We start from the raw sequence: 230,686 nt of genomic DNA, 5'->3' as shown, positions 1-230,686 counted from the left end.
GATGGATTTGTGGTTGACATGCATCAACAAAGGAAGCCTTTTAGCTTCCTCGTTGTGCAATAGATCACCGTTTTTTCGGCCGACTGGCGTACAGACAGAAGATAATGGAGCTGGTTGCGCAGAATGCAATTGACCAAATCATCGGCCATGCAGAGTTAAAGGTCGCAAGAGAAAGCAATGCGCCAACAATTGCCCCTATGCCAAAACGGAAGGTTCCTGCCAGCGAAGATGCCGTTCCCGCCATATGGGGAAACTCATCAAGAATGACCGCCATCGCATTAGATGACACCATCGACACGCAGCCCACAAACGCCGCAACGCCAACTACCAGCGACCAGAATCCCAGCCCCAGCAGCGCACTGATGACCATCCACGCCGCCATAATAAACTGTATCCACAACCCCGAGCGGAACATATTTAACGCGCCAATACGGCGGACGAAGCGACTGTTAAAGATGGTCATCACGAACAGGAAAACAATGTTTAGCGCAAAGTAATAACCAAAGTTTTCCGGCGCGACGTGGTTAATTTCAATGTAGACAAACGGTCCGGCGCTCAGGAACGAGAACATTCCGGCAAAGCTGAAACCGCTGGCCAGCATATAACTCAGGACACGCTTATGACGAAACAGCGCCGCAAAGTTACCAATAGTGGTACGAATGTGAAAAGGCTGGCGACGCTCCGGTGGTAAGGTTTCTTTGATCAGAAAGAAGATCATTGCCGAAGCCAGAATCGCCGCTACGGCGAGGATCCAGAAGATGTAATGCCAGCTCAGCCACACCAGCACCCAGCCGCCAACTATCGGTGCCATCAGCGGTGCAATGGTCGTCACCAGCATGACAAACGACATCATCCGTGAGAACTCTTCCTTCGGGTAGATATCACGCATTAAAGCGTTGATAACCACGCTGGCCGCAGCCGCAGCCAGACCGTGGAAGAAACGCATCACAATCAGCTGATCGATGGTTTGTGCCAACGCACACGCCACCGCGGCGGCGGCAAACACCAGCGTACCACCAAGAACCACCGGCTTACGCCCAAAACTGTCTGCCATCGGCCCGTAGATTAACTGCCCCAACGCAAAGCCCAGAATATAAGTACTGAGGGTCATCTGCGTACTGCCCGCAGGTACGCCAAATTGCGCTGAAATTACCGGTAGCGCGGGCAGATACATATCAATCGACAGCGGCATCAACATGGCCAGCAGGCCAAGGATAAAAACAATAGCAAACGACGAATGCTGTCGGGTGGTCACAACGGGCTCCTGAAAGTCATTAAAAAGTTAGACGACGCTGGCAATTTCTTCTTCAGTTAACGGACGATATTCACCGGGGGCTAAATCAGCATCCAGCGTAATGCCGCCAATACGTTCACGATGCAGCTCAACCACGTGGTTACCCACGGCGGCGAACATGCGTTTCACCTGATGATAACGCCCTTCGCTGATGGTCAGACGAACCTGCGTTGGGGTAATCACTTCCAGCATCGCCGGCTTAGTGAGATCTTTTTCATTATGCAACTGCACGCCTTTAGCAAATTGCTCTGCCGTATCGTCAGCTACGGGTGATTCCAGTGTCACCAGATAGGTCTTCTCGCAATGATGGCGCGGTGAAGTAATGCGGTGCGACCACTGACCATCATCAGTCATCAGCACCAGACCGGTGGTGTCGATATCCAGACGCCCTGCGGCGTGCAGTTTCCACGCTACCGGTTCATCCAGAAAATAGAGCATCGTTGGGTGATCCGGGTCATCAGTTGAGCAAACATAGCCCTGAGGCTTATTGAGCATGAAGTAACGTGGACCGTGTTGCTGCGCCAGCGGATTGCCATCGTAAGCGACTTCATGTTCAGGTAGCAGTTTGAACGCTGCGTTACGGACGATTTCGCCATCGACGGTGACACGATTGCCGCGGATTTCACGCCCGGCAATAGCACGGCTTACGCCGAGTTGCTGTGCGATAAATTTATCAAGTCGCATTTGTGTGATTTTGCCTGTAAAAACGGAGGTCGGGCATTGACCCGAAAATCTGAACTGTTGTCTGCCCAGTATAGCGGTCTAATAACTTCCCTCAAGGGAAAAAGATCCGTGGCATACTATTAGCAGAATAATCTACCTACGCGAGACCATGATTTTTACACTCCGTCCATATCAGCAAGAAGCCGTGGATGCCACGCTCAACCATTTTCGTCGTCATAAAACCCCTGCCGTTATCGTGCTGCCCACCGGTGCCGGTAAAAGCCTGGTGATAGCGGAACTGGCGCGGCTGGCGCGTGGTCGTGTGCTGGTGCTGGCACACGTTAAAGAGCTGGTGGCGCAAAACCATGCAAAATATCAGGCACTGGGACTGGAAGCCGATATCTTTGCCGCTGGGCTAAAGCGTAAAGAGAGCCACGGTAAAGTAGTATTTGGCAGCGTGCAATCGGTCGCCCGTAACCTTGATGCCTTTCAGGGTGAATTTTCACTGTTGATTGTCGATGAATGCCATCGTATTGGTGACGATGAAGAAAGCCAATATCAGCAAATCCTCACTCACCTGACAAAAGTGAATCCCCGCTTACGCCTGTTAGGGCTGACTGCCACGCCTTTTCGGTTGGGCAAAGGCTGGATTTATCAGTTTCATTATCACGGCATGGTACGCGGCGATGAGAAAGCCCTTTTCCGCGACTGTATTTATGAGCTGCCGCTGCGTTATATGATTAAACACGGCTATCTGACGCCGCCAGAACGACTGGATATGCCAGTAGTGCAATACGATTTCAGCCGATTGCAGGCACAGAGTAACGGGCTGTTCAGCGAAGCCGATCTCAACCGCGAGCTGAAAAAACAGCAACGTATTACCCCGCACATCATCAGCCAGATTATGGAGTTCGCCGCAACGCGCAAAGGGGTGATGATTTTCGCTGCGACAGTCGAACACGCAAAAGAGATTGTCGGCTTGCTGCCCGCTGAGGATGCAGCACTTATTACCGGCGACACGCCAGGCGCTGAACGCGATGTATTAATTGAAGATTTTAAAGCCCAGCGTTTTCGCTATCTGGTCAACGTCGCGGTACTGACCACCGGATTTGACGCCCCGCACGTCGATCTTATCGCTATTCTGCGCCCTACCGAATCAGTGAGTCTTTACCAACAAATTGTCGGGCGCGGTCTGCGTCTGGCTCCCGGCAAGACTGATTGCTTAATTCTTGATTATGCGGGTAATCCTCACGATCTCTACGCGCCGGAAGTTGGTACACCTAAAGGCAAAAGTGACAACGTTCCGGTACAGGTTTTCTGCCCTGCCTGCGGTTTTGCCAACACCTTTTGGGGGAAAACGACCGCCGACGGGACATTGATTGAACACTTTGGTCGTCGTTGTCAGGGATGGTTTGAAGATGACGACGGTCATCGCGAACAGTGTGACTTCCGCTTCCGTTTTAAGAATTGCCCACAATGTAACGCAGAAAATGATATAGCCGCCCGCCGCTGCCGCGAATGTGACACCATTCTGGTTGATCCGGACGATATGTTAAAAGCGGCGCTACGACTGAAAGACGCGCTGGTATTACGCTGTAGCGGCATGTCTTTGCAACATGGGCACGACGAGAAAGGCGAATGGCTGAAAATCACCTATTACGATGAAGACGGCGCGGATGTGAGTGAGCGTTTCCGTCTTCAAACGCCCGCCCAGCGTACCGCCTTCGAGCAGCTTTTTATCCGCCCGCATACGCGCACACCGGGCATCCCTCTGCGCTGGATCACCGCTGCCGATATCCTCGCCCAACAAGCGTTGCTGCGCCATCCGGATTTCGTCGTCGCACGAATGAAAGGCCAGTACTGGCAAGTGCGTGAAAAAGTGTTTGATTACGAAGGTCGTTTTCGTCGGGCGCACGAATTACGCGGTTAATGGTAGTTTTAATTGATGTGCAAGGCGATTGAGTATAGAATCTCGCCCGCTTTTGCATATGCAAAGCAGATCACTTACCTGTTGCTGGGTCGCCTGTAGCAGGATTAATTTAAGAGAGAAAGAAATGTTTACTATCAACGCAGAAGTACGTAACGAGCAGGGTAAGGGTGCGAGCCGCCGCCTGCGTACCGCTAACAAATTCCCGGCAATCATCTACGGTGGCAACGAAGCGCCGCTGGCTGTTGCTCTGGATCACGACAAAGTCATGAACATGCAAGTTAAAGCTGAATTCTACAGCGAAGTTCTGACCATCGTTGTTGACGGTAAAGAAATCAAAGTTAAAGCTCAGGACGTACAGCGCCACCCGTACAAACCTAAGCTGCTGCACATCGACTTCGTTCGCGCTTAATCGCTGAATAAGTTGTAAAAAAAACCCCGCTCCGGCGGGGTTTTTTGTATCTGCAAATTATGCCTGATTACGGTATTGCTATTTTTTGTAGGCCAGATAAGGCGTTCACGCCGCATCTGGCATTCATAACACCAAACCGATTAATTGCCGCCAGACGTCCGGCGCTGCAATTGATCGCGCAGGTTCGGCGGCGTGCCTTTAATGGTCAGGGTATCGGTCGCCGGGTCCCAGAAAATGCGCTCACCTAACAGCATCGCATCAAAGTTAATGGTCAAGCCACCACCGCTACCGGCAAACTTCGTCAACTGACGCAACGTGCTACGGTCTGCCGGGAAGCTCTCTTCAAGTTCGTAGCCTTTTTCAGCCGCAAATTCCGTGAAGCTCACTTCGCTGACGCCCGCCAGCTCTTTCGACAGCGATTCAAGCTCGATCTCTTCACCCGCCTGCAATTGCTCATTACAGTAGCTGTAGACCTGCTGACGCACGTTCTGCCGTTCTGCTTTATCCAGTTGTGCTTCGGCAGTGAAATCATCAACCGCCTGCAATAATCCGCGGTTTTGCACTTTCGCGTTCAACCCTTCGCTGGCACCGAGGAAGTCCATGAAGAAATCGGCCACTTTGCGCCCGACTCGCCCTTTCAGGAAAGTGAGATACCGGGTCGACTCTGGATTGGTTTCCCATTCGGTTAAATCGATACGCGCAACAATATCCGCATGATTGATATCAAGATAATGAGTCGGGTTGATGTCGAGATTTTCGTTAACGCGCATACTGCTCAGGTTGCTCAGAACCGCCACCAGCAAATACTCCACCGCCAGATAGCGATAGTGGCAAAACAGCACGAATCCACCGTCAGCAAAAGGATATTTCGCTAATTCGTCACGCAGGCGACCGGTTGCCGCGCGGCTAAATGCCAGAAAGTCCTCTTCACCCTGACGCTGTAAGCGCAGCGTCTGCGCCAGTTCACTCTCTTCGCTAAACAAGCCGTAAGCTTTATTTTTGGCGCTATAGACCCGATGCAGTTCTGCCACCATCTCAACGACGGTTTCCGTCGGTTCCAGCAATGAATCGCGCAACACCAGCTCAAGGTTCTGCTCATCACGCTTGATAAGCTGGTGCAGAGCAATCTGGTTGATATCCAGACTCATGATAAACTCTCCTTTAAGACCGGCCGGTATTCAACCACCGCCGGTTAAGCGACGCAATAAAAGATGGCGGTCATTTTACAGAAGGCGGCGTAACGAGAATGATTTAACGCATAAAAAAGCAGAAAAAAAACCGTTGCTACGGTAATATGTTGCCCTTTCATCAACTAACTGATTTCGATTTATGCCACAAATTTCCCGCTACAGTGATGAACAGGTTGAACAATTGCTCGCAGAGCTGCTCAACGTACTGGAAAAACATAAGGCTCCGACCGACCTTTCCCTGATGGTGTTAGGCAACATGGTCACTAACCTTATCAACACCAGCATTGCCCCGGCCCAACGCCAGGCAATTGCCAACTCTTTTGCCCGCGCCTTACAGTCCTCTATCAACGAAGACAAAGCGCACTAAGGGAAACAGATAACAGGTTATGGTAACTCATCGTCAGCGCTACCGTGAAAAAGTCTCCCAGATGGTCAGTTGGGGGCACTGGTTTGCACTGTTCAATATTCTGCTTTCGCTCGTCATTGGCAGCCGTTACCTGTTTATCGCCGACTGGCCGACAACGCTTGCTGGTCGCATTTATTCCTACGTAAGCATTATCGGCCATTTCAGCTTCCTGGTGTTCGCCACCTACTTGCTGATCCTCTTCCCGCTGACTTTTATCGTCGGCTCCCAGAGGCTGATGAGGTTTTTGTCCGTCATTTTAGCAACGGCGGGAATGACGCTATTACTGATCGATAGCGAAGTCTTTACTCGTTTCCATCTCCATCTTAATCCCATCGTCTGGCAGTTGGTTATCAACCCAGACGAAAATGAGATGGCGCGCGACTGGCAGCTGATGTTCATTAGCGTGCCGGTTATTTTATTGCTTGAACTGGTGTTTGCGACGTGGAGCTGGCAAAAGCTACGCAGCCTGACGCGTCGTCGGCGCTTCGCGCGCCCGCTGGCCGCATTCTTATTTATCGCTTTTATTGCCTCGCATGTGGTGTATATCTGGGCCGATGCCAACTTCTATCGCCCGATCACCATGCAGCGCGCTAACCTGCCGCTTTCGTACCCGATGACGGCGCGACGTTTTCTTGAGAAGCATGGTCTGCTTGATGCGCAGGAGTATCAACGCCGTCTTATTGAGCAAGGCAATCCAGACGCCGTTTCCGTTCAGTATCCGTTAAGCGAGCTGCGCTATCGCGATATGGGCACCGGGCAGAATGTGCTGTTGATCACTGTCGATGGCCTGAATTACTCACGCTTCGAGAAACAGATGCCTGCACTGGCAGGTTTTGCTGAGCAAAATATTTCGTTCACACGTCATATGAGTTCCGGCAACACCACAGACAACGGCATCTTTGGCCTGTTCTATGGCATCTCGCCAAGCTATATGGACGGCATTCTTTCGACCCGTACGCCTGCGGCGTTAATTACTGCGCTTAATCAGCAAGGCTATCAGCTGGGGTTATTCTCGTCAGATGGCTTTACCAGCCCGCTGTATCGCCAGGCATTGTTGTCAGATTTCTCGATGCCGAGCGTACGTACCCAATCCGACGAGCAGACCGCCACGCAGTGGATCAACTGGCTGGGCCGCTACGCACAAGAAGATAACCGCTGGTTCTCGTGGGTCTCTTTCAATGGCACTAACATTGACGACAGCAATCAGCAGGCATTTGCACGGAAATATAGCCGGGCGGCAGGCAATGTCGATGACCAGATCAACCGCGTGCTCAATGCACTGCGTGATTCTGGCAAACTGGACAATACGGTGGTGATTATCACTGCCGGCCGGGGTATTCCGCTGAGCGAAGAGGAAGAAACCTTTGACTGGTCCCACGGTCATCTGCAGGTACCATTAGTGATTCACTGGCCAGGCACGCCGGCGCAGCGTATTAATGCGCTGACTGATCATACCGATCTGATGACGACGCTGATGCAACGCCTGCTACATGTCAGCACACCTGCCAGCGAATATTCGCAAGGTCAGGATTTGTTCAACCCTCAACGCCGTCATTACTGGGTTACCGCCGCGGATAACGATACGCTGGCAATTACCACCCCGAAAAAGACGCTGGTGCTGAACAATAACGGTAAATACCGTACTTACAACTTACGTGGTGAAAGAGTGAAAGATGAAAAACCACAGTTAAGTTTGTTATTACAAGTACTGACAGACGAGAAGCGTTTTATCGCTAACTGATTAATTATAAATCAGTTAGCAAAATATCTTACTTGCAATCGGTGTGGAAAACGGTAGTATTAGCAGCCACGAGTCGGCACGTAGCGCAGCCTGGTAGCGCACCGTCATGGGGTGTCGGGGGTCGGAGGTTCAAATCCTCTCGTGCCGACCAAAAATCCCAAGAAAACCAACCTATTGCGGTTGGTTTTTTTATATCTGCGATTAATTTGATAAACAGACCGCGACACATTACGGCCTGTTTATTTTCTGTTATCAGAACGTCCAGACCACACCCGCCTGGGTATTCCACGGTGATTCTACCCCCGCGCCATTGCCATAGCTGACTGACAAATGACCGCTTAACGTCGGGGTAAACGATGACCTTATCCCAGCCTGATAAACGCCACGGGTTCCAGCCACGTCATTATTAAATTTGCCGTCGTCATTAACTTTCACCTGGTTAGAATCGGCGTATTCCTGACGCACGGCGGCTTTCAGCCAGGGTTCCAGCGTCGTACCGTTTTGCAGGTCCATGTGATAGCTTACCGCCGTTCCCGCTTCAGCGCGTAATATGCGGGTATTTCCCACATCCGCGCGCATACCATTTGATAACGTATAGTCCTGACCATCAGTGGTAAAGCCGGTAAAGGACAGATAAGGCCTTACATTCCACAGCCCCTCCCCCCAACGGAACCCGCTCTCGACATGAGCACCCGCGCCGTTACTATTGTAATCGCCAAACGCTGTTGCCCCATTACTCATCTTGCCATGGATGGTGTTGGCAAAACGGTCAACTTTCACCACCCCGTCAACATAGGCACCGTTTTGATGCTCCCAACCGGCATAAGCACCCAGAGTATAGCTATCGATATTACCTTTACCGCCGCGATCAAAACCAATATCAGAATGAGAGTAACCAAAGAATAAGCCACGAATTGTGCTGCTTTCTTCACGGGAGAAACGGCTATCGATACCGAGCGTCAGCCCCGTCAATGTTTGCTCAAAGCCAGCTCCCGCATCAGTGGTTACGTTGTTGCGGGTGTTAATTGCCGAACTCCACATCGCCGTATCGTAATTAACGCCTTTTACGCTACCAAGACGCTCACGCACGGTGTCCAGTTCTGCATCAAATACCAGCGGTTGCGCTGCCGCCATATTCAGCACATCAGTGGTTGAAGGGGTAATTTGCGCGCGATTCTCTGCCAGACTCCAGCTATGGTTGCCATTATCCAGCAAGGTATATTCATACGTACCGATATCAACAACGCCTCCGGCATTGCCCAAGGTAAATGCAGCATCACCGCCGCCCGTTGTTACCAGTGTAAGGCTATCACCTGCTGCCGGGCTGGCCCCCGTGTCCGTCACAAATATTTTGAAATCACCTGTTGCCTGACCGGTCACGTTGAGCTGATCGCTCTGATGATTAGCCATATCGGTACGCATATAAAAATTGCCGTTTCCCGATAGGGTATTGGTGGTCAACGTAGTGAAATTTTCCGCACTTGCCGTCACAGATGAACGAGTCACTGGCTCAGCCATCATAACGACAGTTCCGTCTGACATCACCAGGTTTGCTAAATTGAGACGGGTGTTTTGGTTTATATTATTGATATCGGCAATAATAGCCCAAAAACTCTCTTCGATAGAAACATCTGCTTTACTGGTATCCACTGCGCCATGCGTTCTTAAAGATGCACCATCAGAAACCACCAAGTCACCTAAAAATGTAGCCGGTGTATAAAAATTTAATTCTAGCGCCATTGCATCAATAATGCCCTCATTTCCTCTGACTGTTACGTTAACCATTGTGCCAGTCCAGACATTAGCGCGACCATTATCGATAACCATATTTTCAGATATGGCATTTGAGGAATATTTTATGCTTCCATTCTGCACTGACCGACCAAGATCATAAACTGCATGTGCCTGCACTCTCGTACCAGTATCTCTTCCCAACGATTGCATGGTTGCATGCTCATCAAGGATAGTGTCAATTGCCTGAGTGCCCTCCATAACAATTAGCCCGGAACCATCATCCAGTTCATAATTTTTAGACACGCCATCTTTTATGCTAAATTGGCCTTTACTGTTTGTACCACTCACTTCCAGCGCATTCGTTGAAACAATTAATTTTCCGCCTGCTTTTTTGTCAACGCCAGTTGCAGTCCCGCCATCCATAACCTCCAGTAAACCACCACTATCCACAGTGGTATTATAAGCGAAGTCATTCTCTTCAACCCGCAAACTTCCGCCGTTTTCCAACAGCATATTGTTAGCAACCCCATCTTTGATATCAAACTGACCGAGACGGTTTGTTCCGAATACCTCCATGGCCCGCGTGGTTGTTTTAATCGCACCGCCTGCTTTTTGATCTACCGCAAATGCCAATCCGCCATCTTTAACCTCCAGTAGTCCTCCCTTTTCGATAACGGCGAAGATGGCAATGCCATCTTTTTCAATAATTAAGCGCCCGCCTTTAATGGTAGTATCATTCGCTGCGCCATAAACCTGTAGCACACCATTATTGAGGGTAGTCTGGTTTGCCGCGCCACCCATTTGAACAATTTGATAACCGTCATTTAATACTGAGTATTCTGCGGTGCCATTCATTTCAATGTACTGATACCCTCCGTTAATTTCAGTATTATTACTTACACCAAATTCTTTTATATGCTGTTCTCCGCCAGGATTGATTTTCGTATTATTGGCGGTCCCATAAACCAGCTGGATATCTTTTTCCAGGACAACACCATCAACTGTCTCACCATACTCAACAGTTGATGCCAATGCTATGGGTGAATATAACGCTGTAGCCACCAGAACAGATATTGCGGAACGACAAAGAGAAACAGAACCAGATTGATGCATTGAGCTTTCATCCTATGAAATTAATTGCTGTCAAAAGCATTGGGTACTGAAAATACCCATAGCTCCATACCCGGAGTCAGTTTTTAAAAACTGTTTAAAGAAATGCACATGTATTGTGATTGATTTTTTAGTTGTTTTTCTTGATGGGAAGTTGATGCAAAATTCCATATTTATAATGAAAATGATGCGAGGGTGAACTACTGAGCTGTACTTTTCACTACATGTCCATACATAAAATGGGGTAACATTCACGCGCCTGGTAGCGTTTCCAACGCTACGCTCAAACATAATGATTCTAATAAAACCTCAGGAGACTACTATGCCTGAAGCAACGCCTTTTCAGGTGATGATTGTGGATGATCATCCACTTATGCGACGCGGTGTTCGTCAGTTACTGGAGCTTGATCCTGGCTTTGAAGTGGTCGCCGAAGCGGGCGACGGCGCGAGTGCTATCGATCTGGCGAATAGACTGGATATCGACGTGATCTTGCTGGATCTCAATATGAAAGGTATGAGTGGCCTGGATACCCTCAATGCCTTGCGCAGGGATGGCGTTACCGCGCAAATTATTATCCTGACCGTATCAGATGCCTCCAGCGATGTGTTTGCGCTGATAGACGCAGGCGCAGACGGTTATCTGTTGAAAGACAGCGATCCGGAAGTGTTGTTGGAAGCGATTCGTGCCGGAGCGAAAGGCAGCAAAGTCTTTAGCGAACGCGTCAATCAGTACTTACGTGAACGTGAAATGTTTGGCGCGGAAGAAGACCCCTTCAGCGTGCTGACAGAACGCGAGCTGGATGTTCTGCACGAGCTGGCACAGGGACTGTCAAATAAACAGATTGCCTCTGTGTTGAATATTTCCGAGCAGACGGTAAAAGTCCATATCCGTAATCTGCTGCGTAAACTCAATGTCCGCTCACGCGTGGCGGCCACTATTCTGTTCCTGCAACAACGTGGGGCGCAATAAAAAAAAAGCCCGATGGATTTACCCTCGGGCTGATATTGATGACAAACGCAAAACTGCCTGATGCGCTACGCTTATCAGGCCTACGCGGATCGAGCAATGTATTGAGTTCGCACGATTTTGTAGGCTGAATAAGGCGTTTACGCCGCATCTGGCATAAACAAAGCGCACTTTGCCATCAGTCTGGCCCGATGGCATCACCATCGGGCTTGTTCTTATTTACTCTCCTGTGGTGATAAGTGTTGCATCGCCTGCGCGATACTGCGTTCAATCACCGCACGGCGAGTATCGTTGGCAGGTAAGAGTTTCAACATCATCTCCCACGCGGCAACGGCTTCGCCAAATCGCTGCTGCTCAAAGGCATTAAACGCATACATGCTTAACACACGGATATTGCTATGGTCCGTTCTCACCAACTGGCGTAGCAGTTCGCCGCCGAGGCGGTTGTCGTTGGGATCAGATGAACGTGTCAACGCTTCAGCGTATCCCAGTGCAGCATCGCTGTTCTTCGGATCGAGGCGATACGCAGTGGCGTATGCATCGGTGGCAATACTGGCGTTACCCAGCGCCATGCCAACGCGGCCCAACATAATCCAGCCTTCTATATCTCCCGGATTTTTTTGCAGTTGAGTACGCATCCCCAGCGCAAGGCGGGACATCTCTTCTTCGTTGAGCGGCTCAGCTTTCGGATCCAGCGCCCTGTCCAATAACGCCGGCGCCTGTGCCGTGGCCTGCTGCCAAATTTTCACCTGCTGATAATTGCCGGTCTGGTAGTAGCTGACGCCAGCCACAATTAACGCCACCACAATACCCGGCAGATAAACAACATATCCGGCACGCTTACCTTCCGGCACGCTTTGTTCAGGAAACGCTTCCGGCACCACGCGTACCCGACGCCGCGAGCGGGCGTAAATGACCCAACCGCCAATGCCAATAGCCACCACCGGTAGCACCCACAGCAGAACGGTCAGCGGCGTTAACGGCGGGTCGTAAGTGACGAAGTTGCCGTAACGCGCCACCATATAATCGACAATCTCTTTCTTACTTTTACCTTCCTGCATCAGTTCATACACTTTCTGGCGCAGGTCGGTGGCAATCATCGAGTTGGAATCGGCAATGCTGTTGTTCTGGCATTTCGGGCAGCGCAGTTCTTCAGTAAGCTGACGAAACTGTTGTTCCTGTGCTTCATCTTTAAACTGCAACACGTCGATGGTCGCCAGCGCTGAGCCGGAGATCATCAGCATCAGCACGCCCAATAAAAACCTCATTGTGCGGCCTCCTTACTGTATTTCTCCCACAGCGGCTTGATCTCTTCTTGCCAGACGCGGGGATTGAGATCGCCCGCATGGCGATAGCGAATGATGCCGTTGCCGTCGATGAGGAACGTTTCTGGCGCGCCATAGACACCGAGATCCAGCCCTAACATGCCGTCGCCATCAAACAGGCTTAGTGCGTAAGGATTGCCCAGCTCTTTCAGCCAGCTGATTGCCTTCTGGCGATCGTCTTTATAGTTCATGCCGACCACGCGGATGCCCTGCGCAGAAAGCTGATTCAGATATTGATGTTCCGCACGGCAGGTCGGACACCAGGTCGCCCAGACGTTAAGCAGCACTGGTTTGCCCTGAGTCAGCACATCCGCCTGATAAAACTGCCCCGGGTTGTCCAGTGATTCGAGGCGAAACTTCGGCACAGGCTTGCCAATGAGCGCCGATTCCAGATTGGTCGGATCATCCCCTTCGGCATTACGTGCCAGCTGCCACAGCAGCGCCGCGGCAATCGCCAGGAAGATAATCAAAGGAATTAACAATACTTTGCGCTTCATACAGCCTCCGGCGCAGTTTTCTGCGGGTTCACGCGCTTACGATAGCGAGGATCAAACAGGCACAGCAGCCCGCCCAATGCCATCATCAGCCCGCCCGCCCAAATCCAGCGAACAAACGGTTTGTAGTAAAGACGCACGGCCCACGCGCCGTTTTCCAGCTCTTCACCGAGCGCGGCGTACAGATCACGCGTGATGCCGCCGTCAATCGCCGCTTCGGTCATCATCGACCCTGCAGTGTTGTAATAACGTTTTTCCGCATACAACACCGTTTCCGGCTTGCCATCGCGCGTTACGCCGATAGTCGCCACACCGCCGCGCCAGTTCGGGCCAGTCACCTCTTTGACATCACGGAAGGTGAAGCGATATTCATGAATATCGACGCTATCGCCGGACTTCATGCGCACATCACGCTCAACGCTATAGTTCTGGCTAAAGGCAATACCAACAATTGTCACTGCCAGCCCCAGGTGAGCCGCCACCATGCCCCAATAACTGAAGGTGGTTTTCGTGCCGCGTGAAATACGCAGCGCAGCTTCCGCAATTGCCAGCACCGCAATCCAGCAGGCCATTGCCAGGCCGAGCACCGTCATCGCCACAACTTTGCTTTCGAACAGCCACGGCAACAGCAGAGACAGCACCAGCGTAGAGATGAAGGCGATAATCAATAAATTGCGGATCTTACGTGGGCGATCGCGCCCCCAGCGCACCAGTGGACCGACACCCAGCAGTAGCGCAAACGGCACCATCAGCCAGGTAAACATAGTGTTGAAGAACGGTTCGCCAATCGAAATGCTGCCCAGTCCCAGTTGCTTGTGCACCAGCGGCAGCAGCGTCCCCAGCAACACCACCAGCATTGCGGCGACCAGCAAAACGTTGTTCGCTAACAGCAGAGATTCCCGCGACCACAGCGCATTGTTTACGCGTGAGCGAACTTTGTGTCCACGCGCGGCAAACAGCAGCAGCGAACCGCCAATCACCAGCACCATAAAAGCGAGGATAAACATACCGCGCGCCGGATCAGACGCAAACGCGTGTACCGATACCAGCACGCCGGAACGCACAAGGAAAGTCCCCAGCAGACACAGCGAGAAGGCACTGATTGCCAGCAGTAATGTCCACGCTTTGAAGCTGGCACGCTGTTCAGTGACCGCCAGCGAGTGCATCAGCGCAGTACCCACCAACCACGGCATAAATGAGGCGTTTTCTACCGGATCCCAGAACCACCAGCCGCCCCAGCCGAGTTCGTAATAGGCCCATGCGGAACCGAGCACAATGCCGAGCGTCAGGAAGATCCACGCTGCCAGCGTCCACGGGCGGGTAAAACGCGCATAGGTGCTGTCCAGACGCCCACTCAACAAAGAAGCAATGGCGAAAGCAAACGCCACCGAGAAACCGACGTACCCCATATAGAGCAGGGGCGGGTGGAAGATCAGCCCCGGATCCTGCAACAGCGGGTTAAGATCGCGCCCTTCAATCGGGAAGTTCGGCAACGTGCGTGAGAACGGGTTAGAGGTAAAGAGAATGAACAGCAAAAAGCCGACACTGACCATCCCCATTATCGCCAGTACACGGGCCACAATATCCAGCGGAATACGCTGACTAAAAATCGCCACCGCAAAGGTCCAGCCGCTCATCAGCAGCACCCACAGCAGTAGCGAGCCTTCATGCGCACCCCAGGTTGCCGCCACGCGATACCACACCGGAAGCTGGGTATTGGAGTTGCTGGCAACATAGGTGACAGTAAAGTCATTCACCACGAAAGCATTGACCAGCACCAAAAATGCGCCAGCCACAGACATAAATAGCAGCCAGGCAAACAAGCGCGAAGAAGCCATCATGCGCGCATCCCCGCGCGCCACGCCCCATAGCGGATACACGGACAGCAACAGCGCAATTCCTAGCGCCAGGCATAGCAGTCCGTTACCAATTTCTGGCATCATGATGCTGGGTCCTTATAAACACTCGCCGGGCGACGGTGATTAGCTTCCATCGCTTTCTCGACTTCTGGCGGCGTGTAGTTTTCATCGTGTTTCGCCAGTACTTCTTTCGCGAGGATATGATTGCCTTTTTCCAGTTCGCCCTGCACCACAACGCCCTGCCCTTCTCGGAACAGATCCGGCAAAATGCCTTCGTAAGAGACATCTACTGAACCTTCAGCGTCGTAAATGGTGAACGTTACTTTCAGCGAATTGGGATCGCGCTGTACGCTACCCGGCATTACCATCCCGCCAACGCGCAGACGCTGACCGACTTCCGGCATCTGTTGAGTTTCACGCTTGCCGTAGAGAATTTCCCCCGGCGTATAAAAAAGATCGATATTCGAGCGCAGCGCATATAGCACCAGACCGATAGTCAGCGCCAGCCCCGCCAGCACGGCACAGGCAATCCACAAGCGGTTTTTACGGCGAATATTCATGCAGCCTCCTGCTGTTGCGCAGCACGTAAACGCGCCTCACGCGCCCGCTGTTGCGCCACGCCACGCAGAATTGCGCGATGCTGCATCACCGAATGCACGACCAAAGCCACCAGCGGAATAACGGTCATCACCACCGCCAGCCAGACAAAAAAGGCGTAACCGCCCATTGCGAAAAATTCATTCCAGGAAGCAAATGCAGGGGTCATTTACGGCCTCTTTTCAGTATCAGTTCACTCACCCACGGACGGCGTTTTTCCATCAGCAAAATCAAATTACGCATCCGCATCAGCGTCAGCGTGGCAGACAGCAGCAGGAAACCAAAAATCGACCAGCGCAGCGGCGAACGCATCGCCGGATCGATACTTTGCTGCATCCGCGTTGATCCCTGATGCAGGGTGTTCCACCACTCCACGGAGTAATGAATAATCGGCAGATTCACCACGCCAATCAGCACCAGGATACCTGCCGCACGGCCCGCCAGACGACGGTCGTCGAAGGCGTGCCACAGGGCAATCACACCCACATACAAAAACAGCAGCACCAGTTCAGAAGTCAGGCGTGCATCCCATACCCACCAGGTGCCCCACATCGGTTTTCCCCATGCAGAGCCGGTAACCAGGGCAATAAAGGTAAACACGGCACCAATGGGGGCCATCGCCGCCACCGCCAGGTTGGCCATTTTCATCTGCCAGACAAGGCCAATAAACGCCGCCACCGCCATTGATGCATAAATGCCCATAGACCAGATCGCCGCAGGCACATGCAGGTAGATAATGCGATAGCTATTTCCCTGCTGATAATCAGCCGGAGCAAAGCCGAATCCCCAGATCCAGCCGACGGTAAGCACGACCACACTGGCAATTGCCAGCCACGGTATAAACCAGCCACAGATTTGATACAGCCGTGGTGGGATCGCCAGTTGATGCAGTGTTTTCCACATAGTTTCGATACCAGACTCGAACAAAAATCAGTAATCCAGCGTTATTGAATGCTGATTCGTAACGCTGCCGCCGTCGCAAAAGGACTTAATGTCGCGGTGCCTGCCAGCAACGCGCCTAAAATTGCCAGATACCCGTCAACGGGCAAATGCATCGAAGCCGCGTCCATCGCGGCGGTGGCAAAGATGAGCAATGGGATAGTCAGCGGTAACACCAGTATGCTGAGCAGCACACCACCGCGTTTAAGTCCCACTGTCAGCGCCACGCCCGGTGCACCGAGAAAACCAAGCGTTGGGGTTCCCAGCAGCAGCGTCAGCGCCATCACTTGCCAGCCATAAACATCCATTCCCAGTAGCATTGCTACCAGAGGCGAAAGGATGAGTAACGGCAGACCTGTTACCATCCAGTGCGCCATCACCTTCGCCAGCACAACGGCGGGCAAGGGTAACGGCAACAACATCAATTGTTCAAGACTGCCGTCCTGCAAATCGTCACGGAACAGTCGTTCCAGTGCCAGCAAGGATGAAAGCAGCGCGGCAACCCAGATAATGCCCGGCGCAATACGCGCCAGCAGTTGCGGCTCCGGACCGATACTGAGCGGAAAAAGGGTAATTACAATCAGGAAGAACCACAGCGGGTTGGCGATTTCGGCGCTATGGCGAAACGCTACGCGCAGCTCAAGACGGAAAATGCGCCAGAACATCATGCGGCCCCCGTTTGCGTCAGTGAAATGCGGCGAATTTTACTTTCAGCAACGTTGAGCGGCTGGTGGGTAGTCAGAATCACAATCCCCCCCTGCTCCGTATGCTGCGCCATACGCTGGGTCAGACGATCGACGCCGTTAACGTCAATCGCGGTAAAAGGCTCGTCGAGTATCCATAACGTGGCACGGGTCAGCCACAGACGCGCTAAAGCGACGCGGCGTTGTTGCCCGGCAGAAAGTTGATTTACAGGAATATCTTCGAATCCGGCAAGCCCGGCCTGCGCCAGGGCTTCCAGACATTGTGCGGTATCGCCATCGCGATGATAAAAGTGCAGATTTTCTAACGCCGTCAGCCGGGTTTTGATCCCCGGCTGATGGCCTATCCATAACAGGTTTTGATGGTAGCTGTCGCGTACCTGATGCAAGGGCTGCCCTTGCCAGAGAACCTCGCCTGCGTCAGGGCGAGACAACCCCGTCAGCAAACGGAGAAGCGTTGTCTTCCCCGCGCCGTTGCTACCGGTGATTTGTACCCACTCGCCTGCGTTCAGCGTAAATGACAAGCCACTAAATAAGGTTCGTTCATCCCGCTCGCAAAGTAACTCTCTGGCTTCAAGCATACCCACGCAATAACCCTGTTAAAAACCTGGCTCGACTTCGCGCATATCGGGCAGCTTGTGCGCTATCCCTTTATGGCAATCAATACAGGTTTGCCCATCTTTCACCGCCTGGTCGTGCATCTTAGCGGCAACTGATTTCTGGGCGGTTGTATCCATATACTCGAAGTTGTGACAGTTACGACACTCCTGCGAGTTATTGTCCTTCATGCGCCGCCACTCATTCTGTGCCATCGTCAGGCGATGAGCTTCAAATTTCTGCGGCGTGTCAATAACGCCAAAAATTTTACCATACAGCTCTTTACTTGCTTTGAGCTTGCGTATCATCTTCGGCACAAACTCGTGCGGAACGTGACAATCCGGACAGGTCGCACGGACGCCGCTACGGTTGTTGTAGTGCACAGAATCCATGTATTCCTGATACACCGTGTTACGCATTTCGTGGCAGCTAATGCAGAACTCTTCGGTATTGGCTTTTTCCATCCCGGTGTTAAAGCCGCCCCAGAAAACGATGCCGCCGACAAAACCGATCAACAGCAGCGTCCCTAGCGCCAGACGGCTGGGGGTACGCCACCATTTCCACAGGCGCTTAATCAGACCAGGCTTACGGTCAGAATTTCCCATAATAACCTCTTATTTCCCGTAACCTTTTGATGGGGTAAAGGTATTCCCCACGATTGGCGCGGTATCGGCCTGCGGTACATGACATTGCAGACAGAAATAACGACGCGGAGCCACTTCTGCGCCCACTTTGCCGTCGCTGTCCATAAAGTGAGTAGGACTAATGCGCGGCGCGCCAGTGGTGCGATAGCTTTCGACACCGTGGCACTGCAAGCAGCGGTTGGTATTGGTCGTTACCTGATAACCTTCAACGCTATGCGGGATCATTGGCGGCTGATTCACATAGTTCAGCGGCATCCGATCCTGCTCTTTTGGCATCCGAATGGCCCCTTCCTGCGTCCCGGATACTTCCGGCGACTGGCTAAAATCGACGCCATTAGCCGCCCAAACCGCGCCGCTTACCACCAGGGCCAGCATCGCCGTCCATTGACACAGCGCTTTCTTCAGGTCATGGCTTTTCATGATTTCGCTCCCGAACTCCATCGTGTAGTTATTGTAAATACATCCTCAGAACAGACATCCACGCAGCGACCGCACGTCATGCAATCGCGGCTGGTGACCTGCACCGGGCTTTGTTCATCCAGCACCGGGGCACGTAGCACATGCGGTTCCGGGCAAACATGAAAACAATCCATACAGCGGTTACATTTCTGCCGATCGGTGGCCGCAACGGTAATCACACCTTTACTACCCAGCACGCCATACAGTGCACCAACCGGACAAATGTGCCCGCACCAGCCGTGTTCAACGACCAGTAGATCAAATAAAAACAGCGCGAGAATAAGCAGCGCGCCGCTGCCGAAGCCCATTACCAGGCTACGCCCCATCAGGGAAACGGGGTTGATCCATTCCCAGATGAGCGTGCCAGTTAAGGCCGATCCCACCAGAATGATCACCAACAGCACGTAGCGAATGTGGCGAGGGATCGTCGCAGACTGATTGAGGTCAAATCGTCTGCGTAACCAATTTGCTAAGTCGGTAATCGGGTTCAGCGGGCAGACCCAGCTGCAAAATAATCGCTTTCCTGCCAGGGCGTAGAGCACGGTGATAATCACCGCACCAGTCAGCGCTACCGTGGCAGGCAGATGACCGCTGGCAAGACTTTGCAGCGTCATCAGCGGATCGGTCAGTGGAACGGTGTCGAATAACAGGCTACTGCTGTAGTTGCCGTGCAAGATCCACACACCAAACCACGGACCGCTCAAAAACATCCCCAGCACGAAGAACTGACAAAGGCGACGTAACACCAGCCAACGGTGACTGCGCCACCAGCCTTTTTTCTCCAGCGCCTCGCGCCCGGCGTCACGTTTACGATTTGCCATTGTTCCCCTCCAGCCAGCCGAAGCGGTAATGGTGACCTAACTCCCCTTTCGCCAGTGACAGCGGTAACACCTTGATTGCCGGTTGTTCCAGCACGCATACTTTTTCGCACTTACCGCAGCCGGTACAGGCGTCGCTGTGAACCGTTGGCAGAAAACGGGCGTGCTTACCGGTACGTGTGTTGCGCTCCAGTTCCAGGGTGATGGCCTCATCAATTTTCGGGCATTCGCGATAACAAACATCGCAGCGCAGCCCCTGAAAGTTGAGACAGTTTTCCTGGTCCACCAGTACCGCCAGCCCCATCCGCGCGTCGTCGATCGATTCGATCTCTCGATCCAGCGCACCGCTCGGGCACACTTTGGCGCACGGAATGTCCTCACACATTTCGCAAGGAATATCCCGTGCGACAAAATATGGCGTGCCCGCCGACAGGCCAGAAGCCAGCGTCGCCAGTTTTAAGGTGTCGTAAGGGCAAGCCTGAACACACTGACCGCAACGCACACAGGCACTGGCAAAGGCGTTCTCGTTTATGGCTCCGGGCGGGCGCAACCGCACACCAGATGCGCGTGCGGTTTGCTGTTGTAACCCCAGCGCCACACCCACGGCAGCCAGCCCGCCAGCTGTGCGAACGACATCGCGCAGAAAGCGGCGGCGACCATTTTGAGGTTTCGCTGACCGGGACATAATGGCTTATACCTTCTCCAGTTTGACCGCGCACTTCTTGAAGTCCGTCTCTTTCGAGAGCGGATCGGTCGCATCCAGCGTCAGTTTGTTAACCAGCTGTGCGGCGTCGAAGAACGGCATATACACCAGGCCCTGCGGCGGGCGGTTACGACCGCGCGTTTCAACAATCGAGATGACTTCGCCACGGCGAGAAACCACTTTCACTTTGTCGCCACGACGCAGATCGCGCGCTTTCGCATCCAGCGGATGAATAAACAGGACCGCTTCCGGGAAGGCACGGTGCAGTTCCGGTACACGGCGAGTCATACTGCCGGTGTGCCAGTGCTCCAGGACACGCCCGGTAGAGAGCCACAGATCGTACTCTTCATCCGGTGCTTCCGCCGCCGGTTCGAACGGCAGTGCGAAGATCACCGCTTTGCCATCCGGTTTACCGTAGAACTTGTAGCCTTCACCCGCTTTCACGTACGGGTCGTTACCTTCGCTATAACGCCACTGCGTTTCTTTACCGTTAACCACCGGCCAGCGCAGACCGCGCGCTTTGTGGTAGTCATCGAACGGCGCGAGATCGTGACCGTGACCGCGACCAAACCATGCATACTCTTCGAACAGCCCTTTTTGCAGATAGAAGCCCAGCTCGCGGGATTCATCGTTCAACTGATCTTCTGCCAGTTCGGATACCGGGAATTTGCTCACTTCCGGGGTGGCATACAGAACCTCATACAGCGTTTTGCCACGCAGTTCCGGTTTCTTCGCCAGCAACTCTTCCGGCCACACTTCTTCAGTTTTGAAGCGGCGGGAGAACTGAACTAACTGCCAGAGATCCGATTTCGCTTCGCCCGGTGCCTGTACCTGCTGACGCCAGAATTGAGTACGGCGTTCGGCGTTACCGTAAGCACCCTCTTTTTCTACCCACATTGCGGTCGGCAGGATCAAGTCGGCTGCCAGCGCACTGACCGTCGGATACGGATCGGAAACGATGATAAAGTTGCGCGGATCGCGCCAGCCCGGCATACGCTCTTCATTAATGTTCGGCCCGGCTTGCATGTTGTTGGTACACATGGTCCAGTAAACATTCAGTTTGCCGTCTTTCAGCGCACGGTCCTGTGCCACCGCGTGCAGGCCGATTTTCGCCGGAATGGTGCCGCTCGGGATATTCCACTTCTTCTCGCAGATATCACGGTGTTTCTCATTGGTCACCACCATGTCCGCAGGCAGACGGTGAGCAAAGGTGCCCACTTCTCGCGCAGTACCACACGCGGAAGGCTGCCCGGTCAGGGAGAACGGACCGCAACCCGGCTGAGAAATTTTGCCGGTCAGCAGGTGCAGGTTGTAGACCAGGTTGTTGGCCCACACACCACGGGTATGCTGGTTGAAGCCCATCGTCCAGTAGGAGATGACTTTCTTGTTCGGATCGGCATACAGCTGCGCCAGTTGTTCTAACTGGTCTTTCGGCACGCCGGTCATTTCAGCGGTTTTTTCCAGCGTATACTCAGCAACGAAGGCTTTGTAATCGTCAAAGCTCATCGGTTCGGAAGCGTCAGAACCTGGATTCTTCGCTGCTTTTTCCAGCGGATGGGTCGGACGTAAACCGTAGCCGATGTCCGTCGCCCCTTTGCGCAGGTTAACGTGTTTGCTAAAGAAGTCCTGATTTATCGCGTTGTTTTGAATGATATAGTTGGCGATGTAGTTCAGGATCACCAGGTCAGACTGTGGCGTAAAGATGATGCCGTTATCCGCCAGCTCGAAGCTACGATGCTGGTAGGTAGAAAGCACCGCCACGGTGACGTTCTGGTTAGAGAGACGACGGTTGGTGATGCGCGACCAGAGAATCGGGTGCATCTCCGCCATGTTAGCGCCCCACAGCACAAACGCGTCAGCCTGTTCGATGTCGTCATAGCAGCCCATCGGCTCATCCATACCAAAGGTACGCATAAAGCCAACTACCGCCGACGCCATACAGTGACGCGCGTTCGGGTCGATGTTGTTCGAACGGAAGCCCGCTTTGAACAGCTTGGACGCGGCATAACCTTCCCAGATAGTCCACTGACCAGAACCGAACATACCGATCGATTCCGGCCCTTTTTCTTTCAGGGCAGTTTTGAATTTTTCTTCCATCACATCGAAGGCTTGATCCCAGGTGATTGGGGTGAACTCGCCTTCTTTGTCATATTTACCGTTTTTCATACGCAGAAGCGGCTGCGTCAAACGGTCTTTACCGTACATGATTTTGGGCAGGAAATAGCCCTTAATGCAGTTCAGACCACGGTTAACCGGTGCGTCCGGGTCGCCCTGACAGGCCACCACACGCCCCTGCTGCGTTCCGACCAGAACGCCACAACCAGTACCGCAGAAACGGCATGGTGCTTTATCCCATTTAATGGCTTCCTGCTGACCAACAACGGCGCGGGCAACGCCCGGCACGCTGAGACCGGCAGCCGCCGCAGCGGCCGCAACGGCGTTAGCTTTCATAAAGCTACGACGACTGAGTTTCATGGTGTTTCCTCACCTTGCTCTTCCTGCTGGTGATAAACCAGCGACACCGCCAGCACGCCCTCTACGTTGCGTACTGACTCAATGGTTTGGATCAGCGTTTCGCTGTCTTCTGCTTCCACCACCACAATCAACTGACCGCTCGGCGCGTCGCTGACAGCGACTTCACAGCCGGGAAAGGCGTTCAGTTGGGTGCTGATGTCTGAAATTCGTTCGCTTTTGGCCTGCACGACCAGGCTGCAAACTTGCCAGTTAGTGTGCATGGAGATACTCCGCAGTTATGGCTGATACCGGACAGCTGGCTGCACATGCACCACATCCGTTGCAAAGTTGGCTATTAAGTTGCGGCTGGTAGATCCCGGAGAGCGTCGGGCGAAAGATAATTGCCATTGGCTCACAGCTATCCTGACAGCGGCGGCATTCAACTGACTGATATGCCAGGCACGCGTCCTCAATGGTGAACTGCAAATCCCAGGCCCTGGTGTGGCGCGGAGAAAATAGCGATTCGGGGCAAGCTTGCGCGCAGGCATAACAGAAGCTGCACTCGTTATTTTTGAAATTAACGCTCGGATAGCCCCCCGCGCCGCGTTGCAGAATGTTGTTTTCACAAGCATTAATACAGGCGTCACAGCGGGTGCAATGGGTCAGAAAATGAGATTCATCACCGGACCAGGGCGGACGGATACCGTTACTGGCTTTGCGCCAGCGACCAGTGAGTATGCCCCGACGGGATGCATCAATCTTCACATTGACCTTCCATCATTAATACGCTCTGAAAATTGAGAGCGACCAAATAAACCGCATAATTAATAAGCCATTTTTATAGCCGCTAAGATATTAAAGGATGTGTCAAAGATGCATACCCCGATCGGGGTAAAACCTGTAGCAGGATCAAAAGAGTGGTGGGAAGCGTGGCAAAAACGGGCTTTTGCTCACATTTCAAATGGTTATAAATATATTTATATAGCGATTAATTCGCCAGAGATATTTCTCAAGGCTTTACCACTCCTCAGAATTTAACACTAAAAGAGAAGGTAAAATTGTCTGAATGTTCTTTTAGTTATTCATAAAGCAAATTAATAAATCTGATGAATATGTTAACCTTCAGCGACATCATCGGTGAAAACCTATAAATGACGAAGGGAATACAACAATGAAGACCATTCTACCTGCAGTATTGTTTGCCGCTTTCGCTACCACTTCCGCCTGGGCGGCAGAGAGCGTCCAGCCACTGGAAAAAATCGCGCCTTATCCGCAAGCTGAAAAAGGCATGAAGCGTCAGGTGATTCAGTTAACCCCGCAAGAAGATGAATCTACCCTGAAAGTAGAACTGTTAATCGGTCAGACGCTGGAAGTCGATTGCAATTTGCATCGTCTCGGCGGGAAGCTGGAAAGCAAAACGCTGGAAGGCTGGGGCTATGATTATTACGTCTTTGATAAAGTTAGCTCGCCGGTTTCCACGATGATGGCCTGCCCGGATGGCAAGAAAGAGAAGAAATTTGTCACCGCGTATCTGGGCGATGCTGGAATGCTGCGTTACAACAGCAAGCTGCCGATCGTGGTGTATACGCCAGACAATGTAGATGTGAAATACCGCATCTGGAAGGCGGAAGAGAAAATTGACAACGCGGTAGTCCGCTAAACTGCCGTGAAGTGTGGCACCCCGTAGGTCGGATAAGGCGGTCACGCCGCATCCGACATCTAACGCCCAAGCCGGTTGACTGATGCGACGCTGACGCGTCTTATCAGCATACGCCACATCCGGCATACCATGCCGGATGTGGCACATCATTACAACGCAATATCCGCGACTTCTTTTTGAACGGTTTGCGGCTTCAACTGCGGTTTTGGCGTACTGTCCGCCACCTGCGGCTTGTCGTATTTCAGCCCCAGCACTTCGCTGGTGTACTGCAACTCGCGTTCGGTTGCCGCCACATCACCATTCAGCTTGCGTCCATAAGACGGAACAATCGCTTTCAGCGTGGCCTGCCATTGTGGGCTTGAAACGCGATCGCCAAATACTTTTTCCAGCAGATTCAACATAATCGGCGCGGCGGTTGACGCCCCTGGCGATGCCCCCAACAACGCGGCAATGGTCCCTTGCTGGTCACTGACCACTTCGGTACCCAGACGCAGTACGCCACCTTTCTCGGCATCACGCTTGATAATCTGCACGCGCTGCCCCGCTTGCCACAAACGCCAGTCCTCTTTTTTCGCCTGCGGATAGTACTCTTTCAACGCTTCAAAACGATCCTCTTCACTCAACATCACCTGACTCACCAGATATTTCACCAGATCGAAATTATCCAGCCCAACGTGCATCATCGGCATCACGTTTGAGGTGGTGGTGGAACTCAGCAGATCCCACAATGAACCGTTTTTGAGGAATTTGGTTGAGAAGGTGGCAAATGGCCCAAACAGCACGACGCGTTTACCGTCCAGAACACGGGTATCGATATGCGGAACCGACATCGGTGGCGCGCCAACGGATGCTTTACCGTAAACCTTCGCCAGATGGTGATTAACCACGTCCGGGTTTTCCGAAACAAGGAACTGTCCGCCCACCGGGAAACCGGCGTAGTCTTTCGCCTCCGGAATCCCCGATTCCTGTAACAGTTTCAACGCCGCACCGCCCGCGCCGATAAAGACAAATTTGGCGCGGATGTTCTGTGCAGTGCCGTTTTTCAGATCGGCAACGGTGACGGTCCAGCTGTTATCGTCATTACGCTTTAGGGCGCGGACTTCGCTGCTGAGTTGCAGCGAGAAGTTAGATTTCTTCTGTAAGGAGGCGATCAACTGGCGGGTGATCTCGCCATAGTTCACATCAGTGCCAATTTCTGTGCGTGTTGCCGCTACTTTCTGTTGCGGATCGCGCCCTTCCATCACTAATGGTGCCCACTCCTTGATCTGCGCGTGATCTTCAGAGTAACGCATGCCACGAAACAGCGAGCTTTGTTGCAATGCGGCGTAACGGGCGCGCAGGAAATTGACGTTATCCTCGCCCCAGACAAAACTCATGTGCGGAACGGTATTGATAAATGAACGCGGAGTACGCAGTACACCGCGCTCGACCTGGTGCGCCCAGAACTGGCGGGAAATCTGAAATGCTTCGTTAATGGCGACTGCTTTTTCAATACTGATGCTGCCATCGGCGTTTTGCGGGGTGTAATTGAGTTCCATCAGTGCAGAATGCCCGGTTCCGGCGTTGTTCCAGCCGTTCGAACTCTCCTGCGCGACACCCTCCAGGCGCTCCACCATGGTCATCGACCATTCAGGCTCCAGCTCGCGTAAATAGGTCCCCAACGTGGCGCTCATAATGCCGCCGCCAATCAACAGTACATCAGTTTCCTGCTCCTCGGACGCTTTCGCTTTTGCCGTCATCGAAACGGCATTAAGCCCCACGGCCATCGAGAAGAGCATGGCAGTCACTTTTTTCATCTTGTTAATGCCTTACTTTTAGTCGCTTTATTGCAGGTGAGATTTGCGCGGCATCAACGGTAACACTTAAGTAACAACATTTAAATAATGTTTATAAATTATATTCCAATTTTAGAAACATTATAATTTCGTTGATTAATTATAGGGTTATTAGAAACGAAGGGTTTTTTAGAATATTGACCTGGCGGCAGCAGTCCGCCAGGTCAGCGTCGAAATATTACGCCGTCCGGGCAACGGCATCACGCGAAGCAGCATCGCGCTCTTCACCTGTCAGCTCGCTAAGTAGCCCGTTGCGCATTTCCAGCAGGCGGTCAGCGTGGATAAAGTAATGATCATCATGACTGATGGCGAAAATCGTTTTACCCATCTCCTGCATCAGCGGCAGCAGCACCTGATAAAACTCACGACGGAAGTGTGGGTCCTGATCCGCCGCCCATTCATCCAACAGGATAATATCGCGTTCTTCTGCCAGCGCCAGCAACAGCGCGACGCGTTTTTTCTGCCCTTTTGATAACTTCAGGTTAACAATACGCCCGTTGCTTAACTCAAGCTTATGAGCCATTTTCAGCTGCGCCAGCCACTTCTCAACCAGTTGCGGGTTAGCAGGTTTCCCCTCCGGCCCCAGCAGTTGATCAAACAACCAGACATCGGTAAACACTGCCGAAAACAGTTTGCGATAATCTTCCGGTTGTTCGCCGCTGACAGGTTTGCCATCCAGCAAAATTTCGCCACTTTGTGGTTGATACAAGCCCGTCAGCAACATCGCCAGTGTCGATTTCCCGCTACCGTTGCCGCCAATCAGAAACAGCAGTTCGCCACGTTTAATGGTGAGGTTAATCGGCCCAACGGAAAACGCGTTATCCTGATAAGCAAACGTAACATTGCGCAGCTCCAGCGTTTGCCAGTTGGGAAACGTCTGCGGACGCGGAAACTCTGCTTTGAAAGGCGCGAGTGCGAATTTATTCAGCTTGTTAAACGCCACCTGCGCCGTCAGCAGCGTCGGTAATGCGCCAACCGCCGAAAGCAGCGGCGTACGCAGGAATAACAGCGTTAGCGAATAGGTCGCGGCAACGTTGGTATCAGCCCAACCGAGACTGTTCGCCATCCAGAACACCAGGCCGATTGCGCCCAGCATCATGATGTTTGACCAGTTCACAGCACTAAGATGGAAGGTGTCTGCGCGGATGATATGATGGCGATACTCTTGCGCATCAGGAATGTAGAGGTTGTTAAACACATACTCGGCGCGTTCACGGTTAAGAGTCAGCTCTTTGCGCCCTTCGAGTACAGTTTGAAAATCCGTGTACAGCTTGTCTTCGGTTTCACGCAGGGTCGCCATATGTTTGTAAACCCGCGCCACCAGTACAAAACCGCCCCAGATGGTGACCGCCATCCAGATAGCCGTTACCAGCAACATCTTGCCCGACAGCATCCACAGATACGCCGCCGAACCGATAGTGAGAATGATCCCCTGCACCAGTTCTGGCAGACGAACAAACGCAATAGTGATATTGCGCACATCGCTGGTTAACCCCGCCAGCAACGAGGCGCTACCGAGTTGTTCGATACGCTCGACGTGAGTATCCAGAATCCGCTTGATAAATTCGCTACGCAGTCGGTAAACGAAATGATGCCCCAGAGTGGTGAGCGCCAGTTGCGAACCTAGCGTCACCGCCATTAACAGCAGCAATAAACCGAGAAACTCCGGCAACACCAGCAGACTGGTATCCGCCGTTTCGATAAGGCGCTGATTGATAAAAGCAATTAAGCCAATGCCTAATGCCGCACTGGCGAGGCTTAGCGCCATCACACTGATAAATGGCCAGCGATACTGCCGCCAGACAAGTACAAGAAGTTCCATGCAAAAAACCCGGACAATGAATTACAGCCCGCAGTTTAAACATCTCCGCGCGCACAGCAATAATAATTCTTATTTTTATTCTTTTTTACCTGCCTGACGGAATGTCAGGTTGTAGCGGCAGTCGGCGGTGAGTGGATGAAAGCCCGCTTTCAACGGTTGAATGCCGTGATAAAACAGCCGCGATTCACCGCCCCATACCACCACATCGCCATGTTCCAGCAATAAACGTTTGAGCGGATCATTTCGTTTCAGGCCACCAAATTGAAAAATCGCGGGTAAGCCCAGAGAAACAGAAACTATTGGCGCACGCAGATCCGGTTCGTCTTTATCCTGATGCAGCAACAGTTTCGCGCCAGGAGCGTAGCGGTTGATAAGACAAGCATCTGGCTGGAAATCTGGATAGCCCGCCGCCGTCGCCGCACGTTGACATAAATCATGAAAACTCTGCGGCATGGCGGGCCATGGTTTATTTGTTTGCGGATCAATGGGCGAATAGAGATAACCTTGCCGATTGGTCGTCCAGCCCAGATGCCCACAGTTGGTCATCGCCACCGACATGGTATAACCGCCTGGAGTGACCATCTGGCGAAACGGCGACTGGCTGGCAACGTCATTAATATCGCGGATTAGTTGCTCCGCAGCGTTAAAAGCAAAACGGTGCAAAATCACCGCACCAGCCGCCAGTGGCTCTTGCCACGGTTCAGCATCGGCAAACAGATCCAACATTACCTCTCCTCATTTTCAGCTTCACGGCGCAGCAGTTGCGCTTTGCGCGACACGCCCCAGCGGTAACCGGAAAGTGTGCCATCACCATGGACTACCCGATGACAGGGTATTACGATAGCGAGCTTGTTGGCTGCACAGGCGCTGGCAACGGCCCGTACCGCTTTCGGTTTGCCGATGGCGTTCGCCAGTTGCTGATAACTGACGGTTTCACCACAAGGTATCGTGCGCAGTGCCTGCCAGACTTGTTGCTGAAAAGCAGTGCCGCGAATGTCCAGCGGTAACGTCAGCGGCGTATCGCGTTGATTGAGACTGGCGATCACTTCACGCACATGTTGCTGAAACGTCAGATCGGCAGGCGCGTTGTCGGCAGCGGGAAACATCTGCTGCAACTCGCTGATTAGCGTCGCGTCATCATCGCCCAGCAATATCGCGCAAATCCCCCGCTCGCTTTCTGCCACCAGGCAACGGCCCAGCTCACAATCAGCCAGCGCGTAACGCACCGCCAGATTTTCGCCACCATGACGGAATTGTTTAGCCGTCATGCCCAGCGTTTCGTCAGCTTTGCGGTAGTAACTGCTGCTGTCGGGGAATCCGGCGTTAAGAATAGACGTCGTCACGCTCTCCCCTTTCGCCAGCGATTCACGCAAACGGCGAGCGCGCCAGGCCTGTTGCCAGGCTTTAGGCGTCATTCCGGTAGTCGCTTTAAACAACCGATGCAGATGGAACGGACTCATCGCCACCTGGTCGGCTAAGGCTTCCAGCGTTACAGGCGTTTCCTGTTCCAGCAGTCGGCAGGCGTGGGTAATTTTATCAAGGCGATGTTGCCGGGGATTGGCTTTGTCTGGCTGACAACGTTTGCAGGGGCGAAATCCGGCGGCGAGTGCCTCGCTGGCATTTGCGTAGAAGGAGACATTTTCCCGCAAGGCATGTCTGGCTCGGCAAGACGGACGGCAAAAAATACCCGTGGTGCGCACGGCGAAAACGAATTCGCCGTCGGCGTTCGGGTCGCGGGCTAAGACAGATTGCCAGCGTTGATCGTCAGTTAAGCATGTGGCGTTTTTCATAATCAGCTCCCTGGTTAAGGATAGCCTTTAGTCTGCCCGGTCACCATCACGCAAAAACCAACAATCTTGCGCTTTAATTTTTTTCGCTCACCAGGAAGCTTTTAAACTGTGGCGACATCCAGGTTTTAAAGCTATCGCCCTCTTTGGTGATCATATAAACCGCCAGCCCTTCCCGGCGAACAACCTCTTTGGCTTTCTCCGGCCCAAGCACCATTAAGCCAGTATCCCAGGCGTCGGCTTCCAGCGCCGTCGGGGCAATCACCGTCACGGATACCAGATTGTGTTCGATGGGACGCCCGGTTTGCGGATCGATAACATGGGAAAGACGTTTGCCGTCCAGTTCGTAATAGTTACGGTAGCTGCCAGAGGTGCTAATGCCATGACCGTTGATATCCACCACGGCCTGAACCGCGTTTTCTTTATCAGTTGGTTTTTGAATCGCTACCCGCCACGGCTGGCCTTCACCGTTCATACCACGGCTGTTCAGCGCGCCGCCCACCGACACCAGATAGCGGGAAATCCCTTCCTGCTCCATCAAGCGTGCCAGATGATCCGCCGCATAGCCTTCGCCGACGGTGGAGAGATCGACATATAATTCCGGCAGGTCTTTTTGCAGATATTGCTGATGCGACTGATTAATGACCGTCAGGTGCTGTAAGCCGGTTTTGGCTTTCATCGCATCAATTTGTTCCTGGCTCGGAATTTGAACCGGCTGTTGTTCCGGGCCAAAGCCCCACAGATTCACCAGCGGCCCGACGGTTATATCCATCGCACCATCGGTCCTTGCGCCAATGCGCAGCGAGGTAGTGACGATATCGGCCATCGCTTCACTTACCGGCCACGGCGATAAACTTTGCGAGTCGTTAAATCGCATCAGCGCGGAATCTTTTTTATAGGTCGAAAGCAGCTGATCGTCAGCGTCCAGCTGGGTCTGAATCTTTTCTTTAAGTTCGGCACTGCGTTTGGCGTCAATGCCCGGAATGCTGGCACGCCAGAAGGTACCCATGGTTTTGCCTTCGAGAACGGTAACTTCAATAGCGTGGGTTTTGGCGGGTTGTGGTTTTTGATCGCAACCAACAAAGAAGAGCGCGGCAGCCAGCAGTGCCACGCGGGTAAAGCTTATTTCCATACGTGATTATCCTCATGCGAACGGTCGCAAGAGTACACCAAAAAACTGTGTTTGTACGCTGAAAACAATGAAAAAAGGGCCCGCAGGCCCTTTGTTCGATATCAATCGAGATTAGAACTGGTAAACCAGACCCAGAGCTACGATGTTATCAGTGTTGATGCCAGCGTCACGAGTGAACTGGTTGTCGTCCAGCAGGTTGATTTTGTAGTCAACATAGGTGGACATGTTTTTGTTGAAGTAGTAAGTAGCACCAACATCAACATATTTCAGGATATCTTCGTCGTCGTAGTTACGAGTACCGATGGTGCCCAGGTTTTTACCTTTAGACTGCAGGTATGCTACAGACGGGCGCAGACCGAAGTCGAACTGGTACTGAGCAACAGCTTCGAAGTTCTGTGCTTTGTTCGCCCAACCCAGGGAACCTACGCGAGTTGCGTTGTAGGTCTGGGTGTACTGAGCAGCCAGGTAGATGTTGTTAGCGTCGTATTTCAGACCACCAGTGTAGGTTTCAGCACGGTCGCCGTTACCGATGTAAGCAGCGGTGTTCTGAGCATCAGTACGTTTGGAGCTGGAAACTGCAGCACCGATACCGAAGCCTTCGTAATCATAAGTGATAGAACCGCCAACGCCGTCGCCGTTCTGACGCAGAGCACCACGACCGTTGTTGGTCATGCCTTCGCCGCTTGCGCTACCGTTTTTACCCTGGTACTGAACAGCAAAGTTCAGGCCGTCAACCAGACCGAAGAAGTCAGTGTTACGGTAGGTCGCGAAGCCGTTACCACGCTGCTGCATGAAGTTGTCAGAACCGTAAGTGTCGCCACCGAATTCTGGCAGTACGTCGGTCCAGGAAGTTACGTCATAAACAACGCCGTAGTTACGACCGTAGTCGAAAGAACCCACATCCTGGAATTTCAGACCTGCGAATGCCACACGGGTCCAGGAGTTGTTTTCGTTTTCAGCGCTGTTGCCCTGGATCTGATATTCCCACTGGCCGTAACCGGTCAGTTGGTCAGTAACCTGAGTTTCACCTTTGAAGCCAAGACGCATGTAGGTCTGGTCGCCATCTACAGACTTGTCGTCAGAGAAATAGTGCAGGCCGTCTACTTTACCGTACAGATCTAATTTGTTGCCGTCTTTGTTGTAAACTTCAGCAGCGTTTGCTGCGCCTGCTACCAGCAGAGCTGGGACCAGGAGGGACAGTACTTTAACTTTCATGTTATTAACCCTCTGTTATATGCCTTTATTTGCTTTTTTATGCCACTGCATACTGATTAACCCTCATTAATCAGTCGGCAAGTCCATTCTCCCCAAAAATGCAGAATAATCCAACACGAATATGATACTAAAACTTTTAAGATGTTTCATTTATCGCTATAGATGTTTCAGAATGTAAATACAAGGGAACTTTTTAAGATTATTGCGGAATGGCGAAATAAGCACCTAACATCAAGCAATAATAATTCAAGGTTAAAATCAATAACTTATTCTTAAGTATTTGACAGCACTGAATGTCAAAACAAAACCTTCACTCGCAACTAGAATATCTCCCGCTATCATCATTAACTTTATTTATTACCGTCATTCATTTCTGAATGTCTGTTTACCCCTATTTCAACCGGATGCCTCGCATCCGGTTTTTTTTACCCTTCTTTACACACTTTTCATTATTCTGTGCTACCACAGAAAAACTATAACGCTTGTTAACTATTTCACAAATAATTAACATCAGCATAATTTCCAGCAATCTTCGTTTATTTGCAATTAATTTCGTTAGGCTTTTTGTAGGTTATTTGTACAGCAAAATGGCGCTTGTACATCTATTTCCCCCAATGCAGGATGATAAATATCACGGGAGAATAGAGAATCATCAATCAGGTAAGAGTCTGGAATTTCACACTGTACCCTTTATACTGCCCTATCACTTCGCGAAGTTTTAACAGGTCATAAACACGAATGCGTCAGAAAGAGACAACGGCCACGACCCGCTTTTCACTCCTACCGGGGAGCATTACCCGCTTCTTTTTACTGTTGATCATTGTGTTACTGGTGACGATGGGTGTAATGGTACAAAGCGCCGTTAACGCCTGGCTGAAAGATAAAAGTTACCAGATTGTCGACATTACCCACGCTATCCAAAAGCGCGTCGATACCTGGCGTTATGTGACCTGGCAGATCTACGACAACATTGCCGCGACGACCTCCCCCTCCTCCGGCGAAGGTTTACAAGAGACGCGCCTGAAACAGGATGTCTACTATCTGGAAAAACCACGCCGCAAAACGGAAGCGTTAATCTTTGGCTCTCACGACAACTCAACGCTTGAGATGACTCAACGGATGTCCACCTATCTGGACACGTTATGGGGCGCAGAAAATATACCGTGGTCGATGTATTACCTGAATGGTCAGGATAACAGTCTGGTACTGATCTCGACCCTGCCCCTCAAAGATCTCACCTCCGGATTTAAAGAATCGACCGTCAGCGACATTGTTGATTCACGTCGCGCAGAGATGTTGCAACAGGCCAACGCGCTCGATGAACGCGAAAGTTTTTCTAACCTGCGCCGCCTGGCCTGGCAGAACGGTCATTACTTTACCTTGCGTACCACGTTCAACCAGCCGGGACATCTGGCAACGGTCGTTGCTTTTGATCTGCCGATTAATGATTTGATCCCACCGGGTATGCCGCTGGACAGTTTCCGCCTTGAGCCAGACGCGACGGCAACGGGAAACAATGAAAATGAGAAAGAAGGGACGGATAGCGTCAGTATCCACTTTAACAGTACGAAGATTGAAATCTCCTCGGCACTCAACTCTACCGATATGCGCCTGGTCTGGCAGGTTCCTTATGGCACCTTATTGCTGGATACGTTGCAAAACATTCTGCTGCCACTGCTGCTGAACATCGGTTTGCTGGCGCTGGCGTTATTTGGCTATACCACATTCCGCCATTTCTCCAGCCGCAGTACAGAAAGCGTCCCCAGCACGGCGGTCAATAACGAATTGCGCATTTTACGGGCAATTAATGAAGAGATAGTCTCACTGCTGCCGCTCGGCTTGCTGGTTCACGATCAGGAATCGAACCGCACTGTCATAAGTAACAAAATTGCCGATCATTTGCTGCCGCATTTAAATCTGCAAAACATCACTACCATGGCGGAGCAGCATCAGGGGATTATTCAGGCGACGATCAATAACGAGCTGTATGAGATCCGCATGTTCCGCAGCCAGGTTGCGCCGCGCACACAAATTTTCATTATTCGCGATCAGGATCGCGAAGTGCTGGTAAACAAGAAACTCAAGCAGGCGCAGCGTCTGTATGAGAAAAACCAGCAGGGGCGGATGACCTTTATGAAAAACATTGGCGATGCGCTGAAAGAACCCGCACAGTCCCTGGCGGAGAGCGCGGCTAAACTCAACGCCCCGGAAGGCAAACAACTGGCGAATCAGGCAGATGTGCTGGTGCGGCTGGTCGATGAAATACAGTTAGCGAATATGCTTGCGGACGATAGCTGGAAAAGTGAGACGGAGCTGTTCTCCGTGCAGGATTTGATTGATGAAGTTGTGCCTTCAGTATTGCCTGCCATCAAGCGTAAAGGACTGCAACTGCTGATTAACAATCATCTGAAAGCACACGATATGCGCCGTGGCGATCGCGATGCCTTACGCCGTATTTTGCTGCTATTGATGCAATATGCCGTGACCTCAACACAATTGGGAAAAATCACCCTTGAGGTTGATCAGGATGAGTCCTCCGAAGACCGCCTGACTTTCCGCATTCTGGACACCGGTGAAGGCGTAAGCATTCATGAAATGGATAATTTGCACTTCCCGTTTATCAACCGGACCCAAAACGATCGCTATGGCAAGGCCGACCCGCTGGCATTCTGGTTGAGCGATCAACTGGCGCGTAAACTGGGCGGTCATTTAAACATCAAAACGCGGGACGGGCTTGGTACACGCTATTCTGTGCATATCAAAATGCTCGCAGCTGATCCGGAAGTTGAAGAGGAAGAAGAGCGTTTACTGGATGATGTCTGCGTAATGGTGGATGTCACTTCAGCAGAAATTCGGAATATTGTCACTCGCCAGTTAGAAAATTGGGGTGCAACCTGTATCACACCCGATGAAAGATTAATTAGTCAAGATTATGATATCTTTTTAACGGATAATCCGTCTAATCTTACTGCCTCTGGCTTGCTTTTAAGCGATGATGAGTCTGGCGTACGGGAAATTGGGCCTGGTCAATTGTGCGTCAACTTCAATATGAGCAACGCTATGCAGGAAGCGGTCTTACAATTAATTGAAGTGCAACTGGCGCAGGAAGAGGTGACAGAATCGCCTCTGGGCGGAGATGAAAATGCGCAACTCCATGCCAGCGGCTATTATGCGCTCTTTGTAGACACAGTACCGGATGATGTTAAGAGGCTGTATACTGAAGCAGCAACCAGTGACTTTGCTGCGTTAGCCCAAACGGCTCATCGTCTTAAAGGCGTATTTGCCATGCTAAATCTGGTACCCGGCAAGCAGTTATGTGAAACGCTGGAACATCTGATTCGTGAGAAGGATGTTCCAGGAATAGAAAAATACATCAGCGACATTGACAGTTATGTCAAGAGCTTGCTGTAGCAAGGTAGCCTATTACATGAACAATATGAACGTAATTATTGCCGATGACCATCCGATAGTCTTGTTCGGTATTCGCAAATCACTTGAGCAAATTGAGTGGGTGAATGTTGTCGGCGAATTTGAAGACTCTACAGCACTGATCAACAACCTGCCGAAACTGGATGCGCATGTGTTGATTACCGATCTCTCCATGCCTGGCGATAAGTACGGCGATGGAATTACCTTAATCAAGTACATCAAGCGCCATTTCCCAAGCCTGTCGATCATCGTTCTGACCATGAACAACAACCCGGCGATTCTTAGTGCGGTATTGGATCTGGATATCGAAGGGATCGTGCTGAAACAAGGTGCACCGACCGATCTGCCGAAAGCTCTCGCCGCGCTGCAGAAAGGGAAGAAATTTACCCCGGAAAGCGTTTCTCGCCTGTTGGAAAAAATCAGTGCTGGTGGTTACGGTGACAAGCGTCTCTCGCCAAAAGAGAGTGAAGTTCTGCGCCTGTTTGCGGAAGGTTTCCTGGTGACCGAGATCGCTAAAAAGCTGAACCGCAGTATCAAAACCATCAGTAGCCAGAAGAAATCTGCGATGATGAAGCTGGGTGTCGAGAACGATATTGCTCTGCTGAATTATCTCTCTTCTGTGACCTTAAGTCCGGCAGATAAAGACTAATCATCTGTAGGCCAGATAAGACGCGTCAGCGTCGCATCTGGCATTTGCACTGAATGCCGGATGCGGCGTAAACGCCTTATCCGGCCTACGATTCCCATTATTTCAATGGATTACAACAAAGTAGGCCAGATAAGACGCACCAGCGTCGCATCTGGCATTTGCACTGAATGCCAGATGCGGCGTAAATGTCTTATAAGCCTACGATTCCCGCGATTTCCGGACCCTCTCGGCATATACCGTCAGTGTCTGTTTTATAACATCCAGCGTTACCGGCTTCGACAGGCAACTGTCCATACCGGACTCCAGACACCGCTGCTTCTCTTCAGCCAGCGCATTAGCAGTTACTCCGATTACCGGCAACGTCAGCCCCAACTGACGAATGCGTTGCGTCAAGCGGTAACCATCCATATTTGGCATGTTGACGTCGCTAAGCACGATATCGATATGATTCTTGCTAAGTACATTAAGCGCATCGACGCCATCATTCGCAGTTTTACATTGATAACCCAACGATCCCAACTGATCTGCAAGCAGACGCCGGTTAATCGGATGATCATCCACGACCAGAATCATCATATCGTCGTTATCGCTGACCGCTTTGTCCGTCGACGGCAGAGCGTTAGCAGGATCATCGCTCTCCATCTCGATCAAATAAATACGCGCCAACAATGCCGGTAGCTCATGCGGTGCAGCCACACTGTGTACCCACTCCCCTGGCGCTTTCTCCAGCGGAATACCAATATGGCGACGACAGAAGGTCACTACCGCTCTACCCTGCCATTTTTTGCTCACTACCTCGTCAGTGATTAACACATCTTCGGGAGTCGGTTCCTGCCCTTCGTATGTTGTAACGACGATGCCGCTGCGCTGCAAACTGGTTTCCAGGAACTGACAGAGCGACGCATTGCGGACCGCCAGCCAGCAGCGTTTACCACTCAACCCTTCCACGCCTTTTTTCTGCGGGTACTGAGCGCCGTACAACGGAATACGCACGGTAAACTGGCTGCCCATTCCCGGTTCTGAATCTACCGAGATGTCGCCGTCCATCATGCTGATCAGTTTTTCACAAATCGCCAGACCCAGACCAGTCCCCTGGAAGTTACGCTGTACGCCCGTTCCGACCTGGAAGAAGGGATCAAACAAGCGCACCACTTCTTTCGCCGGAATCCCCACGCCGGTATCGCGAACACGGATAGAGAGATAATCGCCATCAGCGCGAACATGCAGAACTATACAGCCGGTATCGGTGAATTTTATGGCGTTACTCAACAGGTTGGAGATGACCTGCTGTAAACGCATTGGGTCGCCATTTAAGGCCACTGGCACATCCGGTTCAATAAAGCAGTACAAGCCTAGCTGCTTGCGTACCACCAGCGGTAAATAGTTGGCGGTGATGTGGTTCATCACTTCACGCGGTGAAAACTCACGCGGTTCGATCTTCAACTGTTCTGATTCAATTTTCGAGAAATCGAGAATATCGCTGATAATTTTCAACAACAGGCTGGAAGAGTTGTTCATTGCCGTCACCAGACGATCGACGCCTTTTGGCAGCTCTTTGGTTTGCAACAGATCCAGGTTACCGATAATGCCATACAACGGCGTTCGCAGCTCATGACTTACGGTGGCAAGGAACATCGATTTTGACTGACTCGCCTGTTCCGCTGCTTGTGCCATCTCCTGCAACGACTCTTCCATCTTCACGCGCGAAGAAACATCCACCAGCACACAAATAGCCACGTTTTCATTACGATAGCGCGAATGGACGAAGCTGATTTGCAGATTGGTATTGTTGCTGGTCAGGACATCAACAAAATTGACCTGCTGACCACAAATAATTTGCGTCAGTCGTTGGCGATCCTCATGCGTAAGCATATTGAGATAGGTATGCGCAAGTTCGTTACTTAAAATATTAACGCCATCAGCGGTACGCAAAATGCAGATACCCACTGGCGCGGAAGCGACAATCTTGCGATTAAACTGCTCGTGCTCTTCCAGTCGCAGGGCGTCGCTTTCCGCAGGAATGAATATACGCCGCTCGTACATCCGTGCGAGAGTAAACAACGCGGCTCCGGCAAGCACATTCAGTAAAATCGCGTTAAGGATCAACATGCGAATGCGCTCCAGCACCTTATCAACCGGCACCGAATAGACGATGCTTAACGATGAAGGTGGCAGGTTTTTCTTCAGCACCAGTTCCCGGAACCCTTCCGTATAGCCAAACCAGGAACGTTCCTGCATCCAGCGAGGATCGCTCTTAATCTTGCTTTCCGGTCCGGTAAGCGAAATCAGGGTATGACCATTTTCATCAAGAATGGTTACCCCCATCGGCAACGTACCAGGTAAGAAGAAGTTCTCCATCCTGATGGTCTGCTCAACACCTAAAAGCGCCTGCAACCGGTTCGCCAGATAAACTGGCGTCAAGGCGTAAAAATACCCGACGCCAGGGCGCGGACCTTCGCTGATCCAGTAGAGGTTACTGCCGCTATCATCTTGTGGTGCATTTCGATATTTATTGATGCGTTCATGCAAAGCTTTCAACGCGGTATCGCGTTCCACTGGCATATCACGCAGACCGAAATTGGCCATGCAAAGGTTATCGCTGCCGATTAAAAATACCCGGTTGAGATCGTAAGCCGCAGAGAAATTATCGCGCCAGTAGCGCATAAACCACGCCAATGACTCCAGAGAACCTCGCCAGGTGTTACTCATTGCGGAACAATCGGAGTCGGCAAACAGTGGTTCAAACACTGGCACATCTGCCTGCGTTTCTCGTCCACGCGGCGAAAGCACACCGTTTTCTGCCGATAAGCGATTTTCAGCTATGTACTTCAGCTCTTTCATCACATCAGAGGTGCGTTGAATAAAGCGCTGAGCCTGATCGGAACTCAGATTAAATTCCTGACGAATTTCCGATTCTCGCTGATGCAACGCATTAACGATGTAAAAAACGGATGAAAAAGCAATCAACAGCCAGAGCACTAACGCCAATGCTCTGAACATGTAGCGCGAGGCTTTCAGGGTTGTACGAAAAGAAGCAAGGTATTTCAAAGGGGCGAAGCTCCGCCTCAGGTGACCGATGGAGTGTGGTTAAGGTAGCGGTAAAAGCGTGTTACCGCAATGTTCTCTCTTCTCTGGAATATGATACACCGCCGAGAAATCATCACCTTAACCTCTGATAATCGTCATATACCGGACAAGACTAGTGGGATTCAGCATGCATTATATGAAGTGGATTTATCCACGCCGCTTACGCAATCAAATGATCCTGATGGCAATCCTGATGGTCATTGTCCCAACGCTTACTATTGGTTATATCGTAGAAACGGAAGGACGTTCAGCAGTCTTATCTGAAAAAGAGAAAAAACTTTCTGCCGTGGTCAACCTGCTTAATCAGGCGCTAGGCGATCGCTACGATCTCTACAACGACTTACCACGTGAGGAGCGAATCCACGCACTGAATGCAGAACTTGCTCCCATTACTGAAAATATCACTCACGCCTTTCCTGGCATAGGTGCTGGTTATTACAACAAAACACTGGATGCGATAATCACTTACGCGCCTTCAGCGCTGTATCAGAATAATGTGGGCGTTACTATTGCCGCAGATCACCCTGGTCGCGAAGTCATGCGTACAAATACTCCTTTGATTTATTCAGGCAGGCAGGTGCGCGGCGATATTTTGAATTCAATGATCCCCATTGAGCGTAATGGTGAAATCCTCGGTTATATCTGGGCCAATGAATTAACCGAAGATATTCGCCGCCAGGCCTGGAAAATGGATGTGAGGATTATCATTGTGCTCACCGCCGGTTTGCTGATAAGCCTGCTGTTGATTGTCCTTTTCTCCCGTCGCCTGAGCGCCAATATAGATATCATCACCGATGGTCTCGCGACTCTGGCGCAAAATATTCCCACTCGATTACCACAATTGCCCGGTGAAATGGGGCAAATTAGTCAGAGTGTCAACAACCTCGCCCAGGCACTGCGTGAAACGCGAACACTTAACGATCTGATTATTGAAAACGCTGCCGATGGCGTCATTGCCATTGACCGCCAGGGTGATGTAACCACCATGAACCCGGCAGCAGAAGTCATCACTGGCTATCAACGTCATGAACTGGTAGGGCAGCCTTACTCCATGTTGTTCGACAATACTCCGTTCTACAGTCCAGTACTGGATACGCTGGAACATGGTACCGAACATGTGGCGCTGGAGATCAGTTTTCCAGGCCGTGAGCGCACCATTGAACTCAGTGTCACTACCAGTCGTATTCATAATACGCATGGTGAAATGATAGGTGCTTTGGTGATTTTCTCTGATTTAACTGCCCGCAAAGAAACCCAGCGCCGAATGGCGCAAGCTGAACGCCTCGCCACACTGGGTGAGCTGATGGCTGGCGTGGCGCATGAAGTACGTAATCCGTTAACGGCTATTCGTGGTTATGTACAGATCTTGCGCCAACAAACCAGTGACCCAATACATCAGGAATATCTGTCCGTAGTACTCAAAGAAATCGATTCAATTAACAAAGTTATTCAGCAATTGCTCGAATTTTCACGCCCACGCCACAGTCAATGGCAACAAGTCAGCCTCAATGCATTGGTTGAAGAAACTCTGGTACTGGTACAAACCGCCGGCGTACAAGCGCGAGTCGACTTCATAAGCGAACTGGATAATGAATTAAGCCCGATTAACGCCGATCGTGAACTGCTCAAACAGGTACTACTGAATATCCTGATCAATGCCGTCCAGGCTATCAGTGCACGAGGGAAAATTCGCATTCGAACCTGGCAGTATAGCGACTCACAACAGGCCATTTCGATAGAGGACAACGGCAGTGGCATTGATCTCTCGCTGCAAAAAAAGATCTTCGATCCCTTTTTCACTACCAAAGCCTCAGGAACCGGGCTTGGTCTGGCGTTAAGTCAACGCATCATTAATGCCCATCAGGGTGATATTCGCGTCGCCAGTTTGCCGGGCTACGGCGCAACCTTCACGCTTATTTTACCGATCAACCCGCAGGGAAATCAGACTGTATGACTGCTATTAATCGCATCCTTATTGTGGATGATGAAGATAATGTTCGCCGTATGCTGAGCACCGCTTTTGCACTACAAGGATTCGAAACACATTGTGCGAACAACGGGCGCACAGCATTACACCTGTTTGCCGATATTCACCCTGACGTGGTGTTGATGGATATCCGCATGCCAGAGATGGACGGCATCAAGGCACTCAAGGAGATGCGCAGCCATGAGACACGGACACCCGTTATTCTGATGACGGCCTATGCTGAAGTGGAAACCGCCGTCGAAGCACTACGCTGCGGAGCCTTTGACTATGTCATCAAACCGTTTGATCTCGATGAGTTGAATTTAATCGTTCAGCGCGCTTTACAACTCCAGTCAATGAAAAAAGAGATCCGTCATCTGCACCAGGCACTAAGCACCAGTTGGCAATGGGGGCACATTCTCACTAACAGCCCGGCAATGATGGACATCTGCAAAGACACCGCCAAAATTGCCCTTTCTCAGGCCAGCGTCTTGATTAGCGGTGAAAGCGGCACCGGGAAAGAGTTGATTGCCAGAGCGATTCACTACAATTCGCGGCGGGCCAAGGGGCCGTTTATTAAAGTCAACTGCGCGGCGCTGCCGGAATCGTTGCTCGAAAGTGAACTGTTTGGTCATGAAAAAGGCGCATTTACTGGTGCACAAACCCTGCGTCAGGGATTATTTGAACGTGCCAACGAAGGTACTCTGCTCCTTGACGAAATTGGTGAAATGCCGCTGGTACTGCAAGCCAAATTACTACGCATTCTGCAGGAACGGGAATTTGAACGGATTGGCGGTCATCAGACCATAAAAGTTGATATCCGCATCATTGCTGCCACCAACCGCGACTTGCAGGCAATGGTGAAAGAAGGCACCTTCCGTGAAGATCTCTTTTATCGCCTTAACGTTATTCATTTAATACTGCCGCCTCTGCGCGATCGCCGGGAAGATATTTCCCTGTTAGCTAATCACTTTTTGCAAAAATTCAGTAGTGAGAATCAGCGCGATATTATCGACATCGATCCGATGGCAATGTCACTGCTTACCGCATGGTCATGGCCGGGAAATATTCGAGAGCTTTCCAACGTTATTGAACGCGCCGTCGTGATGAATTCAGGCCCGATCATTTTTTCTGAGGATCTTCCGCCGCAGATTCGTCAGCCAGTCTGTAGTGCTGGTGAAGCAAAAACAGCCCCTGTCGGTGAGCGTAATTTAAAAGAGGAAATTAAACGCGTCGAAAAACGCATCATTATGGAAGTGCTGGAACAACAAGAAGGAAACCGAACCCGCACTGCTTTAATGCTGGGCATCAGTCGCCGTGCATTGATGTATAAACTCCAGGAATACGGTATCGATCCGGCGGATGTATAACGCCAAAACTTGCTATGCAGAAATTTGCACAGTGCGCAAATTTCTGCATAGCCGTTCATTCAACCTCTTAATCCCCACCTTATTTATTCTTTACTATTCAATAAGTTAAAAAACAATATCAAACATTTTCATTCTGGCACTCCCCTTGCTATTCCCTGACTGTACCCACAACGGTGTATGCAAGAGGGATAAATAATGAAAACAAAATTGATGACATTACAAGACGCCTCCGGCTTCTTTCGTGACGGCATGACCATCATGGTGGGCGGATTTATGGGAATTGGCACTCCATCCCGCCTGGTGGAAGCATTACTGGAATCTGGCGTTCGCGACCTGACATTGATAGCCAATGATACCGCGTTTGTTGATACCGGCATCGGTCCGCTCATCGTCAATGGTCGAGTCCGCAAAGTAATTGCTTCACATATCGGCACCAACCCGGAAACCGGACGGCGCATGATTTCTGGCGAAATGGAGGTCGTTCTCGTACCGCAAGGTACATTGATTGAGCAAATTCGCTGTGGTGGAGCTGGACTTGGTGGTTTTCTCACGCCAACTGGTGTCGGCACCGTCGTAGAGGAAGGCAAACAGACGCTGACACTCGACGGTAAAACCTGGCTGCTTGAACGTCCACTGCGCGCCGACCTGGCGCTCATTCGCGCCCATCGTTGCGACACACTTGGCAACCTGACCTACCAACTTAGCGCCCGCAACTTTAACCCCCTGATTGCCCTTGCGGCTGATATCACGCTGGTGGAGCCAGATGAACTGGTCGAAACCGGCGAACTGCAACCTGACCATATTGTCACCCCTGGTGCCGTTATCGACCACATCATCGTTTCACAGGAGAGCAAATAATGGATGCGAAACAACGTATTGCGCGCCGTGTGGCGCAAGAGCTTCGTGATGGTGACATCGTTAACTTAGGGATCGGTTTACCCACAATGGTCGCCAATTATTTACCGGAGGATATTCATATCACTCTGCAATCGGAAAATGGCTTCCTCGGTTTAGGCCCAGTCACTACAGCGCATCCAGATCTGGTGAACGCTGGCGGGCAACCATGCGGCATTTTACCCGGCGCAGCGATGTTCGACAGCGCAATGTCGTTTGCGCTGATTCGTGGTGGTCATATTGATGCCTGCGTACTCGGTGGTTTGCAGGTAGACGAAGAAGCCAACCTCGCGAACTGGGTAGTGCCTGGAAAAATGGTGCCCGGTATGGGTGGCGCGATGGATCTGGTGACCGGGTCGCGCAAAGTGATCATCGCCATGGAACATTGCGCCAAAGATGGTTCAGCAAAAATTTTGCGCCGCTGCACCATGCCGCTCACTGCGCAACACGCGGTGCATATGCTGGTCACTGAACTGGCAGTCTTTCGTTTCATTGACGGCAAAATGTGGCTCACCGAAATTGCCGACGGGTGTGATTTAGCCACCGTGCGTGCCAAAACCGAAGCTCAGTTTGAAGTCGCCGCCGATCTGAATACGCAGCGGGGTGATTTATGATTGGTCGCATCTCGCGTTTTATGACGCGTTTTGTCAGCCGGTGGCTTCCCGATCCACTGATCTTTGCCATGTTGCTGACATTGCTAACGTTCGTGATCGCGCTTTGGTTAACACCACAAACGCCGATCAGCATGGTGAAAATGTGGGGGGACGGTTTCTGGAACTTGCTGGCGTTCGGTATGCAGATGGCGCTTATCATCGTTACCGGTCATGCCCTTGCCAGCTCTGCTCCGGTGAAAAGCTTGCTGCGTACTGCCGCTTCCGCCGCAAAGACGCCCGTACAGGGCGTCATGCTGGTCACTTTCTTCGGTTCAGTCGCTTGTGTCATCAACTGGGGATTTGGTCTGGTTGTCGGAGCAATGTTCGCCCGTGAAGTCGCCCGGCGAGTACCCGGTTCTGATTATCCGTTGCTCATTGCCTGCGCCTACATTGGTTTTCTTACCTGGGGTGGCGGTTTCTCTGGTTCAATGCCTCTGTTGGCTGCCACACCGGGCAATCCGGTTGAGCATATCGCCGGGCTTATCCCGGTGGGCGATACTCTGTTCAGTGGTTTTAACATTTTCATCACTGTGGCATTGATTGTGGTGATGCCATTTATTACCCGCATGATGATGCCAAAACCGTCTGACGTGGTGAGTATCGATCCGAAACTACTCATGGAAGAGGCTGATTTTCAGAAGCAGCTACCGAAAGATGCCCCACCATCCGAGCGACTGGAGGAAAGTCGCATCCTGACGTTGATCATCGGCGCACTCGGTATCGCTTACCTGGCGATGTACTTCAGCGAACATGGCTTCAACATCACCATCAATACCGTCAACCTGATGTTTATGATTGCGGGTCTGCTGCTACATAAAACGCCAATGGCTTATATGCGTGCTATCAGCGCGGCTGCGCGCAGTACCGCCGGTATTCTGGTGCAATTCCCCTTCTACGCCGGGATCCAACTGATGATGGAGCACTCCGGTCTGGGTGGGTTCATTACTGAATTCTTCATCAATGTTGCGAACAAAGACACCTTCCCGGTAATGACCTTCTTTAGTTCTGCACTGATTAACTTCGCCGTTCCGTCTGGCGGCGGTCACTGGGTTATTCAGGGACCTTTCGTGATACCTGCAGCCCAGGCGCTGGGAGCCGATCTCGGTAAATCGGTAATGGCGATCGCCTACGGCGAGCAATGGATGAACATGGCACAACCGTTCTGGGCGCTGCCAGCACTGGCAATCGCCGGACTCGGTGTCCGCGACATCATGGGCTATTGCATCACTGCTCTGCTTTTCTCCGGCGTCATTTTCGTCATTGGTTTAACGCTGTTCTGACGGCAACTTTACAGACAGAAGGAATATAAAATGAAAAATTGTGTCATCGTCAGTGCGGTACGTACTGCCATCGGTAGTTTTAATGGTTCACTCGCCTCCACCAGCGCCATCGATCTGGGAGCAACAGTAATTCAGGCCGCTATTGAACGCGCAAAAATCGATTCACAACATATCGATGAAGTGATTATGGGTAACGTGTTGCAAGCCGGGCTGGGGCAAAATCCGGCGCGTCAGGCACTGTTAAAAAGCGGACTGGCCGAAACGGTGTGCGGATTCACGGTCAATAAGGTGTGTGGTTCGGGTCTGAAAAGCGTGGCGCTTGCCGCCCAGGCAATTCAGGCAGGTCAGGCGCAGAGCATTGTGGCGGGGGGTATGGAAAATATGAGTTTAGCGCCCTACTTACTCGATGCAAAAGCACGCTCTGGTTATCGTCTGGGAGACGGACAGGTTTATGACGTAATCCTGCGCGATGGTCTGATGTGCGCCACCCATGGTTATCATATGGGAATTACCGCCGAAAACGTGGCTAAGGAGTACGGGATTACCCGCGAAATGCAGGATGAACTGGCGCTACATTCACAGCGTAAAGCGGTTGCCGCAATTGAGTCCGGTGCTTTTACAGCCGAAATCGTCCCGGTAAATGTTGTCACCCGGAAGAAAACCCTCGTCTTCAGTCAAGACGAATTCCCGAAACCAGATTCTACTACAGAAGCTCTGGCTGCATTGCGTCCGGCCTTCGATAAAGCAGGTACTGTCACCGCCGGGAACGCGTCAGGTATTAACGACGGTGCTGCCGCTCTGGTGATTATGGAAGAATCCGCGGCGCTGGCAGCAGGCCTGAATCCCCTGGCACGTATTAAAAGTTATGCCAGCGGCGGCGTGCACCCCGCATTGATGGGTATGGGACCAGTGCCTGCCACGCAAAAAGCGTTACAACTGGCGGGGCTGCAGCTGGCAGACATTGATCTTATCGAAGCCAATGAAGCATTTGCCGCGCAGTTCCTTGCTGTAGGGAAAACGCTGGGCTTTGCCCCTGAGAAAGTGAATGTCAACGGTGGGGCCATCGCGCTGGGGCATCCTATCGGCGCCAGCGGTGCGCGTATTCTGGTCACACTATTACATGCAATGCAGGCACGCGATAAAACGCTGGGTCTGGCAACGTTGTGCATTGGCGGCGGTCAAGGAATTGCGATGGTGATTGAACGATTGAATTAACATGTAAAAACGCCCGATAGCGAAAGTCATCGGGCGTTTTCTTGAACATTGGCAGTAAAGGTAACCTCATTAATCACCAGTCAAAACTTTTCACCAGCGTCAGCTCGCCAGCATTACGCATCGGTACAATAAATGTTTCCTGTTTCTCATTAACCGATCCTTCATCGGTGATCAATGTCAGTTGGGCGGTCGTCAATTCCGTTTCGCTGCGTCCGCCATAGTAGTTGATATATACCTGATAGCGCCCGTGAACTGGTGCTGGCATGGCGAAAATCTCCGGTCCGTACCCCGTCGTGACATCCATATCCAGTGCACCACTGTTTTTCAGCACCGTGTTACCGTACCAGGCGTGTTCACCATCCGGCGTGACAACATGAAGATCGAGGTCGGTATTGTCCGTATCCCACGAGAGAACCAGCCGTAAACGCGCGCGAATCACTCCAGCCCCCGGCGTTGAGTAAAACTGCATTTTTTGTCGACTTCGCCCATCTGGGCTGATGACCTGCACGCTGTTGCTGCCTTCAGTGAAAATATAAGGGCGTGCAAATGAACCATCGGATTCAATTCTCTGCGGCATACTGGCACCGTTGACCACCAACCGGCCCTGCTGAACTTTACCCGCCGCCGCATAATTCTTTATTTTGCCGCGGATCTGCGCTGAGATATTTTGATCATCTGCCATGTTGACGGACGACGCGGGGTAATTGATCGATTGTGAAAAGCTGGCATCTTCACCATCCGCAGGATGCCAGCCAGAGAGCGGTGCATCAATCTCGACTTCCTGTACACCTTCACTGTGAGCGACAGGCGAAAGCGCCACCAGTAACAACGGAAAAAAAATCTTTCGCATAGCATTAGTCCATTAATAATTGTCGGGTCAGCGTTTCGATATAGTTCTCATCAAGCCCGGTGGGATAACCATCAAAGGCCAGGTGCAGATACTCATGGGTTAAATCAAGCCGATCCTGAAGCGTAAAGAAGTTACGAATAAACAGCCGTTTCTGCTGCCGATCGGTATAGGGGAAACCTGAGACTAAACGGCAGACCGCAAACACGTCTGGTTCGTTGTACCCCGTCTCGCCTTGTAACATACCCCGCCACTGCGGCATTTTTTTCGCCAGCCAGGCCTTCGCTTTGGGTAATAACTGGCAGGTTGAGCGTGGCGCTCCCCAGCGGCTAAGGCTGTTGTCGGGATAAGCAAACGCGAGTATCTGGTCGTAACGCTCTCCCTGCCCCGCCTGGGCGGTGGCTTGCCGCCAGGAAAGCGTCCCTTCGGTAGCGCGACTGCCGTGATAATGGACCGGGTCGCCCGCATAGATGAGATCCTGCGTCCAGGCGGTCATCATTCGCGCCCCCGTGGTAGCTGGCGAAGCAGAAACACGCTGCGTGGCACTGCTGTCGGGGATGGTCAGGCAATCGCCTTCCCGATTGGCGTTTTGCTGTAAGAAAGTGCGAATCGCCACGGTCATAGCTTTCGCTGCCTCAGGGGGCGTACTTTTCGCCTCGCGGTCCAGTACTCTGGCAACGTACTCTTCACGATCAAGATGCGACTGCAATTTCAGTTTGCCCTTTTCTGTCAGTAAGGTCGTCTCACCGTGGCTGACAAACGTAATGTGGTTACCATTGGCAAACGTCACACGATAGCGCCCATTAAGTACGCCGGGTTTTACTGCTGTCGTACTCTTTTCCGCCGTGATTTTCTTCAGCGGATAACGGGCAAACAGCTCCACCTCTACACATTGCCCACTGGCAACTTGCGTCGGCACTGGCAATACCCGATTAAGCACCGTCGCATAACGGGTCAGTACCGTTTTGCTGGTGCCACTGCCAGTAACCCACAGCGGTGTACCATCGGTTAACCAGCCGGCAAAACCACCCTGCCGGATTTCCTGCTCATCATCGGCAAACCAGCTCCAGGTTTTCACCCTTACCCGACTACCGAGCATGGATGCGACACCGATTTTCGCCTCGTCCAGCACCACATCCAGTAAGATTTCCTGAGCTTTGTTTTGCGCGGGTAACGTCGCTAATGAATCAAGCAGCGATTTAACCGTTACCGAGGTTTCTGGCTTCAGCGTCGGAAGAGACGCTAACCACGCAGGTGCCTGACGCTGTTGCCAGTATTGCCCCCACACATCTGCGCCAATATGCAACCGCTGCGGTGCAAAATAGAGCCCACAGGAGCGTACCAGCGCGGTATCGCGCGTTATGCTCTCCCCAGCCTGACAACAATAAACCTCTTCCGGGGAGTTTCCGCGACACTGGTAGGGCTGCTCCGGTTGATGGGTATCCTCCAGCCAGGCGTAAACATACAGTTTCCACAAACTCCCTAACGGCGTGGTGAGTGTGTCAGGTAATGCCGAGACTTTGGTCACGCCTGATGACGACAGCTGATACAGTTGATCGTGCTGCGCGCCCCGCAGCGCCAGTTGTAACGGCGTCTCCTCCGCAAGCGTTGGCAGAGTAACCAACGCTAATAGCCAGACGATTCTGCGCCAGTTCACTTATTTCACCTGCATCCCGGTCCATTCGCTCCCTGCCGCAACACTTTGCTGTGCAGGTGCATAGGAACGCACATAACGAGCAGGAGGCAGAACGAATTGCCCTTTTTGCGAGAAGCGCAGCAAATGGCGGAAAGTGACCGTTCCCGTCAGTTCTTTCACCGGCACCATATAGGCCAGTTCGCCCATTTCATTTCGCGCTTTTTCCAGCAACTGCCCCTGCTGTTTTCCAGCGTTCGGTTTATTGACCGAAATGCCCCAGGTTGTACGCTCAACATCGGCTCCCGGCGGGAGCGGTACTTCCACCTGACCGTAGCGCAGAGCAGCATCTTGCTCGCTGGTAAGTGTGATTTCATCGAGATACAGCGCATCGCTGTCAATCTCATTGCTGGTGACAGGCTGTAAGGTAAAGTTCATATCCTCTTCACCCGGGATAAGCCGATACAACTGTCGTTCAACGGTCACCGGAATGTTACTTTGTTGAGCCGTTTTTGCCGGTTCACGCCAGCGAACCTGCACGTTTTGCGGCGGTAATTCGTCACCAAAAGAGAGAATGTCCGGCACGCCCTGACCAACCCAACGCCAGTATTCACCCCCGCCGGTTAACTTATGTTTGGCCCATGCGCCCGCAGGAGCAGGTAACGTAACCGGAGGCATCGTCGCCATATATTTTGCCAGCCAGTTCATTGCCAGCGCGCGCTCAATAGTGGATTGTTCAGCGGTTAAACCACTTAAAATAGCGGCAGCCTGGGTGGCGTCGCCTCCGCTATTGAGCAGCACAACCGTGTGCGCCAGCGGCTGGTTACTGTTTGCCGCTTTATCCCACGCATATTGCTGAACCTGTGGCATCACAGTGGACTTCAACTGCGCTTTTTTCAGCAACGTCATGGTTAAGACGTTTGCCACCGCATCTGCCAGTGGAGATTCAGGTATATCGAGGATCAGACTGTCATTGATATCGCTGGTGTCTGCCTCAGAGAAATCTTTAGTTTTAGTTCCGCGCCGGGCGATAGCTTCATCCAACCCTTTCAACAACGTTTTGCACGGCAGATTCATCTCCTGCGCCCACGCCAGCACCAGCGCCCGATGCAATAACGGCATGTTATCCGCCTGCTCCGCGTAGCTGTCGAGCATATGCTGCCAGTATTCCGGTTGTTGCGTTACGCCGAGCGCCTGGCTGGCCTGCCAGTCGGCGTACCATGCCCATGCCGTGAGGAATGCGTCGCCATTGCCATCTTCACCCCACCAGGTAAAGCGCGCTCCTGGCCCCGCCAGTTGCATCAGCCGCAGACGGTTATCCTGAATCATCTGACGAATGTCGTTAGCGGCGGCACTTTGATGATCGGCAAGTGAACGCCAGGCGAGACTGAGCGGGATCAGACGGCTACCGGTGTTGATCACGCCACCCCACGGTTCATCGACTAACGCATCAAGATTGTTACGGAAAATCTCCTGCGGCGTTTCGCTACTTTGTAGCCGGATATTGCTCGCCTGCTCGGGCAACATCAGCGCGTTATCGCCACCGCCGAGCATGACATTTTTCTGCTGTTCAATGGGCCAGCTGTTATCCACAAAAGACAGTTTTGTGCTAATACTGTCCTGCACTTGCCCATTTTGTTGCAGTTCTGCACTTAACAAGCCAGATTGCTGAATATTCTGCGTCAGCGAAATATAATTCGCCCCTTTATGCAACGTCAGCGTCTGACGCACCTCCGCGCCTGAAAATTTAGTCACCAGTGCCACCGGTTCGTTATCCTGCTGACTGAAGATAAACAGTCCTGCCGCCGGTTTGTCACCCATGCGATATACCGTTGGCATACTCCACTTCATGTAGAGATTTTTTTCCGAACGCAAATAAGCACGCCCCTGCCCGACCAGCCCGTCGCCGTTCATCCCACGCGCGGTGATGCGCCAGCGGGTTAATGAATCAGGCATCAGGAACGTGAAATACGCTTTGCCTTGTTTATCGGTTGTGAGTGACGGCATCCAGGCAGCGGTATCCACCTCTTCACGCCGTGGACGTTCCAGCATTTTCACTCGCCGCTCGCTGCGGTTAGTCGCGCCAGGCGCAACAGGTTCGCTGGAGAGCGCCTGGTCGTAGCTGATAAATGACAGGCTGGAGCTGGTACGCACATTGTTACGCCCCAGCGGATAGAAAAATTTGCCGATATTTGGCGCGATTTCCGGTTGCAGTGCGTAGATCATTTCATCGACCACACCAACCGTTAGCTGAGCAGAAACAGGTTTACCTTTCAGCGACGAGGTTAATTCGACATTGACCAGTTCACCAGGCTGGTAATGGGTTTTGTCCGTTTTCACCCGGATATCCAGCTGGGGAACGGCAACTTTGATCCCGGCGTTCTGAAAACTGTACTGACCGTTACGGGTATACAGCACCGAAAAAGTGATGTTAGGCGCAAAGGAATTGCTCACCGGTACGCGGGCTTCATACTGGGTATCGTTTAAACGTTGTAACGTCAGCCAGTTTGCCGGATGCGATAGCAGCGACTGCTGTTCAACGCGATCACGTTCCAGCGTCAATAACGCTTCATCAATTGGCTCCGGGAAGGTAATCAGCATCTTCGCGGTTTCGCCTGGCTGGTACAACGTTTTATCCACCACGATATCTACCGTACCAGTATGCGCCGTGCTGCCCTTACCGCTGACGGCATGGCTTAACCCGGCGAGAATTAAGCCGTCTTTATCGCGTAACGTCAGGTTGTAATTGCCTGGTTTATCGAAATTGACGGTAAAGGATTTGCCGCCAGAAGGTAGATCTCCGCTGTGGCTCGTGCGGTCTTCCAGACGCAACCACTCATACGTAACAGGAACCTGTTTTGAAGATTCCAGCGCAGCATAACGGAAAACAACCGATTCACCGCTATTGCTGTATTGTGCGGCGGTGCTCAAAGTGTAATGCGCCAGACCACGTTCAATGAGGATCTCTTTGGTGGTGGTGACACGATACGCCGCGCCGTCACTGGCGGAGACAGTTAACAAATAACGGCTTGGTTTATCGGCGGCGGGGAGATTTAACGCCACATGACCATTATCGTCGGAAACCGTTTCACTGCCTTCCAGCGACACCGGGAAACGTCCGGCATAACGCAAATCGTTACCGACCATTGATAATTGCTGAGCGCGCAAACTTAACTGCACGCGGGCATCTTTTACCGGCTCGCCATCCGGGTAAAGCAGTTGCAGTTTGCCGCTAACCGCTTCGCCTGTTTTGAACTCTTTTTTGTCGAGAGCTAAACCAATCTCAAAATGTGGCTTGATATAGTTGGCTACGCGAAAACTACTGCTATAGACCTGATTGCGGTAAGCAAGACGTAATTCATAACCTCCGGCAACGGCATTTTCTGGCAGGCGGAAACTCCCCTGCCCGCCATTACGCGCATCCAGCGTGACATTGACGGTTTGCAACAGGCTGCCATTAGCATCCAGCACTGAAAGTTTCGCCGGTGCGCTGACGATAGGGGATGAATGCAACGGATCGTGGAACTCGCGGCCCATCACTTTAACATCGACACGATCGCCTGCGCGATATAGCGGGCGATCAGTAAAGATATACAAGCAGGTATTGTAGATTTCACTTTCGTAGAAAAAATTCTCGGAGACAAAAACGCCGCCTTCTGCATCTTTACCCAGAATGTATGAACGTTCCGGCGATATATGTTGTAACTGCAAGGTACCGCTGTCATCGGTCACACCACGAGTCATCACGCCAAGACCGTCAGTCCACAGGATCTCTGAGCCTGGCTTCGCTTCACCCTGTTTTTTGCCAGCAGTCCACACCAGAAGTTCGTTGCCTGACACTTTGCTAAGCGCCACGGTATCGGAAACAAACACCACCGTCGTTGCCCGATACCCACCGACCATCGCTTCGACGAGATACAGTCCCGGCTCTTGTTTGCCGAGAGGAATATAGATGTTGCCCGGCTGCGGCGAGATGAAATTGCTGGATGCGCCTTCCAGTTTTACCCCTTGCTGCGGCTCGACCGGTTTTGCCTGCCATAGTGGATAGCGGAACTGTTCCACCAGTGGATATTTTTTCAGCGGTGAAAACTGGCTGTTCTGTACATAACGGGAAGGTTTAACAATGGCATTACCGAGCTGTAATTCGGGTAACGCCTGAGTCACATTCTGCCGTGACTGAGAAGAGAAAGTACGCTGCATTACACGGCGAGATTTGCCATACCAGTTATCCCACAGCCAGGTTAGCGTATTGTTCAGCCCGTCGCCCAGATATTGCGGTTGCACCACAATGCGATGCAGGTTTTTCTGCTGGCGCAAAAATGCCATCGGGTCAGGAATACGATACAGGCGAACGTCCACGCCGCCGTACTCTTCCATCTGGTAACGCCGATAATCACGCCCCGGCGCTTCCAGTCGCACTTTCGCCTCTTCACTGCTGCTAAAACTGCTGTCAGCGAGCAAAAAGAATGTTCCCCCGGCGGGCGGCGCATAGTTACTGGAAGGAAGCGAATCATCAGCGTTAGCAAGCCCTGTTCCCACAAGAGACAGGCACAAGCACGCTGCTATCGCGCCAGAAAATTTAAACGATAAATGCCAATGAAATTGGGATTGGAATCGTTGGGTATCCATCGGGTGTCCTTCCATGTCATAAGTTGTTGCAGACTGACTGCGCGCATTCCGTTGTCAGTTTTCGTGGGGCTTCCGGTGTGGTAGATGACGTAACGCCCCATCCAGACCATTAAGTGCTGGGCATCGCCCTGATCGAAAAAAATCATATCGCCAGGCAACGCCTGGTTTATGTCCTGGCCAATAAATTGGCTGTTGTACTGAATCAAATTAATCGCGGTCACATAGGGGCCGGTTTTTCCGTTCCCCTGATTCCAGTTTTGCGCCAGTTGACGCTGTTCAGGTGTTAGCGTCATTTCAGGCGGCAAATACTGACTTGCTATACCGTTACTTTTTAGCCATTTGCTGTCGTGAACTTTCAGCGCCTCGTTCGCCGAAAATCGCACCAGGCCCGCACAATCCTGCTGATACCAGCGCGGACTTGGCCCCTGGCGAAGCTGTTCCTGTGCAATACGCACAAACCAGGCGCGAAACAGCTCCGATTGTTCGACATTCAGCATTTCGCTATGAGCAACAACACAACACAGCCAGCAAATCAGCGCCAGCAGCCCGAGCCTCATAGTGGCTGCCAGGTAATGGGTAGCCACTGCCAGGCGGCACCGGGTTCCATCTGGGCCAGCTTCATGACATAACGCGGTTGTTGAGATAAAGCGTCCAGCTTCGGCATTAATAAAGTTTGTGCGGCGTTATAAAAAACCGGTTCGAGATTCTTCGGCAGACTGGTCAGCGTTTCGTTACGCAGCAGTTTCGCCACGCCTTGTGGATTGATATAGACCGGAACAATGCCTTCAGTGGGTATCACATCCACCATTGCCGGGCGGGTTTTATTCAGTGTTTGCAACGCGTTATTGACCAGCGTGTCATCGAGGGAGAAAAGCATCGTCTTGTTTTGCATCGCCAGCGACACGCGGAAAAAATAATCCGCCATTAATTGATCTGGTTGCGCCGCCTGTGCTTTCGGATACTGACCGTATCGGGAACTCACTTCGCGACGCCAGATTTGCGCTTCGCCCTGCTGCGTCTGGGTTACTGGCAATATACCTTCTGCGGCTTTGCTTTCGTGCGCACCAATATTTTGCGTAAACAGTTTTCCTGGCAATTGCACTTGTTCGGCAGAGCCATCAAACTGACCGACAAACAGCGGAGTTTGCAATTTTGAATCTTCATACCAGCACAGCCCCGCAGCACCGTCTAACGCCCCGTTGAGCTTGTCGTTTTCCTGGCTGATGTGGGAAAGCATCTCTTCAGCAATACCATGTGAATAAGGCACCGCCACACAGAAGCTGGCCCCTGCAGGCATACTGTTCCATACAGGCGTAAAATCGAAACTGGCATCTACGCTTGCGGATTCATCATTTAACGCCAGAAAACTGTGCCAGCCGTCGTTGCTCATTTCGAAGCGCACACCAGCAAAAGAAGGCATTAATCGCTGGTAGCCAAAACCCAGCAAATTTGCACTGACCACGATGCGCTGGCGTACTGGCGTTTTTTCGGCAGTACGCTCTTCCAGGCCAAAGCTGGCTTGCCAGCGTTTTTTACCGCTCAACAAATCACTTGCGATCGCCGTGGCTTCGGTATCCTGCTGATCATCTTTAAACAGCATGTCCGTGCTGGAAAACACCAGCATCTTGTCCTGATAAGTTGCGAACATCAGGGCGTTATTGCCGTTATAGCGCAACTGATAAACCGGGATGGTTTCACTATTTAGCTTAATACTACTGATTTCCGTTTTACTTAACTGGCTGTCGCTGGTAGCGGCAAACAGCAATGGCTCCAGCAGCTTGCTTAAACCACTTCGCTGGATCAGCACCATATAATGAGAAAGATGGCCTTGTTTATCGTGCCATAGCGCCGCCTGCGCGGGCTGATCTAAGAGTGACGAAAAGAGCTTATCTTTTAGTGTAAGATCGTGTTCGTAGACAATGCGGCGAATGCTGCCTTCAATGCCCAGACGGTCGGCATGGTTCTGATAATAAAAAACGAAATCTTCGCTTAGAACATCGTGAAGAAAAGGAATAGTGAGAAGATCTTTGGGAAGCTGGCTTAGAGAGTCGCTGTCGAGAAAGAGATCCGGCTCATTGAGATCGATTTGCAGATTGTTGTGTACCACCAGCGGCGACAACGTTTTTTCTGGCCCACTACCAGCATATTGCAATGCCCAGACACCAGCGGAAAGCAGTACTATTGCGCCAAAACCCACAAGACCATAGAACCGCCAGCCTTTCGCCTTTTTTTCACTACCCATTGCCACATTCCTTGTGTAAAGCCAGCCATTTTTTATGGGTACAGCAAAACTTTACCGCGCCCTAATACGACAAAAGCCCAGACTTTGCAGCCTGGACTTCAATTCAAAAAAGGGAGATAACTCCCTTTTGGCATGAGGCGATGAAATTATTCTTCTTCTGGCTCGTCGTCAACGTCCACTTCCGGAGCGATTTCATCGTCCCCTTCCGCAGCACTGCCGTCGATGGTATCCAGATCTTCCTCGTCAACCGGTTCAGCAACACGTTGCAGACCCACCACGTTTTCATCTTCCGCAGTACGGATAAGGATCACGCCCTGGGTGTTACGGCCCACGATGCTGATTTCAGAAACGCGAGTACGTACCAGCGTACCGGCATCGGTGATCATCATGATCTGGTCGCAGTCATCTACCTGCACCGCGCCAACCACTAAACCGTTACGTTCGGTAACCTTGATGGAGATAACCCCTTTCGTCGCACGCGACTTAGTCGGGTATTCCGCTACCGCAGTACGTTTACCGTAACCGTTTTGCGTTGCGGTGAGGATTGCACCATCGCCACGAGGCACGATCAGAGAGACGACTTTATCGCCTTCACCTAAGCGAATACCGCGAACACCGGTGGTGTTGCAGCCCATCGCACGGACAGAAGACTCTTTAAAGCGCACCACTTTACCTTCGGCGGAGAACAGCATTACTTCGTCTTCGCCGCTGGTCAGGTCAACGCCGATCAGCTCATCGCCGTCAACCAGTTTGATCGCCACTTTACCGGCGGTACGCAGACGGTTGAATTCGGTGAGGACAGTTTTCTTCACGGTACCGTTAGCGGTCGCCATGAAGACTTTCACGCCTTCTTCAAACTCGGTCACCGGCAAGATCGCAGTGATACGTTCGTCCTGCTCCAGCGGCAGCAGGTTGACGATCGGACGACCGCGCGCGCCACGAGTGGCTTCCGGCAACTGGTAAACTTTCATCGAATAGACGCGACCACGGCTGGAGAAGCACAGAATATGGTCGTGGGTGTTCGCCACCAGCAGTCGGTCGATAAAGTCTTCTTCTTTAATACGTGCGGCAGATTTACCTTTCCCGCCACGACGCTGCGCTTCGTATTCAGAAAGCGGCTGGTACTTAACGTAGCCCTGGTGAGAGAGCGTCACTACCACATCTTCCTGAGTAATCAAATCTTCCAGGTTGATGTCTGCGCTGTTGGCGGTGATTTCAGTACGACGTTTGTCACCGAACTGTTCACGAACCAGCTCCAGCTCTTCACGGATCACTTCCATCAGACGATCGGCGCTACCAAGAATACGCAACAGTTCCGCGATCTGATCCAGCAGCTCTTTGTATTCGTCGAGTAGTTTTTCGTGCTCAAGGCCGGTCAGTTTCTGCAGACGCAGATCCAGAATCGCCTGAGCTTGCTGTTCGGTCAGGTAGTACAGACCGTCACGCACGCCGAACTCTGGCTCCAGCCATTCCGGACGCGCAGCATCATCGCCCGCACGTTCCAGCATCGCGGCAACGTTGCCCAACTGCCACGGATTAGCAACCAGCGCCGTTTTCGCTTCTGTAGGCGTCGGCGCATGACGGATCAGTTCGATAATCGGATCGATGTTTGCCAGCGCCACGGCTAATGCTTCAAGGATATGAGCACGATCGCGAGCTTTACGCAGCTCGAAAATAGTACGACGGGTCACCACTTCACGGCGGTGACGAACAAACGCAGCGATGATGTCTTTCAGATTCATGATCTTCGGCTGACCATGGTGCAATGCCACCATGTTGATACCGAAAGAAACCTGCAACTGGGTCTGGGAGTAGAGGTTGTTGAGCACCACTTCACCGACCGCATCGCGTTTGACTTCAATCACGATGCGCATACCGTCTTTGTCAGACTCGTCACGCAGCGCGCTGATGCCTTCCACGCGTTTTTCTTTTACCAGTTCCGCAATTTTTTCGATCAGGCGCGCTTTGTTCACCTGATACGGAATTTCGTGGACGATAATGGTTTCACGTCCGGTTTTGGCGTCAACTTCCACTTCAGCACGGGCGCGGATATATACCTTGCCGCGACCGGTACGGTAAGCTTCTTCGATACCGCGACGACCGTTGATGATTGCCGCCGTCGGGAAGTCCGGCCCCGGGATGTGTTCCATCAGCCCTTCAATGCTGATGTCTTCATCATCGATATACGCCAGACAACCGTTGATGACTTCCGTCAGGTTGTGTGGCGGGATGTTGGTTGCCATACCTACGGCGATACCGGAAGAACCGTTCACCAGCAGGTTAGGAATTTTGGTCGGCATGACGTCCGGAATTTTTTCCGTGCCGTCATAGTTATCAACGAAATCGACCGTCTCTTTTTCGAGATCGGCCATCAGTTCATGGGCAATTTTCGCCAGACGGATTTCCGTATAACGCATTGCCGCCGCAGAGTCGCCGTCGATGGAACCGAAGTTACCCTGACCGTCTACCAGCATGTAACGCAGCGAGAATGGCTGCGCCATACGGACGATCGTGTCATAAACCGCCGAGTCACCATGGGGATGGTATTTACCGATTACGTCACCAACGACACGGGCAGATTTTTTATAGGCTTTGTTCCAGTCATTGCCTAGTACGTTCATGGCGTAAAGTACGCGACGGTGTACCGGCTTCAGGCCATCTCGGACATCCGGCAGCGCACGGCCAACAATGACCGACATCGCATAATCCAGATAGGAGCTCTTCAGCTCTTCCTCAATGTTGACCGGTGTAATTTCTCTCGCAAGGTCGCTCATCTAACCGCTATCCCTCTACTGTATCCCGGATTCAAAGGTCGCAAATTATAACACAGCCGCGCAGATTGAGGTAAACCTATACGCTTTATTCACATCCAATGCCTGATATACTCGTTTGTCTTGCCAATTACGGAGTAGAAGTGCCAATGAATGCCGAAAAATCGCCGGTAACCCCTAACGTAGACCACGAAGAGATCGCTAAATTTGAAGCCGTCGCCTCCCGCTGGTGGGATCTTGAAGGTGAGTTCAAACCGCTGCACCGCATTAACCCGCTGCGTCTGGGCTATATTGCCGAGCGTGCTGGCGGTTTATTTGGCAAAAAGGTACTCGATGTCGGTTGTGGCGGCGGCATTCTGGCCGAGAGTATGGCGCGCGAAGGCGCGACAGTGACCGGTCTGGATATGGGCTTTGAGCCATTGCAGGTGGCAAAGCTGCACGCGCTGGAAAGTGGCATTCAGGTGGATTACGTGCAGGAAACCGTGGAAGAGCACGCGGCAAAACATGCCGGGCATTATGATGTGGTGACCTGCATGGAGATGCTGGAGCACGTCCCCGATCCGCAGTCAGTGGTCAGAGCCTGTGCGCAACTGGTGAAACCGGGCGGCGATGTTTTTTTCTCGACGCTTAACCGCAACGGCAAGTCGTGGCTGATGGCGGTGGTTGGTGCTGAATATATTTTGCGCATGGTGCCTAAAGGTACGCATGATGTGAAGAAGTTTATTAAACCGGCAGAATTGCTGGGCTGGGTGGATCAGACCAGTCTAAAAGAACGGCATATGATCGGACTGCATTACAACCCGATCACTAATACTTTTAAGCTCGGCCCCGGCGTCGATGTGAACTATATGCTGCACACGCAGAATAAGTGAGGTTGTTGTTTGGATTCATCCGGCAACCGTGCCAATGCCTGATGCGACGCTTGCCGCGTCTTATCAGGCCTACAAATGCTCCCGTAGGCCAGATAAGGCGTTTACGCCGCATCCGGCAATAGTGCCGGTCAGACAGCGATTACCATTTCACCCTCATCGATAGAAACCCAGCCGTTTGGACAAAACCATCGTCTCCTTTCTGCCACACCACGCTGCCACGCAGGGAAACTCGCTGACTTATATTGCCTGTTATCCCCACTTTTATTTCACCCCGTTGCTTCACCGCATCGTCACTGATAGCGCTGCCATCTTCTTCAATCCCCGCCGAATGGGGATCGTGATAATAATTCAGATCCAGGGTTGGCGTGATATGCACAGCGGTACGCCATTCGCTGTGTATCCCCAACCGCGTCTGAAGATCATCGCCCTGCGATTGCGATACCCGCGCATGGTTAGCAGCGGTAAAATCATCCTGCTGCACACCCTGATAAATCACCTGCACCTGTGGTTCAATCACCACACCACGCCCCGGTAACCACTGATACCCCGCTTCCAGCGAGGCGATAATCCCCGATGAGTGGTAATGATCCACGCCATCTTCATGTTCGGAAACATCATTGTTAAACCACGCGTATTGCAGCCAGCTATCCAGCCAGGCCCCCTGTTTTTGGCTACGGTGCTGAAACCAGCTTGAGGTCAGCCCAACGGCATAACCGTAGTTCTGGTTATCAGCGCGAGTTCCGGTCATGTTTGATCGACTGTCACCCTGGTTATCGCTGTAGCCGCCCACGGCCCCTAGCATCCACTGGCCATCATCGCCCCAGTATCCGCTTAACAAGTTGCCGCTAAGCTGTACCGTAGAAGTGTCTTCATGCTGGGCCAACTGCCCTGCCGCCGTGTAATGATAATCTCCGCCGATAACACGTAAATTCAGCGTCTGACCATCGCCACCAGCGTGATCGCGTCGCTCCATCACAAATGCCTGATTTGCCGCACGTAGGTTATTGAGATAGCCACCAACTTTGGCGTTCAGCACCGGCTGGTAGGCAGGCGTAGGGGCTGGAGCCGGGTCGGGTGTTGGATCAGGATCCGGCGTGGGATCAGGATCTGGAGTCGGGTCCGGATCGGGCGGCGGCGTCGGAGTGACTTCTTGCGATCGCAGATACCAGTCGTTGTTATCTTCCACCAGCGTGTAGTCATACGCTCCCATATTAACGTAGCCGCTGCCCGCAAGACTAAACAGCGCATTGTTTTGAAATTGCGTGGGATCAGCAGTGAAATCAACCACTTTAATACCTGTAGAAGTCGGTTCACCAGTGCCGGTAATGGGGTTAACCACCACGGTCGTGTTACCCGAGGTATTGCCGTTCAACACCAGTTGGTCGCTTACCGAGTCATCGCCGTTTAATTCGCTGTCGAGAAACAACGTACCGCCGCCGGTGTAATCACCGTTTACCGTGAGCGTATCGCCAGCGACGCCATTTTGCAGACTGACTGTACCGGACATATTGGTTAGATCACCATTAACCGTCACATCGGAAAGATAGGTCAGGCTGTCAGTTTCCAGGTTAGTATTAAGCTCGCCTGTCAACGTCACGCCATCGGTGGCATTCACCAACGTACCGTCGCCGTTAAACAGCGAGGCATCCAGTGCGGCGGAAGTATCCTGACTCGTCAGGCGCAAAACGGTGCCATCACTGATGTCGATAGTGCCGCTGGAAGTCGCATCAATAGACTGGATATCCTGATCTGCGCCAGTCTCGAACGTTGCTCCGTCACCAATCCACAGCGACGAAGCATAAGGAAAAATATCCGCAACATCGCCTTTCAGGGTACCTTCTTCAACACGTACCGCAGACTGCGTAGTACCGCTGGCGGTCAGCTCCAGGGTGCCAGCACCCGTTTTAGTCAATGTGCTACCCTCATCCTGATGCTGCCCGCTGCTGTCAGCCATCAGTGCGCCCCACTGCGTGTCTACCCCCGCATCAACTGCCACTTCACCGTCGGCGCGCATTTCAATATCACGCCCATGCTCAACCGTTGTAGAGCGAGTATCGACATTAGCAGTAATCTCCATCACGCTTTCTTGTTGATTATCGGTAAAGATAACCTGGCGGTTATAGTGGGTATCTCCAAGCTGCGAGTTGTCACTCACCACCAGCGTACCGGAAGCAATTTGCGTTGTGCCGAGGTATTGATTGTCATTTGCCAGGCTGACCTGCCCATCACCCGCATCGACCACCACGTAGACGCCATCTTTCCCGTCGCCGCCGATATGCATATCGTTTCCGCCTGCAAGATCTACCACATCCTGACTGCCGATAACCGTTCCGCTGCTGCCGCTGACTTCAAGGCCATCGTTGTATGATGTGCCGCTCTGCCAGGTGGAGAAATCAGAGAGATCGAGCACACCGCCGTTTAACACGATCGACTGCGGCTCGTCCTGGAGAGCGGCGAGATCTGCCGCGTCGCCTTCTAGCGTAAGCACCGCGCCATCATCAACGACTATATCGCCAGTTAGCGCCATCGACTGCGCCCCTGCCAGCACGTAGCTGCCGTTTTGCGCAATGGTGAGCTGACCAGCACCTTCGATGGTGCCAGCAAAACTGCCTTGATTAACAGTAACATTGCCACCAGCATCGATATTTAAAGTGCCATTCTGAAAGCCCGTCAATGCGTGCACAAAGGTTTGTTGGGTGGAGCCAACATTTAGCTCTGCCTGATTCTGGTACTTATCAATGCTCCCTATCGTCAGACCGTAGCAGTCTTGCGGATCGTCCTGGCAATGATTATCTCCGACATTCATCAGGGAGTTGCTGCGACCCAGGGTAACTTCACCGTTTTCAATCTGCATCTCACCAGTAAAGTCATTGTTATCTGCATTAAGTACTAGATCGCCGGAACCTGTTTTGGTGATCAACCCGGTACCAGCAATAGAGTCAACAGCTCCATCATTCTCTGTATTGCCGATAACCAGCGTTTTTCCGTCGGCAATATCAAAGGTAACTTCACTTAAGCCGAGATACATAAAGCCGCCCGCCGCAGTGGAAGGACCATCCCCATAGCCTGCTGCGCTATTGTTCTCATCGATTAACACACCGCCGTTCTGGCTGTAGCTGTCATCAACAGAAATATCAATAAGATAGGGAGCCGTCACGCTATTGGTATAAATTGCCCCGCCATAACCTTCGGCAGTGTTATTTGTAAATGCGGTGTTATTTATTATTGTGAAACCTGACGGATGCGTGATATCGCTATTATTATCGGTGACATCGATTGCACCGCCATCGCCATCACTGTAACTTGTTGATGTATATGCCTGGTTATTATTAAAAACATCATCACTTAAATAGACATCATTATTGATGGTATAAATTGCGCCACCTTTGCCATCATTAGCGATGTTATTGCTAAACATGGCGTTAGTGACACGTAAATCGACGGCACCAGTATCATTAGTACCAGAAGAATAGATTGCGCCACCATAGCCGCCTGCGACGTTACCGGAAAAAATAACATCAGTAAGATTCAGCGTTGAGTTTTCTTTAGCAAATATTGCCCCGCCATTATTATATTCTCCTGAGACAGTATTATTGGCAAACAGAGTCATTCCAGTTTCATTTTCTGGCGATAGAGAAAACTCCGCTCCTTGTTGCAAAAATACGGCGCCACCGCTGGCATTATTGGCCATACCCGAAAAAATCACCCATTGCCCATCGGCGATGCTCCAGTCCTGCGTAATGCCTGAAAGGCTTTGCCTGCTGGCCTGACAACTCGCTTTGATATCATATCCCTGGCATGAATCCAAAACCTCCGCGACACTGTTAACAGAGAAAAGAGATGCAATCATTGACGGGAGTAAAGATAAATACTCCTTGCGTAGAAAGATAATCCGCATATTCATCTAACCATCATTTTCTATAAGACGGCGTATTTAATCGCATTATGCGCTATGGGGTATATTTCTTTTGTAAATTGTACAACCCGGCGCAATGACTATTTTGTTATTATTTGATGAATAATATCAGTGTGTCATAATTCAAATTAATAACCCTAAGGTAAATCGGTTATATTTAAACTGAATTAAAGTAATAAATAATATTCTTATAATATATGCAAAAGTAACAAATTGGCTTGGTATTTAACAATAACCGGATAGAAAACAACCATTTCCGACTCAACAATCGCTTACATTCGCTTATATATTGACCACAACTGATACATCAGATTATGTGATGATTCGTGCTTAGATCAATTTTGACAATCATTAGCGACAAGATTAATAAACCATCTATATCAATTTACCCATACTATTCTGCCGTTCAAGAAATCGCCGAACAGTTATTTTTAACAAATTTTTCTCTTCCCATTGACTTTCCCGGATACCTTGTCTGACCTAAGTTGCGCGGAAGCCACTTTTTCCTTCCTGAGTTATCCACAAAGTTATGCACTTGCAAGAGGGCCATTTTCACACTATCTTGCAGTGAATCCCAAACATACCCCCTATATATAGTGTTCTTAGCAGCTTCCCTCACTACAGGTAGTCTGCATGAAGCTATTGCGGAAAGAATTCCAAAAACAGGTACGACATACATGAATCAGAATCTGCTGGTGACAAAGCGCGACGGTAGCACAGAGCGCATCAATCTCGACAAAATCCATCGCGTTCTGGATTGGGCGGCAGAAGGACTGCATAACGTTTCGATTTCCCAGGTCGAGCTGCGCTCCCACATTCAGTTTTATGACGGTATCAAGACCTCTGACATCCACGAAACCATTATCAAGGCTGCCGCAGACCTGATCTCCCGTGATGCGCCGGATTATCAGTATCTCGCCGCGCGCCTGGCAATTTTCCACCTGCGTAAAAAAGCCTATGGCCAGTTTGAGCCGCCTGCGCTGTACGACCACGTGGTGAAAATGGTCGAGATGGGCAAATACGATAATCATCTGCTGGAAGACTACACGGAAGAAGAGTTCAAGCAGATGGACACGTTTATCGATCACGACCGTGATATGACCTTCTCTTATGCTGCCGTTAAGCAGCTGGAAGGCAAATATCTGGTACAGAACCGCGTGACCGGCGAAATCTATGAGAGCGCCCAGTTCCTCTATATTCTGGTTGCTGCGTGCCTGTTCTCGAACTACCCGCGTGAAACGCGCCTGCAATACGTGAAGCGTTTTTACGACGCGGTTTCCACATTTAAAATTTCGCTGCCGACGCCAATCATGTCCGGCGTGCGTACCCCGACTCGTCAGTTCAGCTCCTGCGTACTGATCGAGTGCGGCGACAGCCTGGATTCCATCAACGCCACCTCCAGCGCGATTGTTAAATACGTTTCCCAGCGTGCCGGGATCGGCATCAACGCCGGGCGTATTCGTGCGTTGGGTAGCCCGATTCGCGGTGGCGAAGCATTCCACACCGGCTGTATTCCGTTTTACAAACATTTCCAGACAGCGGTGAAATCCTGCTCTCAGGGCGGTGTGCGTGGCGGTGCAGCAACGCTGTTCTACCCGATGTGGCATCTGGAAGTGGAAAGCCTGCTGGTGTTGAAAAACAACCGTGGGGTTGAAGGCAACCGCGTGCGTCATATGGACTACGGGGTACAAATCAACAAACTGATGTATACCCGTCTGCTGAAAGGTGAAGATATCACCCTGTTCAGCCCGTCCGACGTACCGGGGCTGTACGACGCGTTCTTCGCCGATCAGGAAGAGTTTGAACGCCTGTACACCAAATATGAGAAAGACGACAGCATCCGCAAGCAGCGTGTGAAAGCCGTTGAGCTGTTCTCGCTGATGATGCAGGAACGTGCGTCTACCGGTCGTATCTATATTCAGAACGTAGACCACTGCAACACCCACAGCCCGTTTGATCCGGCTATTGCGCCAGTGCGCCAGTCTAACCTGTGCCTGGAAATCGCCCTGCCGACCAAACCGCTGAATGATGTCAACGACGAGAACGGTGAAATCGCGCTGTGTACGTTGTCTGCTTTCAACCTGGGCGCAATTAATAGCCTGGATGAACTGGAAGAGCTGGCGATTCTGGCAGTACGCGCACTCGACGCGCTGCTGGATTATCAGGATTACCCGATCCCGGCCGCCAAACGTGGAGCGATGGGTCGTCGTACGCTGGGTATTGGTGTGATCAACTTCGCTTACTACCTGGCGAAGCACGGTAAACGCTACTCCGACGGCAGCGCCAACAACCTGACGCATAAAACCTTCGAAGCCATTCAGTATTACCTGCTGAAAGCGTCTAATGAGCTGGCGAAAGAGCAAGGCGCGTGCCCGTGGTTTAACGAAACCACTTACGCGAAAGGGATCCTGCCGATCGATACCTATAAGAAAGATCTGGATGCCATCGCTAATGAGCCGCTGCATTACGACTGGGAAGCACTGCGTGAGTCAATCAAAACGCACGGCCTGCGTAACTCTACGCTTTCTGCTCTGATGCCGTCAGAGACCTCTTCTCAGATCTCTAACGCCACTAACGGTATTGAACCGCCGCGCGGTTACGTCAGCATCAAAGCGTCGAAAGACGGTATTCTGCGCCAGGTGGTGCCGGACTACGAGCACCTGCACGACGCCTATGAGCTGCTGTGGGAAATGCCGGGTAACGATGGCTACCTGCAACTGGTGGGTATCATGCAGAAATTTATCGATCAGTCGATCTCTGCTAACACCAACTACGATCCGTCACGCTTCCCGTCAGGAAAAGTGCCGATGCAGCAACTGCTGAAAGACTTGCTCACCGCCTACAAATTCGGGGTCAAAACGCTGTATTATCAGAACACCCGTGACGGTGCTGAAGACGCACAAGACGATCTGGTGCCGTCAATCCAGGACGATGGCTGCGAAAGCGGCGCATGTAAGATCTGATATTGAGATGCCGGATGCGGCGTGAACGCCTTATCCGGCCTACGGCTCGGTTTTGTAGGCCTGATAAGACGCGCCAGCGTCGCATCAGGCACAGGATGCGGCGTAAAATGCCTTATCCGGCATTAAACCCCAACAGGACACATTCATGGCATATACCACCTTTTCACAGACGAAAAATGATCAGCTCAAAGAACCGATGTTCTTTGGTCAGCCGGTCAACGTGGCTCGCTACGATCAGCAAAAATATGACATCTTCGAAAAGCTGATCGAAAAGCAGCTCTCTTTCTTCTGGCGTCCGGAAGAAGTTGACGTTTCTCGTGACCGTATCGATTACCAGGCACTGCCTGAACACGAAAAACACATCTTTATCAGCAACCTGAAATATCAGACGTTGCTGGACTCCATTCAGGGTCGCAGCCCGAACGTGGCACTGCTGCCGCTGATCTCGATCCCGGAACTGGAAACCTGGGTCGAAACCTGGGCGTTCTCAGAAACGATTCATTCCCGCTCCTATACCCATATCATCCGTAATATCGTTAACGATCCGTCTGTTGTGTTTGACGATATCGTCACCAACGAGCAGATCCAGAAACGTGCGGAAGGGATCTCCAGCTATTACGATGAGCTGATCGAAATGACCAGCTACTGGCATCTGCTGGGCGAAGGTACCCACACCGTTAACGGTAAAACCGTAACCGTTAGCCTGCGCGAGCTGAAGAAAAAACTGTATCTCTGCCTGATGAGCGTTAACGCGCTGGAAGCGATCCGCTTCTACGTCAGCTTTGCTTGTTCCTTTGCCTTTGCAGAACGCGAACTGATGGAAGGTAACGCCAAGATTATTCGCCTGATTGCCCGCGATGAAGCCCTGCACCTGACCGGTACACAGCATATGCTGAATCTGCTGCGTAGCGGCGCGGATGATCCGGAGATGGCGGAAATTGCCGAAGAATGTAAGCAGGAGTGCTATGACCTGTTCGTCCAGGCGGCACAGCAAGAGAAAGACTGGGCGGATTATCTGTTCCGTGACGGTTCGATGATTGGTCTGAATAAAGACATTCTCTGCCAGTACGTTGAATACATCACCAATATCCGTATGCAGGCAGTCGGTTTGGATCTGCCGTTCCAGACACGCTCCAACCCGATCCCGTGGATCAACACCTGGCTGGTATCGGATAACGTACAGGTTGCTCCGCAGGAAGTGGAAGTCAGTTCTTATCTGGTCGGGCAGATTGACTCGGAAGTGGACACCGACGATTTGAGTAACTTCCAGCTCTGATGGCCCGCGTTACCCTGCGCATCACTGGCACACAGCTGCTGTGCCAGGATGAACACCCTTCCCTTCTGGCGGCGCTGGAATCCCACAATGTGGCGGTTGAGTATCAGTGCCGCGAAGGTTACTGCGGCTCCTGTCGCACACGCCTTGTTGCAGGCCAGGTGGACTGGATTGCCGAACCGTTGGCCTTTATTCAGCCGGGGGAAATTTTGCCCTGTTGTTGCCGGGCAAAAGGCGATATTGAAATCGAGATGTGATCGGGTACTTGTGCCAGATGCGACGCTTACGCGTCTTATCTGGCCTACGTGATTACATGGCGTAGTAATACGCTTTAACCTGCTCCCAGTCCGCTTTAGGGATCGGCTCCAGATATTTTTCCAGCTGGCGGAAATCATGATTAATCGCTTTATGCCGACGTAAGCGGCGACGACTTTTCTCCAGATCAAGAAAACCAGCTTCTACCATGCCTTCTGTTTTCACATAGATGTGGCGAACGTAACAACAGCCATGCTGACGATTAACGCTATGCATTTTCTTAAACGCCATCGCCACAGCTTTCAACATGGCTTGCCGAACATCGTCAGAATAAGGTGTTACTGCATGCTGGGCATACCAGTCAGCAATACTTATGAACCCCGCCATATCTTCCGTCACCAGCAACGCGCGCCATTCACCCTCAATTTTCACCGCTTCACCAAAAACGATTTTCGGCACAATGACACCAGCCCGTTCCAGTTCTTTAATTACCGCAACCTCACGGACAATCGTCGGTCGACCGAACGGATAACGTACGGAATGAAACAGATGATGCGTCATGCGCTTCACATACAGCTTTTTGCCATTGCGCTCGACGCATTGCACCCCGCTCATCCCATTACGGCGATAGTTAGGCTCTTCAACCCAGTCGCCCTCTGTTGCCCACCAGTGATTAAATTCGTCGTACTTTGCTGAAACTGCCATACCCTATCGCCTGTCATTTTTTATTAACGACAATGACTATAGGTGGTTACCTGCGAAAAATCTTAATGAAACGTGTCGTATTAATGAATTTCTTTTGCCACTACTAGCGCGACACCGCTTTTACCCTTCATTTGCAGCGCATAGACTCCACCAGCCACTACCACTAATAGTGCACCCAGCAGATAAATCATTCGGTAGCCAGTTTGTGCAACCATCATCCCCATCACACAGGCTCCCAGCGCCAGGCCTGCATCCATCGCATTGAAGAATAGGGAGTTTGCGACACCGATTCTATGCGGTTCCACTGAACTGATAATCTGCGTCTGAAAAACTGGCGTCACGGAACCATACCCGATACCAATCAACGCGCCAGAAACAACCATCATTATGCTTCCCTGGATGTAGCCGAGAACCACCAGTCCTACCGTAAAGAACACAAGGCAAGGGTAAACCACATATTTCGGTCCTTTTTTGTCGCAGACATTGCCGGTAAAGGTACGGCAGATCATCAGGAAGATAGCGTAGCAAAGCAGGAAATTACTGGCTGCCGACATCAGGTTAAGTTCGCGTGCATAAAGCGCCAGAAAAGCAGAAACCCCGGCATACGAAAAGGTCATAAAAAAGGTGACCATCGCAAATGGCAACGCCGCGCGATCGAACATGGCGGCGAAGCCCATTTTCGGCGTTGAACCATCAGCATGGCTGATAACCGGCGGCACTGTCATAATCAGCGACAGAATAATCCCCACCGCTGCCACGCCGATGCATAACTAGAAAGCCATATTAAAGGCCTCCCAGCGCGCCATATTCAGACCAATCCACGGCCCGACCACCATTGCCAGCCCCATTGCCAGAGAGAAAAAACTGATGCCCTCCCCACGTCGGGAGGCCGGGATCAGCCGCGCGGAAATCGTTCCTTTTACCGTAGTGATAACCCCGAAGGTAATACCATGAAGCACCCGAATAAAAAGCAGTGATTCAATTGAGTGGCAAAAAGGATACAACGCTGTGACCAATAAAAAGGCCAGAGAAGAGAGCACCAGAATAGTTTTATTCGAGTATTTACCCACCCATTGCCCGGCAAATGGGCGAATAACAATGGCGGCAATTAAAAATAAAGTCACCAATAAACCGGCTTTATCAGGAGAGGCATGCAAGCGGTCAGAGATATAAATTGGCAACAATGTTAGTAAAACATAAAAGACGAAGAAAATAATAAAGCTGATGATGGTTATTGCCCAAAAATCCTTCGTCCATAACTTCTCTTTCATACCCTACCGCCTGTCAGGATGACGCACGCAGACAACACTCCCGCTACTGCGGTTGCGTCAAATTGTGATGTACTTTGCAGAACAGAAGTATAAATGGCGGCATGCTATTAGAGAAATTAATCGTTTTAATATTATTAATTAGCAAACTCTTATGACTCTTACCCAAATAAATTCTTTACTCGCCGTGCTGGATTACGGTGGCTTTACTGAAGCCAGCAAGCGATTGTTCATGACGCAGTCGGCGGTAAGTCAGGCAATTGCTGCCCTCGAACAAGAACTTGGTGTGAATATACTGTTACGCGATCGCCGTAAAGCTATACAACTGACCACAGCAGGTCATCGCATTGTGCAACATCTGCGCGCCATTAATCGGGAAGTTAACGCAGTAAAAGAGATAGCCGAGCAGGAAAAGCAGAACCCTCAAAGAACGCTGAGACTTGGTTGTTTCCCCAGCGTCTGCGCCTGTATCTTACCGGCTGTGATTCGCTACTTTGAAATTCATCATCCGAATATAAAAATTATTCCTTTCGAGGAAAATAGCACAGCGATTATTGATTCCCTTCAGAATGAATCCATTGATGCCGGTTTTGTTCATTTTCCGGTGAGCGGAATGTACTCCGTGCCTATTTATCAGGATAAATTCACCGTAGTGTTACCGCCCGACCATGCTCTGGCAAAAAACAGCACTATTACAGTGGAAGAGTTAATGGGTGAACCATTAATTATTAGTAAAGGACGCTATGAATTAAGCATTATGGCACTATTTAAAGAAAAGAATATTACCCCACAGATAAAATATGAATTTAATCACCCGGATACAGCGATCAGTTTTATTCGACAGGGATTAGGCATCGCCTTATTACCAGAGTTAACGCTGAAAACCATTGCAGGTGAATTGTGTTCCGTTCCTCTCGAACCAACCTTCTATCGACAGATTTCGTTGTTGGCTAAAGAAAAGCCGGTAGAAGGCAGTCCACTGTTTTTACTACAAACGTGTACGGAACAACTCGTGGTGAGTGGAAAAATTTGATGTGAGACATGAGATTGATGACAAATGTAAGATTGCCTGATTCGCCACACTTAGTTGGCCTGTAGTCTTTACCATGCGTAATAATTCGTTTTCACCTGATTTTGGTCCACTTTGTGAATTAGCGATAAATATTTATCCAGTTTAGGGAAGTGACAATGACTCCAGGTAGAAACCGGTATGAAGCGCCCGACTCACTGTCAAAACCGATTGTTGAGAGTAATGACACTCCGGCGAACAGTACACAGTTTACTCTGGAGCCATTCTCAATCTTCAAGTGGGATACCTAATAACTTGTCAGGGAAGTTATCAATATCTGTTTGTTACTTATTACCGTATTTATTAACAATAATGATACTTTCTAACATGCGTAAAGGTCTTCGTAATAAAATGAGCTAAATTTGATAGTGAATATATTCTGCAAAGATTAAATTGTATCTTGTTAACTCACACTACAAGGAATCATTTATGCCAAATACATCTATTCACTTATCTCGCTGTAATATTTTACAAAATAATAAATTGCAAACAGCAGAAATTTACAAAGAATCACAACAAACCGCGAAACTTGAGATTTTTTGCAATGAGTTTCTAAAAATATCTCAAAGTAGATTCGGGTTATCAACCTCAGCAGACAACATAGCTAATTCATTGGCTTTTTTCACGAAAGCCTCAGATGAAATTGATAGTGTCAAGACCAAAAAAATTGACGTTCACAGTTATGGTTTCGTACCAATAAGACATTTTGTCGAGCATGTCATAACGTATAAAAATGAATTTGCAGAAGATTATGAACCCTATATCCTTACCTTTACCAGAGGTGAAAACAACGAAGGTGTTTTGAGTATCGAAAGCAAAGAAGGGTTTCTTTCACAAAGAACAATAAATTTAAATGAATATGAAACTGCAATTAACATCATCAATGAGCATGTTGCAAAAGAAAATACCCACAACACGGACCAGACACTGACAGAAAAGGACATTTCAAAAACAAATGACTCTGATAAACATTATAAAATCAGCAGTGAGGAAAGTATTAAAAGTCAACTTTACAGCGATCAAAAAAAATATACAGACCTGCTACAACATTCTGAGAAAAATACAGAATGGTACAAATACACATCCTCCGAGGAACGCTATGATGTATTTAAGAATTCTTCTAAAAAAATTGAAAACACCTACAAGCAAATTGTGCAAGCGCAGAAAAAATTGAAGCAAATGAAATACATCAATAAATTAAGTGGTGAGCTTATCGATATCGCCGACAAAAAGTTAGCACCATTAATAAATGATAGTTTCAGCTATACACGAGATTTCTTTGCTTACTCAAAACAGGAAAAAAATATCTTCACATTTGATAATTCTAAGTTTGTAGATCCAAAGGAAAAAGAAGGTTTAATGGTACAACACAGCAATGGACAACTGGTTATTACTGGTAAATATTGCCCTGAAGGTGTGCAAACAGCATTCACCCAAGAACAATATGATAAATTAATAAGATACATTAATATTTTCTTTACCTTTCCGAAATTCGAATAATACTTTACAGTATAAACTGCATTACAATTTATTATTGAGACCTATTCATACTGTTTAAAGAATAACAATGCCCAGTGTTAGCTTTTTTAACGAATGAGTTTTACGAAAATTATGTTGGCATCTTTTTACAGGATGCACCCGTTAATGAAAAGAATAACCGGTAGTAGCATTATTTCGCTTTAGCAGAGGATGGCGCATAAACGCCATCCTGCAGTAGCATTACTCTTTATTAAGGAATTTTACTGCCTTATCAGGGAAATCAGTAAACAGCCCATTTACACCCGCTTTGTTATACAGAGCATCATACAACTGATTCACATCGGTGGCATATTCCGGCAGCTTGTCGGCACGCACGGTATAAGGATGCACCACCAGCTTATTCTGCTGTGCATCTTTTACCATTCCGGTAAGCTTGATATTACCCGGCTGCGATGTCTCCTCAATCACCATATGGTAATCCGGACCAATGCCATCAGCATATTCCGCTACCTGTTTCATAGCGCCCGGCTTGAACATCCAGTCATAGCTGTAATTAACCCAGCTTCCGTCCGGCTGTTTCTGCTGCGTTTCATTCCAGTCGGTATAGGCAATCAACTGTACCAGATTGAGGTCCATGCCCATTTTCGGTTCCAGCTCATTTTTAATGCGTTTCAGCTCATCAGCATCAAAACATTGCAAATAAACTTTGTCGTCCTTACCGCTATAACCATATTTCTTCAGCACTTCCAGCGTTTTTGCCGCAATATCCTTCCCTTCCTGATGGTGGAACCACGGCGCTTTAATTTCTGGATAGATACCGATATTTTTCCCGGTAGAGTGATTTAACCCCTGAACAAATTCAATCTCTTCTTCGAAAGTGTGCACCCGGAAGTCAGATTTCCCCATCGGGAAACGCCCCGGATAAGTCTGTACTTTTTTACCGTTTTCAATATCGAAACCTTCGGTAAATTTCAGCGACTTAATTTCATCCAGCGTAAAATCTATCGCGTAGTAACGGCCATCTTTACGCGCCCGATCCGGGAAACGATCGGCGACATCGGTTACCCGGTCAAGATAGTGGTCATGCAGAACGACCAGATGATCATCCTTCGTCATCACCAAATCCTGTTCCAGATAATCCGCTCCCTGCGCATAAGCCATCGCTTTTGCTGGCAGCGTATGCTCCGGTAAATATCCACTGGCACCGCGATGGGCGATGACTATTTTTTCGTTGCTATCCGCCGCCATTGCACTGCTTCCCATGATCATTCCACTCATCATGATCGCCATGCTAAGGTTTTTCAGCGTCAATTTCATGCCATTAGCCTCCATTGCGTTTTTGCAGTAATTCCTGATGGCGACGTTTTTCGCCAATCATCACAACTATCAACAGGATAACCGCCAGGATGCTGCCGCCAATCATTACCATAAAACCGCCATCCCAGCCGAAGAAGTCCACGGTGTAACCAACAATCGCGCTCGCCGCCACCGAACCGCCCAGGTAACCAAACAGACCAGTAAAGCCCGCTGCCGTACCTGCCGCTTTTTTCGGTGCCAGTTCCAGCGCATGCAGACCGATCAACATCACAGGACCGTAGATCAGGAAGCCGATAACAATCATACAAATCATATCTACGGTTGGGTTGCCTGCCGGGTTCATCCAGTAAACGATAGTTGCGATGGTCACCAGTGTCATAAAGAAGACGCCGGTTGCCCCACGGTTACCACGGAAGACTTTGTCCGACATCCAGCCACACAACAGGGTGCCCGGAATGCCCGCATACTCATAGAAGAAGTAGGCCCAGGAGGATTTATCCAGCGCGAAATGCTTAACTTCTTTCAGGTAGGTCGGTGACCAGTCGAGGATGCCGTAACGCAGCAGATAAACGAACACGTTGGCGATGGCGATGTACCACAGCAGTTTGTTCGGCAGCACGTACTGCATGAAAATTTGCTTCGCGGTCAGCTCCTGTTCCGCTTTTTCGTTATAGTCGTCCGGATAATCGTTTTTGTACTCTTCGATCGGCGGCAAGCCACAGGATTGTGGGGTATCGCGCATCATCGCAAAGGCGAATAGTGCCACCAGAATGGCGCAGAAAGCGGGCATATAGAGGGCCGCGTGCCAGTCATTGAACCAGGCCATCCCCAGCAGGAACAGCAGCGGCGGAATACCACCACCGACATTGTGTGCGCAGTTCCACACCGACACAATGCCGCCACGTTCTTTCTGCGACCACCAGTGCACCATAGTACGACCACACGGCGGCCACCCCATACCCTGGAACCAACCGCAGAGGAACAACAGTACAAACATCACCGCAATGCTCGATGTCGCCCATGGCACAAAGCCCATAAACAGCATCACTGCCGCCGCAAGAATCAGACCTGCCGGCAGGAAAACGCGCGGATTCGAGCGGTCCGACACCGAGCCCATGATAAATTTCGAAAATCCGTAGGCAATTGAGATCCCTGAAAGGGCAAAACCTAAATCACCGCGTGAGAATCCCTGCTCCACCAGGTAAGGCATAGCGAGCGCAAAGTTCTTACGAACCAAATAGTAAGCAGCATAGCCAAAGAATATCCCCAGGAAAATTTGCCAGCGCAATCGACGATAAGTCGGATCGATCTCCGCGGCAGGTAAGCGCGCTTTGTGTGGCGCCGGTTTAAAAATACTCAACATTGAAAGCCTCCGTGGCCCGTGGTCTTATTTATGATTAACAGCCTGATTCAGTGGGAGAACCTGCCGTTTCTTGAGTTGCCGCGATGTTAAGAAAACATTCAGAAATTAAATGTGAATTGCCGCACACATTATTAAATAAGATTTACAGAATGTTCAAAATGACGCATGAAATCACGTTTCACTTTCGAATTATGAGCGAATATGCGCGAAATCAAACAATTCGTGTTTTTACTATGGCTAAATGGTAAAAAAACGAACTTCAGAGGGATAACAATGAAAACTCGCGACTCGCAATCAAGTGACGTGATTATCATTGGCGGCGGCGCAACGGGAGCCGGGATTGCCCGCGACTGTGCCCTGCGCGGGCTGCGCGTGATTTTGGTTGAGCGCCACGACATCGCAACAGGCGCGACCGGGCGCAACCACGGTCTGCTGCACAGCGGCGCACGCTATGCGGTAACCGATGCGGAATCGGCCCGCGAATGTATTAGTGAAAACCAGATTTTAAAACGCATTGCACGTCACTGCGTTGAACCGACCAACGGCCTGTTTATCACCCTGCCGGAAGATGACCTCTCCTTCCAGGCCACTTTTATCCGCGCCTGCGAAGAAGCAGGGATCAGCGCAGAAGCTATAGACCCGCAGCAAGCGCGCATTATCGAACCTGCCGTTAACCCGGCACTGATTGGCGCGGTGAAAGTTCCGGATGGCACTGTTGACCCATTTCGCCTGACCGCAGCGAACATGCTCGATGCGAAAGAACACGGTGCCATTATCCTCACCGCGCACGAAGTGACAGGTCTGATTCGTGAAGGCGCGACGGTGTGTGGCGTTCGTGTACGTAACCATCTCACTGGCGAAATTCAGGCACTTCATGCGCCTGTAGTGGTGAACGCCGCCGGGATCTGGGGGCAACATATTGCCGAATATGCCGATCTGCGCATTCGTATGTTCCCGGCGAAAGGATCGCTGCTGATCATGGATCACCGCATTAATCAGCATGTGATCAACCGTTGCCGTAAACCTTCCGACGCCGATATCCTGGTGCCAGGCGATACCATTTCGCTGATTGGCACCACATCTTTACGTATTGATTACAACGAGATTGACGATAATCGAGTGACGGCAGAAGAAGTGGATATTCTGCTGCGTGAAGGGGAAAAACTGGCCCCCGTGATGGCGAAAACGCGTATTTTACGGGCCTACTCTGGCGTGCGTCCGCTGGTTGCCAGCGATGATGACCCGAGCGGGCGTAACGTCAGTCGCGGTATCGTGCTGCTCGATCATGCTGAACGCGATGGTCTGGACGGATTTATCACCATCACCGGTGGCAAACTGATGACCTATCGGCTGATGGCGGAATGGGCTACCGACGCGGTATGTCGCAAGCTGGGCAATACGCGCCCCTGTACGACCGCCGATCTGGCACTTCCAGGTTCACAGGAACCCGCTGAAATTACCTTGCGTAAAGTCATCTCCCTGCCTGCCCCGCTGCGCGGTTCTGCGGTTTATCGTCATGGCGATCGCACGCCTGCCTGGCTTAGCGAAGGCCGTCTGCACCGCAGCCTGGTATGTGAGTGCGAAGCGGTAACTGCGGGTGAAGTGCAGTACGCAGTAGAAAATTTAAACGTTAACAGCCTGTTGGATTTACGTCGTCGCACCCGTGTGGGGATGGGAACCTGCCAGGGCGAGCTCTGCGCCTGCCGCGCTGCCGGACTGCTACAGCGTTTTAACGTCACGACGTCCGCGCAATCTATCGAGCAACTTTCCACCTTCCTTAACGAACGCTGGAAAGGTGTGCACCCCATCGCCTGGGGAGACGCATTGCGCGAAAGCGAGTTTACCCGTTGGGTTTATCAGGGACTTTGTGGTCTGGAGAAGGAGCAGAAAGATGCGCTTTGATACTGTCATTATGGGCGGCGGGCTCGCCGGATTACTCTGCGGCCTGCAACTGCAAAAACACGGACTGCGCTGTGCCATTGTTACGCGTGGTCAAAGCGCGCTGCATTTTTCATCCGGATCGCTGGATTTGCTGAGCAATCTGCCTGACGGTCAGCCGGTGACAGACATTCACAGTGGACTGGAATCTTTGTGTCATCAGGCACCTGCCCATCCATACTCTCTTCTCGGGCCACAACGCGTGCTCGATCTCGCTTGTCAGGCACAGACATTAATCGCTGAAAGCGGTGCGCAATTACAGGGCAGCGTAGAGCTGGCTCACCAGCGAGTTACGCCGCTCGGTACTCTGCGCTCTACCTGGCTAAGTTCGCCAGAAGTCCCCGTCTGGCCGCTGCCCGCGAAGAAAATTTGTGTAGTGGGAATTAGCGGCCTGATGGATTTTCAGGCGCATCTTGCGGCGGCTTCATTGCGCGAACTGGATCTTAATGTTGAAACCGCAGAAATAGAGCTGCCAGAACTGGATATCCTGCGCAATAACGCCACCGAGTTCCGCGCAGTGAATATCGCCCGTTTCCTTGATAACGAAGAAAACTGGCCGCTGTTAATTGATGCGCTTATTCCTGTCGCCAATACCAGCGAAATGATCCTGATGCCCGCCTGCTTCGGCCTGGCTGATGACAAACTCTGGCGTTGGTTGAATGAAAAACTACCTTGTTCATTGATGCTTTTGCCAACGCTGCCGCCTTCCGTGCTGGGCATTCGTCTGCAAAACCAGTTACAGCGCCAATTTGTGCGCCAGGGTGGCGTGTGGATGCCAGGCGATGAAGTGAAAAAAGTGACCTGTAAAAATGGCGTGGTGAATGAAATCTGGACCCGCAATCACGCCGATATCCCGCTGCGTCCACGCTTTGCCGTGCTCGCCAGCGGCAGTTTCTTTAGTGGTGGACTGGTAGCGGAACGTGAAGGCATTCGTGAACCAATTATTGGTCTTGATGTGCTACAAACCTCTACGCGGGGTGAATGGTATAAGGGAGATTTTTTTGCGCCGCAGCCGTGGCAGCAGTTCGGTGTCACCACTGATGAGGCGCTGCGCCCGTCGCAGGCGGGGAAAACCATTGAGAACCTGTTTGCCATCGGTTCGGTGCTGGGCGGATTTGATCCCATTGCCCAGGGATGCGGCGGCGGTGTTTGTGCCGTCAGTGCTTTACATGCCGCTCAACAAATTGCCCAACGCGCAGGAGGCCAACAATGAACGACACCAGCTTCGAAAACTGCATTAAGTGCACCGTCTGCACCACCGCCTGCCCGGTGAGCCGGGTGAATCCCAGCTATCCGGGGCCAAAACAAGCCGGGCCGGATGGCGAGCGTCTGCGTTTAAAAGATGGTGCACTGTATGACGAGGCACTGAAATATTGTATTAACTGCAAACGTTGCGAAGTCGCCTGCCCGTCCGATGTGAAGATTGGCGATATCATCCAGCGCGCGCGGGCGAAATATGACACCACGCGCCCGTCGCTGCGCAATTTTGTGTTGAGTCATACCGACCTGATGGGTAGCGTTTCCACGCCGTTTGCTCCAATCGTCAACACCGCTACCTCGCTGAAACCAGTGCGGCAGTTGCTTGATGCGGCGTTAAAAATCGATCATCGCCGCACGCTACCGAAATACTCCTTCGGCACTTTCCGTCGCTGGTATCGCAGCGTGGCGGCTCAGCAAGCGCAATATAAAGACCAGGTGGCTTTCTTTCACGGCTGCTTCGTTAACTACAACCATCCGCAGTTAGGTAAAGATTTAATTAAAGTGCTCAACGCGATGGACACCGGCGTACAACTGCTGAGCAAAGAAAAATGCTGCGGCGTGCCGCTCATCGCCAACGGTTTTACCGATAAAGCACGTAAACAAGCAATCACGAATGTAGAGTCGATCCGCGAAGCGGTAGGGGTAAAAGGCATTCCGGTGATTGCCACCTCCTCAACCTGTACATTTGCCCTGCGTGACGAATACCCGGAAGTGCTGAATGTCGACAACAGAGGCTTGCGCGATCATATCGAACTGGCGACCCGCTGGCTGTGGCGCAAGCTGGACGAAGGCAAAACGTTACCGCTGAAATCGCTGCCGCTGAAAGTGGTTTATCACACACCATGCCATATGGAAAAAATGGGCTGGACGCTCTACACCCTGGAGCTGTTGCGTAAAATCCCGGGGCTTGAGTTAACGGTGCTGGATTCCCAGTGCTGCGGTATTGCCGGAACTTACGGTTTCAAAAAAGAGAACTACCCCACCTCACAAGCCATCGGCGCACCACTGTTCCGTCAGATAGAAGAAAGCGGCGCAGATCTGGTGGTCACCGACTGCGAAACCTGCAAATGGCAGATTGAAATGTCTACAAGCCTTCGCTGCGAGCACCCGATTACGCTGCTGGCCCAGGCGCTGTCTTAACCTTCCTTATGATGCCCGGTAAGCGCATTGCTTATCGGGCATTTTTGCGTACGTGATTCCGCATCCAGTGTATGCGTTGCATCGCTTTGAAAATTCTTCTGAAAACGTCTCGCAAAGGCAGAAACTGGCAGATGTCATTGTTCTGAGATCCCCGTAATGTCGCGTCATCATAAATATCAGGTGACGGACAACCATGACCGAATCAACAACCTCCTCCCCGCATGATGCGGTGTTTAAAACCTTTATGTTCTCGCCCGAAACCGCGCGGGATTTTCTCGAAATACATCTACCGGAGCCACTGCGTAAACTTTGCAACCTGCAAACCTTACGCCTGGAACCCACCAGCTTTATTGAAAAAAGTTTACGCGCTTACTACTCGGATGTTTTGTGGTCGGTGGAAACCAGCGATGGTGACGGCTATATCTACTGCGTGATTGAACATCAAAGTTCCGCAGAAAAGAATATGGCTTTTCGGCTAATGCGCTATGCCACCGCCGCCATGCAGCGTCACCTGGACAAAGGCTATGACAGAGTCCCTCTGGTGGTGCCGTTGCTGTTTTATCACGGCGAAACCTCGCCCTACCCATACTCACTTAACTGGCTGGATGAGTTTGATGATCCGCAACTTGCCCGGCAGTTGTACACCGAAGCTTTTCCGTTGGTGGATATCACCATCGTGCCTGACGATGAGATCATGCAACATCGGCGTATAGCTCTGCTGGAACTGATTCAAAAGCATATTCGCGACCGCGATTTAATCGGTATGGTCGACAGGATCACCACGCTTTTGGTTAGAGGCTTCACTAATGACAGCCAGCTACAAACGCTGTTTAATTATCTGCTGCAATGCGGCGATACCTCCCGTTTCACCCGTTTTATTGAGGAGATTGCCGAACGTTCACCACTACAAAAGGAGAGATTGATGACTATTGCTGAACGGCTACGGCAGGAAGGGCATCAAATTGGCTGGCAGGAGGGTAAATTAGAAGGCATGCATGAACAAGCCATTAAAATTGCCTTGCGCATGCTGGAACAGGGCATTGATCGTGACCTGGTGCTCGCGGCCACCCAGCTAAGCGAAGCCGATCTGGCAGCGAATAACCACTAATTAACACAGGCCCACAGCCGATCCCCGTGGGCCTTTGATATCAATAACTACCTTTTATGCGTGGCTCATTTTTGCCTGATTTAAACATCGCCAGTCGTTGATCCAGGGCATCGCTGTAGAGCATCGTGTCAACGCCAACTGCGACAAAGTTCGCTCCCCATGCCAGGCATTGCTGCGCCATATCAGGAGCCACAGCCAGAAAACCAGCCGCTTTACCCGCAGCACGGATCCGCCGAATACTGGTTTCAATAATTCGCTGCACTTCCGGGTGCCCGGCGTTATCCGGGTAGCCCAACGAGGCAGAAAGATCCGCAGGTCCAATAAACACGCCGTCAATCCCTTCGACGTCGAGGATTTCGTCCAGGTTATCCAGTGCTGTTTTACTTTCCACCTGCACCAACAGACAAAGCGAATCGTTGACTTGCGCCATGTAATTCTCAATGCGTCCCCAGCGCGCAGCCCGTGCCACACTGGCCCCGACACCACGCTCACCGTAGGGAGGATAGCGCGTGGCAGACACCACCTGACGTGCCTGATCGGCAGTATCGACCATCGGGATCAGTAGAGTTTGCGCGCCAATATCCAGGACTTGTTTAATCAGCGACTTACTGGCTTCCACCGGACGGATCACGGGTTGGCTGGCATAGGGCGCTACCGCCTGTAGCTGGTGATAAAGATCCTGAATGGTGTTTGGCGCGTGCTCCCCGTCAATCAGCAACCAGTCATAACCGGAGGTGGCGGCAATTTCTGCCATATAAGAAGTAGTCGAGCTTAACCACAGACCAATTTGCACTTCGCCCTTGCGTAAACGTTCTTTAAAGGGATTGGTTAATAATGCGTTCATGGTGTTCCTTAACCTATTAATGATGTGCCACGTCGGTCTGCGCAACAGTGCGATTTACACGCAGAGTGAAAATAATCAGCGAACCGATGACCGCCACCGCTGCCAGCGTCAGTAATCCAGCCGCATCGCTGGCAAACAACGTTTCTGCTTTCACGCGCAGGATCGGGGCAATAAACCCGCCCACTGCACCAAACAGGTTTACAAAACCAATCCCCGCCGCCAGCGCCGTACCGGAAAGCAGTTGTGTCGGCATCGTCCAGAACACCGGCTGCACGGCAATAAACCCGATGGCTGCAACACACAGCGCTACGATCGCCAGTACTGGAGAAAGCAGCCCGGAGAGACCAATACCAATGCCCGCCGCCAGTAATGTCAGCGCCGCGACATTACGCCGTTCGCCGGTTTTATCGGAATAGCGCGGAATAAGCCAGGTCCCAAACAAGGCCGCGCCCCACGGAATGGCGGTGACCACCGACGCCGTAAAGCCCACTTTTGTCCCCAACAATGCAGCAACCTGCGTCGGCAGGAAGAAAATTAATCCGTAAACCGCCACCTGAATGGTCAGGTAGATAATCGCCAGTTGCCAGACTCGCCCATTACGCAGCGCATCGCTCAGTCGAGAAGTCACTTTCTGTTGTTCTTCACTTGCCAGTTGGTTGATAAGCAACGTTTTTTCTTCTTTACTCAGAAAACGAGCCTGCTCCGGCGTGTCATCAAGCCAAAAGAATGTGAATACACCAGCGCCGACTGCCAGCAATCCTTCAATCACAAACATCCAGAACCAGCCGGGATGCCCCATAAATCCATGCATCTCCAGCAGCGCGCCGGAAAGCGGTGATCCCAGTGTTAACGCCAACGGTGCGCCCATATAGAACAGCCCCATAATGCTGGCGCGATTACGCTGCGGAAACCATTGCGAGGTGAGATAAATCATACCAGGGAAGAACCCGGCCTCCGCAGCACCAAGCAGAGTGCGAACGATCAGAAATTTCGCTTCAGTATCGGCCCATGCCATGGCTGCCGAAAGAAATCCCCACAGCAGTGTTGTCGTACCAATCCAGGTTCTTGCCCCCAGTTTGCGCATCAAAAGATTCGCCGGAACACCCAGAAACGCATATACCACAAAAAAAATGCCTGCTCCCAGCGCATAAGCTTCATTACTCAGCCCGGTATCAATCTGGTAGGTCTGTTTGGCAAAACCGATATTCGAACGGTCGAGAAACGCCAGCACATACAGCGCCAACATAAACGGAATTAAACGCGCACGGTTTTTCTTCACCACGGCGTCAAGCAAAGCGGTGCTCATAAAAAGCTCCTTAGAATATGTGGGCGTTACCGTTGTCACAGCAACGCCCGGAATGATTAGTGGCTGTAGGGGCGTTTCAAATTGCAGTCACGATTGAGCTCGACGCCGAAACCGGGTTTATCAAGCACTGATTTATGAATACGACCATTCACCGGCACTGGCTCATTAAGCAGAATCGGATCAAATTGCGGACGCATCGTTGAACAATCCGGGCTGGTCATCAGGAATTCGCTGAATGGCGTATTGGTGAAGGTGATCACCGCATGGTGAGAGTAAACAGACGAACCGTGCGGCACCACCAGTTGCCCTCTGGATTTGGCGATTGCGGCAATTTCCACCAGCGTGGTTAAGCCACCGCACCAGCCAACATCCGGCTGCATAATGTCGATACCGGTTTCTGAAAGCGTACGGAAAGATTGCAGTGTGCCGTGATGCTCACCGCTGGTGACCATCATTCCGACTGGCGCGTTGCGTTTCAGTTCGCGATAACCTTCATACTGCTGTGGCGGCAGGCACTCTTCGATCCATTTCAGGTTATAGGGCGCGCAAGCGTGGGCCAGTTTGGTGGCATAGTTCACGTCCTGACTCATCCAGCAGTCGAGCATTAACCAGAAATCCTCACCGCATTTTTCACGCATATCCGCGACCATAGCGGCATCTTTGCGGATCCCCGCATCGCCATCATGTGGCCCCCAGTGCGTCGGCATTTTGCCACCGATAAAGCCCATCTCTTTTGCCAGATCCGGACGCGCACCTGTGGCGTAGAACTGAATCTCATCACGAACTGCGCCGCCTAAAAGTTTATAAACCGGAAGCCCGACCACTTTGCCGAACAGATCCCACAGAGCCAGATCGACACAGGAAATCGTATTCATCACCAGGCCACCAGAGCCGGAGTAATACAGGGTGGCATTGAGCATTTGATCGTGGATCAGTTTGATATCACTGACACATTTACCCTCAATGAAACGGTTAAGGTGTTTTTCGACAATAAAACAGCCCATTTCACCGGCTGTCGAAACGGCGAATCCGGTCTGGCCGTTTTCTGCTTCGACTTCAACAATCAACGTGCCAAGAACGTTAATGCCAAATGACTGGCGTGACTGCTCGTAATCGCGGTATTTACTCATCGGGGTGGCAATATGATCGTCAATCCAGTGATTCGCCCCCTGGTCGTGATAATCACCGCCGCCAGCGCCTTTTTCTGCTGTCGCACCGCCAGTAAACCAGGCGCGAACCTGTTTGATTTTTGGTAGGGTCATGCTGTTCTCCATTGTTATGAGGCCTGTAAGTCAAAGGGACTTTTCCATCCCAACAGACGTGAAATATCCCTGGCGCAGGCAATGGCCTTGCCCGCCAGATAATCACGGTATTCTTCATTGATTTGTAAGCGGGTACCGACCACCGAGATCGCAGCGGTAAGCTCGTTATTGGCGTTAAACACCGGCGCAGCGACACAACGGACATCGGCGTAATCTTCGCCGTTGTCATAGCTCCAGCCCTGACGGCGAATACGCGCCAGTTCTTCGTGAAGTTGCTGTGGATGAGTAATCGTTGTGGGTGTCACCTGCTCCCAGACCAGCCCTTCGATAATACTTTGCTGTACAGATGCAGGTTGCCAGGCTAGCAGGCATTTACCTATTCCGGAGCGATAAAGCGAAAGGCTTTTTCCTTCATGGGAACGCACGCTGATACTGGCTGATGACTCCACTTTCAAAATGTAATAAGCGCTGCCCTTATCAATAATCCCCAGGTGACATAACAGCCCGGTGGTATCCATCAGTTGCGTCAAACGCGGTCGAGCCAGTTCCCGGAGATCCATCTTGCTTAACGCATGACCGGAAAGCTCCACCAGCTTGGTCCACAAACAAAAATTTTCCTGGTGATCAAGGCTAAGAAAACGCTGACGCCTGAGTTCATTAAGCAGCAAATAGGCCGTGCTTTTAGGGATCCCCAATGTGTCAATGATCGTCGCAGCACTACAGGGGCCAATGCGGGCAATCAAATTAAGAATATCAATAGCCCGTGTCAGGGCGGGAACTTTGCTTGATTCCAACATGCTGGACTCCAGTCTTAGATACTGGAATCAGTCTCGTTGCTCAGGGGGAGTAAAATTGTGAAGCGCATCAAATCCCGCACCTCGTCCAGCGGACTGGAGAAATTACGCACAAATTTGTGAATCAGCGCACGGATTTTTTCTTATTGAGTACAATAGGTTGGACAAATTTTGCCGGAGGGGGAATGTGCCGGTGCAGTAAACCGGCACGGAGTGGCGGAATCAGACAGATAAAGTCATGGACTCAACAACCTCAATCCAGCCATGCTCACTGGCGATGTCCTGACCGTTTAACCAACGGCGCAGCATATTCAGTGCCATCATTGCGCACACTTCCTGACGGATAGCCAGGCTGTAGCGCGTAGTGCTGAAACGCACACGCAGAGCGAAAGTGCCGTCTGGCGAGGCTAGCGCAAAGTTGAGATGTTCGTTCTCGAAACCAGAAACAGCCAGTGCCAGCCCGGCAAAATGGTTGGCACGCCGTTCTGTAATCCAGTGCGCAGTTTGCGCCAGGGTTTCTTCCTGTGAAGGAACTACTTCACACGCCAGCAATGGAGCACCTGCGCGAGAAAGTTGCAAAGCCAATAAACCACCGGTGAATTGCTCGCTCAACGTCAGGCTGAACTGGCGGCTCTGCAATTCGCGACTGATCTGCGCGGGCAGTCCTTCGGTGCCTTCGAAGATCACGCTCTGTCCGGCAACACGTTTAACGTCCAGCCACAGTTTTTCCATCGCCTGTTGCTCACTTGCCGGTCCGGTCAGCTTAAGTTCAATTATCGGCATCGAGGAGCGATAGCCCATCGTTACGCCCGGCGGCAATTGCAGGGAGTCCAGGCTTTGCGCCAGATCGCTTTCCGAACGACCGAAGGTAGTCAAACGCAGACAAATCGGCGGCTGCGGTAAAGAAAATCGTTCGCGCAGGCGCGGCAGGATTTCGTGCTCGACCATCACCTTAAATTCCGACGGTACGCCGGGGGTAAAGAACATCAGACAACGATTAAGCTGCACGGCAAAACCACAAGCGGTGCCTACCGGGTTATTGATAAATTCTGCACTGGCAGGTAGCTCCGCTTGTTTACGGTTGCTCGGTGCCATCACCCGTCCACGTTCGCGAAAATAACGTTCCATCTCTTTGAGCCAGGCCTCATGCAGCACCAGGCCTTCTCCTTTTGCAGTCGCAGCGGCGAGTGCGCTTAAATCATCACTGGTCGGCCCCAGCCCGCCGTTCACAATCAGCACATCGGCGTGCTGACTACGTTCACGAAGAATGGTCACTAAGTCATCGAGGTTATCCCCCACCGTATTACGGCGAGATAATGGCAACCCCTGATGAAAGAAAAAATCGGCCAGCCAGGCAGCGTTAGTGTCAACGATTTGCCCGTGTAACACTTCATCCCCGGTGGATAACATTTCCACTGTTAACATGGTTATCTCCTGCTTTTGTTATCGAATCACTATAACGCAAAGGGAGATAAGGCGTAGTAAGAAACTGAATGGCGCGACAGAATGCCGCGCCGGAAGGCATCAGAAACTGGCGTTAACCCCAACATATGGACCGTCAGCCACGGCGTTGTCGCGGTTACCATCTTTACCCGACAGATTCAGATAGCGATAACCCGCCTCAATACTGACTGGACGCATAATGGTGTAACGCGCACCAGCATTCGCTTCCTCATAACTTTGAATACCGCTGGAGAGCGAATCTGGAGAGTAGTAATACTCGCCAAACAAACGGAAGCTGTTGCCAATTTTCCACTGCAAACCACCACCAACAGCAGCGGCATAGCCTTCAACACCATCATTCGGATTGGTATAAATACCTTTACCGCCAACGGTCGCCATTAACGGACCAAGAGGCAGATTCAACCCCAGCCCCACACCCGCGACGTCACCGTCGTCGTCGTTATGTGTCCAGTTACCGCTTAACGCCAGGCCCGTCGATTCCGTACCAAAACCGACACCAATATTGGTGTATTCTTTACCCGCCTGACCGCTGATACTCATTGCATTGACCGATGCAGAAACCAACAGCATTCCGGCCAGACCTGCTAGCGCAATTTTTTTCATTTTCCCCTCACCCACAAGCAATAAATCAAAATTCCCAAAGCTGCGGGATTGTACTGTCTGGCACAGAGGATTCAATGAGCGAAAAAAGGGATCTAGTCACTTATTGTAACTAAATACTTCTCAAATAATTAAACGCTGAAAAAACAAACACACCGTATCGATACACACAAAAATAATAATCAGTGCGGTTATCATCGCAAAAGAGATTACTGTCACTTTCACATATTTCTGAGTTGCCGTATTCTCATGGTTTCTTTTTATTTATAAGGAATACTCCTGTGCGACAACGGACTATTGTATGCCCTTTGATTGAAAATGATGGTGCTTATTTGCTGTGTAAAATGGCCGACGATCGCGGCGTTTTCCCCGGTCAATGGGCGCTTTCGGGTGGTGGCGTGGAGCCTGGCGAAAGAATTGAAGAGGCACTACGCCGCGAAATTCGCGAAGAACTGGGAGAACAGCTGCTTTTGACAGAAATCACGCCGTGGACCTTCAGCGATGATATTCGCACCAAGACGTATGCAGATGGTCGCAAGGAAGAGATTTATATGATTTACCTGATTTTTGACTGCGTTTCTACCAACCGAGAAGTGAAAATAAACGAAGAGTTTCAGGACTACGCGTGGGTAAAACCTGAAGATCTGGTGCATTATGATTTGAATGTCGCCACCCGAAAAACGTTACGTTTGAAAGGTCTTCTGTAACAATGATGACAGCCATTACTGGCTGTCAGATTGAAAATTTAGTGGTTAACGAATTCCCCATCCAGATAAACTTTGCCTTTTTCCACATGCATGACTAAACCATCCAGATAATCAGGTTTAAATGTCGCATCACGCTTATCTTTAGCAATATATGTCAGGCAATGATTATGGGTAAAAATAACGATATTTTTATCAGGTGCTTTGCTTTGTAAGTCCTTAATTGCACTATAAATCTCATTACCGCATTGAAGAAGTCGTTTATCTACCGTCAGCTTTTTCCCCGCTGAAAACCAGGTCGCCGACTGAATGGTCCGGACGGTATTACTGGAATAAAGATCGAAATCAGGGATATCAGCACTAAAAGCGTTGCCCAGTTCACGGGCATCCTGGGTACCTTTGACCGTAATACCTGTTTTATCTGACAAGCATTGATTGGTTGAACGATCGCAACGTTCAGCATGGCGAAACAAAACGACAACCGGATGCTGCTGTGCCAGTCTGGCCAGCGTTTTATTGTCGATACGTGGCAAACCATTGCTACTCCAGGCGGCATGAGTACCCAGTCCGGCAATGGCAGCGAGCGCCAGTAAAATGATGAAATATTTTTTTGACTTCAACGAAGAGCGGCAAAAAGCTAACACGTAAACTCCACCTATAGACAAGCGCAACCAGACAATTACCGTGAAATTGAGCGACATTTCTGGCGATAATTAGCAGTTGGTGTAATATTAAAAATCCTACGATGCCGGCAAAATGCCTCAAAATTTTGCCAAATGCAAAGCCTAAATAAGAAAAAATATAAAAATTTCAATATTTACGTCTAATATTAATTTCTTAAGGTTAAGTTAATATTCTATCCTTAGAATTTCGCTCCAAATGGCAAAATATACACAACACTCTTTATAGCAAATATAAGTGGACAGGTATTCAATGGCGGAAGGAAAAGCAATGTCAGAATTTTTGCCTTTTTCGCGACCAGCAATGGGCGTGGAGGAACTCGCAGCAGTTAAAGAGGTTCTCGAATCCGGTTGGATCACTACAGGTCCGAAGAATCAAGCGCTTGAACAAGCCTTTTGCCAATTGACGGGAAATCAGCATGCCATCGCGGTCAGTTCAGCCACCGCAGGAATGCATATCACGCTGATGGCGTTGGGAATTGGCAAGGGCGATGAAGTGATTACGCCTTCCCTGACCTGGGTTTCAACGCTCAATATGATCTCCTTGTTGGGTGCAACGCCGGTAATGGTGGATGTTAACCGCGATACGCTGATGGTCACGCCAGAATTGATAGAAGCAGCCATTACGTCACGCACTAAAGCCATCATTCCGGTGCATTATGCCGGTGCGCCAGCAGATATTGACGCTATTCGCGCCATTGGCGAACGTTACGGCATCGCGGTTATCGAAGATGCGGCCCATGCCGTCGGTACATATTACAAAGGCCGACATATTGGCGCGAAAGGTACCGCTATTTTTTCGTTTCACGCCATCAAAAATATTACCTGTGCGGAAGGTGGGTTGATTGTTACCGATGATGAAAACCTCGCCTGCCAGCTACGGATGCTGAAATTTCACGGTCTGGGTGTCGATGCATATGACAGACAAACCTGGGGCCGTGCACCGCAAGCTGAAGTCTTAACGCCGGGCTATAAGTATAATCTGACCGATATTAACGCCGCGATTGCCCTGACCCAGTTAGCCAAATTAGAGCACCTCAACACCCGTCGGCGCGAAATTGCTCTGCAATATCAGCAAGCTCTGGCAGCTCTCCCCTTTGAGCCATTAAGCCTTCCCGCCTGGCCGCACGTTCACGCCTGGCATCTGTTTATTATTCGTGTCGATGAACAACGTTGTGGTATCAGTCGCGATGCGTTGATGGAAGCGTTAAAAGAAAGAGGCATTGGTACCGGGTTACATTTCCGCGCCGCTCACACGCAAAAATATTATCGCGAGCGTTTTCCCGAGCTGTCGTTACCGAATACCGAATGGAATAGCGAACGCATCTGTTCGTTGCCGCTGTTCCCGGATATGACCACCGCCGATGCCGACCGCGTCATCACAGCCCTTCAGCAACTCGCAGGACAATAAGCCATGTTTGAAATCCACCCTGTTAAGAAAGTCTCGGTGGTTATTCCCGTTTATAACGAGCAGGAAAGCTTACCGGAATTAATCAGGCGCACCACCGCAGCCTGTGAATCGTTGGGGAAAGAGTATGAGATCCTGCTGATTGATGACGGCAGTAGCGATAATTCCGCGCATATGCTGGTCGAAGCCTCACAAGCGGAGAACAGCCATATTGTGTCTATTTTGCTTAACCGCAATTACGGGCAACATTCAGCGATTATGGCGGGATTCAGTCACGTTACCGGCGACTTAATTATTACCCTCGATGCCGATCTCCAGAATCCTCCAGAAGAGATCCCCCGCCTGGTGGCAAAAGCCGATGAAGGTTACGACGTAGTAGGAACTGTACGCCAGAACCGCCAGGACAGCTGGTTTCGTAAAACGGCATCGAAGATGATCAACCGACTTATTCAGCGCACCACCGGCAAAGCGATGGGTGACTACGGTTGTATGCTGCGCGCCTATCGCCGTCATATTGTCGATGCGATGTTGCACTGCCATGAACGCAGTACCTTTATCCCGATTCTGGCGAATATCTTCGCCCGCCGTGCCATTGAAATTCCAGTGCACCATGCCGAGCGTGAGTTTGGTGAATCCAAATACAGCTTTATGCGCCTGATTAATTTGATGTACGACCTGGTGACCTGCCTTACGACTACGCCGCTACGTATGCTGAGTCTGCTCGGCAGCATTATTGCGATTGGAGGTTTCAGCATCGCGGTACTGCTGGTGATTTTACGCCTGACCTTCGGCCCCCAATGGGCGGCAGAAGGCGTCTTTATGCTATTTGCCGTGCTGTTTACTTTTATTGGCGCTCAGTTTATCGGCATGGGACTACTCGGTGAATATATCGGCAGGATCTACACCGATGTCCGCGCCCGCCCCCGCTATTTTGTTCAGCAAGTTATCCGTCCATCCAGCAAGGAAAATGAATAATGAAAACCGTCGTTTTTGCCTACCACGATATGGGATGCCTCGGTATTGAAGCCCTGCTGGCTGCCGGTTACGAAATTAGCGCTATTTTTACTCATACTGATAATCCCGGTGAAAAAGCCTTTTATGGTTCGGTAGCTCGTCTGGCGGCGGAAAGAGGCATTCCGGTTTATGCGCCAGATAACGTTAATCATCCGCTGTGGGTGGAACGCATTGCCCAACTATCACCTGATGTGATTTTTTCTTTTTATTATCGCCATCTTATTTGCGACGAAATTTTGCAGCTCGCTCCCGCAGGTGCATTTAATCTGCATGGTTCGCTGTTACCAAAATATCGTGGTCGCGCGCCGCTGAACTGGGTGCTGGTGAACGGTGAAACGGAAACTGGCGTGACATTGCACCGAATGGTGAAACGTGCCGATGCTGGGGCCATTGTGGCCCAATTGCGCATTGCCATTGCGCCAGACGATATCGCCATTACGCTTCATCACAAGTTATGCCATGCCGCGCGCCAGCTACTAGAGCAGACATTACCCGCCATTAAAGACGGTAATATTCTGGAAATCGCCCAGCGCGAAAACGAAGCCACCTGTTTTGGTCGCAGAACACCGGAAGACAGTTTCCTCGAGTGGCATAAACCGGCAGCAGTATTGCATAACATGGTGCGTGCCGTCGCCGATCCGTGGCCGGGTGCCTTCAGCTATGTTGGTAATCAAAAATTTACCGTCTGGTCGTCACGCGTGCATTCTCATGCGCCCGCAGCACAACCGGGGAGCGTGATTTCTGTTGCGCCACTGCTGATTGCCTGTGGCGATGGCGCGCTGGAAATCGTCACCGGACAGGCGGGAGACGGCATTACTATGCAAGGCTCGCAGTTAGCGCAGTCGCAGGGTCTGGTGCAAGGTTCACGCTTGAATAGCCAGCCTGCCTGCACCGCCCGACGCCGTACGCGGGTACTCATCCTCGGGGTGAATGGCTTTATTGGCAACCATCTGACAGAACGCCTGCTGCGCGAAGATCATTATGAAGTTTACGGTCTGGATATCGGCAGCGATGCGATAAGCCGTTTTCTGAATCATCCGCATTTTCACTTTGTCGAAGGCGATATCAGTATTCATTCCGAATGGATTGAGTATCACGTCAAAAAATGTGATGTCGTGTTGCCGCTGGTGGCGATAGCCACGCCGATTGAATATACCCGCAACCCACTGCGCGTATTTGAACTCGATTTTGAAGAGAATCTGCGCATTATCCGCTACTGCGTGAAGTACCGTAAGCGAATCATCTTCCCGTCAACTTCAGAAGTTTATGGGATGTGTAGCGATAAATACTTCGATGAGGACCATTCTAATTTAATCGTCGGCCCGGTGAATAAACCACGCTGGATTTATTCGGTGTCTAAACAATTACTTGATCGGGTTATCTGGGCCTATGGTGAAAAAGAGGGTTTACAGTTTACCCTCTTCCGCCCGTTTAACTGGATGGGACCACGACTGGATAACCTTAATGCGGCACGAATTGGCAGCTCCCGCGCTATTACGCAACTCATTCTCAACCTGGTGGAAGGTTCACCGATTAAGCTGATTGATGGCGGAAAACAAAAACGCTGCTTTACTGATATCCGGGATGGCATTGAAGCGTTGTATCGCATTATCGAAAATGCAGGCAATCGCTGCGACGGCGAAATTATCAACATTGGCAATCCTGATAACGAAGCGAGCATTGAGGAACTGGGCGAGATGCTGCTGGCGAGCTTCGAAAAACATCCGCTGCGCCATCACTTCCCACCGTTTGCGGGCTTTCGCGTTGTCGAAAGTAGCAGCTACTACGGCAAGGGATATCAGGACGTAGAGCATCGTAAACCAAGCATCCGTAATGCCCGCCGCTGCCTGGACTGGGAACCCAAAATTGATATGCAGGAAACCATCGACGAAACGCTGGATTTTTTCCTGCGCACCGTCGAGCTTACGGATAAACCATCATGACAAAAGTAGGCTTACGCATTGATGTCGATACCTTTCGTGGCACCCGTGAAGGCGTGCCGCGTCTGCTGGAAATCTTGAGTAAGCATAATATTCAGGCCAGCATTTTTTTCAGCGTCGGCCCGGACAATATGGGCCGCCATCTCTGGCGACTGGTGAAGCCACAGTTTTTGTGGAAGATGCTGCGCTCAAACGCGGCATCGCTTTATGGCTGGGATATTTTACTGGCAGGTACGGCCTGGCCAGGTAAAGAGATTGGTCATGCCAATGCCGATATCATTCGTGAAGCGGCTAAACATCACGAAGTCGGCCTGCACGCCTGGGATCACCATGCCTGGCAAGCCTATAGCAGTAACTGGGATCGGCAAACAATGGTCGACGATATCGCACGCGGCCTTCGCACCCTGGAAGAAATTATCGGCCAACCGGTAACCTGCTCCGCAGCCGCTGGCTGGCGTGCCGACCAGCAGGTGATCGAAGCAAAAGAAGCGTTCCATTTGCGCTACAACAGCGATTGTCGTGGGGCGATGCCGTTTCGTCCATTGCTCGAATCAGGAAAACCCGGTACTGCGCAAATTCCGGTGACCTTACCCACCTGGGATGAAGTGATTGGTCGGGATGTGAAAGCAGAAGATTTTAACGGTTGGCTACTCAACCGCATCCTGCGAGATAAAGGCACGCCGGTTTATACCATTCATGCAGAAGTTGAAGGCTGCGCTTATCAGCATAATTTTGTGGATCTCCTGAAACGCGCAACCCAGGAAGGCGTGACATTTTGCCCTTTAAGCGAACTGTTATCAGGGACGTTGCCGCTCGGACAAGTTGTTCGCGGAAATATTGCCGGACGTGAAGGCTGGCTGGGTTGCCAACAAATTGCGGGTAGTCGCTGATGAAATCGGTACGTTACCTTATCGGCCTCTTCGCATTTATTGCCTGCTATTACCTGTTACCGATCAGCACGCGTCTGCTCTGGCAACCAGATGAAACGCGTTATGCGGAAATCAGTCGGGAAATGCTGGCATCCGGCGACTGGATTGTGCCCCATATGTTAGGGCTACGTTATTTCGAAAAACCCATTGCCGGATACTGGATTAACAGTATTGGGCAATGGCTATTTGGCGCAAATAACTTTGGTGTGCGGGCAGGCGTTATCTTTGCGACCCTGTTAACTGCCGCGCTGGTGACCTGGTTTACTCTGCGCTTATGGCGCAATAAACGTCTGGCTCTACTCGCCGCAGTGATTTATCTCTCACTGTTTATTGTCTATGCCATTGGCACTTATGCCGTGCTCGATCCGTTTATTGCATTCTGGCTGGTGGCGGGAATGTGCAGCTTCTGGCTGGCAATGCAGGCACAGACGTGGAAAGGCAAAAGCGCGGGATTTTTGCTGCTGGGAATCACCTGCGGCATGGGGGTGATGACCAAAGGTTTTCTCGCCCTTGCCGTGCCGGTATTAAGCGTGCTGCCATGGGTTGCAACGCAAAAACGCTGGAAAGATCTCTTTATTTACGGCTGGCTGGCGGTTATCAGTTGCGTACTGACGGTTCTCCCCTGGGGACTGGCGATAGCGCAGCGGGAGCCTGACTTCTGGCACTATTTTTTCTGGGTTGAGCATATTCAACGCTTTGCAATGGATGATGCTCAGCATAGAGCTCCGTTCTGGTACTACTTGCCGGTCATCATTGCCGGTAGCCTGCCGTGGCTGGGATTACTCCCCGGAGCACTGTACACAGGCTGGAAAAACCGCAAGCATTCCGCAACCGTCTATTTATTGAGCTGGGCGGTAATGCCGCTGCTGTTTTTCTCTGTCGCCAAAGGCAAATTGCCCACCTATATTCTTTCATGCTTTGCACCTCTGGCAATGCTGATGGCGCATTACGCTTTGCTGGCAGCAAAAAATAATCCTCTGGCGTTGCGGATTAATGGCTGGATTAACATCGCTTTTGGCGTCACTGGCATTATTGCTACGTTTGTGGTCTCCCCCTGGGGACCAATGAACACGCCGGTGTGGCAAACCTTCGAGAGCTATAAAGTCTTTTGTGCATGGTCGATTTTTTCGCTATGGGCATTTTTCGGCTGGTATACCTTAACAAACGTCGAAAAAAACTGGCCTTTTGCCGCACTTTGCCCGCTTGGGCTGGCGTTGCTGGTAGGATTTTCAATTCCTGACAGAGTCATGGAAGGAAAACATCCGCAATTTTTTGTCGAGACGACACAAGAATCACTGCAGCCAAGCCGCTATATTCTTACCGATAGCGTCGGCGTTGCTGCTGGTCTGGCATGGAGCCTGAGACGTGATGACATCATCATGTATCGCCAGACAGGGGAATTGAAATACGGCCTAAATTATCCGGATGCGAAAGGGAGATTTGTCAGCGGTGATGAGTTCGCAAACTGGCTTAATCAACATCGTCAGGAGGGGGTTATTACACTCGTGCTTTCGGTTGACCGCGATGAAGATATCAACAGTCTCGCCATTCCGCCCGCAGATGCCATCGATCGTCAGGAGCGTCTGGTGCTGATTCAGTATCGGCCCAAATGATCTGGCTAACATTAGTCTTTGCCAGCTTGCTTAGCGTTGCCGGGCAGTTGTGTCAGAAACAAGCAACCTGCTTTGTGGCGATAAACAAACGGCGCAAACATATCGTGCTGTGGCTGGGACTGGCGCTGGCTTGTCTTGGCCTTGCCATGGTGCTCTGGCTGCTGGTCTTGCAGAACGTACCGGTAGGCATTGCCTACCCGATGTTAAGTCTGAATTTTGTCTGGGTGACGCTGGCTGCAGTAAAACTGTGGCACGAGCCGGTATCACTGCGTCACTGGTGTGGGGTGGCGTTCATTATTGGCGGCATTGTGATCCTCGGGAGTACGGTGTAATGGGCCTGATGTGGGGATTATTCAGCGTCATTATTGCCTCAGCTGCGCAATTAAGCCTCGGTTATGCGGCGAGTCATCTACCGCCGATGACGCACTTATGGGATTTTATCGCGGCGCTGTTAGCTTTTGGCCTGGATGCCCGGATACTGTTACTCGGGCTGCTGGGTTATCTGCTTTCCGTTTTTTGTTGGTATAAAACGCTACATAAACTTGCGTTAAGCAAAGCCTATGCCTTGCTCAGTATGAGCTATGTGCTGGTATGGATTGCATCAATGATACTTCCCGGCTGGGAAGGAACTTTTTCTCTGAAGGCACTACTGGGAGTAGCCTGTATTATGAGTGGGTTGATGCTGATTTTCCTGCCCACGACAAAACAACGTTACTGAGTTTTCTCAGCCGATTGACACTGCCGTTCCCACTCATCGGGGCTGTAGCTGCATGCCGAGAGGACTTTCACCGTATGTAGCTTTTCACGATTAATGCAGTAAAGCGCATTCTGCAAAGGGGAGAGTAAATCGCCCACTTTCACGGCGAAGTCACTCTTCACTTCGGCGATCATTTTTATCGCGCCGCCAGCATCGCAGAGCATAAGTACATGTCTGTTATCTTGTTTATCGCAGCACGATTTTTTGACCAGCCATTCCATTGCATTATCCTGTTTGCTAAGAGTTTTCACATCAATTTACAGATTAACAGATAAACTCTTTATCAACGGCAATGGAATGGCAGAAATGAGAAGTGCAACGGATGGTTAATTATTGCTGGCGTTGCACCCACTCTTTTAGCGCCTGACGTGAAATCTTAATACCACCGTTTTTCAGTTCAGGTGGAAGCGTCAGCCAACGCACCGGTTGCTGAAAACGGGCCAGCTTATCTTTCACCCATTCGCCAAGATCAACGGTTTGCTGGTCATACTCCACCACCGCTACCGGTCGATGACCAAACTCCTTGTCCGCGACGGGGACGATAAACACCTGCAAAACCGCAGGATGTGCAGCAATAACACGCTCCACCTCTTCCGGCTGAATGCCTTCGCCACCACTGAAGAACAGATTGTCTAAACGTCCGACAATTGTCAGCTTGCCATTATGCATCTCACCGCGATCGCGCGTGGCGTACCAGCCTTCGTCATTAACCAGTGGAACCAGTTGCCCGTTACGCCAGTAACCTTCTGCCATGCTGGCAGCCCGCAGCCACACTTCGTCGTTTACGATTTTCACTTCCCGACCCGGTAGCGGCGAACCGACGTCTGCCAGACCGTCGGCTTCTTTCGCACACACAGTGGAGGCAAACTCGGTCAGACCATAGCCGCAAAAGCAACGAATCCCCTGCTCGCGCGCCTGTTCCGTCAACTCGACCGGAATTGCCGCACCGCCAAGTAACACCGCTTTCAGGGAAACGGAACTGCGGTTAACCAGCAAACGCCAGAGTTGTGTTGGCACCAGTGAAGCGTGAGTACAGCCTGCCAGCATTTGCTCCAATGGCTGTTTATCACGTACCGTCATCCGCGCACCAGCGTATAACCAGCGCCACATAATTCCCTGACCGGAGACGTGAAACAGCGGTAAAGAGAGCAACCAGTCATCGTGCTCGCCAAACGGTATCAGCGATAACACACCTTGCGCACTGGCAAGATGGGCCTGATAAGTATGAACAGCGGCTTTCGGCAAACCGGTAGAGCCGGAGGTCAACGTCATTGAGCACAGACGCGTCGGCTGCCACGCAGCGGCATGTGCGCCTTCAACCAGCTGAATGTGCAGCGACGTTAACGCCGGAAACGTGTTTTCCCCATCCGGCATCAGCGCAAATTGCAGCGTCAGATTGGGCAGCAATTCTTCAAGCAACGGTTGCGGCAGCTGAGGGTTCACGGGCAACACCCGCGCCCCGCATTGCAGTAACGCCAGCCAGGCGAGCAGCGTTTGCGGCGTATTCCACGCCCGCAACATCACGCCGCTGCCCTCAACAACGCCCTGCGCCGCAAAGCCGGAGGCTAATTCATCGACGCGAGCACAAAGCTCGCGCCAGTTAAGTTGCTCGTCATTAAGACGTAAGGCGATGGCTTCTCCCCGCACTTGCCGCCAGTGACGCCACGGCCAGTCAGAGAAGATCATAACAGCCGCTCCAGTGCATCAACTTCCACTAACGGTAGCGGGCTACCCGGCCAGCGACGAACCTGCTGCGCCTGCATCAGATCCAGCGTGTCCAGCCCCGGAATGGTGTCTGGCGTTAACCAGGCGGCAATCCGCGCCAGTTGCGTTAAGCCTAAGCTCGACTCAATAGAAGAACTGATCACCGCCGTCAGCCCCAACGCGTGCGCCGCCTGCACCTGCTCACGTACTTTCTCCAGGCTGCCCGTGAGCGTGGGTTTGATAACTACCGCGCGCACGCCCTGTTCAGCGACAAAGGCAAAATCCGGCTCGCGCGAGCTTTCATCCCAGGCAATGGCAATGCCGGTTTCACGGGCAAAGGCGCGGGAATCCTCGCGGGTTTTGCACGGTTCTTCGAGAAACGCGATGCGGCCGCGATAATCCGGGTTAACGTATTTGGCAAACTGCTGGCCTTTCAGCGGCGTCCAGGCGCGATTCGCATCAAGACGCAAATGCAGATCCGGAATGGCCTCCAGCAACAGATTCACCACCATGCCGTCGCGCACCGCTTCGTACAATCCCACCTTGACCTTCGCCACTTTCTCACCTGGCATATCGGCAAGTTTCAGGATCAGATCGTCCGGATCGCCATTACACAGTGGTGCCGCACGATAATTGGCCGCCTGTGGTAACGTGTCTGCCAGCTCCGCCAATGCACAGCTTACGCCAAAGGCGACGGAAGGCATTTGCGGTAATTCGCAATCGCCTGCCAGCCAGTTATTTACCCAGGCAAGCAGCGCACTTTGCGCCTCTTCCCAGGTTTCCTGACTGAAGCCCGGCAGTGGGGAGATCTCCCCCCACCCTTCGCGCTCGCCCTCACGCAGGCAAACATACAGCCCGTCGCGGGTTTTTAACCGCCTGTCGCGCAGAACCACCCCCGCGTCCATGGGGATCTGCCAGCGGTATACCTGCGCGCTACGCATTACGGATTCCGTTTAAATTTGCTGAAGTCAGGCTGACGTTTCTGGTTGAAGGCGTTGCGACCTTCCTGACCTTCTTCTGTCATGTAGAACAGCATGGTGGCATTGCCCGCCAGCTCCTGCAGACCCGCCTGACCGTCACAGTCAGCGTTCAGCGCAGCTTTCAGGCAACGCAGCGCCATCGGGCTGTTTTGCAGCATTTCGCGGCACCAACGCACGGTTTCTTTTTCCAGATCTGCCAGCGGCACCACGGTGTTCACAAGGCCCATATCCAGCGCCTGTTTCGCGTCGTACTGACGGCACAGGAACCAGATTTCACGCGCTTTTTTCTGCCCAACAATGCGCGCCATATAGGAAGCGCCCCAGCCACCATCGAAGGAACCGACTTTCGGGCCAGTCTGACCGAAGATGGCGTTTTCCGCCGCGATGGTCAGGTCGCACATCATGTGCAGAACGTGACCGCCGCCGATGGAGTAACCCGCTACCATCGCGACAACCGGTTTCGGACAGGTACGGATCTGACGCTGGAAGTCCAGCACATTCAGATGATGTACGCCGGAATCATCTTTATAGCCGCCGTAATCGCCACGCACTTTCTGGTCGCCACCAGAGCAGAACGCTTTATCGCCTGCACCAGTCAGAATAATTACGCCGATGTTATCGTCATAACGCGCATCTGCCAGTGCCTGGATCATCTCTTTTACCGTCAGAGGACGAAAGGCATTGCGCACCTGCGGACGATTAATGGTGATTTTTGCGATACCGTCGGTGGATTTTTCATAACGAATGTCCTCGAAACCTTCGGAGCAGTCGTGCCATTCAACCGGTGCGTAAAGCATTGCTTCATCAGGATAAATCATATTGTGTCCTTTAGTCAGAAACGCAAGATCTGCGCCAGACTTGCGATTACGCCAGCGGGATTTTCCCGGTGCGCGTTATGTCCGGCGCGAGGAATGACATGGCAGTCGGCAGCCAGTTCCGCCGCCAGAGCGCGGAATTTGCTGTCACGTTCACCACATAAATAATAAAACGCAAATGTGCGGGCGCTAAGGTTAGCACGTAAATCAGGCTGGACGGCGAGAGAAGTGGCCTCCAGCATAGTAGCAAGCGTTACACCGTTATTGTGGCTACGCAGCGCCACCAGCTCCCGGCGTTGATCGTCATTGAGCGAGGCAAAGACAGGCTGTTGATACCAGTCGGCAAATACCGCCGTTAATGGTTCTGTGCGAAAACGCTGCGCCCATTGGCGATCGGAAAGCAGACGTTCCGTGCGTTGTTCAGCACTTTGCAATCCCGGATGCCCGCCTTCGACCACAACCCCACTCAGCCCCGGCATCCCCTGACAAGCCGCCATCATCGCCACCCGTCCGCCAAGCGAGTACCCCACCAGCCAGAAGTTAAGGATGTTGTAACTAACCAGAGTTTTACGCAGTAAGCCGGTGACATCATCAAATCCATCGACGCTAATTGCTGCCGAACCACCGTGACCTGGGAGATCAACATACAACCGCGAGTAGTCGGCAAACGCCTCGCCCACTTCTTGCCATTCATGGCAATCGCCGGAAAAACCGTGCAAAAACACCAGCCAGGGTAAACCTGGTTTGCCGTGTTTTGCCTGCGCGTGCAGGATCATAAATGGCTTACCTGCGCCAGCAGTTGCTGGAGGGTTTGCGCACCATCGGTGTCGTTAACCACCATTTCAATTACCGTGGTGGTCGGCGTGCGCCAAGCGTCGGCAAGTGCCGTTTCAAGTTCCTGCCAGTTTTGCGGACGATGATATTTCAGCTCGAACATCGCGGCGGCGTGCTCAAAATGGACGTTTTGCGGCATCAGATAGAAACGCTCACGCTCGCTTTTCGGTGTCGGCAGCAGCGAGAAAATTTGCCCGCCGTTGTTGTTCACCACAATTAATACCAGCGGCGCGGAAACCTGGCGCAATAGCGCCAGCGCGTTGAGATCGTAAAGTGCTGAGAGATCGCCCACAATCGCCAGCGTCGGTTTGCCACTGGCCCGCTGAACGCCTGCGGCAGTAGAAAGCAGCCCGTCAATACCGCTGGCCCCACGATTGCTGTACACCGGGTAACCTGCCGGAAGTTGCGAAAGCGCATCAATCAGACGTACCACCAGGCTGTTACCGACAAACAATTGCCCCTGTTCAGGCAGATAGTCGCTGATGCGATGCGCTAGTTGTGCTTCGCCAAACGCATCGCGACGGGCAATAACCGCCTGCATTGCCTGTTCCGCCAGGCGCGGGATTTCAACGCACCAGGGCTGGCGTTTTTCTGCCGGATGCAGCTCCAGCCAGTCGGCAATATTGGCAATTAAGCGGCGTCCGCGATGGTGTGCTGGATCAAGTCGACCTTCAATGTCATCAACAATCCAGTACTCTTCGGGTTCACAGCTTGCCTGCCATTGCAGGAGCCGTTTGCCCGTCAGGCTGCTGCCCAGTTGCACCACAATCTGCGCCTGTTGCAGTTCGCTGGTCGCTTTGGCATTGCCTAACCAGAGATCGGCACACGGCAGCGGCTGTCCGGTTTGCGACAGGACGTCGCCAATCAGCGGCCAGCCAAGAGTTTGCGCCCACAGAGCAACTTTTTTGCCCTCTTCCGCACTCATGCGACCAGCAACCACCACGCCGCGCTTTTGTCGCCAGAAGAACCAGTCACGCTGTTTTTCACTTTCCAGACGAGGCGCTTCACGCAGCCACGGTTTATCGTCCTGCCACCAGTCGCCAAGACGCTGTTGCCAACTAAGCCCGAAGTCGTCCATCTCGCCATATAGCGGTTCAGCAAACGGGCAGTTGATATGGACTCCTCCAGCATGAAGCGTACCAAGGGCGTGGTCGATAGTAGAGACCAGCCAACGGGCAGAAATATCCTGCGTCGGGCGCGGCAGTGAAATGCTATGCGTAGGATGAGAGGCGAACATTCCCGGCTGACGAATCGCCTGATTCGCGCCGCAGTCAATGAGCTCCGGCGGGCGATCGGCGGTTAACAGGATCAGTTTTTCTCCGGTTAACCCAGCTTCTATTAGTGCCGGATAGAGATTTGCTACCGCCGTGCCGGAGGTCACAATCACCGCCACCGGCTGCTTGCTGACTTTCGCCAGCCCCAGCGCCAGATGCCCCAGTCCACGCTCATCAAAATGGGTGTGGTGAATAAATGCGGAATTCTCCGCCGCCGCTAACGTTAACGGTGTAGAACGCGAGCCAGGGGCGATACAGATGTGTCTGACGCCGTGACGCGTTAATGCTTCCAGAATGACCGCCGCCCAGCGTCGGTTAAATGCGCTTACTGACATGAGTTTGTCCGGTATCAATATTGCGGCTAAGTATAAGGAGCTACAAAAATAGATTATTGATATGAATCGGTAATGATGCGACTCATTACTCTTCCATTTGTAATAAAGTACGCAGCCCTGCCGCTTTGTTGTCGATTTCCTGCCACTCTTGCTCGGGGTCAGAACCACGGACAATGCCCGCGCCAGCATATAATCGCACGACATTGCCGCTAATTTTTGCTGAGCGCAGGGAAACGCAGAATTCGCTTTGTTGTAACGAAAGATAGCCCGCGGAACCGGCATACCATTCACGGGTGAACGGTTCGTGACGGGCGATAAACTGCCGCGCCAGGTCACGCGGTAAGCCCGCAACCGCGGCCGTTGGCTGCAACTGATTTAAACAGATCACATCATCCGCTTTGTTGAGTGAAGTCCAGATACAGCGGCGCAGATGCTGCACTTTACGCAGACGCAGTACCTGCGGTGGTAAAACATCCAGCGTCTGGGTATCGGCCTGCAATCGTTGGCAGATATCTTCCACCACCAGCATGTTCTCGCGCTGGTTTTTATCATCCGCCATCAGCCACTCGCCCAACTGCTGCGCCTGCTTATCATCAGGATGATTTGCTACCGTTCCCGCCAGCGCTTCAGTACGCAGCGCTTTGGCACGCCGCCGCCATAGCCGCTCAGGAGACGAACCCAGAAACGCGGTCTCGCCATCAAAGGCCATAAAGAAATGATAGCAGTTCAGATTGAGCCGACGGCTGGCTGCCATCATCGCCGCTGCGTTAACCGGGCTTGCAAAATGCAGGTCGGTCGCCCGTGCAAGAACGACTTTGTCGAGTTCACCTTCGGCGATAGTTTGCGTTGCCAGTTCGATTAATCGCGTCCAGCCCGTTTTGTCCGGCCAGTGTTGTTCTCGCGTGGTGGTTAAATGTAACCCTGGCAGGGACTTGATACTCACCAGTGTGGCGATAAATTCTTTTGCCTTTATCGCATCGTGCTGAAGGGAGCTTTCGCTGAATAGCGTCAGCCGCAGCGTGGCTTTACCGCCACAGCGTCGCCATTCCAGGCGGGGTAAAAGTAAATTGCCCTGCGACGGGTCAAACGCATTCAGCCCCCAGATGCGTAAGTCGGCATGTTCCGGGTGCTGGTGAAGAAAACGTTGCGCCTGGTCCAACGAGGTAAAATGGGTAATCGCGCCCAGGACGGCAGCTTCTTCATCACCATTACGTTGTTGCCAGTAGAATTGCGGATACGTTTGCTGACTGGCCAGCCAGCTCAAGGCATCAAAAGCATCTTTGAGAGGGAAAGGAGTATCAATAACCCGAATGCCGGGTGTCGCTGGAATCTCTTGCGACAAAAGGCGCAGTAGATTTTCCAGCGCCGTAGTGAGTGATTGCACGCGGACCTCTCCCTGTTAAAAGCCTCACATTATACGGGGTACTACAAAAAAAATGCAGTACCCCGGTGTAGGGAGGTTTTAACGGCGTGCCAGCAACAGTCCTAATACCAGCCCAACGGCCGCGCCCACCCCAATTCCTTGCCAGGGTTTTTCGTGGACGTAGTCATCAGCACGATAAACAGCCTGCTTCGCCCGATAGTAATAACTGTCTGAAGCCTGGCTAACCCGTTTTTTCACATCATCCAGCGCTTTTTCTGCACGCGCTTTCAGCTCAACATATTTCTGATCGGCGGGATCGCCAGAGGAGCGGAGCACCTCTTCCAGTGTTTCACTAAGCAGCGTCAGGTCGTCATCGATACGTGTATCACCAAACTGATTAGACATTCTCGTTCTCCATTTGCGTAAAACCTGTCACTAACTATAGACAATGGTTATTGATTACGCCTGAATTACCTCGCGTGCCATCCCAATGTGTGGGATACCATCTTCTTCATAGACCTCCGTCACAGGGATAAAGCCAAAACTTTGGTAGAAGTTTTGCAGATGCGCCTGCGCCCCGAGGTAAACAGGTTTATCAGGCCAGTGACGCGTACATGTTTCGAGTGTTTTACTCATCAGCTGCTGCCCCACTTTTTCGCCACGCAACGCTTCACTGACAATCACCCGACCTATAACGACCGGCTCAAGATCATCATCACTTTTCAGAATCCTCGCATACGCCACCAGTTCATCATTTTTCCAACCGAGAATATGGCGATTATCCCCCGTCAAATCATCACCATCGATATCCTGATAAGGGCAATTCTGCTCAACAACAAAAACCGCGCAACGCAGTTGTAATAAGGCATAAAGCTGGGAAACCGATAATTCAGAGTGATGCAGATCTTGCCATTCAATCATAATGCTCTCCTTTTAGATGTATGCCTTATACTAGCCGGAATATTTTTTGAAACGTGATGAACTCATGGAATTAATTTTTTTAGGTACTTCAGCCGGTGTGCCAACCCGTACGCGCAATGTCACGGCAATATTGCTTAACCTGCAACATCCGACCCAGAGCGGGCTTTGGTTGTTTGACTGCGGTGAAGGCACCCAGCATCAGCTACTGCATACCGCCTTTAACCCTGGAAAACTGGACAAGATTTTTATCAGCCATCTTCATGGCGATCATCTCTTTGGTTTACCCGGCTTGCTGTGCAGTCGTTCTATGTCTGGTATTGTCCAACCCTTAACGATTTATGGTCCGCAAGGTCTCCGTGAATTTGTGGAGACTGCGCTGCGGATTAGCGGCTCATGGACCGATTATCCGCTGGAAATTGTCGAAATTGGCGCTGGCGAAATTTTCGATGATGGCCTGCGCAAAGTAACCGCTTATCCGCTGGTACACCCACTGGAATGTTATGGCTATCGTATTGAAGAACATGATAAACCGGGTGCATTAAATGCCCAGGCATTAAAAGCTGCTGGCGTGCCGCCTGGCCCACTGTTTCAGGCATTAAAAGCGGGCAAAACAATCACGCTGGAAGATGGAAGGCAGATTAACGGCGCAGATTACTTAGCTGCTCCAGTGCCAGGTAAAGCGCTCGCTATTTTCGGCGATACCGGCCCCTGCGATGCCGCACTTGACCTGGCTAAAGGTGTCGATGTCATGGTGCACGAAGCGACGCTGGATATAACCATGGAAGCCAAAGCCAATAGTCGCGGTCATAGCTCTACACGCCAGGCTGCGACACTGGCCCGTGAGGCTGGAGTCGGTAAGCTAATCATTACCCACGTCAGCTCGCGCTATGATGACAAAGGTTGTCAGCACCTGTTACGTGAATGCAGGTCAATTTTCCCGGCGACTGAACTGGCGCATGATTTCACCGTGTTTAACGTTTAACTCTGCCTATTATTAAAAACAGGGCGAAACTTGCCCTGTTATCGTAACCCGCGCTACATATATCCACCCACACGGGCATATTGAGCGATTTTTGATATTTATTCATCTCCTTACGCACTATATTCAGAGCAATAAGTTGCCTCTTTTTATCTTCATTTAGCACAACCTTTGCAACTAAAAGGAGCCTATGATGGTTACAGTTGTCAGCAATTATTGTCAATTATCTCAAACCCAACTCAGTCAGACATTTGCAGAAAAATTTACTGTGACCGATGAATTACTGCAGTCTTTAAAAAAAACAGCGTTATCCGGAGATGAAGAAAGTATTGAGTTACTGCATAACATTGCGTTAGGTTATGATGAATTTGGAAAAAAAGCTGAAGATATTCTTTACCATATTGTTAGAAACCCAACAAATGATACCCTATCGATTATCAAGCTTATAAAAAATGCCTGTTTAAAATTATATAATTTGGCACATACCGCAACCAAACACCCCCTCAAATCACATAATTCAGATAATCTCCTGTTCAAAAAACTATTCTCCCCTTCGAAATTAATGACAATTATCGGTGAGGACATTCCTCTCATATCAGAAAAACAGTCGCTTTCAAAGGTACTTTTAAATGATAAGAATAATGAACTGAGCGATGGTACAAACTTCTGGGATAAAAATCGTCAATTAACCACGGATGAAATAGATTGCTATCTTCAGAAGATCGCCGCTAATGCAAAAAATACTCAAGTCAATTATCCTACTGGTCTCTACCTCCCCGATTCCAACATCACTTACCTGGAAATCGCTCTCAATGATAATATTAAGAGCGATCCATCATGGCCGAAAGAAGTCCAGTTATTCCCCATAAATACTGGCGGACACTGGATATTAGTTTCGCTACAAAAAATAGTTAATGAAAAAAATAACACACAACAAATAAAATGCGTCATATTCAACTCATTACGTGCACTAGGCCATGATAAAGAAAATTCACTTAAGCGTGTCATTAATAGTTTCAATTCTAAATTCATGGGAGAAATGCCGAATAATAAGAATATAACAGATCATTTAACTGAACAAGAGATAACATTTTTACATGCCGATCTTCAGCAATACTTAAGCCAAAGTTGCGGTGCATTTGTGTGCATGGCAGCCAAAGAAGTAATTGAACAAAGGGAAAGCAATTCTGACAGCGCTCCCTATACGTTATTAAAAAACTATGCTGACAGATTTAAAAAATATTCAGCAGAAGAGCAGTACGAAATTGATTTTCAACATCGACTGGTCAACAGAAATTTTTATTTGGATAAATATAGCGATGCAAATATCAATGATTATTATAGAGACTTAGAAATAAAACACTCACAACCCCAAAATAGAGCATCAGGCAAAAGAGTAAGTTAACATCATTGTTAGTCAATTCGACCAGTCAGCAAATATGCTGACTGATCGAACATAGTTTGCTAAAAAGTCATCACGGACCGATGTCAGTCACACCATCCGCCAGTTCAACCAGGCGAATAAATTCCGCCCTGTAACCCTGTGGATCTTCCCCTTTTGCCTGCTGAGCCCACTGTTTTATCTGCTGCCATGAGATTTCGTCCAGGTATTCAGAACCGCGTAACTTTTGCCCATATGCAGCTACTGCTGCGCGAAAACGCATATCTTCAGAGGGCGCGTTTATTATTGGCCCCAGCGGGAATTCAACTAACTGACTTTCTTTTCCCTGCGGGTATTTCCAGCGAATTTTTAACCAGGCCAGTTCTTTCGTTTTGTCCGATTTCGCTGATTTGTTATCCGGGGCATAGCGTAACTTATCAATTGATGCTTTTTGCCCGTTCAGCGTTAATTCAAATAACAACGTTATATGTTTGCCTGCGCCAATATCCCCCGCATCAACGTTGTCGTTATTAAAATCTTCCGCCCGAAGTTGGCGCTTTTCATAACCAATCTGACGGTATTCCGTTACCCACGCGGGGTTAAACTCAATTTGCGCTTTGACATCTTTTGCTACGGTAATCAACGTCTGCCGCATTTCACTGTTCAATACTTTCTGCGCTTCAGAGAGGGTATCAATGTAGCTGTAGTTACCGTTGCCAACATCGGCAATTCGCACCATCATTGCCTCGTTGTAATTGTCATCCCCCACGCCAAACGTCGACAGAGTAACACCGGACTCCCGCTGTTTTTTGACCATTGATTCAATCGATTTTGGATCGTCAATACCAACGTTAAAGTCACCGTCAGTGGCCAATAAAATGCGATTGATACCGCCCTTAATAAACCCCTTCGCCGCCTGCTGATAAGCCAGTTCCAGCCCGGCACCGCCATTGGTACTGCCTTCGGCATCCAGCGAATCAATTGCGGCATTAATTTCCGCCTTATGACTCCCGGAGATAGAAGGCAATGCAATACGGGAGTCGCCAGCGTAGGTCACGATAGCAATGTTATCCTGCTCACGAAGTTCTTTGACCAATAATTTCAACGAAGACTGGATAAGTGGCAAACGTTCATCAGAAATCATTGAACCAGAAGTGTCGATAAGAAAGACCAGATTAGAAGCTGGTAACTCTTCACTTTTGCGATCTTTCGCCAGGATATCAACTTTCAGCAATGTTCGCTGTTCATTCCATGGTGCAGGTGCCAATTCGTAGCGCATAGCGAAAGGTATTGGCTTAGAGGCCGGAATAGATTGTTTGTCTTTGATATCCCAATCAGACGGGAAATAATTGACTATCTCCTCCACCCGCACAGCGTCTGGCGGAGGTAACAGCCCTTGATTGAGGAAACGCCGTACATTCGCATAACTGCCAGTGTCAACGTCAAGACTAAACGTCGCCAACGGATTTTGCGCTACCTGCTTAACCGGATTATCATCGAACTGCTGATAGCGAGCGGTTCCTGGATTTGCGACATGTGTAGCTTTTGCTTTAGCCGCTCTTGCAAATGTTGGCGCTTCCTGCAATCGCCCCTGTAAAGCCTGTTTGTCTGAATATTGTTGCACTTCTTGCTGGGCCAAGACTTTCGCGGCGGCGGCGCTTTGCTCAGCCTCTTTTATTGCAGCTTGCTGCGCGGCAAGCACTTGCTGCTCTGTTGGAGTACTGGGTTGTTGTTGCTGACTTTCCTTATTCTCAGGTTCCGGCCCACATCCTGACAAAATCAAACTACTCATAAGCAACATGATTATATTTTTATTTCGCATATAAAATCCTTTTAAATAAACTCAGGCACCAGACATAAAATATACTCTTTGTATAATCCTGCTAATCTTAATAAAATACAATATCGAAACCTATAACAAATAATGATTCAATAACGCAACCCATTAATAATTTGCATATGAAAAAAATAAACTTTGCTTTTATTATATTAATTCTGTTTTCACTCCCTCTGATTATTTTTTACCAACCCTGGGTCAATGCATTACCGCCAACGCCCCGACACACAAGTCCTGAGCAATTAGAAAAAACAGTTCGTTATCTTACACAAACTGTGCATCCCCGTAGTGCCGACAATATTGATAATCTGAAAAGGTCCGCAGAATATATAAAAGAGGTCTTTATCAGTAGCGGTGCCAGCGTTACCGCGCAGGACGTCCCCATTACGGGAGGTCCCTACAAAAACATTGTTGCTGATTATGGTCCTGCCGATGGACCGCTGATTATTATTGGTGCGCACTATGATTCTGTCAGCAGTTATGAAAACGATCAATTGACCTATACGCCGGGCGCGGATGATAACGCCAGCGGCGTGGCAGGATTACTCGAACTGGCACGTTTGTTACAGCAGCAAGCACCGAAAACTGGCGTGCAGCTGGTCGCCTATGCGTCGGAACAACCGCCCTTCTTTCGTAGCGATGAAATGGGGAGCGCGGTACATGCAGCTTCGCTTGAGCGTCCAGTTAGATTAATGATAGCGCTGGAGATGATTGGCTATTACGACTCTGCGCCTGGTAGTCAGGATTACCCTTACCCGGCAATGTCCTGGCTTTATCCCGATCGGGGAGACTTTATTGCCGTGGTCGGCAGAATGCAGGATATCAACGCCGTTCGTCAGCTAAAAGCGGCATTGTTGTCATCTCAGGATTTATCTGTTTATTCTATGAATGCCCCAGGGTTTATTCCCGGTATTGATTTCTCTGATCACCTTAATTATTGGCAACACGATATTCCCGCCGTAATGATTACCGACACCGCTTTTTATCGTAATAAACAATACCACTTGCCCGGTGATACCGCAGACAGATTGAATTATCAGAAAATGGCTCAGGTAGTGGATGGGGTTATAACTTTGTTATACAACAGTAAATAATAAAAATTTCTCGAGGCGGGTCCAGAAAAAGCGACATGTACATTTTATTTTCCCTCGTCTGTTTTAAGATGCGAAACATGAAATTCAACGGAGGAAAATAAAATGGGAATGATTGGCTATTTTGCAGAAATTGACTCAGAAAAGATTAACCAACTTCTTGAGTCTACTCAAAAACCTTTGATGGATAATATACATGACACGCTTTCAGGATTACGCCGACTGGATATTGATAAACGCTGGGATTTTTTACACTTTGGGCTGACAGGCACCTCTGCTTTTGATCCCGCGAAGAATGATCCGCTGAGTCGTGCCGTGCTTGGTGAACACAGCCTCGAAGATGGCATAGATGGCTTCCTGGGATTGACCTGGAATCTGGAGTTAGCCGCGACAATCGATCGCCTGGAATCACTGGATCGAAGTGAGCTGCGTAAACAGTTTTCCATTAAACGACTCAATGAAATGGAGATTTACCCTGGTGTGACTTTTTCAGAAGAGTTAGAGGGGCAACTCTTTGCTTCGATCATGCTTGATATGGAAAAGCTGATTAGTGCATATCGACGTATGCTGCGACAAGGGAATCATGCGCTGACGGTTATTGTTGGGTGATGGGGTCAGGGCACCAAAAAAAACCGCCGAACTTGTCGGCGGCTTTCTGACTTACGAACTGACAGCTTACATCAGCGGCATTGCCAAACGCACAATGCTAATCAGCGGTTGCGGCCATACACCCAGCACCAGTACCAACAGTGCAGAGATCAGCACCACGATACCACCTGCGCTGTACTGCCAGTTTGATGGTGCATCGCGACCCGGTTGTTCCGGGGCGTGCAGGTATAAGCTCACCGCTACGCGCAGGTAGTAATAGAGGCCGATTGCCGAACCGACAACCACGGCACCCACCAGCCACCACAAGTGTGCCTGGACACCGACCGCCAGCACGTAGAACTTACCGATAAAGCCCAGCGTCATCGGGATACCGGCCAGAGACAGCATCATCACCGTCATCACCGCCGCGAGGATCGGACGATGCCAGAACAGACCGCGGTAAGAGAACAGGGAATCAGCATCCGGGCCACGGTACGGGCTGGACATCAGGCTGACTACGCCAAATGCGCCGAGGCTGCTGAACAGATAACCGGCCAGGTAAACCCCTACCGCTTCCATCGACATCTCGCCAGTTTGCAGCGCAATCAGCGCCACCAGCAGATAGCCGAGGTGAGAGATAGACGAGTAACCGAGCAGACGTTTGATATTGGTCTGGCTCAGTGCCATCAGGTTACCGAAGATGATAGAGGCAAAGGCGATAATCGCCAGCACCACGCGAATCGCTTCACTGTCACCCACCGGAGCGTAAAGGAACAGACGCATCACCACGCCGAAGATAGCGATTTTGCTCGCCGTCGCCAGGAAGGTAGAAACCGGCGCAGGCGCGCCCTGGTATACGTCTGGTGTCCACAGGTGGAACGGCACCAGAGAGAGCTTGAAGCCGAGGCCGACAATCATCAGGCCAAAACCTGCCAGCAACAGCGGCTCGTTGAGCATGCCGTCGCCAAGGTTTTTACCCAGTGCAACGAACGACAGGTCGCCAGACTGCGCGTACACCAGTGCCATACCAAACAGCAGGAAAGAAGACGCTGCAGCAGAAAGGATGGTGTATTTGATACTGGCTTCCAGCGAACGTTTCTGGCGGAAAGCGTAACCGACCAGGCCAAACAGCGGCAAAGAGATCAGTTCAATACCGAGGAACAGAGACGCCAGATGGTTGGCATTCGCCAGCAGGATCCCGCCCAGCGCGGCAATTAACACCAACAGGTAGAACTCGTCCTTGTTGTCGTTATAGCCTTCAAGCCACGGGTAGGCGAAAGTACAGGTGGCGAGGCTCGCCAGCAGGACCAGCCCGGTGTAAAGCATGGCGAAACCATCAACACGCATCAGCGGCGTAACGTCCATAGCGCCCGCCTGGCCGACAAACCAGAGCGAAACCAGCGCCGCGTTAAGCCCAATAACCGAGAGCGTAGCGTTGAGGAAATGATTGCGTCGCCACGCAATGGAGAGCATCACAACCACCACCGTCAAGCCGACGATCAGCAACGGTAGCAGTGCGATCAGGTTTTGTGGAGTTATTGTCATGGCGATTTACGGCCTTGTAGTAGTAACGGAATTAACAAACCACTGCTGGATATTGCCAATCGCGGAATGCGAGGTATCCAGAATCGGCTGCGGATAGAAGCCCAGCAGTACCAGCAGCACCACCAGCAACAGGATCATAAACAGCTCACGCAGCGACATCCCTGGTAGTTCTTTGCTGGCAATCTCGCTTTTCGCTTTACCGAAGTAAGCGCGATGAAGCATCGCCAGCGAATAAACAGAAGCAAAGACCAGCCCGAAGGTAGAGATAACGGTAATCATCGGGACAACCTGGAAGCTGCCGAACAGGATCATAAATTCGCCGACGAAGTTACCGGTGCCTGGCATCCCAAGCGTTGCCACTGCAAAGAACAGCGACAGTGCTGGCAGCCATTTCATTTTGCTCCACAGACCGCCCATCATGCGCATATCGCGGGTATGGATACGTTCATAAAGCTGACCGCAGAGAATAAACAGACCCGCCGCCGACAAGCCGTGAGCAATCATCTGAATGACCGCGCCCTGGTAGGCCAACTGGCTGCCGGTGTAGATAGCAATCAGCACAAAGCCCATGTGGGAAACCGAGGTGTAGGCGATCAGACGTTTGATATCGGTCTGGGCGAAGGCCATCCACGCACCGTAGAAGATGCCAATAACACCCAGCCACATAGCGATTGGTGCAAACTCTGCCGACGCGTTCGGGAACAGCGGCAGGGAGAAACGCAGCAAACCGTAAGCGGCAGTTTTCAGCAAGATCCCCGCGAGGTCAACGGAACCGGCGGTCGGAGCCTGGGAGTGCGCATCCGGCAGCCAGCCATGCAGCGGAACCACCGGCATTTTCACCGCAAATGCGATGAAGAAGCCCAGCATCAGCAAATATTCCACGCCGTTAGACATTGGCGTATTCAGCAGCTCTTCATAGTTGAAGGTCCAGACGCCAGTCGCATTGTAGTGAACAAAAACCAGCGCCAGGATGGCGATCAGCATCACCAGACCACTCGCCTGGGTGTAAATGAAGAACTTGGTTGCCGCCGTGATACGCGTTTTACCGTCAGAAGCTTTATGCCCCCACAGTGCGATCAGGAAGTACATCGGCACCAGCATCATTTCCCAGAAGAAGAAGAACAGGAACATGTCGATGGCAAGGAACACGCCGATAACGCCGCCCAGGATCCACATCAGGTTGAGGTGGAAGAAGCCCTGATATTTTTCGATCTCTTTCCACGAACAGAGTACCGCCAGCACACCGAGCAGACCGGTCAGCACGACCATCAGCAGCGATAGCCCGTCAATGGCGAGATGGATAGAGATACCAAAACGCGGGATCCACGGCATGTCGAATTCAGACTGCCACTGCGGAATTCCGGCGGATTGCGTCAGTGAATAACCGCCCTGCAACCACAGTTGCAGCGACAGCGCCAGCGTCAATCCCATGGTGATCAGCGCGATCCAGCGCGGCACCTTGACGCCAAAGCGTTCGGTCTGCCAGCACAGGAAGCCGCCGATAAAGGGAATTAATATTAGCCAGGGTAGTAACATGGCGATCTTTATTCCTTGTAAAAGTCCCGTCAGGACCGGATTTTCAACGAATTCTCACGACAGAAAATTCTCTTCGGATTGTGGTTGTAGTGTCGGATGCGCCGCGAAGGCGGCTTATCCGACCTACGTTCTTATATGCCCAGGGGCAAGCCCACAATCCTTAACTCAACGCAGTACCATCAACAGTGCCAGCACCACGACCGCACCGATGCTCATGGATGCCACATACCAGCGCAGATAACCGTTCTCGCTTAACAGCAGACCTTTACCTGCAAAGCGGGAAAGGACAGCCGGGATGTTCATCATTGAGTTCAGCGGATCGCGTTTCAGCAACCAGGCAATACCCAGGAACGGCTTGACGAACACTTTGTCGTACAGCCAGTCAAAGCCCCAGGCGTTGTACCACCAGGTACCCAGCAGACGGCCCGGCGCACTGTTGGCGATGGAGGTCACCAGAGTACGTTTACCCAGCCACAGCCAGGCTGCCAGCAGAATACCAACCACCGCGATCACGCCAGAGGTAATTTCCAGGGTCAACATGCTGCCGTGCGCCAGTTCCGTAGTTTGCGGAAGCACGCCCTGCAGCGGCGGTACAATCAGTGCGCCAACGAAGGTGGAAAGGATCAGCAGCACAATCAGCGGCAGGCTGTGAGTAATCCCTTTCACGGCGTGAGCGTGAATTTGTTCTTTCCCGTGGAAGACGATGAAAATCATACGGAAGGTGTAGAGCGAGGTCATAAACGCACCGACCAGACCTGCCACCATCAGATTGATATGACCATTCGCCATCGCACCCGCGAGGATCTCATCCTTACTGAAGAAGCCCGCAGTAACCAGCGGCAGTGCCGACAGTGCTGCACCACCCACCAGGAAGCAGAGATAAACCAGCGGAATAGATTTACGCAGACCGCCCATCTTGAAGATGTTCTGTTCGTGATGGCAGGCCAGAATGACGGAACCGGATGCCAGGAACAGCAGCGCTTTAAAGAACGCGTGGGTCATCAAGTGGAAAATCGCCGCATCCCATGCCTGTACGCCAAGCGCAAGGAACATGTAGCCAATCTGGCTCATGGTGGAGTAAGCGAGAACACGTTTGATGTCGGTCTGTACCAGCGCGGCAAAACCGGCCAGCAGCAGCGTAACTGCCCCGACAATACCCACCAGATGCAGAACTTCTGGTGTCATCAGGAACAGGCCGTGGGTACGGGCGATCAGGTAGACACCCGCGGTTACCATTGTTGCAGCGTGGATCAGCGCGGAGACAGGCGTCGGGCCCGCCATCGCGTCGGCAAGCCATGTCTGCAACGGCAGCTGCGCAGATTTACCAACCGCACCGCCCAGCAGCATCAGCGTCGCCCACATCAGCATGTTATTGCCGTCAGCAAAGTGCGCGGGTGCCAGTTCTACCATTTCACGGAAGTTCAGGGTGCCCAGTTCGTTGTAGAGAATGAACAGCGCGAAAGCGAGGAACACGTCACCCACACGGGTCACGACAAACGCTTTCATTGCCGCTGCGCCATTCTTCGGATCGGTGTAATAGAAACCGATCAACAGATAGGAGCACAGGCCCACGCCTTCCCAGCCGAGGTACATCAGCAGCAGGTTGTCGGCAAGAACCAGAACCACCATGCTGGCGATGAACAGGTTGGTGTAGGCGAAGAAGCGAGAGTAGCCCTCTTCACCACGCATATACCAGGAGGCGTACATGTGAATAAGGAAACCGACACCGGTGACCACCGAGAGCATGGTCAGCGACAGGCCGTCCAGCACCAGATTGAAACCGATGTTAAAGTCGCCTACCGACATCCATGTCCACAGCGGCTGGCTGTATGCCTGCTCGCCGTTAGCGAAAAAGTCAACGCCGATAAAGGCGGTTACCAGCGCCGCCAGGCCCACAGAGCCTACGCCCACGATCGCCGAGACATTTTCAGACCAGCGCCCACGGGAGAACGCCAGCAGGACGAAGCCAATCAATGGCAAAATAATGGTTAAGGCAAGCATGTTCATCCGCGCATCTCACTTACTGAATCGATGTTCAGGTTCTGGCGACGACGGTGAAGTTGCAGCAGCAGCGCAAGGCCGATACTCGCTTCCGCCGCCGCGAGGCTGATGGCGAGAATGTACATCACCTGACCGTCGGTCTGACCCCAGTAGCTTCCGGCGACCACAAAGGCCAGCGCAGAGGCGTTAATCATGATTTCCAGACCAATCAGCATAAAGAGCAGATTGCGACGGATAACCAGACCGGTTAAGCCAAGAACGAATAAGATTGCCGCGAGGATCAGTCCATGTTGTAAGGGGATCATGCGTGCTCCTCCGTTTTTCTTTTCGCGCTGTCGTCTTTACGATTGCTCAGCACTTCACCCGCACGCTCTTCACGACCGACGTGGAAGGCCACAACCAGACCAGCCAGCAGCAGCATAGAAGCCAGTTCCACCGCCAGTACGTAAGGCCCGAACAGCGTAATACCCACTGCTTTAGCACTGATTGGCGTACCGTCGATACCCTGATCGTTAACACCGAGAATGGCGTAAACAATCACCACCAGCATGATGGCTGACAAAATTGCCGGACCAATCCACACCTGCGGTTTCAGCCACTGGCGTTCCTGTTCGATTTCCGAACCGCCCAGGTTGAGCATCATCACCACGAACACGAACAGCACCATAATGGCACCCGCGTAGACGATAATTTCCAGCGCACCGGCGAAGTAAGCGCCCAGTGAGAAGAACACCCCGGAAATCGCCAGCAGCGAAATAATCAGGTACAGCAATGCGTGTACCGGATTGGTATGGGTGATCACTCGCAAGGTCGCAAGTATGGCTATCAGGCCACAGATATAAAAAGCGAACTCCATTGCCCCTCTCCTTACGGTAACAGGCTCTTGACGTCGATAGGCTTGGCTTCGTTCTCTGCTTCGCCCTTATCTTTGCCGTCGATTGCCATACCTGCCATCCGGTAGAAGTTATATTCCGGGTATTTGCCCGGACCGGAGATCAGCAGATCCTCTTTCTCATAAACCAGATCCTGGCGCTTGTATTCCCCCATTTCGAAATCCGGGGTTAACTGAATCGCCGTAGTCGGACAGGCTTCTTCGCACAGACCACAGAAAATGCAGCGTGAGAAGTTGATGCGGAAAAATTCCGGATACCAGCGACCGTCTTTGGTTTCTGCTTTTTGCAGCGAGATACAGCCGACCGGGCAGGCTACCGCGCAGAGGTTACAGGCTACGCAACGCTCTTCGCCGTCCGGGTCGCGGGTCAGAACGATGCGACCACGATAACGGGGCGGCAGATAGACCGGCTCTTCCGGGTACATTCGCGTTTCGCGTTTGGCGAACGCGTGCAGGCCGATCATCCAGATACTACGAACCTGGGTGCCGAAACCTACTAACAATTCTTTTAAGGTCATGGTCTTAGTGCCCCTTATTGCGCCTGCCAGAGAATGACAGCCGCCGTTACCAGCAAGTTGATCAGCGTCAGCGGCAGGCAGATTTTCCAGCCGAAGGACATTACCTGGTCATAACGCGGACGCGGTAACGACGCACGAATCAAAATGAACATCATCATAAAGAACGCGGTTTTCAGCGCGAACCAGATGAATGGCGGTAAGAACGGGCCTTGCCAGCCACCGAAGAACAGCGTCACCATCAATGCGGAGATGGTCACAATCCCGATGTATTCGCCCACGAAGAACAGACCGAACTTCATGCCGGAATACTCAATGTGGTAACCATCCGCCAGTTCCTGCTCGGCTTCCGGCTGGTCAAACGGGTGACGGTGACACACCGCCACGCCCGCGATGGCAAAGGTAATAAAACCAAAGAATTGCGGGATGACGTTCCACACGTGCGCCTGGCTGTTAACGATGTCGGTCATGTTGAATGAACCGGCCTGCGCCACCACGCCCATCAGGGAAAGCCCGAGGAACACTTCGTAGCTCAGGGTCTGCGCAGAAGCACGCATCGCACCAAGCAGCGAGTATTTGTTGTTACTTGACCAGCCCGCAAACAGCACCGCGTAAACCGCCAGACCGGCCATCATCAGGAAGAACAAAATCCCGATATTCAGGTCGGCAACTACCCAACCAGGGCTGACTGGCACAATCGCAAAGGCCAGCAGCAGCGAGGTAAAGGCAATCATCGGTGCCAGGGTAAAGATGACGCGATCCGAGAATTTCGGGATCCAGTCTTCTTTAAAGAACATTTTGATCATGTCCGCGACCAGCTGGAGCGAACCGCCCCAGCCAACACGGTTAGGTCCGTAACGGTTCTGGAACAGACCCAGCAGGCGACGTTCGCCAAAGCTCATGAATGCCCCGCAGGTGACAACCACCAGCAGGATCACCACCGCTTTGAGGATGGTCAGCAGGATCTCAATCAGTTCCGGTGATATCCAACTCATTGTTGTGCCTCCTTGAGATCCTCAAGATGCGCGCCAGCCAGCACCGGAGCAATGCCGGACATGCCCATCGGCAAGCCCACCTGCCCTGCCGTCAGTCCTTCGGCGATTTCAACCGGCAGCGTGACCGTGTTGCCATCGTAACTAAAGGAGACGCGTGTACCCCCGTTCACCCCCAACTTCGCGGCATCCGCGGGGTTGAGTTTGATGTACGGCTGCGGCATACGGCTCTGGAAGACCGGAGCACGCTGTGACAATTCATCGCTGCCAAACAGGTGGTAGTACGGCGCGATACGCCATTTCCCGTCCTGCGGTTGGAAGCGTGCCGGTACGCTGGTGAAGTAATCCAGACCGTTTTCGCTGGTTTCAAACAGACGCACGCCCGGATCGCCAAAGCGCAGTTTGCCGCCCACTTCGTCCTGGAATTTGTTCCACGCCTGCGGGGAGTTCCAGCCCGGCGCCCAGGCAAACGGCACTTGCGAACGGTGCGCGGTCGGCTGGTTGTTACCTTCCATCGAGAAGGTGAACATGGTGTCAATATCCTGCGGCTGACGCGGCTCATGAACGCTGATGTTGGCGCGCATGGCGGTACGACCGCTGTAACGGTGCGGCTCACGGGCCAGTTTCTGCCCACGAATACGGAATGTCGCATCCGGCGCAGCATCTTTGATACCTGCCAGTTCCGGGATTTTCGCCACAACAGCGTCAATCACATGGTCGAGCTGCGTCCAGTCCACTTCACGGCTCAGCAGGGTGCTGTGCAGCGAGTGCAGCCAGCGCCAGCTTTCCAGCATCACAGTTTTGCTGTCGTAATAAGCCGGATCGTAAACCTGGAAGAAACGTTGGGCGCGGCCTTCGTTGTTGATCACCGTACCGTCGCTTTCAGCAAAGCTGGCGGCGGAAAGCACCAGATGGGCGTTTTCCATGATCGCCGTACGTTGATGGTCAACCACCATCACCAGCGGCGCTTTCGCCAGCGCAGCATTCACGCGGGTAGCGGAAGCGTGACGATGCAGATCGTTCTCCAGCACCACCACCGCGTCGGCGCGTCCTGTTTCCAGTTCGGTCAACGCTTCTTCAAGCGAACCGCCGCCCATAATGCCCAACCCCATGCTGTTGACAGAGCGGGCAATCATGGTGATACCGACGTCAGCGCCGCGACCTTTCAGGGCTTTCGCGACGTTAGCCGCAGCCTGAATCACTTCAGCGCTACCAGCGTTCGTCCCGGAGATAATTAACGGTTTCTTCGCACCAGCCAGTGCCTGCACGATGACGTCGATTTTGCTTTGCAGCTCAGGTTCGATACCGTCAACCGCTGGTGCAGAGTTATCCAGCGCATGGGCGATGGCAAAACCTAAACGCGCCTGATCTTCAACCGGTGCGCGGTAAGTCCACGCCGCGATATCATCCAGACGGGTGTCATCAACGTTAGTCACAAACAGCGGATGCTTCGCACGTTGACCGATGTTGAGGATTGCCGCAATCTGCCAGTCAGCCACTTTCTGTGCTGCCGCCATTTCGCGTGCTTTACCTTTCACCGCCTGACGCACTGCCAGCGCAACGCGCGCGCCGGTCTGGGTAACGTCTTCGCCCAGCACCAGTACCGCATCGTAAGATTCAATTTCGCGTAAGGCCGGAGTATAAATGCCGCCTTCGCGCAGAACTTTTAGCGCCAGTTGCAGACGTTCCTGCTCACCGTGAGCGATACCGGTATAGAAGTTTTCTTCGCCCACCAGCTCACGCAGCGCAAAGTTGCTTTCCACGCTGGCACGCGGAGAACCGATGCCGATGACTTTCTTCGACTGACGCAGAATATCTGCCGCGCCCTGCATTGCCTGTTCGGCGTTGAGGGTAATGAAATCATCGCCACGACGCTGTACTGGCTGACGCGGACGATCTTTCAGGTTGACGTAGCCGTAACCGAAACGACCTCGGTCGCAGAGGAAGTAGTGGTTTACCGTACCGTTGTAACGGTTTTCGATACGACGCAGTTCGCCATAACGCTCGCCGGGGCTGATGTTACAGCCGATGGAACATTGCTGGCAGATGCTCGGCGCAAACTGCATATCCCATTTACGGTTATAACGCTCGGAGTGCGTTTTGTCGGTGAATACGCCGGTCGGGCAAATTTCGACCAGGTTACCGGAGAATTCGCTTTCAAGGGTGCCGTCTTCCGGGCGACCGAAGTAGACGTTGTCATGTGCACCGTAAACGCCCAGATCTGTACCGTCAGCGTAATCTTTGTAGTAACGCACGCAGCGGTAGCAGGCGATGCAACGGTTCATTTCGTGAGAGATGAACGGCCCCAGATCCTGATTGCGGTGGGTACGTTTGGTGAAACGGTAGCGACGGAAGCTGTGTCCGGTCATCACGGTCATATCCTGAAGATGGCAGTTACCGCCCTCTTCACATACCGGACAATCGTGCGGGTGGTTGGTCATCAACCACTCGACCACGCTTTCACGGAACTGTTTCGCTTCTTCGTCGTCAATGGAAATAAAGGTGCCATCGGAAGCCGGTGTCATACAGGACATCACCAGGCGACCACGCGTGTCTTCCGCGTTTTGGTATTGCTTCACCGCACACTGGCGGCAAGCACCGACGCTTCCCAGCGCCGGATGCCAGCAAAAGTAAGGAATATCAAGGCCCAGAGACAGACAAGCTTCCAGCAGGTTGTCCGCTCCGTTAACCTCGTATTCTTTGCCGTCTACATGAATTGTAGCCATTAGCATGCTTCCAGTTTTCTCAGTCAGAGACTGAGCGTTAATCGAAATTCGGTTACCAGCGCTCTTTCAGCAGGTTCGGCTGAATCCCATTAATCAAATGGGTATTGCTGAACGGCTGTTTGATTCCCGCCTCAAATTCTTCGCGGAAATATTTGATGGCGCTCTGTAACGGCTCCACTGCACCAGGTGCGTGGGCACAGAAAGTTTTACCCGGACCTAAGAATCGACACAGTTGCTCAAGTGTTTCGATATCGCCCGGCTGACCTTCGCCACGCTCCAGCGCGCGCAGAATTTTCACGCTCCACGGCAAACCGTCGCGGCACGGCGTACACCAGCCGCAGGACTCACGGGCGAAAAATTCTTCCAGGTTTCGTACCAGCGACACCATGTTGATCTCGTGATCAACCGCCATCGCCAGCGCCGTACCCAGACGGCTGCCCGCTTTACCGATACTTTCGAATTCCATCGGCAGGTCAAGGTGCGCTTCGGTCAGGAAGTCAGTGCCCGCACCGCCTGGCTGCCAGGCTTTGAATTTCAGGCCGTCACGCATACCACCGGCGTAATCTTCGAGGATCTCGCGTGCGGTAGTGCCGAACGGCAGTTCCCACAGGCCCGGATTTTTCACCCGACCGGAGAAGCCCATCAGCTTGGTGCCAGCATCTTTGCTTTTCGAGATGTTCTGATACCACTCCACGCCGTTAGCGAGGATCGCCGGAACGTTACACAGGGTTTCGACGTTGTTGACACAGGTCGGTTTGCCCCAAACGCCAGAGGTTGCCGGGAAGGGGGGCTTCGAGCGTGGGTTAGCGCGACGCCCTTCCAGGGAGTTGATTAACGCTGTTTCTTCCCCGCAGATGTAGCGCCCTGCCCCGGTATGGACGAACAGTTCGAAATCGAAACCTGTTCCCATAATGTTTTTGCCAAGCAGCCCTGCTTCGGTGGCTTCGGCAATGGCACGGCGCAGATTCACTGCCGCCTCGATATATTCGCCACGCAAGAAGATGTAGCCACGATAAGCTTTCAGCGCAAATGCGGAAATGAGCATACCTTCCACCAGCAGGTGCGGCAGTTGCTCCATCAGCAGGCGGTCTTTATAAGTGCCCGGCTCCATTTCATCGGCGTTACACAGCAGGTAACGGATGTTCATGGATTCGTCTTTCGGCATCAGGCTCCATTTCAGGCCAGTCGAGAAGCCCGCACCGCCGCGCCCTTTCAGGCCAGCGTCTTTAACCTGATTGACGATCTCGTCCGGAGACAGCCCGGTCAGCGCCTTACGCGCGCCTTCGTAACCGTTTTTGCTGCGATATTCGTCCAGCCACACTGGCTGTTTGTCATCACGCAGACGCCAGGTCAGCGGATGCGTTTCGGGAGTACGGATAATGTTTTTCATTTATACCGCTCCAGCAGTTCAGGGATCGCTTCCGGGGTCAGATGCGCGTGAGTGTCCTCATCGATCATCATGTTTGGCCCTTTGTCGCAGTTCCCCAGGCAGCAAGTTGGCAGCAGCGTAAAGCGACCGTCAAACGTCGTTTGCCCTGGTTTGATGTTCAGTTTTTTCTCCAGTGCCGCCTGAATGCCCTGGTAACCGTTAATGTGACAGACCACGCTGTCGCAATAACGGATCACATGGCGACCAACCGGCTGGCGGAAGATCTGGCTGTAGAAAGTAGCCACGCCTTCGACATCACTTGCGGGAATACCCAGAACGTCAGCGATCGCGTGGATCGCGCCGTCTGGCACCCATCCACGCTGTTTCTGAACGATTTTCAGCGCTTCAATGGACGCCGCACGCGGGTCTTCGTAGTGGTGCATCTCGTGCTCAATCGCTTCACGCTCAGCCGCACTCAGCTCAAAAGCCTCGGTTTGTGGTTGTTGATTCTCGTGCATAATTAGCGGTCCACATCTGACATAACAAAATCGATACTGCCCAGATAAACAATCAGGTCAGACACCAGGCTGCCGCGGATCGCCGCCGGAATTTGCTGCAAATGCGCATAACTCGGCGTACGGATACGGGTGCGATAACTCATAGTGCTGCCGTCGCTGGTCAGGTAGTAACTGTTGATCCCTTTGGTCGCCTCAATCATCTGGAAAGATTCATTGGCAGGCATCACCGGCCCCCACGACACTTGCAGGAAGTGGGTGATCAGGGTTTCGATATGTTGCAGCGTGCGCTCTTTCGGCGGCGGCGTGGTCAGCGGGTGATCCGCTTTGAACGGGCCTTCCGGCATGTTGTTGAGGCACTGCTCAAGAATGCGCAGACTCTGACGCAATTCTTCCACTTTCAGCATTACGCGGGTGTAGCAGTCAGAAACACCACCACCAACCGGGATTTCAAAGTCGAAGTTTTCATAGCCAGAATAAGGGCGCGCCTTACGCACATCGAAGTCGATCCCGGTAGCACGCAGGCCCGCGCCAGTGGTGCCCCACTCCAGCGCCTCTTTCGCGCCGTAGGCGGCTACGCCCTGGGAACGGCCTTTCAGAATCGTGTTTTGCAGCGCCGCTTTCTCATAAGACGCCAGACGTTTCGGCATCCAGTCGAGGAACTCACGCAGCAGGCGATCCCAGCCGCGCGGCAGGTCGTGCGCTACGCCGCCAATACGGAACCACGCCGGGTGCATACGGAAACCAGTGATTGCTTCCACTAGATCGTAAATTTTCTGACGATCGGTAAAGGCGAAGAACACTGGCGTCATCGCACCGACGTCCTGAATAAAGGTCGAGATATACAGCAGGTGGCTGTTGATGCGGAACAGCTCAGAAAGCATTACGCGAATGACGTTAACGCGATCCGGCACGGTGATCCCGGCAAGTTTCTCTACCGCCAGCACGTAAGGCATTTCGTTAACGCAGCCGCCGAGGTATTCGATACGGTCGGTATACGGAATGTAGCTATGCCAGGACTGGCGCTCGCCCATTTTCTCCGCGCCACGGTGGTGGTAGCCGATGTCTGGTACGCAGTCGACAATCTCTTCGCCATCGAGCTGCAAAACGATACGGAAAGCACCGTGCGCCGACGGGTGGTTCGGACCGAGGTTGAGGAACATGAAGTCTTCATTTTCGGTGCCACGCTTCATCCCCCACTCTTCCGGTTTGAAGGTCAGGGCTTCCATCTCCAGATCCTGTTTGGCTTTGGTCAGCTCAAACGGCGAGAATTCGGTAGCGCGCGCCGGGTAATCTTTACGCAGCGGGTGGCCTTTCCAGGTTTGCGGCATCATGATGCGGCGCAGGTTCGGGTGACCGTCGAAAGTAATGCCAAACAGATCCCAGGTTTCACGCTCATACCAGTTAGCGTTCGGGAACAGTTTGGTAAAGGTCGGTACGTGCAGGTCGTTTTCTGCCAGCGCCACCTTCAGCATGATGTCGCGGTTACGATCGATAGAAATCAGATGGTAGAAAACGGAAAAATCCGCGGCAGGTAACCCTTCGCGGTGTGTGCGCAGACGTTCGTCCATGCCGTGTAAGTCAAACAGCATGACGTAAGGTTTCGGCAGTTTCTTTAAGAAATCACCCACTTCCAGTAATTGTTCACGCTTGATCCACACAACGGGAACCCCGGTGCGAGTCGCCTGAACAGTAAAGGCATCCGGCCCAAAACGGTTGCGCAGTTCGCCAATCACCGGATCATCAAGATGATCGCGGGTCTGCCAGGCGGGTTCTTGCGCGGTTAAGTCGGTCATATTGTTCACCATTGCAAATGGTCCGTGGTGACTGTCGGCGCAGTAAGCTTCGCGAAATAGATTTAGGAATAAGCGAAGAAAAATCCCTTTGCCGACAGGCGCAAATTAAATCTCGTCAGGTGTACGCAGGTTGGTAACGGCAATGCGTTCACCGCGCTTGCGTTCGCGCTCTGATTGCATATTGGCGCGATAAACGCCCTGATCGCCAACCACCCATGAGAGCGGACGACGTTCTTTGCCGATAGATTCCTGCAACAGCATCAATGCCTGCATGTACGCTTCAGGACGTGGCGGGCAGCCCGGGATATACACATCAACCGGAATGAATTTATCGACGCCCTGCACAACGGAATAAATATCGTACATACCGCCAGAGTTGGCACAGGCCCCCATTGAGATAACCCATTTTGGTTCCAGCATCTGGTCATACAGACGCTGAATAACCGGTGCCATTTTGGTAAAGCAGGTTCCTGCAACCACCATCAGGTCAGCCTGACGCGGCGAAGCACGCAATACTTCTGCGCCAAAACGTGCCACGTCATGCACCGCGGTAAACGAAGTCACCATCTCAACGTAACAGCACGAAAGACCGAAGTTATACGGCCAAATTGAGTTTTTACGACCCCAGTTAACCATGTCATTGAGCTTGCCCATAAACACGTTTTTGTTAACTTCTTGCTCCAGAGGGTCGGTTACGATCTCCTGCTTTTGCAGGGGGTAACGGTCGTTCTCACCGTTGGGATCTATGCGGGTGAGCGTATAATCCATCTTAATGCCTCGCGGTTAGCGTTGACGATTAGCGATACTGTTCGTTTCCGGGTTCATACGCTCGCGGCGTGAACGCGCGGGCGTCCAGTCCAGCGCGCCAATACGCACCAGATAAACCAGACCAGCCAGTAACACAAAAATAAAAATTGCAGCTTCCACAAAGCCTACCCAGCCGCTTTCGCGGATAGAGGTTGACCATGCGAACAGATACAGCGCTTCAACGTCGAAGATAACGAAGAACATGGCCACCAGATAAAACTTGGCGGACAGGCGTAAGCGGGCGGAGCCGACCGAGTCGATACCGGATTCAAACGGAACGTTTTTCGACCTCGCGCGTGCGCGACCGCCTAAAAACCAACCGCCTACCAGCATCAGGCAACACAGGCCAATGGCAACGATAAGAAAGATAGCGAATGCCCAGTGATGAGCGATGACTTCAGTGGATGTTGACATACTCATTGCTTACTCATCAAAAGTAGCGCCAGATTCACTGCTCTTCACGGCAGATGGACGCCACATCGATTCATGGGGAGGAATAAAAAAAACCTTACAATCACTGTAGAAACTCTTTTATACAGCTAATTGATGTGGTCTTTTACTCCTTTCTATAACCTTTTGTCAACTTTAACAAAAGTTTCTTCACATTAGTTTACATAATATCAACACTATTAGCATTTAATGCCCTTTCACCCCAGATCCTTGACGACTCCAGGATAATTAGATGTTGTTGAATCGTGTCCGTTGTGAAGCAATGGAAAAAATACGGGTCTATTTTGACAGGAATTTGTGTCGATTCCTCCCCCCAAAAGAGAGTATTTTCTTGATCTGTGACACGCTTTTGTCATTCCATAACAAAAACGCAGCAACAAATTTACGTATTTTTTAACATCATTGTAGCAGGTGATTTTTTTCAGGCGATTATTTGTGCGTTCGGGACGTGAATCTCTGGTGATTGAAAAATGAACAGTTTTGTGCGTTCTGCACGATACGAGGAAGGCTTTTTACTAAAAAAAAAGCCGCTGGGGTTTAAAACACCCCCAGCGGCTCGTTTTTACACTATTGTCTTAGAAATTATCTATGGTCCGTCGATTACTCGATATCCCTTTCAATTAACAATGAGTCATCGCCTTCCGGAGCAGACATTGGGCTGTATTGCCACGGATTATGGTAGCTCTCCATCGCCTGATAAATCACCTGAGCCAGCTCATTATTACTGGACGGGTCATAGCACAACAAATATTCGGTATCGGGTAGCGGCGGTAAGCCATCTACCCCACTCAGCACACGCAGATCAGGACTCATCATCTCGACCGGCCTTGCTGTCACACCAAGACCGGCTTTCACTGCCGCACGAACGGCCGGAAGCGTCGAGGCGACATAAGCCAGTCGCCATGGAATATCTGCTTTATTAAGCGTCGCCAGCACCATATCGCGAAACGGGCTAGGATCATCCAGCAATACAAGAGGGATCGGCTCGCCTTTTTGCAATACGTATTCCGCTGCGCAGTACCAGTGTGTTGGCGAGGTACGCAGGTTCAATGCCTTAAACGTTGAAGGACGATGGGTGGTTACCATCAAATCCACTTCCTGGGATTCCAGCATTTCTGCCATGTAGGCATTACGTTTAACGCGGACATCCAGCGCTAGTTTCGGATAAACCGAACTCACGCGATTTAACAGGAAAGGTAAGATCGTATCGGCAGATTCATCTGAAGCACCGATAGTTAACACGCCCTGAAGATTACTGAACATTAATGATGAGCAGGCCTCATCATTAAAACGCAGGATTTTCCTGGCGTAACCAAGAAGTTGAATGCCATGTTCAGTTAACAGTTTGTTGCGACCGTGACGAGCGAACAGTTCTTTCCCAACGAGTTGTTCCAGACGCTGCATTTGCTGACTTACGGCGGACTGAGTACGACACACAGCGGCAGCTGCGGCAGCAAAAGTGTTCAGATCGGCAACAGCAACAAATGTTCTCAGCAGATCGAGGTCGAGGTTAATTATCGGACGATTTGCACTTATCATATATTATCACTTACTGGCGGCTCGTACTGAGCTGGTTAATGCTGTGCACACACAAACAAGCAATTCCATTTGTAATGTGCCTCCCTGGCAGTTTCATCCGGAACCCGGACGAAAGTAAAAATGCATATGAGTTGCACTAAAAAAGCGACTCACATTGTTCCGTTATAATGCCTGAAGTAGATCACAGAATATATCTTCAGGAATCGCATATCTATTAAGTTACTCACTCTTTTGTATTTATGACATGCGCGTGTTTGTATAAATGTAAATGTGAGTCCTTGTTCCACTCTCGTGCAGCATCGCTGGTCATACGCGAACACGTACAAACAGCAATGGTGAGGCGGCATCAAGAGCAGGGATCCGTCATTTATGCGAGCATTTTACCCCAAAAACCTTTTATTTATAAGGGTCATTGCGAATTATCTGATGCAAAGTTATGTTATGTTAGGCAAAGTAATCTTCTATTATTAATAAGCACAACAAAACCTTTTTGAATATTAAATAATAATTAATTAGCATCATCCTCATTCATTAATCCCGCTTAACAATAGTTTCACACCTTGCACCCATTACGACACCTCGGAAATCATCACGCTGTTAAACTCTCCGTAATGCGGAAATATCATCATCACGATTCATTAGTGAATTCTTAAACGAGGCATTTTCAAACAATTATCTTACAGATAAAAAAACCACACTCACAATTAAGAATCAGAACAATTCACTACATAACATTAATTACTAAGCATATACATCTCATTATTTTGCCATTATTAAGTTATTAACAGCACAATCAAGCCTTCCCCTCTGGCAAAATCTTATTCTGCAGACCTTCAAAACACCGTCCTGGGGGAGTACATTGTTCTAAGCTGACTTCCACGGCAGGGAGTGGCGATAACAGCAAAAAAGGTCAAGATTCATGTCCCCCATTGAAAAATCCAGCAAATTAGAGAATGTCTGTTACGACATCCGTGGTCCGGTGCTGAAAGAAGCAAAACGCCTGGAAGAAGAAGGTAACAAGGTACTGAAACTGAACATCGGCAATCCTGCCCCGTTCGGTTTTGACGCGCCAGATGAAATCCTCGTTGACGTGATTCGCAACCTGCCTACCGCTCAAGGGTATTGCGATTCCAAAGGGCTTTACTCCGCGCGTAAAGCCATCATGCAGCACTACCAGGCTCGTGGCATGCGTGATGTTACCGTGGAAGATATTTACATCGGCAATGGTGTATCGGAGCTTATCGTTCAGGCAATGCAGGCATTGCTGAACAGCGGGGACGAAATGTTAGTTCCTGCGCCTGATTACCCTCTTTGGACTGCGGCGGTTTCGCTATCCAGCGGTAAAGCGGTGCATTATCTTTGCGATGAATCCTCTGACTGGTTCCCGGACCTTGATGATATTCGCGCTAAAATTACGCCTCGTACGCGTGGAATCGTTATTATCAACCCAAATAACCCAACCGGCGCAGTTTATTCCAAAGAGCTTTTAATGGAGATTGTGGAGATTGCGCGTCAGCATAATCTCATTATCTTCGCCGATGAAATTTACGACAAAATTCTCTATGACGACGCCGAGCATCACTCAATTGCCGCGATGGCACCAGACCTGCTAACCATAACCTTTAACGGACTGTCGAAAACGTACCGCGTTGCGGGCTTCCGTCAGGGTTGGATGGTGCTGAACGGGCCGAAAAAACACGCTAAAGGTTACATCGAAGGTCTGGAAATGCTGGCTTCGATGCGCCTGTGTGCTAACGTTCCGGCGCAACACGCCATTCAAACCGCGCTGGGCGGTTATCAGAGCATCAGTGAATTTATTACACCCGGCGGGCGTCTTTATGAACAGCGTAACCGTGCGTGGGAATTGATCAACGATATTCCGGGCGTTTCCTGCGTGAAACCGCGCGGTGCGCTGTACATGTTCCCGAAAATCGACGCTAAACGCTTTAACATTCACGACGACCAGAAAATGGTGCTGGATTTCCTGTTGCAGGAAAAAGTCCTGCTGGTTCAAGGGACAGCATTCAACTGGCCGTGGCCGGATCACTTCCGCATTGTCACACTACCACGTGTTGATGATATCGAGCTGTCTTTGAGTAAGTTCGCGCGTTTCCTTTCTGGTTATCATCAGCTGTAATCTTAATTTCACTGCCGGAGATTGCATCCGGCAGTGTTATCCCGCCACAATGACCTGATGATGTCATCATACGTAAGGTCACTATGAAACAGAGCCATTTTTTTGCCCATCTCTCCCGCCTGAAACTCATTAACCGCTGGCCGCTAATGCGCAACGTGCGGACGGAAAATGTGTCCGAACACAGTTTGCAGGTAGCGATGGTCGCCCATGCGCTGGCAGCTATCAAAAATCGTAAATTTGGCGGTAATGTCAACGCCGAACGTATCGCTTTACTGGCGATGTACCACGATGTCTCAGAAGTTCTCACCGGCGATCTCCCTACTCCGGTGAAATACTTCAATTCGCAAATCGCTCAGGAATACAAGGCTATTGAAAAAATCGCTCAGCAAAAACTGGTCGATATGGTTCCGGAAGAGCTGAGGGATATCTTTGCGCCGTTAATTGACGAGCATGCATACAGCGATGAAGAGAAATCTCTGGTGAAACAGGCAGATGCACTGTGTGCATATCTGAAATGTCTGGAAGAACTCGCGGCGGGAAATAATGAATTCTTGCTGGCAAAAACGCGACTGGAAGCGACGCTTGAAGCGCGCCGCAGCCAGGAGATGGACTACTTCATGGAAGTCTTTGTTCCCAGCTTCCATCTTTCGCTCGATGAGATTAGCCAGGATTCACCGCTGTAAGCAGCCGGAGTCTGCGTCGCATCAGGCAATAAGCGCCGGATGCGACATCAGGCTCTTGTCAAAACGGAAACAGCATCGGGATCATCACCACACAAACCGCCATCACGATAATAGTGAACGGTACCCCCAACTTCACAAAGTCACTGAAGCTGTAATTTCCCGGGCCTAAAACCAGTGTGTTAACAGGTGAAGAAACCGGTGTCATAAAGGCGGCGGATGCTGCCATCGCCACGACCATCGCAAATGGATAAGGCGACACACCCATCGTTTTGGCAGCAGCCAGCGCAATCGGAGCCATCAACACCGCCGTTGCGGTATTAGAGATAAATAGCCCAATAACCGCCGACAAGACAAACAAACAACCCAGCATCATATGTGGCCCGTAACCGCCGCCGATGTCCATCAGCCCTTTCACTGCCAGCGCGACACCTCCCGTTTTCTGTAATGCCACAGCAAACGGCATCATCCCAACGATCAAAATAATGCTCGGCCAGTGAATGGATTTATAGGCGCTTTCAGCATCGATACAACGGAATTTCCCCATCAGCAGGCAGGCGATGATAGCGGCAACAGGATTAGGGATTTCATCGGTAAGCATTAACGCTACCATCAACACCAGGCAAAAAATGGCATGAGGTGCCTGACTGTGTGCTGGCGATGCTTCACTCACTTCTTCTGGTAAGTTCAGCGCCACAAAGTCACGCCCCTGTTTTGCCAGCATACCGATCAGTTTCCAGTTACCCACAACCAGGATGATATCGCCCAGCAGCAGAGGCTCATCCGCCAGCGAACCTTCCAGCGCCACGCCATTGCGCTTTAGCCCCACCACATTCAGTCCGTAACGGGTACGAAAACCAATTTCGCGCACCGATTTGCCAATAAGTTCTGACTCAGGAATTAATGAAATCTCTGCCATGCCCACATCAAGGGCTTGATCAGAAAAATACTCGCCGCGCAGTACCATCGGCTCCAGCAATTGCTCACTACAGAATTGCCGGAGATCGACATCAGCCGCAGACATATCAATAAGTAAAACGTCACGCGCGCGAAATTCAGAAACCCCGTTAACATTCACGATAACGCGACGAAAACGCCGCCAGCGTTCAACACCGATGACGTTAGCACCATAACGCTCACGTAATTTGAGATCATCCAGCCGTTGACCAATCATTGGCGAACCGGGGCGAATAGCCAGGCGACGCGCACGCCCGGTAAGTCGATATTCACGGATAAGATCGCGAAAAGTTCGACGCGTCCAGCCTTCGCGTTGCGGAGTTTGGGTATCCCCTTTCAGCATGAAACGCATCACTAACATATACAAAATACCCAGCACCAGCACGACCAGGCCAATAGGTGTTACGCTAAAGAAACTAAAACCATGATAGCCTTCACGCAGCAATTCACTGTTGACTACCAGGTTCGGCGGCGTCGCCACCAGCGTCATCATGCCGCTTATCAGCCCGGCAAAACTTAACGGCATCATCAGGCGCGACGGCGACGTTTGCATACGCATGGCAACGCTTAACACCACGGGAATAAAGATAGCGACAACGCCGGTTGAACTCATAAACGCGCCAAGCCCCGCGACGGTCAGCATCAACAAAACCAACATTTTGATTTCACTGTTGCCTGCCACTTTGACCAGCCATGTCCCCATTACGGTGGCAACACCGGTACGGACCAAACCATCGCCAATAATGAACAAGGCGGCAATCAGGACAACGTTAGGATCGGAAAAGCCGGAAAATACTTCGGGGACCGTCAGCGTTCCGCTTAATGCAAACGCGACAATAACAAACAAAGCGACCGCATCCATACGCACTCTGCCCGTCGCAAACAAGACGATGGCAACGGCCAGTAATGAAAGAACCCAAATCAATTCACCGTTCACAACTTATCCTTGTTAATTGAGGGGGATGACTTGATTCTGCCATAAAAAAGCCCCGACGAGACGGGGCTAAATCATGATCAGGTGTTTCACTGAATAATAACATCACCATTTGGCTGTTTGATCACAGTAATTTGCTCCAGACTGTGGAGGACCAAATCGACCTCATTCAGGCGCGGGGTATCTGTCGGAGCGTTAACTGCAATCACATGGCAACCCGCGGCCAGGCCGGAAAGCACGCCAGCGGGAGCATCTTCCACCACCACACACTCTTGCGGCGCAAGCCCCAACAACTGCGCGCCTAAGAGATACGCATCAGGCTCTGGTTTTCCGCGCTTCACCCGCTCAGCGGTCACAAACACCTCTGGCGCGGGAAGTCCGGCTATTTTGTGGCGCGCTCGCGCTACGGGCATGGAGCCAGACGTCACAATGGCCCATGGAATCCCCACTTTATTCAGATGATTGAGTAAAGCGACTGCCCCCGGAAGTGCGGTAATACCTTCGGTTTCCGTGGCCTCGATTTGCTCCAGACGCGTAAATTCGGCAGCAATGTCTGCCTCGGATTTGCCCACCATAAAATGGCGCAAAGAGGTGATGGCCTGTTTACCGTGAATGAAAGCCAGCACCTCTTCCGGCGCTAACCCATGACGTCTGGCCCAGTTGCTCCACGCCCGTTCTACCGCAGGCAGGGAGTCCACCAGCGTTCCATCAAGATCAAACAGAAAACCTTTGCACCGCACATGGGCCTCCTCAGGCGTTGATAATTTGATTAATTTCGTTGGCGCTCAGATGGTACTGACGCGGGCAGGCATGCCACACATTAAGCATACGCTGATATTTTTCCCACATTGGCGTCTGGGCGTTAAAACCGTGAGTCCCGGCGTCAAAATGGGTATAGCGCCCCTCCACGTTAACCATAAAACGCACATAACCGAGATAACGAGCTTCGGTGGCGGCGTCAAAGCCAAGGAAGGTGACACGACGTTCATCGATGGACTGCTGGTCCTGCAAATTAGACCAGGAAACATGCAACGCATGATACATCTCCATAATGTCGATGATAGTGCGGCAGGTTTCTTCTTTCAGCTCGCCAAACTCGCGATCCAGTTCACGCATCTGTAATCCATAACCACGCTCAATGATTGTTTGCAGGCGACGGTAACGTTCAGCATTTGCCGGATCAAGCATAGTCATCATTTTGTACTGGTTAGACAAAATAAGACGTTGCGCGTTGGTCATTTCCATTGTTGACTCCTGTATCACTCTACTACGGTGAAAAAAAAGAAGGCTGAGTATGCCTTCTTTTATATGCGTAATCAGGGGTCAATTACAAATCATCAAGGAAAGTTTTATCCAGTTGTTTGAAGGCGCGCTTAAGCGTGTCAGCTAATGCCTGGTAATCAGGCTTACCTTCAACGGGTGCCAACACCTGTCCAGACTCCTGCAATTTACCGCGAACTTCATAAAACCAGTTAAGGATTGCAGGAGGTAATGGCGTTACAGAACGCTTGCCCAGCCACCATAGTCCTTGCATGGGTAAACTTAAGGCGAACAGCGCAGTGGCAACTGCCGGGCCCAGCTGACCGCCCAGGGCAATCTGCCAGCAGAGAGTAAATACGGCGATTGGCGGCATAAAACGGATCGCATAGCGCGTCATCTTGATAACGCGATTTTCGACAAAGACCGGGGCAAGGCGTTTTTCCAGCGGCCACGTCTTTGAGTAATGCTGTCCCCGGCGAAACAAGCTAAAAAAATTAACAGAACGATTATCCGGCGTTGACATGCTTCACCTCAACTTCACATATAAAGATTCAAAAATTTGTGCAAATTCACAACTCAGCGGGACAACGTTCAAAACATTTTGTCTTCCATACCCACTATCAGGTATCCTTTAGCAGCCTGAAGGCCTAAGTAGTACATATTCATTGAGTCGTCAAATTCATATACATTATGCCATTGGCTGAAAATTACGCAAAATGGCATAGACTCAAGATATTTCTTCCATCATGCAAAAAAAATTTGCAGTGCATGATGTTAATCATAAATGTCAGTGTCATCATGCGCTACGCTCTATGGCTCCCTGACGTTTTTTTAGCCACGTATCAATTATAGGTACTTCCATGTCGAGTAAGTTAGTACTGGTTCTGAACTGCGGTAGTTCTTCACTGAAATTTGCAATCATCGATGCAGTGAATGGTGAAGAGTACCTTTCTGGTTTAGCCGAATGTTTCCACCTGCCCGAAGCACGTATCAAATGGAAAATGGACGGCAATAAACAGGAAGCGGCTTTAGGTGCAGGCGCCGCTCACAGCGAAGCGCTCAACTTTATCGTTAATACTATTCTGGCACAAAAACCAGAACTGTCTGCGCAGCTGACCGCTATCGGTCACCGTATCGTACACGGCGGCGAAAAGTATACCAGCTCCGTAGTGATCGATGAGTCTGTTATTCAGGGTATCAAAGATGCAGCTTCTTTTGCACCGCTGCACAACCCGGCTCACCTGATCGGTATCGAAGAAGCACTGAAATCTTTCCCTCAGCTGAAAGACAAAAACGTTGCTGTATTTGACACCGCGTTCCACCAGACTATGCCGGAAGAGTCTTACCTCTACGCCCTGCCGTACAACCTGTACAAAGAGCATGGCATCCGTCGTTACGGCGCGCACGGCACCAGCCACTTCTATGTAACCCAGGAAGCGGCAAAAATGCTGAACAAACCGGTAGAAGAGCTGAACATCATCACCTGCCACCTGGGTAACGGTGGTTCCGTTTCTGCTATCCGCAACGGTAAATGCGTTGACACCTCTATGGGTCTGACCCCGCTGGAAGGTCTGGTAATGGGTACTCGCTCTGGCGATATCGATCCTGCGATCATCTTCCACCTGCACGACACTCTGGGCATGAGCGTTGACGCAATCAACAAAATGCTGACCAAAGAGTCTGGCCTGCTGGGTCTGACCGAAGTCACCAGCGACTGCCGTTATGTTGAAGACAACTACGCGACAAAAGAAGACGCGAAGCGCGCAATGGACGTTTACTGCCACCGTCTGGCGAAATACATCGGTGCCTACACCGCGCTGATGGATGGTCGTCTGGACGCTGTTGTATTCACCGGTGGTATCGGTGAAAATGCCGCGATGGTTCGTGAACTGTCTCTGGGCAAACTGGGCGTGCTGGGCTTTGAAGTTGATCATGAGCGCAACCTGGCTGCACGTTTCGGCAAATCTGGTTTCATCAACAAAGAAGGCACCCGCCCTGCTGTTGTGATCCCGACCAACGAAGAGCTGGTTATCGCGCAAGACGCCTGCCGCTTGACCGCCTGATTCCACACCGCCAGCTCAGCTGGCGGTGCTGTTTTGTAACCCGCCAAACCGGCGGTAACGAAAGAGGATAAACCGTGTCCCGTATTATTATGCTGATCCCTACCGGAACCAGCGTCGGTCTGACCAGCGTCAGCCTTGGCGTGATCCGTGCAATGGAACGCAAAGGCGTTCGTCTGAGCGTTTTCAAACCTATCGCTCAGCCGCGTACCGGTGGCGATGCGCCCGATCAGACCACGACTATCGTGCGTGCGAACTCTTCCACCACGACAGCCGCTGAACCGCTGAAAATGAGCTACGTTGAAGGTCTGCTTTCCAGCAATCAGAAAGATGTGCTGATGGAAGAGATCGTCGCGAACTACCACGCTAACACCAAAGACGCTGAAGTCGTTCTGGTTGAAGGTCTGGTCCCGACACGTAAGCATCAGTTTGCCCAGTCTCTGAACTACGAAATCGCTAAAACGCTGAACGCGGAAATCGTCTTCGTTATGTCTCAGGGCACTGACACCCCGGAACAGCTGAAAGAGCGTATCGAACTGACTCGCAACAGCTTCGGTGGTGCAAAAAACACCAACATCACTGGCGTTATCGTTAACAAACTGAACGCACCGGTTGATGAACAGGGTCGTACTCGCCCGGATCTGTCCGAGATTTTCGACGACTCTTCCAAAGCAAAAGTAAACAATGTTGATCCGGCGAAGCTGCAAGAATCCAGCCCGCTGCCGGTTCTCGGCGCGGTGCCGTGGAGCTTTGATCTGATCGCGACCCGTGCGATCGATATGGCTCGCCACCTGAACGCCACCATCATCAACGAAGGCGATATCAACACTCGTCGCGTGAAATCTGTCACTTTCTGCGCACGCAGCATTCCGCACATGCTGGAGCACTTCCGTGCCGGTTCTCTGCTGGTAACTTCCGCAGACCGTCCTGACGTACTGGTTGCAGCTTGCCTGGCTGCCATGAACGGCGTAGAAATCGGTGCCCTGCTGCTGACTGGCGGCTACGAAATGGACGCGCGCATTTCCAAACTGTGCGAACGTGCTTTCGCTACCGGCCTGCCGGTATTTATGGTGAATACCAACACCTGGCAGACTTCTCTGAGCCTGCAGAGCTTCAACCTCGAAGTTCCGGTTGACGATCACGAGCGTATCGAGAAAGTTCAGGAATACGTTGCTAACTACATCAACGCTGACTGGATTGACTCTCTGACTGCCACCTCTGAGCGCAGCCGTCGTCTGTCTCCGCCAGCCTTCCGTTATCAGCTGACCGAACTGGCGCGCAAAGCGGGCAAACGTATCGTGCTGCCGGAAGGCGATGAACCGCGTACCGTTAAAGCAGCCGCTATCTGTGCTGAACGTGGTATCGCAACTTGCGTACTGCTGGGTAACCCGGCTGAGATCAACCGCGTTGCAGCATCTCAGGGCGTAGAACTGGGTGCTGGCATTGAAATTGTCGATCCAGAAGTGGTTCGCGAAAGCTATGTTGGCCGCCTGGTTGAACTGCGTAAGAACAAAGGCATGACCGAAACCGTTGCCCGCGAACAGCTGGAAGACAACGTGGTTCTCGGTACGCTGATGCTGGAACAGGATGAAGTTGACGGTCTGGTTTCCGGTGCTGTTCACACCACCGCAAACACCATTCGTCCGCCGCTGCAGCTGATCAAAACTGCACCGGGTAGCTCCCTGGTATCTTCCGTGTTCTTCATGCTGCTGCCGGAACAGGTTTACGTTTACGGTGACTGTGCGATCAACCCGGATCCGACCGCAGAACAGCTGGCAGAAATCGCGATTCAGTCCGCTGATTCCGCCGCTGCCTTCGGTATCGAACCGCGCGTTGCAATGCTCTCCTACTCCACCGGTACTTCTGGTGCAGGTAGCGACGTAGAGAAAGTTCGCGAGGCAACTCGTCTGGCGCAGGAAAAACGTCCTGACCTGATGATCGACGGTCCGCTGCAGTACGACGCTGCGGTAATGGCTGACGTTGCGAAATCCAAAGCGCCGAATTCTCCGGTTGCTGGTCGCGCTACCGTGTTCATCTTCCCGGATCTGAACACCGGTAACACCACTTACAAAGCGGTACAACGTTCTGCCGATCTGATCTCCATCGGGCCGATGCTGCAGGGTATGCGCAAGCCGGTTAACGATCTGTCCCGTGGCGCACTGGTTGACGATATCGTCTACACCATCGCGCTGACTGCGATTCAGTCTGCACAGCAGCAGTAATCTCGTCATCATCCGCAGCTTTGCGCTGCGGATACCTGAACCGGAAATAGTCACTATTTCCGGTTTTTTATTCTCTTAATTTGCATTAATCCTTTCTGATTATCTTGCTTAACTGCGCTGCATCAATGAATTGCGCCATCTCACTTTGCATACTTACCACTTTGTTTTGTGCAAGGGAATATCTGCGCTATGTCCGCAATCACTGAATCCAAACCAACCAGAAGATGGGCAATGCCCGATACGCTGGTGATTATCTTTTTTGTTGCTATTTTAACCAGCCTTGCCACCTGGGTAGTTCCGGTGGGGATGTTTGACAGTCAGGAAGTGCAGTATCAGGTTGATGGTCAAACAAAAACACGCAAAGTCGTAGATCCGCACTCATTTCGCATTCTGACTAACGAGGCGGGCGAACCTGAGTATCACCGCGTGCAACTGTTCTCGACGGGTGATGAACGCCCGGGCCTGATGAATTTCCCGTTTGAAGGATTAACCTCAGGATCGAAATACGGGACAGCCGTTGGCATCATCATGTTTATGCTGGTGATTGGCGGCGCGTTTGGCATCGTGATGCGTACAGGAACCATTGATAACGGCATCCTGGCACTTATTCGGCATACACGCGGGAATGAAATTCTCTTTATCCCTGCCTTGTTTATTCTCTTTTCACTTGGCGGCGCGGTATTTGGTATGGGGGAAGAGGCCGTCGCCTTTGCCATTATCATCGCACCGCTAATGGTCCGGCTGGGCTATGACAGTATTACCACCGTCCTGGTGACTTATATCGCCACGCAAATCGGTTTTGCCAGTTCGTGGATGAACCCGTTTTGTGTGGTTGTTGCTCAGGGGATCGCTGGTGTTCCGGTGCTTTCTGGCTCCGGTTTGCGCATCGTGGTATGGGTAATCTCTACTCTGATTGGTCTGGTCTTCACTATGGTGTACGCCTCGCGGGTGAAAAAGAATCCGCTGTTGTCACGCGTTCATGAGTCCGATCGTTTCTTCCGCGAAAAACAGGCGGATGTAGAACAGCGTCCATTTACCTTTGGTGACTGGCTGGTATTGATTGTTTTAACCGCCGTCATGATCTGGGTAATTTGGGGCGTTATCGTCAATGCCTGGTTTATTCCAGAAATAGCCAGCCAGTTCTTCACGATGGGGCTAGTTATTGGCATCATCGGCGTTGTTTTCCGCCTAAACGGTATGACGGTTAATACCATGGCTTCATCCTTCACCGAAGGGGCGCGAATGATGATCGCCCCTGCCCTACTGGTGGGTTTCGCCAAAGGGATTTTGTTGCTGGTCGGTAACGGTGAAGCGGGTGATGCCAGTGTGTTAAATACCATTCTAAACAGCATTGCCAATGCCATTAGCGGTCTGGATAACGCAGTTGCAGCCTGGTTTATGTTGCTCTTCCAGGCGATATTTAATTTCTTCGTGACATCCGGTTCTGGTCAGGCGGCGTTAACCATGCCGTTACTGGCACCGCTTGGCGATCTGGTCGGTGTTAACCGTCAGGTTACCGTGCTGGCGTTCCAGTTTGGTGATGGCTTCAGTCACATCATTTACCCGACCTCAGCTTCGTTAATGGCAACGCTCGGTGTTTGTCGGGTGGACTTCCGTAACTGGCTGAAGGTGGGCGCGACACTGCTTGGACTGCTGTTTATTATGTCCAGCGTCGTGGTTATCGGCGCTCAGTTGATGGGCTACCACTAAAAATGTTAAGAGCCGCAATTGCGGCTCTTTTTTCATTCTGCCGTTTCAGTCTCTACGGCTTCATTTTTGGCATTGCGCTTCATCCACAACGCCAGCGCTTTCAGCGAGTCTGGAGTGAACTCATCGCAGCGTGCGGTGATTTCTTCCGGCGTCAGCCAGCAAACTTCACTGACTTCATCTTCCTGTAGGGCGAAGGGACCGTGCGAGACACAACTGAATAACGCGCCCCAGACACGGCAATTTTTATCTTCGAAATAGAACTGCCCGTGCTCGGCAAAGGGGACACCGGCAATGCCCAACTCTTCTTCCGCTTCGCGACGCGCGGACTCCAGCAATTGCTCATCGGCCTGGACCACACCGCCTGCGGTCGCATCTAACATGCCGGGTAAAAAGTCTTTTGTCTCGGTACGACGCTGGACCAGAATTTTGCCCATGCCATCATGCACGACGATGTAAGTTGCACGATGACGCAGACACTGTGCCCGCATTTGTTCCCGGCTGGCTTGTGCAATGACTTCATTCTCTTCATTGACAATATCCACCCATTCAGTACTTGCCAAACGACGCTGTTCCATTATCAGGAAACCTTCTTTTTCTGGCGCTCTTACGGCGCATTTTGAGTTGTGGGTAAATTACGGATTAATCGCGACCTGCGCAATGATACTTTGATCATTGAGTGCGATTACACTCAGTACGTCATTATCCAGCATGCCATAACTCGCCGGATTACCGCCTTTCGGAATACTCACCGAGCCGGGGTTGAAGTGGAATATCTCCCCCCGCTGTTCTGCCACTGGCAGATGGGTATGACCGTAAACCAGCACATCGTTCTGGTTTAAAGCGGGCAGATTTTCCGGACCAAATAGATGACCATGCGTCAAAAACAGACGTTGTTTTTCCAGTAATACCTGTTGCCACGGCGCGGTTATCGGGAAATGCAGCAGCATTTGGTCCACTTCGCTGTCGCAGTTACCGCGCACAGCGATAACTTTATGTGCCACTTCATTAAGTCGTTCAGCGACTTTGGCTGGCGCGTAACCCTCAGGTAAAGCATTACGCGGGCCGTGATTCAACACATCGCCAAGGATCACCAGCCACTGGGCACCGCTTTGGGCAAACAACTCCAGAACACGTTCCGTCGCCGGTAACGACCCATGAATGTCCGATGCAAACATCAGTTTCATCACTCACTCCTCGTCGAAAAAACGTAAGCTATGATACTGGATTCTGTCGTTGCTATCAGCCAGATTGCTTCGCCGAAAGTGCAATAAAACGCTGGACAGACGCTCGCTGCCACTGGAATGTTGCATAATCCACCAGGCGTTCTGGCACCTCATCGCCATGTAGTACCAGGCGGTTAATCATTAGCGCCAGATCAGTATCAGCAATGCACCATTCACCAAATAAATTCGGCTGACCCAGTGCTAACAAATGTTCTGCCATCGCGAACAGTTTCTCTGCACTGGCTTTTCCCTCCGCCGTTAATGGCGCTTTTTTCGCACCCGCAAAGACAACATCCGTCGGACGTTCTTCGCGGATGGGCATCAGATCGCTACGCAGCCAGGCCTGAATCTGTCGTGCACGCGCACGATTTTCTAAATCAAGCGGATAAATGCGTTCCCAGGTCGGTGGCGCAAATCGATCTTCCAGATACTCCGCAATGGCAGAAGATTCACTCAACTCAAAATCATCGATTTGTAATAACGGCACACGGCGTGTCTGACCGTAACCTTGCCACGTCGGCTGCAAATGTTCACCGCTGTCGAGGTCGATGGTCTTGATATGAAACGACAGGCCTTTTTCCTGCAACGCCACCCAGGCGGATAACACATAAGGGGAGAAGAAATGGGCATCTGACCAAAGCGTGATAGCGGGTTTACTCATTATGTCCTCGGCAATAAAGGGGGGGGCTAACTATCAAACTATAGAGCCTTTTTGTCACTGTCACGTGACGAATACTCACGCAAGTCGCCGCGCTTTCTATACTTGTGGTGTTCAGATGATTAGACAACCGGAGCTGCAATGATCGATCTCTATTTCGCCCCGACGCCAAATGGTCACAAAATTACGTTGTTTCTCGAAGAAGCAGGACTGGATTATCGCTTGATTAAGGTAGACCTGGGGAAAGGTGGCCAGTTTCGCCCGGAATTTTTGCGCATTTCGCCTAACAACAAAATTCCGGCAATTGTTGATCATTCCCCAGCCGATGGCGGCGAACCGTTAAGCCTCTTTGAGTCCGGGGCCATATTGTTGTATCTGGCGGAGAAAACGGGACTCTTTTTGAGTCATGAAATGCGTGAACGCGCCACCACATTACAGTGGCTATTCTGGCAGGTAGGCGGGCTGGGGCCGATGCTTGGGCAAAATCATCATTTTAATCACGCTGCACCACAAACCATTCCTTACGCTATTGAACGTTATCAAGTTGAAACTCAGCGTCTGTATCACGTGCTGAACAAGCGGCTGGAAAACTCGCCCTGGTTGGGCGGAGAAAACTACAGCATTGCGGATATTGCCTGCTGGCCGTGGGTTAATGCCTGGACTCGCCAGCGCATTGACCTCGCAATGTATCCTGCAGTTAAGAACTGGCATGAGCGGATCCGTTCGCGCCCTGCCACCGGGCAGGCACTGCTAAAAGCACAACTCAGTGATGAGCGTTCGGATAGTTAACAGAAACAGGTTCTCGTGTATTATTTAATCCTAAGTAAAACAACGGAGAACCTGCAATGGCACAACCTGCCGCTATTATTCGTATAAAGAACCTTCGTTTACGTACGTTTATCGGAATTAAGGAAGAAGAAATTAACAACCGTCAGGATATTGTTATCAACGTGACGATCCACTACCCCGCCGATAAAGCGCGCACCAGCGAAGATATCAACGATGCGCTGAATTATCGCACCGTAACGAAAAACATTATTCAGCACGTAGAGAATAACCGTTTCTCTTTGCTGGAGAAATTAACTCAGGATGTGCTCGATATCGCACGTGAACATCACTGGGTAACGTATGCTGAAGTAGAGATCGATAAACTGCACGCGCTGCGCTACGCTGATTCGGTATCCATGACCTTAAGCTGGCAGCGTTAACCGCCATATCGGGAGGCTGCATGAACATAGTGATCACCGGAGGGACGGGATTAATTGGTCGTCATTTGATTCCGCGTTTGCTGGAGCTGGGCCATCAAATCACGGTAGTGACGCGTAACCCGCAGAAAGCCAGCTCCGTTATCGGCCCCCGGGTGACACTATGGCAAGGGCTTGCAGATCAAAGCAACCTCAATGGCGTTGATGCGGTAATCAACCTGGCTGGAGAACCGATTGCCGATAAACGCTGGACTCACGAGCAAAAAGACCGTCTCTGCCAAAGCCGCTGGAATATCACGCAAAAACTGGTCGATTTGATTAATGCCAGCGACACGCCGCCGTCGGTACTCATTTCCGGCTCGGCAACGGGCTATTATGGCGACTTAGGTGAAGTGGTGGTTACCGAAGAGGAACCGCCGCATAACGAATTTACCCATAAACTCTGCGCTCGTTGGGAAGAAATTGCCTGTCGGGCGCAAAGCGACAAAACGCGTGTGTGCCTGCTGCGTACCGGCGTGGTGCTGGCACCGGACGGCGGGATCCTCGGTAAAATGCTGCCGCCGTTTCGTCTTGGCCTGGGCGGGCCGATTGGCTCCGGTCGGCAGTATCTGGCCTGGATTCATATTGATGATATGGTCAACGGCATTCTCTGGCTGCTGGATAACGAGCTGCGCGGGCCATTTAATATGGTTTCGCCCTACCCGGTACGCAATGAACAATTTGCCCATGCGCTCGGTCATGCGCTGCATCGCCCGGCCATTTTGCGCGTCCCCGCGACCGCTATTCGACTGTTAATGGGCGAATCTTCAGTACTGGTATTAGGTGGACAACGAGCATTGCCTAAACGGCTGGAAGAAGCGGGTTTTGCGTTTCGCTGGTACGATGTAGAAGAGGCGCTGGCGGATGTTGTTCACTGATGTGGTGTACTGCAAACATCCGCCAGTTAATTCCCGGTGTTACAGGATTAGTGGCTTTGCGCGATAAGGTCGTCTGGTGAAAGTCGGGTCAGCGTCAGGATGACTTCGTGGTCAAATCCTTTTTCCAGCATCTCCTGAGCAATACGCAGAGCTTCTTCGTGTTTGCCCTGCATTGCGCCTTCTTCACGTAATCTGTCAGCAATGGTCATCAGTTTCTCCTTTTCTTGTGGTGCGCGTTCTGTTATCTCACCAATAAATGCACGGAAACGCTGGGCATCTCCCGTTTGTAATACATAATTAAACAGGGCTTTTAGCTGTCTGTCATTAGTGTTCCCTGTAACTAGCAGCGAAACAATTTGGTCGACTAATCCCAACAGATCGCGCTGACGAATATGTTTCTGAATTAACTCCAACAGCGCCATTTTGCGATGTTGCATAATCTCGTCATCCGGCACCACGGTAATATCCACCAGCGGAAAAGCCGATGAATATATTTTGCGGGCTATAGCAGGCTCGGCAAATTCATCAAGCCAGCAGAGTGAATAAGGATAAGGACTTCTGCAACCATGATAAAACAGCATTGGGATCACCAATGGAAGCTCTTTATAGCCTGCATCCAGATGGTTTTGCATCGCCGCAATGGAATAGCGCATCATGCGAAAAGCCATTAATTCCTCTGGCTTACTTTGGTGCTCTATCACCACATAAATATAACCCGCTCCCTCCTGCGTTTTCACAGACCACAAGAGGTCGGAATAATATTGCCGCAGGTCTTCATCAATAAAACTGTTTGGTTCCAGTTTGAGCGTCGTTAAATCACACAGTTTGCGCAGCGGCGCGGGAAGATGAATATCAATAAAATCCCGCGCGGTGTCTGGATGGCGTAAAAAAGATTTAAATACCGCATCATGCGGCGTGGAAGTTGTCGATATTGTCATGGCGTTCCGTCACCCCTCAAATTTAAGATGACGCGACAATAACCACGATTTACACCTAATGCAGCAGGCAGTTTTTATCTTTGGACAGCGAATTCAGAAGTATTTTTAGCGGGCTGCAACTTTTACATTTCAGCGGAAGCTGACTCGCAAATTTCCCTTGAAAATACTCCGGCAGCGTTAGCCACCGGAGGGGGAATTATTTCAGCGATCCCTTAAGGAACTGTTGCAGACGAGGGCTTTGCGGGTTGCCAAATAACTGCTCCGGCGCGCCTTCTTCCTCTATTTTCCCCTGATGGAGAAAAATGACGTGAGTAGAAACATGGCGAGCAAAGCCCATTTCGTGAGTCACCACTACCATGGTTTTTCCCTCTTCTGCCAGTTGCTGCATTATACGCAGCACTTCGCCTACCAGTTCAGGATCGAGCGCCGAGGTGGGTTCATCAAACAGTAGAACTTCCGGTTCCATTGCCAGCGCCCGCGCGATAGAAACACGCTGTTGCTGACCACCGGACAGATGCACCGGGTATTTCCCCTGCGCACGTTCGTCTATCCCGACTTTCGCCAGATACTTCACCGCCCGCTCGCGCGCTTCCTGCTTGCTCAGGCCTAACACCTGAATCGGCGCTTCCATGACGTTTTCCAGCACCGTCATATGGCTCCAGAGATTGAAGTGCTGGAATACCATCGTCAGGCGTGTGCGCAGTAAGCGCAGCTGATTTTTATCGGCGACTTTGAGTTGACCGTCTTTATCGCGCACCAGATTGATCGTCTGGCCGTTAACGACGATCGATCCTTCGCTCGGTTTTTCGAGGAAGTTAATGCAGCGCAGAAAGGTACTTTTCCCCGATCCCGACGATCCGATGATACTTATGACATCACCGGCATTCGCTTGCAGTGAGACCCCTTTCAGCACTTCGTGTTCGCCGTAGCGTTTGTGCAAATCGATAACGTTTAATTTATTCTCGGACATCGTATTCTCAGTGCGTTGAAGAAGGTTTCACATGCTGCAACCAGCGTTTTTCCGCTTTGCGGAACAGACTGATCAGGACATAAGAGATGATTAAATAGAGCACCGCGGCGATACCGAAAGCGGTAAAAGGTTGATACGTGGCGGCGTTAATATCACGGGCTATTTTCAGCAGATCCGGCACCGTGGCCGTAAACGCCAGCGCAGTAGAGTGCAGCATCAGGATTACTTCATTGCTGTAGGCCGGTAACGCAATACGCAGCGCTGAAGGCAAAATAATGCAGCGATACATTTTAAAGGTCGAAAAGCCATAGGCTCTGGCGGCTTCAATTTCTCCGTGCGGTACCGAACGGATTGCTCCGGCAAAAATCTCGGTGGTGTAAGCACAGGTGTTAAGCGTCAACGCCAGCACAGTACAATTCAGGCCACTGCGGAAAAAGGCGTTAAGGAACTCGGTACCCTTAACAATCTCCAGCGTGTACATGCCGGAATAGAACACCAGCAATTGAACATACAGCGGTGTACCGCGAAAAATATAGGTAAATAACCAGATTGGAAACTGGATGTATTTATTGCTGGAGACGCGACCAATCGCCAGAAACAGCGCCAGAACTCCACCTATCACAACCGACAAAATCAGCAACCAAAGGGTAATCGCCACACCGGTAAAGCGATAACCGTCGGTCCACAACAGCGGTTTCCAGTATTCATGTAAGATTTCGATCACAGGTCAGCCCTCTTCACACCCACGGAGTAGCGGCGCTCAAGGAACAGCAGCACACCATTGGAAACGGTGGTGAAAACCAGGTAAATCACGCCACAGACGATGGCGAAATAGAACGGTTCCCAGGTACTTTTGCCTGCCAGTTGCGTGGCTTTGACCACATCTTCCAGGCCGAGTAACGAAACCAGAGCGGTAGATTTGAGGATCACCTGCCAGTTGTTGCCAATGCCTGGCAGGGCGTAACGCATCATCGCCGGAAACATAATCCGCCGAAACACTTGCCCACGAGTAAAACCGAACGCCGTTGCCGCCTCTATATGCCCTTTTGGCACTGCCATAAACGCGCCACGAAACGTTTCGGTGAAGTAAGCACCGTAGATAAAACCGAGAGTGATAATACCTGCGACCATCGGATCGATATCAATCTGCCCGACGCCCATCGCCTCCGTCACCGTGTTTAGCGCAATCTGCAAACCGTAGAAAATCAGCAGCATCAACACTAAATCCGGCACGCCACGAATCAGCGTGGTATACCCTTCGAAAATCAGCCCCGAAAACCGATTTTGCGAGAGCTTACCGCCAGCGCCAATTAAACCGATGATTACAGCGAGCACTACAGAGCTGATCGCCAGCTCCAGCGTGACGAGCGCACCCTGTAAAATAACACCTGAAAACCCATACAACATGCTGCCTGTCCTGTCGTGTGTGGTGAATTACCGCCTCTTGTCTCCCTCCGGTTACCCGAAGGGAGCGGGCTTTCTTTCACCGATGGCGATTAACCACCATAAACATCAAAATCGAAGTACTTTTTCGCTAATTTCTCGTAAGTACCGTCAGCGCGCATTTCGGCAAAGGCTTTGTTCAGTGCCTCGCGCAATTCGTTATCTTCTTTACGCAGACCCATGCCGGTCCCTACGCCAAACAGTTTTTCATCTTTAACAGACGGGCCACCGAATTTGTAATCTTTACCAACGGGTTGTTTGAGGAAACCTTCGCTGGCGGCGACCTCATCCTGGAATGCGGCATCAATACGTCCGGCAGTCAGGTCAGAATAAATGTTGTCCTGCCCCTGATAAGAGACGATTTCAATGCCTTTTGGTGCCCAGTGTTCGTTACCGAACGTCTCCTGGGTGGTGCCCTGCAATACGCCTACGCGCTTGCCTTTCAGCGACTCGACTGTCGGCTGAATGTCGGAATTTTTCGCCACTACCAGACGAGAGTCGGCAGCGTACAGTTTGTCGGTGAAGGCAATTTCCTGCTGACGTTTTTCCGTAATGGAAAGCGATGACATGATGGCGTCAATCTTCTTCGCTTTTAAGGACGGGATTAACGCATCCAGCGGGTTTTCGACAAACGTACATTGCGTATTGATGCGTTTGCACAATTCCTTCGCCAGATCGATGTCGAAGCCAACCAGTTCACCTTGTGAATTTTTTGATTCAAATGGCGCATAGGTCGGATCGGTACCGATGCGGATGTTTTGCGGAATCGCAGCAAACGCCGCCGTTGCGCTCGAGAAGGCCAGAACCAGAGAGAGCGATAGCACCAGTTTTTTCATAATGTCCTCAACTGACAGTCTTTTTATAGGGAATATTTACAGGTTTGTTACACTTATCGTGCCATAAAATTGACCATCAAGGCAAAATATCCCGCCCCGTTAGACGTATTATTTTTCATTAAAAATGCTTAAGTATGCATTTTAATGCACCACGATAGTGCAACAAACCTGGCGTGCACCATGATCATTCCATCAGGTACAGCTTCCCTGCGACGTATCAGTCACCGTAGACATTAAAGTCGAAATACTTTTTCGCCATCTTGTCGTAGGTGCCGTCCTGACGCAGCTCGCCAAGCGCCTTATTAAACGCAGCCGTCAGTTCAGCATCATCTTTACGTAGCCCGACACCGGTGCCGTCACCGAAGTATTTTTTGTCTTTCACTGAAGGGCCTGCAAAAGCGAAATCTTTACCGGCAGGTTGCTTGAGGAAACCTTCGCTGGCAGCAACCTCATCTTGCAGAGCGGCATCCAGGCGTCCTGCAGCCAGATCGGAATAGACCAAATCCTGGTTAGCATAGGCCACCACATCGACACCCTTACTGCGCCAGTTATCATTGGCATACGCTTCCTGGGTTGATCCCTGCAGCACACCAACATGTTTACCTTTCAGTGAATCCAGCGTTGGCTGAATCGGTGAACCTTTGGCAGCAATCAGACGAGAGTCTGCGGCGTACAGTTTGTCGGAGAAGGCAATCTCCTGCTGACGTTTATCCGTAATGGAGAGCGACGAAATAATGGCGTCGATCTTTTTCGCTTTCAGTGAGGGGATCAGCGCGTCAAAGTCACTGGCAACCCAGGTACATTTCACCTGCATCCGTTTGCACATCTCGTTACCGAGATCGATATCAAAGCCAACAAAGTCACCTTTGGCATCTTTCGATGAGAACGGTGCATAGGTGGTATCCGTTCCGATACGTACCGTCTCCGGCAGTGCCGCGTAGCTGGAAGCTGCTGCGGAAATCCCGACTAACAAAGACAGAGCGAGAATCGACTTCTTCATACATAACCCTCAAGTGAAATGGCTTTTTTATATTGTGTATTGTGTTGTGTGTTTGCAGGCTCGTTCATGCAGGTCTTATGCCATCTTGACGACAACAGTAACATTCAACGTTAAATATGTTAATAAGACGTTGCATTATTGTCCTGAAGTTGAAGATAGCAGGTATGGCGGTTGGATCGCAGCGTTTAGATTGAATGGCAGGAACAAAATGTTGAGGATTTGATCGCGGTTGCAAAATTGCCCTGAAACAGGGCAACAGCGGAGTTATGCGCCCTGCCAGCGGGCAAAGAGATCTTCGGGTAGATTTATCGCAAACTGGTCAAGAACACGGTTAACCGTCTGATTTATCACATCATCAAGGGATTGTGGGCGATGATAAAATGCCGGAACGGGAGGCATAATTACCGCACCGATTTCTGCCGCCTGAGTCATTAAACGCAGGTGGCCTAAGTGCAACGGTGTTTCACGCACGCAGAGCACCAGCGGGCGACGCTCTTTCAGCACCACATCTGCCGCACGGGTCAGTAAGCCATCCGTATAGCTATGCACAATGCCGGACAGGGTTTTGATTGAACAGGGTAAAATCACCATCCCCAACGTCTGGAAAGAACCAGAAGAGATGCTGGCGGCAATATCGCGCGCATCGTGCGTGACATCGGCTAATGCCTGCACATCACGCAGGGAGAAATCCGTTTCAAGGGATAAGGTCTGGCGCGCCGCCTGGCTCATTACCAGATGCGTTTCGATATCTGTGACATCGCGCAGAACCTGTAATAATCGTACGCCATAAATCGCGCCGCTGGCACCGCTGATGCCCACAATGAGTCGTTTCATAAATAGTTGCCCTGTCAGACTTGCAGGCAGACTTTGCAGGATTTCGGCGGGAGTTGCAAGTCAGGGTGCCAGACCGGCACCCTGAGCGAAGGCATCATCCTTCGTTATGCATTTCGAGATTTTCCACTTCGTTCTGACGTTGCACGGCTTTAGCGTCGTCATTACGTAAAGTATCGAGAAAATCGAGGTAGCCCTGATCAACATCTTTGGTGACGTAAACGCCGTTGAACACCGAGCATTCAAACTGCTGGATATCCGGGTTTTCAGCGCGAACGGCTTCGATCAAATCGTTGAGGTCCTGGAAAATCAACCCGTCAGCACCGATGATCTGGCGAATTTCATCTACTTCGCGACCGTGAGCGATCAGTTCCGTGGCGCTCGGCATATCGATACCGTAAACGTTCGGGAAGCGAATTTCCGGTGCCGCAGAAGCGAGGTAAACTTTCTTCGCTCCGGCTTCACGCGCCATCTCGATAATCTGCTCAGAAGTGGTGCCACGCACGATGGAGTCATCGACCAGCAGGACGTTTTTATCACGGAATTCAGCGCGGTTGGCGTTCAGTTTACGGCGCACGGACTTACGACGCAGCTGCTGACCCGGCATGATAAACGTGCGACCAACGTAGCGGTTTTTCACAAAGCCCTGACGGTACGGTTTACCCAGAATACGGGCGATTTCCAGCGCGATATCACACGAGGTTTCCGGAATGGGGATCACCACGTCGATATCCAGATCTTCCCATTCGCGAGCAATTTTCTCGCCCAGCTTGGTGCCCATATTCACACGCGCGCTGTAAACGGAAATTTTGTCGATGAACGAGTCCGGACGGGCAAAGTAAACATACTCGAACAGGCACGGATTGCTGACCGGGTTGTCAGCGCACTGACGGGTAAACAACTGCCCCTCTTCAGTGATGTAAATCGCCTCGCCTGGGGCGACATCACGCAGGAACTCAAAGCCCAGCGTATCGAGCGCAACGCTTTCGGAAGCGACCATATATTCTGTGCGATTGTCGTCGATATCACGTTTCCCCAGTACCAGCGGACGAATACCGTTAGGATCGCGGAAAGCCACCATACCGTGGCCGATAATCATCGCCACACAGGCATACGCGCCGCGGATTAAGCGGTTTGTAGCAGCAATGGCGGCGAAGATGTTGTCGGCTTCCAGCGGGTAGTGGCGGAAGTTGTCCAGCTCGCTGGCGAAGATATTAAGCAGAATTTCCGAGTCGGAAGTGGTGTTGATGTGGCGGCGTTTTTCTTCAAACAGTTTTTTACGCAACTCATGAGCGTTGGTCAGATTGCCGTTGTGGGCAAGCGTGATGCCATACGGGGAGTTAACGTAAAACGGCTGCGCTTCAGAGGCGCTGGAGCTACCAGCCGTGGGGTAACGCACATGACCAATGCCCATATTGCCCTGCAAACGCTGCATATGGCGAGCTTCGAAGACATCGCTCACCAGCCCGTTCGCTTTACGCAAACGGAAGCAGTTATTGGCATCAATGGTGATGATGCCGGCGGCATCCTGACCGCGATGCTGAAGCACCGTTAAGGCATCATAAATCGACTGGTTAACCGGCATAACACCGGCGATACCGACAATACCGCACATACGTCTTTTTCCTCGTTAAGCCACATCTCAGAGCACTTACGCTCTGGGCAAGAAACTTGACGAGCTTTGCAGATAATCAAAAAACCATCTGATGATAAAACTGAACTGCGGGATCAGCTGTGATTTGCTCCAGTCTTCGCTTTTCGACACCCCGGTAAAGGAGTCGAGAAAGAAGAGAATGGCAGCAACAATCAACACACCGCGCAACGCACCGAAACAGACGCCCAGCACCCGGTCGGTGCCCGTCAGGTGGGTTTTCTCAACCAACTGACCTATCACGAAGTTCACGATAGCGCCAACGATCAGTGTCGCGATAAACAGTACCGCGATGGCAATCCCATTTCGAACCAGTTCGTCTTCAAAGCCCGTAAACCAGACTGACAGGTAAGTGTAGTAATGACTGGCGACAAAGAAAGCACAACCCCATGTCACCAGCGATAACGTTTCACGAACAAAGCCGCGGATCAGGCTAACCAGAGAGGAAAAAGCAATCACCGCGATTATGGCGTAATCAATCCAGACCATATGTGTCCCACGATTTTACGCCCTGTCATCCTGTTCGGGGCGCATTCTAACAGAAAAAGAAAACGTTTGCGTAGGGATTTCCTTCCCACGCATCAATAAAAATGGCGCTGAAAAAATATTCAACGCCATCGACTTTTCATGCCTTTGCGGCATCGGGCAATGCGTGTCGGATGCGGCGTGAACGCCTTATCCGACCTACGGTTCTACTCCTGCACAGACCTCGTCGCATCAGGCAAAACCGTACTAATTCGGTGTATAGCCCATCACCACGCCACTTAAGCCAGAAAGCTGCTTGAGTTCACCCAGCGAACCTTTCAGCTTATCTTTCGAGGCATCTGGCCCAACCAGAATACGGGTAATTTTACCCTGCACCGGCGTGGATGGCGACGTATAAACCCGATAACCCGCGCCGCGCAGCTTACCGACAATCTCATTCACTTTATCGGCATTTTTCAGCGCGCCCAGCTGGACGACATACGCTTTACCCGTCGGTGCGGCTTTTTCTTCCACGACCGGCTTCGGTTCTGGCTTCGGCGCAGGTGGTGCTTCAACCTTCGGTTTAGGCGGCTCCACCGGTTTCGGCTTCGGTGGGGCGACCGGTGCAGGTTCCGGTTCAAACTCGGTGTTATTAGCTGCAATAGTGGCCGGATCGAGCGACGGTGCTGCGGCATCACCTGCCCGCACCTCTTCCGCTGCGCCTTCCGGCGGCTGCGTCGGCAGCGCCTGGGTGGCGGCTGGCATCATATCAGGCTCATCGCGATCGCCCGCTTTCGGCACCAGAGGGATTGCCGCGAACTCATCCTGATAATGTTTTTTCTGCCCGTCCAGCAACCCTGGAAGTACAATCACCCCCAGCGCCACCAGCACGATCGTGCCCACTAACCGATTCTGAAACTTACTTGCCACCGCTTCTCCTCGCGTCAATCACTTCCATGACATGTGCGACCGTGTGGAACGAACCACACACCAGCACGGTATCTTCCGCTTTAGCGTCCGCCATTGCGGCATCCCATGCCTGCGCCACGCTATCAAATGATTTGCCGTTACCCAAATGCTCAAGCAGTTGTTCTGCCGTGGCACCGCGCGGCCCTTCCAGTGGCGCACAATACCAGTCATCAACCACGCTTTTCAACCAGGCCAGAGTTCCGGCAATATCTTTATCATGTAGCATACCGATAACCGCCAGCACGCGCCCGTTTTTCGGTAGCGCTTTCATACGCCCGGTGAGATATTCCGCCGCATGTGGATTATGCGCGACATCAAAAATAACGCGTGGCGACTCGCTCACAATCTGGAAACGTCCCGGCAAAATTGCGCTGGCAATCCCGTCGCGAATGGCATTTTCACTGACCTCCAGCCCGCTGGCACGCAGTGCCGCCAGTGCCGTTGCGGCATTCGGTTGCGGGACAAGCGGCAACGGCAGATTTTCCAGCGTGCCGTAAGCATCGCTAAACGTCCAGTCATTGTCGCTGACGGAATAATTCCACTCAACGCCCCGACGTTGTAGCAGTGCGCCTTTTTCCTGCGCCACATCAGCAATGGTAGAAGGCATTTCAGGCTCTCCGACAATTGCCGGTTTTTCATTGCGGAAAATCCCTGCTTTCTCACGACCAATGCTTTCGCGATCTGGCCCCAACCAGTCGGTATGATCCAGCGCAATGCTGGTCACCACCGCAACATCAGCATCGACAATATTGGTTGCATCCAGACGTCCGCCCAGCCCTACTTCCAGAATCACCACGTCAAGTTGTGCCTGTTTGAACAGCCACAACGCCGACAGCGTACCGTACTCGAAATAGGTCAGGGAAATATCACCGCGTGCTGATTCAATCTCCGCAAAAGAGGCTGTGTGGGCCGATTCCGGCAATTCCTGGCCCTGCACACGAACGCGCTCGGTATAACGCACCAGATGCGGCGAACTGTAGACGCCCACTTTGTACCCTGCCGCCATCAGAATCGACTCCAGCGTACGGCAGGTGGTGCCTTTGCCATTCGTACCCGCAACGGTAAATACAAATGGCGCTGGTTTCAGAACGCCAAGACGTGCCGCGACCTGGCTTACGCGCTCAAGGCCAAGATCGATAGTTTTACTGTGCAGGTTTTCCAGATAAGAAAGCCACGAAGCCAGAGGCGACGCGGCTTGAGGAGTGCGTTTGATAATCATGGTATCCGCTGATTCGTTACGGTGAGAATAGCAAAAGGGCAGAGCCAGTGGCCCTGCCCTTATCAGTTATCAGGCCTCAGGTTCCTGATCCGGTACCGGTGGCACCACTACGCCTTCACGCGGCGCTTCAGGATTCGGCGCTGGCAAATTCATCAACTTCGCCAGAATGCTCGCCAGTTTCAGGCGCATTTCCGGACGACGGACGATCATGTCGATGGCGCCTTTCTCGATCAGGAATTCACTGCGCTGGAATCCTGGCGGCAGTTTTTCGCGAACGGTCTGTTCGATAACACGCGGACCGGCAAAGCCGATTAACGCTTTCGGTTCAGCGATGTTGAGATCGCCCAGCATGGCGAAACTTGCAGAAACACCGCCCATGGTCGGGTCGGTCAGCACGGAGATGTACGGCAAGCCGCGCTCCTGCATTTTTGCCAGTGCCGCAGAGGTTTTCGCCATCTGCATCAGCGACATCAGTGCTTCCTGCATACGTGCGCCACCAGAAGCGGAGAAGCAGATCAGCGGGCAGTTATCTTCCAGCGCCTGCTCAACGGCACGTACGAAACGTGCACCTACCACAGACCCCATGGAACCGCCCATAAAGGCGAACTCGAATGCCGCAGCGACAACCGGCATTCCATACAGGGTGCCTTTCATCACCACCAGCGCATCTTTTTCGCCGGTTTCTTTCTGCGCAGATGCCAGACGGTCTTTATATTTCTTGGAGTCACGAAACTTCAGCACATCTTTCGGCTCAAGCTCGCTACCCAGCTCCACAAGGCTTCCTTCATCTAACAGGCTATGCAGGCGATTACGCGCTGTCATACGCATGTGATGGTCACACTTCGGACAGACCTCAAGATTACGTTCCAGCTCAGCGCGGTATAAAACCTGACCGCAGCTATCACACTTAGTCCACACACCTTCAGGAATGCTCGCCTTGCGGGTGGGAGTAATGTTGCTTTTAATTCGTTCAATCCAGCTCATTAGGGACCTTTCTGTCTGAACCTGGTTCGATGCCAGTTTTATCTTTGGGGACGCATAATGCCATTTTTGCCCCCAACAGACCATGAATGTTGCACATTAAAACATAACAGCCCGAAACTTTGGATAAAAAAGTGGTCGAACCGCGGAGTTACTTTTTATTTTGCGGCGCGTGCCGCAGCGCGTTTGTGACGGATAATTTCGATGACGCCCGGCAAAATGGAAACCACAATAATCCCGACGATCAGCAGCTTAAGGTTATCCTGAACCATCGGAATTGTACCGAAGAAATAGCCTGCGTAGGTAAAAAGCAGTACCCACAACAGTGCGCCGATCACGTTATAGGCAGCGAAATGACGGTACGACATGTGGCCCATCCCTGCGACAAAGGGGGCAAACGTTCTGACGATCGGCACAAAACGGGCGAGAATAATGGTTTTGCCGCCGTGTTTTTCATAAAACTGATGAGTTTTGTCGAGATAGCTACGACGAAAAATTTTCGAGTTCGGATTACTGAATAATTTCTCACCGAACAACCGTCCTATGGTGTAGTTGACCGCATCACCAACAATCGCGGCAATTAACATCAGTACCACCATCATATGAACATTGAGATCGTTGGTTTCAAGCGAGGCCAGTGCCCCTGCAACAAACAGCAGCGAATCTCCCGGTAAGAACGGCGTTACCACCAGACCGGTTTCACAGAACAAAATCAAAAACAGGATGGCATAAACCCAGACGCCGTACTCTGCGACCAGTTCTGCCAGATGCACGTCAATGTGCAGGATAAAATCGATGAGGAAATAAATCAGGTCCATATTAGCCTATGCCTTGTACTCGTTATCTCTCAGGCCGTAACTACGTTGGCTACAGCCTGAAATTTTCCGAGCTTTATTCTCGTTAGTCCGCCAGAAATAGCGGGCCCATTGGCGGTTTTGGAAGATCAAACCGGTCAGGGTAATCCACCGCGACCAGATACAGCCCTTCCGCTTTTGCCGTTGCTGCCGCCAGCGTTCTGTCCTTTGCTGCCAGCAGTTCTGCTATCCAGCTCTCCGGCTGGTTGTTGGCACCGACTTCCATCAGGCTGCCGACAATATTCCTCACCATATGATGTACAAAGGCATTTGCTTTGATATCTACCACCACATAAGGACCGTGACGCGTGACGTTAATATGCATAACGTTGCGCCACGGGGTTCGGGACTGGCACTGCACCGCACGGAACGAGGTGAAATCATTCTCGCCCAGCAGGCATTGCGCGGCCCGATGCATCCGTTCAGCGTCCAGCGGTTCGTAAAAATGGGTTACCCCTTTACTCAGCACTGCCGGACGCAGCCGATGATTGTAGATGATGTAGCGATAACGGCGAGCCGTGGCGCTAAATCGGGCATGAAAATCATCAGGTACAGCTTTAACCCAACGCACGGCGATGTCACCAGGTAAATTCGCATTTACGCCCAACGTCCACGCAGCGTCTTTGCGCTGCGCGGTCGTTTCGAAATGCACAACCTGCCCTGTACCGTGTACGCCTGCGTCGGTACGCCCGGCGCAGAAGACGGTGATCGGTTCGTTCGCCACCTGGGAGAGCGCCTTTTCCAGCTTCTCCTGTACACTGCGTACTTCGTTCTGCCGTTGCCAGCCGTAATACTTACTACCGTCGTACTCAATGCCCAGCGCAATTTTGTAAACTGGCGATTGTTGCTGGTCGGACATTAGTACAGATACTCCTGCACCAGTTTCTCGGCGATTTTTACTGCCATCAGCGCGCCGCCAAAGCGAACATTATCGGCCACTGACCAGAACTGGACTTGCTCCGGCATACCGTAGTCATTGCGTACACAGCCAACGGAAAGATGCGGCGTACCAGAAGCATCCCCCACCTGCGTCGGGAATTCGTTCTCTTCAGAGAGCACAATATCTTCGCCCTGGGCAAACGCATCACGCGCTTCTTCTGCCGCCAGCGGACGCAGTGCTTCAAAGTTGACCATCTGGGCATGACCGTAGAAAACCGGTGCCTGGACGACGCTTGCCGAAATCATCAGCCCTTCGTCTTGCAGGATTTTGCGTACTTCGTCAACGATACGACGTTCTTCACGCACGCTACCTTCACTATCCGGCAGTAACGGCAGCATGTTGAACGCCAGCTGACGACCGAAGAAATCCTCTTCATCAATCGGAATACCGTTCAACAGTTTCGCGCTCTGCCCTGCTAACGCATCGACCGCTTTTTTACCCTGGGCGGAGGCAGAAATCAGGCTGGTGACGCTGATACGTGACAAACCGCCCTGATCGATTAACGGTTTCAGTGCTGCCAACAGCTGGCTGGTCAGGCTGTCCGGTACGGCGATGACATTTCGGTTGCGGTAATCGGTCAGTACAAACGGGTTAACTTCCGGCACCACCAGCGGTACGTCAGGTTCGAGAGCAAACAATCCGCTGCTGTCGATCACCAGGCAACCTGAGTTGGTCGCTTCTTCAACCCAGGCAGCGGTAGCTTCTTTGCCTGCGACAAAAAACGCCAGTTGCGCCTGCGTCCAGTCGAATTCAGCGGCATCCTGCACGGTGATTGTCTTACCACCAAAGCGCAGTTGTTCGCCTGCGCTTTCGTTACGTGCCAGTGCATAAATTTCCCCAACCGGGAACTGACGTTCAGCCAGCGTTTCAAGCAGGGCTTCGCCCACAGCGCCAGTTGCGCCCAGGACGGCAATGTTCCAGCCTTCAGACATGGTGGTTTACTCCAGAAATAGCAAAGCTCCCTGCCAATATTACAGCAGAGAGCATGAAGAAGAGATTAACGTGCCGGATGATGAACGGCGTTAAAACCCAGTTTACACAGCAATGATGCCGCACTGGCGTCATCACAAATTACATACAGAGATGACCATTCACGGCGCTCAAGATAGTTTTTGCGCAGTTTATCGAACTCACCCGGTATCCCGGCGACTTTACGCAGCGGTGCGTCATCGCGGCGCACATCATACACCAAATGCACCAGCCTTTTCAGCGTCGGTTGATCGAGCGGACCATGCAGTGTAATACGGCCAAATTCTGGCGCGGGTAGCAACGTATCAAGCGCAACGTGTTGCTCATGCCCAATAAACTTGCTATACGCTTCAAATACTTGCGTAGTGCCACGGGCTTTACCTTCGAGGGTGTAGCCCGCAATATGCGGCGTGCCGATATCCACTTTTTTCAGCAATTCTACGTTGAGTTCCGGTTCGCCTTCCCAGACATCCAGCACTACGCTTAACTTCTGACCTTCATTCAGACAGGTCAACAGGGCAGTATTATCGACGACTGCGCCACGGCAGGCGTTAATCAAGATCGCTCCCGGCTTCAGGTTACGAATCAGTTTTTCGTCCGCCAGATGCAGCGTTTTGTACGGTCCGTCTTTAAAGAGTGGCGTATGGAATGTCAGGATATCCGCATGCTGGACTAATTCATCCAACGAACGGAAATCGCCCTCATCCCCACGATCGGCACGCGGCGGATCGCAAAGCAAGGTTTTGATCCCCAGCGCTTCCAGTCGCGCCTGTAAACGCCGACCAACGTTACCAACGCCCACAATCCCCACGGTACGCTCATGCAGTGAAAATCCATCGCGTTCAGCAAGCATCAGCAGTGAGGAGAAAACATATTCCACCACCGCAATCGCATTACAGCCAGGTGCTGCGGAAAAACCAATTCCCGCCTGCTTTAACCATGCTTCATCGACATGGTCGGTTCCCGCTGTGGCTGTGCCAACAAATTTAATGGGTTTTCCTGCCAGCAAAGATTCATTCACTTTCGTGACCGAACGCACCATCAGCGCATCCGCGTCTGCCAGTTGAGCTACTGGGATTGGACGCCCCGGAACCGCAGTCACCTCACCCAAACGGCTAAATAAGTCGCGGGCATAAGGCATATTTTCATCAACAAGGATTTTCACGTTTGTGTTACCTGTATGAGACGAGAGTTAACCGGACAAGTGTGCCATAATCTCGCGGCCAGGCATACTTGCGATGATTTCAGGTATAAGGATACGTAATGATACAACCTATTTCCGGCCCTCCTCCTGGGCAACCACCAGGTCAGGGAGATAACCTGCCGTCTGGCGCGGGCAATCAGCCTTTATCCAGTCAGCAACGTACTTCGCTGGAAAGCTTAATGACGAAAGTGACTTCGCTGACGCAACAGCAAAGAGCAGAACTGTGGGCGGGTATCAGGCATGATATTGGCCTGTCGGGAGATTCGCCGCTGCTTTCGCGTCACTTTCCCGCCGCTGAGCATAATCTGGCGCAACGTTTGCTGACCGCGCAAAAAAGCCATTCTGCCCGCCAGCTTTTAGCCCAATTGGGTGAGTATTTACGCCTGGGGAATAATCGTCAGGCGGTCACGGATTATATTCGTCATAACTTTGGTCAGACGCCACTGAATCAGCTCTCACCGGAGCAATTAAAAACCATTCTCACCCTGTTGCAGGAAGGGAAGATGGTTATCCCGCAACCGCAGCAGCGCGAGGCGACCGACCGTCCGTTATTACCGGCGGAGCACAATACGCTCAAACAGCTGGTTACCAAACTTGCGGCGGCAACGGGAGAACCCAGCAAGCAGATCTGGCAATCGATGCTGGAACTTTCCGGGGTGAAAGATGGTGAGTTAATTCCAGCGAAACTGTTTAACCATCTGGTGACCTGGCTGCAGGCGCGTCAGACGCTAAGCCAGCAAAATACGCCGACGCTGGAATCACTACAGATGGCGCTGAAACAACCTTTAGATGCCAGTGAACTGGCGGCGTTATCGGCATATATCCAGCAAAAATATGGCCTTTCTGCGCAATCATCGCTTTCTTCAGCCCAGGCTGAGGATATCCTTAATCAGCTTTATCAACGGCGGGTTAAAGGGATTGATCCGCGTGATATGCAACCGCTGCTTAATCCTTTTCCACCGATGATGGACACGTTGCAAAATATGGCAACGCGTCCCGCGCTGTGGATACTATTAGTCGCGATTATCCTGATGCTGGTCTGGCTGGTTCGTTAACCCCGACGAAACGACAGTATCGTGACAATAATTCCCAGCACCGCAGAGATCGCCCCGGCAAGAAATACCGATGAGTAACCAAACGTGGTCGCCAGCATTCCCGCCAGCGGCCCGGAGACGCCGAGGGCGATATCCTGAAACGCGGCGTATCCACCCAGTGCGGTGCCACGAACTTGTGACGGTACGCGTTTAACCACCTCCACGCCCAGCGCTGGAAAGATAAGCGAACATCCAGCTCCGGTTAAGGCCGCGCCCGCTAATGCGACCCACGCACCTGGCGCCTGCCAGAGCAGCAACAAGCCCACTGTTTCTACAAGCAGAGAAACAATCGCCACTTTCACGCCGCCAAAACGGTCTGGCATCCAGCCAAACATCACGCGCATCACGACAAATGCGCCGCCAAATGCGGTGAGTGTAAAGCCTGCCATCGCCCATCCTTTGCTGGCAAAGTAGAGCGAAACAAAAGTCCCGATAACCGCAAAGCCAACACCTTGTAGCGCCAGACCTAACCCTGGTTTCCAGATAAGCCCGACAACGCTCCACAGCGATGGACGTTCTCCCGCCAGGGCCGGTACTTTGCGCACTGTGCCGTTACAGGCCCACGCCAGTATGGGTAATGCCATTGTGGTGAGCGCCAGGGCAGCAAAACCGTAATGGCTATGAATCAACAGGCCAAGCGGCGCACCAACAGCGAGGGCACCGTAAATCGCCATTCCGTTCCATGACATCACTTTGCCGGAATGTTTTGGCCCAACGATGCCCAATCCCCAGGTCAGAGCCCCCGTCAGTAACTGGCTTTCACCAAAGCCAAGAATCAAACGTCCGACGACCAACAGAGCAAATTTGAACGGTGCGGAGACGGGCAAAATCGCCGCCAACAGCAGTGCGCCCCCTGCCAGACCACAAGCTAACATCCCCTGAAGCGCCGAACGTTTTGCACCATATTGATCGGCCAGTCGCCCGGCATAGCCACGCGTCAGCACCGTAGCCAAAAACTGAATGCCGACGGCAATCCCGACCATGGTGTTGCCATAGCCCAGCTCATGATGAACAAACAGCGGGATAACCGGCAATGGTAACCCTACGGTCATGTAGGTGAGAAAAACCGCAAAAGCGATGCGGAAAAGCGAAAAATTGGCAGAAGATCGTGTTTCGGTTTGGCTTACAGCAGTCATGCATTACTCCAGAATGCAGCGCGAGGCGAGGAATTTCCCCGTCTCATCTCTCTGGTTTCAGGGTTACGGTACGCGTTGGCAGGATTTAACGCGTACGTCTTTTCAGAAGGAAATCAACAAAGCGGGAAGTTTGCCTGGAACAGGCGGCGATTGTCAATGATGTGAAAAAGGGAACCATTTGGTTCCCTTTTTCTTTAGTGCCGGAAGCGGCACTGGCGCGTATCGTCGGATGCGACGCTGACGCGTCTTATCCGACCTACTCCGAATTAATCTTTCAGCTTACGCATTACCAGCGTGGCGTTGGTGCCACCGAAGCCGAAGCTGTTAGACATAACGGTAGTCAGTTCGCGATCGGTCGTTTCGGTCACAATGTTCAGACCCGCAGCCTGCTCGTCCAGCTCTTCAATGTTGATGCTCGGTGCGATAAAGCCGTGTTCCAGCATCAGCAGAGAGTAGATAGCTTCCTGCACACCCGCAGCGCCCAGAGAGTGACCGGTCATTGCTTTGGTTGCAGAAATCGCCGGGCTCTTATCACCGAATACTTCACGGATAGCCGCCAGCTCTTTCACGTCGCCAACCGGAGTTGAAGTACCGTGAGAGTTCAGGTAGTCGATTGGCGTATCAACACCGTGCATCGCCATCTGCATGCAGCGAACTGCGCCTTCGCCAGACGGAGCAACCATGTCTGCACCATCAGACGTTGCGCCGTAACCAACGATTTCAGCATAGATGTGAGCCCCACGCGCCAGCGCGTGTTCCAGTTCTTCAACCACCACCATACCGCCGCCGCCAGCGATAACGAAACCGTCGCGGTGAGCGTCGTAAGTACGGGAGGCTTTTTCTGGGGTGTCGTTGTATTTAGTAGACAGCGCGCCCATCGCGTCGAATTCGCAAGCCATTTCCCAGCACAGCTCTTCGCCGCCGCCAGCAAACACAATGTCCTGTTTGCCCAGTTGGATCTGCTCTACTGCGTTACCGATACAGTGTGCGGAAGTCGCACACGCGGAGCTGATGGAGTAGTTAACGCCGTGAATTTTAAACGGCGTGGCGAGGCAGGCAGAAACGCCAGATGCCATCGCTTTGGTGACCACATACGGGCCAACCGCTTTCAGGCCGCGCGGGCTACGCATAGCGTCAGCGCCGAACACCTGGAAACGCGGGGAACCGCCGCCAGAACCTGCAATCAGGCCAACGCGCGGGTTATTCTGATAAGCTTCCGGGGAGAGGCCAGCATCTGCAATTGCCTGCTCCATAGAAAGGAATGCATAAATGGATGCGTCGCTCATAAAGCGCACAACTTTGCGGTCAATGAGGCCAGTGGTATCCAGTTTTACGTTGCCCCAGACGTGGCTACGCATGCCGGAATCCTTCAGCTCCTGAGAGAAAGTGATCCCTGAACGTCCTTCACGCAGAGATGCCAGGACTTCCTGCTGGTTATTACCGATGCTGGAAACAATGCCCAGGCCAGTAATCACTGCACGTTTCATTCAATACCTCTGTAAGTCGCACATAGAGTAAGTTTCGAATGCACAATAGCGTACACTTGTACGCCGAACAAGTCCGATCAGCCAATTAATAGAGAAATTTGCGCAGCCTGACACACATCGCTAAGATCGAGCCACCGCCTGTAAGACGAGTAACTTACGTGAAACACTACGCCATACAACCTGCCAACCTCGAATTTAATGCTGAGGGTACACCTGTTTCCCGAGATTTTGACGATGTCTATTTTTCCAACGATAACGGACTGGAAGAGACACGCTATGTTTTTCTTGGGGGTAACCAATTAGAGGCACGCTTTCCTGAACATCCGCATCCTCTGTTTGTGGTAGCAGAGAGCGGCTTCGGCACCGGATTAAACTTCCTGACGCTATGGCAGGCATTTGATCAGTTTCGCGAAGCTCATCCGCAAGCGCAATTACAACGCTTACATTTCATTAGTTTTGAGAAATTTCCCCTCACTCGTGCGGATTTAGCCTTAGCGCATCAACACTGGCCAGAACTGGCACCGTGGGCAGAAAAACTTCAGGCGCAGTGGCCTTTGCCCTTGCCCGGTTGCCATCGTTTATTGCTCGATGAAGGCCGCGTGACGCTGGATTTATGGTTTGGCGACATTAACGAACTGACCAGCCAACTGGACGATTCGCTAAATCAAAAAGTAGATGCCTGGTTTCTGGACGGCTTTGCGCCAGCGAAGAACCCGGATATGTGGACGCAAAATCTGTTTAACGCCATGGCAAGGCTGGCGCGTCCGGGTGGCACTCTGGCGACATTTACGTCTGCCGGTTTTGTCCGCCGCGGTTTGCAGGAAGCCGGATTCACCATGCAAAAGCGCAAAGGGTTTGGGCGTAAACGGGAGATGCTTTGTGGGGTAATGAAACAGACATTACCCCTCCCCTGCTCCACGCCGTGGTTTAACCGTACGGGTAGCAACAAATGGGAAGCGGCGATTATTGGCGGTGGTATCGCCAGCGCATTATTGTCGCTGGCGCTATTACGTCGTGGATGGCAGGTAACGCTTTATTGTGCGGATGAGGCCCCCGCGCTCGGTGCTTCCGGCAATCGCCAGGGGGCGCTGTATCCGCTCTTAAGTAAACATGATGAAGCACTAAACCGGTTTTTCTCCAATGCATTTACTTTTGCTCGTCGGCTTTACGATTTATTGCCTGTTAAATTTGATCATGACTGGTGCGGCGTCACGCAGTTAGGCTGGGATGAGAAAAGTCAGCACAAAATCGCACAAATGCTGTCGATGGATTTACCCGCAGAACTGGCTGTGGCCGTTGATGCTAAGGCGGTTGAACAAATTACGGGCGTTGCGACAAATTGCAGCGGTATTACTTATCCGCAAGGTGGTTGGCTGTGTCCGGCAGAGCTGACCCGTAATGTGCTGGAGCTGGCACAACAGCAGGGTTTGCAGATTTGTTATCAACATCAGTTAAAGGATTTATCCCGTAAAGATGACTGTTGGTTATTGAATTTTGCGGGTGATCAGCAAGCGACGCATAGCGTGGTGGTACTGGCGAACGGGCATCAAATCAGCGGTTTCAGCCAAACGTCGTCTCTGCCGGTGTATTCCGTTGCCGGTCAGGTCAGCCATATTCCGACAACGCCGGAACTGGCGGAGCTGAAGCAGGTGCTGTGCTATGACGGTTACCTCACGCCACAAAATCCGACGAATCAACATCATTGTATTGGTGCCAGTTATCATCGCGGCAGCGAAGATACGGCGTACAGTGATGAAGATCAGCAGCAGAATCGCCAGCGGTTGATTGATTGTTTCCCACAGGCGCAGTGGGCAAAAGAGGTTGATGTCAGTGATAAAGACGCTCGCTGCGGTGTGCGTTGTGCCACTCGTGATCATCTGCCAATGGTAGGCAATGTCCCTGATTATGATGCAACGCTCGCAGAATATGCCTCTCTGGCGGAACAGAAAGACAACGCGGTCAGCGCGCCGGTTTATGACGATCTTTTTATGCTTGCGGCTTTAGGTTCGCGTGGTTTGTGTTCTGCCCCGCTGTGTGCCGAGATTCTGGCAGCGCAGATGAGCGACGAACCGATTCCGATGGATAGCAATACGCTGGCGGCGTTAAATCCAAATCGGTTATGGGTGCGGAAGTTGTTGAAAGGGAAAGCGGTTAAGGCAGGGTAATCTGCTTTGGCAGCGTTTGTCGGATGCGGCGTGAACGCCTTATCCGACCTACGTGAAATCTGTAGGCCTGATAAGACGCGATAAGCGTCGCATCAGGCATTATGCACTCAATGTCGGATGCGGCGTGAACGCCTTATCCGACCTACGTAAAACCTGTAGGCCTGATAAGACGCGGTAAGCGTCGCATCAGGCATTATGCACTCAATGTCGGATGCGGCGTGAACGCCTTATCCGACCTACGTGAAACCTGTAGGCCTGATAAGACGCGATAAGCGTCGCATCAGGCATGACGCTCCAGACGCCAACAACTTACTGCTGTGACGCCTGTTGAAACAGATTTTCCCACATATCGGTCACCAGCGCCTGGTCTCGCGGCGACAACTCACCGGCACCAATGGCTTTTTCCAGACTCTGGCTAACGGTCGTATGTACCGCCTGGGCGGAGTGGTCATCACCACTTTCCAGTTCTGCGATGGCTAATGTCAGGTGGCCACGCAAATACCCACTGGCAAACAACTCATCATCACTGGCATGGTCAACCATACCGTCGATTAATGCCAGAATGCGTGATTCAAACTCCGCGATCATCTTCTTTCCTCATTGTAAAACGTGGCGCAGGCTTCAGTTGAGCGCTTCCGGCCACGGGAACTGTTCCGCCGTAAGTTCCGGCGTGTGATAATAATTTTGTAGTGCTTTAATGAAGCGTGCCGGACGCTCGGGAATACCGTTTGCCAGATAATCCATCACCTGTGCATGTACCCGCCGTTGAAATACCACGCGGTCCGGTTCGAAATCCCCTTCCAGATTGTCGCAACTGACATTAAACGGATATCCCGCCGCCACACAGAACAACCAGTCCAGCGCCTGCGGCTTCACTTCAACATCTTCAAACTGGCCTTGCGTTTGGGCATCGCGTCCGTCCGGACAATACCAGTAGCCGAAATCAACCAGCTCACGGCGCGCTTTCCCGGCAATACACCAGTGCGAAATCTCATGAATTGCGCTGGCATAAAAGCCGTGAGCAAAGACGATTCGGTTATACGGTACTTCAGCATCAGCAGGAAGATAGATCGGTTCGTCGTCGCCTTTAATCAGACGGGTATTAAATTCATCGGCAAAGCAGCTATTAAAAATTTCAATCAACTGCTCATAGTGGTGTGTACTATTCATTAGTTCATCCCCAACCAGTGGAGGATCTCCTGTCCGTGGCTATCGTAAAGTAATTTGGCACTCATCACCGCCGAGACGATAACAATCATCGGGCGAATCAGCTTTTGCCCTTTGCTCAACACCAGTCTTGACCCCATGCGCGCGCCGAGGAACTGCCCCACCAGCATCACAAATCCTGTCGCCCAAATCACTTTGCCGCCGAGAATAAACAGCAGCAAACCGCCGATGTTTGACGTTGCGTTGAGTAATTTGGCGTGGGCCGTGGCTTTGGCGAGGTTAAAGCCGCACAGCGTAACGAAGGCTAACGCGTAAAACGATCCGGCAGCCGGGCCAAAGAATCCATCGTAAAAACCAACGCAGCCCCCTGCTACCAGCGCAAATGGCAGTCCATACATCCGACGCTGGCGATCTTCTTCTCCCAGTTTGGGCATCAGTAAGAAATAAAGACCAATACAAATCACCAGAATGGGCAAAATCTGCCGCAAGACATCAGCCTGAACGTACTGCACCAGCAAAGCGCCGCTCATTGAGCCAATAAAGGTCATGGCGATATTGAGTTTCTGATCGCTTAAGCTAACCACTTTGCGGCGAATAAAGTAGATAGTGGCAGAAATAGAGCCACCGCAGGCTTGCAGTTTATTGGTTGCCAGCGCGTTAGCCGGAGACATCCCCGCCGCCATTAATGCCGGAATGGTGAGTAGCCCACCGCCCCCGGCAATAGAGTCGATAAATCCCGCCAGTATGGCGACAAAAAAGAGGAGTCCCAGCAACAGCGGGGAAACCATAAACAGGTTATTAAACGTTTCCATTAGATCACGTGCTCATCCAGTAGCGCCTGGCAGGAAGGCGGCAACGGAGGCGGTGTCTTCTTCTCAGGCTTTGTTGTTCCCGGTTTTGGTGGTTCAAACCAGCTTTGCAGTTCTGCCCCGCAACCATCGCCCGGTGGCGGTAAAGGTTGATCTTCACACTCCAGACTATCGGCAGGACAACGTAATCGTACATGCATATGGGCGCGATGCTGGAACCAGGGTCGCACTTTGCGCAACCAGTCGCGATCGGTGCCCGCATCAAGGCAAAGTTGTTGTTTAATCGCCGGATTAACAAAAATGCGCGTGACGTCTTTGTCCTGCGCGGCGAGTTTAATCAAGCTGAAAATTTCGGGCTTCCACAGCGTGGGGACAACGTGTTTACCGTCGCGGGAAACCAAATCTAATGCTTGCGGGCGCAAGAGTTGCGCGGAGGTCCAGCGTTTTTTCGGCAGTTGCAGGAAGATGTCCACATCCAGTCCGGTCTGGTGGCTGGCGTGACCGCCGTTGAAACGACCACCAGCAGGCATCCCCATATCGCCAATCAGCACTGTACCCATGCCCAGATTGCTCACCTGGCGACTCAGACGCTGGATAAACATCACCAGGTCCGGGTGCCCGAAATAGCGACGCTGATCGGTACGCATGACCTGATAATGTTCGGACTGTATCGGCAGCGTATCAGCACCGACGATACAGCCATTAGAAAAACTGCCTATCGATTGTGCGCTACCCGGCACAGGTTGGGTTATTTTTTGCCACGGCGTCGCTGCCAGGCTGGCGCTACTGGCAAGCAGGGCCAGCAGCGCAATCGCAGTTTTGTTCATTTTTACCAGCGTGGAATATCAGTCTTCACATCAGCATTTTGCGCCCGTTGCCGTAACAGGTGATCCATTAAAACGATCGCCAGCATCGCTTCCGCGATCGGCACCGCGCGGATCCCAACACAAGGATCGTGACGGCCTTTGGTGATCATCTCAACTTCTTCGCCAAAGCGGTTAATGGTGCGTCCAGGCACAGTAATGCTGGAGGTTGGTTTCAGCGCCATATGGGCGATAATTTGCTGCCCGCTGCTGATGCCACCAAGAATGCCGCCCGCATGGTTGCTCTGGAAACCGTCTTTGGTGATTTCGTCGCGGTTCTGGCTGCCGCGCAGCGCCACCACGTCAAAGCCGTCGCCAATTTCCACGCCTTTCACCGCGTTGATGCTCATCAGCGCGTGGGCGATGTCGGCATCCAGGCGATCAAAGACCGGCTCGCCAAGTCCGGCAGGGACGCCACTGGCCACCACGGTGACTTTCGCGCCAATAGAGTCGCCCTCTTTTTTCAGCGCGCGCATCAGTTCATCTAAGGCTTCGATTTTGTCCGGATCCGGGCAGAAGAATGGATTTTGCTCGACCTGAGACCAGTCTTTGATTTCCAGCGGAATGTCGCCCATTTGGGTCAGGCAGCCGCGAATTTCAATACCAAATTTCTCAGCGAGATATTTTTTGGCAATCGCCCCTGCTGCAACGCGCATGGCGGTTTCGCGAGCGGAAGAACGACCGCCGCCGCGATAATCGCGCAGGCCATATTTTTGTTCGTAGGTGTAATCGGCATGGCCTGGACGGAAAACGTCTTTAATTGCGCTGTAATCCTGAGAACGCTGGTCAGTGTTTTCGATCAACAAACCAATGCTGGTGCCGGTAGTAACGCCTTCAAAAACACCGGAGAGAATTTTGACCTGATCCGGCTCACGACGCTGGGTGGTATAGCGCGATGTCCCAGGGCGACGACGGTCGAGATCGTGTTGCAGGTCCGCTTCCGTCAGCGGAATACCTGGCGGAACACCATCGACGATGCAGCCGAGCGCCAGCCCGTGCGATTCGCCGAAGGTGGTTACGCGAAAGAGTTGTCCAATTGTGTTTCCAGCCATCACGGCTCCGTTATTGTTGTGTTTGCGTGTTTACTTAATCTTTATAAATCGCGAAATGTTCTCGTGCAGCAATAAGCTGCTCTTTGGTGAGCATAAACACACCATCACCGCCGTTATCAAACTCCAGCCAGGTGAACGGAACATCCGGATATTGTTCCATAAGATGTACCATGCTGTTGCCGACTTCACAAATCAGCACACCATCATCAGCAAGGTAATCTGCCGCATTACCGAGAATACGACGCGTCAGTTTCAGGCCGTCAGTACCAGATGCCAGACCCAGTTCCGGCTCGTGACGGTATTCATTTGGCAGGTCGGACATATCTTCCGCATCAACGTACGGCGGGTTAGTGACGATCAGGTCGTACTGCACTTTCGGCAAGTCCCGGAACAGATCGGAACGAATCGGAATGACGTTGTGGATCAGACCATGTTCTTCGATGTTCTGTTCAGCAACCGCCAGCGCGTCAGGAGAGATGTCTACCGCGTCGACTTCTGCTTCCGGAAAGGCATAAGCGCAGGCAATCGCAATACAGCCGCTTCCGGTGCACATATCTAAAATGTGTTGCGGTTGCTTGCTGATGAGTCCGGCAAATTTATTGTTGATAAGTTCACCAATCGGCGAGCGCGGCACCAGCACACGTTCATCGACGTAAAATTCATGACCGCAGAACCAGGCTTTGTTGGTCAGGTAGGCCACCGGAATGCGTTCGTTGACGCGGCGGATCACGCGCTCAACAATACGGTGTTTTTCGCTGGAAGTCAGACGCGCGGTGCGCATATCTTCCGGAATATCCAGCGGCAGGTAGAGCGATGGCAGCACCAGTTGTACTGCTTCATCCCACGGGTTATCGGTGCCGTGGCCGTACCAGATATTTGCCGCGCTGAAGCGGCTCACCGACCAGCGCAACATGTCCTGAATGGTTTGCAGCTCATTTACTGCTTCATCAACGAAAATTTTATCCACGTATTCCTCCAGGGCATGGTCGCATTAATTTCGGCGGCTAGTTTGCCATGAAGATGACGATAAATCAGCATTCACGCGCGGTGAGTGAGGAAAAATACGTTTAAAACGATCGATTAGACGACGAGTCGGGTAAACTGTAGGAAAATTAGAAATGAGAGATGTAAATGAAAAAGAAATCATCACTTAGCGAGGAGGACCAGGCGCTGTTCCGCCAGTTGATGGCGGGAACTCGCCAGATAAAGCAGGACACCATCGTCCATCGGCCGCTGCGTAAAAAAATTAGCGAAGTACCGGTCAAGCGGTTAATTCAGGAACAGGCCGATGCCAGCCATTATTTCTCCGATGAGTTTCAACCGTTATTGAATACCGAAGGTCCGGTGAAATATGTCCGTCCGGATGTCAGCCACTTTGAAGCGAAGAAACTGCGCCGCGGCGATTATTCGCCGGAATTGTTTTTGGATTTACACGGTTTGACGCAATTGCAAGCTAAGCAGGAACTTGGGGCTCTGATTGCCGCCTGCCGTCGTGAACATGTGTTTTGCGCCTGCGTGATGCATGGTCATGGTAAGCATATTTTGAAGCAGCAAACGCCGCTGTGGCTGGCGCAACATCCCCATGTGATGGCGTTTCACCAGGCACCGAAAGAGTACGGCGGTGATGCAGCTTTATTAGTGTTGATTGAAGTGGAAGAGTGGTTGCCGCCTGAGTTGCCCTGACATCATTATCAACATGCACTTTCACCGACCAGCTAACTGGTCGGTGAAATAATGTTACAACATATTCAATACATACTGAAAGCGACACGTGGAGTCTATTGCCTGCCTGTTACTGGTATCAACACGCACTAACATATCGTGCAGTTGCCGGTCGGTTATCGGGTGCCGCGTTGGCGCGACTGTTACTCTGGCGTCATCGCACCCTTCAGCCGTAAACGTGATTTGCTGACTGACAAAGCGGCAATACGCACCGCGCTCATCTATTTTACTGCCATCACAAAGCTGACCATCTTTCATCAGATAGGTAGATAAGTTTTTTTCAATGACTGAACCTGTCGATTGCAGATTCAAAAGTTGACTGTGTTCAACCCGGCCGTCACTCCAGGAGATATCATAGTTTGTTAATGGCTCACCCGGACACGTTGTTGTATAGCTTGTCGGCCCCCTATAGTATTCCACCTTATGTGAAAGAACTAAATTTACAGAACTGTTAGCCGTAAAACCCACCAACCACGGACACGTCTCTGCCGAGCCATCAACTTCTATGGTTAGGTTTAAATATGAGCAACTCCAGTCAACATTTGGATCAATGTTGAGAACCCCTGGGCACTTATAGGCATCAGTATAAGTACCCGAACGGGCCGTGATTTTGGGTGCGGGCACGTTTCCGGGTCCGGTCCATGACCTATTCGGGATAGCCTCAAAAGCAACACCCGCAGGTCTATCCTGATAATACTCCCCATGATAAACCCCATTGGTCGTCAACAAATCAAGATAGAAGTATAACTTTGCGGTAGCCGTAACAGTTCCGTAATAGATTATCACGTTATTGTAGGTTGTCCCCAGTTTCGCCAGGGCTCCCTGGCTAAAGCACAGCGCCAGCATGACGTAAAACAGAAATCGTAATTTTTTCATATTATATATACTCGAAGGTCGCCGTCAGGTTGGCGGTAAAATCGCCCATCGTCACTTCCCGACCGCTTTTCGCCTGTAACCAGGCCCTGAAATTAATGTCATTACTGCCATCGCTAAGCGTGAATTTCGCCCCGGTTGGGTCGTTAATCGCCACCCGTACACCGTCCGTCGTTTCCATCCCAATCCCGACGCCCTGTGCGGTTGATGTGGTATCCAGCGCCAGGAAACCAGGCTGTTCACTGTCTTCCGTACCGGTAAGAGTCACCTGGACCTGATAACTCGCAGGCCCCTTACAATCTTTCAGCTTAAACACCACCGGAACGTGCGCAGACTCCCCCGCAGCCATAAGATCCCGACGACTGATAGTCGGAAAATGGACTTCGGCCAGATTTCCGCTCTCAACCACCAGCGTACAAGAGCGGCTAATTAAATTGCCGTAAAAATGCAGGTTGTTGTCCACGGCCAGGGCATGCGTGCTGCCGATCAACAGCAGGCCCGCTAACAGCCCATAGCCGAGCGAATAAATACGTTCTGTCTTCATTGATAATCCACCCGCAATGTTGCATAGGCTGAAAACGTGGTATCACTCAGCACCGCATCGGCTGACTTCACTGGCACGGCTTCCAGCTTCGGCTTTTGGGTAAAATCGGTGGCGTTAATAGTAAGCGGAGTATTCAGCTTAAAAGGCTGACCATCGTGCTGAAGTTCAATACCAAAGCCGGGAACGTCTGTTTCGATAGCCGAGTCATTGTAGGCGGTCTGCGTACCCGTCCAGGTGAGTGTCATATTCCACTCGGGATCGCGCGTGTCAGAGTCACAGCTCAGGCCATATACCACTTCCTTGCGGCCATAGTCTCCGTTGATACTGTCGATGATGAGATCGCGAAATTCCACTTCGAGGGTCTTTCCATCGCTGATAGCACAGGCAGGCGGTGCCACCAGCGTACCGTGGAAGGTGATGTCATCGTCAGCCGCCAGCGCAACGCCACCGCAGGTGCAGAGTAAAAGTAACAAGCGTTTTTTCATTGGTAATCCACCACCATCGTCATACTGGCGTTAAATTCCGCTGGCGTAAGCTGCACTCCGCTCTGTTTTACCGGCACCGCTGTGAGGTTGGGCAACTGGTTAACATTAAAATCAGACCAGTTACCTTCACCCACTCTGAACAGAGAGTTATCGGCACCATTTTCAATGCGAATGCCCAGGCCGGGTATTTCGGTCGCAATAACAGTTTCCCCGTTAATCACGGTAGTGGTGCCTTTAAGCTGCATCCGCAGATCATCAACACCTGAAGCCCTGCTACTACAGTTCAGGGTATAAAGCGGCTGCGTGGTGCGGTAATTCGTGCCATTGATTTTGCTAATGTAGACTTCGCCAAATTGCACATTGCTCCCCTTAACGGAACAGGGCGGTGGCCCATCCACCAGAACGCGCAACGTCAATAACACCGGTTTACTTTCCGCTGCCACGGCAAGATTCCCCATCAGCCAGCCGCTCAGGAGAAAAATGCCCGTTCCCACCAGAAACGTGTATTTCATAAGACTCTCCCGGCATCAGCCTTTGCGGCTTTGCTCTGCATCCACCTGGCAATTATTGCCAGTGCATTTAAAGTTCAGCGACATTCGCGCGCCGTAGTCGTTGACGTAAGTCAGCACCGGCACAGTGTCCATCTTCACATTCAACGGTGCGGACGATTTCGGCGGCATGACCAGCGGCGTAAACCCAGCCGCCGGATTACCATTTTTCTGTGTGCTGGCATTGCTGATAATCACGTAATAGGGCGTGGGGTTATTGACGGTGAACGCCTGACCATTGCGGGTTAACGTCACCTTGTGCTGCCACGGGTCTCTCATGTTAATTTTTGCCAGTGCCTTGGGTCGCCAGAACAATTTGATACGCGTTTGCAGGGCAATTTGCAGCGTATTAGGTTTGTTCGATTTTGGCGGGATTTCACGCACGTTAAAGTAGAACATGCTCTCACGATCGGCCGGTAACTTGTTGATATCCGGCATTCCCTGGACTTTTACCTGACCATTCATCATCGCATCAATACGCTGTACCGGCGGCAGTACCGTAAGTGGCGAACTGATTTTGTTACCCTTTTCGTCCTCCATCCAGCTTTGTGCCAGGTAGGGCTGCTTCGGGTCGTTATTGCGCAACGTGACGCTAATAGATTTGTCGCCTTCATTGAAGACCAGGCGTGTACGGTCGGGCGTCACCGATGCGTGGGTGGTAAAACTGGCGGCCGCCACCAGCAGCGCCAACGCAGGGGCAGCGCGTGTTGCAGAGCGAGTCAATGTATACATGGATCAATCCTTAATCACGTTATTGGTTTGCTGAAATAGCCATGGGTTCCGCGCCAGGTGTGACCTGCTGCGTTTGTTCCTGAATCATCGGTTTAATCTCTGCCGGAGCCGCAGGCATCACAGCGCCTTGTTGCTTGCACGGCAGTAACAGGCCATTGAACAGGTCGGTAGGTAGCGGGTCTGGCAGTGAGATCTCACAGTGGGGTTCGCCATTCCATGAGACACGCATGTGTTCGCCCGCTTTTACTCCAGCCAGATAGACGTTGCCGTCATCATCAACCAGGCCGACCTGCTGGTCATGTTCGTTTCTCACTTCCGCACCAAATGGCGGGTAACTGCCATCACTCATGCGCAGGACAGCCATCGCCTTTTGCCCACTGATGACCGCAAATTGACGGTAGCCAATGGCGCCTTCGGTAAGCGTCGCCTGCACCACTGACTGCGTGGCTTCGGCGTTTTCCGGCAGTCTGGTCAGGTCAATCGTGGCCTGGTTACGGTAGTAGTTATTGACGTCGGCAACGACGGCTTTGCCAAACATATTGGTGTACACCGCTGCACCATTTCCTTCGACCGGTACGTCCGCGACACCGTCAGCGTCTATCAGCAGTCGCGTACCGCCCATATTTTGAGTACGGTGCAACGCGCCACCGTGAGCCGTGAGCGTAGCGCCGCCCTGTAGCGACAACCCGGCAGAGGTGTACTGTCCTTCATGGTAGTTGGCATTGAGATCCACATGGGCCATTGAACCGTCACGGCTGTAATAACCATCCACGCTGGAGTGGTTTTCACTGTTGCCCACGTTTATCTGATAATGACTGGCGTCATCGATACGGCTGAAATACCCCACCTGGCTACTGTCTGGACCGCTACCGTAGTTACCGTTGTAACTCACAACGCTGCTATCGCTCCACGGCATACTTAAGGAGATGTAGACGCCTTTGTCAGCACTGTCGTCATACTCGTAGCGATAACCGGTCAGAGAAATACTCATGTTACGAATGCCGCCCATATTGAAATAGTGGGAGAGCATGACGTTGTAGTTGGTCTGTTCATCACGATCCCAGTAGGTGTGACGCGTATAGTTCAGGTAAACAGAAACACCGGCATCCCTGAAGTTCTGGTTATAAGTGGCGGTGTACATCTCTTTATCATTGCCTGAGCGAACCATTGCGCTGTCATTCGCGTCCAGATACTCGCTCATGGTCATATAGTTCTCTTCCGAGAAGCGGTATCCGGCGAAGGTGACGCGGCTGTTGAGTTCATCAAAGTCTTTGGAGTAACTGACTCTGAAAGAGTTACCGTCGAGCGTGCTTTTTCCGTAAGCGGTCGAATCGTCAAGTCGGGTATGCGAGTGGGTGATATCAAAGGCCATCGCACCGAAAACGGAAAGATCGCGACCAATCCCAAGCGCGGCTGACTGGTAATTTTCATCGCCAAGCGCCCCGCCATACAGTGACCAGCCGTTTGCTATCCCCCAGGACGCTTCGCCACCGGAAAAGAACCCGCCTTGCACATGGTGCCCCCACTCCTGTGGTCGCCCCATCATAATTTTGTAGCGCACCTGGCCCGGGCGAGTCAGGAACGGCATGGAGGCAGTGCTGATGTCATACTCCTGCACCTGACCGTTCACCTCTTCAATGCGCACATGCAGCGTACCAGAGCTAAAATCGGCGAGATCCTGGATACGGAATGGCCCGGCTGGCACCTGGGTTTCATAGATTACGCGCCCGGCCTGGCTAACGGTGACTTTCGCCGCCGTATGGGCCACGCCGGAAATATCCGGGGCATAGCCGCGCAGGTTCGGCGGCAGCATTTGATCGTCAGTACTGATACTACCGCCGATGTAGTTAAAGCCATCGAAAATATCGGAATCGAGGTAATCTTCACCGAGTGCCAGTTTGGCTTTCAGGCTCGGTAACGCGCGCCAGGCATAGTAACGGCTCCAGTCCCAGTTTCTTTCGGTGCTGTCTTCCGTCTCTTCATCATTACTGCGGATATGCTGATAATCGCTTTGCCAGTCGGCTCGCAAGCGCCACGGCCCGAGGTTAACGCCAACCGTACCGTTGCCGCTGATATCGTTGCTGTCATCACCGCCATTTTCTTCGTGTCGGGTTTGGGCGTTGATGCTGTAATCGGCAATTAAACCTGAGATGCCATCATCCCAGCGCGAGGGAGGGTCCCAGTCGACATCGCTGTATTCAAGATAAGCCTGCGGCAAGCTGATAAGGAGTGCGGACTGGCTTAAATCAACACGCATTTCCAGACCGTCAAATTGGCCTGGCTTGAGGCATTTACCGTCGTGAACCCATTGCAAATTTTTCGCAATGTCTTCTTTGAAACCAAGCAGTGCCACCAGGTCTGGCGACAGGCAGGCGTAAGTCTTATTGGCATCATTTTCTGTTGCATACCAGTAAATATCATATTCACCGGGTAATGGCTGTTTATTCACCTCAACCTGTAAACTGTATTTACCCGGTTCAACATAACCCTGGCTTGAAAAGCGTTTTAGATCGATTTTCGTGTCGCCTTTTAATTCCAGAAAACGGGAATCAAACTGAATATCTTCATCAGCCCAGGCATTGATATGGCATCCAGAGATGGCCACGGCAACGCACCAGGGAAGCGCCCGTAAGCGGAAAAGGGAATGGTCAGGCATACACGTATTCATCCGTGATTATTATAATAAGTCCAAAAACTCGCCAAAATCCCCCATAGCGAGATGCTATGGGGGTGAATTACCTTAGAGATAGGTAATCTGGAAAGTGGTATTCGCTTCAAAACCACCCAGGTCAGGCGTACCCGTCGCACCGACTAACCAGGCTTTGAAGTTCAGAGTCTGTTTAGGTTTGCCTTTATTGGTTGCTGAGTCATTTACGATCGCCTGTTTAATGCCAGCACCGCTTTTATAGGAAGTACCTTGCTTATCACCAATCGCCAGGCTTACATTGTTAAACGCAGCACCTGTATCGGTATTAAAAATGGTGTAGTAATTCTCGTTTCCCGTAGAAACGTTACCGGTGAACGTCGTTTCCATGTTCGTTTGGGTATCAAATACGCAGTCCTGCAAACGAATCTGAAAATCTTTCGGCGTGGTGGTCCCGTTGTTTTTCAGTACTTCGGCACCGATGTTACCTAAATCCACTTCCAGTTTGTGATCGTCTGGAACGATAGAGCACGGGGAGTCTTCAATGGTGCCGTAGAAACGTGCAGTACCGTTGTTGCCTGCAGCAAATGCTGACGCGGAGACAACTGCGCCCATCACCATTGCGGCAGCAATGGCTGTTTTGGCAAACTTACTCATTATTTGTCCTTAAATCATTAAAATGTATAATACAAGCAACTGACATAATATTATTGTATATATTATGTCTGACGCTTTTAGTTAACCATTGAACATCATATGTCCCAAATAATCATAGAATGTAAACAGATATTCTCTGGTGTGTCGTTATGTTGGTCTTATCTTTAAAAATAATCAATGTAGTAATACTTAAAGACTTTATGTAGATTTAATTAATCAATACACAACCAGAATATCTCTCTCGATTTTCAATATAAATACATGCGCGCCATCAAAAAAAAGAAAAATTTCATAACTGATATGAATGAATTGGATATAAAAACCACTAAAAGAATTTATAATGATTTTGCATTTATTTATTGCTAAGATTCATTCTTGATTAAATTAATTAATTTATATTCAAGATACAAAACCATTATTCCACTGTGTTATTACAATATTCAATAACAAGAAAGATAATAAAATTCGTGATATGTAAAATATATTCACAATTAGGACAGAAAAAATTTGCCCGGTATACGCGTACGCAACCGGGCATATGAGCTTTTAAATTGCTTTTGCCATCTTCAGATTACACGGGCTCATCTGCCAGTTGAATTGGCCGTTTCCACTTTCATCAAGTGTTACGCTGGCAATCGCTGAAGTGGTAAACATAGGCGGCGTTTCGCCCGGACATAACTCGGCAACCAGATACCCGACTAATGGTAAGTGGGAGATAACCAGTACCGATTCGACACCTTCGTTGGTCAGTGCCTGGAGATACGCACTGACCAGACCAACATCGCCACAGGGCGTTAGCTCAGGCAGAACTTCTACGCTGGAAGGCAGGTCCATACAATCCGCCACTTCTTCCAGTGTTTGCTCGGCTCGCAGGAACGGGCTCACCAGAACACGTTCGATTTCCACTTTTTGACCTTTCAGCCAGTTCGCCATCAGGCGAGATTCGTCACAACCATTAGTGGTCAGAGGACGAACCGAATCACTGGCGGCATCGAGGGCTGCGTCGCCGTGACGCATGATAAAAACTTGCATATTGCACCGCTTTTGTTAACCAGATTCGCCCGTCGTGTTTCATCTGAAACCAGAGAAACACGACGGTGGCCGGCATTGTGCCTTATCCATTCACCGAATGAAACGCTGTTTTTTACCTCAATGGCGTAAGTATAGTCAATATGCGTTTACATTTTGACCAACACTCAGCCATTCAGCGCGGATTCATATAACTTTGACCTTCTTATTGCAGGTCAGTTGCAGTTGTTTTCCAAAAACTTTCCCCACGTTCGCTCATCTCAACTAAACGATCGCAAGGGGTAAAACGAGAACCGTACCGCGCGGTCAGACGTTGCATTATTGCAACCACTTCTGCCGCACCGAGAGCGTCGATATAGCGAAATGGGCCACCGAGAAACGGCGGAAACCCAATTCCAAATACCGCGCCGATATCCCCGTCACGCACGCTACGGATAACCTGCTCGTCCAGACAACGTACAGCTTCATTCAGCATCATCATCACACACCGTTCAGCAACCTGCGGTGCGGAGAGTCGCCCCTGCCCTTGCGCGCCAATCAGCGGATAAATAGCAGGATCGACCTGTTTTTTGCTTTTACGCCCTTTCGGCCCATAAAGATAGAAACCCCGACCATTTTTTCTGCCTTTGCGATCGTCATTCAAAATTGAAGAAACAACATTTGCAGGCGCGCTAAAACGTTCTCCATAAGCGGCTTCCAGTACAGGAATAATTTTAGTCCCGGTGTCGATTCCTACCTCATCCAAAAGTTGGATTGGTCCCACCGGAAAACCAAACTTGACCAGTGCGGCATCGATATGCTCAACCCGTTCACCTTCAGTCAACATGCGGATAGCTTCATTGATGTAAGGCGCTAAAATGCGATTGACATAAAACCCGGCTTTGTCACGCACAACAATTGGCGTTTTTCCCTGTTTTTTCGCCAGTTTTACCGTTGTAGCGATGGTTTGCGCCGATGTCCCCGCATGGGGAATGATCTCCACCAGCGGCATTTTTTCTACCGGGCTGAAGAAATGAAGACCGATAACCTGCTCCGGCCGCGAGGCGTGAGCGGCAATATCACTAATTGGTAAAGATGACGTATTCGAAGCGAAGATGGTATGAGTGGCGCAATTTCCCTCTACTTCCGCCACCATCTTTTGTTTTAATTCGAGATTTTCAAACACCGCTTCAATAATTAAGTCACGATGGGCAAAGCCGCGATAATCCGTTGTTCCCGAAATTAATGCCAGCTGTTTGTCACGTTCGCTGGCTTTGAGATGTCGGCGGCGCACTTTGCCCTCCAACTGATCCCAGCTGTACTTCAATGCATGATTTATGCCCTGCGGGTTGATATCTTTAATTCTGACCGGCAAGCCCGCTTTACAAGCAGTAACATAAGCAATACCGCCCCCCATCAAGCCACCACCTAAAATCCCTACGCTATTTAACGGCGCGGGCGGAGCATCACTGCCCGGATCTTTCTTCACTTCGGTACTGGCAAAAAAGATACTACGCAGAGCCTGCGATTGTGGTGTCATCGCCAGTTCACCAAAGGCACGGGCTTCCGCGTCATAGCCGCTGCTGGTGCCTTGCGCTAATCCGGTTTCGATGACTTCAAGAATGCGTTTTGTCGCCGGATAGTTCCCCTGAGTTTTCTGCTCTGTTTTCTTGCCGACCATTTTGAACAACAGCGCACGACCTAACGGCCCCGCCAGAATACGCTCGCGTACAGGTAGAGGGCGTGAAGATGCGCGATCCTGCTTCGCCAGCTCAACAGCGGCTTCCAGTAAAATGGATTGCGGAACGACGTCATCCACCAGCCCCAGCTTTAATGCCTGTTTCGCCCGAAGTTGTTTTCCAGTGAGGATCATCTCTAATGCTGAGCTGACACCTATCAGGCGCGGTAAACGCTGGGTGCCGCCTGAACCGGGTAACAATCCAAGTTGTACTTCAGGCAAACCGAGCACCGTTTTAGCATCATCAGTACACACGCGACCGTGGCACGCCAGCGCCAACTCCAGCCCACCGCCCAGGCAAGCGCCATGAATAGCCGCGATAACCGGAACGGGCAAAGCATGAATCTCCGCCATCAACTGTTGGCCCTGCCGCGCCAGCTCTTCCGCTTCTTGCGCCGTTTTGCAGTTGCCGATCATGTTGATGTCTGCTCCGGCGATAAAGTTGTCCGGTTTCGCTGAGATAAATACAACTCCACGTAATTCTTTGTTTTCGCGAAGTTGTTTAATAATGGTGCGCACCTGCGAGGCAAACTCCGCCTTCAGGGTATTCATTTTCTCACCGGGAACGTCGATAGTTATGACTGCAATGTTGTCCAGACGAACATTAAGAGTAAAAGCTGATGCCATTTCCATTATTCCGCCTCCAGAACCATCGCCGCACCAAGCCCACCCGCAGCACAGGCGGTCACTAAGCCAAATCCACCGCCGCGACGGCGAAGCTCATGCAATGTCTGGGTAATCATCCGCGCTCCAGTCGCTGCGAAGGGATGCCCGTACGCAATGGAACCACCAAGCACGTTAAACTTACTATCGTCCACTTCACCAGTAGCATGGGAACGCCCCAGTACGTCGCGCGCAAAACGTTCGCTGCCAAGCAACTGAATATTAGCCAGCGTCTGGGCGGCAAAGGCTTCGTGCATATCAATCAATGTCAGATCGGCCATCGTCAATCCAGCGCGTTCCAGCGCCAGCGGCGTTGACCAGGCCGGGCCGAGCAACATGTCCTGCCAGACATCAATAGCGGTAAATGCGTAGCTACGCAGATATCCCAGCGGCACCAGGCCCAATTCTTTCGCCCGTGATTCAGTCATCAGGATCACCGCCGCTGCGCCATCGGTCAGCGGCGTACTGTTTGCTGCCGTTACCGTCCCGTGTTTGCGATCAAACGCCGGACGCAGCTTTGCGTAATCAGCAAGCGTGGAATTGCCGCGAATATTGTTGTCTTCCGCGAGCGGTTGTTTATAAGGAGGAACGTAGGCGGTCATTACCTCTTCTTTGAGTTTACCTTCTGACCATGCCTGAGCAGCACGCTGATGTGAACGGTGCGCCAGCGCATCTTGCTGTTCGCGAGTAATACCGTAGGTTTTCGCCATTTGTTCAGCGGTGTCGCCCATCCGCAAGCCTGTGGAATACTCCGCCACCGCAGGCGGTACGGGCATTAAGTCACGCAAACGCAGGCGAGAAAAAAGTTTCAGTCGTTGGCTCATCGTGCGGGCTTTGTTGACATCCACCAACACGCGCGCCAGTTTTTTACTAACACCAATGGGCAATACGGAAGAGGAATCTGCCCCGCCGGCAATCCCCGCACGAATAGTTCCCGCCATCAGGCTTTCGGCGACGTTTGCAACCGCCTGAAAACTGGTAGCACAAGCGCGGCTGACGCTGTAAGCATCGGTATGGACATTCATTCCGGTGCCAAGAACAATTTCACGCGCAATGTTGGGGGCTTCAGGCATTTGTACGACCTGACCAAAAACCAGTTGTTCAATCACTTCGGCGGGGATCTCGCTGCGTGCCAGCAATTCGCCTACGACCATCCTCCCCAAATCAACAGCGGGAATGCCATGAAAAGCCGTCGCCTGACGGGCAAAAGGCGTACGTAAGCCGCTAACAATGGCGATACGATCGCCCTGGCGGGTAATCAGCGGTAAAACCTGACCCATAACACTCCCCTGTAAAAATAAATAAAGTGGTCTGACCTGATCATAGTCTTAACCATTTTTTTACATTTAGCCAAGTGGAGAAAAGGGAAAGTGGGAGCTATGACACAGAGAGAAAAGAGGAAGAGAAAATAAAAACGCCCCAGCCATGAACTGACAGGGGCGTATATACCCGAGAGGAATTAACGCAGACCCAGCTGGAAGATCAACATTTCAGCTTCGCAGGCAAAAGTGAAATCGATATCCAGGCGCACACCGTCAGACTCTTCAGTGAAAGTCGGGGTGATTTTGCAAGGTTCGGATTCCACGCTACGGGCTTTTTCAGTCAGCGCCGCCAGCGTTTGTTCTGCTTCTGCGCGGTTTGCAAACACGCGGCTGTAAGACGCGGTGCAGTCGGAGTTGTCCATAATGGTGCCAACATCCATACAGCAGCAAACCGGGGTTTCATCAGCACTACATTTACTCATCGTTGATTTCCTCTGTATGTGCACCCAAGGTGCCAGATAAACGTTGTGGATATTTTACGCTTCCGGAAAGTGCTGCTCCAGTTGTTAATTCTGCAAAATCGGATAAGTGACCGAAATCACACTTAAAAATGATCTAAAACAAAATTCACCCGAATCCATGAGTGCGCCACCTCCAAATTTTGCCAGCTGGATCGCGTTTCTTAGATCATATTTGAAAAAAAATAGAAACATACTTGCAACATTCCATCTGGTCCGACCTATACTCTCGCCACTGGTCTGATTTCTAAGATGTACCTCAGACCCTACACTTCGCGCTCCTGTTACAGTACGTAACATAGTTTGTATAAAAATAAATCATTGAGGTTATGGTCATGAGCCAGAAAACCCTGTTTACAAAGTCTGCTATCGCAGTCGCAGTGGCACTTATCTCCACCCAGGCCTGGTCGGCAGGCTTTCAGTTAAACGAATTTTCTTCCTCTGGCCTGGGCCGGGCTTATTCAGGGGAAGGCGCAATTGCCGATGATGCAGGTAACGTTAGCCGTAACCCCGCATTGATTACCATGTTTGACCGCCCGACATTTTCTGCGGGTGCGGTTTATATTGATCCGGACGTAAATATCAGCGGAACGTCTCCGTCTGGTCGTAGCCTGAAAGCCGATAACATCGCGCCTACGGCATGGGTTCCGAACATGCACTTTGTTGCACCGATTAACGACCAATTTGGTTGGGGGGCTTCTATTACCTCTAACTATGGTCTGGCGACAGAGTTTAACGATACTTATGCAGGCGGTTCTGTCGGTGGTACCACCGACCTCGAAACCATGAACCTGAACTTAAGCGGTGCATATCGCTTAAATAATGCATGGAGCTTTGGTCTTGGTTTCAACGCCGTCTACGCTCGCGCGAAAATTGAACGTTTCGCAGGCGATCTGGGGCAACTGGTGGCTGGTCAGATTAGGCAATCTCCTGCTTGGCAGACTCCTCAGGGGCAAGCATTAGCAGCTACCGCCAACGGCATCGACAGTAATACCAAAATCGCTCACCTGAACGGTAACCAGTGGGGCTTTGGCTGGAACGCCGGGATCCTGTACGAACTGGATAAAAACAACCGCTACGCATTGACCTACCGCTCTGAAGTGAAAATTGACTTCAAGGGTAACTACAGCAGCGATCTTAACCCGGCTTTTAATAACTACGGTTTGCCAATTCCTACCGCGACAGGTGGCGCAACGCAGTCGGGTTATCTGACGCTGAACCTGCCTGAAATGTGGGAAGTGTCGGGTTATAACCGTGTTGATCCGCAGTGGGCAATTCACTATAGCCTGGCTTACACCAGCTGGAGTCAGTTCCAGCAACTGAAAGCGACCTCAACGAGTGGCGACACGCTGTTCCAGAAACATGAAGGCTTTAAAGATGCTTACCGCATCGCGTTGGGTACCACTTATTACTACGATGATAACTGGACCTTCCGCACCGGTATCGCCTTCGATGACAGCCCAGTTCCGGCACAGAATCGTTCTATCTCCATTCCGGACCAGGACCGTTTCTGGCTGAGTGCAGGTACGACTTACGCATTTAATAAAGATGCTTCAGTCGACGTTGGTGTTTCTTATATGCACGGCCAGAGCGTGAAAATTAACGAAGGGCCATATCAGTTCGAGTCTGAAGGTAAAGCCTGGCTGTTCGGTACGAACTTTAACTACGCGTTCTGATAACGCGTTAGCTTAGTTAAAGTCACCTGCTATGCAGGTGACTTTAACTCCCTCTCTTCACCGAAAGTAGTTTCCTCATTGCTTGCCTCCTGAGATAAGACAATTTTGCAAACAGCCTGATGGCAGCTTGCCCTTGCAAATCTGTAAGCGTTATCCACAGACAGACCTGAAGGGAAAGACATATTATCAGGCGTTCTGCTCGTCCTTCTCAATGAGTTTACTTTTCTGAATTTCCAGGATACTCAAACCACCCTGGCTATTATGCGCTCATACACTCAAATTAAAGATAGGTTCTAAATAAATGAGCGTTTTTTGATAGTCTATTTTATCAGGTAATATATATTTGCAACAAATCAATCAACGTGGAATAAAATCATGCTACCATCTGTTTCAATCAACAATACCTGCCCTACTTACACAGAATCCACCAATGAAAATAACAATAATGAAGTTAATGGATTAGTACAAGAGTTCAAAAACCTTTTTAATGGCAAGGAAGGAATAAGTACCTGTATTAAACATCTACTTGAGCTTATAAAAAATGCCATACGAGGAACCGGTGAACTTGATAGAATAATTATCAATAATTCCTCAGTTACTTATATTGATATTGGCTCCAATGATACAGACTATATTACTATTGGTATCGACAACCAAGAACCAATAAAATTATCTGCGAACTATAAAGACAAAGAACTCGTCCGTACTATCATTAATGACAACATAGTTGAGAAGACTCATGATGATATAAATAATGCTGAATATACTGATGATGGTATTATTGGTATTAATAATCAAGAACCAACAAAATCACCTGCAAACGATGAAAACAAAAAAGTCGGTCAAACCATCATCAGTGAAAATGTAGTAGAGAATACTCATGATATCCATAACAAGGAAATGATCTTCAGCGCAATAAAAGAAATATATGATGGAAATCCTGGTTTTATCTTCGATAAAATATCGCACAAACTCAGACATACGGTAACGAAATTTGATGAGAGCGGGAAAAGCGAACCAACGGACTTATTTACCTGGTACGGTAAAGATAAAAAAGGCGACTCTCTCGCTATTGTAATTAAAAATAAAAACGGAAATGATTACTTATCTCTCGGTTACTACGATCAGGACGACTACCACATTCAAAGAGGAATTCGTATTAATGGTGATAGTCTCACCCAATATTGTAGTGAAAACGCCAGGAATGCTTCAGCGTGGTTTGAAAGCAGTAAAGCTATCATGGCAGAGTCATTTGCAACAGGTTCCGATCATCAGGTTGTAAACGAGCTCAACGGGGAAAGACTGAGAGAACCTAACGAAGTTTTTAAACGTTTAGGTCGAGCAATAAGATACAATTTTCAAGTGGACGATGCAAAATTTAGACGCGATAATGTAAAAGAAATAATTTCTACTTTATTCGCTAACGAAGTTGACGTTGACAATTCTCAAAATGAATATAAACAGTTTAAGAAAATCGAAGATAAAGTTGAAAAAAGACTTCAAAATCGCCAGATGAAATATCAAAGTGAAATTAAACAACTCTCTGCGTTGGGTGTTAATTTTGATGATAATTAAAATTATTTGTCCAGTTTTTTGATTTTTCAACGTCTGAATATCGGAAACAGTCAGTGACGAACATCAGTATTTTTACATAATTTCGTCCGGGTCATTGTCGGTTTGTCTCCTTTTACTTGTGGTAATTGAGGGATAACAACAAAAAAGGTGAGTTTTGCGACTCACCTTTTTTATTTGTTTCTTATTCAGAATCGATATCTTTTAACTCATCCTGAATCGCTTGCGCGTTCGGGTTTTCCTGCGGTTTGAGTTCGCCGCCATTGGCGATGAAATCATGACGCTGGAAGTACGCTTCGCGCACCATAATGTATGGGTCGGACGACTGACGCAGCAGGCCGTCGGAATCCAGCAGTTGCGCACGGGTTTCGATACCTTCAAGCGTCCATTTACCCACGGACATCGGCCAGGTCAGCCAGGAAAGTACCGGGTAAAGACCATCCGCCATATCACCGCCGTCATCACGCAGCGTGAAGCTTCCGTAGAACGGTAATTGTACGTACGGCCCATACCCCACGCCATAATGACCAAGCGTACTACCGAAGCGGTGAGGTTCAGTCCGTTGCAGTTTCGGGTTCGCCATCCCCGCAACATCAATAAAGCCGCCCATCCCCAAAATAGTGTTCAGGAAAAAGCGGGTAAAGTGGACCATCCCCTGATAAGGGTCGCCCTGCAAGAAGTAGTTAACCATCACCGCAGGTTCTTCAAGGTTGCCGGTAAAGTTGCTCAAACCGTTACGCGCCGGTTGCGGAACATAATCACGCCAGGCGACTGCGACCGGTCGAACAATATACGGGTCTAATACATTGAAGTTGAAGTTGTACATGGTGCGGTTGAACCCTTCTAATGGGTCAGAACGCCCTTGCTGATCTGTACCGGAACTCGCACACCCCACCAGAAGCGTAGTTCCAAGAGCAAGCGCCGACAGGCGAAGCTTCATAAATGTCTCCCTGTTTTTTTTATGGCTTATGCAGTTTGCCATCCATGACGGAACGATACCGTATCCGCCTGTTTAGGTGTGGGCGATTGTAACAGCACGTCAACTGATGTCCAGACGCCCTGATTTGCTGATTTGATCATAGCCTGGTAATCGACGCCCTGTAGGCTACTTGATTCTATAGAAACAGAAAAAGGCAAACACAGCCTTTTCTACATTTTCAGAGTAACTCCCGCCAGTTGCGAGCAAAAAAGCCGCTACGCTTTAGCTATACGTGCTAATTCAAGAGAAGAGACCATGGACAACGACAAAATTGATCAACACAGCGACGAAATTGAAGTTGAGAGCGAAGAAAAAGAACGCGGCAAAAAAATAGAAATAGATGAAGACCGACTCCCCTCCCGGGCGATGGCAATTCATGAACATATCCGCCAGGATGGTGAAAAAGAGCTGGAACGCGACGCAATGGCGCTACTGTGGTCAGCCATTGCGGCGGGTCTGTCGATGGGCGCTTCACTACTGGCAAAAGGGATATTTCATGTCGAACTGGAAGGCGTGCCGGGCAGTTTCTTGCTGGAGAATCTCGGTTATACCTTTGGCTTTATTATCGTCATTATGGCCCGCCAACAATTATTTACCGAAAACACCGTGACTGCAGTACTACCCGTCATGCAAAAACCGACAATGAGTAACGTCGGCTTACTTATGCGGTTATGGGGCGTCGTGCTGCTGGGTAATATTCTCGGGACAGGTATTGCGGCGTGGGCATTTGAATATATGCCTATCTTTAATGAAGAAACTCGCGATGCATTTGTAAAAATCGGCATGGATGTGATGAAGAACACCCCCAGTGAGATGTTTGCCAACGCGATCATTTCCGGCTGGCTGATCGCCACTATGGTATGGATGTTTCCTGCAGCGGGTGCGGCAAAGATTGTAGTGATTATATTAATGACCTGGCTTATCGCCCTCGGAGACACCACCCACATCGTTGTCGGTTCTGTAGAAATCCTCTATCTGGTATTTAACGGCACGCTGCACTGGAGCGATTTCATCTGGCCCTTCGCGCTGCCTACTCTGGCAGGAAACATCTGCGGCGGCACCTTTATCTTCGCGTTAATGAGTCATGCACAGATCCGTAACGACATGAGCAACAAGCGCAAAGCAGAAGCACGACAAAAAGCAGAACGTGCGGAAAACATTAAGAAAAATGATAAAAACCCGGCATAAATGGCGAGGGTTTAAGCAATCGAGCGGCAGTGTACTTACCCCGCTGAGCATTAGCGGGTATACTCATGCCGCATTGTCCTCTTAGTTAAATGGATATAACGAGCCCCTCCTAAGGGCTAATTGCAGGTTCGATTCCTGCAGGGGACACCATTTATCCTTCCAACGAAATCTACCTTCCCCGCGTAAAAGTTGGGTTTGGCAGCACACTTGCCCTAAATCTACTCATTTTCCCTGCAACAGGTTGAAATCTCAGCACTGTGCGGCGATGACTAAACAGCCCCGGGCCTGGCAATGTAATCATCACACAGAATCCTGATCGCGAAATCTGGCTTGACTCGATACTTCACTCCGCAATGCATTCCTTGATGGATTAGCAGGCCCGTGATACACGGGACAGGTCGCTGAATTACGACAATTTCCTGGAAATCAGCGAACCGCGTATCCTGAGAACATTTGAGCGACTGTTCCAGAACATGAATGAGGCGTTTGGATTAGGCGATTATTAGCCGCGCTAAGCATTTTGGTATTATTATTTTCCGGTTGAGGGATATAGAGCTATCGACAACAACCGGAAAGAGTTTACGTCTATATTGCAGAAGGTACAGGCGTTTCCATCACCATTTGCTCACGCTTTTTACTCAGGAAGAAAATGCCAAATAACAACATCAGGCAGACAATACCCGAAATTACGAAGAAAACCGTCTGGTAACCTGCATGGTCAAAAAGTATTCCAGTCGGCGTTGAAAGCAACACAATCCCCAACGAACTGGCAATTTGAAAACCAATCAGAAAGATCGTCGACGACAGGCGCTTATCAAAGTTTGCCACGCTGTATTTGAAGACGGAAATGACACACAGTGGAACCTCAATGGCATGTAACAGCTTCACTAATGAAATAATCCAGGGATTAACGAACAGTGCGCAGGAAAGAATACGCAACGCCATAATCACAACACCGATAAGTAATGCATTTTTTGGCCCTACCCGGTTAACAAAGAAAGGAATAATGGCCATGCACAGCGCTTCGAGTACAACCTGGAATGAGTTGAGATAACCATACAGGCGCGTTCCTACATCGTGTGATTCGAATAAACCTGCATAAAAAACAGGAAAGAGCTGTTGATCAAAAATGTTATAGAAAGACCACGTCCCCACAATAAATATGACGAAAATCCAGAAGTTTCGATCCTTGAAAACTGCAATAAAATCCTCTTTTTTTACCCCTCCCGCATCTGCCGCTACGCACTGCTGATCCTGATATTTAAAACGCATGTTGATCATCATAAATACAGCGCCAAATAGCGAAACCAACCAGAAGTTGATATGGGGACTGATACTGAAAAATATGCCAGCAAAGAACGCGCCAATCGCATAGCCAAAAGATCCCCAGGCGCGCGCTGTTCCATATTCGAAATGAAAATTTCGTGCCATTTTTTCGGTGAAGCTATCAAGCAGACCGCAGCCCGCCAGATACCCCAAGCCAAAAAAGAGCGCCCCCAAAATTAGACCTACAGAAAAATTGCTTTGCAGTAACGGTTCATAAACGTAAATCATAAACGGTCCGGTCAAGACCAGGATGAAACTCATACACCAGATAAGCGGTTTCTTCAGACCGAGTTTATCCTGGACGATGCCGTAGACCATCATAAATAGAATACTGGTAAACTGGTTGACCGAATAAAGTGTACCTAATTCCGTCCCAGTCAACCCTAGATGTCCTTTCAGCCAAATAGCGTATAACGACCACCACAGCGACCAGGAAATAAAAAAGAGAAATGAGTAACTGGATGCAAAACGATAGTACACATTTCTGAATGGTATATTCAGTGCCATAATTACCTGCCTGTCGTTAAAATATTCACGTCCTATTCAGAGACAAGAACGGCCTCGCCGTTTATTTCTCACTATTCCAGATCTTGTCGACATGGCAGCGCTGTCATTGCCCCTTTCGCCGTTACTGCAAGCGCTCCGCAACGTTGAGCGAGATCGATAATTCGTCGCATTTCTCTCTCATCGGTCTCTAATCCTGTAGAGGAAAGACCTGTGAGTAACCCGGCAACGAACGCATCTCCCGCCCCCGTGCTATCGACACAATTCACAGACATTCCAGCAAAATGGTGAACTTGTCCTCGATAACAGACCACCACCCCTTCTGCACCTTTAGTCACCAACAGCATGGCGATCTCATACTCTTTTGCCAGAGCACATATATCCCGATCGTTCTGTGTTTTTCCGCTGATAAGTCGCCATTCTTCTTCCGAGAGCTTGACGACATCCGCCAGTTGTAGCGCCTGTCGCAAACACAAGCGGAGCAAATGCTCGTCTTGCCACAGATCTTCACGAATATTGGGATCGAAGCTGACAAAACCTCCGGCATGCCGGATCGCCGTCATCGCAGTAAATGCGCTGGTACGCGAAGGTTCAGCAGACAACGCAATAGAACAGAGATGTAACCATTCGCCATGTCGCCAGAAGGGCAAGTCAGTCGTCTCTAAAAAAAGATCGGCACTAGGGCGGACCATAAACGTAAATGAACGTTCCCCCTGATCGTTCAGATCGACAAGCACCGTGGATGTTCGGTGCCATTCATCCTGCTTCAGATACGTGATATCGACTCCCTCCGTTAGCAGCGTTCTTTGCATTAACGCGCCAAAAGGATCATCACCCACCCGGCCTATAAACCCACTTATTCCGCCTAATCTGGCGATTCCCACCGCAACGTTAGCTGGCGCGCCGCCAGGACAAGGCAGTAGGCGCCCGTCTGATTCAGGCAAGAGATCGACAACCGCATCCCCTAAAACCCATACTTTGGCTGACATTTTTTTCCCTCAAATTCATCTGACTTACGCATAGTGATAAACCTCTTTTTCGCAAAATCGTCATGGATTTACTAAAACATGCACATTCGATCACAAAACGTCATAGTTAACGTTAACATTTGTGATATTAATCACATTTATAAAGATAAGGGGCTTTATTTTTATAAAAGTTAACGTTAACAATTCACCAAATTTGCTTAACCAGGATGATTAAAATGACGCAATCTCGATTGCATGCGGCGCAAAACGCACTAGCAAAACTTCACGAGCGCCGGGGGAATACTTTTTATCCCCATTTTCACCTCGCGCCTCCAGCCGGGTGGATGAACGATCCAAACGGCCTGATCTGGTTTAACGATCGTTATCACGCGTTTTATCAGCATCACCCGATGAGCGAACACTGGGGGCCAATGCACTGGGGACATGCCACCAGCGACGATATGATCCACTGGCAGCACGAGCCTATTGCGCTAGCGCCAGGAGACGAGAATGACAAAGACGGGTGTTTTTCAGGTAGTGCTGTTGATGACAATGGTGTCCTCTCACTTATCTACACCGGCCACGTCTGGCTCGATGGTGCAGGTAATGACGATGCAATTCGTGAAGTACAATGTCTGGCTACCAGCCGGGATGGTATTCATTTCGAGAAACAAGGTGTGATCCTCACTCCACCAGAAGGAATCATGCACTTCCGCGATCCTAAAGTGTGGCGTGAAGCCGACACCTGGTGGATGGTAGTCGGGGCGAAAGACCCAGGCAACACGGGACAGATCCTGCTTTATCGCGGCAGTTCATTGCGTGAATGGACTTTCGATCGCGTACTGGCCCACGCTGATGCGGGTGAAAGCTATATGTGGGAATGTCCGGACTTTTTCAGCCTTGGCGATCAACATTATCTGATGTTTTCCCCGCAGGGAATGAATGCCGAGGGATACAATTATCGAAATCGCTTTCAAAGTGGTGTAATACCCGGAATATGGTCGCCAGGACGACTTTTTGCACAATCCGGGCATTTTACTGAACTTGATAATGGGCATGACTTTTATGCACCACAAAGCTTTTTAGCGAAGGATGGTCGGCGTATTGTTATCGGCTGGATGGATATGTGGGAATCGCCAATGCCCTCAAAACGTGAAGGCTGGGCAGGCTGCATGACGCTGGCGCGCGAGCTATCAGAGAGCAATGGCAAACTCCTACAAAGCCCGGTACACGAAGCTGAGTCGTTACGCCAGCAGCATCAATCAATCTCTCCCCACACAATCAGCAACAAATATGTTTTGCAGGAAAACGCGCAAGCGGTTGAGATTCAGTTGCACTGGGCTCTGAAGAACAGCGATGCCGAACATTACGGATTACAGCTCGGCACGGGAATGCGGCTGTATATTGATAACCAATCTGAGCGACTTGTTTTGTGGCGGTATTACCCACACGAGAATTTAGATGGTTACCGTAGTATTCCCCTCCCGCAGCGTGACACGCTCGCCCTAAGGATATTTATCGATACATCATCCGTGGAAGTATTTATTAACGACGGGGAAGCAGTGATGAGTAGCCGAATCTATCCGCAGCCAGAAGAACGGGAACTGTCGCTCTATGCCGCCCACGGAGTGGCCGTGCTGCAACATGGAGCACTCTGGCAACTGGGGTAACATAATATCAGGTGGAACAACGGATCAACAGCGGGCAAGGGATCTGCGTTACCCTTCCCCCTTCACGACCTTCAATAATATGCAATGCAGCTTCCCGCCCGATAATGTCATGTGGAAGCTGAATTGTGGTCAGCGGCGGTAAAAACAGATGCCCGACGCCAACCAGATTATCAAAGCCCATTACGGCGACATCCTGCGGGATACGTACCCCCTTCGCCAGAAGAACCTGATAAGCCACAAAGGCTGCGCGATCGTTACCACAAATCAGAACATCAAAATCTGGTTTTCCAGACTGGAAGTGGGCATTGAGTATACTTGCGAGATCGGTGTAGTGATCATCACCTATGGCCATGTGAAATTGTTTCACCTCAGCCAGATCTCGTCCAGCATCACGCCAGGCCTGCTCAAATCCCTGCCGACGATACCCTGTTGCCAACGCACCTTCCGGTAGCCAGAAGCATAACGGTTGACGATAGCCCGCCGCGAGCAAATGCTGTGTTGCTTCATATTGGGCAGTGTAATCATCAGGGATATAACTGGGTAACGCTGGGTCATCCGCCACACAGTTCGCCAATACAATATTTTCACCATGCAGAGACTCAGGCAGCGTGATATGCCTCAGTCCCATTGTAGTATAGATAATGCCATCCGGACGGAGGGCAAGCAGCTGACGTGCCGCGCGGGCAGCGTCATCTTCAGAAAAAATATTGATTAAAAAACTATTCCAGCCAAACTCGCTGGCGGTTTGTTCAATGGCAAGCAGAATATCAACAGAGAAAGGAGTGGTAGCAGTATCCTGCGCCAGCACGGCGAGAGTCGACGGCTTACGTCCCTGAGCGCGCATCTTACGAGCGGAAAGATCAGGAACATAATTCAGGGTTTGGATTGCCTGCAATACGCGGTCACGCGTTGCAGGACGCACAGATTCTGCATTATGCATCACCCGGGAGACAGTCATCATCGACACTCCCGCCAGGCGTGCGACATCCTTTAATGAAGCCATACCCAAGCCGTTTGCCGTAAAACGGGCACTGTAGCAGAAACAGACGTCACTGGCGAGATCCAGCGATATTCTCAACGTCCTATCACCCGACACGACAATACAGTAAAAAATAACAAGAATTCCCAGACAATTGTAACCAATTCCGCCTCTGTTCTCGCCAACGAGTCACCATGCAGACAAGTAGGTAAAACATGCCGACTGGCATCACCCACCCGGAGAAAAAATATAAATATTGATCATTGTGCTGTGGCTGTAACCAGACATCAGCCCGGAAATTATTGCGATTGGCTGCACGATCGTTACGGACTCGCTTTTCTGGCTGGTGAAGCAATATTGCGGCGCTACGCTCAATGAAACATTTAAATACTATACGACAGCGACATTTATCGCTTCAGTCGTCGCTCTGGCGGGCACATTCCTGCTGTCATTTATCATCGAAGCGCAAAGAGACATACTATGGAAAACGCTAAAATGAACTCGCTCATCGCCCAGTATCCGTTGGTAAAGGATCTGGTTGCTCTTAAAGAAACCACCTGGTTCAATCCTGGCACGACCTCATTGGCTGAAGGTTTACCTTATGTTGGCCTGACCGAACAGGATGTTCAGGACGCCCATGCGCGCTTATCTCGTTTTGCCCCCTATCTGGCAAAAGCATTTCCTGAAACGGCTGCCTCTGGAGGGATTATTGAATCAGAACTGGTTGCCATTCCGGCTATGCAAAAACGGCTGGAAAAGGAATATCAGCAACCGATCAGCGGGCAACTGTTACTGAAAAAAGATAGCCATTTGCCTATTTCCGGCTCCATAAAAGCACGCGGCGGGATTTATGAAGTCCTGGCACATGCAGAAAAACTGGCTCTGGAAGCAGGGTTGCTGACGCTTGAAGATGACTACAGCAAACTGCTTTCTCCGGAGTTTAAACAGTTCTTTAGCCAATACAGCATTGCTGTGGGCTCAACCGGAAATCTGGGGTTATCAATCGGCATTATGAGCGCCCGCATTGGCTTTAAGGTGACAGTACATATGTCTGCTGATGCCCGGGCATGGAAAAAAGCGAAACTGCGCAGCCATGGCGTTACGGTCGTGGAATATGAGCAAGATTATGGGGTTGCCGTCGAGGAAGGACGTAAAGCAGCGCAGTCTGACCCGAACTGTTTCTTTATTGATGACGAGAATTCCCGCACGTTGTTCCTTGGGTATTCCGTCGCAGGCCAGCGTCTTAAAGCGCAATTTGCCGAGCAAGGTCGTATTGTCGATGCTAATAACCCTCTGTTTGTCTATCTGCCGTGTGGTGTTGGCGGTGGTCCTGGTGGCGTCGCATTCGGGCTTAAACTGGTGTTTGGCGATCATGTTCACTGCTTTTTTGCCGAACCAACGCACTCCCCTTATATGCTGTTAGGCGTCCATACAGGATTACACGATCAGATTTCTGTTCAGGATATTGGTATCGATAACCTTACCGCAGCGGATGGCCTTGCAGTTGGTCGCGCATCAGGCTTTGTCGGGCGGGCAATGGAGCGTCTGCTGGATGGCTTCTATACCCTTAGCGATCAAACCATGTATGACATGCTTGGCTGGCTGGCGCAGGAAGAAGACATTCGTCTTGAGCCTTCAGCACTGGCGGGTATGGCCGGGCCTCAGCGCGTGTGCGCATCAGTAATTTACCAACAGATGCAAGGTTTCAGCACAGAACAACTGCGTAATGCCACTCATCTGGTGTGGGCGACAGGAGGTGGAATGGTGCCGGAAGAAGAGATGAAGCAATATCTGGCTAAAGGTCGTTAATAACGTTTCACCGCAGCATCGCCATCCTTTCCCTGGGTGAGCGATGCTGCCGATGGCGCAGGCTTAAGATTCTACCGTCTTACCTGCTATAGCTCTCTCTTTTTACCATCACCCAACACCTTTCGCTGTAAACGGCGGTTTCGCAAACCAAACCAATACCGTAAGTAAGATAAAAGCAATAGCCGCCATACGGAAAATCTCATTTGCAGAAATAGAAAGTGACTGCTGGGTTATTTCATTATTAATTTCATTAAGAACCCCTGAAAGCGAACCATAGTATTTATCCATAATTTGTGATGATGAATTAAACACGGGGTTAAATTGATCGATGGTTGCTGTCAACTGACTATGGTGTAACGATTCGCGTCGTCCCCACAACGTCATTGTCAACGACGTACCAACTGATCCTGACAGGGTACGAAAAAAATTACTCATACTCGAGGCATTGGCAAATTTATTATCTGGCAACCCTGAAAACGAAATCGTTGTTAAGGGTAAAAAGAAACAGGCAACGGCGAATCCCTGGAAAAACTGTGGCAAAATGATGCCTGTGAAATCAATCGTTGGCATAAATGTCACAGAACGCCAGTAATAGCAAACCGCATACATCAAAAAACTAAATGTCACTAACACCCGCATGTCTATTTTGTTGCCATAACGTCCTATCAAAGGCGAAATCAATAGTGGCATGATGCCGATGGGCGCATAAGCAAGTCCGGCCCATATCGCATTATACCCCATCGTTTCCTGGAGTAACTGCGGCATAAGTACTATCGCTCCAGAGTAAAATAAATACGCGCAGGTGATACTCACAATACCAATGGTGAAATTACGGGACTTAAACAAACTGAGGTCAAGAATTGGGTTCTCTGAGGTCGACTCCCAAATGACTAAAGAGATCAGAGAAATAATTGACACTATTGTTAATATTATGATTGTACTCGAGTTAAACCAATCCAGATCGCGCCCTTTATCAAGCATAATTTGCAAGCCACCAACACCGAGCACTAACAGGGTCAACCCTGGTAAATTCATTTTGACCGGTGAAGTTTCAGTTTCTCTTCCTTTAAGTAAAGTTAAACATAATGTCAGGACGATAATCCCCATAGGGACATTGATTAAAAATATCCATCCCCAACTAAAGTTATCACAAATATAGCCACCCAATATCGGCCCACAAATCGGAGCGATAATTACGGTCATTGACCATAACGCCAAAGCAAATGTTCTTTTTTCTGGCGGGTAATTCCTTAATAATAAACTCTGTGACAATGGAATTAACGGCCCCGCCATTAATCCCTGGACGACTCTAAAAAATATAAGAACATCAAGATTAGTCGAAAGACTACACATTAATGAAGACAGCGAAAAGAAGGTTACTGATAGTAAAAATAACCTTAATTCGCCTATTCTTTGTGCCAGCCTGCCGGTAACAGGGATCGCAATGGCATTTGCTACGCCAAACGATGTGATAACCCATGTGCCTTCGTCCGTTGATGCTCCGAGAAAGCCAGATATTGTGGGTATTGCGACGTTAGAAATAGTGGAGTCCAACATTTGCATAAACGTCGCTAATGACAATGCAATAGTGACGCACCATAACGTCCCACCGGTTAATGGTGCCGGAGTTGATTTAGTGATTGCCATTAAAGTTGTCCATTATGAGAAATAATGTTGTTAATCTCTTTTTCTATCGGACTGGTATCGATAACTAAGGCCTTACTGGTGTAAGCAGGCATGGACGTCACGGATGAAGCCAGATCAGGCATATCGGCAATGTCTTCGTTCTTGGTATCAATGGTTGCAGTCATCGATAAACCAATGCGCAAGGGATGTTCCATGAGTTCTTTTGGATCCAGAGACACCTCAACCGGTACACGCTGAACGATTTTGATCCAGTTCCCCGTCGCATTTTGTGCAGGTAATAAGGAGAACGCATTGCCGGTTCCCATATTGATCCCTGTCACCCGACCATGAAACACAACATTTTCACCATAAAGATCGCTGATTATATTAACCGATTGACCAATCCGTACATCCGTGAGTTGTGTTTCTTTAAAGTTGGCATTAACCCACATTTGACGTGCCGGTACGACAGCCATTAACGATTGTCCAGGACTCACTGTTTCGCCAACCTGCACACTTCGCTGGGCAATATAACCAGTAACCGGACTCTTAATATCCGTACGCTTAAGCGCTAACCAGGCTTCTTTGGTTGCATCCGCCGCTTCAACGACTTGTGGCTGACGGTTTAATGGTGTGTTCATTACTAAAGCTTTATTCGCTTTATAAGCCTGGATAGCGGCATTCAATGCCGCTTTGCTACTTATTAATGTATCTTTGGTGTGTTCCAGAGTTTCTTTTGAAATAACCCCCTGCTTTGCTAGCGGCACACGACGATTATAATCTTCTAAAGATTGTTGATACTGGATTCGTGCTGAAGCGACTTCGGCACTATATTGTTTATCCTGTAAATATAGTTTATTCGTTTGTCGCACAATATTTGCCAGATTATTTTTAGCTTTATTGAGTGCGATAGTGGCATCAGTCTTATCCAGTGAAACTAAAATGTCACCCTGTCGAACAAAGTTCGTATCTTTATGATTAACGACAGTGACACTGCCTGAGACTTGTGCAGAAATTGGATCAGCATTCCCCGTAACATAGGCGTCATCTGTACTAATCATGTCTTCTAATTCCAGTGACCAATAGGCATAGGCTCCTGAAAACGCAATAAATAAAACCACTGCTAATAAAGCAAAATATTTTCTTCTGTCAGAATGTTTTTTATTTGAATTAATCTGTTCCACTATTATCTCTCATTTCGCATAGATGAAATTTATGAATTGAATGAAAAGAGTATTTATTCTTCATATCAAACACAGTGCATGTGTTACACATTATCCCAGGAACGTTGGAGGCCTAATTTAAAGGAGTTGCAGAAGATACAACAGAGGACTAAACCGTGACTTTTGCAATACAATTCTTACGCCTGTAGGATTAATGAGAAGCCTTATAGTACTCATTTGAAACTATAAGTTAGCGGTATCATCCCTGATTTTATTGTTGACATTTTATTTATGCCGACTATTTATATGGTATACTTGTCGAATTATCTTAAAGGAAGCTCAAATTTTCTTATTTTTATTGAGAAAATGAGATGATGCCTTATGTCTGTATTACTACAGGGAGAAGGGAAATGCTTCATTGCAAAGGGAATAATCTATGAACGCAATAATTATTGATGACCATCCTCTTGCTATCGCAGCAATTCGTAATTTATTGATCAAAAACGATATTGAAATCTTAGCAGAGTTGACTGAAGGCGGAAGCGCCGTTCAGCGGGTGGAAACACTTAAGCCTGATATCGTCATCATTGATGTCGATATCCCCGGAGTTAACGGTATCCAGGTGTTAGAAACGCTGAGAAAGCGCCAATATAGCGGAATTATTATTATTGTCTCCGCTAAAAATGACCATTTTTACGGGAAACATTGTGCTGATGCTGGCGCTAATGGTTTCGTCAGTAAAAAAGAAGGCATGAACAATATCATTGCTGCTATTGAAGCTGCAAAAAATGGCTACTGCTATTTCCCCTTCTCTCTCAACCGGTTTGTTGGAAGTTTAACGTCCGACCAGCAAAAACTCGACTCCTTATCGAAACAAGAAATTAGTGTCATGCGGTATATTCTTGATGGCAAGGATAATAATGACATTGCTGAAAAAATGTTCATCAGCAACAAAACTGTCAGCACTTATAAAAGTCGCTTGATGGAAAAATTAGAATGCAAATCACTGATGGATCTTTACACATTCGCACAACGTAACAAAATCGGCTAACCACATGAAGTTTTTACCCTATATTTTTCTTCTCTGTTGTGGTCTTTGGTCGACCATAAGTTTCGCAGACGGAGATTACATCGAATATCGTGGCATCAGTAGTAACAACCGTGTCACACTTGATCCACTACGTCTGAGCAACAAGGAATTACGCTGGCTCGCGAGCAAAAAAAATCTTGTGATTGCAGTACACAAGTCCCAAACGGCTACGTTGTTGCATACCGATTCGCAGCAACGGGTTCGTGGTATTAATGCGGATTATTTAAATCTTTTAAAAAGAGCGTTAAATATCAAATTAACACTCCGGGAATACGCAGATCATCAAAAAGCAATGGACGCGCTTGCAGAAGGTGAAGTCGATATAGTGTTATCACATTTAGTTACTTCGCCGCCTCTTAATAATGACATTGCTGCAACCAAACCATTGATAATTACCTTTCCGGCGCTGGTAACCACCCTTCACGACTCAATGCGACCGCTTACCTCACCAAAACCAGTAAATATTGCTCGGGTAGCAAATTACCCCCCAGACGAGGTAATTCATCAATCATTTCCAAAAGCAACAATTATCTCTTTTACAAATTTATATCAGGCATTAGCATCCGTTTCTACCGGACATAATGATTACTTTATTGGTAGTAACATCATTACCAGCAGTATGATTTCCCGCTATTTCACTCACTCCTTAAATGTAGTGAAATATTATAACTCGCCGCGTCAATATAATTTTTTCTTGACCAGAAAAGAATCCGTCATTCTTAATGAAGTACTCAATCGATTTGTCGATGCTTTAACAAATGAAGTTCGCTATGAAGTATCACAAAATTGGCTTGATACAGGGAACCTGGCCTTTCTGAACAAACCATTAGAACTCACTGAACATGAAAAACTGTGGATTAAGCAGCATCCCGAATTAAGGGTGCTGGAAAATCCTTACTCGCCCCCCTATTCTATGACTGATGAAAATGGCTCGGTTCGGGGCGTTATGGGGGATATTCTTAATATTATTACCTTGCAAACAGGTTTAAAATTTTCTCCGATCACCGTTTCACACAATATCCATGCCGGAACACAGCTTAATCCCGATGGATGGGATATCTTACCTGGCGCTATTTATAGTGAAGATCGAGAAAATAATGTTTTATTTGCTGAAGCATTCATAACAACGCCTTACGTTTTCGTCATGCAAAAAGCGCCTGATAGTGAACAAACTTTAAAAAAAGGAATGAAAGTTGCCATTCCATATTATTATGAGCTTCATTCGCAATTGAAAGAGATGTATCCGGAGATTGAGTGGATACAAGTCGATAATGCTAGCGCTGCATTTCACAAGGTTAAGGAAGGTGAACTTGATGCCCTGGTCGCGACACAGCTAAATTCGCGTTACATGATCGACCATTACTATCCTAATGAGCTTTATCATTTTCTTATTCCCGGCGTTGAGAATGCATCGCTTTCGTTCGCTTTTCCTCGCGGAGAACCAGAACTTAAGGATATTATTAATAAAGCATTGAATGCAATTCCCCCAAGCGAAGTTCTGCGCCTGACGGAAAAATGGATCAAAATGCCCAATGTGACCATTGACACATGGGACCTCTATAGTGAGCAATTTTACATTGTTACGACTTTATCCGTTTTATTAGTTGGCAGTAGCCTTTTATGGGGATTCTACCTGTTACGCTCAGTTCGTCGTCGTAAGGTAATTCAGGGTGATTTAGAAAACCAAATATCATTCCGGAAAGCACTCTCGGATTCCTTACCGAATCCAACTTATGTTGTAAACTGGCAAGGTAATGTCATTAGTCACAATAGTGCATTTGAACATTATTTCACTGCTGATTACTACAAAAATGCAATGTTACCATTAGAAAACAGTGACTCCCCCTTTAAAGATGTTTTTTCTAATGTGCATGAAGTCACAGCAGAAACAAAAGAAAACAGAACAATATATAGCCAAGTTTTTGAAATTAATAATGGTACTGAAAAAAGATGCATTAATCATTGGCATACATTATGCAATTTACCTGCAAGTGACAATGCAGTATATATTTGTGGTTGGCAAGATATTACCGAGACGCGTGATTTAATTCATGCACTCGAAGTAGAAAGAAATAAAGCGATCAATGCAACTGTCGCAAAAAGCCAGTTCCTGGCAACAATGAGTCACGAAATAAGAACACCAATTAGCTCCATTATGGGCTTCCTGGAACTTCTGTCGGGTTCAGGTCTTAGCAAGGAGCAACGTGTGGAGGCGATTTCACTTGCTTACGCCACCGGACAGTCACTCCTCGGCTTAATTGGTGAAATCCTTGATGTCGACAAAATTGAATCGGGTAACTATCAACTTCAACCACAATGGGTCGATATCCCTACTTTAGTCCAAAACACTTGTCATTCTTTCGGTGCGATTGCTGCAAGCAAATCCATCGCATTAAATTGCAGCAGTACGCTTCCTGAACGCTACCTGGTTAAAATCGACCCTCAAGCATTTAAGCAGGTGCTGTCTAATTTACTGAGTAATGCCCTTAAATTTACCACCGAGGGGGCAGTAAAAATTACGACTTCCCTGGTTCATATTGATGACAACCACGCTGTTATCAAAATGACGATTATGGACACCGGAAGCGGATTATCGCAGGAAGAACAACAACAACTGTTTAAACGCTATAGCCAAACAACAGCAGGTCGTCAGCAAACAGGTTCTGGTTTAGGCCTCATGATCTGCAAAGAATTAATTAAAAACATGCAGGGCGATTTGTCATTAGAAAGTCATCCAGGCATAGGAACGACATTTACGATCACAATCCCGGTAGAAATTACCCAACAAGTGGCGACTGCCGAGGCAAAAGCAGAACAACCTATGACACTCCCTGAAAAGTTGAGCATATTAATCGCGGATGATCATCCGACCAACAGGCTATTACTCAAACGCCAGCTAAACCTATTAGGATATGATGTTGATGAAGCCTCTGATGGTGTACAAGCGCTACACAAAGTCAGTATGCAGCATTATGATCTGCTTATTACTGATGTTAATATGCCGAATATGGATGGTTTTGAGTTGACCCGCAAACTCCGTGAGCAACATTATTCTTTACCCGTCTGGGGGCTTACGGCCAACGCACAGGCTAATGAACGCGACAAAGGGTTAAGTTGTGGCATGGATCTATGCTTATTCAAACCATTGACCCTGGATGTACTAAAAACACATTTAAGTCAGTTACAACAGGTTGCGCATATTGCTCCCCTGTATCGCCATCTTGATATCGAAGCCCTGAAAAATAATACGGCGAACGATCTGCAACTAATGCAGGAGATTCTCATGACTTTCCAGCATGAAACGCATAAAGATCTATCCGCTGCGTTTCATGCGCTAGAAGCTGGCGATAACAGAACTTTCCATCAGTGTATTCATCGCATCCACGGTGCGGCTAACATCCTGAATTTGCAAAAGTTGATTAATATTAGCCACCAGTTAGAAATAACACCTGTTTCAGATGGCAGTAAGCCTGAAATTATTCAGCTGCTGAACTCCGTTAAAGAACACATTGCAGAACTGGACCAGGAGATTGCTGTTTTCTGTCAGCAAAATGGCTAAATAGCGGCTCCCACAAGGTTCAAATGTGGGAGCTATTTACCAGCACATCTTACATTTATGATGAGAACTCATGGCGAATTTGTTCCCCATGCTGGTCGAGCGTTGCCGCTCCCGGCATAACATGCGGGTCCGCGCAGCCGCTGATTTTTATCGGATTACCCGGCATCATTATTCCGCCAGCTTCAATCAACATATTTCTCGCCTGAGTTTGTGGCAAATTAATGGCCTCAGCCACACTTAATAACGGCGCTACGGGTACACCAACTTCATGTATTCTGGCTAACCAAACTTCAGCTGCCTGCGTTTTTAACGTCCGCTCAATATATTGTTTAAGAATAGCTTGATTTTGTACACGTAAAATATTGCTGTTAAATCGGGGATCATCAACAAGTTCCGTCAGATCCAGTGCCTGGCATAACGCAGAAAAAAGCTTGTCATTACCACAACAAATAGTAATTGGTTTATCCTGAGTATCGAAAACATCAAAAGGAGCCATGTAGGGATGGCGATTTCCCAGACGTTGTGGTGACTTCCCAGTCGCGATATATGCCATCAGTCCATGCTCCAGAAAACTCAGAGTGGCATCAAACATCGCGATATCGACATGCGCCCCTCGCTGGCTCTTTTCGCGGCCATAAAGCGCACTCACGATTCCACTGAATAAATAGACACCGCCACATAAATCCGCAAGAGAGGTACCCACGCGCACAGGCGGAGCATCAGGGTATCCCGTTTCCATCATTATCCCGCTCATTGCCTGAATGATGGTATCGTAGGCAGGAGCATCTTTTAGCGGGCCGGTATGCCCGAAACCTGACGATGAAGCATAGATGAGACGCGGGTTGATTTCTTGTAGCGTTTCCCATGAAAACCCCAGTTTTTCCATTGTACCTGGGCGGAAATTCTCGGCTAATACATCAGCTTGTTTAAGCATATTTATAAATATACTTTTATCGTGGTCATTCTTTAAATCAAGAACCACACTCTCTTTGCCATGATTAATAAAACTGTAATAGAGTGACTGTCCATCCACATAGGGACCAAATGTGCGGGTATCATCACCATGACCTGGCGGCTCAACTTTAATTACCCTTGCGCCCATATTACAAAGAAGTTGAGTTCCGAAAGGCCCATTAAGGACATGCGTCATATCGATAACTAATAAGCCTTCAAACGGCCCTTTGCATTCATTATTGGTCATTTGCTTATGCCTTGAAAAAAAGCCGAAGGTGAAAAGACTCTTCGGCATTTATGAAAATTAATAACATGATTAATTATGAAACCAGTCGACTGACATAAATCCACAAGGGAGCCGTGACGACAAAACCCAGCACACTAACAGCCAATGACGCTGTACCAGTGCGGGTGTAGACATTAAACCGGCTGGCAATAATGATTCCGGAGAATGCCGGCGGTAATGCGCCTGCCAGTACCATCATCTGCAGATGTTCGCTGTTCAAATGACATGCCATACCAACGAGAAGCAGTGCCAGTGGCATCAGAATCAGCTTCAGGAAGGTGTTATAAGCAATTTCAGCACTGAACTCGAATTTATGTGCAGCCAGAGTCAACCCCGCAGCGAATACCGCTACCCCTGAGTTAGCCTTCGCAATCAGATTAAAGGTTGGATCCCATGCTGCCGGAATTTTTACCCCAACCAACACCAGGATCGTTGCCAGAACAGGTGCCCATACGACTGGCTCCTTTGCCGCAGAGATTAACGCGCTCAGATTGCTATTCTTCTTACCATCCGCTCCTGAGGAGGGATTCAGCAAATACAGACCAATAGGAATAGTAATTGCGTTAACAATAATAGAAATAATTGCTACCACTAAACCTGTTGATACGGAATCACCATAAATAGGGTCGAGAACTGCAAACCCCAAGAATCCAATGGTAGGTGAACCTGCAATTAATGCACATACTGCTGCTTCTGCATGGGTACGTTTAAAAAATTTGTAGCAACCAAACCAGGAGAAAAAGAAACATCCGACAATAACCACAAGTGATACAAGGGTCAGGCGAGTGTCCGCAAAAATCATTTCCCTGTTTGCCCGGGTAATAGAAACAAATAGGGCCGCAGGAAGAGCGTAGTTTAATACCAGTTTATTAAATGCCCGGGCTTGATCTTCTGAAAAAGTTTCTCGTCTGCCGCTAAAATAACCCAACAGCATGATTACGATAATAGGCAATAAATCGCCAATAAAAAATGTTAGCATAATAGTATTTCCGATAAGGGTCCCCTCACCATCGATAATGAGTTGGCAAGAGGAGACGATGTCAGTATTTAATTACCAGCGACTTGTTTTGGGTTAAGTTTGGTAATATGGCCACTTTCAGTTCCTGCTGCTGGGTCGATGACCACATTAATAATGGTCGGTTTGCGCGACTGAATACCGGTGGTTAACGCATGACGAAGCTCATCTGTCGTGGTGACGTTATATCCAACGCCACGAAATGCATCCATTAATTTGTCATACCTTGCATGGTGCAATAGATCTGTTGGTGATGGTGCACCAGCGCCACTGAGATCAACACCGTCTCCTCTGTAGATGCCGCCATTATTAAAAATAACGATCGTCACCGGCAGGTTATATCGACAAATCGTTTCAATCTCCATCCCACTGAAACCAAAAGCACTATCACCTTCAATGGCGACAACCGGAGAACCAGAGGTCACGCTAGCACCGATGGCATAGCCCATACCGATGCCCATGACACCCCAGGTGCCACAATCCAGACGACGACGTGGTTTATACATATCAATAATATTTCGTGCATTATCCAGGGTATTTGCCCCTTCATTAACTACATAAATATCCTGGTTCTCGTGCAATACATCGCGCACCGCACTCAATGCATTAAAGTAATTTAATGGTTGGGTATCTGTACTTAACTTTTCATGCATTTTTTGCGCATTTTGCTGCTTGTGGATATTTAAAATATCGCGCCACACCAGTGGAGTCGTAAATGTGTTTTGTTTCAGTTCTGCCAGCATACCTTGCATACTGGATGCAATATCGCCAACGACTGGCACAGCAATGGGGCGGTTGCTGTCAATTTCCTGCGGTTCTATATCCAGTTGAATAAACTGTGTATCTGCCGCCCATCCTTTTTTACCGTGCGCCAGTAACCAATTCAGTCGCGCCCCAACAAGCATGACAACATCAGCATTTGCCAGCGCAAACGAACGCGCAGCCGCCGCAGAAAGTGGATGCGTATCTTCCAGGATCCCTTTCGCCATAGACATTGGCAGGAATGGAATCTGGGTACTTTCAATAAACTCACGAAGCTGCTCATCTGCTTGTGAATACGCCGCGCCTTTACCAAGGATAATTAATGGCCGTTCTGCTTTTGCTAACAGCGAAATTGCACTAGTGACTGACTTCGGGCATGGCAATAACGCTGGCGATGGGTTTTCAACTTTAACAATAGTGGCTAATGCCTCGTCTTTTTCCATCGTCGCAGCCAGGACATTTGCTGGCAAATCAAGATAAACACCGCCAGGGCGACCCGAAACGGAGACCCGGATAGCGCGTGCCAACGCAATGCCAAGATCCTGCGGCTGGTTAACGCGGAATGCCGCTTTGGCATAGGGTTTTGCCGCATTCATTTGGTCCAGCTCTTCATAATCACCTTGCTGGAGATCAACGATCGCGCGATCGCTGGAGCCGCTGATCATGATCATCGGAAAACCATTTACTGTTGCGTTGGCCAATGCGGTCAAACCATTGAGGAATCCTGGCGCAGAAACGGTCAGGCAGATCCCTGGCTTTTGGGTAAGAAAACCGCTTGCCGCAGCCGCATAGCCTGCAGATTGCTCATGACGAAAACCAATATAACGAATGCCTTCCGCCTGGGCATGGCGCGCCATATCCGTCACAGGAATACCTACAACACCATAAATAGTGTCAATATTATTCTGTTTTAATGCTTCAACGATGATATGCATACCATCTGTCATTTGAAGTTGATCTGACATGATTAATAACCTCGAAATTTTTATAAATTGGGAGCCAGAAGCCCCCGTTAATATCAGATGGCGTGGTTTTGCTTCATTGCAGCAATTTCATCGTCGCTATAACCCAGCTCCTGCAATACAGCAGCGGTATGTTCACCTAATAACGGCGCAGCTTTAATATCCGGCGTAAAGGCAGAGAATTTCATTGGACAACCAACTGTCAGATATTTTCCACGCAACGGTTGTTCCACTTCGACAACACTGCCACTTTGGCGCAAAGAGGGATCAAGTGAAATTTCTTTCATACTTAATACCGGTGCACAAGGAATATCAAACTGAGTCAAATAGGCCACCGCTTCATGTTTATCAATAGTGACAGTGTATTTTTCGATTTTAGCAAAAATATCGAAAATATGTGGCTGTCGGGCATGAGCTGTACTGTATGCCGGATCGGTAATCCATTCTGGTTTGCCGATAGCTTTACAGGTGTTTTCCCAGTTTTGCTCCTGAATAGTGAAATAAATATAGGCGTTAGGATCGGTTTCCCAGCCTTTACATTTCAGGATCCAGCCAGGCTGACCGCCACCACCCGCATTACCACCGCGTGGTACTGCGTCGCCAAATGTGCCATTCGGATACTGCGGGTATTCTTCCAGATAACCCAGCTTATCGAGGCGCTGCTGGTCACGTAATTTCACGCGGCAAAGGTTCAACACGGCATCCTGCATTGACATGGTAACTCGTTGCCCACGCCCCGTTTTTTCGCGATGCAGCAAAGCAGCAAGTAAACCGATCAGCAAATGCATTCCGGTGTTGCTGTCACCCAACGCTGCAGCGCTTACCAGCGGCGGGCCGTCCCAAAAACCCGTAGTGGATGCCGCGCCACCCGCTGCCTGAGCAACGTTTTCATAGGCTTTTACATTCACATAAGGCGAACACTCATCAAACCCTTTGATCGAACCAAAAATCAGACGTGGGTTGATTTCCTGAATATGCTCCCAGGTGAAGCCCATGTGATCAATAGCCCCTGGATGAAAGTTCTCGACCAAGATATCAGCTTCGCGGATCAGCTTTTCCATTACCTCTTTGCCTTCCGCTGTTTTGGTATTTAATTCAATAGAACGTTTGTTGCTGTTAAGCATGGTGAAGTAAAGTGCATCGATATCAGGAATATCTCGCAGCTGGCGACGCGTTACGTCACCAACGCCGGGACGTTCAATTTTAATGACGTCAGCGCCAAACCACGCCAGCATCTGAGTACAAGATGGGCCAGATTGCACACCGGTGAAATCGAGAACTTTAATTCCTTGAAGTGGAGTTGACATAGCAATACCTATTAGTTAATTAAATATATGTTAATTTAGCGTTTATTTAAGGCATAACGCCCTCTATAAATAATCCGCAAAATATCGTCGTAGCTGCACTCGATATTTTTAAATTCCTGTATCAAGTGCTGAAATTCATTTCATCGCCACTTCCAATTCCTTTTTGCATGGTAAGTAGTGAGGACGAAAAGAAGAATATGATAAATATTGGTTTGCGGTAATCAGAGAGAGCCGCGACATTTGTGATGTTATTCTTACAACTGTAAGAAGCGATTGTGATTTACAGTTAGGGAAATGATTACGATTTTTAAATCGTACCATAAAACATAACATAAACAATGATTTCGTGATGACACGGGATTATTGATGTTTACTTTGAGGAATAGAAAATGCGTGTTTATAGAACCGCGAGCGCCAAATAATTTTATGACCACAATCGGTCGTATTGTGGTCATAAAAAATTGTCGCCTGGAGGGAGTAAAATCTTTTACTTCAATATGCTGCCTGTCAGCATTAGTTCACAAACAGTGCTTCGCTATCGACGATGATTCCATCTTCCGCACCTTTAAGCGCCAGGTTTGCCTCGTAGTATTGCTTTTTATCAAGCAGTTTCTGCGCATCAGCAAGTGCATTACGAGTCTGTTTAAGCGGCATCAGATATTGGTTTTCCATTACGCCAACACCGGCCAGGCGAAGCTCTTCCATTGCGCCCTTTTTATCCCCTTTCGCCATTTTTTCATTCGCAATTTTTATCGCTGCTTCTTTTTCTGGTGTCGCTACATAACTCTCAGAAATTCCGACAGATGCATTAATGACAATATATTGGTCATCATTGATATTGGTCTTTTTACCTGGCTTAGCGAACTTTGCCCATTCAGTACTGTCATCTGACAGCAAAGCGGAAGCTTCATTGGTCAGTTCTTTTGCCTTTTCCGGATCGCCATGAAACAGAGCCAGGCGCGCTACCTGCACGTCACGCATCGCATATAAACCCTGTTCAGAGATACGCTCTGCTGCTACCGTTTTCTGGGTTTGCTGAACTTGCTGAGTTTGCTGTTGTGCTGCTACCGGTGCATTATCAGCAGCCCATACAGTTGAAGATGCCAGAACTGCTGTGACCATCGTAGCCATAATTAAACGTTTCATACTTACCTCATTCTTTAACAGTTTTAGAAAACGCCGCCATCATATTGGGTGAGCATGAAATGAGAAATCAGAGAGCAACGGTCATTTTGAAAGGGTTATCTTACAGTTGTAGTTATTATCGCAAGAAGTATTTTAGTCTTACAATTGTAGGAATATGCTTCCTGTCGCAGAGAACTATTCTTATATACCACAAAGAGATGTCATTTATTATATCGATGTAAATACTGATTAATTAAATGTAAATACAGCCATAACATCGTAGGTTCTCAGTGAGCCATTCTCAGGATAACTTTCTATGAAAGTAAACTTAATGCTTTTTAGCTTATTTTTATTGGTCTCTATTATGGCATGCAATGTTTTTGCATTTTCCATTTCTGGTGGTGGAAGTGAGACGAGCTATAAAGAGACAGAAAAAACGTCAGTGATGACGACAACTCATTCTACAAAACTTCAACCATCACAGGCGATTTTGTTTAAGATGAGAGAAGATGCGCCACCATTAAATCTCACAGAAGACATCACGCCCCCTTTTCCGACAAAGGCGAATTATCTTATTCATCCTGTGCGATAGCGTCTGTCACATGGCAGGTGAACAATCATGTCTGTTGATGATGTGAGCACCTGCCCAAATGATCCATCCTGAACTACTACCGCCTGCCATACCCCACCATAAAGCGAATCATCAATCCACAAGCCGGGGCAAGAAACATAAATATCCCCGTCACTAGTTCATTACCGCCAGTTAACCACATGGTGAAGTAGTAAATGAGTGCAGCGAGGATCACCATGCCGAAGAAAGAAGAGACCGCCGAGACCACGTTCAGTACCTGACCGATGTATCCGCTTACGCAGACAATACACAGGGCGAGAAACATCCATAAATAAATCATAGCTCAACCTCCTGCCGCGCTAAAAAACCTGTAACTTCAGTCACTTTAATAGTAAGACAATCCTTAACCTCTGGCAATTTTTGCTAAGTATTAATGAAAACAGCACGTTAAATGCAAGACTGTAATGTGCGAAAAAAATATTTACTTTGCACGATAAATAATCAGTAGCTGAAAGCAGTCAGCCAGTGATAAAGTAAAAGCACCGCATTCATGCTCCTCGTGGTTATGTCCTGACTAGTCTTTACACTCTTTACAGGAACCATTGTCGTACATGATGGCCCAATCAATTGAGTGTACCGCTGTCGACATGGAATCTTCTGCGATACAACAATTCGTATCTACAGAAGGTAACTATGTTTCCAAAATGCAAATTTTCCCGCGAGTTTCTACATCCTCGCTACTGGCTCACATGGTTTGGGCTTGGTGTACTCTGGCTTTGGGTACAGCTTCCTTACCCTGTTCTCTGTTTTCTCGGCACGCGTATCGGCACGATGGCGCGACCATTCCTGAAACGTCGTGAATCTATCGCCCGTAAGAACCTGGAACTTTGTTTCCCACAGCATTCTGCTGAAGAGCGCGAGAAGATGATTGCCGAAAACTTTCGTTCACTCGGCATGGCGCTGGTAGAAACCGGCATGGCATGGTTCTGGCCCGACAGTCGCGTACGTAAATGGTTTGATGTTGAAGGGCTGGATAACCTCAAACGCGCACAACTGCAAAATCGTGGCGTGATGGTTGTCGGCGTCCATTTTATGTCGCTGGAATTGGGCGGCCGCGTGATGGGACTATGTCAGCCAATGATGGCCACCTATCGTCCGCATAATAATCAGCTGATGGAATGGGTGCAGACCCGTGGTCGCATGCGCTCTAACAAAGCGATGATCGGCAGAAATAATCTGCGCGGTATTGTCGGTGCGCTGAAGAAAGGTGAAGCCGTATGGTTTGCTCCCGATCAGGATTATGGTCGTAAAGGTAGCTCCTTCGCACCGTTCTTTGCGGTAGAAAATGTTGCCACAACCAATGGTACCTATGTCCTCTCTCGTCTCTCTGGCGCAGCCATGTTGACCGTAACGATGGTCAGAAAAACGGATTACAGCGGATATCGGTTGTTCATCACCCCTGAAATGGAAGGCTACCCGGCAGATGAAAATCAAGCCGCTGCCTATATGAACAAGATTATCGAGAAAGAGATTATGCGCGCACCTGAGCAGTACCTCTGGATCCACCGTCGCTTTAAAACGCGCCCGGTGGGTGAATCGTCGTTATACATTTAACAAACTGCTCTTACTCTTTCCCTCCTCAAATCAGCCATAATAACCTCATGGTTTTTATGGCTTTTTTCTTAAGGTTTTTTCCTTCGCTGAATCTCTAATTATTACCGTCAGAAATTAAACTGTCGCCGATATGAGACACCTGTAAGTTACTAAAAGTAAATAAGAAAATGCCTCTTGTCTCGTTTCAGTTTTAGGCGTACATTAGCGCCGTCTCGAGCAGTTTAGCTCAGAATTCTGGGGTGATGCCCACGGTAAAATACGGACTTTCAATGTCGTTTTGCCCGGTGTCAACTCACTGTATCAGGTGTAATGAAGTCATTCAGGCGTAACAGTAATTACGCGGAGAGATGTAAAGTGAAATATTTCTTTATGGGCATTTCTTTTATGGTCATCGTTTGGGCCGGTACTTTTGCCCTGATGATCTAAAAGCAAACTGTGCAATGAAAAACAGGAGCCATCTGGCTCCTGTTTGCATTTCTGGCGATGGTGTTTATTCCGCGTTTTCGTGAATATGTTTGCTGCTGGCGGGTAGTAAACCGTCGGCACGGAACATCGCTTTAATTCCACGAATCGCCTGGCGAATACGATCGCGGTTTTCAATCAGCGCAAAGCGAACATGGGTGTCACCGTAGTCGCCAAAGCCAATCCCTGGAGAGACACAGACCTTCGCCTCATTAAGCAGTTTCTTGGCAAATTCCAGCGAGCCCATTGCCGCATACGGTTCCGGGATTTTCGCCCAGACATACATCGAGGCTTTCGGCATTTCGACCATCCAGCCCGCTTCATGCAGCCCTTTAACCAGTACATCGCGGCGGCGTTTGTACTGTTCGGCAATGTCGCGAACGCACTGTTGATCGCCCTCCAGCGCCGCAATCGCCGCCACCTGCAACGGCGTAAAAGTACCGTAATCGTGATAGCTTTTAATACGTGCCAACGCACTGACCAGCGTTTTGTTGCCGACCATAAAGCCGATACGCCAGCCCGCCATGTTGTAGCTTTTCGACAGCGTAAAGAACTCGACCGCCACGTCTCGTGCACCTGGCACCTGCATGATTGACGGCGCTTTCCAGCCATCGTAGACGATATCGGCATAGGCCAGGTCATGGACCACCAGCACATCGTAGCGTTTCGCCAGCGCCACAACCTTCTCAAAGAATTCCAGTTCCACGCATTGCGCGGTTGGGTTCGACGGGAAGCCGAGGATCATCATCTTCGGTTTCGGATAACTTTCGCGAATGGCGCGTTCCAGTTCGTTGAAGAAATCGACACCTTCCACCAGCGGCACTGAGCGTACCTGCGCCCCGGCAATCACCGCGCCGTAAATATGAATCGGGTAGCTTGGATTAGGCACCAGTACAGTGTCACCGTGATCCAGCGTCGCCAGCATCAGATGCGCCAGGCCCTCTTTCGAACCAATAGTGACGATGGCTTCTGATTCCGGGTCGATTTCAACGTCGTAGCGATCCTGATACCAGCGGGAAATGGCGCGACGTAACCGCGGAATGCCGCGTGAAGTGGAGTAACCATGCGTGTCCGGGCGCTGGGCCACCGTACATAATTTTTCGACGATATGCGGCGGAGTCGCACCGTCCGGGTTACCCATACTGAAATCGATAATATCTTCGCCGCGCCGACGCGCAGCCATTTTCAGTTCAGCGGTAATGTTAAAAACGTAGGGCGGGAGACGATCAATACGCGTAAAGCGACGTTCAGGGCGAGTGTCAGCCATAATTTCCTCAGATTAACGTGAGCGCCCGGACCGTCCGAGCGACGCTGCCACGATGGTGGCTGTTTTGAAAATAGCCTGATTAATTTCTGTCTGTCCAGCGTTTTAGAACATTTTTGTTAATAGCTTTAAATGAGGAACTCCACTTCAAAAACAGGAAATTTATCTACGCTAACAAGAAAATTACCACTCATTTTATTAACATTATAATTTCAATAAATTTACCAGCCAGATGTGCATTATCAAGAGATGCATTGCTAATACACCATTTATCTTTCAATCCCCTTTTAAAATTGTGGTTTTTCCTCAAAAACGGCCTGCTGGTCATCGGCCTTCAGGTTACCTATCATAGAGGTTTAATCCTTATTCAGAGTCACCCGTGCACGAAATATTCAACATGCTGCTGGCGGTCTTCGATCGGGCAGCGTTAATGCTTATCTGCCTGTTCTTTCTTATCCGTATCCGCCTGTTTCGCGAACTGTTGCACAAGTCGGCGCACTCCCCAAAAGAGCTGCTCGCCGTTACCGCCATTTTCTCGCTGTTCGCCCTGTTCAGCACCTGGTCCGGCGTGCCCGTAGAAGGCTCGCTGGTGAACGTACGTATTATCGCGGTGATGTCAGGCGGGATTCTGTTTGGCCCGTGGGTGGGCATCATTACCGGTGTGATTGCAGGTATTCACCGTTATTTAATTGACATCGGCGGCGTGACGGCAATTCCGTGCTTTATCACCAGTATTCTCGCGGGTTGCATATCAGGCTGGATCAACCTGAAAATCCCCAAAGCACAGCGCTGGCGCGTCGGTATTCTCGGTGGCATGTTATGTGAAACGTTGACGATGATCCTGGTGATTGTCTGGGCACCCACCACTGCACTGGGGATTGATATCGTCTCCAAAATCGGGATTCCGATGATCCTCGGCAGCGTTTGTATCGGCTTTATTGTGTTGCTGGTACAAAGCGTTGAGGGCGAAAAAGAGGCCAGCGCCGCGCGGCAGGCCAAGCTGGCACTGGATATCGCTAACAAAACGCTGCCGCTGTTTCGCCATGTCAATAGCGAGTCATTACGCAAAGTTTGTGAAATTATCCGAGATGATATTCACGCCGATGCGGTAGCGATTACCAACACCGATCATGTGCTGGCCTATGTTGGCGTAGGGGAACACAACTATCAGAATGGCGATGATTTCATTAGCCCAACAACGCGTCAGGCAATGAATTACGGAAAAATCATTATCAAAAACAATGATGAAGCCCACCGTACACCGGAAATCCACTCGATGCTGGTGATCCCGCTTTGGGAGAAAGGGGTCGTGACCGGGACGCTGAAAATTTACTACTGCCACGCGCATCAGATTACCTCGTCATTACAGGAAATGGCGGTCGGTCTGTCGCAAATCATCTCCACCCAACTGGAGGTTTCACGCGCCGAGCAACTACGTGAAATGGCAAATAAGGCAGAGCTTCGCGCTCTGCAAAGCAAAATTAATCCCCATTTCCTGTTTAATGCTCTGAATGCTATCTCATCGTCGATCCGTCTGAATCCGGATACCGCTCGCCAGCTGATCTTTAATCTGTCGCGTTATCTGCGCTATAACATTGAATTAAAAGACGATGAGCAAATCGATATCAAAAAAGAGCTGTATCAAATTAAAGACTATATTGCCATTGAGCAGGCCCGCTTTGGCGACAAGCTGACGGTTATCTATGATATTGATGAAGAGGTGAATTGCTGCATTCCCAGCCTGCTGATCCAGCCGTTGGTGGAGAATGCCATTGTCCACGGTATTCAGCCTTGCAAAGGTAAAGGCGTTGTCACCATCAGCGTTGCAGAGTGCGGTAATCGGGTACGCATTGCGGTGCGAGATACCGGGCACGGCATCGATCCAAAAGTCATTGAGCGGGTCGAAGCGAACGAAATGCCGGGCAATAAAATTGGCCTGCTGAATGTCCATCATCGCGTGAAGTTATTGTATGGCGAGGGGCTGCATATCCGCCGCCTGGAACCAGGAACGGAAATTGCGTTTTACATTCCTAACCAACGCACCCCTGTCGCCTCACAGGCTACGTTATTGCTTTGAGCCGGAGTGATATTGTGAAAGTCATCATTGTTGAAGACGAATTCCTGGCACAACAGGAACTGAGCTGGCTGATTAAAGAGCACAGCCAGATGGAGATTGTCGGCACCTTTGACGATGGTCTGGACGTGTTGAAGTTTTTGCAGCATAACCGCGTCGACGCCATTTTTCTGGATATCAATATTCCGTCGCTGGATGGCGTGTTGCTGGCGCAAAACATCAGCCAGTTTGCCCATAAACCGTTTATTGTGTTCATCACTGCGTGGAAAGAACATGCGGTGGAAGCGTTTGAACTGGAAGCGTTTGACTACATTCTCAAACCGTATCAGGAATCACGCATTACCGGGATGCTGCAAAAACTGGAAGCAGCCTGGCAACAACAGCAGACCAGCAGTACGCCTGCCGCGACGGTAACGCGTGAGAATGACACCATTAATCTGGTGAAAGATGAGCGAATCATCGTCACGCCAATTAACGATATCTATTACGCCGAAGCGCACGAGAAAATGACCTTTGTCTATACGCGGCGTGAATCCTACGTAATGCCGATGAACATCACCGAGTTTTGCAGCAAGCTGCCGCCGTCGCATTTTTTCCGCTGCCATCGCTCATTTTGTGTCAATCTGAACAAAATACGCGAAATCGAACCGTGGTTTAATAACACCTACATTCTGCGGCTGAAAGATCTGGATTTTGAAGTGCCGGTCAGCCGTAGCAAAGTTAAAGAATTCAGGCAGTTAATGCATCTGTAATCGGGAACTTTCATGAAAGCAACAGGCTTGCCCGCCGATCAACAATTTTTCGCCGATCTGTTCAGCGGCCTGGTGCTTAACCCGCAACTACTGGGGCGCGTCTGGTTTGCCAGCCAGCCGGCCTCGTTGCCGGTGGGCAGTTTATGTATTGATTTTCCCCGTCTGGATATCGTGCTGCGCGGCGAATACGGCAATCTGCTGGAAGCAAAGCAGCAACGTATAGTGGAAGGAGAAATGCTGTTTATTCCAGCGCGCGCGGCTAATTTACCGGTCAACAACAAACCGGTAATGCTGTTAAGCCTGGTATTCGCGCCGACCTGGCTTGGGTTATCGTTTTACGATAGCCGCACCACGTCGTTGTTGCATCCTGCTCGCCAGATCCAACTTCCCAGCCTGCAACGCGGCGAAGGTGAAGCAATGCTTACTGCCCTCACCCATCTTAGCCGTTCGCCGCTGGAGCAGAATATCATTCAGCCGCTGGTGTTAAGTTTGCTGCATCTTTGCCGCAACGTGGTCAATATGCCGCCGGGTAATTCGCAGCCGCGCGGCGATTTTCTCTATCACAGCATTTGTAACTGGGTTCAGGATAATTATGCCCAACCGCTCACCCGTGAGAACGTGGCGCAGTTTTTTAATATCACGCCCAATCATCTGTCAAAACTGTTTGCGCAGCATGGAACAATGCGTTTTATCGAATATGTGCGTTGGGTGCGAATGGCGAAGGCGAGGATGATTTTGCAGAAATATCATCTGTCGATTCATGAAGTGGCGCAGCGTTGCGGCTTTCCGGACAGCGACTATTTTTGTCGCGTCTTCCGGCGTCAGTTTGGCCTGACGCCGGGAGAGTACAGCGCCCGTTTTCAGGGCTAACGTCAGAAGGTTAATTCCGTTTCCAGCAGCGTCAGAATACTTTGTGCATCTTGCGCGGCAAACAGCGACTGGCGGAAGTTTTTATTCACCAGTTTACGCGCCAGCTGCGAGAAGACTTTCACATGATTCATCCCTTCGTTAGCGCCCAGCGTCAGCATGATCACCAGTTCGACTTCGCCCATTTCTGACTGCCAGTCAACCGGTTTCACCAACCGGGCAATGCTGATACTGGAATGACGGATCCACTGTGATTTGGTGTGCGGGATCGCCACGCCAAAACCAACGCCAGTAGTGACAATCTCTTCCCGCTGCCAGACATCTTCTTCCAGCTCAAACGGATGTTCAGTACGCCCGTTAACGCCAAGGTTGCCGCACAGGAACTGGATCGCCTGCTCTTTATTGCTAAAGGCCTGATCAACAAAGATATTCTCCAGCGCCAGCAGCGGGCGAACGTCTTCTTCCGGCGTAAACGCGGTAAGTAACGCTTCAATTTCCTGCGCGCTGCGGCATTCACATGCCTGACGCGCCAGTTCCCGACACGCCTCGCTATCCAGTTGACGAAGCTGGCTTTTCACCGCCGGAATACGCGGGCTACTCATACTCAGCTCATCCAGGCCCAGTCCAAGCAGTAGCGGCAGATAACGACTTTCACCGCCCAGTTCACCGCAAATACCTACCCATTTGCCGCGCTGATGCGCAGTGGTAACAATCTGCTGCAACATGCGCAGGAACGATGGCGTAATCGGGTTATACAGCGGCGATACGCGCGGGTTATTACGATCGACCGCATACAGATACTGGGTCATATCGTTAGAACCGATACTGAAGAAATCGACCTCATCGCAGAAGTGGTCGATGATGTAGCACACCGACGGTACTTCCACCATGATACCCAGCGTAATCGACTCTGCATGACGCAGACCATCGCGCTTAAGCTCAACGATCGCTTTTTGGATCTCGCCCTTCACCCATAAGATCTGATCGAGGCTGTGGACCATTGGGATCATTAACTGGGCATTGCCGAAACTGGCAGCACGCAAAATAGCCCGCAGTTGAGTGCGGAACAGGCCAGCAAATTCCGGGTAAATTCGTACCGCGCGATAGCCGAGGAACGGGTTCTCTTCCTGGGGAATGTTGAGGTAAGGAATGCTTTTATCGCCGCCGATGTCCATCGTGCGGAAAATAATCGGCTTGTCGCCCGCCGCCAGTAGCACCTGTTGGTATGCTTCAAACTGTTCCTGTTCGTCCGGCGCACTGTCGCGCTCCATATAGAGCATTTCGGTACGAAACAGCCCGACACCTTCCGCGCCGTTGGCAAACGCGCCTGGCGCTTCCAGAGCGGTGCCAATATTCGCCGCGATATCAATGCGCTTGTTATCACGGGAATAGGCCAGCTGCGCGGCGGCCTGCGCCTGCTGCTGCTGACGTTTATCCGCCAGCGTCTGTGCGACCTGATAATAACCACTCACCGCGTCATCAGGATTAATAGCCAGCACGCCGCACTGGGCGTCAAGCACCGCCGGTTGCCCGGCATAGCGAGCAATGGCATCCAGCGGCAGGCCGCTCAGTACGGGGATCGCCGAGGCGCGGGCCAGAATCAGAGTATGCGAGGTGCGCCCGGTTTTCTCCAGAATCATGCCCGCAAGATTTTTTAAATCGAGGCTCAAAAACTGGCTTGGGGTTAAATCCTCGGCTACCAGAATAGTCGGTTTTTCCAGCACCAGATTGTTGCGCGGCTTCAGTTCCGGCCAGGTGATATGCAGTAACTGTTCGCTGATATCGCGAATGTCGCTAACACGTTCGCGCAGATAATCACTGGCAGAAGCAGAAAGTTTGGCGCAAACCTGCTCCATATTGCTGATGATCGCTGCACCCAGCCCCTGATGTTGTTCTGTCATCAGGCGACGGATATTGCCCGCGAATTCATCATCCTGAATCAGCGACAAATGGGCGCTGAGAATGGTTTTGCTTTCGCCGTCACGCTCGCGCAATTGCTGGTTCAGTTGCTCGGCAAGCGTTGCCAGGCTGTGCTCCAGCCGGGTGGAATCTTGCGCACTGGCGGGGATCGCCCGGTAACTGTCGAGGCTGTCGCTTTGTAACAGGGTCAGCGTACCCACGCCGACGCCGCTTGCCAGCACATTGCCGTACAGTAAATCCGGGTTAAGGCGGCTTAATGAACGCGGCAGCGGATGCGCCGTCAGTTCTGCCTGCGTCGGCTGGACGCTGTCACTGTCGATAAAGCGCACCTGGATGTACTCTTCCAGCACTCGCCGCGCCTGCTCTTCATCGCTACCGCTAATGTTCAGGCTACAACTGTCATTAAATAAAGTGCCTGTGCCAATCAGCGCCAGCGAGCTTTTCGCATCGGCCTTTGCGTTCTGGCGATGGTTGATGAAGGTGATTTCGCTTTGCCACTGGCTGCACTGTTCTTTAAGTTCCCACGCCGGACGAGCATGTAGACCGTTAGGCAAAGGACAGAGAAATTGAATCGTTAACATAACCGCTCCGGGTTAATCAGGAGATCATCTGAAATCCGTCAGTAGAACAACCGTCTCACGCGTAAGACGTTGAATAAGGGCAGATAAAAGCTGCTGCATCTGCAAAATGTCGCGGCAGTCGGCAATCGATGCGGCGCAATGTCCGTGGCGGGTTGCTGGCCCCATCACCACTGTGGGTACGCCAGTGCCGGTTAAATGCACCGCCCCGCCATCCGTGCCGCCGTTGCTGAACATATCCGCCTGTAACGGCACGCCAATTTCTGCCGCCACGGTTTCGATCCACGCGGTAAGTTTTGGCGGCGCAATCAGCGACTTGTCGCTTAACACCAGCATCGGGCCGTTACCAATCTGGCGATGGTTAGCCGCGCCATAATCAAAGTTTTTCGCCCAGCAGGCGGTATCAAGCACAATGGCGATGTCCGGCGACACCGCGCGGGTGGCGGTTTGCCCGCCGCGTAATCCCACCTCTTCGCTGGAACTTGCCACCAGCCACACTTCCGCAGGCAGCTCGGTGTTGTGCAGCTCACGTAGTAACGTCACCAGCAGGTAGCAACCGAGGCGGTCATCAAAGGCTTTACCCATCACTCGCTGGTGAGGGAGAACCTGAAAAGTGGTATCAAACGTGACACGATCGCCCGGACGAATACCTGCCTGCATCACTTCGTCATACGAGCGCGCACCAATGTCCACGCGCATGGCGCTGACGTCATTCCCCTGCCGCTCGCCATCGAGCAAACCGGGAATTTTGCACTCTTCACGAGTAGTGATCCGTACTGGCTGAAGCTGGCGGGCAGCCATGCGCACATTGCCAACTGGCAGGACATCAATCGCCCCTTCGCGGGAGATGCTACGCACCATAAATCCCACTTCGTCCATATGCGCACAGATCATCACCTTCGGACCTGTCGATTCATTGAGGCGGATCAGCACCGATCCCAGGCCATCAAATCGCACTTCTTTTTGCAGTCGATCCGCTTCATCCAGCAGGATCTGCCGCACTTCCTGTTCCGAGGAGGCGATCGCATCTGCCTCGCTCAACGCTTTTAATAGCGATAAATCCATTATGCCTCTCCCGTGAGCAACACTGTTTTTGGCATGGCGTAGAGCACTTCCGCGCCTTGCGGGGTAACCAGCACGACATCTTCGATGCGCACGCCCCCTCGCCCTGGCAAATAAATCCCCGGCTCCACGGTCAGTAACATCCCTGGCTGTAGCGTCGTGGTGTCCCGCGGTGAAAAACGCGGATCTTCATGGACTTCAATGCCGATAGCATGACCGGTGTTATGACCGAAATAGTCGCCATAACCGGCTTCTGTAATGACCCGGCGCGCGGCGTCGTCAACCTGCTGGCAGCGCACGCCGGGGCGAATCGCGGAGATTGCCGCGAGCTGTGCCTGCAGGACAATGTTATACACATCAAACAGCGGGTGAGATTCGGCGCTCACCCCTTCGCCATTCACCAGCAAGGTACGCGTCATATCAGAGCAGTAGCCCTGATACAGCGCACCAAAATCAAGAGTGACAAACTCGCCCGCTGCAACAATCTTGTCGCTGGCTTTGCCGTGCGGCAGCGCCCCACGCCAGCCACTGGCGACAATGGTGTCAAAAGAGGCTTTTTCTGCGCCCTGCTGGCGCATAAACCACTCCAGTTCAGCAGCAATCTCGCATTCGCTCATCCCCGCCTGAATAAAGCGGCGAATATGCTCTGCACCGCGATCGGCAATCCCACAGGCGAGGCGGATTTTCTCCACCTCCTCTGGCGTTTTGATTTGCCGCAGCACATCCGGCGTGGCGCTTACCAATTTCGCATTGAGTTCAGACTGCCAGCGGTGCGCGGTTTCCCAACTTACCTGCTGGCCTTCAAAACCGAGCGTTTGCAACTGCTCATCGGCAATGATTTGCCTGACGATAGTGGTAAGCGTGTTCGTCGCGTCAAGCAAATGCAGCTGGTAGCCTTGCGTGCGGGCTTCTACATCCGCGTAATAGCGCGAATCCACCAGAATGTGCGCACTTTCACGGCTAATCACCACATAGCCTGATCCGGTGGAGATCCCCAGATGCGGTTGTTTGTTCTGCCGTGAGGAGAGAAGCACCGCATCCAGTTGTTGCGCCTTAAGCCAGTCGCGCAGCGAAGCGAGTAATGTCATCTGGATTTTCCTTCTTACAGGCTATCGATTAACAATTTGCCTTTACGGAACATCATCAGACGCAGGAACACCACCATCAGCGCAGTAATGATTGCTCCCAGCGCGATCCCCGCCATATAGACACCGAGGTTAGTGACCAGCGGCCATGCCCAGATAGCAGATTCCGGGAACCATTGAACTGCACCCAGCCAGACTGCGGCGGTTGAGCCGACAATCGCGCCAACCATATAGGACGGAATAGCGGTGATGGGGCTTTCCAGCGCAAACGGAATCGCACCCTCACTGATCCCCATAAAGGCAAGGAATATGGCGGTTTTACCCTGCGGATAAAGCTGAGCGTTGAACAGGCGTTTGCCGGTTAAACGACGGTCAATAATGGTCGCCAGACCCAGACCAATCGGTGGAATAACGATAGCGATAGAACGTGCGGTGACCGGTAATACGTGGTCAGTGGTAAAGCTGAAGGCAACGAAACCTGCGGCTTTGTTGATTGGACCACCGAGGTCGATTGCGGTCGCCGCCGCAATGCCCATTGCGTACATCAGCGCGCCCTTCTCACCTGCAGCGGTCAGCACGGTACGGAACCCGCCGTTGATCCAGCCACCAAACGGCGTGATCACGTAGTACATCGCCAGCATGACAAAAATGGCGGAAAGAATCGGTAGCAAAAATGTGGTTTTGAACGCTAACAGGAAATCCGGTAACTGGATTTTCTGGTTCATCCACTTCACAAGGTAACCCGCAACGATAGAAATAATCAGGGCACCAATGAAGGTGGACGGCACCGGCGAAGAGGTCGCCCATTGCATCGTGCTGGGATCGAAGTTCAGCAGTTGCGTAGGCTGGGTAGACATCAAGCCGCCGATAAAACCAGCCGGGAACGCCAGTTTGCCGCCGATGGAGTTCGCCACAAAAGCGGCAAACATCGGTATGGCAAAGCCAAACAGCACGCCACCAAAGGACTGTGACAGCCAGGCAAACTTCAGTAAGGAGAGGTCGAAACCGGAGAATTTCCCGCTATTAAGCGCATCCATGATGCCGATATCCGCAGGAATTTTAAGCCAGCTATAAGCAATCAGCTGGCTGAAAGCGAGGATCACACCGCCCATAATTAAGGTCGGCACCATGCGTGAAATCCCTGACATCACATGCTGCGGGAGTTCACCCCAGAAGCTGGTTTTAGAGGCCTGCGGATTCTTAATTGCCGCTGCCGCACCGGATGCGCCAGGCACAACGGTTGCACTGCGTTTTTTAATGGCCATAACAATTATCCCTGTCGAATATTACTGTTGTTCAGAGGCAATCATCTCTTCGATTTCTTTGATGATGCCCGCAGCGTTTTTAATTGCGTCCTGCAAAGTGATTTCATAAACGTCGCGTGATTCGAAACGTTCGTTATCTTCTGGTGTAACTGCCACGGAATGAATGATGATGGTCGCTTCGGCGATATCCTGCGCCGTCAGGCGGTTCTGGATGCCATCCGCACCCTGAGTTTCAATTTTCACTTCATAGCCGGCTTCCACCGCCGCTTCTTCCAGCGCCTGAGCGGCCATAAAGGTGTGAGCCAGGCCCATAGGGCAGGCACATAAGGCAATCAGTTTCTTACTCATCGTTAATTCCTCGTTCAGTGATAGTTGACGAGTGAAATTATGAACGTGCAAAACAAATCGCCGTTACCAGACAAATAATGCATTTACTGGAGAATTAATCCCGCTGTACGGAAGTGTGACGCAGGTCGGCCTTGTGAGGAGACACAAAGAAAAATAGGATTAACTGTTTGATTTAAAAGATTATCGGGAGAGTTATCTCCCGATTTGACAGGAAGGATTTACAGAATGTGGCCTAAGGTCTGGCGTAAATGTGCGCCGGAACCGAGAAGGCCCGGATTGTCATGGACGATGAGATACACCGGAATATCATGGACATATTCTTTAAAGCGCCCTTTATCTTCAAATGCGGCACGGAAACCAGAGGCTTTGAAGAACTCAAGGAAGCGCGGCACGATACCACCGGCAATAAACACGCCGCCAAATGTCCCGAGATTGAGCGCCAGATTGCCGCCAAAACGGCCCATAATGACGCAAAACAGCGACAACGCGCGGCGACAATCGGTGCAGCTGTCAGCCAGCGCGCGTTCAGTAATATCTTTTGGCTTGAGATTTTCTGGCAGGCGGTTGTCGGCTTTCACAATCGCGCGATACAAATTCACCAGCCCAGGACCAGAAAGCACGCGCTCTGCCGAAACATGACCAATTTCTGCACGCAGTATTTCGAGGATAATGCCCTCTTCTTCACTATTCGGCGCAAAATCAACGTGACCGCCTTCGCCTGGCAAGCTTACCCAGCGTTTATCAACATGAACCAGATGCGCAACCCCAAGCCCTGTTCCGGCACCGTAAACCGCAATAGGTTTACCTTCTACCGGTTCTGCACCGCCAAACTGGATCAGATGCTCTTTTTTCAGCATCGGGATCGCCATCGATACAGCGGTAAAATCGTTAATAATTTCCAGATGGCTAAAACCGAGATTCTTTTTCATTTCGGCAATTGAGAACGCCCAGGTATGGTTGGTCATTGCCACCCAGTCACCGGTAATTGGGCAAGCGATGGCAATACAGCCGTCTTTCACCTCGACCTTATGTTCTTCAAGATAAACGCGAATGACCGCTTCGAGGCTGGGGTAATCAAGCCCTGAATAGGTCTTAGCCTGCGAGATTTCACCACTGGCAATATCACACAGAGCAAGACGTGCGTTGGTGCCGCCCACATCACCGACTAATGCATACTTTGTCATTCTTCAACTGCTCCGCTAAAGTCAAAATAATTCTTTCTCACACTGTAAATACCTGGGGGCATAACAACAACGCCGGAAAGGCAGGCTCCCTGTAAATATCGATCTGGGTCACACAATTACTTTATCGTTTCAGCACCAATTGCAGCGATGCCTTTTTGCAAGCTGGGCAAACTAAGTATCTGACCCTGCATAAGGAATAGAACATGCTCCATCCGCGAGCCAGAACCATGTTGTTATTATCGCTCCCCGCCGTGGCAATTGGGATTGCGTCCAGTCTTATTCTGATTGTGGTGATGAAAATCGCCTCGGTATTACAGAATTTGCTCTGGCAACGACTGCCGGGAACTCTGGGGATAGCCCAGGATTCACCTTTCTGGATCATCGCCATATTAACGCTAACAGGTATTGCGGTGGGGTTGGTTATCCGTTTCAGCCAGGGGCATGCTGGACCAGACCCCGCCTGTGAACCGCTGATCGGCGCACCCGTTCCGCCCTCTGCGCTACCAGGACTTATCGTAGCATTAATTCTCGGTCTTGCTGGCGGCGTCAGCCTGGGGCCGGAACATCCGATCATGACCGTCAATATCGCCCTTGCGGTTGCGATAGGTGCTCGTCTGTTACCGCGCGTCAACCGGATGGAGTGGACTATTTTAGCCTCTGCCGGAACCATCGGCGCGCTGTTTGGCACACCTGTTGCGGCGGCGTTGATATTTTCGCAAACCTTAAATGGCAGTAATGAGGTTCCGCTATGGGACCGTCTCTTTGCGCCGTTAATGGCCGCAGCAGCTGGTGCACTTACTACCGGATTATTTTTCCATCCTCATTTTTCACTGCCCATTGCGCATTATGGGCAGATGGAGATGACCGATATTCTCAGCGGTGCAATTGTCGCGGCTATTGCCATCGCAGCAGGGATGGTTGCCGTATGGTGTCTGCCACGGTTGCACGCGATGATGCATCAGATTAAAAATCCGGTGCTAATGCTGGGAGTTGGCGGATTTATTCTCGGTATTCTGGGGGTTATTGCTGGACCAGTTTCGCTGTTTAAAGGGCTGGATGAGATGCAGCAGATGGTGGCAAATCAGGCTTTCAGCACCAGCGATTACTTTTTGCTGGCAGTGATTAAACTTGCCGCTCTCGTGGTTGCTGCCGCCAGCGGCTTTCGCGGTGGGCGAATATTTCCGGCAGTGTTTGTCGGCGTGGCATTAGGATTGATGCTGCATGAGCACGTTCCCGCTGTCCCGGCGGCAATAACCGTTTCCTGCGCTATTCTCGGCATCGTGCTGGTGGTAACACGCGATGGCTGGTTAAGTCTATTTATGGCTGCGGTTGTTGTCCCTAACACCACATTGCTACCGCTGCTCTGTATCGTCATGCTTCCTGCATGGCTGTTATTAGCCGGTAAGCCGATGATGATGGTCAATCGTCCGAAGCAACAGCCACCCCACGATAACATTTAGCAAAAAATGCTCTCCTTTATGATTTAAGAGTTATGGCGATGATACGGGGCTTTACCTCCCCGTAATATTGCGTTAACAGGCCGCTGACGGCTTCGATCGTGAAGGAGAATAACAATGTTCAGGTCACTGTTTCTGGCGGCCGCCCTGATGGCATTTACCCCGCTTGCGGCAAACGCAGGTGAAATCACCCTACTGCCATCAATCAAATTACAAATTGGCGATCGCGATCATTACGGTAATTACTGGGACGGTGGTCACTGGCGCGACCGTGACTACTGGCATCGCAATTATGAATGGCGTAAGAACCGCTGGTGGCGTCATGATAATGGCTACCACCGTGGCTGGGATAAGCGTAAAGCGTATGAGCGTGGCTATCGTGAAGGCTGGCGCGATCGTGACGATCATCGCGGAAAAGGCCGCGGACATGGACACCGCCATTAAACACATTCGCCAATGGAGCACAATGCCTGATGCGACGCTAGTGCGTCTTATCAGGCCTACAAACCGTCTCTTTAACGCGTAGGGCGGATAAGGCGTTTTACGCCGCATCCGCCAGTGATGCCTGGTACGACGCCAGTTGAACTATAGCCCCAGCGCCGTACCCACTAACAACCAGATATTCAGCGCCACTACCAGCACCACAATCACCCAGCCTATCTGTTTTACGCGTTTGCTGTTCACCAGATCGCCCATCAACCTACTGTCACTGGTAAAAATTAGTAGTGGAACCAGCGCCAGAGCGATACCAAAACTTAACAGCACCTGACTCATAACCAGAATCCGTGTCGGATCTAATCCCATCAGAATGACAATAAATGACGGCAACATGGTAACGGTGCGACGCACCCACAGCGGGATATGAAAACGAATGAAGCCCTGCATCACTACCTGCCCCGCCAGTGTCCCCACAACCGTTGAGGACAGTCCCGCAGCAACCAGGCTTAAACCAAAGACCGTTGCCGCAGCATGGCTTAACAACGGTTGCAGCGTCAGATAAGCCTCATCAAGATCGGCAACGCCAGTATGACCGGAAAAGTGGAACGCCGCCGCAGCCGTAGCCATCATCGCCAGATTGACAAAACCGGCAATAGTCATAGCGATAGCCACATCCCATTTGGTGGCAGAATAACGTTGTTGACGCGAACCACCATGTAAATGCTGAGTCAGCGAAGAGTGTAAATAAATCACGTGCGGCATAATCGTCGCCCCCAACACACCTGCCGCCAGGAAGACTGCCTCCGAGGTGGGTAAACTCGGGATTACCATTCCTTTACCCAGTTGCGCCAGGTTAGGCTGGGAGAAAATCAACTCGACAATGTAAGCCGCAGCAACAAACAGCAGTAACCCGCCAATCACTTTCTCCAGCGGTTTTTGCCCTCGACGTTGCAGCATTAAAATCAGGAAAGTCGCGATCCCCGTCAGCACCGCGCCCTGCAACAGCGAAACACCCAGAATGAGTTTAAAACCGATCGCCGCACCAATAAATTCCGCCAGGTCGGTTGCCATCGCAATGATTTCTGCCTGAACCCAATAGAACCACACTACGGGACGCGGATAGTGATCGCGAATCTGCTCCGCCAGGTTTTTACCGGTGGCAATCCCCAGTTTGGCAGACAGTATCTGAATCAGCATCGCCATCAGGTTGGCCCAAACGACAACCCACAGTAGCTGATAGCCGAAGCTGGCCCCGGCCTGAATATTGGTCGCAAAGTTACCAGGATCGATATAACCAATCGCCGCAATGAACGCAGGTCCCATTAATGCGAGCCTCATCTTGCGCGCCGCCCGTCCGCTGCTACTCTCAACGCGATAGTTAGTCATCTTGTGCCTCTAAAACATAGCCTTTGCTATGTTTCATGCTATGCCAAACGAGAATGATTATCAAATTCATTTAAGTGGATTGTGATGATTTCTTTGATAGACCAGAATTATGACGACGAAAAGATTGATGACTTGAATGTTGTGATTATGTTTAATGTTAGCACATTTACATAACTTTCAGCTTCCATACACAACATAGCAGAAATGTATGACAGCTCACTATTTTTGAAGCTTGTCACAGGACGTCATTATAGTGTGTGTCAGATCTCGTTTTCCTTAACCATGTTACATAGAATGTGCACGGAAATTTAACCTGCCTCATATTTGGAGCAAATATGGACCGCGTCCTTCATTTTGTACTGGCACTTGCCGTTGTTGCGATTCTCGCACTGCTGGTAAGCAGCGACCGCAAAAAAATTCGTATCCGTTATGTTATTCAACTGCTTGTTATCGAAGTGTTACTGGCGTGGTTCTTCCTGAACTCCGACGTTGGTTTGGGCTTCGTGAAAGGCTTCTCCGAAATGTTTGAGAAACTGCTCGGATTTGCCAACGAAGGGACTAACTTCGTCTTTGGTAGCATGAATGATCAAGGCCTGGCATTCTTCTTCCTGAAAGTGCTGTGCCCAATCGTCTTTATCTCTGCGCTGATTGGTATTCTCCAGCACATTCGCGTGTTGCCGGTGATTATCCGCGCAATTGGTTTCCTGCTCTCCAAAGTCAACGGTATGGGCAAACTGGAATCCTTCAACGCCGTCAGCTCTCTGATTCTGGGTCAGTCTGAAAACTTTATTGCCTATAAAGATATCCTCGGCAAAATCTCCCGCAATCGTATGTACACCATGGCAGCTACGGCGATGTCCACCGTGTCGATGTCCATCGTTGGTGCATACATGACGATGCTGGAGCCGAAATACGTCGTTGCGGCGCTGGTACTGAACATGTTCAGCACCTTTATCGTGCTGTCACTGATCAACCCTTACCGTGTTGATGCCAGTGAAGAAAACATTCAGATGTCTAACCTGCACGAAGGTCAGAGCTTCTTCGAAATGCTGGGTGAATACATTCTGGCAGGTTTCAAAGTTGCTATTATCGTTGCCGCGATGCTGATCGGCTTTATCGCCCTGATCGCTGCGCTGAACGCACTGTTTGCCACTGTGACTGGCTGGTTTGGCTACAGCATCTCCTTCCAGGGCATCCTGGGCTACATCTTCTATCCGGTTGCGTGGGTGATGGGTGTTCCTTCCAGTGAAGCACTGCAGGTGGGCAGTATTATGGCGACCAAACTGGTTTCCAACGAGTTCGTTGCAATGATGGATCTGCAGAAAATTGCTTCCACGCTCTCTCCGCGTGCTGAAGGCATCATCTCTGTGTTCCTGGTTTCCTTCGCTAACTTCTCTTCTATCGGGATTATCGCCGGTGCGGTTAAAGGCCTGAATGAAGAGCAAGGTAACGTGGTTTCTCGCTTCGGTCTGAAACTGGTTTACGGCTCTACTCTTGTGAGTGTGCTGTCTGCGTCAATCGCAGCACTGGTGCTGTAAGTCCAATTCATTAATTAAAAAGCCGGGGATAATTCCCCGGCTTCAATTCCATGTAGGCCTGATAAGCGTAGCGCATCAGGCATTTTTCTGTTTGTCATCAGCCACAAAAGCCGGGGATAATTCCCTGCTTTTTTTACGCCTGTTAATCAGTTAATGGCTGAGGGCGACCAATCAAATACCCTTGCAGATATTGCACCCCGAGCTTATGCAATAGCGCCTGCTGCTGTGGCGTCTCGACAAACTCCGCGACCACACTCAATGACTTCGCTTTCGCCAGATCGGTAATTGATCTCACAATCATCGCATCCAGCGTGTTCGTGACGATATCTTTCACAAAGACGCCATCAATTTTGATGATATCAGCCTGCAAACGCTTTAGCCGTTCGTAGTTGGCATAGCCGGTGCCAAAATCATCAATCGCAATCCGGAAACCAAACTTATGCAGCTGCTCGATGTTGTACATACTGCTTTCTGCGTTAGAAAACGCCTGTTCCTCGGTGATCTCAAGAATGACCGCCTGCGGGGAGATGTGATAACGCTTAAACAGACGAATAATCCGCCCGGCGATATTTTTTTGCAGCAGCGTGAGCGGCATTAAATTGACTGAAAAGCGCGGACCTTTCTTGTCGCAAGGGTGTGTTGCCAGCCACTTCAACAGGGATTCCAGCACTTGCAAATCAAAACGCGCGCTAAGGTTAAACTGAGCAATAAGGGGCAGAAACTTATCCGGGGTCATAATGCCGCCGTCATATTTCAGTCGCGCGAGGATCTCATCATAACCTTCACCCTCTTTGTTGCGAATTGGCTGGGCGTAGAGCAGCAAATCACCCTGATCTAACGCCGTGCGAATGGTATTCAGCAATAGCACCTGTTTAGTGGTCTGCCCGGAAACCATCTCCTCTCTGCTATCCAGCGCCAGCACATGATGATGTGCGCAGGATTGCTCCGCCAGCCAGCTTAACTGCCCCAACAAGGGTTGCAGGGTTTCCTGATTTCCATCGAAATGCCCCCAGGCAGCACCATAGCCCATATCCAGCCCGGTATTGTTCCAGTGAATTTGCCGACTATTCAGGATGTTAACCATATGCTGGAGTCGCCCTTCCGTTTCCGGCCCGCTCAGCACTAACAGCAGTTCACTCCCCGGCAATTGATACAACTTTTCGTTTTCCTGCATCAGCGGCATTAACGTACGGTAAATTGAGCGGATACAGTGAACGCGCATCATTAACCCGTAATGACGACTTATAAACTCAAGGTTATCAATACGCAGGCAGCAAAAACTCTTGCCAGCCTCTTGCTCTGGTGCTTGTTCCAACGCGCGAAAGTTGGGTAAGAGCGTTAACGGATCGGTCAGCGCCTGCAAATGCCAGCGTCGGTTAAGCCATTCACTACGATGATAAATGCGCACCATATAGAGCAGGCAAACACTAAAGGAAATCAGCACCGCGAGAATAAATGCCAGCGAATATTCGGTTAGTACCCCTTGCAAAAAGTTCTGGTTGTAATTCAGAAGGCAAAGCGTTGAAACAGCCCAGGTGAGATTTAAAAACGGATAGCGAAGCTTACCGACCCCGAGGGTAAAGATGATAAAGAAAACAGGTACCAGGTAACCGGCAATGAAGTCATTTTCATACGGTGTACACATCAGAAGTAGCAGCACGCTAAGAGCTGCCAGCCAGCTTAAGGTAAATACGCGTTTCTCTTTGCTCAACGACGGAGCGATATCCCTGCGCCACAGTATCTGCGCAAAGTGGGGACTTACAATCATGCGGGTGAGATAGTAAAACAGCATGTTGTAAATCAGCACTGCGGTGAAAAGGCTTAGCAAATCAACGACCGTGAAAATGGCATCCGCATCGCCGAAAAAGGTAGATATCTTTAACGGAAAATCAAAGAAATTCCCCACAAAATACATGCTGCATTTGATGCCAATCGGTGCCACCAAACCAAGCCAGAAGAGACGTTGCCAGACGTATCGGCTGGTCAAACCATAACGCCAACGCGTTCCCAATTGCCAGCGTAATATTGCACAGGCACACAGGACTGCAAACGCCTGGCTGCCGATCATGACGGAGGTCTGTAAAAAAGAGAGATGAAGGTTCCACAGATTGGTGCAAAACATCCCGCATAAAATGGGAACGACACCACGCCAGCCAAAGATAAACAAGATTGACAGCATTACGCACAGTGGCATCCACGCCAGAAAGATATAACTGGAATGGATAACAGCAAGTGGCGAAATTAAACGGGATAGCTGAATAAGTACCACGGTGAGCGTAAACGCTAGTGTGAATATCTTGATATTTTTTATCAGGTTATGCTCCACAAACATGAGTACACTACTCTCACTGATCGGGGTTTTCAGGCACACAAATAATAAGTTTATTCGCATCGCGAAGCAAACAGGGGCCAGCCTGTTGCTGTTTTTTCAGTCAGTGATGCATTCACCACACGGCACTGCCAGGATGTAGACTGTATTACAAAAGCGGCAAAAGGCAGAGACAAAAAACCCCCGCTTTACAGCGAGGGTTTGAAATTTGGTGGAGCTAAGCGGGATCGAACCGCTGACCTCTTGCATGCCATGCAAGCGCTCTCCCAGCTGAGCTATAGCCCCACGAGTCGTTTACGTACCAAATTTGCTGGGTGCAAAATTTGGTGGAGCTAAGCGGGATCGAACCGCTGACCTCTTGCATGCCATGCAAGCGCTCTCCCAGCTGAGCTATAG

Annotated in this window: 194 protein-coding genes, 3 tRNA genes and 3 pseudogenes; 67 read left to right on the top strand and 133 right to left on the bottom strand. The window is 50.7% G+C overall.

What is annotated here, in order from left to right; all coding sequences use genetic code 11:
- Positions 1-64: 64 nt before the first annotated feature.
- Together bcr and rsuA are read right to left on the bottom strand one after the other, a co-directional pair.
- Positions 65-1,255 (bottom strand): multidrug efflux MFS transporter Bcr, encoded by a 1,191-nt coding sequence (bcr, locus tag FQZ95_RS18900; protein ID WP_032184629.1) that lies wholly within the window; start codon positions 1,253-1,255, stop codon positions 65-67.
- 27 nt (positions 1,256-1,282) lie between these two features.
- Complete coding sequence (gene rsuA / locus FQZ95_RS18895; protein ID WP_160530517.1) at positions 1,283-1,978, bottom strand: 16S rRNA pseudouridine(516) synthase RsuA; 696 nt, start codon at positions 1,976-1,978, stop codon at positions 1,283-1,285.
- 148 nt (positions 1,979-2,126) lie between these two features.
- Between rsuA and FQZ95_RS18890 the strand changes: the two genes are divergently transcribed.
- Together FQZ95_RS18890 and rplY are read left to right on the top strand one after the other, a co-directional pair.
- Complete coding sequence (locus tag FQZ95_RS18890) at positions 2,127-3,887, top strand: DEAD/DEAH box helicase (RefSeq protein WP_000578096.1); 1,761 nt, start codon at positions 2,127-2,129, stop codon at positions 3,885-3,887.
- A gap of 124 nt (positions 3,888-4,011) precedes the next feature.
- Positions 4,012-4,296, top strand: a complete 285-nt coding sequence (gene rplY / locus FQZ95_RS18885; protein ID WP_000494197.1) for a 50S ribosomal protein L25 — start codon at positions 4,012-4,014, stop codon at positions 4,294-4,296.
- Between the two features lie 140 nt (positions 4,297-4,436).
- On the opposite strand, the gene yejK is transcribed toward rplY, so the two are convergent.
- Positions 4,437-5,444 (bottom strand): nucleoid-associated protein YejK, encoded by a 1,008-nt coding sequence (gene yejK, locus FQZ95_RS18880; RefSeq protein WP_032184631.1) that lies wholly within the window; start codon positions 5,442-5,444, stop codon positions 4,437-4,439.
- A 181-nt stretch (positions 5,445-5,625) separates the two neighbouring features.
- On the opposite strand from yejK, the gene FQZ95_RS18875 reads away from it, so the two are divergent.
- The 3 genes from FQZ95_RS18875 (at position 5,626) to FQZ95_RS18865 (ending at position 7,784) form a co-directional block, all read left to right on the top strand.
- A complete protein-coding gene (locus tag FQZ95_RS18875) occupies positions 5,626-5,853 on the top strand; it encodes a YejL family protein (protein ID WP_001135667.1) in 228 nt (75 codons plus the stop codon).
- A 19-nt stretch (positions 5,854-5,872) separates the two neighbouring features.
- A complete protein-coding gene (gene yejM, locus FQZ95_RS18870) occupies positions 5,873-7,633 on the top strand; it encodes an LPS biosynthesis-modulating metalloenzyme YejM (RefSeq protein ID WP_000256203.1) in 1,761 nt (586 codons plus the stop codon).
- A gap of 74 nt (positions 7,634-7,707) precedes the next feature.
- Positions 7,708-7,784: transfer RNA gene (locus tag FQZ95_RS18865), tRNA-Pro, on the top strand.
- Positions 7,785-7,885: 101 nt separating this feature from the next.
- Here the strand turns inward: FQZ95_RS18865 and yejO are convergent.
- On the bottom strand, positions 7,886-10,480 hold the full coding sequence (yejO, locus tag FQZ95_RS18860) for an autotransporter YejO (RefSeq protein ID WP_160530516.1): 2,595 nt from the start codon (positions 10,478-10,480) through the stop codon (positions 7,886-7,888).
- A 319-nt stretch (positions 10,481-10,799) separates the two neighbouring features.
- Here yejO and narP point away from each other — a divergent pair, with 319 nt between their 5' ends.
- Positions 10,800-11,447 carry a nitrate/nitrite response regulator protein NarP gene (narP, locus tag FQZ95_RS18855; protein WP_001113637.1) on the top strand — a complete coding sequence of 216 codons (648 nt, stop codon included), beginning with the start codon at positions 10,800-10,802 and terminating at the stop codon, positions 11,445-11,447.
- Between the two features lie 212 nt (positions 11,448-11,659).
- On the opposite strand, the gene ccmH is transcribed toward narP, so the two are convergent.
- Genes ccmH through napF form a run of 15 tightly spaced genes read right to left on the bottom strand, consistent with a single transcriptional unit; the run spans position 11,660 to position 23,799 of the window.
- Positions 11,660-12,712 carry a cytochrome c-type biogenesis thiol:disulfide oxidoreductase CcmH gene (gene ccmH / locus FQZ95_RS18850; protein WP_032184637.1) on the bottom strand — a complete coding sequence of 351 codons (1,053 nt, stop codon included), beginning with the start codon at positions 12,710-12,712 and terminating at the stop codon, positions 11,660-11,662.
- Positions 12,709-13,266: a thiol:disulfide interchange protein DsbE gene (gene dsbE / locus FQZ95_RS18845; protein ID WP_000824445.1), complete on the bottom strand. Its 558-nt coding sequence runs from the start codon at positions 13,264-13,266 to the stop codon at positions 12,709-12,711. Before dsbE ends, ccmH begins: the two co-directional genes overlap by 4 nt.
- The gene (gene ccmF, locus FQZ95_RS18840) at positions 13,263-15,206 is read right to left on the bottom strand and encodes a cytochrome c-type biogenesis heme lyase CcmF (RefSeq protein ID WP_000982446.1); all 1,944 of its coding nucleotides are present in this window, start codon (positions 15,204-15,206) and stop codon (positions 13,263-13,265) included. Before ccmF ends, dsbE begins: the two co-directional genes overlap by 4 nt.
- Complete coding sequence (gene ccmE, locus FQZ95_RS18835; protein WP_001026418.1) at positions 15,203-15,682, bottom strand: cytochrome c maturation protein CcmE; 480 nt, start codon at positions 15,680-15,682, stop codon at positions 15,203-15,205. The genes ccmF and ccmE overlap by 4 nt, the downstream gene beginning before the upstream one ends.
- On the bottom strand, positions 15,679-15,888 hold the full coding sequence (gene ccmD / locus FQZ95_RS18830; RefSeq protein ID WP_032184639.1) for a heme exporter protein CcmD: 210 nt from the start codon (positions 15,886-15,888) through the stop codon (positions 15,679-15,681). The genes ccmE and ccmD overlap by 4 nt, the downstream gene beginning before the upstream one ends.
- Positions 15,885-16,622, bottom strand: a complete 738-nt coding sequence (ccmC, locus tag FQZ95_RS18825) for a heme exporter protein CcmC (RefSeq protein WP_001295447.1) — start codon at positions 16,620-16,622, stop codon at positions 15,885-15,887. The genes ccmD and ccmC overlap by 4 nt, the downstream gene beginning before the upstream one ends.
- 41 nt (positions 16,623-16,663) lie before the next feature.
- Positions 16,664-17,326 carry a heme exporter protein CcmB gene (gene ccmB / locus FQZ95_RS18820; RefSeq protein ID WP_000971730.1) on the bottom strand — a complete coding sequence of 221 codons (663 nt, stop codon included), beginning with the start codon at positions 17,324-17,326 and terminating at the stop codon, positions 16,664-16,666.
- Positions 17,323-17,946: a cytochrome c biogenesis heme-transporting ATPase CcmA gene (gene ccmA / locus FQZ95_RS18815; RefSeq protein WP_000525586.1), complete on the bottom strand. Its 624-nt coding sequence runs from the start codon at positions 17,944-17,946 to the stop codon at positions 17,323-17,325. Before ccmA ends, ccmB begins: the two co-directional genes overlap by 4 nt.
- A gap of 12 nt (positions 17,947-17,958) precedes the next feature.
- Positions 17,959-18,561, bottom strand: coding sequence for a cytochrome c-type protein NapC (gene napC, locus FQZ95_RS18810; protein ID WP_000528376.1), 603 nt, complete (start codon positions 18,559-18,561; stop codon positions 17,959-17,961).
- Positions 18,562-18,570: 9 nt separating this feature from the next.
- A complete protein-coding gene (gene napB / locus FQZ95_RS18805; RefSeq protein WP_000835174.1) occupies positions 18,571-19,020 on the bottom strand; it encodes a nitrate reductase cytochrome c-type subunit in 450 nt (149 codons plus the stop codon).
- Entirely contained in the window at positions 19,017-19,880 is an 864-nt protein-coding gene (gene napH / locus FQZ95_RS18800) for a quinol dehydrogenase ferredoxin subunit NapH (RefSeq protein WP_000013499.1), read from the bottom strand. Before napH ends, napB begins: the two co-directional genes overlap by 4 nt.
- The gene (gene napG, locus FQZ95_RS18795) at positions 19,867-20,562 is read right to left on the bottom strand and encodes a ferredoxin-type protein NapG (RefSeq protein ID WP_000091291.1); all 696 of its coding nucleotides are present in this window, start codon (positions 20,560-20,562) and stop codon (positions 19,867-19,869) included. The genes napH and napG overlap by 14 nt, the downstream gene beginning before the upstream one ends.
- Before the next feature lie 6 nt (positions 20,563-20,568).
- Positions 20,569-23,055 carry a periplasmic nitrate reductase subunit alpha gene (gene napA, locus FQZ95_RS18790; RefSeq protein ID WP_160530515.1) on the bottom strand — a complete coding sequence of 829 codons (2,487 nt, stop codon included), beginning with the start codon at positions 23,053-23,055 and terminating at the stop codon, positions 20,569-20,571.
- Positions 23,052-23,315, bottom strand: coding sequence for a chaperone NapD (napD, locus tag FQZ95_RS18785; protein ID WP_000557378.1), 264 nt, complete (start codon positions 23,313-23,315; stop codon positions 23,052-23,054). Before napD ends, napA begins: the two co-directional genes overlap by 4 nt.
- Complete coding sequence (gene napF, locus FQZ95_RS18780) at positions 23,305-23,799, bottom strand: ferredoxin-type protein NapF (protein ID WP_160530514.1); 495 nt, start codon at positions 23,797-23,799, stop codon at positions 23,305-23,307. Before napF ends, napD begins: the two co-directional genes overlap by 11 nt.
- A gap of 108 nt (positions 23,800-23,907) precedes the next feature.
- On the opposite strand from napF, the gene FQZ95_RS18775 reads away from it, so the two are divergent.
- Positions 23,908-24,072 (top strand): hypothetical protein, encoded by a 165-nt coding sequence (locus tag FQZ95_RS18775; RefSeq protein ID WP_160530513.1) that lies wholly within the window; start codon positions 23,908-23,910, stop codon positions 24,070-24,072.
- A gap of 133 nt (positions 24,073-24,205) precedes the next feature.
- A complete protein-coding gene (eco, locus tag FQZ95_RS18770) occupies positions 24,206-24,694 on the top strand; it encodes a serine protease inhibitor ecotin (protein ID WP_000849212.1) in 489 nt (162 codons plus the stop codon).
- A gap of 149 nt (positions 24,695-24,843) precedes the next feature.
- On the opposite strand, the gene mqo is transcribed toward eco, so the two are convergent.
- From mqo to ompC, 6 genes are all read right to left on the bottom strand, one after another.
- Positions 24,844-26,490: a malate dehydrogenase (quinone) gene (gene mqo, locus FQZ95_RS18765; RefSeq protein WP_032184642.1), complete on the bottom strand. Its 1,647-nt coding sequence runs from the start codon at positions 26,488-26,490 to the stop codon at positions 24,844-24,846.
- Between the two features lie 217 nt (positions 26,491-26,707).
- Positions 26,708-28,351: a microcin J25 efflux ABC transporter YojI gene (gene yojI, locus FQZ95_RS18760; RefSeq protein WP_088541292.1), complete on the bottom strand. Its 1,644-nt coding sequence runs from the start codon at positions 28,349-28,351 to the stop codon at positions 26,708-26,710.
- A gap of 75 nt (positions 28,352-28,426) precedes the next feature.
- A complete protein-coding gene (gene alkB / locus FQZ95_RS18755; RefSeq protein ID WP_160530512.1) occupies positions 28,427-29,077 on the bottom strand; it encodes a DNA oxidative demethylase AlkB in 651 nt (216 codons plus the stop codon).
- Positions 29,077-30,141, bottom strand: coding sequence for a bifunctional DNA-binding transcriptional regulator/O6-methylguanine-DNA methyltransferase Ada (ada, locus tag FQZ95_RS18750; RefSeq protein ID WP_032303392.1), 1,065 nt, complete (start codon positions 30,139-30,141; stop codon positions 29,077-29,079). The genes alkB and ada overlap by 1 nt, the downstream gene beginning before the upstream one ends.
- Positions 30,142-30,214: 73 nt before the next feature.
- Positions 30,215-31,270, bottom strand: a complete 1,056-nt coding sequence (gene apbE / locus FQZ95_RS18745; RefSeq protein ID WP_105287781.1) for an FAD:protein FMN transferase ApbE — start codon at positions 31,268-31,270, stop codon at positions 30,215-30,217.
- A 111-nt stretch (positions 31,271-31,381) separates the two neighbouring features.
- Positions 31,382-32,485: a porin OmpC gene (gene ompC / locus FQZ95_RS18740; protein WP_105287780.1), complete on the bottom strand. Its 1,104-nt coding sequence runs from the start codon at positions 32,483-32,485 to the stop codon at positions 31,382-31,384.
- A 738-nt stretch (positions 32,486-33,223) separates the two neighbouring features.
- Here ompC and rcsD point away from each other — a divergent pair.
- Complete coding sequence (gene rcsD, locus FQZ95_RS18735; RefSeq protein ID WP_105287779.1) at positions 33,224-35,896, top strand: phosphotransferase RcsD; 2,673 nt, start codon at positions 33,224-33,226, stop codon at positions 35,894-35,896.
- A 16-nt stretch (positions 35,897-35,912) separates the two neighbouring features.
- Positions 35,913-36,563, top strand: coding sequence for a response regulator transcription factor RcsB (rcsB, locus tag FQZ95_RS18730; RefSeq protein ID WP_001061917.1), 651 nt, complete (start codon positions 35,913-35,915; stop codon positions 36,561-36,563).
- A 198-nt stretch (positions 36,564-36,761) separates the two neighbouring features.
- Here rcsB and rcsC read toward each other — a convergent pair whose 3' ends face one another.
- Complete coding sequence (rcsC, locus tag FQZ95_RS18725; RefSeq protein WP_032303395.1) at positions 36,762-39,611, bottom strand: two-component system sensor histidine kinase RcsC; 2,850 nt, start codon at positions 39,609-39,611, stop codon at positions 36,762-36,764.
- Positions 39,612-39,777: 166 nt separating this feature from the next.
- On the opposite strand from rcsC, the gene atoS reads away from it, so the two are divergent.
- From atoS to atoB, 6 genes are all read left to right on the top strand, one after another.
- Positions 39,778-41,604 carry a two-component system sensor histidine kinase AtoS gene (atoS, locus tag FQZ95_RS18720; RefSeq protein WP_105287778.1) on the top strand — a complete coding sequence of 609 codons (1,827 nt, stop codon included), beginning with the start codon at positions 39,778-39,780 and terminating at the stop codon, positions 41,602-41,604.
- Positions 41,601-42,986, top strand: a complete 1,386-nt coding sequence (gene atoC, locus FQZ95_RS18715; protein WP_000125285.1) for an acetoacetate metabolism transcriptional regulator AtoC — start codon at positions 41,601-41,603, stop codon at positions 42,984-42,986. Before atoS ends, atoC begins: the two co-directional genes overlap by 4 nt.
- A 195-nt stretch (positions 42,987-43,181) precedes the next feature.
- Positions 43,182-43,844: an acetate CoA-transferase subunit alpha gene (atoD, locus tag FQZ95_RS18710; RefSeq protein WP_000850525.1), complete on the top strand. Its 663-nt coding sequence runs from the start codon at positions 43,182-43,184 to the stop codon at positions 43,842-43,844.
- Entirely contained in the window at positions 43,844-44,494 is a 651-nt protein-coding gene (gene atoA / locus FQZ95_RS18705; RefSeq protein ID WP_000339051.1) for an acetate CoA-transferase subunit beta, read from the top strand. Before atoD ends, atoA begins: the two co-directional genes overlap by 1 nt.
- Positions 44,491-45,813, top strand: a complete 1,323-nt coding sequence (locus FQZ95_RS18700) for a TIGR00366 family protein (RefSeq protein WP_105287777.1) — start codon at positions 44,491-44,493, stop codon at positions 45,811-45,813. Before atoA ends, FQZ95_RS18700 begins: the two co-directional genes overlap by 4 nt.
- Before the next feature lie 30 nt (positions 45,814-45,843).
- Positions 45,844-47,028, top strand: a complete 1,185-nt coding sequence (gene atoB, locus FQZ95_RS18695; protein ID WP_160530511.1) for an acetyl-CoA acetyltransferase — start codon at positions 45,844-45,846, stop codon at positions 47,026-47,028.
- A gap of 73 nt (positions 47,029-47,101) precedes the next feature.
- On the opposite strand, the gene FQZ95_RS18690 is transcribed toward atoB, so the two are convergent.
- The 6 genes from FQZ95_RS18690 to gyrA form a co-directional block, all read right to left on the bottom strand.
- The gene (locus tag FQZ95_RS18690; RefSeq protein ID WP_032184657.1) at positions 47,102-47,878 is read right to left on the bottom strand and encodes a YfaP family protein; all 777 of its coding nucleotides are present in this window, start codon (positions 47,876-47,878) and stop codon (positions 47,102-47,104) included.
- A 4-nt stretch (positions 47,879-47,882) separates the two neighbouring features.
- Entirely contained in the window at positions 47,883-49,532 is a 1,650-nt protein-coding gene (locus FQZ95_RS18685) for a DUF2300 domain-containing protein (protein WP_160530510.1), read from the bottom strand.
- Positions 49,533-54,047 carry an alpha-2-macroglobulin family protein gene (locus FQZ95_RS18680; protein ID WP_337190703.1) on the bottom strand — a complete coding sequence of 1,505 codons (4,515 nt, stop codon included), beginning with the start codon at positions 54,045-54,047 and terminating at the stop codon, positions 49,533-49,535.
- Between the two features lie 23 nt (positions 54,048-54,070).
- Positions 54,071-54,694: a DUF1175 domain-containing protein gene (locus FQZ95_RS18675; protein WP_160530509.1), complete on the bottom strand. Its 624-nt coding sequence runs from the start codon at positions 54,692-54,694 to the stop codon at positions 54,071-54,073.
- Positions 54,691-56,379, bottom strand: a complete 1,689-nt coding sequence (locus FQZ95_RS18670; RefSeq protein ID WP_160530508.1) for a DUF2138 domain-containing protein — start codon at positions 56,377-56,379, stop codon at positions 54,691-54,693. Before FQZ95_RS18670 ends, FQZ95_RS18675 begins: the two co-directional genes overlap by 4 nt.
- A 146-nt stretch (positions 56,380-56,525) precedes the next feature.
- Positions 56,526-59,153 carry a DNA topoisomerase (ATP-hydrolyzing) subunit A gene (gene gyrA / locus FQZ95_RS18665; RefSeq protein ID WP_137544281.1) on the bottom strand — a complete coding sequence of 876 codons (2,628 nt, stop codon included), beginning with the start codon at positions 59,151-59,153 and terminating at the stop codon, positions 56,526-56,528.
- Positions 59,154-59,299: 146 nt separating this feature from the next.
- Between gyrA and ubiG the strand changes: the two genes are divergently transcribed.
- The gene (gene ubiG / locus FQZ95_RS18660; protein WP_000990784.1) at positions 59,300-60,022 is read left to right on the top strand and encodes a bifunctional 2-polyprenyl-6-hydroxyphenol methylase/3-demethylubiquinol 3-O-methyltransferase UbiG; all 723 of its coding nucleotides are present in this window, start codon (positions 59,300-59,302) and stop codon (positions 60,020-60,022) included.
- Between the two features lie 139 nt (positions 60,023-60,161).
- Here ubiG and yfaL read toward each other — a convergent pair whose 3' ends face one another.
- On the bottom strand, positions 60,162-63,920 hold the full coding sequence (yfaL, locus tag FQZ95_RS18655; protein WP_160530507.1) for an AIDA-I family autotransporter adhesin YfaL/EhaC: 3,759 nt from the start codon (positions 63,918-63,920) through the stop codon (positions 60,162-60,164).
- Between the two features lie 695 nt (positions 63,921-64,615).
- Here yfaL and nrdA point away from each other — a divergent pair.
- From nrdA to yfaE, 3 genes are all read left to right on the top strand, one after another.
- Positions 64,616-66,901, top strand: coding sequence for a class 1a ribonucleoside-diphosphate reductase subunit alpha (gene nrdA, locus FQZ95_RS18650; protein WP_001075170.1), 2,286 nt, complete (start codon positions 64,616-64,618; stop codon positions 66,899-66,901).
- A gap of 145 nt (positions 66,902-67,046) precedes the next feature.
- A complete protein-coding gene (nrdB, locus tag FQZ95_RS18645) occupies positions 67,047-68,177 on the top strand; it encodes a class Ia ribonucleoside-diphosphate reductase subunit beta (RefSeq protein ID WP_000332037.1) in 1,131 nt (376 codons plus the stop codon).
- On the top strand, positions 68,177-68,431 hold the full coding sequence (gene yfaE, locus FQZ95_RS18640) for a ferredoxin-like diferric-tyrosyl radical cofactor maintenance protein YfaE (RefSeq protein WP_000135040.1): 255 nt from the start codon (positions 68,177-68,179) through the stop codon (positions 68,429-68,431). The genes nrdB and yfaE overlap by 1 nt, the downstream gene beginning before the upstream one ends.
- A gap of 52 nt (positions 68,432-68,483) precedes the next feature.
- Here the strand turns inward: yfaE and inaA are convergent, their stop codons facing one another.
- Both inaA and FQZ95_RS18630 read right to left on the bottom strand, forming a co-directional pair.
- Positions 68,484-69,134: a lipopolysaccharide kinase InaA gene (gene inaA, locus FQZ95_RS18635; protein WP_000301053.1), complete on the bottom strand. Its 651-nt coding sequence runs from the start codon at positions 69,132-69,134 to the stop codon at positions 68,484-68,486.
- Positions 69,135-69,214: 80 nt separating this feature from the next.
- Positions 69,215-70,405, bottom strand: a pseudogene (locus FQZ95_RS18630) (MFS transporter).
- A 151-nt stretch (positions 70,406-70,556) separates the two neighbouring features.
- On the opposite strand from FQZ95_RS18630, the gene FQZ95_RS18625 reads away from it, so the two are divergent.
- On the top strand, positions 70,557-71,435 hold the full coding sequence (locus FQZ95_RS18625) for a LysR family transcriptional regulator (protein WP_088541280.1): 879 nt from the start codon (positions 70,557-70,559) through the stop codon (positions 71,433-71,435).
- Positions 71,436-71,900: 465 nt separating this feature from the next.
- Positions 71,901-72,971 (top strand): annotated as a pseudogene (locus FQZ95_RS18620) (hypothetical protein).
- 219 nt (positions 72,972-73,190) lie between these two features.
- Here FQZ95_RS18620 and glpQ read toward each other — a convergent pair.
- Both glpQ and glpT read right to left on the bottom strand, forming a co-directional pair.
- The gene (gene glpQ / locus FQZ95_RS18615) at positions 73,191-74,267 is read right to left on the bottom strand and encodes a glycerophosphodiester phosphodiesterase (RefSeq protein WP_088541415.1); all 1,077 of its coding nucleotides are present in this window, start codon (positions 74,265-74,267) and stop codon (positions 73,191-73,193) included.
- Positions 74,268-74,271: 4 nt separating this feature from the next.
- Complete coding sequence (glpT, locus tag FQZ95_RS18610) at positions 74,272-75,630, bottom strand: glycerol-3-phosphate transporter (protein ID WP_000948724.1); 1,359 nt, start codon at positions 75,628-75,630, stop codon at positions 74,272-74,274.
- A gap of 273 nt (positions 75,631-75,903) precedes the next feature.
- Between glpT and glpA the strand changes: the two genes are divergently transcribed.
- The 4 genes from glpA (at position 75,904) to FQZ95_RS18590 (ending at position 81,076) form a co-directional block, all read left to right on the top strand.
- Entirely contained in the window at positions 75,904-77,532 is a 1,629-nt protein-coding gene (glpA, locus tag FQZ95_RS18605; protein ID WP_088541278.1) for an anaerobic glycerol-3-phosphate dehydrogenase subunit A, read from the top strand.
- Positions 77,522-78,781: a glycerol-3-phosphate dehydrogenase subunit GlpB gene (gene glpB, locus FQZ95_RS18600; RefSeq protein ID WP_088541277.1), complete on the top strand. Its 1,260-nt coding sequence runs from the start codon at positions 77,522-77,524 to the stop codon at positions 78,779-78,781. The genes glpA and glpB overlap by 11 nt, the downstream gene beginning before the upstream one ends.
- Positions 78,778-79,968 carry an anaerobic glycerol-3-phosphate dehydrogenase subunit GlpC gene (gene glpC, locus FQZ95_RS18595; RefSeq protein ID WP_001000390.1) on the top strand — a complete coding sequence of 397 codons (1,191 nt, stop codon included), beginning with the start codon at positions 78,778-78,780 and terminating at the stop codon, positions 79,966-79,968. The genes glpB and glpC overlap by 4 nt, the downstream gene beginning before the upstream one ends.
- A 193-nt stretch (positions 79,969-80,161) precedes the next feature.
- On the top strand, positions 80,162-81,076 hold the full coding sequence (locus FQZ95_RS18590; protein WP_088541276.1) for an ISNCY family transposase: 915 nt from the start codon (positions 80,162-80,164) through the stop codon (positions 81,074-81,076).
- A gap of 40 nt (positions 81,077-81,116) precedes the next feature.
- On the opposite strand, the gene yfaU is transcribed toward FQZ95_RS18590, so the two are convergent.
- The 6 genes from yfaU to FQZ95_RS18560 form a co-directional block, all read right to left on the bottom strand.
- Positions 81,117-81,920 (bottom strand): 2-keto-3-deoxy-L-rhamnonate aldolase, encoded by an 804-nt coding sequence (gene yfaU, locus FQZ95_RS18585; RefSeq protein ID WP_000992985.1) that lies wholly within the window; start codon positions 81,918-81,920, stop codon positions 81,117-81,119.
- Between the two features lie 16 nt (positions 81,921-81,936).
- Positions 81,937-83,226: an MFS transporter gene (locus tag FQZ95_RS18580; protein WP_088541275.1), complete on the bottom strand. Its 1,290-nt coding sequence runs from the start codon at positions 83,224-83,226 to the stop codon at positions 81,937-81,939.
- 56 nt (positions 83,227-83,282) lie between these two features.
- A complete protein-coding gene (gene rhmD, locus FQZ95_RS18575) occupies positions 83,283-84,488 on the bottom strand; it encodes an L-rhamnonate dehydratase (protein WP_001389850.1) in 1,206 nt (401 codons plus the stop codon).
- 14 nt (positions 84,489-84,502) lie between these two features.
- The gene (locus FQZ95_RS18570) at positions 84,503-85,285 is read right to left on the bottom strand and encodes an IclR family transcriptional regulator (RefSeq protein ID WP_160530506.1); all 783 of its coding nucleotides are present in this window, start codon (positions 85,283-85,285) and stop codon (positions 84,503-84,505) included.
- Positions 85,286-85,504: 219 nt separating this feature from the next.
- Complete coding sequence (locus FQZ95_RS18565; RefSeq protein WP_000958554.1) at positions 85,505-86,707, bottom strand: nicotinamide mononucleotide deamidase-related protein YfaY; 1,203 nt, start codon at positions 86,705-86,707, stop codon at positions 85,505-85,507.
- Positions 86,708-86,806: 99 nt separating this feature from the next.
- Positions 86,807-87,349, bottom strand: a complete 543-nt coding sequence (locus tag FQZ95_RS18560; protein WP_032184676.1) for a YfaZ family outer membrane protein — start codon at positions 87,347-87,349, stop codon at positions 86,807-86,809.
- Between the two features lie 278 nt (positions 87,350-87,627).
- Between FQZ95_RS18560 and nudI the strand changes: the two genes are divergently transcribed.
- Complete coding sequence (nudI, locus tag FQZ95_RS18555; protein ID WP_032184677.1) at positions 87,628-88,053, top strand: nucleoside triphosphatase NudI; 426 nt, start codon at positions 87,628-87,630, stop codon at positions 88,051-88,053.
- Between the two features lie 38 nt (positions 88,054-88,091).
- Here nudI and ais read toward each other — a convergent pair whose 3' ends face one another.
- Positions 88,092-88,694, bottom strand: a complete 603-nt coding sequence (gene ais / locus FQZ95_RS18550; RefSeq protein ID WP_001306469.1) for a lipopolysaccharide core heptose(II)-phosphate phosphatase Ais — start codon at positions 88,692-88,694, stop codon at positions 88,092-88,094.
- Between the two features lie 307 nt (positions 88,695-89,001).
- Here ais and arnB point away from each other — a divergent pair, with 307 nt between their 5' ends.
- From arnB to arnF, 7 genes are read left to right on the top strand one after another with little or no spacing between them, the layout of a single operon-like run.
- The gene (gene arnB, locus FQZ95_RS18545) at positions 89,002-90,141 is read left to right on the top strand and encodes a UDP-4-amino-4-deoxy-L-arabinose aminotransferase (protein ID WP_160530505.1); all 1,140 of its coding nucleotides are present in this window, start codon (positions 89,002-89,004) and stop codon (positions 90,139-90,141) included.
- A gap of 3 nt (positions 90,142-90,144) precedes the next feature.
- On the top strand, positions 90,145-91,113 hold the full coding sequence (gene arnC / locus FQZ95_RS18540) for an undecaprenyl-phosphate 4-deoxy-4-formamido-L-arabinose transferase (RefSeq protein WP_000461637.1): 969 nt from the start codon (positions 90,145-90,147) through the stop codon (positions 91,111-91,113).
- A complete protein-coding gene (gene arnA, locus FQZ95_RS18535) occupies positions 91,113-93,095 on the top strand; it encodes a bifunctional UDP-4-amino-4-deoxy-L-arabinose formyltransferase/UDP-glucuronic acid oxidase ArnA (protein ID WP_160530504.1) in 1,983 nt (660 codons plus the stop codon). The genes arnC and arnA overlap by 1 nt, the downstream gene beginning before the upstream one ends.
- Positions 93,092-93,982, top strand: coding sequence for a 4-deoxy-4-formamido-L-arabinose-phosphoundecaprenol deformylase (gene arnD / locus FQZ95_RS18530; RefSeq protein WP_160530503.1), 891 nt, complete (start codon positions 93,092-93,094; stop codon positions 93,980-93,982). Before arnA ends, arnD begins: the two co-directional genes overlap by 4 nt.
- On the top strand, positions 93,982-95,634 hold the full coding sequence (gene arnT / locus FQZ95_RS18525) for a lipid IV(A) 4-amino-4-deoxy-L-arabinosyltransferase (RefSeq protein WP_160530502.1): 1,653 nt from the start codon (positions 93,982-93,984) through the stop codon (positions 95,632-95,634). The genes arnD and arnT overlap by 1 nt, the downstream gene beginning before the upstream one ends.
- The gene (gene arnE / locus FQZ95_RS18520) at positions 95,631-95,966 is read left to right on the top strand and encodes a 4-amino-4-deoxy-L-arabinose-phosphoundecaprenol flippase subunit ArnE (protein ID WP_000638030.1); all 336 of its coding nucleotides are present in this window, start codon (positions 95,631-95,633) and stop codon (positions 95,964-95,966) included. The genes arnT and arnE overlap by 4 nt, the downstream gene beginning before the upstream one ends.
- Complete coding sequence (gene arnF, locus FQZ95_RS18515; protein WP_000523867.1) at positions 95,966-96,352, top strand: 4-amino-4-deoxy-L-arabinose-phosphoundecaprenol flippase subunit ArnF; 387 nt, start codon at positions 95,966-95,968, stop codon at positions 96,350-96,352. Before arnE ends, arnF begins: the two co-directional genes overlap by 1 nt.
- Here the strand turns inward: arnF and pmrD are convergent.
- The 9 genes from pmrD to FQZ95_RS18470 form a co-directional block, all read right to left on the bottom strand.
- Positions 96,346-96,612: a signal transduction protein PmrD gene (pmrD, locus tag FQZ95_RS18510; RefSeq protein ID WP_032184684.1), complete on the bottom strand. Its 267-nt coding sequence runs from the start codon at positions 96,610-96,612 to the stop codon at positions 96,346-96,348. The genes arnF and pmrD overlap by 7 nt on opposite strands.
- 109 nt (positions 96,613-96,721) lie before the next feature.
- Entirely contained in the window at positions 96,722-98,077 is a 1,356-nt protein-coding gene (gene menE, locus FQZ95_RS18505) for an o-succinylbenzoate--CoA ligase (RefSeq protein WP_160530501.1), read from the bottom strand.
- A complete protein-coding gene (menC, locus tag FQZ95_RS18500; RefSeq protein ID WP_160530500.1) occupies positions 98,074-99,036 on the bottom strand; it encodes an o-succinylbenzoate synthase in 963 nt (320 codons plus the stop codon). The genes menE and menC overlap by 4 nt, the downstream gene beginning before the upstream one ends.
- On the bottom strand, positions 99,036-99,893 hold the full coding sequence (gene menB / locus FQZ95_RS18495) for a 1,4-dihydroxy-2-naphthoyl-CoA synthase (RefSeq protein WP_000640000.1): 858 nt from the start codon (positions 99,891-99,893) through the stop codon (positions 99,036-99,038). Before menB ends, menC begins: the two co-directional genes overlap by 1 nt.
- Before the next feature lie 14 nt (positions 99,894-99,907).
- Positions 99,908-100,666 (bottom strand): 2-succinyl-6-hydroxy-2,4-cyclohexadiene-1-carboxylate synthase, encoded by a 759-nt coding sequence (gene menH, locus FQZ95_RS18490; protein ID WP_000600516.1) that lies wholly within the window; start codon positions 100,664-100,666, stop codon positions 99,908-99,910.
- Positions 100,663-102,333: a 2-succinyl-5-enolpyruvyl-6-hydroxy-3-cyclohexene-1-carboxylic-acid synthase gene (gene menD / locus FQZ95_RS18485; RefSeq protein WP_160530499.1), complete on the bottom strand. Its 1,671-nt coding sequence runs from the start codon at positions 102,331-102,333 to the stop codon at positions 100,663-100,665. Before menD ends, menH begins: the two co-directional genes overlap by 4 nt.
- Positions 102,334-102,418: 85 nt before the next feature.
- On the bottom strand, positions 102,419-103,717 hold the full coding sequence (gene menF, locus FQZ95_RS18480) for an isochorismate synthase MenF (RefSeq protein ID WP_160530498.1): 1,299 nt from the start codon (positions 103,715-103,717) through the stop codon (positions 102,419-102,421).
- Between the two features lie 78 nt (positions 103,718-103,795).
- Positions 103,796-104,101, bottom strand: a complete 306-nt coding sequence (elaB, locus tag FQZ95_RS18475; RefSeq protein WP_000070621.1) for a stress response protein ElaB — start codon at positions 104,099-104,101, stop codon at positions 103,796-103,798.
- Between the two features lie 54 nt (positions 104,102-104,155).
- Complete coding sequence (locus FQZ95_RS18470) at positions 104,156-104,617, bottom strand: GNAT family N-acetyltransferase (protein WP_000574094.1); 462 nt, start codon at positions 104,615-104,617, stop codon at positions 104,156-104,158.
- Positions 104,618-104,681: 64 nt separating this feature from the next.
- On the opposite strand from FQZ95_RS18470, the gene rbn reads away from it, so the two are divergent.
- The gene (rbn, locus tag FQZ95_RS18465) at positions 104,682-105,599 is read left to right on the top strand and encodes a ribonuclease BN (RefSeq protein ID WP_160530497.1); all 918 of its coding nucleotides are present in this window, start codon (positions 104,682-104,684) and stop codon (positions 105,597-105,599) included.
- Between the two features lie 187 nt (positions 105,600-105,786).
- Positions 105,787-107,001 (top strand): ElaD/SseL family deubiquitinase, encoded by a 1,215-nt coding sequence (locus FQZ95_RS18460; RefSeq protein ID WP_237428031.1) that lies wholly within the window; start codon positions 105,787-105,789, stop codon positions 106,999-107,001.
- 70 nt (positions 107,002-107,071) lie between these two features.
- Here the strand turns inward: FQZ95_RS18460 and FQZ95_RS18455 are convergent, their stop codons facing one another.
- Positions 107,072-108,799, bottom strand: a complete 1,728-nt coding sequence (locus FQZ95_RS18455; RefSeq protein WP_160530496.1) for a vWA domain-containing protein — start codon at positions 108,797-108,799, stop codon at positions 107,072-107,074.
- A gap of 137 nt (positions 108,800-108,936) precedes the next feature.
- Between FQZ95_RS18455 and FQZ95_RS18450 the strand changes: the two genes are divergently transcribed.
- Together FQZ95_RS18450 and FQZ95_RS18445 are read left to right on the top strand one after the other, a co-directional pair.
- Positions 108,937-109,908, top strand: a complete 972-nt coding sequence (locus FQZ95_RS18450) for a M28 family metallopeptidase (RefSeq protein ID WP_160530495.1) — start codon at positions 108,937-108,939, stop codon at positions 109,906-109,908.
- A gap of 102 nt (positions 109,909-110,010) precedes the next feature.
- On the top strand, positions 110,011-110,514 hold the full coding sequence (locus FQZ95_RS18445) for a YfbM family protein (RefSeq protein WP_160530494.1): 504 nt from the start codon (positions 110,011-110,013) through the stop codon (positions 110,512-110,514).
- A gap of 66 nt (positions 110,515-110,580) precedes the next feature.
- Here the strand turns inward: FQZ95_RS18445 and nuoN are convergent, their stop codons facing one another.
- The 14 genes from nuoN to lrhA form a co-directional block, all read right to left on the bottom strand.
- Positions 110,581-112,038 (bottom strand): NADH-quinone oxidoreductase subunit NuoN, encoded by a 1,458-nt coding sequence (gene nuoN, locus FQZ95_RS18440; protein WP_000156701.1) that lies wholly within the window; start codon positions 112,036-112,038, stop codon positions 110,581-110,583.
- Positions 112,039-112,044: 6 nt separating this feature from the next.
- Complete coding sequence (nuoM, locus tag FQZ95_RS18435) at positions 112,045-113,574, bottom strand: NADH-quinone oxidoreductase subunit M (RefSeq protein WP_000926436.1); 1,530 nt, start codon at positions 113,572-113,574, stop codon at positions 112,045-112,047.
- A 165-nt stretch (positions 113,575-113,739) separates the two neighbouring features.
- Complete coding sequence (gene nuoL, locus FQZ95_RS18430) at positions 113,740-115,581, bottom strand: NADH-quinone oxidoreductase subunit L (protein WP_160530493.1); 1,842 nt, start codon at positions 115,579-115,581, stop codon at positions 113,740-113,742.
- A complete protein-coding gene (gene nuoK, locus FQZ95_RS18425; RefSeq protein ID WP_000612644.1) occupies positions 115,578-115,880 on the bottom strand; it encodes an NADH-quinone oxidoreductase subunit NuoK in 303 nt (100 codons plus the stop codon). Before nuoK ends, nuoL begins: the two co-directional genes overlap by 4 nt.
- Positions 115,877-116,431, bottom strand: a complete 555-nt coding sequence (gene nuoJ / locus FQZ95_RS18420) for an NADH-quinone oxidoreductase subunit J (RefSeq protein WP_000393511.1) — start codon at positions 116,429-116,431, stop codon at positions 115,877-115,879. Before nuoJ ends, nuoK begins: the two co-directional genes overlap by 4 nt.
- A gap of 11 nt (positions 116,432-116,442) precedes the next feature.
- Positions 116,443-116,985, bottom strand: coding sequence for an NADH-quinone oxidoreductase subunit NuoI (nuoI, locus tag FQZ95_RS18415; protein WP_000172749.1), 543 nt, complete (start codon positions 116,983-116,985; stop codon positions 116,443-116,445).
- 14 nt (positions 116,986-116,999) lie between these two features.
- Positions 117,000-117,977 carry an NADH-quinone oxidoreductase subunit NuoH gene (nuoH, locus tag FQZ95_RS18410; RefSeq protein ID WP_000118503.1) on the bottom strand — a complete coding sequence of 326 codons (978 nt, stop codon included), beginning with the start codon at positions 117,975-117,977 and terminating at the stop codon, positions 117,000-117,002.
- Positions 117,974-120,700 (bottom strand): NADH-quinone oxidoreductase subunit NuoG, encoded by a 2,727-nt coding sequence (nuoG, locus tag FQZ95_RS18405; RefSeq protein ID WP_032303442.1) that lies wholly within the window; start codon positions 120,698-120,700, stop codon positions 117,974-117,976. Before nuoG ends, nuoH begins: the two co-directional genes overlap by 4 nt.
- 52 nt (positions 120,701-120,752) lie before the next feature.
- Complete coding sequence (gene nuoF, locus FQZ95_RS18400; RefSeq protein ID WP_000789502.1) at positions 120,753-122,090, bottom strand: NADH-quinone oxidoreductase subunit NuoF; 1,338 nt, start codon at positions 122,088-122,090, stop codon at positions 120,753-120,755.
- Positions 122,087-122,587, bottom strand: a complete 501-nt coding sequence (gene nuoE / locus FQZ95_RS18395) for an NADH-quinone oxidoreductase subunit NuoE (RefSeq protein WP_000545042.1) — start codon at positions 122,585-122,587, stop codon at positions 122,087-122,089. The genes nuoF and nuoE overlap by 4 nt, the downstream gene beginning before the upstream one ends.
- Before the next feature lie 2 nt (positions 122,588-122,589).
- Positions 122,590-124,392, bottom strand: coding sequence for an NADH-quinone oxidoreductase subunit C/D (nuoC, locus tag FQZ95_RS18390; protein ID WP_000247878.1), 1,803 nt, complete (start codon positions 124,390-124,392; stop codon positions 122,590-122,592).
- A gap of 93 nt (positions 124,393-124,485) precedes the next feature.
- The gene (nuoB, locus tag FQZ95_RS18385) at positions 124,486-125,148 is read right to left on the bottom strand and encodes an NADH-quinone oxidoreductase subunit NuoB (RefSeq protein WP_000386733.1); all 663 of its coding nucleotides are present in this window, start codon (positions 125,146-125,148) and stop codon (positions 124,486-124,488) included.
- Between the two features lie 15 nt (positions 125,149-125,163).
- Positions 125,164-125,607 carry an NADH-quinone oxidoreductase subunit NuoA gene (nuoA, locus tag FQZ95_RS18380; RefSeq protein WP_000062997.1) on the bottom strand — a complete coding sequence of 148 codons (444 nt, stop codon included), beginning with the start codon at positions 125,605-125,607 and terminating at the stop codon, positions 125,164-125,166.
- 630 nt (positions 125,608-126,237) lie between these two features.
- Positions 126,238-127,176, bottom strand: coding sequence for a transcriptional regulator LrhA (gene lrhA / locus FQZ95_RS18375; protein WP_000622290.1), 939 nt, complete (start codon positions 127,174-127,176; stop codon positions 126,238-126,240).
- Between the two features lie 919 nt (positions 127,177-128,095).
- Here lrhA and alaA point away from each other — a divergent pair.
- Positions 128,096-129,313: an alanine transaminase AlaA gene (gene alaA, locus FQZ95_RS18370; protein ID WP_000074523.1), complete on the top strand. Its 1,218-nt coding sequence runs from the start codon at positions 128,096-128,098 to the stop codon at positions 129,311-129,313.
- Positions 129,314-129,396: 83 nt separating this feature from the next.
- Entirely contained in the window at positions 129,397-129,996 is a 600-nt protein-coding gene (gene yfbR, locus FQZ95_RS18365) for a 5'-deoxynucleotidase (protein WP_000813868.1), read from the top strand.
- 58 nt (positions 129,997-130,054) lie between these two features.
- On the opposite strand, the gene FQZ95_RS18360 is transcribed toward yfbR, so the two are convergent.
- The 4 genes from FQZ95_RS18360 to yfbV all read right to left on the bottom strand — a co-directional run bounded on the left by FQZ95_RS18360 (position 130,055) and on the right by yfbV (position 133,667).
- Entirely contained in the window at positions 130,055-131,887 is a 1,833-nt protein-coding gene (locus tag FQZ95_RS18360) for an SLC13 family permease (RefSeq protein ID WP_001012899.1), read from the bottom strand.
- Positions 131,888-131,973: 86 nt separating this feature from the next.
- Positions 131,974-132,624, bottom strand: coding sequence for a hexitol phosphatase HxpA (hxpA, locus tag FQZ95_RS18355; protein WP_088541258.1), 651 nt, complete (start codon positions 132,622-132,624; stop codon positions 131,974-131,976).
- 10 nt (positions 132,625-132,634) lie between these two features.
- Entirely contained in the window at positions 132,635-133,129 is a 495-nt protein-coding gene (locus FQZ95_RS18350; RefSeq protein ID WP_000426124.1) for a YfbU family protein, read from the bottom strand.
- 82 nt (positions 133,130-133,211) lie between these two features.
- Positions 133,212-133,667, bottom strand: coding sequence for a terminus macrodomain insulation protein YfbV (gene yfbV / locus FQZ95_RS18345; RefSeq protein WP_000106627.1), 456 nt, complete (start codon positions 133,665-133,667; stop codon positions 133,212-133,214).
- 337 nt (positions 133,668-134,004) lie between these two features.
- Between yfbV and ackA the strand changes: the two genes are divergently transcribed.
- From ackA to yfcC, 3 genes are all read left to right on the top strand, one after another.
- Positions 134,005-135,207, top strand: a complete 1,203-nt coding sequence (ackA, locus tag FQZ95_RS18340) for an acetate kinase (protein ID WP_000095712.1) — start codon at positions 134,005-134,007, stop codon at positions 135,205-135,207.
- Between the two features lie 74 nt (positions 135,208-135,281).
- Positions 135,282-137,426 carry a phosphate acetyltransferase gene (gene pta / locus FQZ95_RS18335; RefSeq protein ID WP_000086716.1) on the top strand — a complete coding sequence of 715 codons (2,145 nt, stop codon included), beginning with the start codon at positions 135,282-135,284 and terminating at the stop codon, positions 137,424-137,426.
- 189 nt (positions 137,427-137,615) lie between these two features.
- Positions 137,616-139,136 (top strand): putative basic amino acid antiporter YfcC, encoded by a 1,521-nt coding sequence (gene yfcC / locus FQZ95_RS18330; protein WP_032184700.1) that lies wholly within the window; start codon positions 137,616-137,618, stop codon positions 139,134-139,136.
- Positions 139,137-139,168: 32 nt separating this feature from the next.
- Here yfcC and yfcD read toward each other — a convergent pair whose 3' ends face one another.
- The 3 genes from yfcD to yfcF are packed head-to-tail and all read right to left on the bottom strand — an operon-like array spanning position 139,169 to position 141,020.
- Positions 139,169-139,711, bottom strand: a complete 543-nt coding sequence (yfcD, locus tag FQZ95_RS18325; protein WP_000437935.1) for an NUDIX hydrolase YfcD — start codon at positions 139,709-139,711, stop codon at positions 139,169-139,171.
- A gap of 57 nt (positions 139,712-139,768) precedes the next feature.
- On the bottom strand, positions 139,769-140,320 hold the full coding sequence (yfcE, locus tag FQZ95_RS18320; protein WP_000772452.1) for a phosphodiesterase: 552 nt from the start codon (positions 140,318-140,320) through the stop codon (positions 139,769-139,771).
- 55 nt (positions 140,321-140,375) lie between these two features.
- Entirely contained in the window at positions 140,376-141,020 is a 645-nt protein-coding gene (gene yfcF, locus FQZ95_RS18315; RefSeq protein WP_000042440.1) for a glutathione transferase, read from the bottom strand.
- Positions 141,021-141,158: 138 nt separating this feature from the next.
- Here yfcF and yfcG point away from each other — a divergent pair, with 138 nt between their 5' ends.
- Genes yfcG through FQZ95_RS18300 form a run of 3 tightly spaced genes read left to right on the top strand, consistent with a single transcriptional unit; the run spans position 141,159 to position 143,139 of the window.
- Positions 141,159-141,806 carry a GSH-dependent disulfide bond oxidoreductase gene (yfcG, locus tag FQZ95_RS18310; protein WP_000566496.1) on the top strand — a complete coding sequence of 216 codons (648 nt, stop codon included), beginning with the start codon at positions 141,159-141,161 and terminating at the stop codon, positions 141,804-141,806.
- Positions 141,807-141,862: 56 nt separating this feature from the next.
- Complete coding sequence (folX, locus tag FQZ95_RS18305; RefSeq protein ID WP_000068457.1) at positions 141,863-142,225, top strand: dihydroneopterin triphosphate 2'-epimerase; 363 nt, start codon at positions 141,863-141,865, stop codon at positions 142,223-142,225.
- 20 nt (positions 142,226-142,245) lie between these two features.
- Positions 142,246-143,139: a TIGR01777 family oxidoreductase gene (locus tag FQZ95_RS18300; RefSeq protein WP_160530492.1), complete on the top strand. Its 894-nt coding sequence runs from the start codon at positions 142,246-142,248 to the stop codon at positions 143,137-143,139.
- Positions 143,140-143,186: 47 nt separating this feature from the next.
- On the opposite strand, the gene rpnB is transcribed toward FQZ95_RS18300, so the two are convergent.
- From rpnB to pdxB, 16 genes are all read right to left on the bottom strand, one after another.
- On the bottom strand, positions 143,187-144,077 hold the full coding sequence (rpnB, locus tag FQZ95_RS18295) for a recombination-promoting nuclease RpnB (RefSeq protein WP_032184703.1): 891 nt from the start codon (positions 144,075-144,077) through the stop codon (positions 143,187-143,189).
- 196 nt (positions 144,078-144,273) lie between these two features.
- Positions 144,274-145,047 (bottom strand): histidine ABC transporter ATP-binding protein HisP, encoded by a 774-nt coding sequence (gene hisP / locus FQZ95_RS18290; RefSeq protein WP_001293612.1) that lies wholly within the window; start codon positions 145,045-145,047, stop codon positions 144,274-144,276.
- Between the two features lie 7 nt (positions 145,048-145,054).
- Positions 145,055-145,771 (bottom strand): ABC transporter permease, encoded by a 717-nt coding sequence (locus FQZ95_RS18285; protein ID WP_000569957.1) that lies wholly within the window; start codon positions 145,769-145,771, stop codon positions 145,055-145,057.
- Complete coding sequence (hisQ, locus tag FQZ95_RS18280; RefSeq protein ID WP_000965505.1) at positions 145,768-146,454, bottom strand: histidine ABC transporter permease HisQ; 687 nt, start codon at positions 146,452-146,454, stop codon at positions 145,768-145,770. Before hisQ ends, FQZ95_RS18285 begins: the two co-directional genes overlap by 4 nt.
- Before the next feature lie 89 nt (positions 146,455-146,543).
- Complete coding sequence (gene hisJ / locus FQZ95_RS18275; protein ID WP_000737621.1) at positions 146,544-147,326, bottom strand: histidine ABC transporter substrate-binding protein HisJ; 783 nt, start codon at positions 147,324-147,326, stop codon at positions 146,544-146,546.
- A 217-nt stretch (positions 147,327-147,543) separates the two neighbouring features.
- Positions 147,544-148,326, bottom strand: coding sequence for a lysine/arginine/ornithine ABC transporter substrate-binding protein ArgT (gene argT / locus FQZ95_RS18270; protein WP_000748235.1), 783 nt, complete (start codon positions 148,324-148,326; stop codon positions 147,544-147,546).
- A 264-nt stretch (positions 148,327-148,590) separates the two neighbouring features.
- Positions 148,591-149,160, bottom strand: a complete 570-nt coding sequence (ubiX, locus tag FQZ95_RS18265) for a flavin prenyltransferase UbiX (RefSeq protein WP_000825697.1) — start codon at positions 149,158-149,160, stop codon at positions 148,591-148,593.
- Between the two features lie 94 nt (positions 149,161-149,254).
- On the bottom strand, positions 149,255-150,772 hold the full coding sequence (gene purF / locus FQZ95_RS18260) for an amidophosphoribosyltransferase (protein WP_000334213.1): 1,518 nt from the start codon (positions 150,770-150,772) through the stop codon (positions 149,255-149,257).
- A 36-nt stretch (positions 150,773-150,808) separates the two neighbouring features.
- Positions 150,809-151,297, bottom strand: coding sequence for a colicin V production protein (gene cvpA, locus FQZ95_RS18255; RefSeq protein WP_032184707.1), 489 nt, complete (start codon positions 151,295-151,297; stop codon positions 150,809-150,811).
- A 243-nt stretch (positions 151,298-151,540) separates the two neighbouring features.
- Positions 151,541-152,203, bottom strand: coding sequence for a cell division protein DedD (gene dedD, locus FQZ95_RS18250; RefSeq protein ID WP_000146992.1), 663 nt, complete (start codon positions 152,201-152,203; stop codon positions 151,541-151,543).
- Positions 152,193-153,461, bottom strand: a complete 1,269-nt coding sequence (folC, locus tag FQZ95_RS18245; protein ID WP_105283871.1) for a bifunctional tetrahydrofolate synthase/dihydrofolate synthase — start codon at positions 153,459-153,461, stop codon at positions 152,193-152,195. Before folC ends, dedD begins: the two co-directional genes overlap by 11 nt.
- Before the next feature lie 69 nt (positions 153,462-153,530).
- Positions 153,531-154,445 (bottom strand): acetyl-CoA carboxylase, carboxyltransferase subunit beta, encoded by a 915-nt coding sequence (gene accD, locus FQZ95_RS18240; RefSeq protein ID WP_000118404.1) that lies wholly within the window; start codon positions 154,443-154,445, stop codon positions 153,531-153,533.
- A gap of 155 nt (positions 154,446-154,600) precedes the next feature.
- Positions 154,601-155,260: a DedA family protein gene (locus FQZ95_RS18235; RefSeq protein ID WP_000364335.1), complete on the bottom strand. Its 660-nt coding sequence runs from the start codon at positions 155,258-155,260 to the stop codon at positions 154,601-154,603.
- Positions 155,261-155,342: 82 nt separating this feature from the next.
- Positions 155,343-156,155, bottom strand: coding sequence for a tRNA pseudouridine(38-40) synthase TruA (truA, locus tag FQZ95_RS18230; protein ID WP_105272180.1), 813 nt, complete (start codon positions 156,153-156,155; stop codon positions 155,343-155,345).
- Entirely contained in the window at positions 156,155-157,168 is a 1,014-nt protein-coding gene (locus FQZ95_RS18225; protein ID WP_001289165.1) for an aspartate-semialdehyde dehydrogenase, read from the bottom strand. The genes truA and FQZ95_RS18225 overlap by 1 nt, the downstream gene beginning before the upstream one ends.
- A gap of 65 nt (positions 157,169-157,233) precedes the next feature.
- Positions 157,234-158,370 carry a 4-phosphoerythronate dehydrogenase PdxB gene (pdxB, locus tag FQZ95_RS18220; RefSeq protein ID WP_000699132.1) on the bottom strand — a complete coding sequence of 379 codons (1,137 nt, stop codon included), beginning with the start codon at positions 158,368-158,370 and terminating at the stop codon, positions 157,234-157,236.
- 98 nt (positions 158,371-158,468) lie between these two features.
- On the opposite strand from pdxB, the gene flk reads away from it, so the two are divergent.
- Positions 158,469-159,464 (top strand): flagella biosynthesis regulator Flk, encoded by a 996-nt coding sequence (gene flk, locus FQZ95_RS18215; protein WP_000615830.1) that lies wholly within the window; start codon positions 158,469-158,471, stop codon positions 159,462-159,464.
- Here flk and FQZ95_RS18210 read toward each other — a convergent pair.
- Both FQZ95_RS18210 and fabB read right to left on the bottom strand, forming a co-directional pair.
- Positions 159,461-160,639 carry an arabinose transporter gene (locus FQZ95_RS18210; RefSeq protein WP_032184713.1) on the bottom strand — a complete coding sequence of 393 codons (1,179 nt, stop codon included), beginning with the start codon at positions 160,637-160,639 and terminating at the stop codon, positions 159,461-159,463. The two genes, flk and FQZ95_RS18210, sit on opposite strands and share 4 nt — an antisense overlap.
- A gap of 266 nt (positions 160,640-160,905) precedes the next feature.
- On the bottom strand, positions 160,906-162,126 hold the full coding sequence (gene fabB / locus FQZ95_RS18205; RefSeq protein WP_000817187.1) for a beta-ketoacyl-ACP synthase I: 1,221 nt from the start codon (positions 162,124-162,126) through the stop codon (positions 160,906-160,908).
- 158 nt (positions 162,127-162,284) lie between these two features.
- On the opposite strand from fabB, the gene mnmC reads away from it, so the two are divergent.
- Positions 162,285-164,291 (top strand): bifunctional tRNA (5-methylaminomethyl-2-thiouridine)(34)-methyltransferase MnmD/FAD-dependent 5-carboxymethylaminomethyl-2-thiouridine(34) oxidoreductase MnmC, encoded by a 2,007-nt coding sequence (gene mnmC / locus FQZ95_RS18200; protein ID WP_160530491.1) that lies wholly within the window; start codon positions 162,285-162,287, stop codon positions 164,289-164,291.
- A 309-nt stretch (positions 164,292-164,600) separates the two neighbouring features.
- Here the strand turns inward: mnmC and FQZ95_RS18195 are convergent, their stop codons facing one another.
- From FQZ95_RS18195 to prmB, 6 genes are read right to left on the bottom strand one after another with little or no spacing between them, the layout of a single operon-like run.
- Positions 164,601-164,879 carry a YfcL family protein gene (locus FQZ95_RS18195; RefSeq protein ID WP_000559764.1) on the bottom strand — a complete coding sequence of 93 codons (279 nt, stop codon included), beginning with the start codon at positions 164,877-164,879 and terminating at the stop codon, positions 164,601-164,603.
- A 33-nt stretch (positions 164,880-164,912) separates the two neighbouring features.
- Positions 164,913-165,461 carry an elongation factor P hydroxylase gene (gene epmC, locus FQZ95_RS18190; protein WP_039020353.1) on the bottom strand — a complete coding sequence of 183 codons (549 nt, stop codon included), beginning with the start codon at positions 165,459-165,461 and terminating at the stop codon, positions 164,913-164,915.
- The gene (locus FQZ95_RS18185; protein ID WP_160530490.1) at positions 165,461-166,270 is read right to left on the bottom strand and encodes a sulfite exporter TauE/SafE family protein; all 810 of its coding nucleotides are present in this window, start codon (positions 166,268-166,270) and stop codon (positions 165,461-165,463) included. The genes epmC and FQZ95_RS18185 overlap by 1 nt, the downstream gene beginning before the upstream one ends.
- Positions 166,270-167,094 (bottom strand): penicillin-insensitive murein endopeptidase, encoded by an 825-nt coding sequence (mepA, locus tag FQZ95_RS18180; RefSeq protein ID WP_032303463.1) that lies wholly within the window; start codon positions 167,092-167,094, stop codon positions 166,270-166,272. Before mepA ends, FQZ95_RS18185 begins: the two co-directional genes overlap by 1 nt.
- A gap of 2 nt (positions 167,095-167,096) precedes the next feature.
- Positions 167,097-168,182 carry a chorismate synthase gene (gene aroC / locus FQZ95_RS18175; RefSeq protein WP_001353064.1) on the bottom strand — a complete coding sequence of 362 codons (1,086 nt, stop codon included), beginning with the start codon at positions 168,180-168,182 and terminating at the stop codon, positions 167,097-167,099.
- A gap of 34 nt (positions 168,183-168,216) precedes the next feature.
- On the bottom strand, positions 168,217-169,149 hold the full coding sequence (prmB, locus tag FQZ95_RS18170) for a 50S ribosomal protein L3 N(5)-glutamine methyltransferase (protein ID WP_001298774.1): 933 nt from the start codon (positions 169,147-169,149) through the stop codon (positions 168,217-168,219).
- A 164-nt stretch (positions 169,150-169,313) separates the two neighbouring features.
- On the opposite strand from prmB, the gene smrB reads away from it, so the two are divergent.
- Complete coding sequence (smrB, locus tag FQZ95_RS18165) at positions 169,314-169,865, top strand: endonuclease SmrB (RefSeq protein WP_000730533.1); 552 nt, start codon at positions 169,314-169,316, stop codon at positions 169,863-169,865.
- A 54-nt stretch (positions 169,866-169,919) separates the two neighbouring features.
- Here smrB and FQZ95_RS18160 read toward each other — a convergent pair whose 3' ends face one another.
- The 11 genes from FQZ95_RS18160 to FQZ95_RS18110 form a co-directional block, all read right to left on the bottom strand.
- Positions 169,920-170,780, bottom strand: coding sequence for a StfH/YfcO family fimbrial adhesin (locus FQZ95_RS18160; RefSeq protein ID WP_032184718.1), 861 nt, complete (start codon positions 170,778-170,780; stop codon positions 169,920-169,922).
- Between the two features lies 1 nt (position 170,781).
- The gene (locus FQZ95_RS18155; protein ID WP_032184720.1) at positions 170,782-171,321 is read right to left on the bottom strand and encodes a fimbrial protein; all 540 of its coding nucleotides are present in this window, start codon (positions 171,319-171,321) and stop codon (positions 170,782-170,784) included.
- Positions 171,318-171,806 (bottom strand): fimbrial protein, encoded by a 489-nt coding sequence (locus tag FQZ95_RS18150; RefSeq protein WP_032184722.1) that lies wholly within the window; start codon positions 171,804-171,806, stop codon positions 171,318-171,320. Before FQZ95_RS18150 ends, FQZ95_RS18155 begins: the two co-directional genes overlap by 4 nt.
- Positions 171,803-172,318 carry a fimbrial protein gene (locus FQZ95_RS18145; protein ID WP_000877915.1) on the bottom strand — a complete coding sequence of 172 codons (516 nt, stop codon included), beginning with the start codon at positions 172,316-172,318 and terminating at the stop codon, positions 171,803-171,805. The genes FQZ95_RS18150 and FQZ95_RS18145 overlap by 4 nt, the downstream gene beginning before the upstream one ends.
- Before the next feature lie 15 nt (positions 172,319-172,333).
- Positions 172,334-173,086 (bottom strand): fimbria/pilus periplasmic chaperone, encoded by a 753-nt coding sequence (locus FQZ95_RS18140; RefSeq protein WP_032184723.1) that lies wholly within the window; start codon positions 173,084-173,086, stop codon positions 172,334-172,336.
- A gap of 19 nt (positions 173,087-173,105) precedes the next feature.
- Positions 173,106-175,742, bottom strand: a complete 2,637-nt coding sequence (locus FQZ95_RS18135) for a fimbrial biogenesis outer membrane usher protein (protein ID WP_032184724.1) — start codon at positions 175,740-175,742, stop codon at positions 173,106-173,108.
- Positions 175,743-175,826: 84 nt separating this feature from the next.
- Positions 175,827-176,387 carry a fimbrial protein gene (locus FQZ95_RS18130; protein ID WP_032184725.1) on the bottom strand — a complete coding sequence of 187 codons (561 nt, stop codon included), beginning with the start codon at positions 176,385-176,387 and terminating at the stop codon, positions 175,827-175,829.
- A 546-nt stretch (positions 176,388-176,933) separates the two neighbouring features.
- Entirely contained in the window at positions 176,934-177,419 is a 486-nt protein-coding gene (gene sixA, locus FQZ95_RS18125; RefSeq protein ID WP_001195813.1) for a phosphohistidine phosphatase SixA, read from the bottom strand.
- Between the two features lie 202 nt (positions 177,420-177,621).
- Positions 177,622-179,766, bottom strand: coding sequence for a fatty acid oxidation complex subunit alpha FadJ (fadJ, locus tag FQZ95_RS18120; protein ID WP_032184726.1), 2,145 nt, complete (start codon positions 179,764-179,766; stop codon positions 177,622-177,624).
- Positions 179,766-181,076: an acetyl-CoA C-acyltransferase FadI gene (fadI, locus tag FQZ95_RS18115; protein ID WP_032184727.1), complete on the bottom strand. Its 1,311-nt coding sequence runs from the start codon at positions 181,074-181,076 to the stop codon at positions 179,766-179,768. Before fadI ends, fadJ begins: the two co-directional genes overlap by 1 nt.
- A gap of 179 nt (positions 181,077-181,255) precedes the next feature.
- Positions 181,256-181,540 carry a YfcZ/YiiS family protein gene (locus FQZ95_RS18110; RefSeq protein WP_001296261.1) on the bottom strand — a complete coding sequence of 95 codons (285 nt, stop codon included), beginning with the start codon at positions 181,538-181,540 and terminating at the stop codon, positions 181,256-181,258.
- Positions 181,541-181,911: 371 nt separating this feature from the next.
- On the opposite strand from FQZ95_RS18110, the gene fadL reads away from it, so the two are divergent.
- Positions 181,912-183,252, top strand: a complete 1,341-nt coding sequence (gene fadL / locus FQZ95_RS18105) for a long-chain fatty acid transporter FadL (protein ID WP_032184728.1) — start codon at positions 181,912-181,914, stop codon at positions 183,250-183,252.
- A 375-nt stretch (positions 183,253-183,627) separates the two neighbouring features.
- Positions 183,628-184,827 carry a hypothetical protein gene (locus FQZ95_RS18100; protein WP_160530489.1) on the top strand — a complete coding sequence of 400 codons (1,200 nt, stop codon included), beginning with the start codon at positions 183,628-183,630 and terminating at the stop codon, positions 184,825-184,827.
- A gap of 181 nt (positions 184,828-185,008) precedes the next feature.
- Here FQZ95_RS18100 and mlaA read toward each other — a convergent pair whose 3' ends face one another.
- On the bottom strand, positions 185,009-185,764 hold the full coding sequence (gene mlaA / locus FQZ95_RS18095) for a phospholipid-binding lipoprotein MlaA (RefSeq protein ID WP_000776770.1): 756 nt from the start codon (positions 185,762-185,764) through the stop codon (positions 185,009-185,011).
- A 294-nt stretch (positions 185,765-186,058) separates the two neighbouring features.
- On the opposite strand from mlaA, the gene FQZ95_RS18090 reads away from it, so the two are divergent.
- Both FQZ95_RS18090 and FQZ95_RS18085 read left to right on the top strand, forming a co-directional pair.
- Positions 186,059-186,991, top strand: coding sequence for a formate/nitrite transporter family protein (locus FQZ95_RS18090; protein WP_000368131.1), 933 nt, complete (start codon positions 186,059-186,061; stop codon positions 186,989-186,991).
- A gap of 75 nt (positions 186,992-187,066) precedes the next feature.
- Positions 187,067-187,141: transfer RNA gene (locus FQZ95_RS18085), tRNA-Arg, on the top strand.
- 435 nt (positions 187,142-187,576) lie between these two features.
- Here the strand turns inward: FQZ95_RS18085 and FQZ95_RS18080 are convergent.
- Entirely contained in the window at positions 187,577-188,824 is a 1,248-nt protein-coding gene (locus tag FQZ95_RS18080; protein WP_001197033.1) for an oligosaccharide MFS transporter, read from the bottom strand.
- A 71-nt stretch (positions 188,825-188,895) separates the two neighbouring features.
- Entirely contained in the window at positions 188,896-189,810 is a 915-nt protein-coding gene (locus tag FQZ95_RS18075) for an aminoimidazole riboside kinase (protein WP_001274880.1), read from the bottom strand.
- Positions 189,811-190,025: 215 nt separating this feature from the next.
- On the opposite strand from FQZ95_RS18075, the gene cscA reads away from it, so the two are divergent.
- On the top strand, positions 190,026-191,459 hold the full coding sequence (cscA, locus tag FQZ95_RS18070; protein ID WP_160530488.1) for a sucrose-6-phosphate hydrolase: 1,434 nt from the start codon (positions 190,026-190,028) through the stop codon (positions 191,457-191,459).
- A 7-nt stretch (positions 191,460-191,466) separates the two neighbouring features.
- On the opposite strand, the gene FQZ95_RS18065 is transcribed toward cscA, so the two are convergent.
- Positions 191,467-192,462, bottom strand: coding sequence for a LacI family DNA-binding transcriptional regulator (locus FQZ95_RS18065; RefSeq protein ID WP_032184766.1), 996 nt, complete (start codon positions 192,460-192,462; stop codon positions 191,467-191,469).
- A gap of 256 nt (positions 192,463-192,718) precedes the next feature.
- Here FQZ95_RS18065 and FQZ95_RS18060 point away from each other — a divergent pair.
- Positions 192,719-192,937: pseudogene (locus tag FQZ95_RS18060) on the top strand (GntT/GntP/DsdX family permease); the annotation flags it as partial.
- Complete coding sequence (dsdA, locus tag FQZ95_RS18055) at positions 192,919-194,247, top strand: D-serine ammonia-lyase (protein ID WP_160530487.1); 1,329 nt, start codon at positions 192,919-192,921, stop codon at positions 194,245-194,247. The pseudogene FQZ95_RS18060 and the gene dsdA, both read left to right, overlap by 19 nt.
- A 108-nt stretch (positions 194,248-194,355) precedes the next feature.
- Here the strand turns inward: dsdA and emrY are convergent, their stop codons facing one another.
- Positions 194,356-195,894: a multidrug efflux MFS transporter permease subunit EmrY gene (gene emrY, locus FQZ95_RS18050; RefSeq protein ID WP_160530486.1), complete on the bottom strand. Its 1,539-nt coding sequence runs from the start codon at positions 195,892-195,894 to the stop codon at positions 194,356-194,358.
- Positions 195,894-197,057: a multidrug efflux MFS transporter periplasmic adaptor subunit EmrK gene (gene emrK / locus FQZ95_RS18045; RefSeq protein ID WP_105277561.1), complete on the bottom strand. Its 1,164-nt coding sequence runs from the start codon at positions 197,055-197,057 to the stop codon at positions 195,894-195,896. The genes emrY and emrK overlap by 1 nt, the downstream gene beginning before the upstream one ends.
- A 415-nt stretch (positions 197,058-197,472) precedes the next feature.
- Between emrK and evgA the strand changes: the two genes are divergently transcribed.
- Both evgA and evgS read left to right on the top strand, forming a co-directional pair.
- Positions 197,473-198,087, top strand: coding sequence for an acid-sensing system DNA-binding response regulator EvgA (gene evgA, locus FQZ95_RS18040; protein WP_000991370.1), 615 nt, complete (start codon positions 197,473-197,475; stop codon positions 198,085-198,087).
- A 4-nt stretch (positions 198,088-198,091) separates the two neighbouring features.
- Positions 198,092-201,685, top strand: coding sequence for an acid-sensing system histidine kinase EvgS (gene evgS, locus FQZ95_RS18035; RefSeq protein WP_160530485.1), 3,594 nt, complete (start codon positions 198,092-198,094; stop codon positions 201,683-201,685).
- A 55-nt stretch (positions 201,686-201,740) separates the two neighbouring features.
- Here evgS and yfdE read toward each other — a convergent pair whose 3' ends face one another.
- The 5 genes from yfdE to FQZ95_RS18010 all read right to left on the bottom strand — a co-directional run bounded on the left by yfdE (position 201,741) and on the right by FQZ95_RS18010 (position 208,117).
- A complete protein-coding gene (gene yfdE, locus FQZ95_RS18030) occupies positions 201,741-202,886 on the bottom strand; it encodes a CoA:oxalate CoA-transferase (RefSeq protein ID WP_160530484.1) in 1,146 nt (381 codons plus the stop codon).
- Between the two features lie 73 nt (positions 202,887-202,959).
- On the bottom strand, positions 202,960-203,904 hold the full coding sequence (gene yfdV / locus FQZ95_RS18025) for a transporter YfdV (RefSeq protein ID WP_000955028.1): 945 nt from the start codon (positions 203,902-203,904) through the stop codon (positions 202,960-202,962).
- A gap of 68 nt (positions 203,905-203,972) precedes the next feature.
- Positions 203,973-205,667 (bottom strand): oxalyl-CoA decarboxylase, encoded by a 1,695-nt coding sequence (gene oxc, locus FQZ95_RS18020; protein WP_160530483.1) that lies wholly within the window; start codon positions 205,665-205,667, stop codon positions 203,973-203,975.
- Positions 205,668-205,720: 53 nt separating this feature from the next.
- Positions 205,721-206,971: a formyl-CoA transferase gene (gene frc, locus FQZ95_RS18015; protein WP_160530482.1), complete on the bottom strand. Its 1,251-nt coding sequence runs from the start codon at positions 206,969-206,971 to the stop codon at positions 205,721-205,723.
- 513 nt (positions 206,972-207,484) lie between these two features.
- Entirely contained in the window at positions 207,485-208,117 is a 633-nt protein-coding gene (locus FQZ95_RS18010) for a YfdX family protein (RefSeq protein WP_000825617.1), read from the bottom strand.
- 295 nt (positions 208,118-208,412) lie between these two features.
- Here FQZ95_RS18010 and ypdI point away from each other — a divergent pair, with 295 nt between their 5' ends.
- Positions 208,413-208,688: a colanic acid biosynthesis lipoprotein YpdI gene (gene ypdI / locus FQZ95_RS18005; protein ID WP_000867670.1), complete on the top strand. Its 276-nt coding sequence runs from the start codon at positions 208,413-208,415 to the stop codon at positions 208,686-208,688.
- A 76-nt stretch (positions 208,689-208,764) separates the two neighbouring features.
- Here the strand turns inward: ypdI and FQZ95_RS18000 are convergent, their stop codons facing one another.
- Positions 208,765-209,007, bottom strand: a complete 243-nt coding sequence (locus FQZ95_RS18000; RefSeq protein ID WP_000639883.1) for a YfdY family protein — start codon at positions 209,005-209,007, stop codon at positions 208,765-208,767.
- 353 nt (positions 209,008-209,360) lie between these two features.
- On the opposite strand from FQZ95_RS18000, the gene lpxP reads away from it, so the two are divergent.
- Together lpxP and ypdK are read left to right on the top strand one after the other, a co-directional pair.
- Positions 209,361-210,281, top strand: a complete 921-nt coding sequence (gene lpxP, locus FQZ95_RS17995) for a kdo(2)-lipid IV(A) palmitoleoyltransferase (RefSeq protein WP_000484014.1) — start codon at positions 209,361-209,363, stop codon at positions 210,279-210,281.
- Positions 210,282-210,635: 354 nt separating this feature from the next.
- A complete protein-coding gene (ypdK, locus tag FQZ95_RS26515) occupies positions 210,636-210,707 on the top strand; it encodes a membrane protein YpdK (protein ID WP_010723117.1) in 72 nt (23 codons plus the stop codon).
- 64 nt (positions 210,708-210,771) lie between these two features.
- Here the strand turns inward: ypdK and alaC are convergent, their stop codons facing one another.
- A complete protein-coding gene (gene alaC, locus FQZ95_RS17985; RefSeq protein ID WP_000785931.1) occupies positions 210,772-212,010 on the bottom strand; it encodes an alanine transaminase in 1,239 nt (412 codons plus the stop codon).
- A 376-nt stretch (positions 212,011-212,386) separates the two neighbouring features.
- Between alaC and ypdA the strand changes: the two genes are divergently transcribed.
- The 3 genes from ypdA to FQZ95_RS17970 are packed head-to-tail and all read left to right on the top strand — an operon-like array spanning position 212,387 to position 215,703.
- Positions 212,387-214,084, top strand: coding sequence for a two-component system sensor histidine kinase YpdA (gene ypdA, locus FQZ95_RS17980; RefSeq protein ID WP_000544359.1), 1,698 nt, complete (start codon positions 212,387-212,389; stop codon positions 214,082-214,084).
- 14 nt (positions 214,085-214,098) lie between these two features.
- Positions 214,099-214,833 carry a two-component system response regulator YpdB gene (gene ypdB, locus FQZ95_RS17975; RefSeq protein ID WP_001295458.1) on the top strand — a complete coding sequence of 245 codons (735 nt, stop codon included), beginning with the start codon at positions 214,099-214,101 and terminating at the stop codon, positions 214,831-214,833.
- 12 nt (positions 214,834-214,845) lie between these two features.
- The gene (locus FQZ95_RS17970) at positions 214,846-215,703 is read left to right on the top strand and encodes an AraC family transcriptional regulator (protein ID WP_115739245.1); all 858 of its coding nucleotides are present in this window, start codon (positions 214,846-214,848) and stop codon (positions 215,701-215,703) included.
- A gap of 2 nt (positions 215,704-215,705) precedes the next feature.
- Here the strand turns inward: FQZ95_RS17970 and ptsP are convergent, their stop codons facing one another.
- The 6 genes from ptsP to glk form a co-directional block, all read right to left on the bottom strand.
- A complete protein-coding gene (gene ptsP, locus FQZ95_RS17965) occupies positions 215,706-218,201 on the bottom strand; it encodes a phosphoenolpyruvate--protein phosphotransferase (protein WP_160530481.1) in 2,496 nt (831 codons plus the stop codon).
- A 24-nt stretch (positions 218,202-218,225) separates the two neighbouring features.
- Positions 218,226-219,263, bottom strand: a complete 1,038-nt coding sequence (ypdE, locus tag FQZ95_RS17960; RefSeq protein ID WP_160530480.1) for an aminopeptidase — start codon at positions 219,261-219,263, stop codon at positions 218,226-218,228.
- On the bottom strand, positions 219,263-220,348 hold the full coding sequence (ypdF, locus tag FQZ95_RS17955) for an aminopeptidase (RefSeq protein WP_125401009.1): 1,086 nt from the start codon (positions 220,346-220,348) through the stop codon (positions 219,263-219,265). Before ypdF ends, ypdE begins: the two co-directional genes overlap by 1 nt.
- A 14-nt stretch (positions 220,349-220,362) precedes the next feature.
- Positions 220,363-221,610: a PTS fructose transporter subunit IIC gene (locus FQZ95_RS17950; protein WP_160530479.1), complete on the bottom strand. Its 1,248-nt coding sequence runs from the start codon at positions 221,608-221,610 to the stop codon at positions 220,363-220,365.
- A gap of 21 nt (positions 221,611-221,631) precedes the next feature.
- Positions 221,632-221,958, bottom strand: coding sequence for a PTS fructose transporter subunit IIB (locus FQZ95_RS17945; protein WP_000038456.1), 327 nt, complete (start codon positions 221,956-221,958; stop codon positions 221,632-221,634).
- A 218-nt stretch (positions 221,959-222,176) separates the two neighbouring features.
- The gene (gene glk, locus FQZ95_RS17940; protein ID WP_000170355.1) at positions 222,177-223,142 is read right to left on the bottom strand and encodes a glucokinase; all 966 of its coding nucleotides are present in this window, start codon (positions 223,140-223,142) and stop codon (positions 222,177-222,179) included.
- Between the two features lie 203 nt (positions 223,143-223,345).
- On the opposite strand from glk, the gene FQZ95_RS17935 reads away from it, so the two are divergent.
- Together FQZ95_RS17935 and ypeC are read left to right on the top strand one after the other, a co-directional pair.
- A complete protein-coding gene (locus tag FQZ95_RS17935) occupies positions 223,346-224,602 on the top strand; it encodes an ion channel protein (protein ID WP_160523824.1) in 1,257 nt (418 codons plus the stop codon).
- Positions 224,603-224,716: 114 nt separating this feature from the next.
- On the top strand, positions 224,717-225,043 hold the full coding sequence (gene ypeC / locus FQZ95_RS17930) for a DUF2502 domain-containing protein YpeC (protein ID WP_000490072.1): 327 nt from the start codon (positions 224,717-224,719) through the stop codon (positions 225,041-225,043).
- A 141-nt stretch (positions 225,044-225,184) separates the two neighbouring features.
- On the opposite strand, the gene FQZ95_RS17925 is transcribed toward ypeC, so the two are convergent.
- Together FQZ95_RS17925 and FQZ95_RS27055 are read right to left on the bottom strand one after the other, a co-directional pair.
- Positions 225,185-226,423 carry an Nramp family divalent metal transporter gene (locus FQZ95_RS17925; RefSeq protein ID WP_000186373.1) on the bottom strand — a complete coding sequence of 413 codons (1,239 nt, stop codon included), beginning with the start codon at positions 226,421-226,423 and terminating at the stop codon, positions 225,185-225,187.
- A complete protein-coding gene (locus FQZ95_RS27055; protein WP_418517219.1) occupies positions 226,416-226,460 on the bottom strand; it encodes a hypothetical protein in 45 nt (14 codons plus the stop codon). The genes FQZ95_RS17925 and FQZ95_RS27055 overlap by 8 nt, the downstream gene beginning before the upstream one ends.
- A gap of 298 nt (positions 226,461-226,758) precedes the next feature.
- Between FQZ95_RS27055 and nupC the strand changes: the two genes are divergently transcribed.
- On the top strand, positions 226,759-227,961 hold the full coding sequence (gene nupC, locus FQZ95_RS17920; RefSeq protein WP_001317971.1) for a nucleoside permease NupC: 1,203 nt from the start codon (positions 226,759-226,761) through the stop codon (positions 227,959-227,961).
- Between the two features lie 142 nt (positions 227,962-228,103).
- Here nupC and FQZ95_RS17915 read toward each other — a convergent pair whose 3' ends face one another.
- Together FQZ95_RS17915 and FQZ95_RS17910 are read right to left on the bottom strand one after the other, a co-directional pair.
- Positions 228,104-230,293, bottom strand: coding sequence for a bifunctional diguanylate cyclase/phosphodiesterase (locus tag FQZ95_RS17915; RefSeq protein WP_160530478.1), 2,190 nt, complete (start codon positions 230,291-230,293; stop codon positions 228,104-228,106).
- A gap of 206 nt (positions 230,294-230,499) precedes the next feature.
- Positions 230,500-230,575, bottom strand: a tRNA-Ala gene (locus FQZ95_RS17910).
- Between the last annotated feature and the right edge of the window lie 111 nt (positions 230,576-230,686).

This window comes from Escherichia sp. HH41S, from assembly GCF_009820115.1.
GTDB classification, from domain to species: Bacteria; Pseudomonadota; Gammaproteobacteria; order Enterobacterales; family Enterobacteriaceae; genus Escherichia; species Escherichia coli_F.
The sequence above is the reverse complement of the archived record's forward strand: the minus strand, read 5'-3'. Positions and strand labels throughout refer to the sequence as shown.

Coding starts and splice junctions, on each gene's coding strand:
- rsuA (WP_160530517.1), bottom strand. CDS start 1,978: ATGCGACTTGATAAATTTATCGCACAGCAACTCGGCGTAAGCCGTGCT.
- FQZ95_RS18890 (WP_000578096.1), top strand. CDS start 2,127: ATGATTTTTACACTCCGTCCATATCAGCAAGAAGCCGTGGATGCCACG.
- rplY (WP_000494197.1), top strand. CDS start 4,012: ATGTTTACTATCAACGCAGAAGTACGTAACGAGCAGGGTAAGGGTGCG.
- yejK (WP_032184631.1), bottom strand. CDS start 5,444: ATGAGTCTGGATATCAACCAGATTGCTCTGCACCAGCTTATCAAGCGT.
- FQZ95_RS18875 (WP_001135667.1), top strand. CDS start 5,626: ATGCCACAAATTTCCCGCTACAGTGATGAACAGGTTGAACAATTGCTC.
- yejM (WP_000256203.1), top strand. CDS start 5,873: ATGGTAACTCATCGTCAGCGCTACCGTGAAAAAGTCTCCCAGATGGTC.
- yejO (WP_160530516.1), bottom strand. CDS start 10,480: ATGCATCAATCTGGTTCTGTTTCTCTTTGTCGTTCCGCAATATCTGTT.
- narP (WP_001113637.1), top strand. CDS start 10,800: ATGCCTGAAGCAACGCCTTTTCAGGTGATGATTGTGGATGATCATCCA.
- ccmH (WP_032184637.1), bottom strand. CDS start 12,712: ATGAGGTTTTTATTGGGCGTGCTGATGCTGATGATCTCCGGCTCAGCG.
- dsbE (WP_000824445.1), bottom strand. CDS start 13,266: ATGAAGCGCAAAGTATTGTTAATTCCTTTGATTATCTTCCTGGCGATT.
- ccmF (WP_000982446.1), bottom strand. CDS start 15,206: ATGATGCCAGAAATTGGTAACGGACTGCTATGCCTGGCGCTAGGAATT.
- ccmE (WP_001026418.1), bottom strand. CDS start 15,682: ATGAATATTCGCCGTAAAAACCGCTTGTGGATTGCCTGTGCCGTGCTG.
- ccmD (WP_032184639.1), bottom strand. CDS start 15,888: ATGACCCCTGCATTTGCTTCCTGGAATGAATTTTTCGCAATGGGCGGT.
- ccmC (WP_001295447.1), bottom strand. CDS start 16,622: ATGTGGAAAACACTGCATCAACTGGCGATCCCACCACGGCTGTATCAA.
- ccmB (WP_000971730.1), bottom strand. CDS start 17,326: ATGATGTTCTGGCGCATTTTCCGTCTTGAGCTGCGCGTAGCGTTTCGC.
- napC (WP_000528376.1), bottom strand. CDS start 18,561: ATGGGAAATTCTGACCGTAAGCCTGGTCTGATTAAGCGCCTGTGGAAA.
- napB (WP_000835174.1), bottom strand. CDS start 19,020: ATGAAAAGCCATGACCTGAAGAAAGCGCTGTGTCAATGGACGGCGATG.
- napH (WP_000013499.1), bottom strand. CDS start 19,880: ATGGCAAATCGTAAACGTGACGCCGGGCGCGAGGCGCTGGAGAAAAAA.
- napG (WP_000091291.1), bottom strand. CDS start 20,562: ATGTCCCGGTCAGCGAAACCTCAAAATGGTCGCCGCCGCTTTCTGCGC.
- napA (WP_160530515.1), bottom strand. CDS start 23,055: ATGAAACTCAGTCGTCGTAGCTTTATGAAAGCTAACGCCGTTGCGGCC.
- napD (WP_000557378.1), bottom strand. CDS start 23,315: ATGCACACTAACTGGCAAGTTTGCAGCCTGGTCGTGCAGGCCAAAAGC.
- FQZ95_RS18775 (WP_160530513.1), top strand. CDS start 23,908: ATGCATACCCCGATCGGGGTAAAACCTGTAGCAGGATCAAAAGAGTGG.
- eco (WP_000849212.1), top strand. CDS start 24,206: ATGAAGACCATTCTACCTGCAGTATTGTTTGCCGCTTTCGCTACCACT.
- mqo (WP_032184642.1), bottom strand. CDS start 26,490: ATGAAAAAAGTGACTGCCATGCTCTTCTCGATGGCCGTGGGGCTTAAT.
- yojI (WP_088541292.1), bottom strand. CDS start 28,351: ATGGAACTTCTTGTACTTGTCTGGCGGCAGTATCGCTGGCCATTTATC.
- alkB (WP_160530512.1), bottom strand. CDS start 29,077: ATGTTGGATCTGTTTGCCGATGCTGAACCGTGGCAAGAGCCACTGGCG.
- ada (WP_032303392.1), bottom strand. CDS start 30,141: ATGAAAAACGCCACATGCTTAACTGACGATCAACGCTGGCAATCTGTC.
- apbE (WP_105287781.1), bottom strand. CDS start 31,270: ATGGAAATAAGCTTTACCCGCGTGGCACTGCTGGCTGCCGCGCTCTTC.
- ompC (WP_105287780.1), bottom strand. CDS start 32,485: ATGAAAGTTAAAGTACTGTCCCTCCTGGTCCCAGCTCTGCTGGTAGCA.
- rcsD (WP_105287779.1), top strand. CDS start 33,224: ATGCGTCAGAAAGAGACAACGGCCACGACCCGCTTTTCACTCCTACCG.
- rcsB (WP_001061917.1), top strand. CDS start 35,913: ATGAACAATATGAACGTAATTATTGCCGATGACCATCCGATAGTCTTG.
- atoS (WP_105287778.1), top strand. CDS start 39,778: ATGCATTATATGAAGTGGATTTATCCACGCCGCTTACGCAATCAAATG.
- atoC (WP_000125285.1), top strand. CDS start 41,601: ATGACTGCTATTAATCGCATCCTTATTGTGGATGATGAAGATAATGTT.
- atoD (WP_000850525.1), top strand. CDS start 43,182: ATGAAAACAAAATTGATGACATTACAAGACGCCTCCGGCTTCTTTCGT.
- atoA (WP_000339051.1), top strand. CDS start 43,844: ATGGATGCGAAACAACGTATTGCGCGCCGTGTGGCGCAAGAGCTTCGT.
- FQZ95_RS18700 (WP_105287777.1), top strand. CDS start 44,491: ATGATTGGTCGCATCTCGCGTTTTATGACGCGTTTTGTCAGCCGGTGG.
- atoB (WP_160530511.1), top strand. CDS start 45,844: ATGAAAAATTGTGTCATCGTCAGTGCGGTACGTACTGCCATCGGTAGT.
- FQZ95_RS18690 (WP_032184657.1), bottom strand. CDS start 47,878: ATGCGAAAGATTTTTTTTCCGTTGTTACTGGTGGCGCTTTCGCCTGTC.
- FQZ95_RS18675 (WP_160530509.1), bottom strand. CDS start 54,694: ATGAGGCTCGGGCTGCTGGCGCTGATTTGCTGGCTGTGTTGTGTTGTT.
- FQZ95_RS18670 (WP_160530508.1), bottom strand. CDS start 56,379: ATGGGTAGTGAAAAAAAGGCGAAAGGCTGGCGGTTCTATGGTCTTGTG.
- gyrA (WP_137544281.1), bottom strand. CDS start 59,153: ATGAGCGACCTTGCGAGAGAAATTACACCGGTCAACATTGAGGAAGAG.
- ubiG (WP_000990784.1), top strand. CDS start 59,300: ATGAATGCCGAAAAATCGCCGGTAACCCCTAACGTAGACCACGAAGAG.
- yfaL (WP_160530507.1), bottom strand. CDS start 63,920: ATGCGGATTATCTTTCTACGCAAGGAGTATTTATCTTTACTCCCGTCA.
- nrdA (WP_001075170.1), top strand. CDS start 64,616: ATGAATCAGAATCTGCTGGTGACAAAGCGCGACGGTAGCACAGAGCGC.
- nrdB (WP_000332037.1), top strand. CDS start 67,047: ATGGCATATACCACCTTTTCACAGACGAAAAATGATCAGCTCAAAGAA.
- yfaE (WP_000135040.1), top strand. CDS start 68,177: ATGGCCCGCGTTACCCTGCGCATCACTGGCACACAGCTGCTGTGCCAG.
- inaA (WP_000301053.1), bottom strand. CDS start 69,134: ATGGCAGTTTCAGCAAAGTACGACGAATTTAATCACTGGTGGGCAACA.
- FQZ95_RS18625 (WP_088541280.1), top strand. CDS start 70,557: ATGACTCTTACCCAAATAAATTCTTTACTCGCCGTGCTGGATTACGGT.
- glpQ (WP_088541415.1), bottom strand. CDS start 74,267: ATGAAATTGACGCTGAAAAACCTTAGCATGGCGATCATGATGAGTGGA.
- glpT (WP_000948724.1), bottom strand. CDS start 75,630: ATGTTGAGTATTTTTAAACCGGCGCCACACAAAGCGCGCTTACCTGCC.
- glpA (WP_088541278.1), top strand. CDS start 75,904: ATGAAAACTCGCGACTCGCAATCAAGTGACGTGATTATCATTGGCGGC.
- glpB (WP_088541277.1), top strand. CDS start 77,522: ATGCGCTTTGATACTGTCATTATGGGCGGCGGGCTCGCCGGATTACTC.
- glpC (WP_001000390.1), top strand. CDS start 78,778: ATGAACGACACCAGCTTCGAAAACTGCATTAAGTGCACCGTCTGCACC.
- FQZ95_RS18590 (WP_088541276.1), top strand. CDS start 80,162: ATGACCGAATCAACAACCTCCTCCCCGCATGATGCGGTGTTTAAAACC.
- yfaU (WP_000992985.1), bottom strand. CDS start 81,920: ATGAACGCATTATTAACCAATCCCTTTAAAGAACGTTTACGCAAGGGC.
- FQZ95_RS18580 (WP_088541275.1), bottom strand. CDS start 83,226: ATGAGCACCGCTTTGCTTGACGCCGTGGTGAAGAAAAACCGTGCGCGT.
- rhmD (WP_001389850.1), bottom strand. CDS start 84,488: ATGACCCTACCAAAAATCAAACAGGTTCGCGCCTGGTTTACTGGCGGT.
- FQZ95_RS18570 (WP_160530506.1), bottom strand. CDS start 85,285: ATGTTGGAATCAAGCAAAGTTCCCGCCCTGACACGGGCTATTGATATT.
- FQZ95_RS18565 (WP_000958554.1), bottom strand. CDS start 86,707: ATGTTAACAGTGGAAATGTTATCCACCGGGGATGAAGTGTTACACGGG.
- FQZ95_RS18560 (WP_032184676.1), bottom strand. CDS start 87,349: ATGAAAAAAATTGCGCTAGCAGGTCTGGCCGGAATGCTGTTGGTTTCT.
- arnB (WP_160530505.1), top strand. CDS start 89,002: ATGTCAGAATTTTTGCCTTTTTCGCGACCAGCAATGGGCGTGGAGGAA.
- arnC (WP_000461637.1), top strand. CDS start 90,145: ATGTTTGAAATCCACCCTGTTAAGAAAGTCTCGGTGGTTATTCCCGTT.
- arnA (WP_160530504.1), top strand. CDS start 91,113: ATGAAAACCGTCGTTTTTGCCTACCACGATATGGGATGCCTCGGTATT.
- arnD (WP_160530503.1), top strand. CDS start 93,092: ATGACAAAAGTAGGCTTACGCATTGATGTCGATACCTTTCGTGGCACC.
- arnT (WP_160530502.1), top strand. CDS start 93,982: ATGAAATCGGTACGTTACCTTATCGGCCTCTTCGCATTTATTGCCTGC.
- arnE (WP_000638030.1), top strand. CDS start 95,631: ATGATCTGGCTAACATTAGTCTTTGCCAGCTTGCTTAGCGTTGCCGGG.
- arnF (WP_000523867.1), top strand. CDS start 95,966: ATGGGCCTGATGTGGGGATTATTCAGCGTCATTATTGCCTCAGCTGCG.
- pmrD (WP_032184684.1), bottom strand. CDS start 96,612: ATGGAATGGCTGGTCAAAAAATCGTGCTGCGATAAACAAGATAACAGA.
- menE (WP_160530501.1), bottom strand. CDS start 98,077: ATGATCTTCTCTGACTGGCCGTGGCGTCACTGGCGGCAAGTGCGGGGA.
- menC (WP_160530500.1), bottom strand. CDS start 99,036: ATGCGTAGCGCGCAGGTATACCGCTGGCAGATCCCCATGGACGCGGGG.
- menB (WP_000640000.1), bottom strand. CDS start 99,893: ATGATTTATCCTGATGAAGCAATGCTTTACGCACCGGTTGAATGGCAC.
- menH (WP_000600516.1), bottom strand. CDS start 100,666: ATGATCCTGCACGCGCAGGCAAAACACGGCAAACCAGGTTTACCCTGG.
- menD (WP_160530499.1), bottom strand. CDS start 102,333: ATGTCAGTAAGCGCATTTAACCGACGCTGGGCGGCGGTCATTCTGGAA.
- elaB (WP_000070621.1), bottom strand. CDS start 104,101: ATGTCTAATCAGTTTGGTGATACACGTATCGATGACGACCTGACGCTG.
- FQZ95_RS18470 (WP_000574094.1), bottom strand. CDS start 104,617: ATGATTGAATGGCAAGATCTGCATCACTCTGAATTATCGGTTTCCCAG.
- rbn (WP_160530497.1), top strand. CDS start 104,682: ATGGAATTAATTTTTTTAGGTACTTCAGCCGGTGTGCCAACCCGTACG.
- FQZ95_RS18460 (WP_237428031.1), top strand. CDS start 105,787: ATGATGGTTACAGTTGTCAGCAATTATTGTCAATTATCTCAAACCCAA.
- FQZ95_RS18455 (WP_160530496.1), bottom strand. CDS start 108,799: ATGCGAAATAAAAATATAATCATGTTGCTTATGAGTAGTTTGATTTTG.
- FQZ95_RS18450 (WP_160530495.1), top strand. CDS start 108,937: ATGAAAAAAATAAACTTTGCTTTTATTATATTAATTCTGTTTTCACTC.
- FQZ95_RS18445 (WP_160530494.1), top strand. CDS start 110,011: ATGGGAATGATTGGCTATTTTGCAGAAATTGACTCAGAAAAGATTAAC.
- nuoN (WP_000156701.1), bottom strand. CDS start 112,038: ATGACAATAACTCCACAAAACCTGATCGCACTGCTACCGTTGCTGATC.
- nuoM (WP_000926436.1), bottom strand. CDS start 113,574: ATGTTACTACCCTGGCTAATATTAATTCCCTTTATCGGCGGCTTCCTG.
- nuoL (WP_160530493.1), bottom strand. CDS start 115,581: ATGAACATGCTTGCCTTAACCATTATTTTGCCATTGATTGGCTTCGTC.
- nuoK (WP_000612644.1), bottom strand. CDS start 115,880: ATGATCCCCTTACAACATGGACTGATCCTCGCGGCAATCTTATTCGTT.
- nuoJ (WP_000393511.1), bottom strand. CDS start 116,431: ATGGAGTTCGCTTTTTATATCTGTGGCCTGATAGCCATACTTGCGACC.
- nuoI (WP_000172749.1), bottom strand. CDS start 116,985: ATGACCTTAAAAGAATTGTTAGTAGGTTTCGGCACCCAGGTTCGTAGT.
- nuoH (WP_000118503.1), bottom strand. CDS start 117,977: ATGAGTTGGATATCACCGGAACTGATTGAGATCCTGCTGACCATCCTC.
- nuoG (WP_032303442.1), bottom strand. CDS start 120,700: ATGGCTACAATTCATGTAGACGGCAAAGAATACGAGGTTAACGGAGCG.
- nuoF (WP_000789502.1), bottom strand. CDS start 122,090: ATGAAAAACATTATCCGTACTCCCGAAACGCATCCGCTGACCTGGCGT.
- nuoE (WP_000545042.1), bottom strand. CDS start 122,587: ATGCACGAGAATCAACAACCACAAACCGAGGCTTTTGAGCTGAGTGCG.
- nuoC (WP_000247878.1), bottom strand. CDS start 124,392: ATGGTGAACAATATGACCGACTTAACCGCGCAAGAACCCGCCTGGCAG.
- nuoB (WP_000386733.1), bottom strand. CDS start 125,148: ATGGATTATACGCTCACCCGCATAGATCCCAACGGTGAGAACGACCGT.
- nuoA (WP_000062997.1), bottom strand. CDS start 125,607: ATGAGTATGTCAACATCCACTGAAGTCATCGCTCATCACTGGGCATTC.
- lrhA (WP_000622290.1), bottom strand. CDS start 127,176: ATGATAAGTGCAAATCGTCCGATAATTAACCTCGACCTCGATCTGCTG.
- alaA (WP_000074523.1), top strand. CDS start 128,096: ATGTCCCCCATTGAAAAATCCAGCAAATTAGAGAATGTCTGTTACGAC.
- yfbR (WP_000813868.1), top strand. CDS start 129,397: ATGAAACAGAGCCATTTTTTTGCCCATCTCTCCCGCCTGAAACTCATT.
- FQZ95_RS18350 (WP_000426124.1), bottom strand. CDS start 133,129: ATGGAAATGACCAACGCGCAACGTCTTATTTTGTCTAACCAGTACAAA.
- yfbV (WP_000106627.1), bottom strand. CDS start 133,667: ATGTCAACGCCGGATAATCGTTCTGTTAATTTTTTTAGCTTGTTTCGC.
- ackA (WP_000095712.1), top strand. CDS start 134,005: ATGTCGAGTAAGTTAGTACTGGTTCTGAACTGCGGTAGTTCTTCACTG.
- yfcC (WP_032184700.1), top strand. CDS start 137,616: ATGTCCGCAATCACTGAATCCAAACCAACCAGAAGATGGGCAATGCCC.
- yfcD (WP_000437935.1), bottom strand. CDS start 139,711: ATGGAACAGCGTCGTTTGGCAAGTACTGAATGGGTGGATATTGTCAAT.
- yfcE (WP_000772452.1), bottom strand. CDS start 140,320: ATGAAACTGATGTTTGCATCGGACATTCATGGGTCGTTACCGGCGACG.
- yfcF (WP_000042440.1), bottom strand. CDS start 141,020: ATGAGTAAACCCGCTATCACGCTTTGGTCAGATGCCCATTTCTTCTCC.
- yfcG (WP_000566496.1), top strand. CDS start 141,159: ATGATCGATCTCTATTTCGCCCCGACGCCAAATGGTCACAAAATTACG.
- folX (WP_000068457.1), top strand. CDS start 141,863: ATGGCACAACCTGCCGCTATTATTCGTATAAAGAACCTTCGTTTACGT.
- FQZ95_RS18300 (WP_160530492.1), top strand. CDS start 142,246: ATGAACATAGTGATCACCGGAGGGACGGGATTAATTGGTCGTCATTTG.
- rpnB (WP_032184703.1), bottom strand. CDS start 144,077: ATGACAATATCGACAACTTCCACGCCGCATGATGCGGTATTTAAATCT.
- hisP (WP_001293612.1), bottom strand. CDS start 145,047: ATGTCCGAGAATAAATTAAACGTTATCGATTTGCACAAACGCTACGGC.
- hisQ (WP_000965505.1), bottom strand. CDS start 146,454: ATGTTGTATGGGTTTTCAGGTGTTATTTTACAGGGTGCGCTCGTCACG.
- hisJ (WP_000737621.1), bottom strand. CDS start 147,326: ATGAAAAAACTGGTGCTATCGCTCTCTCTGGTTCTGGCCTTCTCGAGC.
- argT (WP_000748235.1), bottom strand. CDS start 148,326: ATGAAGAAGTCGATTCTCGCTCTGTCTTTGTTAGTCGGGATTTCCGCA.
- ubiX (WP_000825697.1), bottom strand. CDS start 149,160: ATGAAACGACTCATTGTGGGCATCAGCGGTGCCAGCGGCGCGATTTAT.
- purF (WP_000334213.1), bottom strand. CDS start 150,772: ATGTGCGGTATTGTCGGTATCGCCGGTGTTATGCCGGTTAACCAGTCG.
- cvpA (WP_032184707.1), bottom strand. CDS start 151,297: ATGGTCTGGATTGATTACGCCATAATCGCGGTGATTGCTTTTTCCTCT.
- folC (WP_105283871.1), bottom strand. CDS start 153,461: ATGATTATCAAACGCACTCCTCAAGCCGCGTCGCCTCTGGCTTCGTGG.
- accD (WP_000118404.1), bottom strand. CDS start 154,445: ATGAGCTGGATTGAACGAATTAAAAGCAACATTACTCCCACCCGCAAG.
- FQZ95_RS18235 (WP_000364335.1), bottom strand. CDS start 155,260: ATGGACCTGATTTATTTCCTCATCGATTTTATCCTGCACATTGACGTG.
- truA (WP_105272180.1), bottom strand. CDS start 156,155: ATGTCCGACCAGCAACAATCGCCAGTTTACAAAATTGCGCTGGGCATT.
- FQZ95_RS18225 (WP_001289165.1), bottom strand. CDS start 157,168: ATGTCTGAAGGCTGGAACATTGCCGTCCTGGGCGCAACTGGCGCTGTG.
- flk (WP_000615830.1), top strand. CDS start 158,469: ATGATACAACCTATTTCCGGCCCTCCTCCTGGGCAACCACCAGGTCAG.
- FQZ95_RS18210 (WP_032184713.1), bottom strand. CDS start 160,639: ATGACTGCTGTAAGCCAAACCGAAACACGATCTTCTGCCAATTTTTCG.
- fabB (WP_000817187.1), bottom strand. CDS start 162,126: ATGAAACGTGCAGTGATTACTGGCCTGGGCATTGTTTCCAGCATCGGT.
- FQZ95_RS18195 (WP_000559764.1), bottom strand. CDS start 164,879: ATGATCGCGGAGTTTGAATCACGCATTCTGGCATTAATCGACGGTATG.
- epmC (WP_039020353.1), bottom strand. CDS start 165,461: ATGAATAGTACACACCACTATGAGCAGTTGATTGAAATTTTTAATAGC.
- FQZ95_RS18185 (WP_160530490.1), bottom strand. CDS start 166,270: ATGGAAACGTTTAATAACCTGTTTATGGTTTCCCCGCTGTTGCTGGGA.
- mepA (WP_032303463.1), bottom strand. CDS start 167,094: ATGAACAAAACTGCGATTGCGCTGCTGGCCCTGCTTGCCAGTAGCGCC.
- aroC (WP_001353064.1), bottom strand. CDS start 168,182: ATGGCTGGAAACACAATTGGACAACTCTTTCGCGTAACCACCTTCGGC.
- smrB (WP_000730533.1), top strand. CDS start 169,314: ATGAAAAAGAAATCATCACTTAGCGAGGAGGACCAGGCGCTGTTCCGC.
- FQZ95_RS18160 (WP_032184718.1), bottom strand. CDS start 170,780: ATGAAAAAATTACGATTTCTGTTTTACGTCATGCTGGCGCTGTGCTTT.
- FQZ95_RS18155 (WP_032184720.1), bottom strand. CDS start 171,321: ATGAAGACAGAACGTATTTATTCGCTCGGCTATGGGCTGTTAGCGGGC.
- FQZ95_RS18150 (WP_032184722.1), bottom strand. CDS start 171,806: ATGAAAAAACGCTTGTTACTTTTACTCTGCACCTGCGGTGGCGTTGCG.
- FQZ95_RS18145 (WP_000877915.1), bottom strand. CDS start 172,318: ATGAAATACACGTTTCTGGTGGGAACGGGCATTTTTCTCCTGAGCGGC.
- FQZ95_RS18140 (WP_032184723.1), bottom strand. CDS start 173,086: ATGTATACATTGACTCGCTCTGCAACACGCGCTGCCCCTGCGTTGGCG.
- FQZ95_RS18135 (WP_032184724.1), bottom strand. CDS start 175,742: ATGCCTGACCATTCCCTTTTCCGCTTACGGGCGCTTCCCTGGTGCGTT.
- FQZ95_RS18130 (WP_032184725.1), bottom strand. CDS start 176,387: ATGAGTAAGTTTGCCAAAACAGCCATTGCTGCCGCAATGGTGATGGGC.
- sixA (WP_001195813.1), bottom strand. CDS start 177,419: ATGCAAGTTTTTATCATGCGTCACGGCGACGCAGCCCTCGATGCCGCC.
- fadJ (WP_032184726.1), bottom strand. CDS start 179,766: ATGGAAATGGCATCAGCTTTTACTCTTAATGTTCGTCTGGACAACATT.
- fadI (WP_032184727.1), bottom strand. CDS start 181,076: ATGGGTCAGGTTTTACCGCTGATTACCCGCCAGGGCGATCGTATCGCC.
- FQZ95_RS18110 (WP_001296261.1), bottom strand. CDS start 181,540: ATGAGTAAATGTAGTGCTGATGAAACCCCGGTTTGCTGCTGTATGGAT.
- fadL (WP_032184728.1), top strand. CDS start 181,912: ATGAGCCAGAAAACCCTGTTTACAAAGTCTGCTATCGCAGTCGCAGTG.
- FQZ95_RS18100 (WP_160530489.1), top strand. CDS start 183,628: ATGCTACCATCTGTTTCAATCAACAATACCTGCCCTACTTACACAGAA.
- mlaA (WP_000776770.1), bottom strand. CDS start 185,764: ATGAAGCTTCGCCTGTCGGCGCTTGCTCTTGGAACTACGCTTCTGGTG.
- FQZ95_RS18090 (WP_000368131.1), top strand. CDS start 186,059: ATGGACAACGACAAAATTGATCAACACAGCGACGAAATTGAAGTTGAG.
- FQZ95_RS18080 (WP_001197033.1), bottom strand. CDS start 188,824: ATGGCACTGAATATACCATTCAGAAATGTGTACTATCGTTTTGCATCC.
- FQZ95_RS18075 (WP_001274880.1), bottom strand. CDS start 189,810: ATGTCAGCCAAAGTATGGGTTTTAGGGGATGCGGTTGTCGATCTCTTG.
- cscA (WP_160530488.1), top strand. CDS start 190,026: ATGACGCAATCTCGATTGCATGCGGCGCAAAACGCACTAGCAAAACTT.
- FQZ95_RS18065 (WP_032184766.1), bottom strand. CDS start 192,462: ATGGCTTCATTAAAGGATGTCGCACGCCTGGCGGGAGTGTCGATGATG.
- dsdA (WP_160530487.1), top strand. CDS start 192,919: ATGGAAAACGCTAAAATGAACTCGCTCATCGCCCAGTATCCGTTGGTA.
- emrY (WP_160530486.1), bottom strand. CDS start 195,894: ATGGCAATCACTAAATCAACTCCGGCACCATTAACCGGTGGGACGTTA.
- evgA (WP_000991370.1), top strand. CDS start 197,473: ATGAACGCAATAATTATTGATGACCATCCTCTTGCTATCGCAGCAATT.
- evgS (WP_160530485.1), top strand. CDS start 198,092: ATGAAGTTTTTACCCTATATTTTTCTTCTCTGTTGTGGTCTTTGGTCG.
- yfdE (WP_160530484.1), bottom strand. CDS start 202,886: ATGACCAATAATGAATGCAAAGGGCCGTTTGAAGGCTTATTAGTTATC.
- yfdV (WP_000955028.1), bottom strand. CDS start 203,904: ATGCTAACATTTTTTATTGGCGATTTATTGCCTATTATCGTAATCATG.
- oxc (WP_160530483.1), bottom strand. CDS start 205,667: ATGTCAGATCAACTTCAAATGACAGATGGTATGCATATCATCGTTGAA.
- frc (WP_160530482.1), bottom strand. CDS start 206,971: ATGTCAACTCCACTTCAAGGAATTAAAGTTCTCGATTTCACCGGTGTG.
- FQZ95_RS18010 (WP_000825617.1), bottom strand. CDS start 208,117: ATGAAACGTTTAATTATGGCTACGATGGTCACAGCAGTTCTGGCATCT.
- ypdI (WP_000867670.1), top strand. CDS start 208,413: ATGAAAGTAAACTTAATGCTTTTTAGCTTATTTTTATTGGTCTCTATT.
- FQZ95_RS18000 (WP_000639883.1), bottom strand. CDS start 209,007: ATGATTTATTTATGGATGTTTCTCGCCCTGTGTATTGTCTGCGTAAGC.
- lpxP (WP_000484014.1), top strand. CDS start 209,361: ATGTTTCCAAAATGCAAATTTTCCCGCGAGTTTCTACATCCTCGCTAC.
- alaC (WP_000785931.1), bottom strand. CDS start 212,010: ATGGCTGACACTCGCCCTGAACGTCGCTTTACGCGTATTGATCGTCTC.
- FQZ95_RS17970 (WP_115739245.1), top strand. CDS start 214,846: ATGAAAGCAACAGGCTTGCCCGCCGATCAACAATTTTTCGCCGATCTG.
- ptsP (WP_160530481.1), bottom strand. CDS start 218,201: ATGTTAACGATTCAATTTCTCTGTCCTTTGCCTAACGGTCTACATGCT.
- ypdE (WP_160530480.1), bottom strand. CDS start 219,263: ATGGATTTATCGCTATTAAAAGCGTTGAGCGAGGCAGATGCGATCGCC.
- ypdF (WP_125401009.1), bottom strand. CDS start 220,348: ATGACATTACTCGCTTCGCTGCGCGACTGGCTTAAGGCGCAACAACTG.
- FQZ95_RS17950 (WP_160530479.1), bottom strand. CDS start 221,610: ATGGCCATTAAAAAACGCAGTGCAACCGTTGTGCCTGGCGCATCCGGT.
- FQZ95_RS17945 (WP_000038456.1), bottom strand. CDS start 221,958: ATGAGTAAGAAACTGATTGCCTTATGTGCCTGCCCTATGGGCCTGGCT.
- glk (WP_000170355.1), bottom strand. CDS start 223,142: ATGACAAAGTATGCATTAGTCGGTGATGTGGGCGGCACCAACGCACGT.
- FQZ95_RS17935 (WP_160523824.1), top strand. CDS start 223,346: ATGCTCCATCCGCGAGCCAGAACCATGTTGTTATTATCGCTCCCCGCC.
- ypeC (WP_000490072.1), top strand. CDS start 224,717: ATGTTCAGGTCACTGTTTCTGGCGGCCGCCCTGATGGCATTTACCCCG.
- FQZ95_RS17925 (WP_000186373.1), bottom strand. CDS start 226,423: ATGACTAACTATCGCGTTGAGAGTAGCAGCGGACGGGCGGCGCGCAAG.
- nupC (WP_001317971.1), top strand. CDS start 226,759: ATGGACCGCGTCCTTCATTTTGTACTGGCACTTGCCGTTGTTGCGATT.
- FQZ95_RS17915 (WP_160530478.1), bottom strand. CDS start 230,293: ATGTTTGTGGAGCATAACCTGATAAAAAATATCAAGATATTCACACTA.